The sequence below is a fragment of the Roseomonas sp. USHLN139 genome (genome assembly GCF_037145735.1).
Classification (GTDB): domain Bacteria; phylum Pseudomonadota; class Alphaproteobacteria; order Acetobacterales; family Acetobacteraceae; genus Pseudoroseomonas.
In genome coordinates this window covers 110,128-313,651 of the sequence record NZ_JBBCWY010000008.1, presented here as the reverse complement: position 1 = coordinate 313,651, position 203,524 = coordinate 110,128, and the positions used below count along the sequence as shown (strand labels likewise).

Below are 203,524 nucleotides of genomic sequence, written 5' to 3'. Positions count from 1 at the left end.
CCTCATGATCTCCACTTGATCAACCATCACCACCGCGGGGTGGAGCAGCCCGGTAGCTCGTCAGGCTCATAACCTGAAGGTCACAGGTTCAAATCCTGTCCCCGCATCCCATCAGTTCCAACAAAAAACCCCAGCGCTGCAAAGCGATGGGGTTTTTTGTTGCCTGCCAGGCAATTCCGTCACCCCTGCCGCATCCGCTATAGCTTCTGCCGCAAAGGCAGAGCAGGGCAGGGCATGAGCAGCATCGCCATCATCGGCACCGGCTTCGTCGCCGATCTCTACATGCGCAGCCTGGAGACCTTTCCCGGCATTGCCCTGGTCGCTGCCTTCGACACGGATCCGGCCCGCCGCGCCGCCTTCGCCGCGTATTGGAAGGCCCCGGTGGTGGACAGTCTGCAGGCGGTCTTCGAGGCCCGCCCTGGCCTGATCCTCAACCTGACCAATCCCGGCGCGCATGACTCGGTCAGCCGCGCCTGCCTCGAGGCCGGCTTTCCGGTCTATTCCGAGAAGCCGCTGGCCACCACGCTCGCCCAGGCGGAAGAGCTGCACCGCCTGGCCGCCGAGCGGGGGCTGCAGATCGCCTCCGCCCCCTGCAGCCTGCTGGGCGAGGCGGCGCAGACCGCCTGGCTGGCCTTGCGCCGCGGCGCCATCGGCACGCCGCGCCTGGTCTATGCCGAGCTCGATGACGGCTACATCACCCAGGCCCCCTATCGCGACTGGATCAGCGAATCCGGCGCTCCCTGGCCGCACCAGGACGAATTCGCCGTCGGCTGCACGCTGGAGCATGCCGGCTACTACCTGACCTGGCTGACGGCCTTCTTCGGCCCGATCCGCCAGGTGGCCGCCGCCTCGGCGCAGGTCTCCGGCGTGATGCTGGAGAATGGCGACGCCCCGGCGCCCGATTTCTCAGTGGCCACCCTGTTCTTCGAGGGCGGCATGGTCGCCCGCCTGACCTGCAGCATCATCGCCCGCCACGATCACGGGCTGCGCATCTTCGGCGAGACCGGCACGCTCGAGCTGGAGGAATGCTGGGCCAATACCGCGCCGGTGCGCATCCGCAAGCGGCTGCGCATCCGCCGGCGCCTGGTGGAATCGCCGCTGACCTACCGTTTCCGCATCAAGGGTCCGACCCATCCCAAGGTCGGCCGCCGCGGCGCCGCCAGCATGAACTTCATGCTCGGCCCGGCCGAGATGCTGGAGGCGATCGCCGCCGGCCGGCCGGCCCGGCTGGGCGCCGATTTCGCCCTGCACCTGACCGAGGTGACCCTGGCCATCCAGGAGGCGCTCGACCAGGGCGTGGCGCAGCCGGTGAAGAGCCGTTTCGCCCCCGTCGCGCCGATGCCCTGGGCCGAGCAGGGCGGCAGCTACGGGCTGTGACCCGCGAGATCCGCTTCGGCATCATCGGCACCGGCGTCAGGCTGACAGCAACGACACGGCCGCCACGCGATCGGCCGGGAGCCTCCTGCGTATCGCGTCGCGCTGCAGACCCCACGGATGCCAGACCATGGATCGATGGCTCCGGCATCGCCTGATGCGCATCCGTGGCGAGCATCATCCGCATCCCTGTCGCCGCAGCAGGTAGGTCCATGGTCAGGCACCAACAGAACCTGTCGAGGATTGCGAAACGCCTGTTCCACGATTGCCTGCGCCTGACAGTCCTCGACCTCAGGGTTGCGGGATGGAGCTTGCTGCCGGTTGCAAAGTGGATTTTGCGTCTTTACAGAAAATATTTTCCGGGGCGGCGCGAAAACGTCGGTGAGATGGTGCCAAAAGTTCTGGTCATCGGCGCCGGCGGCTTCGTCGGCAGGCATGTCGTAAGGCTTCTGCGGGAGACGGAGGGAGTCGAGACCGTCCCCGCCACGCGCGACGGAGCAGCGGGATCCCGGCACCTCGACCTGCTCTCTCCGGAGACGGTGGAGGCGGCGCTATCGGGGATCGACGCCGTGGTCCACTGCGCGGTGGGTGACCGGCGCGTGACGGTGGATGGCACGCGGAACCTGCTTTCGGCAGCGGCCGGGGCCGGCGTGCGACGGATCGTCGTGCTCAGCTCGGTGGCCGTCTATGCGGGGGGCTCGGGCCCGCTGCGGGAGGACAGTCAGCGCGTGCCGGTCGGGACCGGTTCATATGCCGGCTGGAAGCTGGCGGCGGAGGACCTCTGCCTCGGCGAGCGGCGCGTTGAATCGGTGCTGCTCCGCCCCACCATCATCTATGGCCCGGGCAGTGTGCTCTGGGTGGACAAGATGGTGGCGCGCATCCGCTCCGGCCATTGGGGAACCTTTGGCGCCGCTGGCGATGGCACCTGCAATCTCGTGCATGTGCGCGACGTGGCGACGGCGGTCGCGGCAGCGCTGATGGCGCCGGGCATCGCTCACCGCGCCTTCAACCTGGACGGGCCAGAGGCGATGAGCTGGAACGACTGGTTCCGCCGCCTGGCCGAAGGCATCGGCGCGCCGCCCCTGCCCGAGCTTTTCCCCGCGCAGATCCGGGCGCGCTCGCTGCTCTCTCTTCCCTTCAAGGCCGTCGATCGCCTTCGTCCAGGCCTCGTGCCGCAATGGGCCCTCGCGGCGCCAGCGGGAAGCGAGCTGGCACTGTTCGGACGCCGGACGACCTATCCGATCGATGCCGCGCGAGAGGCCCTGGGATGGACGCCCCGGATCGGTGTGGCGGAGGGGCTGCGAGACACGCTGGCGAGCCTTTCGCCCCGGGCGGCCGCGGCATGAGCGCCGCACTCTCGGCGCCCGCGGTCTCGGTCGTCATCTGCACCTTCAACCGCCTCACGCTGCTGAAGGCGGCGGTCGAGAGTTGCCTCCGCGATGGCACCCGGCGCGGCACACCCTTCGAAATCGTCATTGCCGACAACAGCCCCTCCGGCCACGCTGCGGATTACGCGGCAGGGCTGGTGGCGGAGGGACACCCGGTGCGCTGGGTACCGGCCTCACCGCCCAACATCTCGCGCGCCCGCAATGCCGGGCTGAAGGCCGCGGCAGCCCCGCTCGTCGCCTTCCTGGACGACGACCTGGAGGTGGAGCCGGGCTGGCTGGACCACCTCGTGGAAACCTTGGAGAAAACCGGGGCGGACGTGGCCATCTCTCCGGTGCGGCCGCGCTTCGCCAGCGGCCAGGCACCGGACTGGGACCCCGAGGGCGCTGCCTTCACCCGCGTGTTGCCCTTCCCCTCCGGCACGCCCGTTCCGGCGAGCGGACCGGGACGGCACAAGGGCTTCGCCGTCAGCACCGCCTCCTCCCTGTGGCGCCGCGAAACCTGTTTTACCGAGGCCGAGCCTTTCGACCCCGCCTTCGGCGCCTCGGGGGGGGAAGACCTGGACCTGTTCCTCCGCCTTGAGCGCCGAGGCTGCCGCTTCGTCTGGTGCGCGGAGGCCGGAGTATGGGAGGCAATCCCTGCGTCCCGTATGGCGGTGTCCTACCAGATCATGCGGGCCTATTCGGGCGGGCAGGTCTTCGTCGCGACCAGCCTCCACAACGGGGATGGCCGGGTCGGGGCCGCGGCGAGCATGATGAGCAAGGGGGCAGCGCAGCTCGTCTTTGGCGCGGCGGCCGTGCTGCTCGCCGGCGCGGCCGCGCCGCTGACGGGCGTGGCGGGACGCCGTCGGCTGGTGCGACACCTGCTGCGCGCCGCCGCAGCCGCGGGAAAGCTCACCTGGTGGCGCAAGCTGGCCCTGTACCATGTCGAGAAACCGCCCACCGTGGAGGCGGCCGCCAAACAGAAGTAAAGGCTGGGGGAAGGAATTCCCCCAGGCCCCCTTCTTTTTTCTGTTGAGAAAGAATCTACGGACGAATCGGCTTAGCGGGTGCAGCATGGCGGCATGCCGTCCTTCACCGAAGCTGAGCTGATCGCCCTCGTCGCCGCAGCCCGCTCGGCGGCGCGCGGCGATCCTTTCGCCAATCCCGCCCTCTCCGTCGCCCTGGCGCTCAGCCGCCGCCTCGATGAAGGCCGGGCCAGCCACGCCGACCTCGCCACCATCCTGCGCCAGCTCGGCCGCGCCGCCTTCCTGGACAAGGCGCAGCGCCTGGCCCGCAGCGTCGGCGCTGGCCTGGCCACCACCGACAGCGCGCTGGCCGCCATCGCCACCCGCATCGCCCGCCCCGATCCCGACGACAGCCCGGTGCCGCTGGCCGCCTTCCGCGCCGCCGCCGAGCGGCCGCGCGCCGCCGCCGTCTTCACCGCCCATCCGACCTTCAGCCTGCCGCGCGAATCCGGCCTCGCCCTGGCCCGCGCCGCCGGCGGCATCCCGCCCGACGAGCCGCTGCCGCTGCGCCCCACCGCGCCCAGCCTGACCGACGAGTTCGAGCAGGCCGCCTTCGCCATCGCCAATGGCCGCGACGCGCTGGACCGGCTGGCGGCCGCCTTCCTCGGCACGGCGCGGGCGATCTGGCCGGACCGCTGGAGCCAGCTCGACCCGCGGCCGGTGATCCTGGCCAGCTGGGTCGGCTATGACACCGACGGCCGCACCGATATCGGCTGGCACGACACGCTGCGGCTGCGGCTGCGCATGAAGCGGCTGCAGCTGGCGCGGCTGGCCGGCCAGCTCGCCGCCCTGCCGCCGGCCTGCACCGGCCCGCTGCGGGCCCGGGTGGCCCAGGCGCTCAAGGCGCTGGACGCCCAGCTCGCCGCCTGCCCGCCGCCCGGCACGCCCGAGCCCGCCGCGGTCCAGGCCTTCGCCCAGGCCCTGATCGGCGGCCGCGAGGCGGCGCTGGTGACGCCGGCGCCGCTGCTCGCCCTGTTCCCCGCCGCCATCGCCGCGGCGCGCGAGGAGGAGACCCGCCTCGCCCTCTGCGTCGCCCGCGCCGGGCTGGTGGCGCATGGCCTGTCGCTGGCGCATACCCATGTCCGGCTGAACGCGGCGCAGCTGCACAACGCCGCCCGCCTGCGCTTCCCGCATCTGGGCAGCGGGCCCGAGGACCCGGCCCGCCGCCGCGCCCTCTTCGCCGCCATCAACACGGCGCTGGAGGAGACCACCGCCGAGCCGGTCGATTTCGGCGGGCTGATGGTCGAGCAGGCCTCCGCCGCCCGGCTGATGATGACGGTGGCCCAGATCACCAAGCATATCGATGCCAGCCAGCCGGTCCGCTTCCTCGTCGCCGAGACCGAGAGCGGCTACACGCTGCTCGCCGCTCTGCTGCTGGCGCGCCTCGCCGGCGTCGAGGACCAGGTCGAGATTTCTCCTCTCTTCGAGACGGCGGAGGCGCTGGAGCGGCGCGGCGAGCGGGTGGTCGAGGAGGCGCTGCGCAGCCCGCATTGGCGGGCGCATCTGAAGCGCGTCGGCCGGCTCTGCCTGCAGTTCGGCTATTCCGATTCCGGCCGCTATGTCGGCCAGGTCGCCGCCACCCAGCTGATCGAGCGGCTGAAGCTGCGGGTGGCCGACCTGCTGACCCGGCACGGGCTGCAGGGGCTGGAGGTCGTGCTGTTCGACACCCATGGCGAGGGCCTGGGCCGCGGCGGCCATCCGGACGGGCTGGCGGCGCGCTTCGCCTATCTCGAACCGCCGGCGGTGCGCGCCGCCTTCGCGGCGCGCGGCATCCCGACCCGGCTGGAGACCGCCTTCCAGGGCGGCGACGGCTATCTGCTCTTCGGCACCCCGGCGCTGGCGCATGCGACGATCGCCCGCATCGCCCAGCATGTCTTCGCGCCGGTCCCGGCCGAGATCACCGACCCCGCCTATGCCGAGGCCAGCCCCGCCACCGACCTCTTCGCCGGCGCCCGCGTCGCCTTCAACGGGCTGGTCGAGGATGCCGGCTATGCCGCCCTGCTCGGCGCCTTCGGCCCGGCGCTGCTGGACCGCACCGGCTCGCGCCCGGCCAACCGGCAGAGCGATTCCGGCGGCCCCGTCGCCATCCGCCACCCGCGCGAGCTGCGCGCCATCCCGAACAACGCGGTGCTGCAGCAGCTGGGCTTCCTGGCGAATCTGATGCACGGCCTCGGCCATGGCGCGCTGCAGGAGGCGGAGGCCTTCGCCGAGCTGCTGCAGCACAGCCCGCGCTTCGCCAATGCCCTGGCCTTCGCCCGCGCCGGATTGGCCCTGTCGGATGCCGATGTGCTGCGCGGCTATGTCGCCAGCCTCGACCCCGGCACCTGGCTGGACCGCGCGGCGCAGAGCCGCCGGCCGGGCCGCGCCGCCGCCCTGGTCGCCGTCGCCGGCGCGCTGGAGCAGCTCGGCCTGGGCGACCCGGCGCGCGCCGTCTTCCGCCGCCTGAAGGCCGACGACCTGGCGCTGCGCGCCGCCTGGCCCGGCCAGGCGCCGCGCATGTCCGACCGGCTCTTCGCCCTGCATGCGCTGCGGCTCTGCCTGATCCACCGCATCTGGATCATCGCCGTCGAGGTGCCCGACTTCTCCCCCCGCCACGGCGTGACGCGGGAGGGGCTGCTGCATCGCCTGCTGCGCCTCGACGTGCCGGCGGCGGTGGAGCTGCTGGAGCAGGTCTTCCCGGCCAGCGATCCGCCCGGCGCGGCGCTGGATTTCGCCGAGCCCCCCGCGCCGCGCCATGACGGCTATGGCGAGGAACAGGAGCGGCTGATCCGCCCGTTGCGCGAGGTTTTCGCCCTGGTGCGCGAGATTTCCGCCGTGGTGTCGCTCGAATGCGGGGCTTTCGGCTGAACGCGTTGATCTTGCTTAGTTACTGATTTTCCTGCCTTTCATTGCGAAGTTCGGGGATCATCCGCCCGCCAGGACCGGGAGCAGGAATGGATGATCCAGAAGACCTATGACTATTCGACATCGCTGAACGGGCTGTCCTTCATCGACCGGCTCGATGGCTGGTACGAGATCCAGCAGGACGGCACGGCGATCGCCACCGAGAATTTCGGCAGCCATTTCACCCTGATCGGCACCGGCTTCGCCGACGAGATGGAGGCCTTCGCGCCGGGGGTGGAGCTGCAGGGCGGCGATGGCGACGACCTGCTGCTGATGTTCGGCCCGGACGGCACCGCGCGCGGCGGCGCGGGGGCGGATCTCCTGATCGGCGGGCTGCTGGAGCCGGCGGCCGACCATTGGGTGACGCTCGATGGCGGCGCCGGCGATGACCACCTGATCGGCCTCGAGGGCAATACCCGCTTCCTCGTCGACTGCCAGGGCGATGTCGTCGAGGAGGATCCCGGCAACAGCGGCACCGACGTGGTGGTGGCCAGCACCAGCTACCAGCTCGGCCGCGGCCAGGGCATCGAGACCCTCGAGCTCGCGGCCGATACCGGCACGGCGACCCTCTCGCTCACCGGCAATGAATTCGCCAACACGCTGATCGGCAATGACGGCCAGAACACGCTGATCGGCGGCGGCGGCGACGACGTGATGATCGGCCAGGGTGGCAACGACTTCTACGGCGTCGGCAGCCCCGGCGACCGGGTGGTCGAGGCGGTGGGCGGCGGCTACGACGTCATCATCGCCGGCTGCAGCTACCGCATGGAGGCGGGGCAGGAGATCGAGGCGATCCGGCTGCTCTCCTCCACCGGCACCGCCAGCCTGTCGCTGTTCGGCAATGAGTTCGGCAACAAGCTGGTCGGCAATGCCGGCGCCAATTTCCTGCAGGGCGGCGGCGGCGACGACCGGCTGCTGGGCGAGGCCGGCCGCGACCGCCTCTATGGCGGGGAGGGCGACGACCGCCTCGATGGCGGGCAGGACGGCGACTGGCTGACCGGCGGGGCCGGCGCCGACACCTTCATGTTCAGGGCCGGCGAGGCGAATGGCGACGTGGTCACCGACTTCACCGCCGCCGAGGGCGACCGCGTCCTGCTGACCGGCTACGGCACGCTGGAGGAAGGCGTGATGCTGAACCAGATCGACCATCAGGTCTGGCGCGTGGTCAGCGTCGACCGCAGCATCTCGGAGGATCTTTTTTTTCTCGACACCATGCCGTCCCGCGACGACTTCGTCTTCGCCTGATTTTCAGAACACGATCGCGACGGCAGCACGGGCGGGCAGGCGATTTTTCGCCGCGCCCGTGCCACCCTCCCCGGACCGATAGAGGGAGGAGAACGCCGCCATGATGCTGTCCGAAGGGGCGCTGATCGTCCTCGTGGTGCTGCTGGCGCTGGCCGTGCTCACCGCCTTCAAGGGCATCCGCACGGTGCCGCAGGGCGAGGCCTGGACCGTGGAGCGCTTCGGCGCCTTCACCCGCATCCTGCAGCCCGGGCTGAACTTCCTGGTGCCCTATATCGACGGCATCGGCCACAAGGTGAATGTGCAGGAGACGGTGCTCGACATCCCCGAGCAGGCGGTGATCACCCGCGACAACGCCAATGTCTCGGTCGATGGCGTGGTCTATTACCGGGTGATGGATCCGGAGCGCGCCGCCTACCAGGTTCAGAACCTGACCCAGGCGCTGACCGCGCTGTCGATGACCAATATCCGCGCCATCATCGGCGAGATGGACCTCGATGCCGCGCTCTCCTCGCGCGACAAGATCAATACCTACCTGCTGAGCGTGCTCGACGGCGCCACCGACCCCTGGGGGGTCAAGGTGACCCGCGTCGAGATCCGCAAGATCGAGCCGCCGGCCAATCTGGTCGCCGCCATGAACACCCAGATGATCGCCGAGCGCGAGCGGCGCGCGACGGTCGCCCGCGCCCAGGGCGAGCGCGAGGCCGCCATCGCCCGCGCCGAGGGCGAGAAGGCCGCCCAGGTGCTGGAGGCCGAGGGCCGGCTGGAAGCCGCCCGCCGCGACGCCGAGGCGCGCGAGCGGCTGGCCCTGGCCGAGGCCGAGGCCACCCGCTCGGTCGCCGCCGCGGCGCGCGAGGGGGGCGATGCCGCGCTGAACTACTTCATCGCCGAGCGCTATATCCGCGCCTTCGGCGAGCTGGCCGGCAACCCGGCCTCGAAGCTGGTGGTGGTGCCGGTCGAGGCCTCGGCGCTGGCCGGCGGCATCACCGGCGCGCTGGAAGTGTTCCGCCACGCCGGCGTCGCGGGCCCCAGATCGTGACCTTCGAGCCCTGGGTGCTGTGGCTGGGCGGCGGCCTGCTGCTGATGGCCGCCGATCTGCTGATTCCGGGCATCTTTCTCGTCTGGGTCGGCGCGGCGGCGGTCGGCACCGGGCTGCTGGTGCTGCTGGCCGATCCCGGCTTTCCTGTCCTTGTCATCGTCTATATCGCCCTGCTGGCGCTGGGCATCTTCCTGTCGGTGCGCTGCTTCCGGCCGGTGCCGCGGCCGGGCGGGGTCAACAGCCCGTCCTCCGGCCTGGTCGGGCGGCCGGGGCTGTGGCAGGGGGCGGGCCGCGTCCGCGTCGGCGATTCCGACTGGCCGGCGCGCAGCGGTGAGGCGCTGCTGCCCGGCAGCCCGGTGCGGGTGGTGGCGGTCGAGGGCATGGTGCTGGTGGTGGAGCCGGCCTGACGCGGCTTGATCCACCTCAAGGCGGTGGCCCCCGCGCGGCGCTAGATCGGGAGGCATGACGCCCGACGCCCTCGCCCGCTACGCCGCCGCCGCCCTGCCGCGCTACACCTCCTATCCGACCGCGCCGCATTTCGCGCCGATGAAGGAGGGCGAGTACCGCGCCTGGCTGGCCGGGCTGACCCCGGGCGAGGCGATCAGCCTCTATGTCCACATCCCCTTCTGCCGGGCGCTCTGCTGGTATTGCGGCTGCCACACCGCGGTGACGCGGCGGCCCGAGCGGCTGTCCCGCTACACCGACGCGCTGCTGGCCGAGGCGGCGCTGCTGTCGGCGGCGATCCCGCAGGCCGGCCCGGTGACGGCGCTGCATCTCGGCGGCGGCACGCCCAGCGCCATCGGCGCCGAGGGGCTGTCCCGGGTTTTCGCCGCCTTGAAGGAAGCCTTCCGCTTCGCGCCGGGGGCGGAGCAGGCGATCGAGCTCGATCCGCGGGTGCTGACGCCGGCCATCGCCGCGGTGCTCGCCGAAGGCGGCGTCACCCGCGCCAGCCTGGGCGTGCAGGACATCGACCCCGCCGTGCAGGCGCGCATCGGCCGGAAGCAGCCGGCCGTCCAGGTCGAGCAGGCCGTCGCACTGCTGCGCCAGGCCGGCATCGGCGCCATCAACCTCGACCTGATGTATGGCCTGCCCGGCCAGGGCCTTGCCGAGGTCGAGGCCAGCGCCCGCTTCGCCGCCAGCCTTGGCGTCGAGCGGGTGGCGGTCTTCGGCTATGCCCATGTGCCCTGGATGAAGCCGGCGCAGCAGGCGATCGATGCCAGCCTGCTGCCGGGCCCGGCCGCCCGGCTCGACCAGGCCGAGGCGGCGGCGGCGGTGCTGGAGGCCGCCGGCTATCGCCGCATCGGTCTCGACCACTTCGCCCGCCCGGACGACCCGATGGCGGTGGCGGCGACGGAAGGGACGCTGCGGCGGAACTTCCAGGGCTATACCACCGACACCGCGCCGGTGCTGCTGGGGCTCGGCGCCTCCTCGATCGGCCGGCTGCCGGCGGGCTTCGCGCAGAACATTGCCGACGAGCGCGGCTGGCTCGAGGCGGTGGAGGCGGGGCGGCTGGCGGTCCGCCGCGGCCGTGCCGTCTCGGCCGACGACCTCCGGCGCGGCGGGCTGATCGAGCGGATCATGTGCGACCTGTCGCTGCCGCGCGCCGCGATCCCCGCCGAGACCTGGCCGCGCCTGGCGCCGCTGCTCGCCGATGGCGTGGTGGCGCTGACCGCGGACCGGCTGGAGGTGGTGGAGCGCCGCTTCCTGCGCCATGCCGCGGCCGCTTTCGATGCCTATCTCGGCACCGGGGCGGGGCGGCACAGCCAGGCGGCGTGAGTCTCAGTCCACCGGCAGGAAGATGAAGACCACCGCCGCCACCAGGCAGCCCATGGCGGCCAGGTAGGTCCAGCGCAGCGGCTCGCCCAGCACCAGCACCGAGAAGCCGCCGAAGACGATCAGCGTGATCACCTCCTGCATCACCTTCAGCTGCTGGCCGGTATAGGGGCCGTAGCCGATGCGGTTGGCCGGCACCGCCAGGCAGTATTCGAAGAAGGCCAGCCCCCAGCTCAGCACCACCGCCAGCCACAGCGGCCAGCTCGGATGCTTCAGGTGGCCGTACCAGGCATAGGTCATCACCAGGTTGGAGCCGATCAGCAGCAGCGGCGGCAGCAACAGGGAAGGGGTCATGAGGCGTGGCATCCCGCGATGGCGCCGGGCCATCCCGGCGGCGTCATTGAAACGCCGCGTCCAGGCTGCTGCCAGTTGAAATGACCACCTTTTCATCCAATTCTCAGGCCCCGCCGCGGACCGCCCCGCCGGCCGCGCGGGGCGGGTGGCCGGCTGGCCCCTTGCTTCGCGGGGCAGCGGGGCCTACCACCGCCGCCTTCGCGGCCCGACGGCGCGGACAGCAGGAAAGAGGGGTCTCCGCATGAACTGGATCAGCGAATGGGCGCTGCCGAAGATCCAGACATGGCTCGGCCGCAAGGAGGTGCCGGACAACCTTTGGCACAAATGCCCGGCCTGCGAGCAGATGATCTTCCACCGCGACCTCGAGCGGTCGCTGCATGTCTGCACCCATTGCGGCCACCACATGCGCATCCCGGCGCAGCGCCGTCTGGACTACACCTTCGACCCCGGCTTCCAGCGCATCGAGCTGCCGCGCGCGCCGGCCGATCCGCTGCGCTTCCGCGACCAGCGCCGCTATGCCGACCGGCTGAAGGAAGCCCAGGCCAAGGGTGGCCAGGATGACGCGGTCGCCGTCGCGCATGGCACCATCGAGGGCCGCCGCGCCGTGGTCGCCGCCTTCGAGTTCGGCTTCATGGGCGGCTCGATGGGCGCCGGCGTCGGCGAGGCCATCGTCACCGCGGCCAAGCTGGCCGTGCTGCAGGACGCGCCGCTGATCGTCTTCACCGCCTCGGGCGGGGCGCGCATGCAGGAAGGCGCGGTCAGCCTGATGCAGATGCCGCGCACGGTGATCGCGACGCAGATGGTGAAGGAGGCCAAGCTGCCCTTCATCGTCGTCATGTGCGACCCGACCACCGGCGGCGTCACCGCCTCCTTCGCCATGCTGGGCGACATCCACATCGCCGAGCCCGGCGCCATGATCGGCTTCGCCGGCGCCCGCGTCATCGAGCAGACGGTGCGCGAGAAGCTGCCGGAGGGCTTCCAGCGCGCCGAATACCTGCTGGAGCACGGCATCCTCGACCTAGTGGTCAAGCGCGGCGACATGCGCGGCCAGCTGGCCCAGGTGATCAGCCTGCTGCGCGAGCCGCTGCTGGCCAAGACAGAGACGGACGCCGTCGAGGCGGCGCCGGCCGAGCCGGCCGCGGCCGAGCCCGCGACGGCCCTTCCGCCCGCGGCGCCGGCCCCGGCGGCCGGTGCCAAGGTCACCCCGCTGCCGGGCGTGGCCAAGCCCGCCGCCGCCCCGGCCGCGCCGCCGCCGGCAACGGCCGCCAAGCCCGCCGCCGGGACGCCCGCCGCTCCCGGGACGCCTCCCTCCCCGTGAGCCGCTCGGAAGCGATCATCGACCGGCTGCACGGGCTGCACCCGAAGCTGATCGACCTCAGCCTGGAGCGGCTGCAGCGGCTGCTGGCGGCGCTCGACCATCCGGAGCGCAGGCTGCCGCCGGTGGTGCATGTCGCCGGGACCAACGGCAAGGGCTCGACCTGCGCCTTCCTGCGCGCCATCGCCGAGGCCGCCGGGCAGCGGGTGCATGTCTATACCTCGCCGCATCTGGTCCGCTTCCACGAGCGGGTGCGGCTGGCCGGCAGCCTGGTCTCCGAGGAGGCGCTGACCGCCGCCCTGGAAGACGTCGAGGCCGCCAATCAGGGCCAGCCGATCACCGTCTTCGAGGTGACCACCGCGGTCGCGCTGCTGCTGTTCAGCCGGGTGCCGGCCGACCTGCTGGTGCTGGAGGTGGGCCTCGGCGGCCGGTTCGACGCGACCAATGTGGTCGAGCAGCCGGCGGCCTGCGCCATCACCAGCATCTCGATGGACCATACCGACTTCCTGGGCGACAGCCTGGCCGGCATCGCCGGCGAGAAGGCCGGCATCCTGAAGCGCGGCAGCCCCGCCGCCACCGGCCTGCAGGAGGCCGAGGCGCTGATGGTGCTGGAGGCTGAGGCGGCCCGGCTGGGCATCACGCTGGCGGTGCGCAACCAGGAATGGACCGCCAGCCTGACCGAGACCGGGATGCGCTATGCCGATCCGGGCGGGGTGATGGAGCTGCCGCGGCCGGCGCTGCCGGGCCCGCACCAGGCGGACAATGCCGGCATCGCCATCGCCGCGCTGCGCAGCTGGAACCCGCCCTGGCTGACTGAGGCGGCGATCGCCGCCGGCCTGACCACGGCGCAATGGCCGGCGCGGCTGCAGCGGCTGCATGGCGACCTGGCCGCGCTGCTGCCGCCGGGCTGGGAGCTGTGGCTGGATGGCGGCCACAATGCCGGCGCCGGGCAGGCGCTGGCCGAGCACCTGCCCGGCTGGGCCGACCGGCCGCGCCACCTGGTGGTCGGCATGAAGCAGGGCAAGGCGTCCGCCGCGTTTCTGTCGCCGCTGCTGGGCCTGGCCGACAGCGTCTGGGCCGTGGCCGAGCCCGGCCAGCACCTGGCGATGCCGGTCGAGGCGATCGTGGAAGCGAGCGGTGGCGTGGCGAAGCCGGGCCCGACGGTGGCCGAGGCGCTGCGCGCCGTGGCGGCCGCGGGCGGCGAGCCCGGCCGCGTGCTGATCTGCGGCAGCCTCTACCTGGCTGGCGAAGTCCTCAAGGCCGACAACACGGTTCTGGTCTAGCGGGGCCTGGTCTGGCGGGGGTCCGGGGGAACTCAGCTCCCCCGGCCGGGGTCCAGGGGGCGGCGCCCCCTGGCCTTGCTCTTACCCTTGCGCCCCCGGCGAGACGATGATGCAGGCCCCCTGGCTGCGCAGCTTGTCGCAGGCCGACTGGGCGTGCTCGCGCGACAGGCCCATGACCCGCGCCCGGTAGAGGGTGCCATTGCCGGCGCTGACCTGCTCGACCGCCGGCCGCGCGCTGCCGATGCCGAGGCGCGAGCGCGCCTCGCCGGCGGCGGTGCGGGCCAGGTTGGCGCTGGCGAAGGCGCCGACCTGGACGCCCCAGGCGCCGCCGGTCGCGGCGGTGGCGACCGGCGTCGGCGCGGGGGCCGGAGCCGAGGCCGGGGCAGCATCCCGCGACGGCAGGCGCAGCACATTGGCCGGCGGCGCGACGGTCGCCGCATGGGCGGTGCCCACCAGGCTGAAGCCGCGCAGCCCGCTGGCCGGCGTCGGCGCCGGGGCGGCGAAGGCGGTGGCGATGCGCTGCGAGGTCGGCGCCGGCGCGGCATTGGCCGGACGCGGCAGCACGGCCGAGGCCAGCTGGCTCGGGGCCGGGGCCGGGGCCGGTGCCGGGCTCGGCGGCGGGGCGGGCGGCGGCGCCGCCAGGGCCAGGCTGGAGGGCGGCGGCGGGCTGGCCAGCGGCAGGGCGGCCGGCGCGGCGGCGGCGAGCGCCGAGGCGACGGGCGCGGCCGGCGGCGGCTCCGGCATCGGCGCCGGGCTGCTGGCATAGGTCGAGCCGTCCGGGATCGGCTCCATGCGGACGACATTGCTGCCGGCGGCCGGGTCGAGGCTGGCGACCTGGACGGGCGCGGCGGCGGCGTAGGTCGAGCCGTCCGGGATCGGCTCCATGCGGATGACCGGGCCGGCCGGCAGGCTGGCGACGCGGATGCCCGGATCGGTGGCGTTGCGCTGGTCGCGCAGCGCCAGCATCGTGGCGGTGTCGCCACGGCGCGGGCCGGCCGGGATGTTCAGCGGGATCTCCGCCGCCGCATAGACCTCCGGCGCCGCGCGGCGCTCGGGATGCGCGTCGATGATGCGCGGGCCGATGCGGGCGACGTAGTTGCGGGTCTCGGCGGGCAGGCCGCGGCCGTTCCAGAGATAGTCCTCCAGGCGGCGCGGGCCGGCATTGTAGGCGGCCAGGAAGCCCGGGCTGCCATAAAGCTCGTACATCTCGCGGACATAGGCGGTGCCGGCCATCACGCTGTTCCACGGATGGTAGGGGTCGTCGCCCAGGCCGTAGCGGCTGCGCAGCTCGGCATAGGTGCCGGGCATGACCTGCATCAGGCCCATGGCGCCGACCGGGCTGCGCGCGGCGACGCGGCCGCCGGATTCCTGGCGCATGACCTCGCGGATCCAGCGCTCCGGAATGTCGAAGCGGCGCGAGGCCTCGCGGATATAGGGCCCCCAGGGATCGCTGGCGGGCCCTGGCGGATCATAGCTGGAAGGCTGTGGATAGGCAGCGGCCTGCGCCGCGGCGCTGGCGGTCGGCCGCGCCTGCTGGCTGGCAGTGCCGCAGGCAGCAAGCAAGGCCACCATCGACAGCGTGGCGGCCAAGCGGATGCGCCCCCCCGGCGTCATCCGTCCGTTCTGGCACGGAGTCATCCCCAATTCCCCGTCTGTCCGATGCCCTTCCATGGGCTGGAACCGGCCGCGCCCCCACGCTGCCGACTCCGGAATTGCACCGGGTTTAAGTTTCAGCAGAACATCTGCTGCTAAACCGCTAAAGGAAACAGCCAATTGGCGCAAGCCTCGTGACAGGGCAGGGCTTCCGGAAGGCGGCACAGGCGGCCTTGTCTCGATTTGTAAAAGCGGCCGCGCGCAGCCCCGCCCCCCTTGGCGCCACGGGCAGCCCACCCCCATCATCCCGGCAAGGCGCAACGGACCGGACGCCGATCACGTTTGCTCGCTGGCAGCTCTGTCCACCGGCCGCCGGCATGACAGAGCGTGATCGCGGCCGGCCTGGGAGCGGCACGGGGCGCAGGCTATCCTGGCCGGCCGCAGGCCAGGCCGGACCGCCAGACCCGGCGTCCGGGCCGCCCGTCTTGAGGTGCCCGGGCCGGCCAGGCCCGCAACGAAGCGACTCGCAGTGACAACAAGGGACATCGCCATGCCCGCGCCTTCTCGTCTTTCTCGCGGCCTTCGCGCCGGCCTCGCCCTGCTGCTGGTGGGCGGCACGCTGGCGGCCTGCGCGCCGCAATACACCGGCAGCACCTACAGCAGCGGCGCGATGGGCCGGGCCGCCTCGGTCTCCTACGGCACCATCATCGGCATGCGCCCGGTCGAGGTGCAGGGCAACGGCGCCGGCGTCGGCACCGCGGCCGGTGCGGTGGCCGGCGGCGTCGCCGGCAGCTTCATCGGCGGCGACTGGCGCTCCAACGCGCTGGCGGGCCTGGGCGGCGCGCTGATCGGCGGCCTGGCCGGCAATGCGATCGGCCGCGGCGTCAGCTCCGGCACCGCGGTCGAGTTCTTCATCCGCGAGGATACCGGCCGCGACATCTCGGTGGTGCAGACCAACGAGGAGCAGCTGCAGCCGAACGAGCGCGTGGTGATCAGCTACAGCGACCGCACCCGGATCAGCCGCGCCGCCGGCGGCCCGCCGCCCGCCGCCTATGCCCCGCCCGCCAGCTATGGCGGCGCCTATGGCGGCATGAAGTAATGTTTCCGGCTGCCGCCGGCCGCTGGCCGGCGGCGGCTCCTCGCCGCCGATGGCTGCCGCCATGGCTGCCCTGCGGCGCCATCCCCAGCCCCGCCCTGGCGAGCGCCGGGAAAACCGGTGTATAGACCCGCCGCCATGCAGCAAGCGGTCCTCCCCATCTACCAAATCGACGCCGAGAACCCGGACCGCCGCGGCCGCGCGCTGGCCGACCTGTCCTCGGGCTTCTCGCGCTGGCGCCTGGCCTGGGCGCTGGCGCGGCTCGACCTGCGCAACCGCTACCGCGGCTCGGTGATCGGCCCCTTCTGGGTGACGCTGTCGATGGCGGCGATGGTGGCGGGTCTCGGCCTGCTCTATTCGCAGCTGTTCCAGATGGACCTGCAGACCTACCTGCCGCATCTGGTGACCAGCCTGATCGTCTGGAACGTGCTGGCGGCGATGGTGGCGGATGCCGCCACCTGCCTGTCCAGCGCCGACGGGGTGATCCGCCAGCTGCGGCTGCCGCTGACCACCCATGCGCTGCGCTGCGTCTTCCGCAACGGGTTGAACGCCGCCCATTCGCTGCCGCTGATCCTGGTGGTCTTCGCCCTGGTCGGCCACTGGCCGGGAATCGAGGCGCTGCTGGTGATCCCGGGCCTGGCGGTGCTGGCGGTCAATGCGCTGGCCGTGTCGATCTTCCTCGGCATGATCTGCGCCCGCTTCCGCGACATCGGGCCGATCGTCACCAACCTGATGCAGATGGCCTTCTTCCTGACCCCGGTGATCTGGAAGCCGGAGCTGCTGAAGGAGAAGGCGGTGTGGCTGCCGCTGAACCCCTTCTACACCATGCTCGAGATGATCCGCGGCCCGCTGATCGAGGGCGGCGGCTCGCTGCTGACCTGGGTGGCGGCGCTCGCCTATAGCGGCATCCTGCTGGCCGTCGCGCTGGTCTTCTTCATCCGCTTCCGCAACCGCGTGGCGTTCTGGGTCTGAGCCTTGGCAAGCATCTCCGCCCGCGGCCTCCGCATCGAGTTCCCGCTCTACCACCTGGCCGCCCGCAGCCTGAAGAAGCGCCTGCTGGCCAAGGCGGCGATCCGGCTGAAGACCGACGAGGCCAACCGCGTCGTGGTCTCCGCCCTGTCGCAGCTGACCTTCGACATCAACCGCGGCGAGCGCGTCGCGCTGGTCGGCACCAACGGCGCCGGCAAGACCACGCTGCTGCGCACGCTGGCCGGCATCTATGAGCCGGTGGCCGGGCAGCTCGAGGTGCAGGGCGAGGTCGGCTCGCTGATCGACCCCGCCGCCGGCATCGATTCGGACAGCACGGGGCGCGAGAATATCCGCCTGCGCGGCCTCTACCGCGGCATGGACGACGCGGAGATCGCCTCGCTCGAGGCCGATGCCGCCGAATTCGCCGGGCTCGGCGAGTTCCTCGACATGCCGACCCGCGGCTATTCCGCCGGCATGCAGGTGCGGCTGTCGTTTGCCATCGCCACCGCCATCACGCCGCAGATCCTGCTGATGGACGAGTGGTTCCTGGCGGGCGATGCCGACTTCATGCTGAAGGCGGAGGAGCGCCTGACCCGGCTGGTGACCGGCGCCGACATCCTGGTGATCGCGACGCATGACATGAACGTGGTGCGCCGCTGGTGCACCCGGGTCATCAAGCTGGAGGCCGGGCGCATCATCGGCGACGGCACCGTCGAGGAGATCCTGGGGCCCGCCCCCGGCTGAACCCGCCCCCCGGCTGAACCGCCTCAGTCGTGCGCCGGCTTGCCGCGCATGCGCTTGGTTTCGCCGCGCTGCGACTTGCCTTCCAGGCGGCGCTTCTTCGAGCCCAGCGTCGGTTTCGTCGCGCGGCGCTTGGGCGGCGGCGGCTTGGCGGCCTCGCGGATCAGCTCGATCATGCGGGCGAGCGCATCCTCGCGGTTGCGCACCTGGGTGCGGTGCTGCTGGGCGGTGATGATGATCTCGCCGGCCAGGGTCGCGCGGTGCCCGGCCAGGCGGATCAGGCGCTCGCGCACCTCCTCGGGCAGGCTGGGCGAGTTGGCCGCGTCGAAGCGCAGCTGCACCATGGTCTCCACCTTGTTGACGTTCTGCCCGCCAGCGCCGGAGGCGCGGGCGAAGCTTTCGGTCAGCTCGGTCTCGTCGATGCTGAGGCGAGCGGTGATGGAGATGCGTGGCATTTTTCTGTCTGACTGCCGTGTCCACGTGGGGACAGTACGTGAAACGGCCCCGCCGAAGCGCGACCTGCGGAGGAGCGCCATCGGGGTAGCGCCGCAGAACAAGCGCTGCCCCGAAACGGCCAAAAGAACAGAAAAAAGAAGGGGTCGAGGGGAATTCCTTCCCCTCGCCTTTGTCTTTCTTCTCTTTACCCGAGAGCCGGCAGGGTTGCCGCCACCGGCATGTCGACGCCTCCGGTCTTGCCCTGCATGCTCCAGGCCCGGTCGTATTGCGGCGGCGTCCGGATGGCATCGAGGCGCCCGAGCGCCTTGGCCGCGTGCATCGGCCAGTAGGGGTCGCGCAGCAGCTCGCGCGCCAGCAGGATCACGTCGGCCTTGCCTTCGGTCAGGATGTCCTGGGCCTGCTGCGGCTCGGTGATCAGGCCGACGGCGGCGACGGCGACATCAGCGCCGGCGCGGACGGCGGCGGCGCCGGGGACCTGGTAGCCGGGGGCCAGCGGGATCTGCGCCGGCACCAGCGCGCCGGAGGAGACGTCGATCAGGTCGATGCCCAGCGCCTTGACCTGGCGCGACAGCTCGACCGTCTCCTCCGTGGTCCAGCCGCCCTCGGTCCAGTCGGTGTGGGAGAAGCGGATGCCCAGCGCGATCTCGTCGGGGATGGCAGCGCGGACGGCGGCCACCACCTCGCGGGCCAGGCGGGTGCGGCCCTCGAAATCGCCGCCCCAGCCGTCGTTGCGCTGGTTCGACAGCGGCGACAGGAACTGGTGCAGCAGGTAGCCATGCGCCGCGTGGATCTCGATGAAGCGGTAGCCGGCCGCGACCGCGCGCTTCGCCGTCGCCGCGAAATCGGCGATCACCTGGGCGATGCCGTCCTCGTCGAGGGCGGTCGGCACGTGCAGGCCGGGGAAGCCGACCGCGCTCGGGCCCACCGGCTGCCAGCCATGCTCGGTGGCCAGGCCGCCGATCCAGGGCTCGGCGGTGCTGGCCTTGCGGCCGGCATGGGCGATCTGCACCCCCGGCACCGCGCCGGCCGAGGCGATGATCGCGGCCAGCTGCCGGTGCGCCGGGACATGCGCGTCGCTCCAGAGGCCGACATCGCGCGGGGTGATGCGGCCCTCGGGGCTGACGGCGGTGGCCTCGACGATGACCAGGCCGGCGCCGCCGATGGCGCGGGCATGCAGATGCGCCAGGTGCCAGGCGGTCGGCACGCCGTCGGGGCCGCAGCTGTACTGGCACATCGGCGCGACGCCGATGCGGTTGCGCAGCGTGGCGCCGCGCAGGGTCAGGGGGGAGAAGAGATCGGTCACGAGGCAGGCCTCCAGCCGGATGATGAAAGATGTGCCGGCGCGCCACCCCAGGGGGGCAGGCGGCCCAGGCGATTCTCGAAGACGGCGAACCATTGCGCGCCGCCCGGCTGCCGCGGCAGCAGGCGGCCGGCGGCATCGGCGGCGAAGCGCGACAGGGTCACGGCGTCGGCGATGTTGCCGCCGATGGCGGCGACCTCGCCGGGGCCGGCCTGGACGACGATGTCGCAATGCATCGGGCGGAACTGGCCGGTCTCGGCGCGGCGCAGCTGCCAATGGGCCAGGTGCCGGTCGGAACGGTCGGCGCAGACCAGGTCGCCAATCTGCGGCGGGTAGCTGTCCCAGTCATGCGGGATGAAGGGGGCGGTGGCCGGGAAGGACGCCGCATCCGCCAGCATGGCGTCGATATAGAAGGCATGCGCCGCCGAGCCGGGGAATTCCCGCTGGTCGACCCCGGCCGTGCGCAGGACATAGCTGACGAAGGCGGCCGACCAGGCGGGCTCGCCCCAGAGCGCCGCCGGCGCGCCGCCGAGCGCCATGGCGTAGAGCCGGCGGTTGCGGGCGATGGCGCCGCCATCGTCGACCGCCCGCCAATAGGCCAGCACGCGCGGGAAGTTTTCCAGACTGCTCTCCGGGCCAGGGCCGGTGCTGGGCCGGCCGCGGCGCGGGGTGCGCAGGTCGATGGTGATGCCGCCCCAGTCGCGCCATTCGGCCTCGGCGATGCGCAGCATCCGCTCGCGCACGCTGGGCGGATAGGGCAGGGGCGGCGCCAGCGTCGCCTGCGGCGGCGGCGTCGCGGCGCAGGCGCCGAGCGCCAGCAGCAGCGGCGCCGCCAGACGCGCGAGCCAGTTGGCGCGCCGCGCCGGAGGGCGGCGGATCAGGTTAGCGGTCATCGGCATGCTCAGGCGGAGACAGGAGCCTGGCGGAGCGTCGCGGCATCGGGCGCGGTCAGGCCCAGCAGCACGGTCGGCTGGGTGGCGGCATTGCCCTCGCCGGCCAGTGGGCTGGTGCGGATCTCCAGCGTGCCGTCGACCTCCTTCACCCGGCCGCGCAGCGCGCGGAAGCTCGCCTCCTGCAGCGTGGTCAGGGCCTGCCGCGTCGCCGGGTCGAGCGCCAGCGCCCCCTGTTCCACCGCCAGCGCCACCGCGCTGCAGGCGCGCATCAGCAGGCCGAGCTTGAAGGACCAGAAGCCGCCATCCTCCTCCCAGCGGCCATCGGCGCGGCGGCTGCGCACCAGCGGCGTTTCCAGCGCGTGCAGCCCGGCCTCGGTCGGCACCTCCTGCTGGCCGACGCGGATGGCGGCGATGCCGCGGGCGATGGCCTCCTGCAGCCGGGGGTCGGGCCAGCGCAGGCTGATGCGGGCCAGGGCCAGCAGGGCGGCGGCGTGGTTGTCGAGATAGGCGGCCTGGCCGGGCTCGGCGAAGGCGCCGCCCTCCGCCTCGGGGCGCTGCAGGGTCAGCAGCAGGTCGAGGCCGCGCGCCAGCCGGGCGCCATAGCGCTCCTCGCCCGTCGCGCGGTGCAGGCTGGTCAGCGAGACCAGCGCGAAGGCCAGGCTGCGCAGATAGACGCGCTCGCCGCGCAGCCCCTCGGGCGTGCCCTCGCCGAGGGCGGCGAAGAACAGGTCGAGATGGCGGTCGTACCAGGCGCGCAGCTCCAGGCGGCGCGGCTCGGGCAGCGGCGGGTCATAGGCGCGGGTCGCCGCATGCAGCAGCTGGGTCGCCACCGCGTTCAGCGCCACGCCATGGTCGGCGGTCAGTCCCGGGTCGCGACCGGCCAGGCTGGCGGGATCGCGCAGGATTTCGGCATAGGCGGGCAGGCCCAGGGTCGCGCTGCCGGCGGTCAGCAGCCGCTGCTCGACCGCCTGGAACTGGGCGCCGCCGCCCAGGCTGTCGCAGGCATGGCGCAGCAGCAGCCAGTGCAGCCGGCCGTCGCGCGGCTGCGCCTTGACGCTGTAGACGATGGCCGGCACCGCCGGCGCGATATGCAGGCCGAGCGCCGCGCCGGGGGTGTTCTCCTCCATCAGGCTGACCAGCTCGGTGGCGCCGGTCTGCAGCGTCGCCAGCGGCCCGTCGCCCAGCGTGACGGCGCGGCTCTGGCCGCCGGCGGTCAGGCTGATCTGCGAGAAGGGGTGGCGCGGCTCGCCCGAGAGCTCGTCCACCGCGGTTGTCAGGCGGATATGGGTCAGCTGCACGCCGGGCTCGGCGCGCAGGGTCACGCTGGCCTGCAGCCGCGGGTCGCCGGCGGTGATGCGGTATTCATAGCGCAGCCGGCCGACCACCTTGGTCGCCTTGCGCAACAGCCCGACCTCGGCCTTCAGCACGCTCTCATGGAACAGCAGGGCGCCGCCGGGCTGCGGCTGCACGCCGAATTCGGCGATCGCCTCCTCGACATCGAGGCAGAAGCGCTGGCGGCCGATGCGGAACTCGACCAGGTGGCCGGTATAGTGGACCGGCCGGCCGTTCGGCGCCTCGCGCACCGCCTGGCGGAGGATGCCCTTCGACAGGTCGCCGGTGAAGCGGTGCGTGGCGGTGACCACCGCGAAGTCGCGCGGATCGGCCTGGACGATGCGGCATTCGGGGGCGGCGACCCGGCGCATCAGCAGCGGGCCCTGGCCCATGGCCAGCAGCAGCTCCGACAGCCGGTCCGACAGCTTGCCCCAGCGCCCGCGCAGGCCGGGCTGGGCCAGCAGCTCGACCGCGGTGGCGGTGTCGCCGGTCCAGCACCATTCCGAGGTGGCGAAGGGCACATGCGTCTCGCGCAGCGCCGCGACCTCGCGCCCGTCCAGCGGCAGGCTGCGCAGCAGGTGACGCTCCAGATAGGCGATCAGTCGGTCGCGCTCGGGCGCACGCAGCATTTCGGCCATCGGTCTTCAGGCTCCGCTCACAGGCTCGGTCACGCGGCATGATAGAGCGGGACGGCCGGGGGCGCGACTGCCTCTCGGTCGGGCCCGGCCGCGCCCAGGCTTTTCGCTGCCGCTTCAAGGGCTTGGCTACATCCATTCGTCATCGCGGCTGCGGTTGACACTGCGCAAAACCACCCGGATACGAAACATTCGTCAACCGGAGGGAAAACCTGATGTCCATCAAGCCCAAGCTCCTCACGCTGCTGGCGGTCTTCGACGGCACCACCGGCGACGACCATATCAGCGGCACCGAGGCGGCGGACCAGATCAGCGGGGGCCTGGGCAACGACAGGCTCTATGGCCGCGGCGGCGACGACGTGCTGGACGGCGGCGCCGGCGACGACCAGCTGAATGGCGGGCTGGGCACGGACCGGATGGTCGGCGGCGCCGGCAACGACACCTATGTCGTCGACAATATCGGCGACCGTGTGGTCGAGGCCAGCGGCGGCGGCATCGACATGGTGAAGAGCAGCGTCACCTTCTCGCTCGGCGGCAGCTTCATCGAGAACCTGACGCTCACCGGCGACGCGCGGATCGACGGCACCGGCAATTCACTGTCCAACGTGCTGATCGGCAACCGGGCGGCGAACACGCTCTACGGGCTCGGCGGCAACGACGTCATCGATGGCGGTTTCGGCGCCGACACCATGCATGGCGGCACCGGCAACGACATCTATTACGTCGACAACCTGATGGACCGGGTGATCGAGGCCGCCGGCGAGGGCACCGACAGCGTCCGCAGCAGCGTCGACTTTTCCCTCTCCGACCATGTCGAGAACCTGACCTTGACCGGCACGGCCCAGACCGGTTTTGGCAATGCGCTGGACAACACGCTGCGGGCCGAATCAGCCGTGTCCGTCCCGCCCTGGGTTCAGGCCGCCCTCTTTCTCTACGGCCTTGACGGCGACGATCGCCTGGAGGGCTCGGCGACGCTGGCCACGCTGCTCGACGGCGGCACCGGCGCCGATGTCATGATCGGCGGCAGCGGCAACGATACCTACTATGTCGACAATATCGGCGACCGCGTCGTCGAGAACGGCAATGGCGGCGTCGACACCGTCTACAGCACGATCAGCTTCAACCTGGGCGGCGGCTTTGCCAACAACATCACCCTGGGCGACCTGGAGGTCGACACGCCGCAGCCCGACCTGAACGGGTTGGGCAACAGCCTGGACAACATCCTGATCGGCAACAACGGCCGCAACCGGCTGGAGGGCAAGGCCGGCAAGGACGAGCTCTACGGCCATGGCGGCGACGACACGCTGCTGGCCGGCGATGGCACCGACCTGCTGTTCGGCGGCGACGGCAACGACTACCTCGATGGCGGGCTGGGCAACGACCGGATGGAGGGCGGCGCGGGCGACGACTGGCTGGTGGCCCGAGGCGGCAGCAACATCATGACCGGCGGCGAGGGCATCGACCGTTTCGAGATCCGGGCGCAGGCCTCGTCCTCGATCACGGATTTCCGCCCTGGCGAGGACTACATCCTCATCTCGGCAGCGGTCTTTGGCGGCGGGCTCTATGCCGGCATGGACCTGGAGGAGGAGGATTTCTATCAGCCCCACGGCGGCCCGGCGACCGGCAACCATGGCAGGCTGGTCTTTGAGCAGGGCGTGCCGGGTTGGGCCAGCAGCCTTTACCTGGACCCCGATGGCAGCGGGCCGGAACGGGGCATCAGCATCACCGGCATCACCGGCGGCGCCCCCCTGCTGGAAGACATCATCATCGTCGCCTGAGCCAACCCGGCTCTCCATTCGACAAGGGTTAACATCGCGTAAACGTCAACGCTCCTAGATGCCGCCGTGACCTGGCGGGTTCCGTGCCCGGCGCAAGGGATCTGCAGGCGGACAAGGAGCGCTGGCGTGGACGAGGCATTGACCGTCCTGGTCGTGGATGACAGCCGGGTGGTGCGCAAGCTGGCGCGCCGCATGCTGGAGAAGCATGGCGCCGTGGTGACCGAGGCGGCCGACGGCCAGGAGGCGCTGGATGCCTGCCGCCTGGGCCTGCCGAAGCTGGTGCTGCTCGACTGGAACATGCCGGTCATGGACGGGCTGGAATTCCTCAAGGCGGCGCGGGCCGAGTTCGGCCCGGACGAGCCGCTGGTGATGCTCTGCACCACCGAGAACGACTTCGAGCGCATCCTGATGGCGCTGGGTGCCGGCGCCCAGGAATACATCATGAAGCCGTTCGACGACGAGATCCTGACCGGCAAGCTGGCCCAGCTCGGCCTGGTGCCGGAACCGGCGGGGTCCTGACCCCGCCGGGCGCAGCCGGCGGCGCCACGCCGGCATCGGACCCCCGACCGCCCCCGGGGGGTGACCATCGCCTCAGCAGCCACGGGGACTCCCGGGCCGGAGACGCCGCATGAACGCGGAGAGCTTTGTCCTGATCGCGACGCTGGTGAAGGCGCGCGCCGGCATCGTGCTGACGCCGGACAAGGACTACATGCTGGAGACCCGGCTGGCGCCGATCCTGCGCTCGGAAGGCCTGCCCAGCCTCGACGCCCTGGCGCTGAAGCTGCGCGACACCCGCTCGGAGATCCTGGCCCGCGCGGTGACCGAGGCGCTGACCGTCAACGAGAGCAGCTTCTTCCGCGACGGCAAGCCCTTCGAGCACCTGAAGCGGCTGATGCCCAAGCTGCAGGCCGCCCGTCCGGCCGGGCAGAAGCTGCGCATCTGGTCGGCCGCCTGCTCGACCGGGCAGGAGGCCTATTCGGCCGCCATCGTGCTGCGCGAGCTCGGCATCCGCGACGCCGAGATCCTGGGCACCGACCTCTCCCGCGAAGTGGTGGAGCGCGCCCGCGAGGGGCTGTTCACCCAGTTCGAGGTGCAGCGCGGCCTGCCGGTGCAGATGCTGGTGAAGTATTTCAAGCAGGAAGGCGGCAAGTGGCGGGTGGCGCCCGAGCTGCGCGCCATGACCCGCTTCGAGGAGCGCAACCTGCTGGCCGATCACCGCGCCCTCGGCCGCTTCGACGTGATCTTCTGCCGCAACGTGCTGATCTATTTCGACCCGCCCACCAAGGAGCGGGTGCTGGACGCGATGGCCGGGCTGCTGGCCCCGGATGGCGCGCTCTATCTCGGCGGCGCCGAGACGGTGCTGGGGCTGAGCTCGCGCCTGGCGCCGGTGCCGGGCGAGCGCAGCGCCTATGGCCTCGCCTCCAGCATGGCGCTGGCCGGCTAATCTGCAAATGCGGCCCGGGACGGTGTCCCGGGCCGGCGTTTCTCCAGCCTTAGCCGGCGAACCAGCCGTTCACCCGGCTGGCATGCTCGTCGATATAGGCGGCGACGGCGGCGTCGTTGTCCTTCTCCTGGGCGACCAGCATCGCCGCCTCGAGCTCGGCCAGCGGCATGTTCAGCCTGGAGAGGAAGGCGGCCAGCCGCGGCTGCTGCTGCTTCAGACCCGGACGGCCGAGGGCGATGACCTCCTCCGCCCCGCCCAGCGACCCCTTGGGATCGGCGATGTAGCGCAGCGCATGCTTGCCGAACATCCAGTGCGGGCTCCAGGCGGTGGCGACGATCCACTGCTTGCGGCGGATCGAGCGCTCGACCATCGACAGCATCGCCGCCTCGCTGGATTCCTGCAGCGTGTAGTCGAGGCCGTAGTCGGTAATCGCCTGGCGCGACAGCCGGGTCAGCCCGGCGCCCGGCTCGATGCCCTGGATGCGGCCCGACAGCTTCTCGCGCACATCCGGCTTGGCCAGGTCGGCGATCGAGGCCAGCTCGGCCTCCGGCACGTAGGACGGCACCACCCAGCCGAGCTTGGCGCCGTTGTAGAGAACGCCGAGGCGCTCGACCTTGCCCTCGACCCGCTGCCAGTAGTCGGCATGGGTCTTCGGCAGCCAGCACATCAGCATGGCGTCGACATCGCCGCGCGCCAGGCCCTGGTAGAGCGGCGCGACATCGGTCTGCACCAGCTCGACCTTCAGATCCAGCTTCTGCTCGGCGAGCTTCGCCGCCAGCCGGGTGATGAACTCGGCATCCGCCCAGGGGGCGAAGCCGAGCTTCACCGTGTCGGCGGCGCGGGCCAGGCGGGGGGCGGCGAGCGCGAAGGGGGCGGCGGCGGCGAAGGCCAGGAAGGTGCGGCGTGCATGCATGAGGTCAGCGTTCCTGTTGTTGTTCGTGGCGCAGGCCCGCCGCCTCGCCGCGCATTTCTGCGCGCGGCGACAAGGCGACCCACGGATGGGAAGAAACCGAAAGAAATCAGGCGCGGCCCGGCTGGCCCTGGGGCTGGCCCTGGGGCGCCGCGTCCTCGGCCTCGGCCTCGGCCGGCTTGCGGCTGGCCAGCGCCGCGCGCAGCCCGCCGAACAGGCTGGGGCGCGCCGTGCCGAAGCTCTGGGTGATGCGGTCGAGCAGCACGGCGAGCACGACGACGGCGAGACCGCCCTCGAAGCCGGTGCCGACATCGAGGCGCTGGATGCCGGTCAGCACGGTATTGCCGAGGCCGCCGGCGCCGATCATCGAGGCGATCACCACCATCGACAGCGACAGCATGATGGTCTGGTTGATGCCGGCCATGATCGAGGGCAGGGCGTTCGGGATCTGCACCTTCAGCAGCAACTGCGTCGGCGTGCAGCCGAAGGCGAGCCCGGCCTCGATGAATTCCGAATGCACCTGGCGCAGGCCGAGATTGGTCAGCCGCACGACGGGCGGCATGGCGAAGATCACCGTCGCAATCGTCCCCGGCACCGCGCCGAGACCGAAGAACATGGCGGCCGGGATCAGGTAGACGAAGGCCGGCATGGTCTGCATCAGGTCGAGCACCGGGCGCGCAATCCCCTGCACCGCATTGCTGCGGGCCATGGCAATGCCGAGCGGGATGCCGACCAGCATGGCGAAGCCGGTCGCGGCGAGGACCAGCGACAGCGTCTCCATCATTCGCGGCCACAGGTTCATGCCCATGATCAGCGCCAGCGCGGCGACGGCGAAGACGGAAAACTTCCAGCCGACGCGCCACAGCGCCAGCAGCGCGATGCCGGCGATGACCACCGGGGCCGGCAGGCCGACCAGCGCGTCGCGCAGGCTGTCGGTGACAAGGGCGATGGCGGCGGCGATGCCGTCCAGCGCCGGGGTGAAATGGTCGAGGACGAAATTGACGGCCGCGTCGGCCGCCTCGCCGATCGGCAGATCGAGATCCTGCATGGCGTGCTCCTGGCTGCGGGCGTTCAGTCGGTGGACCGGTCGAGGCTCATCAGCAGCGTCGACTTGCTGATCGAGCCCAGATAGCGCTGCGCGCCATCGACCACCGGCAGCGGATGCGGGCTCTGCGCCACGCGGCCCATCACCTCGGACAGCAGGTCGTCCGCGTGCAGCGGCGCGACATCGGCCAGGAAGGCGCGGGGATAGGGATCGGCGGCGCCGCTGCGCGCGGCCTGCGCCAGCGACTCGGCGCTGACCATGCCGTGGTAGCGCTTGTCGCGGCCGACCACGATGGCGGTGTCGCGGTCATGCCGGCGCAGCCGCTCGAGGGCGGCCGGCACCGCCATGCCGCGGCGCTCGATCAGCGTCACCTGGGTCTCGAGGGCGATGTCGCGGGCGCGGAACACCTGGCTGACATCGACATTGCGGAAGAAGGAGCGGACATAATCGTTGGCCGGCCTGGTGACGATCTCGTCCGGCGTGCCGACCTGCACGACATGGCCGTGCTGCATGATGGCGATGCGGTCGCCGATGCGCATGGCCTCGTCGAGGTCATGGCTGACGAAGACGATGGTGCGGCTCTGCTCGGATTGCAGCCGCAGCAGCTCGTCCTGCATCTCGGCGCGGATCAGCGGGTCGAGCGCCGAGAAGGCCTCGTCCATCAGCAGCACGCTGGGCTCGCTGGCCAGCGCGCGGGCGAGGCCCACCCGCTGCTTCATGCCGCCCGACAGCGCGTCGGGGCGCGACTGCGCGTAAGGAGCCAGGCCCACGCCCTGCAGCGCCGCCATGGCGCGGGCATGGCGCTCGGCCTCCTTCACGCCGGCGACCTCGAGACCGAAGGCGGCATTGTCGAGCACGCTGCGGTTCGGCAGCAGCGCGAAGGACTGGAAAACCATCGCCATGTCGCGGCGGCGCAGCGCGATCAGATCCTGGGGCGAGAGCTTCGTCACGTCCTGGCCGTCGATCTCGATGGCGCCAGCGGAGGGCTCGATCAGCCGGTTGATCAGCCGCAGCAGGGTCGACTTGCCGGAGCCGGACAGCCCCATGATGACGAAGATCTCGCCGGCATGGATGTCGAAGCTGGCATCGTGCACGCCGATGGTGCAGCCGGTCTCGGCCAGGATCTCTTCCTTGGTGCGGCCCTGGCGGGCCAGGGCGATCGCGGCCTCGGGCCGGTCGCCGAACACCTTGAAGACGTTGCGGACGGCGATCTTCACCGGCGCCGCGGCCTCCTCGCCCGGCAGGGCGGCAGGGGCAGGAAGGGCCGACGGGTTCGGCCGGGCGTCGCCGCCCGGCAGGGTCGTGGTTTGCATGGTCCTCGAGTCATCCTCGGGCCTGCCGCCCGCCTTCGGGGACGGCATCACCTCCATGGAGTTCGCGAATGACGGCATCTGTGGATTGTGCCCCGAAAATGACACAGTCCAGAGACGCCGCCGGCTTGGGGCCAAGGTCTAGGCATTCATCGGATGAATGTCCACCCTGAAATGGGAATGGCCAGAACAATCACAGAATCGTCGGGATGATCCGGAGAATTACAATCCAGAATTGATGCGGTTCTTGGCGGGTGTCCAGCCGCATGAATTCGCATGTATTGGTGATTATGAATTGAAATCCGGATTCAAAACGAACATGACTGATCGTGGTGAGAGAATTGCTTCCTGAACTCGCCGTGGCGGTAGCGGTTTCAGGCCATCCGTTGCGGATCAGGAGCGGCGTCAGAGCCGCGGAGCGTGGCGGGCAAGCGCCATCACGGCCGGTCCGCCCTGCGACCCGACCGACCATCCATCTGAAACGGGAGAAATGTCCCCGGCGGGATTCGAACCCACGGCCCCCAGATTAGGAATCTGGTGCTCTATCCGGCTGAGCTACGGAGACACGGGCGGCAAGCTAGTGCAGATCGCGCCGCAACGGAACCCGGCTTCGGCCGCCTCTCAGCCCCGCTGGCGGAAGCGTTCCACGGCGGCGACCAGCGACACCCGCACCCCCGGTTCCAGCGCCGAATGGCCGGCATCGGGGACCACGGTCAGCCGGGCGCGCGGCCAGGCGGCGGCCAGGTCGAAGGCGCTCTCCGCCGGGCAGACCATGTCGTAGCGGCCCTGCACGATCTCGGCCGGGAGATGGGCGATGCGCGCCATGCCGCCGAGCAGCCCCTCGGGCGGCAGGAACAGGTCGTGGGCGAAGTAATGCGCCTCGATCCGCGCGAGGCCCAGGGCGGTGCGGTCCTGGGCGAAGCTCGCCACCGTGTCCGGGCTCGGCATCAGGGTCGAGCACAACCCCTCGTACTGGCTCCAGGCGCGGGCGGCGGGGAAATGCACCTGCGGGTCGGGATCGGTCAGCCGCGCCAGATAGGCGCGCAGCAGGTCGCCGCGCTCGGGGGCAGGGATGAATTCGGCGAACTGGCTCCAGGCATCGGGGAAGACCCGGCGCATGCCGTAGAGGAACCACTCCACCTCCTGCGCCCGGCCGAGGAAGACCCCGCGCAGCACGCAGCCCTGCACCCGCTCGGGATGCGCCTGGGCATAGGCCAGCGCCAGGGTCGAGCCCCAGGAGCCGCCGAACAGCAGCCAGTTCTCGATGCCGAGGAAGCGGCGCAGCGTCTCGATATCGGCGACCAGGTTCGGCGTGGTGTTGCCGGCCAGCTCACCCAGCGGCCGCGACCGGCCGGAGCCGCGCTGGTCGAAGATGATGATCCGCCAATGGGCCGGGTCGAAGAAGCGGCGATGCACCGCCCCCGCCCCGGCGCCGGGGCCGCCATGCAGGAACAGCGCCGGCTGGCCGCGCGGATTGCCCACCTGCTCCCAGTACATCACATGCCCCCCCGACAGCGGCAGCAGGCCGGTCTCGAAGGGCGCGATATCGGGGAAGAGGTCGCCGCGGGGCATGGCCGCATGTTTGGCCCGGCCGCCTCGCCCACGCAACACCAGGGCGCGAGAACTGCAATGTTTGCGGGTCGTCACCCCTTCGCGCGGGCCGGCTTGATGCTTAGTTTGACAGGATGGCGACGCCTCCCCCCGCTGGTCCGTCCTCCGCCGGCTCTCCCTCGGCCAATGCCCGACAAGGCCAGGCCGCGGGCGCGCTGCGCTGCGCCGTCTGCGGCGGCGAGAGCCGGCAGCCGCCCTTCCGCCCCGGCCCGCCCGAGCAGGCGCCCGACCTGGACCTGCGTCCCGGCGAGCCGCTGCGCGGCACCATGGCCCGCTGGCTGCAGCAATGCCCGCATTGCGCCTATGCCGCCCCCGATATCGGCCGCGCCCATCCGGCGGCGGCCGATGCGGTGGCCGCCGCGCCGTTCCGCGCGCTGATCGCCGACACCACGCATCCGCCGCTGGCGCGGCGCTTCCTGGCCTGGGCGCATGTGCTGGAGGAGACCGGCGCGCTGCATGCCGGTGCCGAGGCGACGCTGCACGCCGCCTGGGTCGCCGACGACATGAACCGGCCGGACCTGGCCATCGCCTGGCGGCGCGACGCGGTGGCGCTGTGGCGCTCCGGCCCGCCGCTGGATGCCGAGCAGACGGTGCGGGTGATCGATGCGCTGCGCCGCGCCGAGGAATGGACCGACGCGGCGACGACGGCCGCGGCGCTGGCCGCGCATCAGCCGCCCGAGGCGGTGGCGCAGGTGGTGGCGCTGGAGCGCCGGCTGATCGCGGCGCAGGATGCCGGGCGGCACACTTTGGCCAGCGCCGCCCCGCCGGCGCCGCGGCCGCATGTGGCGCAGCCGCGGGCCAACCGGAAGCCGGCCAGCGAGGGCAGGGGCGGCCTGCTCGGCTGGGTGAAGCGGCTGTTCGGGGGCAGGGGAGGCTAGGCCTCCCCGGGGCGGCCCCCGGGTCGCCGCGACCGGCTACCCTTCCAGCTCATGCGACAGCGCGATCAGCTCCCGCGTGTGCGGATGCTGCGCCGTGCCGTCGCGCAGCTGCTCCTGGCCGAGGATCTCGACGATCCGGCCGCCCTGCATCACGGCGAGCCGCCCGCAGAGATGGCCGATCACGGCCAGGTTGTGCGACACCAGGATGCAGGTCAGCTGGCGCGCCTGGCGCAGGTCGGCCAGCAGGTTCAGCACCTCCGCCTGCACCGAGACATCGAGCGCCGAGGTCGGTTCGTCCAGCAGCAGCACCGAAGGATCGGCGATCAGCGCGCGGGCGATGGCGACGCGCTGGCGCTGGCCGCCGGAGAGCTGGTGCGGATAGCGGAAGCGCGCCGCGCGCGGCAGCGCCACCTCCTCCAGCGCCCGGGTGATGCGGGTCTCGGCCTCGGGGATGCCGTGGATCGCCAGCGGCTCGGCCAGGATGCGGTCGACCGTCTGGCGCGGATGCAGCGACCCGTAGGGGTCCTGGAAGACCATCTGCACCTGCTTGAAGAAGGCGCGGTCGCGCTTCGGGCCGAGCGTCTTGCCGTCCACCGCCAGCCCGCCATCCCAGCCGGGGACGAGGCCGGCGATGGTGCGCAGCACGGTCGACTTGCCGGAACCGCTTTCCCCCACCAGCCCGAAGGTTTCTCCAGGGGCGACCTGGAAGGAGACGTCGTGCACCACGTGGTTGTGGCCGAAATGCACGTTGAGGCGTTCGACCTCGATCATCGCTGCGGCTCCAGCCAGGCGGGGTCGCGGGTCAGGGTCGGCAGGCGCGGCCTGGGTGTCGAGAGGCTCGGCATGCAGTCGAGCAGGCCGCGGGTATAGGCGTGCTGCGCGCGGTGCAGGTCGCGCGCCGGCAGCTCCTCCATCACCTGGCCGGCATACATGACGACGACGCGGTCGCAGAAGCGGCTGACCAGCGGCAGGTCGTGGCTGATCAGCATCAGCCCCATGCCGCGGGCCGAGACCAGCTCCTCGATCAGCTTCAGGATCTCGGCCTGGACGCTGGCGTCGAGCGCGCTGGTCGGCTCGTCGGCGATCAGCATGTCGGGGTTGGGGGCCAGCATCATGGCGATCATGACGCGCTGGCCCATGCCGCCAGAGATCTCATGCGGGTAGGAATCCAGCACGCGGCGCGGGTCGCGGATGCGCACCTGCTCCAGCAGCGACAGCGCCGCCTCCTGCGCCTCGCGCCTGCCGCCCTTGTTGTGGGCCAGCCAGGCCTCGGCGATCTGCCGGCCGACGGTCATCACCGGGTTCAGGCTGTATTTCGGGTCCTGCATGATGAGCCCGATGCGGCCGCCGCGCAGCCCGCGCATCTGCCGCTCGGAGGCGGCGAGTACGTCGATGCCGTCGAAGCGCAGCGCCTCGGCCTGGACGCGCGCCGAGCCCGGCAGCAGCCGCATCAGCGCGCGGCCGGTCACCGACTTGCCGGAGCCGCTTTCGCCGACGATCCCCAGCTTCTCGCGACCCAGGCTGAAAGAGATCCCGCGCACGGCCTGGGTGAAGCCGGCGGGGTTGGGGAAGTCGACCCGCAGCTTGCGGATCTCGACCAGTTTCGAATCGGGCATGCCGCTCACCGCTGCTTCGGGTCCAGCACGTCGCGCAGGCCATCCCCCAGCAGGTTGAAGGCGAGGCTGGCGGTGAAGATGGCGATCCCCGGGATCACCGGCACCCACCACTGCTCCAGGATGAAGCGGCGGGCGGTCGCGATCATCGTGCCCCATTCCGGGATCGGCGGCTGCGCGCCGAGGCCGAGGAAGCCCAGGCCCGCCGCGGTCAGGATGATCGACGACATGTCGAGGGTGACGCGCACCGTGAGGGATGGCAGGCACATCGGCGCCACATGGCGGCAGATGATCCGCAGCGGCGAGGCGCCGGTCATCTGCACGGCGGCGATATAGTCGGTGTTGCGGATGGTCAGCGTCTCGGCCCGCGCCAGCCGGGCATAGGGCGGCCAGGCGGTCAGCGCGATGGCGATGACGGCGCTCTCCACGCCCGGCTTCATGGCGGCGACAAAGGCCAGCGCCAGGATCAGCCGCGGGAAGGCCAGGAAGACGTCGGTGACGCGCATCAGCAGCTTGTCGACCAGGCCGCCGGCATAGCCGGCGACGCAGCCGACGATCAGCCCGAGCGGCGCCACCAGGATCACCACCGCGACCACCATGCCGAGGGTGACGCGGCCGCCATAGAGCAGGCGCGACCAGCTGTCGCGGCCGAGCTCGTCGGTGCCCAGCCAGTGCTCGGCCGAGGGCGGCGCCAGGCGGTTGGCCAGGCTCTGCACGCCGGGGTCATGGGTTGCCAGTAGCGGCGCGGCCAGGGCGAGCGCCAGCATGACCAGCACCACGGCGAGGCCGGCCACCGCCAGCGGGTTGCGGCGGAAGGCCAGCCAGAGCTGGTAGCGGCGGCCCCAGCGGGCCTGGGCGCGGGAGGCCGGCGCGTCGGAGAGCAGCCAGGCGCGGGAGACGGCGGCCATCAGGAGACCCTCGGGTCGAGCAGGCGGTAGAGCAGGTCGGCCAGCAGGTTCAGCGCGACATAGATCAGCCCGACCACCAGGGTGGCGCCGAGCACGGCGTTCATGTCGGCATTCAGCAGCGAGACGGTCAGGTACTGGCCGAGCCCCGGCCAGGCGAAGATGGTCTCGGTCAGCACCGCGCCTTCCAGCAGCCCGGCATAGGTCATGGTCAGCACGGTCACCAGCGGCACCGCGATGTTGCGGAAGGCATGGCCCCAGACGATGGTCGCGCCGGACAGGCCCTTGGCGCGGGCGGTGGTGACGTATTCGCTCTTCAGCTCGGCCAGCATGAAGGCGCGCGTCATGCGGGCGATATAGGCGAGGCTGAAGAAGGCCAGCACGCCGGCCGGCTGCGCCAGGTGCCAGAGCGCGTCGCGGAAGGCCGGGATGTCGCCGGCGAGCAGCGCGTCCAGCGTCAGGATGCCGGTCCGCTCATCCACCATGCCCTCGAAATAGATGCCCTGGCGGCCGGGGCCGGGGGCGATTTCCAGCGTCGCGTAGAACAGCAGCAGCGAGATCAGCCCGAGCACGAAGACCGGCAGCGAATGGCCGGCCAGGCAGAACAGCCGCACCCCCTGGTCGACCCAGCTGCCCTGCCGCGTCGCCGCCCAGACGCCGAGCGGCACGCCGATCAGCACCGCGATGAGGATGGCGACGGTGGCCAGTTCGAAGGTCGCCGGGAAGAAGCGGGCGATGTCCTGGGTCACCGGGTTCGAGGTCATCACCGAGCGGCCGAGATCGCCGCTCAGGATCTGCCCGAGATACTTCCAGAACTGGATGTAGAGCGGCTGGTCGAGGCCGAGCTCGAGCCGGGTGCGCTCGACCACGTCCTGCGGCGCGCGGTCGCCGATGATCGCCAGCACCGGGTCGATCGGCACCACGCGGCCGATCAGGAAGGTGACGAGGGCCAGGCCGAACAGGGTGATGGGCACGCTGGCCAGCGTGGCCGTGAGCGCCCTCAGCCGCAGCCGCGCCGCCGAGGGGCGGGCGGCTTTCGGCCGCGGCACGAGGCCGCCGGCGGGGGAGCCGCCGGGGCCTTGCGGATCGCCCGCCGGGAGGCCCGGGCGGGTGAGGCTGCTGTCGCTCACGGGTGCCGGCCGGAACACCCGGCACCCTGGTTCTGCCTGCGGTTCATTTAGGCCTTGGTGATCTTAACGTAGGAATGGCGGTCGTTCATCGGACCCATGTCGAAGCCCTTCACCCCGGCGCGCGAGACCGAGACCTCGATCTCCTGCAGCATGATGACGAAGGGCGACTGCTGCTGGTGGTCCTTCTGCAGCTGGACATACATCTCCGACCGCTTCGCCGCGTCCTGCTCCTTCAGCGCCGCGATGGTGCGGGCCGAGAGCTCGGGGATCTCCCAGCTGGCGCGCCAGGCGAGCGTCCGGTTGCGGGCGTTGTCGCTGTTGTCGGTGTTGATGCTGAAGGCCTCGGCATTGCTGTGCGGGTCGAAATAGTCGGAGCCCCAGCGGACCATGGCGATGTCATGGGTGCGGGCGCGGGTCTTGGTGATCACCGCGCGCTGCTCGCCCGGCAGCATGCGCAGGCGGATGCCGATCTCGGCGAGGTTCGCCTGGATCGCCTGGGCGATGTCGGCGAAGGGCGCGGCCGAGGCATAGTCGAGCGACAGCTCGAAGCCGGCGGCCAGCCCGGCCTTGGCCAGCAGCGCCTTGGCTTCGGCCACGTTGCGCTTGAACGGGTGCTCGGTCAGCGCGCCGGGCAGGCCGGCCGGCAGGAAGGCCTGGTGCACCGCATAGGTGGTGGGGACGATCGCCTTCTGGATGCCCTCGTAGTCGAGCGCCAGCTTGATCGCCTGGCGCACCTCGGGCTTGGCCAGGTTCGGGTTCTTCTGGTTCAGCGACAGGTACATCAGGCTGGCCTTGCGGGCCGGCTGCACCGTGTAGGCCGGATTGCCCTCGAGCTGCTTGATCTGGTCGGCGCCGAGGTTGCGGGCGATGTCGTAGTCGCCCTTGGTCAGGCCGAGCAGCTGCGCCGAGGGGTCGGCGATATGGCGCAGGATGATGCGCTTGATCACCGGCGGCGCGCTGGTGTGCGGGTTGGCCTCCAGCACCACGCTCTCGCTGGCGCGCCACTGGCGGATCACATAGCTGCCCGAGCCCGCCGAATTGGTCTTCAGCCAGGCATTGCCCAGGTCATCGCCCTGGGCATGCGACATGACCACGGCCTTCTCCACCACCGAGCCGACGGCGGCGGAGAGGCAGTAGAGCAGGAAGGAGGGGGCGGTCGGCTCGGCCGTCTCCAGCACCACGGTGCGGGCGTCGGTGGCGCGGATGCGCGCCGCGACATTCTCCTTGGTGAAGCCGAACTGGTTGATGATGAAGGCCGGCGCCTTGTTCAGCGTGACCGCGCGGCCGAGCGAGAAGGCCACGTCCTCGGCGGTGACCGGCTTGCCGCTGGCGAATTTCGGCCCGTCCTTCAGGGTGAAGGTGAAGGTCCTGCTGTCGGCGGAGGCCTCCCACTTCTCGGCCAGCTCGCCCTGGATGCTGGCGGGGTCGGAATTCGGGGTGGTCACCAGCTTCTGGTAGACGTTCCCGGCCAGCTCCGAGGCCGTGTACTCGAAGGCCTCGTGCGGATCGACGGTGATGATGTCGTCGATCTGCTTGGCGAAGACCAGCACGCCGGGCGGCGTCTGGGCCAGGGCCGGCCTGAGCGGGACCGATGTCAGCGAGACGGGAAGCGCGGCAGCGGCCGAGGCCAGCAGCAGCGAACGGCGGGTGAGCATGGTGGGTGAACCTCCTGCGAGCCGGGATTGCTTAGCGCGGCGCGGGGGGGCGGCGCCACGGGGCGTTGCGGCTTCCGGCCCGCATTCGGCAAGTTCCCGCGCCACGACAGGGATCGGGCGCGGTCCTGCCGCCCGGCCGGGCCGGGGCGCGGCGCCCTGGACAATTTGTCCAGCCCACGATCGATGGGCTGGAAACAGCGTCGCGCGGCGCCCCGGCGCCTCCCCCGGCGCATTTCCCCTGGCGCGGGCGCCCCGCCCATGGCATCCGCCCCGGCATGAGCGATGCATTCTGGCAGGAGTTCAGCGCCGGGGAGCCGGAGCCGGCGGGCTACCGCGACCGCTATCCGGCGCCGATGCCGGACGGGCGGCGCCTGGTGCTGCCGCTGCGCGACTATGGGGCGATCGCGGTCACCGGCTTCATCGCCAACCAGGCGGGCTTTCCGGTCCTGCGCGCCATCACCGGCTGGATGGCGCAGGCCGCCCGCCGCTTCGGGGCCGAGGTGGTGGTCGGGCTGCCGACGCTCGGCCATGTCGTCGGCGGGCCGGTGGCCGAGGCGCTGGGCCATCCCAACTGGGTCGCCCCGGGCTATTCGCGCAAGACATGGTATGAGGAGCGGCTGTCGGTGCCGACCTCCTCCTCCACCGCGCCGGAGGCGCGGCGGATGTGGCTGGACCCGCGCCTGCTGCCGCGGCTGGCCGGCCGCCGGGTGCTGCTGGTCGATGACGTGATCAGCACCGGCAGCTCGGCCCTGGCCGGGCTGCAGCTGCTGCGGCTGGCCGGCGTCGCGCCGGTCGGGCTCTGCGTCGCCATGGCGCAGGGCGACCGCTGGCAGGCCGACTGGCGGTCGGAGGTGCCGGTGGCGGCGGCCTTCTGCACGCCGCTGTTCCGGCGCGGGACGGCGGGCTGGCAGCCGGATGCCGCGACGCTGCCGCGCGGCGTCGCCGGGCCTTGAGGGTGAGGGAGTTCTGCTGATGTCGCGTCTCTGGCTGGTGCTGGGCTCGCTCTCCGGGCTGCTGGCGGTCGGGCTGTCCGCCTGGGCGGCGCATGGGCTGGAGGCCGGCGCCGCGGCGCGCGTCGCCAGCGCGCTCACCATGCAGGGCTGGCACGCGCTGGCGCTGCTGGCGGTGGGCATCCTCGCCGAGCGCCGCCCGGGCTGGGCGGTGCAGGCCGCCGGCACCTGCTTCGTCCTCGGCATGCTGGGCTTCTGCGGCGCCCTCTGGGTCGGCGCGCTGACCGGCGGGCCGGCGCGGCTGGCGCCGCTCGGCGGCACGCTGCTGATGCTGGGCTGGCTGCTGCTGGCCCTTGCCGCGCTGAAGCGCCCCGAGGCCGCATGACCATCCGCAGCGCCTATCTGACGCATGAGGGCTTCCACGCCGAGGTGGAGGAGGAGCTGCGCCGCAAGGGCGTCGCCATCGCCCGCTGGCACGGCCCCCTGGCGCTGAGCGAGCAGCCGCCGGTGGAGAGCGCCTGGGCGCTCGACGTCTGGACCGATCCGCGCGAGATCGCGGTGCCCTCGATCAAGGGCGCCGCCGCCGCCTTGCGCGCCATCCAGCGCAACTGGTCGCTGGAGCCGGTGCTGCACCACCGCCGCGCCGCCCTGATCGCCGAGAACCTGCCGCCGCTGAAGCCGAAGGCCCTGAGCTTTCCGGAAGTCCCGCCCGCCGGGCATCTGGGCGGCTGGACCCTGCTGGCCCCCGACCTGATGCTGGCCAGCCCGACCAAGACCAGCCCCTTCGTCAACGGCGCCATCCGCTTCGCCGAGGACCGCGAAGGGCCGCCGAGCCGCGCCTATCTCAAGCTCTGGGAGGCGCTGACCCGGATCGGCCGCTGGCCCGGGCCTGGCCAGACCAGCCTCGACCTCGGCGCCGCCCCGGGCGGCTGGAGCTGGGCGCTGGCGCAGCTCGGCGGCGCGGTGACGGCGGTGGACAAGGCGCAGATGGACCCGGCCGTGGCCGCCCTGCCCAATGTCACCATCCGCACCGAGAGCGCCTTCGGGCTGGAGCCGGAGAAGCAGCCGGTCACCGACTGGCTGTTCAGCGACATCATCTGCTACCCGGCCCGGCTGCTCGGGCTGGTCGAGCGCTGGATGGCCGCCGGGCGGGCGCGGAACTATGTCTGCACCCTGAAGTTCCAGGGCGGCACCGACCACGAGACGGCGGAGAAATTCGCCGCCATCCCGGGGGCGAAGGTCTTCCATGGCGCGCACAACAAGCACGAGCTGATGTTCTGCCTGCTCGACGCGCCGGGGGTGCCGCCGCGCTGAGGCCGCGCCGCCTCCCGGCCCTGTGAGGCGGGCGGGATTGGACCGGTACGGCGCGCGCCCTTAGGCTCCGCGCCGGAATCTGGAGAATACCCCGCCCGATGCGCTTCCTCCTGCTCGCCCTGCTTGGCCTCTGGCTGGGCACCGCCCCCGTGATGGCCCAGTCCCCGCCCGCCGCATCGGGCGCGCGGCCGGCGGCCAGCCAGGCCTCGATTGACGAGCTGGTGCGGGTGCTGGAGGACGAGGGCAGCCGCCGCGCCCTGATCGAGCGTCTGAAGGCGCCGCCCGCCGCCGGCCGCCCCGCCGCCGCCTTGCCCGTCGCGGGCGAGCCGACCTTCGCGCGCCGCCTCGCCGAATACAGCCAGCTGGTGGCCGAGCAGGCGGCGGCGATGGCCAAGCAGCTCGGCGCGCTGGCGACCGGCCTCGGCCAGGTGCTGAACCGGGCGGATGCCGCCGATGACGCGGTGTTCTGGCGCGCCATGCTCTCGGTCGGGCTGATGATCGGCGTGGTGATCGGCGGCTTCGCCCTGCTGCGGCTGCTGACCGCGCCGCTGCTCGCCGTGCTCGACCGGCGCGCGGCCCGCGCCGGCACCGGGCTCGGCGCCGTCGCGCTGCGCGCCGCGCTGGTCCCGCTCGGGCTGGTGATCGAGCTCTCCGCCGTGCTGCTGGCCTGGGCCGGCGGCTATTTCTTCGCCCTGCTCTATGGCCAGACCGGCGTCATCGCCGTGTACCAGACGCTGATCCTGAACGCCTTCCTGACGGTGGAGGGCGGCAAGGCGGTGGTGCGCGCCCTGCTGATGCCGCGCCAGCCGGCGCTGCGGCCGCTGCCGCTCGGCGACGAGGGCGCGCGCGCCTGGTCCTTCTGGCTCAGCCGCGCCGCCTCGATCATCGGCTATACCATGATGCTGCTGGCGCCGCTGCTGAACAGCTATGCCTCCGCCGCCGCGGCGCAGTCGCTGCGGCTGCTGGCCATGCTGCTGACCCTGGTGCTCGGCATCCTGGCGGTGCTGCGGCACCGCCGGGCGGGCCATGCCTGGGTCGAGGCGCGGCGCGACCGCCGCGGCCTGCGCGCCATGGGCCAGGCCTGGACCGCGCTCGGCCATGTCTGGCACCTGCTGGCCATCCTCTACATGGTGGCCCTGTTCCTGGCCTGGGTGGCCAACCCGCGCGAGGCGCTGTTCTTCATGCTGCGCGCGACGGCCCAGTCGCTGGCGGTGATCGCCGTGGCGGCGCTGATCCTGCACCTGATGCGGCGGGCGCTGGCCCGTGGCATCGCCGTGCCCGAGGCGGTGACCGAGCGGCTGCCGCTGCTGCAGCGGCGGCTCAACACCATGATCCCGGCCATCCTGAAGGTGCTGCGCGTCGCCGTGCTGGTCGCCGTGGCGCTCGGCCTGCTCTGGGCCTGGAAGCTGTTCGACCTGCCGCGCTGGCTGTCGACCGCCGGCGGCGGCCGCTTCGCCGGCGCCCTCCTCTCGGCCGGGCTGATCCTGCTGGCCGGCATGCTGCTGCACCTGGCGATGTCGAGCTGGGTGGAATACCGGCTGAACCCCAATTACGGCACGGTGCCGACGCCGCGCGAGCGCACCCTGCTGGCGCTGTTCCGCAACGCCGCCAGCATCGCCCTGGTGGTGATGGTCACCATGCTGGCGCTGTCGGAGATCGGCGTGAACATCGGGCCGCTGCTGGCCGGCGCCGGCGTCGTCGGCCTGGCCATCGGCTTCGGCGCGCAGAAGCTGGTGCAGGACATCATCACCGGCGTCTTCATCCAGCTGGAGAACGCGCTGAACGAGGGTGACGTGGTCGCCGCCGGCGGCGTCTCCGGCGTGGTCGAGCGGCTGACCATCCGCTCGCTGTCGATCCGCGACGGCACCGGCACGCTGCACCTGATCCCGTTCAGCGCGGTCACCACGGTGGCCAACATGATGAAGGATTTCGGCTACCACGTGGCCGATATCGGCGTCGCCTACCGCGAGAGCATCCCGGCGGTGAAGGCCGCCATGCAGGAGGCCTTCGCCCGGCTGAAGGAGACCGAGCACGGCGCCAACATCATCGGCGAGCTCGACATGCAGGGCATCACCAGCTTCGCCGATTCGGCCGTGATGCTGCGCGCCCGCATCAAGACGGTCGCCGGCAAGCACTGGGGCGCCGGCCGCGCCTATAGCGAGATCCTCAAGGAGGTGTTCGACGCGCAGGGCATCGAGATGCCCTATCCGCACCGCACGCTCTACTGGGGCGAGGACCGCCAGGGCAAGGCGCCGCCGCTGCGCCTGCTCGACGAGACGCCGCGCCGCCCTGCGCTCAACGCCCAGATGGCCCCGGCCGGGCCGGCGGCGCCGCAACCGCCAGCCGGGCCGGAACGTTGCCCAGGCGACGGCGATCCCGCCGCCGGGCGGTCGGACGCCGAAACTGCCGCGGAGCGGTCGGATGCTGAACAGGACGTGGTGGCTGATCCGGCAGAGCGTGCTCGGCTTCATCGAGGATGATTGCCTGAGCCGCGGCGCCGCGATCGCCTTCTACACGGTCACCTCGCTGGCGCCGGTGCTGCTGATCGCCATCGCCATCGCCGGCACCGTCTTCGGCGAGGAGGCGGCGCGCGGCGCCATCGTCGGCCAGCTCGGCGGGCTGATGGGGCCGGCCGGGGCGGAGATCGTGCAGAGCATCATCCTCAGCGCCTCCAACCCGACCTCCGGCCTGCTGGCCAGCGCCTTCGGCCTGGCGACGCTGCTGCTGACCGCCAGCGGCGTCTTCGGCGAGATCCAGTCCAGCCTGAACCTGATCTGGCGGGTCGAGGTCAGCGGCGACACCGTCTCCCGCCTGCTGCGCGCGCGCGCCGCCAGCCTCGGCCTGGTGGCGACGCTGGGCTTCCTGCTGCTGGTCTCGCTGGTGGTCAGCGCGGCGCTGACCGCGCTGGGGACGATGCTGGACGGCCACCTGCCGGCGCTGGCGCTGATCGTGCGGATCGCCAACACGGTGATCTCCTTCGCCTTGGTCGCCCTGCTCTTCGCCGCGATCTACAAGATCCTGCCCGACCGCCGCCTGGAATGGCGCGACGTCATCATCGGCGCCATCGCCACCACCTTGCTGTTCAACCTCGGCAAGACGCTGATCGGCCTGTATCTCGGCAGCAGCGCCGTGGGCAGCACCTATGGCGCGGCCGGCTCGGCGGTGATCGTGCTGCTGTGGATCTACTACTCGGCGCAGATCTTCCTGCTCGGCGCGGAATTCACCAAGGCCTGGGCGATGCACCGCGATTCCCGCGCCTGGCGGCGCCACCTGGCGAAGACGGGGCCGGAGGACAGCACGGCCGTGGTGCCGGAGGTGATGCCGGAGGTGGTCGCCGAGCTGGAGGCACCGCCGGAACGGCCGCCGATCGGCCTGCCGACGGCCATCGGTTAGGGCGGCGATGCCGTGCCTCGCCCCTTTCCATCCGGGCCAGGGGCCGATAGGGCAGGGGCCATGCGCGACACCTTCTCTGGCCGCCGCCGATGAGCCGGCGGTCTTCCCTTCCGTCCTTCCTGCGGCCCTGGGCGCTGCTGCTGGTGGCGGCGCTGGGGGCCTTCGGCGCCTTCGGGCTGAGCCCTGCGCAATGGCGGCAGCTGGAGCGGGCGATCTTCGGCCCGCCGCCGCGCAGCGAGCGCGCCGCCCCGCGCGAGCCCTTCGCCGGCCGGCCACGGGTGATCGATGGCGACACCATGGACGTCAACGGCATCCGCGTCCGCATGCAGGGGATCGATGCCTTCGAGCATGACCAGCAATGCAGCCGCGCCGGCGGCGGCCGCTTCGCCTGCGGCGCCGCGGCGCGGGCGGAGCTCGCCGGGCTGATCGGCAATCGCGAGGTCACCTGCACCCCGGATGGCAGCCTGACGCATGGCCGGACGGTGGCCACCTGCAGCGTGCCCGGCCGCGACGGACCGATCGATCTGAACGCCGCCATGGTGCGCTCGGGCCTGGCCTTCGACTGCCCGCGCTATTCCAACGGCCGCTATGCCGACGAGGAGGCGGCGGCCAAGGCGGAGAAGGCCGGCGCCTGGGACGGCCGCTTCACCTATCCCTGGACGCATCGCGACCGGGCCAATGCCTGCAAGCCCCGCTGATGCGCGGGACGTGGCGGCGCCGGATCCTGCGGCTGCTGGCGGTGCTGCTGCTGGCGCCGCTGCTGCTGCTGCTGGTGTTCCGCTTCGTGCCGGTGCCGCTGACGCCGCTGATGCTGATCCGCGCGGTGCAGGGCCATGGCATCGCGCATGACTGGGTGCCCTATGAGCGCATCGCGCCGGGCCTCGCCCAGGCGGTGATCGCCGCCGAGGACAATTCCTTCTGCGCGCAGAGCCTCGGCTTCGACTTCGCCGCGCTGCAGGGGCAGATCGAGGCGGCGATGGAGGGCGAGCGGCCGCGCGGCGCCAGCACCCTCACCATGCAGACCGCCAAGAATCTCTTCCTGTGGCCGGGGCGCGACCCGCTGCGCAAGGTCGTCGAGGCCTGGCTGACGCCGCAGGTGGCGCTGCTCTGGCCGAAGCGGCGGATCCTCGAGGTCTATCTGAACAGCGTCGAGTTCGGCCCCGGGATCTATGGCGCCGAGGCTGCCGCGCGCGCCTTCTTCGACCGCCCGGCGGAGCGGCTGACGGGGGCCCAGGCGGCGCAGCTCGCCGTGGTGCTGCCGGCGCCGCTGGAATGGTCGGCGGCCAGCCCCTCCGCCTTTCTGCGCGGAAGGGCCGCCACCGTGCAGCGGCGCATCGGGCAGCTCGGCCCGCTGCTCGACTGCGCCGCCCGCTGAGGCGTCACGCCGGCCGGTTGCGCGCCACCCCCGCCGGGCCGCCCCGCTGCAGCACCAGCAGCAGCACCGCCAGGCCGATGCCCAGCCAGTGCGGCGCCGGCAGCATCCCGTCGAGCAGCGCCGGGAAGACCATCAGCAGCCCGGCCAGGATGAAGCCGGCCCGCTCGGCCAGCGACAGCGTCCGCCGCGCCTGGCCCTGGCACCCCGCGGCCAGGGCGGCGAGACCCCCGGCCGCCAGCAGGATCTGCCAGGCGACGTCGAGCCAGGTCATCTGCGGCGTCAGCGACAGCAGCAGGCCGACGCCCTCCGGATCGGTGACGAAGACGAAGGGCAGCACGAAGGCCGGCAGGGTGTATTTCCAGGCCTGCAGCGTGGTGCGGTAGGGCCCGGCCCCGGTGATCGCCGCCGCCGCGAAGGGCGACAGCGCGGTCGGCGGCGAAACCTCGGACAGCACGGCGTAGTAGAAGACGAACATATGCGCGGCGTAGTCCGGCACGCCGAGCTTCATCAGCGCCGGCGCCGCCACCACCGCCGAGATGATGTAGCTGGCGGTCACCGGCACGGCGAGGCCGACCACCCAGACGATCAGCGCGGTGTAGAGCGCGGTGACCACCAGGCTGCCGCCCGCCGCCTGGATGGCGATCTCGGAGAATTTCAGCCCGAGCCCGGTCAGGGTGATGCAGCCGACGATGATGCCGGCGCAGGCGCAGGTGGCGGCGATGCCGACCGCCTGGATGGCGCCGGAGGCCAGGGCCTCCACCAGCCGGCGCGGCGTCATCGCCGTCTCGCGCCGGATCCAGGACAGCGCGACGGCCACGACCATGGCGTAGAGCACCGCCAGCGTCGCGCTGTAGCCCAGCGCCATGAAGATCACGATGGCGACCAGCGAGGAGAAGTGGAAGCCGTAGCGCCGCACCAGCTCGCGCCAGGGGGTGACGACCATGGCCTCGCCGGGCGCCACGTCGCCCAGCCGGCGCTGGTCCAGCTCCACCATGAACAGCAGCGAGGCATAGTAGAGAACCGTCGGCACCACCGCCATGCGGAGCACGTCGAGATAGCCGAGCTTCAGGTATTCGGCGATCAGGAAGGCCGCCGCCCCCAGCACGGGCGGCGAGATGATGGCGCCGAGCCCGCCGGCGGCCAGCAGCCCGCCGGCATCGTCGGCGCGGTAGCCGACGCGCTTCATCAGCGGCCAGGCGACGGTGCCGAGCGTCACCGTGGTGGCGACGCCCGACCCCGAGGGGCCGCCCAGCAGGAAGGAGGACAGCACGACGGTCCGCCCGGCCGAGCTCGGCTTCCCGCCGGTCAGCGAGAAGGAGAAGTCGACGAAGAACTTTCCCGCCCCCGTCGATTGCAGGATCGCCCCGTACAGGGTGAACAGGATGATCAGCGTCGCCGACACATCGACAGCGGTGCCGAAAATGCCGTCGAGGGTGATGGTGAGGTGCGGGATCAGCCGCGTGGCGTCATAGCCGCGATGCGCCCAGGGGGCAGGAAGAAGATTGCCGTAGAAGCTGTAGAGCATGAAGGCGATCGCCACCGCCGGCATGATCCAGCCGGTGGTGCGGCGCGTCGCCTCCAGGACCAGGGCCACCAGCAGCCAGCCGACGACGAGGTCCATGGGCTCGGGAAAGACATAGCGGTCGAGCAGGTCGTCGCCGCCGGCGATCAGGTACCAGGTGCAGTAGATCCCCGCCGCCACCAGCACCGCGTCCCAGGCCATGAAGCGGTTGCGGAAGCGCCGCGCCACCGGGAAGAGGAAGAAGCCGAGGGCGAGGGCGAAGCCGACATGCACGAAGCGCAGCGTCGTGGTCGGCACGATGTCCCAGGCGGCCCAGAGGTGGAACAGGCTCATCGCCACCGCGACGGCGGTGGCGGCATGGCCGATCCAGCCGGTGAAGCGGTTCTGGATGCCTTCCTCTTCCTCGATCAGCCGCTCGACCTTGGCCGCCGTGTCGACATCGAGCGCGTCGGCATCGATCTCCGGCGGCAGGTTGCGGGGCAGGCCCGGCGGCGCGGCGCCGCTCATGCCAGCTTCGCGCCCTGGGCGGTCCAGAAGGCCTCGGCCGCCTTGTGCCAGGGCACGCCGGCGGCAGCGGTCTTCTGGGCGGCGAGGGTGAAGTTGCGGCCCTCGGCATGGACGCGGCCGAGTTCCTCGCGGCCTTCCCAGGCGGTCTTCAGCAGCTGGGTCACCTCGGCGTCGGGCATCTCCTCGCGGACGGCCAGGATATTGGCCACCGACATCTGGCGGTTGTCGGTCTTCTGCCCGGGATAGGTGCCGGCCGGGATGATCTCGGGGAAATAGACCGGGCCGTATTTCTCGACGATCTTCTGGATGTAGCGGTCGTGGTCGACCATCTGGATCTGCACGCCCGGCGAGGCGCCGAGATCGGTGATGGCGCTGGTCGGAATGCCGGAGACGAAGAAATAGGCGTCCAGCTTGCCGTCCTTGACGGCATTGGTGCTCTCGGCCGGCGACAGGCGCTCGCGGGCGCGGAAATCCTTGTCGCGGTCCAGGCCGGCGGCCTCGATCAGGCGGAAGGCCATCACCTCGGTGGCGCTGCCCGGCGCGCCGGTGGAGACCCGCTTGCCCTTCATCCCCTCGATCGTGGTGATGCCGCTGGCCGCCGTGGTCACCGCCTGCATGCGGTTGGTGTAGAGCACGGCGATGGCGCGTGCCGGCACGGGGCGGCCCTTGAAGCGGTCGTTGCCGCGCACCGCATCGACCGCGGCATCGACCTGGGTGAAGACCAGCTCGGCCCGGCCGGCGCCCAGCAGCTGCAGATTGGCGACCGAGCCGCCGGTGACCTCGACCGTCGCCGAGAGGCCCTGGATGCTGCGCGACAGCAGGTTCGCCAGCCCGCCGCCCAGCGGATAATAGACGCCGCCCGTGGTGCCGGTGGCGATCGACATCTGCCGCGCCTGGGCGAAGGCCCCGCGCGACAGGAGTGCCGGTGTGCCGAGGGCCGCCAGGCCAGCCAAGACGCTGCGTCGGTCGAGCCGAGTCATGCGCTACCTCCCTGATTTTTGTTTTCTGGGCGGAAAGTCTAGACCGTGGCCGGACGCCGATGAAAGGGCGACGTCGCCCGTCGCGAAGCGCGGGCGCGATTGATGCGGATCAAGGCGCCGGCGCCCGGATCGGCGCAGTATCCGGGCATTGGAGAGGAGCCGAAGACATGCGTCCGCTCACCGCTCGCGAGCTCATGACCCCCGACGTGGTCACCGTGCCGCCGGAAACCCCGGTCATGGCGATCGCGCAACTGCTGGCCGATCGTGGCATCTCGGCCGTGCCGGTGCTCGGCGCCGATGGCCGGCTGCGCGGCATCGTCACCGAGGCCGACCTGATCCGCCGCCTGGCCGGCGGCCATGGCGAGATGGGGCTGCTGCGGCAGCTGTTCACCGACATGGACCAGCTGGCCAACCGCTATGCCGCGGCGCATGGCGCGACGGCGGCCGAGATCATGACGGTCGAGCTGGTCACCGTGACCCCGGAGACGCCGGCCGGCACCATTGCCGAGCTGCTGGAGGAAAAGAAGATCCGCCGCGTCGTGGTGGTGGAGGAGGGGCGGCTCTGCGGCGTGGTCAGCCGCGCCGACCTGCTGCGGGCGCTGGTCGCGCCGCCGCTGGAGCGGGGCGACTATTCCGATGAACGGCTGCGCCGGGCCGTGCAGGCCGCGATCAAGCGCGAGCCCTGGGCCGAGACCTTCTTCACCCTGATCGAGGTGAAGGACGGGGTGGTCGAGCTGCACGGCTTCAGCCGCAGCGCCGCGGTGCAGCGGGGCCTGAAGGTGCTGGTCTCCGAGATCCCGGGGGTGAAGGACGTGGTCGACAAGACCCAGCCGATGCCGAGCTACCTTTTCGCTGCCTGAGACCGCGGGGTCCCAGTGGTGGAAGGGTGCCGGGAGGATGGGGGCGTCCTCCCGGCTTCTTCATCAGGCTGCCGCGTCCCGCCTGGCCAGGAGACGGCGGCAGCCTGACAGAAAAAAGATGGGGTCCAGGGGAATTCCTTCCCCTGGACTTCTCTTTTTTGCTTAGCTTGCGTTCATGAAATCAACCCTGGCGTTGGCCCTGCTGCTGGCCGGCTGCGGCGCCTTCGGCGATGGCGTGCCGCGGACCGAGCCGCTGCCCGAGGTGGCGGAAGCCGACACCGATGGCGTCCCGGCGCTGCGGCTGCGCTGGTCCGGCGGCCAGGCGATCGCCCTGCTGGTGCAGCAGAATGGCGAGACGCGGCTGTGGCGCAGCCAGGGCGGGGTGGTGGTGGCGACCGAGGGCGCCCGGGTGATGGCGACCGCCGGGCTGGCGGCCTGGCTGGCGGGGACGCGGCTGGAGGGGCCGGACCCGCTGGACGACCCCGCGGCGCTGGCGCGGCGGCCGGCGGTGCTGCGGCGGCTGGTCGACCTGATGGAGGAGGACCGCGACCCGCAGGCGATGCGCTTCGGCCTGGTGCTGAGCTGCCGGCTTTCGGCCGACCGCCAGACGGTGGCGCTGCTGGTCACCGAGCGCTGCCACGGCCCCGGCGCCCGCTTCACCAACCGCTACTGGGCGGATCCGGAATCGGGCGGGATCTGGCGGTCGGAGCAATGGGTGGGGGAGGCGGGCCTGCTGCAGCTGGAGGTGGTCACGCCGCCCGCCAGCTGAGCCCCGCGCGCCGGGTCCGGCGCAGCACATAGGCCAGCCAGAGCAGCTGCAGGCCGAGCGGCGGCAGGATGACCAGCGGCTTCAGCGCCGGGTCGAGGCGCAGGAAGGCGAAGGCCAGCGCCACGTGGAACAGCGCGAAACCCCAGTGGATCGCCGCCACCCGCCGGGCGGAGAGGCCGCTGCGCTGCGCCATCTGGTAGAGATGGGTGCGGTGCGGCGCGCTGACCCGCTCGCCCATGGCGGCGCGGCGCAGCAGGGTGAAGCCGGTGTCGAAGAGCAGCGCGAAGAGCAGCAGTGGCACCAGCAGGAAGGAGAGCTGCGCCGCGTCCAGCCGCGCCGCGGCGACGCCGAGGACGGCGAGCATGAACCCCAAAAACTGGCTGCCGACATCGCCCATGAAGATGCGCGCCGGGTTCAGGTTGAAGGGCAGGAAGCCGGCGATGCCGGCGCCGAGGATCAGGCAGGCGGCATAGATGAACCAGCCGCCCTCCTGCCAGGCGATGGCGCCGAGGCCGGCGCAGACGATCAGCAGCGTGCCGCCGACCAGCCCGTCCAGCCCGTCCATGAAGTTCACCGCATTGGTGCAGGCGACGATCCAGAACAGCGTCAGCAGGCTGCCGACCAGGCCGAGGCTGATGACGCCGAGCCAGGGCAGCGCCAGCCGGTCGACCACCAGCCCGCTGCCGATGGCGACCAGCGCCGCCAGTGCCTGCGCCCCCAGCTTCACCACGAAGCGGAAGTCGCGCAGGTCGTCGAGGAAGGCGACCACGCCGATGGCGACGGCGGCCAGGATGACGCCGATGAAGCGGTGCTCGGCCATGCGGGCGAATTGCGCCACCTGGTAGAGCACCAGCATGCCGACGATGAAGGCGCAGACGATGCCGACGCCGCCGCCCTTCGGCGTCGGGCGGCTGTGCGCCTTGCGGTGGTCGGGATGGTCCAGCACCGGATAGGCGATCATCAGCCGCACCAGGGCCGCCGAGAGCAGCGCCAGGCCGCCGGCGAAGGCCAGGTGCTCGAGGAAGGCGAGCAGGGTCATTCAGGTCGGGCCCATCGGGGTCGGAAGGGGGGGCGCGCCGGGCTCAGCTGACCCGGGCGACCTCCAGGCTGGCATAGACATCGCCGGAATTGGCCTGCTCGGGCAGCGCCTCGAGCCAGCGGGCCAGCGTCCCGGCATGCACCGGCGCGTCGAGGGCGAAGCGCATTTCCTCGCCCAGGCAGGCATTGAAGCTGTAATCGGCGCCGAGCGCCTCCAGCGCGCGCAGCGCGTCGAGGGCAGTGCGGCGCTGCAGGGTGGTGAACTCGAAGGACAGGCTGCGCAGCGGGCGCGACAACCCGGCCAGGGCGGCGGCCTCGAAGCCCTCGACGTCGAGCTTGGCGAATTGCGGCTCGCCATGCGCGTCGATCAGCGCGTCCAGCGTGGTCACCGGCAGCTCGATGGCGGCGTCCCAGACCTGGTCGCGCCAGGCCTCGGCGCCGGCGGCCGCCTGCATGAAGGCGGCCGAGGCGGTGGCGACGGTCGGGTTGGCGCGGTTCAGGTGCAGGGTGGCGCGGCCGCGTTGGCTGCCGACCAGCGACTGGTCCAGCGCCACGCCCGGGTCGCGGCCGAAGAGCAGGCGCAGCAGCCGCTGCAGCCGCGGCTGCGGCTCGACGGCCAGGGCGCGGGCGCCGAGGCGGCGGAAGCTGGCGGTGCGGTCGCCGACATGGGCGCCGATGTCGAAGCCGAGCTCTCCGGGCGCCAGGAAGCGGGCCAGGAAGCCGTCGAGCTCGGCGGCGCGGCCGGGGGCGTAGTAGATGCGCAGGGAGCGGCCGATGGCGGCCGATTCGGGCGCCACCGGCGGCAGGCCCTGGCCGTTCAGGTCGAGGCGGAGATGGCCGAGGCTCATGCGGCGAAGACCAGGGCGGCGCCGCCGGCGAGCTCGGGCGCCACCATCAGCCCGCCCGGGATGGCATGCAGCCGGTCGCCGAGCAGCGCCTGCACGGCGGCATTGCCGTCATCGGTGCGCACCACATAGCCGGCCAGGAAGGGCAGGTCCGGGGCGGTCACCCCGGGCAGCACGGCGGACAGCGATTCGGGCGGCAGGATGCGCAGCCGGCCCTGCGGCAGCGGCAGGGCATAGCCGCCGGCCGGATCGGGCTCCAGCGCCGCGCCGGTCAGGCGGGACAGGGCGGCGGCGGTCACCGCCGGCGCGGGCACCGCCAGGATGGCGGCCTCGAGGGCGACCGCGCGGTTCGGGTGGTCCAGCCAGCGCGGCTGCCAGAGCAGCTCGGGCGTCAGGTGCTGGATCAGCTGCAGCCGGCCTTCCGGCGCATCGGGCAGCGGCAGGCGGGAGAAGCGGGCGCGCGGCCCGTCCGGGTCGTCCACCGGCCGCTCCAGATGGGCGATGCCGGGGATGGCGAGGCCGGCGCGGTTGAGGCGCGCCAGCTCGGCCTCGGCGTCGTCGATGCCGAAGGCCAGGATGTGCATCCCCGTGTAGCGGGCCAGGAATTTTCCCAATCCGTTGTCGAAGCGCGCCGGGTCGAGGATCGCCAGGAATTCGAGATAGCCCTGGCGCAGCATGGCGCAGCGGTTGCCGGTGGCCAGCAGTTCCACCGGGTCGCCCGCGGCGCGGCGGCCGGATTGTCGGGCGATCGGCGTCAGCTGGAAGCCGAGCCGCTCCATCGCCGCCCAGAGCGCCGGCCCGTCGGCGCTGCAGACGCCGACATGGTCGAGGGTCGCGGCGCTCATGCGAGCTCCGCCGTCTCGTATTTCGGCAGGCGCCATTCGGCCGGCTCGGCGGCGGCCTCCGTATACCAGCGGCGCATCAGCGGATGGGCGCGCAGCGCCTCGACATAGGCCAGCGACGTCGCCGACAGCGCCGGCTGCCAGGTCAGGAAGCGGCAGGCGACGGGCGCGAACATGATGTCGGCGCCGGTCAGGCTGTCGCCGAACAGGAAGGGGCCGCCGGATTCCAGCAGCGCCTCCTGCCAGATCGTCTCGATGCGGGCGATGTCGGCGAGTGCCTCGGGCGTGCGGCGGGCGCCGGGGAAGCGGTTCAGGATGGTCATCGGCATGGCCATGCGCAGGCCGCGGAAGCCGGCATGCATCTCGGCGGCGATGCTGCGGGCGGCGGCGCGCGCCGCCGGATCAGCCGGCCAGAGCGCCGGGTGCTGCTCGGCGCAGTATTCGATGATCGCCAGGCTCTCCCAGATGCGGGCGCCGCGATGCTCCAGATAGGGCACCATGCCGGCCGGCGTCGCCGCCTTGACCGCCGCGGTGGCGCCGCCGGCGAGCGGGATCACCACCTCCTCGACCTCGAGCCCGGCCAGCCGCACGGCCAGCCAGCCGCGCAGCGACCAGGAGGAATACATCTTGGTGCCGATGAACAGGCGGCCTTCCGGCATGGCGGTTCTCCCTTTGTCTGAGGCAGCGTCTAGGCCGGCACGCCCTTCGAGGTGCTGTACTCGAAATGCAGCGCCTCGCCGGGGAAGATGCGCGGATGGATGGCATGCGCCGCCATCGCCGCCTCGGAGAAGCCCTGCAGGATCAGCTTCAGCTTGCCGGGATAGGTGGCGATGTCGCCCACCGCATGGATGCCGGCGATGCTGGTCATGCAGGTCGCCGGCGCCACCGTGATATGGCTGCGCTCCAGGCCGAGGCCCCAGTCGGCGATCGGGCCCAGCTCCATCGACAGGCCGAAGAAGGCCAGCAGGTGGTCGGCGGGGACGCGCCGCTCCTCGCCCTTCAGCGTCGCCAGCACGACATGGTCGAGCACGCCGTCGGTGCCCTCCAGCCCATGCAGCTGGTAGGGGATCGCCAGGTCGATCTCGCCGCGCTCGGCGGCGGCCTCCATCTGCGCCACCGTCTCGGGGGCGGCGCGGAATTTCGGCCGGCGGTGCACCACGGTGACGCGGGCGGCGATGTCCTTCAGGCTCAGCGCCCAGTCGACCGCCGAGTCGCCGCCGCCGGCGATCACCACCCGCTTGCCGCGCAGCTCCTCGCGGCGGGAGACCATGTAGCGCACCGCGCCGGCGACCTCGAAGGCGTCCAGGTCATTCAGCGGCGGGCGGTTCGGGCCGAAGGCGCCGGCCCCGGCGGCGATGATGACGGCGCGCGCCTTCACGACCTCGCCCTTGCTGGTCTGCAGGCGGAAGCTGCCATCCGGCTGCTCGGCCAGGCCGTCGACGCGGCGGCCCAGCAGGTAGATCGGCGCGAAGGGCGCGGCCTGCTCGGCCAGCCTCTCGATCAGCGCGGCGCCGGCGATGGCCGGATGGGCGGGGATGTCGAAAATCGGCTTCTCGGGATAGAGCGCGGCGCATTGCCCGCCGATCGCCTCCAGCGTGTCGATCACCACGCATTTCATCCGCAGCATGCCGCATTCGAAGACCGCGAAGAGCCCGGCCGGGCCGGCGCCGATGACGGCGACATCGGCCTCGACCGCGACATGGTGCTGGGCCTCGCTCGGCAGGGGATCAGCCATGGGGATCAAACTCCTGGTCAGGCTGCGGTGCATAAAGGCTTTGCCCAGAGACGGCAAAGGGGCGGCTTGTGGACCCCCGGCTTGTGGACCTTTCTGGCGGCGGGCAGATTGCCGCCCACCATGCCCGACACGCTGCACCTGCTGCTTCCCGACCTGGCCGCGACCGAGCGCCTGGCCGCCCGCGCCGCCGGCCTGGCCCGCCCCGGCGACGCGCTGCTGCTGGAGGGGCCGCTCGGCGCCGGCAAGTCCGCCTTCTGCCGCGCCTTCCTGCGCGCCGCGGCCGGCGACCCGGATCTGGAGGTGCCCTCGCCCAGCTTCACCCTGGTCCAGGGCTACGAGCTGCCGCAGGGCGCGGCCTTCCACTACGACCTCTACCGCCTGTCCGGCCCGGACGAGCTGGAGGAGCTCGGCTGGGAGGAAAGCCGCGAGGGCATCGTGCTGGTCGAATGGCCCGACCGGCTGGGCTGGCTGACGCCCGAGGCGGCGCTGCGGATCTCCCTGCAGCCCGATCCCGAGGGTGCGGCGCGCCATGCGGTGCTGCAGGGCTGGGATTCCCGCCTGGCCGCGCTGGCGGGGCTGTGACGCGGGCTGTGGCCGCGCCGCCACCCCGGGCGGCGCCGCATGCGCGCTTCCTGGATTCGGTGCTTGGCAAGCGGCGCCGGACGCGTCACCACCTGCCCGCAGCATGACGCCCCCCGCCACCCTCTCCCCCGCCCAGGCCTTCCTGGCCGCGCATGGCTATGCCGATGCCCGCGCCGAGAGCCTGCCCCAGGATGCCGGCCACCGGCGCTACACCCGCCTCTCCGGCGGGCCGCGCCCGGCGCTGCTGATGGATTGCACCGAGGCGCCCCGGGTCGGCCTGACCCCGGAGGAGGACCTGCTTCCCTTCCTGCGCATCGCCCGGCACATCCGGGCCATCGGCCTGTCGGCGCCGCTGGTGCTGGCGGAGGCCGTGCCCGACGGGCTGGCGCTGGTGGAGGATCTCGGCCCCGCCACCCATGCGGCGCTGCTCGATGCCGGCGCCGATCCGCGGCCGCTCTATGTCGAGGCGGCCGAGGCGCTGGCCGCGCTGCACGCCGCGCCGCCGCCGGCCGGCCTGCCGCTCTGGGAGGCCGGGCGGATGACGGCGACGGCGGGTGCCACCTTCCTGGACTGGTGGTGGCCGGCGGCCTTCGGCGCGGCCCCCGCCGCTGAGGTCCGGGCAGCGTTTGAAGAAGCGATGACGGCGATGCTGGCGCCCTTCGCCGGCGCCGGCGGCTTCGTCCACCGCGACTATTTCCCGGCCAACCTGATCCGGCTGGAGGGGCGCGACGGCGCCCGCCGCACCGGCATCATCGACTTCCAGGATGCCGCGCTGGGCCACCCGGCCTATGACCTGGTCAGCCTGCTGGAGGATGCCCGCCGCGACGTGGCGCCCGATCTCCGCGAAGCGGCGACGGCGGCCTATCTGGCGGCCCGCCCCGGGCTGGATGCCGCAGCCTTCGGCGCGGCGCGGGCGGCGATGGCGGCGCAGCGCCACCTGCGGGTGGCCAGCCTCTGGGTCCGCCTCGACCGCCGCGACGGCAAGCCGCACTACCTGCGCCACGGCCCGCGCTGCTGGGCGCTGCTGGCCGAGGCGCTGCGCCACCCGGCGACCGCGCCGCTCGCCCGCTTCCTCGACGCGCATGTGCCGCCGGCGCTGCGCCAGAACCCTCTGCGCCAAAATCCCGCCAAGGACTCCGCACCGTGATCACTCTCACCTCCGCCATGGTGCTGGCCGCCGGCCTCGGCACCCGGATGCGGCCGCTGACCGAAGCGACGCCCAAGCCGCTGCTGAAGCTGGCCGGCCGCAGCCTGCTGGACCACGCGCTGGACCGCATCGAGGCCGCCGGCATCGGCAATGTGGTGGTCAATGCCCATTGGTTCGCCGAGCAGGTGGAGGCCGCCTGCGCCGCCCGCGCCAACCCGCCCCGGGTGCTGCGCGAGGAGACCGTGCAGGAGACCGGCGGCGGCGTGCGCGACGCCCTGCCGCTGCTGGGCGCGGACCCCTTCCTGGTGGTGAATGGCGACGCCTTCTGGCTGGACGGGCCGGGCCAGGCGGTGCTGCGCCTGGCCGCCGCCTTCGACCCGGAGAAGATGGACGGGCTGCTGCTGCTGGTCCGCTCGGCGGTGGTCGAGGGCGAGGTCGGCCGTGGCGACTTCATGATGGACCCGCTGGGCCGCCTCCGCCGGCCGAAGGAGCGTGAGATCTCTCCCTACGTCTATGCCGGCCTGCAGATCGTCTCGCCGCGGCTGTTCCGCGAGGCGCCGGAAGGGCCCTTCGGCACCATGCGCCTGTGGGAGCGCGCCATCGAGGAGGAACGCCTCTTCGGCCTGGTGCATGACGGGGCCTGGTTCCACCTGTCGCGGCCGGGCGACCTGCGCAAGGCGGAGACCGCGCTGGCCACCGGGCTGGTCAAGGCGATGTTCTGAGCCGCCGGGGGAGGAACCAGGGGCCACGCCCCTGGGCTCCTGCCCTCTAGCGTCCGGCGAAGACCGGCTTGCGCTTCTCCAGGAAGGCGCGCACGGCGTTGCGGAAATCCTCGGTGCGGGCATAGCCGCCGGCGGCGGCCTGCTGCTCGGCGGAGATCGGCAGCGGGCCGCGCAGCGCCTGCAGCGCCTGCTTGTGGAAGCGGTTGGACAGCGGCGCGCCCTCGCAGATGCGCGCCGCCAGCGCCTCGGCCTCGGCGAAGACCGCCGCATCCGGCACCAGCCGGGTCAGCACGCCGCGCGCCAGCGCCTCGGCGCCGTCGAGCACGCGGCCCTCGATCAGGATCTCGCAGGCGGTCGGGTAGCCCACCACCTCGCGCAGCATGTCGAGCGCGACATAGGGGTACCAGATGCCCAGCTTGCGCGCCGGGATGCCGAGCTTCATGCCCTCGGCGCCCAGGCGGAAGTCGCAGGCCAGCGCCAGCCCGGCGCCGCCGCCCATGCACCAGCCGGCGATGGCGGCCACCACCGGGTGGCGGCAGGCGCGGATGGCGGCGACCGCCCCCTCGAAGCCGCCGACCAGCCGCGGGTCGCGCGCAGCACCCGGCGCGGCCTCGAAGCCGCCGATATCGGCGCCGGCGCAGAAGGCCGCGTCGCCGGCGCCGCGCAGCAGGATGCAGCCCAGCGAGAGGTCTTCCGACAGGTCGCGGAAGGCTTCCTCCATGGCGTCCCACATGGGCTCGTCCAGGCAGTTGCGCTTCTCGGCGCGGTCGATGGTGACGGTGGCGACCCGGCCTTGGCGGGTGATGCGGATCTTGTCGTGCGGCATGGGGCGCGACGGTGCGGGCGCGCAACAGGGCTGTCAACGGGGCGGCGGGAAACCCCTGCCGGCGCCGGCGGTTCTTCCCGCGAGACAGATGGGAGAAGCAGCATGGCTACCGACCGCAACGAGGACGAGATGCGCGTGAAGGTCCGGGAGATGATCTCGGAGATCGGCACCGCCATCTTCACCACGATCGACCAGGAAGGCCGGCTGCGCGGCCGCCCGATGCGCACGCAGAAGCCGGACCAGGACGGCCGCACGCTGTGGTTCTTTACCCGCACCGACAGCCCGAAGGTCGCCGAGCTGGCGAAGGACGACCGGGTGCTGCTCGGCTATGCCGATACCAGCAGCCAGGACTATGTCTCGATCTTCGGCCATGGCCGGGTGGTGACGGATGTCGCGCAGAAGAAGGCGCTGTGGAGCGAGGGCCTGCGCAGCTGGCTGCCGGACGGGCCGGAAAGCGCCGATGTCGCGCTGATCGCCGTCAGCATCGAGGGCGCCGAATACTGGGACGGCATTTCGTCCAGCCTGAGCTTCGCCTATGGCTATGCCCAGGCCATGGTGACCGGCAAGCCCGCACCCAGCGGCGAGAATGCCAAGGTCTCGTTCAGCCACTGAAGGCTGGAGGGCGGGCGCGTTGCCCGCCCGCACCGCCGCAGGAGAGACGGCCGGGGAAAGTGGCTTCCCCGGCTGTTTTCGTGCCTAGCGCGTCGGCTTCGGCGGCGTCTGGGAATAGTCGTAGAAGCCCTTGCCGGTCTTCCGCCCCAGCCAGCCGGCCTCGACGTATTTCACCAGCAGCGGCGAGGGGCGGTACTTGCTGTCCCCCATGCCCTCGTGCAGCACCCGCATGATGGCCAGGCAGGTGTCCAGCCCGATGAAGTCGCCGAGCTCGAGCGGCCCCATCGGATGGTTGGCGCCGAGCTTCAGCGCCGCGTCGATCGAGCGGACATCGCCGACGCCTTCCTGCAGCGACTGCACCGCCTCGTTGATCATCGGCACCAGGATGCGGTTGACGATGAAGGCCGGGTAGTCCTGGGCGACCGCGGTGGTCTTGCCGAGCGTCTCCGCCAGCGCCGCGACCGCCTCGAAGGTCGCGTCCGAGGTGGCGATGCCGCGGATGATCTCGACCAGCTTCATGACCGGCACCGGGTTCATGAAGTGCATGCCGATGAAGCGCTCCGGCCGGTCGGTCGCCGCCGCCAGCCGGGTGATCGGGATCGAGGAGGTGTTGGAGGCCAGGATCGCTTCCGGCTTCAGCACGGCGCAGACCGCCTTGAAGATGGCGAGCTTCACCGCCTCGCGCTCGGTCGCCGCCTCGATGACGATGTCGCAATCGGCGAGCAGCGCCATCTCGGTGCCGGTGCGGATCCGCGCCAGCGCCGCGTCCTTGGCCTCGGCCGAGAGCCCGCCTTTCGACACCTGGCGGTCCATGTTCTTCGCCATGGTCGCCAGTGCCTTGGGCAGGGCCTCCGGGTTGCTGTCCACCAGCGCGACGGACAGCCCGGCCAGCGCCGCCACATGGGCGATGCCGTTGCCCATCTGGCCGGCGCCGATGACGCCGACCGCCTTGATCTCCGCCGCGCTCATGGGGTCAGCCCAGCTCCGCTTCCAGCTCGGGGATCAGCTTGAACAGGTCGCCGACCAGGCCGTAATCGGCCACCTGGAAGATCGGCGCCTCCTCGTCCTTGTTGATGGCGACGATGACCTTGCTGTCCTTCATGCCGGCCAGATGCTGGATGGCGCCCGAGATGCCGACCGCGATGTAGAGCTCGGGGGCGACGATCTTGCCGGTCTGGCCGACCTGGTGGTCGTTCGGCGCATAGCCGGCATCCACCGCGGCGCGCGAGGCACCGATGGCGGCGCCCAGCTTGTCCGCCACCTTGTCGAGGATGGCGAAATTCTCGGCCGAGCCGAGCGCGCGGCCGCCGGAGATGACGACGCGGGCGGCGGTCAGCTCGGGGCGCTCGGACTGGGCGATCTCGGCGCCGACGAAGCTCGACAGCGCCGGGTCGGCGGCGGCGGGGGCGGCCTCGACCGCGGCGCTGCCGCCCTCGGCCGCGACCGGGTCGAAGGAGGCGGCGCGGATGGTCGCGACCTTCTTCGCATCCGAGGTCTTCACCGTGGCCAGCGCATTGCCGGCATAGATGAAGCGCTTGAAGGTGTCGGCATCGACCACGCCGGCGATGTCGGTGATGATCTGCACATCGAGCAGCGCGGCCAGGCGCGGCATGATGTTCTTGCCCATGGCGCTGCCCGGGGCGACCAGATGCGTATAGCCGGGGGCCAGGGCCTGCAGCAGGGCGGCGGCCGGCTCGGCCAGGCCCTCGGCATAGGCCGGGCCATCGGCGCTGATCACCTTGGCAACGCCGTCGAGCTTGGCGGCGGCGCCGGCGGCGGCGGCATCGCCGAGCACCAGCACATGCACCTCGGCGTCGATCTGGCGGGCGGCGGCGACGGCGCTGCGGGTCGGCTGGCTGACGGTCGTGCCGCTGCGGTCGGCAAGGACGAGGACGGCCATGGTCAGATCACCTTCGCTTCGTTGCGCAGCTTCGACACCAGCTCGGCGACGGAGCCGACCTTGACGCCGGCCTGGCGCTTCGGCGGCTCCTCGACCTTCAGCACGGTCAGGCGCGGGGTGACGTCGACGCCGAGATCGCCGGGCTTCAGCGTCTCCAACGGCTTCTTGCGCGCCTTCATGATGTTCGGCAGCGAGGCGTAGCGCGGCTCGTTCAGGCGCAGATCGGTGGTGACGATGGCCGGCAGCTTCAGGCTGACGGTCTCGAGGCCGCCATCGACCTCGCGCGTCACCTTGGCCGTCTCGCCGGCGATCTCCAGCTTGCTGGCGAAGGTGCCCTGCGCCCAGCCGAGGAGGGCCGCCAGCATCTGGCCGGTGGCGTTCATGTCGTCGTCGATCGCCTGCTTGCCCAGGATCACCAGGCCGGGCTGCTCGCGCTCGACCAGCGCCTTCAGCAGCTTGGCGACGGCCAGCGGCTCGGTGCCCTCGGCCTCGACCAGGATGGCGCGGTCGGCGCCCATGGCCAGCGCGGTGCGCAGCTGTTCCTGCGCCTGGGCCGGGCCGATCGAGACGGCGACGATCTCGGTGGCGCCGCCCTTCTCCTTCAGGCGCACGGCCTCCTCGACGGCGATCTCGTCGAAGGGGTTCATCGACATCTTGACGTTGGCGGTCTCGACGCCGGTGCCGTCGGCCTTGACCCGCACCTTGACGTTGTAATCAACCACCCGCTTGACGGGGACGAGAAGCTTCATCGCCGGGCCGTGTCCTGCTTTCTGGGTTTCTGCTGGCGCCCCGCCACGCCCGGACTGGCCGGTTGCGGCACGGCGCCGGCCCCCTCCCCGGGGGCCATTGTGGCGTTGCAGCAGGAAGCCTAGGCGGCCGGCCCGGCCGAGGCAAGGTGACCCCGGCTTAACCCCGTGCCCGGCTTCAGCCGCTTTTGGCCAGCACCAGCAGCACGAAGAGACCGATCGACACCCCCTGCAGGGTGACGCGCAGCCGCATCAGCTTGTTGGAGCGGCGCGGGTCGCCATTCTCCCGCGCCAGGCCGAGCATGCCGGCGAACATCACCCCGAGGGTGGCCAGCATCGAGACGACGAGCAGGATGGTGAGGATGGTGACCATGGCCTTCAGGTAGCACCGTTCCGGAACCGGGCAAGTCCCGGCAGGCGGTATCGGGATGCGCTAGCGGCACGAATGACACAGGTTTCATCCAGGGCGGGGCGAACCGGTCCTGTCCTGCCGCGCTGCAAGGCTTGACCGCGCCCGGCGCTTCGGCTTCCGGTGCGGGCCATGCGCCACCTGCCGACCCTGCTCCTGGCTCTCCTTCTGTCCCTGCCGGGCCTCGCCCCGCGGGCGCTCGCCCAGGCCCCCGCCCATACGCCACCCGCCGCGGCGGTGCCGGCGGGCGAGGCGCAGCGGCTGCTCGGCCTGCTGCGCGACGATGCGCGCCGCGCCGAGTTGCTGCGCACGCTCGAGGCGCTGGCCGCCGCCGAGCGCCAGCGCCCGGCCGGCACGGCGCAGGGCCAGGCCCCGGCGGCAGCGCAGGCCGCGTCGCCCGCCCAGCCCCAGCCTGGTCAGCCCCAGCCCGGCCAGCCTCAACCTGGCCAGGCCCCGCCGGGCCAGCCTGCCACGGCGCCGCCGCCCGCCGCGGCCGCCGAGCAGCTGCTGGCGCCCAATACCCTGGGCGGCCAGCTGCTGATCGGCGCCTCGCAGCGGCTGCAATGGCTGTCGGAGCAGACGGTGCGCGCGGCGGAGGCGATCACCGACCTGCCGTCGCTGGTCTCCTGGTTCAGCGCCTCGGTGCGCGACCCGGTGACCCAGGCGCGGCTGGCCGATGCCTCCTGGAAGCTGCTGCTGCTGTTCGGCCTCGGCGTGCTGGCGGAATACCTGACCTACCGGGCGCTGGCCGGGCTGCGCCGGCGGCTTGACGCCATGGCGCCCGAGCAGCTGCAGGGCTGGGCGCGGCTGCGGCGGGTGCCGCTGGTGCTGGCGCGGCTGCTGCTGGACCTGGTGCCGATCGGCGCCTTCGGCGTGATCAGCTACGGGCTGATCGGCGCGGTGCAGCCGCTGCCGACGACGCAGCTGGTGCTGCTGACCGCCAACAACGCCTATATCATCGGCCGCATGGCCATGGCGCTCAGCCGCATGCTGTTCTCGCCGGCGTCGAGCCATCTGCGGGTGCTGCCCTGCGCCGACCTGACCGCGGCCTATGTCTCGGTCTGGCTGCGCCGCATCGTCATCGTGCTGATCACCGGCTATGCCCTGGCCGAGGCCGGGCTGCTGTTCGGCCTGCCCTGGGGCGCCTATGACGCCATCCTGCGGCTGGTGCTGCTGATCGTCTCGATCTTCCTCGGCATCATCGTCCTGCAGATGCGGGTGGCCGTGGCCCGGGTGCTGCGGGCGCCGCCGCTGAAGGAGGGCGACGTGCCCAGCCGGTCGCGGCGCAGCCTGCGCCGCTTCCGCGACTGGCTGGCCGAGGTCTGGCATGTCCTCGCCCTGCTCTACCTGGTCGCGCTCTGGGGCGTCTGGGCGCTGGAGATCCGCGACGGCTTCTCCCGCCTGCTGCGCGCCAGCCTGTTCACCCTGCTGGTGCTGGCGGCGGCCAAGGCGCTCGACATGCTGCTGCGCCGGGCACTGGCCGGCAGCTTCCGCATCTCGGCCGATCTGGCCGGCCGCTACCCGGCGCTGGAGCAGCGCGCCAACCGCTATTTGCCGCTGCTGAAGGGCGGCGTCTCGCTGGTGCTGACGCTGCTGACGCTGCTCACCCTGCTGGAGGTCTGGGGCATCAATTCCTTCGGCTGGTTCTCGCGCGGCGCGCTGGGCAGCCAGCTGCTCTCCTCGCTGGTCTCGATCGGCTTCACCATGGCGCTGGCCGTGCTGGTCTGGGAGGCGGTGAACGCCGCCATGCAGCGCCACCTGGACAAGCTGTCGCGCGATGCGACGGCGGCCCGCAGCGCCCGCGTCCGCACCCTGATGCCGATGCTGCGCACCACGCTGCTGGTGGTGATCCTGCTGTTCGTCGGCTTCAACATCCTGACCGAACTCGGCGTGAACGTCGCCCCGCTGCTGGCCGGTGCCGGTGTCATCGGCCTGGCGCTGGGCTTCGGCTCGCAGAAGCTGGTGCAGGACGTCATCACCGGCATCTTTCTGCTCTTCGAGGATGCGATGGCGGTGGGCGACGTGGTGAATCTCGGGGGGAAGAGCGGCGTCGTCGAGAAGCTGTCGATCCGCTCGATCACGCTGCGCGACCTGGATGGCAGCGTGCACATCATCCCCTTCAGCACGGTCACGGCGGTGACCAACATGACCCGCGACTTCTCCTTCGCGGTGCTGGACGTGCAGGTCGCCTACAGCGAGGACACCGACCGGGTGGTCGGGCTGCTCACCGGCCTGTGCCAGGAAATGCGCACCGAGGCCAAATGGGGCCTGGTGATCCGCGACGAGATGGAGGTGCTGGGCGTCAACCAGCTGTCGCCGGACGGGCCGATCATCCGGGTGCGCATCAAGACCGAGCCGGTGCAGCGCTGGAACGTGGCGCGCGAGATGAACCGCCGCATCAAGCAGTGCTTCGACCTGAACGGCATCGAGATCCCGGCGGCCCGGCAGAAGCTGGTCTTCGAAGGCCAGCCGCCGGCCCGGCCGATGATGCCGGCGGCAGGGCCGGTGATCGAGGCGCCGCAAGGGGGCTGATGCCCCCTTGTAAAGGGCGCGTCCGAGTGCTTATCCTGTGGATATGTGCCGCATTCGGACCCTCCGGATCATTATTAGCGGCCCGGCTGCCTGAGCGCCCTGCGGGGGGCAGCAGCCGGGATTAGCCCCGCACGCCTTCCCCGATCCGCGACGCTCCGGAAGATTTTCCCCATGTCCGACCATTCGATGACCGCCGCCCGCTTCACCGTGGTGGCCGAAGCCTATCCCGGCCTGCTCTCCCGCGTGCTCGAGCCCTTCGCCAAGCGCGACCTGACGCCCGACCGCGTCCGCTCGCAGCGAGAAGGCGAGCTGCTGCGCACCGAAGTGGCGATGGACGCCATGCCGGTGGAGATGATCCACCTGGTCGCCGGCAACCTTGGCCAGATCGTCGGCGTGCTGAAGGTCGAGGCGATGGAAGGGCGTCGTATCCGGCTCGTGGCGGCCTGAAGCGAAGGCAGAGGCAGGCGAGGGGAATGAATTCCCCCCGCGGCGCAGTGCGCCGCGCCCGTTCTTTTTTCTATTCCTCGGCCGTTTTCAGGCCAGTGCTTCGCCGGCAGCCACATCAGGGCCGCGCGGCGGGACGCCGTTTGACTCCATCAGCGCTCGATCAAAGGTCGCGCTGACGCCGGGCCGTTTCACGTCCTGTTTCCACGTGGACACGGCAGTCACCGCAAAAGGAAGAAGGGGGTCCAGGGGGAATTCATTCCCCCTGGCCTTTGGCTTGTCTTCCCTATTCCACCGCGAAAGCCTGAGTCCGCACCATCCGCGCATAGAGCCCGTCCGCGGCGACCAGCTCGGCATGGCGCCCCTGCTCGATGGCTTTCCCGTCCTGCATCACCACGATCCGGTCGGCCTGCTGGACGGTGGCCAGGCGGTGGGCGACGACCAGGGTGGTGCGGCCCTCCCGCAGGGTTTCCAGGGCGCGGCCGATGGCGGCCTCGTTCTCGGCGTCGAGCGCGCTGGTGGCCTCGTCCAGCAGCAGCACGCGCGGGTTGCGCAGCAGGGCGCGGGCCAGGGCGATGCGCTGGCGCTGGCCGCCCGACAGGCGCGAGCCGCCCGGGCCCAGGATGGTGTCGTAGCCCTGCGGGAGGCTCGCGATGAAGTCGTGCGCGGCGGCGGCGCGGGCGGCGGCCTCGACCTCGGCGCGGGTGCTGCCGGGATGGCCGCAGGCGATGTTGGCCAGCGCCGAGTCGTCGAAGATCACCGCGTCCTGGCCGACATAGGCGATGGCGGCGCGCAGGCTCTCCAGGGTGACGTCGCGGATCTCGGTGCCGTCCAGGGTGATGCGGCCTTCGGTCGGGTCGTAGAGGCGCGGCAGCAGGGTCAGCGCGGTCGACTTGCCGGCGCCGGAGGGGCCGACCAGGGCGACCGTCTGGCCGGGCTCGGCGGCGAAGGACAGGCCGGACAGCGCTGCCTGGTCGATGCCGGCATAGCGGAAGCTGACCGCCTCGAATTCCAGGCGGCCGGGCCCCTCGGGCAGCCGGGCAGCGCCGCCGGTGATGGTCGGGCGGCGGTCCATCACGGTGAAGACGCGGATCAGCCCGCCGAAGCCTTCCTGCAGGGCCGCGTTCAGCGACCCCAGCGCCCGCATCGGGCGGGTCGCCAGCAGGAGGGCGGAAATGAACCCGGTGAACTCGCCGACCGTGCCGCGGCCGGTGGAGACCTTCCAGCCGACAAACGCCAGGACACCGGCGACCGCGATGCCGCCCAGCGCCTCGAGGATCGGGTCCAGCTTGCTGCGGGTGCGGATGATCGCCAGCAGCGAGTCGCGCAGCGCCGCGAAGGCGCGGGCGGCGCGGGCCTCCTCCTGCTGCTCCAGCCCGTAGCTGCGCACCACGCGGGCGGCGGAAAAGCTTTCGGTCAGCATGGCGGCGGTCTCGCCCACGCGTTCCTGCATGCCGCCCGAGGCGCGGCGGATCCGCTTGCCCAGCCGCGTCACCGGCACCACCGCCAGCGGGTAGAGCAGCAGCAGGATCAGGCTCATATGCCAGTCGAGCCAGACCATGGCGGCGACCAGGCCGATCACGGTCAGCCCGTCGGCCAGGGCGTTGATCGCCTTGGTCAGCGCCTCGCGGATCGCCTGGGCATCGGCGGTGAAGCGGGCGGCGTGGCGGGCCGGGGCCTCGGCGGTCAGGAGGGCGAAATCGGTGCGGGTCAGCGCGCGGAACAGGTCGTTCTGCAGGCTTTCGATCACCCGCAGCACCACCGCCTGGACGGCGACGGCCTGGCCGTACTGCGCCAGCGACTTGGCGGCGGTGATGGCGATGATGGCCGGCGGCACCAGCCAGACGATGCGGTTGTCGCCGGCGGTGAACAGGTCGAAGGCCTGCTGGATGACCAGCGGGTAGAGCGCGGTGAAGCCGGCCAGCGCCGCCGTGCAGACCAAAGCGAGGGCGATGCCCGCGCGGTGGTGGCGCACATAGTCCCGCCACAGGCGGGCGAGCAGGGCTTTGGTGGTCTCGGGGGGGGGCAGGGCGGCCATGGCCGCCGGATTAGACGGTTTTCCCCGCCGCTGCCATTGCCGAGGCCCCGTCACCGGGGCCCCTGGCCGCCGGCGCCCCCGGGCAGGGGCGCCATCCGCCAGCCATCATTCGGCCGGGACGGCCTGGGCGGCCAGGCCGCGGCGGGCGCGGGCGTTGACGATGACGGTGACCAGGCCGACCAGCGTGACGACCGCCACGTAATGCGCCGGGCCCATGCGGTCGATGGCAACCAGGCCGGAGACCAGCAGCGGCGTCAGCCCGCCGAAGATGGCGTAGGCGACGTTGTAGGAGAAGGACACGCCGGAGAAGCGGATCGCCGGCGGGAAGGCGTTGATCATCACGAAGGGCACGACGTTGATGACGCCGACGCAGGCCCCGGCCAGCGCATAGAGCGGCACCAGCAGGTCAGGCCGCGCCCCGGCGCCGACATACAGCAGATAGGTGGAGGCGATCAGGCCGAGCATGCCGAGGGTCGCCACCTTGACCACGCCGAAGCGGTCGATCAGCCAGCCGCAGAGCATGGCGCAGACGGTCAGCGTGAAGGTGCCGGCGAGATTCGCCTGCAGCGTCTGGGCCGGGGTGAAGCCGTGCAGCTGCTGCAGCAGGCGCGGCGTCAGCAGGATCACCACCACCACGGCGGCGGTCAGCATCCAGGTCACCAGCATCGAGACGACGATGCCGCGGCGATGGTCCTTCAGCACCGCCTTGATCGGCAGCTCGGCCAGCTGGCGGCGGCGGCGCATCTCCTCGAAGACCGGGGTCTCGTGCAGGAAGCGCCGCAGATACATGGCGCCGAAGCCGAAGACGCCGCCCAGGATGAAGGGGATGCGCCAGGCGTAGCTGACCACCTCGGCGGGCGTGAAGATGGTGTTGATGGCGGTCGCCATCAGTGAGCCCAGCATGATGCCGCCGGTCAGGCCGCCGGTCAGCAGCCCGCAGGCCAGGCCGATATGGCGGGCCGGCACATGCTCGGAGACGAAGACCCAGGCGCCCGGGCCCTCGCCGCCGATCGCCGCGCCCTGCATCATGCGGAAGACCAGCAGCAGCAGCGGCGCGGCATAGCCCAGCGTCTCGTAGGTCGGCGTCAGGCCGATCAGCAGCGTCGGCACCGCCATCAGGAAGACGCTCAGGGTGAACATGCGCTTGCGGCCGACCTTGTCGCCGAAATGCGCCATGATCAGCCCGCCCAGCGGCCGCGCCAGATAGGCGGCGGCGAAGATGCCGAAGGTCTGCACCATCTCCAGCCATTCCGGCGTGTCGGCCGGGAAGAACTGCTTGCCGATGGCGGCGGCGAAGAAGACGAAGATGATGAAGTCGTAGAATTCGAGGGCCCCGCCGAGCGAGGCGAGGGTAAGGGTGCGCAGGTCCTGCCGCGTCAGGGTGGTCGAAGGGGGGCTGCGCTCGGTCATCGGTCCGCCATGCTCGGGAGAGGGGGATGCGCGTTCATTGCGCAGCATCCCGGGTGACGGGTAATTTTAGATCGCCGGCGCGCGAAGACCCGCCATTTCTGGCGGATGCTGCAATGCATCAAAGGCGGGGCTGCACGCAGGCCCCGAGCGCTGCGCAGGGCTCTTGCCGAGGCGCGGGATCTCTCCAGCCGGGCGCAGACTGTTTCCGGCGCCGTACCGGAAGCGCCGCCGCCGGCTCAGACGCCGAGCCGCTCCGCCGCGCCATGCAGGAAGCCGCCAAGCGCCGCGTGGAACTCGGGCTCCTCCAGCAGGAAGGCGTCGTGCCCCTTGTCGGAGGCGATCTCGACGAAAGAGGTGTTCGCCGCCGCCCGGTTCAGCGCGCGCACCAGCGCCCGGCTCTCGCTGGTCGGGAACAGCCAGTCGGAGCTGAAGCTGGCGACGAAGAACCGCGTCGGCGTCCCCTGGAAGGCCGCCGACAGCTCCCCGCCATGCGCCTCGGCCAGATCGAAGAAATCCATGGCGCGGGTGATGGTCAGGTAGCTGTTGGCATCGAAGCGGCGGACGAAGGTGCTGCCCTGGTGGCGGAGATAGCTCTCCACCTCGAAGACATCCTCGAGGAAGGTGAGGGCAGGGGCGCCGCGCAGCCGGCGGCCGAACTTCCGGGTCAGCGCCTGCTCGGAGAGATAGGTGATATGCGCCACCATCCGCGCCACCGACAGGCCCTTGGCCGGGATCAGCCCGGCCTCCTCCCAGTAGCGCCCGCCGCGCCAGTCCGGATCGGCATGGATCGCCGCGCGCCCGACCTCGTGGAAGGCGATGTTCTGCGCGCTGTGATGGGTGGCCGTGGCGATCGGCGCGGCGGCGAAGACGGCACGCGGGAAGGTCGCCGCCCATTCCAGCACCTGCATGCCGCCCATCGAGCCGCCGACCACCGCCAGCAGCCGCTCGATGCCGAGATGCTCCACCAGCTTCTTCTGGGCGCGCACCATGTCGCGGATGGTGACATTGGGGAAATCCGTCCCCCACAGCCGGTCGCTGCCGGGCGACACTGGCGAGGCCGGCCCGGTCGACCCCATGCAGCCGCCCAGGACATTGGCACAGATCAGGAAGAAACGGTCGGTGTCGAGCGGCCGGCCGGGGCCGACGATCGCCTGCCACCAGCCGGCGCGGCCGGTCACCGGATGGGTCTCGGCCAGGTACTGGTCGCCGGTCAGCGCGTGGCAGACCAGCACCGCATTGGTCCTGTCGGCGTTCAGCCTGCCGTAGGTGCGGTAGGCGACATCCAGCGGCGCCACCAGCGCCCCGCAATCCAGCGCCAGGCCTTCCGGGAAATGCGCGGCCTGGTGCGCCACGGCCTCGGGGATCGGGGTGTCGCTCACGGCTCGGCTCCGCCTGGATCGCTCGGCCGCCAGAGATAGGCGTGGACAGGGCCGAGGTCCATGCCAGGGGTGGCCAGGAAAATATTGCGCTGCGGAAAACAGTGGCGCATCGGCCATTGTCGCGCCCCAGCTCGCCGCCAGGGCGGGTCCGGGCGGCGCTTGTGGCTTGGCGGCGGCCCGACACCGCTCTAAAGCTGGCCCTCCGCCATGCCCGACCATACCCCCCCCGACCTGGCCTCCCTGCGCGTCGAGATCGACCGGATCGACGATGCGCTGCACGACCTGCTGATGCGCCGGGCGGATATCGTCGCCCATATGGCCGCCAGCCGGGTGAAGGGCGGCGCCGCCACCTTCCGCCCCGGGCGGGAGGCGCTGATCCTGCGCCGCCTGCTGGGCCGCCACCAGGGCGCCCTGCCGCGCGCCGCGCTGTTCCGGCTGTGGCGCGAGGTGATCGCCTCGTCGCTCGCCCAGCAGGGCAATTTCTCGGTCGCCGCCGTGCAGGGCGAGCAGGGCGCCGATTCGCCCAGCGCCCGCATCGCCCGGGCCCATTTCGGCCTGCTGACGCCGCTCAAGCTGCACGCCACCACCAATCGCGCGCTGGCCAGCGTGGCCTCGGGCGAGGCGGCGGTGGCCGTGCTGCCGGCGCCGCAGGACGGGGAGAAGCCCGAGGCCGCCTGGTGGACCCAGATGGAGACGCCGCGGCTGCGCATCGTCGCGGCCCTGCCCTTCCTGTCGCCGCCCGAGCAGAGCGGCAACGCCGCCGAGCCGGGCCTGGCCGCGCCGCTCGCCTATGCGGTGGCCGCCCTGGTGCCCGACGCCACTGGCCGCGACCGCAGCCTGCTGCGCATCGAGCCGGAGCCGGAGCAGTCGCGCGCCCGCATCGCCGCCGCGCTGACCGGCGTCGGCCTCGCGCCGCGCTGGATGATCCGCCGCGACGCGCCGACGCCGATGGCGCTGGTCGAGGTGGAGGGCTTCCTCGCCGAGGAAGACCCGCGCCTGACCCGCCTGCCATTCCCCCGCCTGCAGATCCTCGGCGCCTATGCCGAGCCCGAGCCGGAAGAGTAAGCCCGATGACCGTGCTGCCGCGCCCCACCATCCTCTCGATCGAGCCCTATGTCGGCGGCGAGTCGAAGATCCCCGGCGTCAACCGGATCATCAAGCTCTCCTCCAACGAGGGCGCCTTCGGCCCGCCCCCCGCCGCCATCGAGGCAATCACCCGGGCGGCGCGGGAAGCGCATCGCTACCCCGATGGCGGCGCGACCGCCCTGCGCGAGGCGCTCGGCCGCCGCTGGGGCCTGGACCCGGCCCGCATCGTCTGCGGCAACGGCTCCGACGAGCTGATCGCCCATCTCTGCCTGGCCTATGGCGGCGAGGGCACCGAGATCATCATGTCGGCCTATGGCTTCATGATGTACGACATCGCCGGCCGCTATGCCGGCTCGCGCGTGCTGAAGGTCGCCGAGAAGGACGGCTTCGCCGATATCGACGCCATGCTGGCCGCCGTCGGCCCGCGCACCCGCCTGGTCTTCATCGCCAATCCGAACAACCCGACCGGCGCCCTGCTGCCCGAGTCGGAGATGCGGCGCCTGCGCACCGGGCTGCGCGACGACATCCTGCTGGTGCTCGACAGCGCCTATGCCGAATACGTCACCGCCCCGGGCTATGACGCCGGCGCCGCGATCGTCGACCAGGCCGGCAACACCATCATGCTGCGCACCTTCAGCAAGATTTTTGGTCTCGGCGGCATGCGCGTGGGCTGGGGCTACGCCCCGGCCGAGATCGTCGACACCCTGAACCGCGTCCGCGGCCCCTTCAACGTGGCCGCCGCCAGCCAGGCCGCCGCCGTCGCCGCGCTCGGCGAGGCCGGCTGGGTCGAGAAATGCGTCGCCCACAACACCGAATGGCGCGCCAAGGTCAGCGCCGCCATCACGGCCGCCGGCCACAAGGTCCAGCCCAGCGAGACCAACTTCATCCTGGTCGATTTCGGCACGGCCGAGGGCGCCAGGGCGGCCGATGCGAAGCTCAAGGCCAAGGGGCTGATCGTCCGCGGCATGACCGGCTACGGCCTGCCGCAGTGCCTGCGCATCACCATCGGCAATGCCGAGGAATGCCAGCTCGTCATCGACGCCTTCGCCTGATCGCCGCATGGCCGAGCCGCTCTTCAACCGCCTCTGCCTGATCGGCCTCGGCCTGATCGGCTCCTCGCTGGCGCGCGTGGCGCGCGAGCGCGGCGACATCGCCCGCACCCTGGTCGCCTGCGACCACGGCGTCGGCGTCGCCGCCCGCCTGCGGGAGCTCGACCTCGCCGATGTCGTCGAGGTCGACGCCGCCGAGGCGGTGAAGGGCTGCGACGCCGTCATCCTCTGCACCCCTGTCGGCAGCTTCGCTTCCGTCATGGCGCAGATCGCCCCGCATCTGGCGCCGGGCGCCATCCTCAGCGACACCGGCTCCACCAAGGGCTCGGTGCTGCGCGACCTGCTGCCCCTGCTGCCGCCGGGCGTCCAGCTGGTCCCCGGCCACCCCATGGCCGGCACCGAGCATTCCGGCCCCGATGCCGGTTTTTCGGCGTTATTCCAGGGCCGCTACGTCATCCTGACCCCCGGCGACTACGGCAGCCCGGCCGCGCAGGAGAAAGTGGCCGAGCTCTGGCGCCGCGCCGGCGCCATGATCGAGACCATGGACCCCACCACCCACGACAAGGTGGTCGCCATCGTCTCCCACCTGCCGCACCTGATCGCCTTCACCATCTGCTCGACGGCGGACGACCTGGCGCTGGAAACCCGCGAGCAGGTGCTGAAATTCGCCGCCTCCGGCTTCCGCGACTTCACCCGCATCGCCGCCAGCGACGTCGACATGTGGCGCGACGTCTTCCTCAACAACCGCGAGGCGCTGCTGGAAATGCTGGCGCGCTTCTCGGAGGACGCCCATGCCCTGGGGCGCGCGGTGCGCTGGGGGGAGGCCAATTTCATCGAGGACCGCATCCGGCGCGGGCGCAAGATCCGCGGCAGCCTGATCGAGCTGAAGCAGGCCTAAGAGTCTGGGGAAACTGAGTTTCCCCAGGCCCCTTCCGTCAGTTGGCGCCATAAGGCCTGACCGGCAGGGCTGAGGCCATGTACCGACCGCGCCACCACGAACAGCTCGCGGACAGCCCAGTCGTCCAGCAACGCGACCACCCCGACCGGAAACCGGCGGGCCACCAGCTCGGGCACCACCGCGACGCCGCCCCCGGCGGCGACCGCCCGGCACACGGCATCCAAACCACCGAGCCGCAAGCGCAACCGCGGCACCCCCTGCGCGGCCAGATGCTCCTGCAGCGCGCTGCCCTCGGCTAGCCCGATCCAGCTCTCCCCCGCCAGCGCGGCCAGCGACACCGGCCCATCAAGAACCCGGTCAGAAGGCACCACCGCCACCAGCCGGTCGCGGGCAAAGAAGGCCGACTCCAGGCCCCGCACCGCCCAGCCGGCCGCGATCCCCAGCTCCGCCGCCCCCTCGGCCACCGCCCGGACGATGGCGTGGCTCGGTCGTTCCTCCAGCACCACGTCCAGCCGCGGATGCGCGGCGACGAACCGCCCCAGCACCTCCGGCAGGAAGGCCTCGCAGGCGGCGCTGTTGGCCGGCAGCCGGATCTGCCCGGCCAGCCCGCCGGCATAGGCGGAAAGCTCCCCCTGCATCGCGGCGATCTGGCCCTGCAGCCGCCGCGCGTGGTGCAGCAGCGCCTGCCCCGCCGGCGTCAGCGCCGCGCCGCGCCGGTGCCGTTCCAGCAGCTTCGTGCCGATCCGCGCCTCCAGCCCGCGCAGCCGGGCGCTCGCCGCCGCCAGCGCCAGGTTGGCCCGGGCCGCGCCGCCGGTGATGCTGCCGGCCTCCGCCACCGCCAGGAACAGCCGCAGATCCGCCAGGTCCCACTGCATGCCAGCCTTCGTGCCACGCGAAGCCTCGATGCGGCAACGACGCATTGTGGCCGCCGGCAGCACGGCGCAAACCTCGCCCCATGCAGCACGATCCCGGCCTGATCCTGGCCATCGCCGCCGTCTTCTTCGTCGCCGGGCTGGTGAAGGGCGTCATCGGCCTCGGCCTGCCCACCGTCGCCATGGGGCTGCTCGGCCTCTTCCTGCCGCCCGCCGAGGGCGCCGCCCTGATGATCCTGCCTTCGCTGCTGACGAATTTCTTCCAGGCGGCGACGGGTGGCGAGGCGCCTCGGCTGCTGCGGAAGATCTGGCCGCTCCTGCTGGGCCTGCCGCTAGGCGCCGCGCTCGGCGTCTGGATCGGCATCGGCATGGCCAGTGGCGGCAATCTCCGGCTGGCGCAGCAGGGGCTGGGCCTGGCCCTGGTCCTCTACGGCCTCTTTGGCCTGGCCGAGCGCCGCCTGGCGCTGCCCGCCCGCGGCGCCGGACTCATCGGCGCCGCCTGTGGCCTGGTCACCGGCGCGCTCACCGCCGCCACCGGCGTCTTCGTCCTGCCGGCGGTGCCCTGGCTGCAGGCGCTGGGGCTGGAGCGCCGCGCCCTGCTGCAGGCCATGGGGCTGTCCTTCAGCGTCTCGACCCTGGCGCTGGCGGAGTCGCTGGGGGCAGGGGGCGACTGGGGGGCCTCGGCCCTCGCCCTGGTCCCGACCCTGCTCGGCATGGCGCTGGGGCAGAGGCTGAACCTGCCGCCCGTCCTGTTCCGCCGGCTTTTCTTCTGTGCCCTGCTGGCGCTGGGCGCGCACCTGCTCTGGTGAGGCGTCACTCGCGGCGCAGGATGCCGTCCACCAGCCGGTCCGCCCAGGGCCGGCTCTTGTAGCTCTGGCGCAGCGCGACCTCGTCATAATCGTCGCGCACCCAGTCCAGGAACGGCTTCGGGCCATGGGCGCGGGTGAACCGGGCGTATTCGCGGAAGAAGGCGTCCAGGATCCCGGTCTTGCTGGAGGAGACATGGCCGAAGCGCCAGGACAGCTGGCGCATGGCTTCCTCCACCGGCCGCCCCTGCAGCATCAGCCACAGCCCCGCCGCCAGCCCGGTGCGGTCGGCGCCCGACTTGCAATGGATCAGCACCGGCTCCGGCAATTCGGAAAACAGCCCGGCCAGGCGCAGGAGGCGGTCCTTGTGCGGCGCCCCGCGCGACTCCAGCGGCGCGTCGACATGGGTCAGCCCCAGCTCCGCCGCCACTTCCCGCCCCAGCGCGTCGGAGCCGCAATTCTGCCGGTGCCCGCGCAGGTTGACGATGCTGCGGATGCCGGCCGCCTGCACCGCCCGCCGCATCTGCCCCGGGCTCGGATGGTTCGAGCGGTAGAGCCGCCCCGGCGCCACCACCCCCCAGTTGCGCCAGCCCAGCCGCAGCACGGCGTGGTCGACGAACAGGCTGTTCAGCCAGGCGGCGCGCCGCCCGGCCGGGGTGGTGAGATCCTGGACCATGGCGGGGGTATGGCCCCGCCACGGGTTTTTTTCCAGGACCGGTTAATCCGCCTGCGCCGGAGGCGCGATCTTAATCCGCCCGCGCCCCGGATGCCTTCACCGCCGCCTGCCACATCGGCCGCTCGGCCTTGCCACGCGCCACGGCGTCCTCCGGCGTCGACCACAGGGTCAGCGCGCCGGCCTGCAGGAAGCGCGCCTTCAGCCCCTCATCGGCCGAGATCTCCTTCAGCGCGCCGTTCACCTTGTTGACGATCGGCCGCGGCGTGTTGGCCGGGGCCACGAAGGCGCCCCAGGAGGTGATGACGAAATCGTCCACCCCGGCCTCGGCCATGGTCGGCACGTTCGGCAGGGTCGGCCAGCGCTGCGCCCCGGTCACCGCCAGCGCCCGCATCCGCCCTTCCTGGATCACCGGGACATAGGAGGCCAGGTTGTCGATGGCGAAGGTGACGTCGCCCGACAGCATCGCCGGGATGGTCTGCGCCGCGCCGCGGAAGGGGACGTGGGTGGCGTCCAGCTGCAGCCGGTTGCGGAAGATCTCGCCCGAGAGATGCGGCGTCGTGCCCACCCCCGGCGAGCCGAAGGAGGCGCCGTTCGGTCGCTTCTTCACCCAGGCGACGAATTCCTGCAGCGTCGTCGCCGGGCAGTGCTGGGTCGCCACCACCAGTACATTGGGAAATTCCCAGGTCAGGCCAAGAACAGAAAAGTCCTTATCGATATCCCAGGGCATCGAGCTGTACAGATACTGGTTGATCGAGAAATGCCCGATGGTCGCGGCGCCCATGGTGTAGCCGTCGGGTGCCGCCTTCGCGATGGCGTCCATGCCGATATTGCCACCGGCGCCAGGCCGGTTCTCGATGACGAAGTTCTGGCCGAATTTCTGGCCCATCCGCTCCGCCAGCAGCCGCGACAGCAGGTCGGTCGAGCCGGCCGGCGGATAGGGCACGATGAAGCGGACGGGACGCTCCGGCCAGGCGGTGGTGCCGGCGCCCTGTGCGCGGGCGGAGAAGGGCAGGGCAAGGGCGGGCATGGCCAGCGAGGCGCCCAGCAGGGCGCGGCGGGTCGACATCAGTTGTTCCTCCAGGGACTTTTTCGTCTTGGACCCGCGGAGGATGCCGTTTTCGCGAGCGGCGCGCCAGGGCATTGCCGCCCTGTCATCTGACGCCGCGCTGCCCTGGGCCTACCAGCGCACCCGCGGCGGCAGCGACATCAGGATCGCCTCGGTATGCCCGCCGGTCTTCAGCCCGAACAGCGTGCCGCGGTCGTGCAGCAGGTTGAACTCGACATAGCGGCCGCGGCGGAATTCCTGGTGCTCGCGCTCGGCCTCGGTCCAGGCCTCGTGCATGCGGCGGCGGACGATCGGCGGATAGGCGGCGAGGAAGGCCTCGCCCACGTCGCGGGTGAAGGCGAAGTGCCGGTCCAGATTCTCTCCCTCGGCCTCGTCCCGCCCCAGCCAGTCGTAGAAGATGCCGCCCAGGCCGCGCGGCTCCTGGCGGTGCGGCAGGAAGAAGTATTCGTCGCACCACTGCTTGAAGCGCGGGTAGTAGGCCGGGTCGTGCCGGTCGCAGGCTGCCCGGTAGGCGGCGTGGAAGCTGTCGCCATCCTCGCGCGACTCGGGTGCCTGCATGGCCATCGGCGTCAGGTCGCCGCCGCCGCCGAACCAGGCGCGCGAGGTGGCGATGAAGCGGGTGTTCATGTGCACCGCCGGCACCCGCGGCGAATGCAGGTGGGCGACCAGCGAGATGCCGGTGGCCAGGAAGCGGGGATCGGCCTCGGCGCCCGGGATCTGCCGGCGGAATTCCGGGCTGAACTCGCCATGCACGGTGGAGACGTTGACGCCCACCTTCTCGAACACCCGGCCGCGCATCACCGACATGACGCCGCCGCCGCCGCCCGGGCGGTCCCAGGCGCTGCGGGTGAAGCGGCCCGCCGGCAGGCCGGCCTGCGGCCCCTCGGCCAGGGCGTCCTCGATCGCCTCGAACTCGGCGCAGATGCGGTCGCGCAGCGACTCGAACCAGGCGCGGGCGGGCGCGGCCAAGCGATGGCCGGCCGGGCCGCCCGTCGCGGGATCGGCGGCAAGATCGGCGGGGTCGGAACGGTCGGTCATGGCGCGGATCCCGGCAGGGCTGGGGCGCTACCCCCTGGCGCGCCCCGCAGGGCCCCGCGCTAGCCTGCCCGGCCAGGCACGGCAAGCGCGGCCGCGGCGCCGCTCACGCCGCGTCGCACAATGGAAGCCCTGCCCATCGCGGACTTGACGATTGAAAGATGTCACCATGCCGGGTGCGCAGCGATTGCCACCCTGTCGTGGCTGCCCTTATATGGCGCCGGCGCATGGATTGCAGCGCGGCAACGCGCTTGGCCTGTGTCTCCGCGGTGGCGGACAATAGGGAGTTAGCGGCCGGCCTGCCTGCCAGGCACCGGGGCGGCCGCCAAGAGGGACGATGAGGCATGGCCGAAACGCTTGCGCCGAGCAGTGCCCCCGAGCTGGGACAAGCCCAGGGGGGTGGCGATCATGGGCCCGACCAGGGGACGAAGCGTGACTTCCTGAAACTGGTCGCGGGCTCCTTCGCCGCGGTCGGCGTGGGCGCCATCGTCTGGCCGTTCATCCATTCGATGAACCCGGCCAAGGACGTGCTCGCCCTGGCCAGCACCGACGTGCCGCTGGGCCATATCGCCGAGGGCCAGGCGGTCACCGTTATGTGGCGCGGCAAGCCGGTCTTCGTCCGTCATCGCACGGGCGCCGAGATCCAGGAGGCCAAGGCCGTGCCGCTCTCCGAGCTGCGCGACCCGCAGCCGGACAGCGCCCGCGTCCAGCGCGAGCCCTGGCTGATCGTGCTCGGCGTCTGCACCCATCTGGGCTGCGTCCCCCTCGGCCAGAAGCCGACCGACGCCCGCGGCGATTTCGGCGGCTGGTTCTGCCCCTGCCACGGCAGCCATTACGACACCTCGGGGCGTATCCGCCGCGGGCCCGCGCCGGCCAATCTGACCGTGCCGGAATACAGTTTCACGTCCGACACCCAGATTCGCATCGGCTGAGGACCCCGCCATGGCATCCGGCCTGCACGAGAGCAGCTTCACCAACCCCGTCGTGCGCTGGATCGACCAGCGCATGCCGGTCTTCACCATGATGCAGAAGGAGTACGGGACCTTCCCGACTCCGCGGAATTTCAACTACTTCTGGAATTTCGGCGCGCTGGCCATGATCAACCTGATGATCATGATCGCCACCGGCATCTTCCTGGCGATGAACTACACCGCCCATACCAGCCTGGCCTTCGACAGCGTCGAGCGCATCATGCGCGACGTGAACTACGGCTGGCTGATCCGCTACGTCCACATGAACGGCGCCTCGATGTTCTTCATCGTGGTCCTCGTCCATGTCTGGCGGGGCATGTATTACGGCTCCTACAAGAAGCCGCGCGAGCTCCTCTGGATCCTCGGCGTCGTCATCTTCCTGCTGATGATGGCCACCGCCTTCATGGGCTACGTGCTGCCCTGGGGCCAGATGTCCTTCTGGGGCGCGACGGTCATCACCAACCTGTTCTCGGCCATCCCGCTGGTCGGCAACAGCATCGTGACGCTGCTCTGGGGCGGCTTCTCGGTCGACAACCCGACGCTGAACCGCTTCTTCAGCCTGCACTACCTGCTGCCCTTCGTGATCACCGGCGTGGTCTTCCTCCACGTCGCGGCGCTGCACATCACGGGCTCCAACAACCCGCTGGGCATCGAGCCGAAGGGCCCGCAGGACACGCTGCCGTTCCATCCCTACTACACGATGAAGGACAGCGTCGGCATCGTCGTCTACCTGATCGTCTTCGCCTTCCTGGTGTTCTTCACGCCGAACTACCTGGGCCATCCGGACAACTACATCCCGGCCAACCCGCTCTCGACGCCCGCGCATATCGTCCCGGAATGGTACTTCCTGCCGTTCTACGCCATCCTGCGCGCGGTCCCGAACAAGCTCGGCGGCGTGCTGATGATGTTCGGCGCCATCGCCGTCCTCTTCGTCCTGCCCTGGCTCGACCGTTCGCCGGTGCGCTCGATGCGCTTCCGCCCGATCGCCAAGTGGCTGTTCCTGCTCTGGACGGTGAATTTCTTCGTCCTGATGTGGGCGGGCGGCAAGCCGGCCGAGGGCCTCTACGTCGTCATCTCGCGCCTCTCGACGGCCTACTACTTCGCCTACTTCCTGGTGATCCTGCCCCTGCTCGCCAAGATCGAACGGCCGCTGCCGCTGCCGGAAAGCATCAGCCGCGCCGTGCTGCGCGGCGGGGGACCCCTGCCCGGCGGCGCCGCGGCCAAGCCGATGGAGAAGGCGTGATGCGGCTGCTGACGACCGGTAAAGCCGGCCTGCTTAACGGGCTGAAGGGCGCGGCGCTCGCCGCCGCCCTGGCGCTTGGCCTCGCTGCGCCCGCCGCCCAGGCCGCGGAAGGCGGCGTCGCCATCCCGGATGCGCGGTTCCAGCATGACCGCATGCTCGGCACCTTCGACCGCGGCGCGCTGCAGCGCGGCTTCCAGGTCTACAAGGAAGTCTGCTCGGCCTGCCACGCGGCGCATCTGCTGTCCTACCGCAACCTGCGCGACATCGGGCTGAGCGAGGCGGAGGTCGCGGCGATCGCCGCCTCCTACCAGATCCCCGACGGGCCGAACGACAATGGCGAGATGTTCGAGCGCCCCGGCCGCGCCTCGGACCGCTTCCGCCGTCCCTTCGCCAATGACGCCGCCGCCCGCGCCGCCAACAACGGCGCCCTGCCGCCCGACCTGTCGGTCATCGCCAAGGCCCGGCCCGGCGGCGGCAACTACATCCATGCGCTGCTGACCGGCTACGAGGACCCGCCGCCGGCCGGCGTCACCGTCATGGAGGGGATGCACTACAACAAGTATTTCCCCGGTCACCAGATTGCCATGGCGGCGCCGTTGAACAGCGACGGCCAGGTGCAGTATGGCGATGGCACCCGCGCCACGGTCGACCAGATGGCCCGTGACGTGACCACCTTCCTGGCCTGGGCCGCCGAGCCGGAGCTGGAGACGCGGCGTGCCATGGGCATCCGCATCATCCTGTTCCTGATCGTGCTGGGCGGGCTGACCTATGCCGTGAAGCGGAAGGTCTGGGCCGACGTGCACTGAGGCGGCCCCGCCGTCCGCGTGCCAAAGCTGACCAAGGGCCGCCTCCGGGCGGCCTTTTCCATTCCGGGCCGCCGCAAGGCGGGCTTTTCCATCCCAGGCCGCCGCAAGGCGGCTTCGCCATTCCGGGGAACTGACCCATGAGCGACCTGTTCGAACCCGTCATCGGCCTGATCGGCGGCTCCGGCCTCTACGACATCGACGGCCTCGAGGACCGCCAGTGGAAACGGGTGGAGAGCCCCTGGGGCGAGGCCTCGGACGAGCTGCTCTTCGGCCGCCTCGACGGCGTGCGCTGCGTCTTCCTGCCGCGCCATGGCCGCGGCCACCGGGTGCCGCCCTCGGCGCTGAACTACCGCGCCAATATCGACGTGATGAAGCGTGCCGGGGTCACCGAGATCCTGTCGCTCTCCGCCGTCGGCTCGCTGAACGGCGACCTGGAGCCGGGCCGCTTCGTCATCGTCGACCAGTTCATCGACCGCACCTTCGCCCGGGAGAAGTCCTTCTTCGAGACCGGCTGCGTGGCGCATGTCTCGGTCGCCCACCCGGTCTGCCCGCGCCTGGGCGACGCGGTGGAGGAAGCCGCCCGCCAGATCGAGCTGCCCTACAAGCGCGGTGGCACCTACCTGGTGATGGAAGGCCCGCAATTCTCGACCAAGGCCGAATCCGAGCTGTACCGCGCCTGGGGCTGCGACGTGATCGGCATGACCAACATGCCGGAAGCCAAGCTCGCCCGCGAGGCGGAGCTCTGCTACGCGACCGTCGCCATGGTCACCGATTTCGACTGCTGGCACCCCGGCCATGACGCGGTGACCGTGGACGCGGTGGTGAAGGTCATGCTGGCCAATGCCGACCGCGCCAAGGCGCTGGTCAAGGCGGTGATCCCGATGCTCGGCAAGCCCCGCGGCGCCTGCCCGGCGGGCTGCGACCGGGCGCTCGAGCACGCCATCGTCACGGCGCCGGAGAAGCGCGATCCCGCCCTGATGGCGAAGCTCGACGCGGTGGCGGGGCGGGTGCTCAAGGCGGCCTGAAGCGAAGGCAAGCCGAAGGCCAGGGGGAATGAATTCCCCCTGGACCCCCTTCTTCTTTCTGGGGTGACTGCCGTGTCCAGGTGGAGACCAGGGGCACTACGGCCAATCGGCAGCGCGGCCTGCGAGGTTGCGCTGCTTTTTTTTATGAAAATGCGTCCCGCCGTGCTGCCGCTGCCGGAAGGCGCTGGCCGGTCCACGGCCGGTGATCAGAAAAAAGAAGGGGGTTCGGGGGAATTCATTCCCCCGACCTTACTCCTGTCTTCTCTTACCCGCAGATCTTCTCCAACGCCGCGATGAGGTCCCGCGGGTCGTAGGGCTTGGCGAGTACCGGCACATTGCGGTGCCGCTCGGGCAGGCCGGCGGCGCCGTAGCCGGTGGCCACGACGAAGGGGATGGCGCTTTGCACCAGCCGGTCGGCGACCGGGATGGAGGCCTGGCCGGCCAGGTTGATGTCCAGGACGGCGGCTTCCGGGTGTTCGCTCTCGAACAGCGCCAGGGCCTCTTCCACCGTGGCGGCGGGGCCCAGGACGGTGGCGCCGGCCTCCATCAGGGCGTCTTCGACCAGCATCGCGATCAGCGCCTCATCCTCCACGACCAGGATGCGCCGGCCGTTCAGTCCGCTCATGCGGTCTCCTCTTCAACCTGCGGTCCGCTGACGGGGCGGAAGCGGATGCTCGCCCGGAAGCCATCGGCCGCGTAGTCCAGTTCCACCGCCGAGCCGGGGCCGAGTTCGGCAGGCAGGCCCCGTTCCAGCATGCGGCTGCCGAAGCCACGACGGCTCGGCACCCCTTTGACCGGCGGGCCGCCTTCCTCCCGCCAATCCAGCCTGACCAGCCCTTCCGCCGTGCCGTGCCAGGCTACCACCACGCGCCCTTCCGCGCAGGAAAGAGCTCCGTGCTTTGTGGCGTTGGTCGCGAGTTCGTGCATCGCCAGGGCCAGCCCCAGGGCCTGCCGAGGCGCCAGCCAGACGGAGGGCCCGGCCAGCGACAGCCGCGCGGTGCCGTCCGGCCCGTCCTCCACCTGCCAGGGGGCCAGCGCTGCCCGGGCGATATCCTCCATCGACGCGCCGCGCCAGGTGCGCGCCGTCAGCAGATCATGTCCGCGCGACAAAGTCAGCAGCCGCGCCTGGAAATCGTTCAGGAAGCGCGGCATGGCATCGGCCGCGCTGCCGGCGGTGCGCGCCGTCTGCAGCGCCAGCGAATGCACCGTCGCCAGGGTGTTCTTCACCCGGTGGTTCAGCTCCCCCAGCAGCAGCAGCTGGCGCGCCTCGCTGGCCTTGGCCGCGCTGACGTCGCGCGCCAGCCCGCCGCGGCGGATCATCGCCCCTTGCGCGTCCAGCATCGGGAAGCCGATGTCGCGGATCCATCGCATCACCCCGTCGGGGCGCAGGATGCGGTATTCGGCGTCGAAATTGCCGTCGCGCGCCGCCTCGGCCCAGGCCGCGGCGACCCGGTCGCGATCGGCGGGGTGAATCGATTCCAGCCAGAGGCCCGGATTCTCCACCAGCCGCTCGCGCGCGATGCCCCAGATCCGCTCGAAGGCGGGGCTGACGAATTCCGGCTGCTCGCCGGCCGGGTCGCGCATCCACATCACGTCCGGGCTGGCCTCGGCGAAGCGGCGGAAGCGGCTTTCCGAGGCGGCCAGCGCCGCGGCCGCCTGCACCGCCGCCTCGCGCGAGGCGGCCTGGGCGGCGACCTGGCGGGACAGCGCCTCGCGCGTCTCGGCCAGCTCCGAGACATCGGTCACCGCGCCGATCCAGCGGGTGACGTTGCGGTCCTGGTCGAAGGCGGGCAGGGCGCGGATGACGCACCAGCGCCAGCCGCCGTCGGGGCGCCGCAGCCGCAGCTCGGCGGCGAAGGGGCGGCCGCGCCGCAGCGCCCGCTGCCAGCGGCGGAAGGTCGAGCGCTGGTCGGCCGGGTGCACGATGCTGCCGAGCGCGCCGGCCGCCCGCTCCGGCGTCAGCCCGGTGAAGTCCTGCATGCGCGGGTTGATGTAGTCGATGCGCCCGTCCGGCTTGGCCGACCAGACGATCTGCGGGATCGCCTCGGCCAGGAGGCGGAAGCGCAGCTCGCTCTCCTGCAGCTGCGCCGCGGCGCGCCGCTCGGCATCGATATCGGCCAGCGCGACGACGGCGCCGGTGACCTGGGCGCGCGCGTCGCGGACCGGGGCGCCGGAGACACGGATCCAGATCATGCTGCCGTCGCCGGCGCGGAACTGGTACTCGCCGCTGGCCGGCACGCCGTCGCGCAGCGCGCGGCTCAGCGGAAACTCCTCGCTGGCGACCCGGCTGCCATCGGCGTGGTAGGCCTCCCAGTCCTGGCTGTAATCCTCGACGCCGCGCGACAGGCTGATCGGGCCGCGCAGCATCTCGGCCAGGCGCCGGTTGCCCAGCAGCAGGCGGCCGCCCGGCGCCTCGGCCAGCAGCACGCCGACCGGGACATTGTCCAGCACCGCCTTCAGCCGGGCCTCCGATTCGCGCAGCGCCACCTGCGCCGCGCGCTCGTCGCTGACATCGCGGAAGAACAGGGTGATGCCCTCGCTGGAGGGATAGACATCGGCCGAGATCCAGCGGCCGAGCGCCGGGTGGAAGGCGGTGACGCTCTGCGACAGGCCCTGCCGCCGGGCCACCCGGCAGGCGGTGCCGAAGGGCCCGGCATCCCAGCCGGGGAAGGTCTCGGCCAGCGGCCGGCCGATGCCCTGCTGCCCGCCGGCCAGCGCCGCGGCGCGGCCGTTCAGGTAGCGCAGCAGCCCCTCGCCATCGAGCACCAGCACGCAGTCGGTGGTGCTCTCCAGCACCGTCTGCAGCCGGGCGGTCAGCGCGATGCGCTCGGCCTCGAGGCGCTCGCGCTCGCGCCCGGCGGCCTGCAGCGCCTCGGCGGCGGCGTCGATCTCGCGCAGCCCGGTGGGCGGGAAGCCGGGCGGGGCGGCGCCATTGCCGAAGGCCTGGGCGACGCGGCCGAGGCGCGCCAGCGGCACGGCGATGCGGCGGTCGGTCCAGAAGGCCAGCATGGCGGTGAAGCCGGCCAGCAGCAGGGCGCCGGCGACCAGCACCGGGGCCAGCGCCCGCCACAGCGCGCCGTCCAGCATGTCGGCCGGCATCGCCACCAGCGCCAGCCAGGGGGTGCCGCCGACGCGCTGCCAGACGGTGTAGAGCGGCCGGTCGTCGCTCGACTGGGTGCGGGCCCAGCCGCGCGGCGCAGGGCTGGCCATCGCCTGGGCGACGGCGCCGCCTTCGCGGCGCAGCGTGCCGACCAGCTCGGGGCGGGGCGGCATGCGGGTGATCTGACGGCCTTCGCCGTCATAGAGCACGGCGATCCAGGTCTCCGGCAGGTTGGCGCGCTTCAGATGCGCGGCCCAGAGGCGCGAGGGATCGGTGCTGGCGGTCAGCAGCAGGTCGGGCAGCGTCTCGGCGGTGCCCGGGCCGGCCGGGTTGCGCACCGCCTGGCTCAGGTCGATGCGGAAGGGGCGCAGCGGGTTGGCCGAGGCGATCAGGTTGGAGATGCCGGGCGTGCGCGGCGGCGGGCGCAGCGGGCTCTCGGTCTCGGGCGGCGGGAAGGCCTGGGTGGTATCGACCAGCAGCCGGCCCTGACTGTCGCTCAGCCGCAGCTGGGCGTCGCGCTGCAGCGGCAGGGCGCGGGCCTGGGCGTAGAAGGCGGCCAGGTCATGCTCGCGCAGCGCCGGCGAGGCGGCCAGCGCGGCCAGCTCGCCGCGCATGCCGAGGATCTCCCGCTCCAGGCTGAAGGCTAGGTCCTGCGCCATCTCGCGGGCCTGCGACACCAGGCGCGCGCGCTCGGCATCGGCCACCTGGCCGGCGACGTGGAAGCCCAGTCCCCAGGCCGGCAGCAGCGCGGCCAGGGCCAGCATCATCAGATGCAGGCGGACCGTTGGGCTCCGCGGCGGCGCCCGGCCGGTCATGCCTTTCCGTGCAGGGGGCGAAGCGCGGGGAGCATGGCTCTCCATGCGCGTTTGGCGGGGCGCGCACAAGGGGGGCATGGTGGCCCGCCGGCACAAGAAGCGCCGGCGGGAGCACCAGCCCGCCCCGGCTCAGTCGGCGTACTGGCCGGCGGCCTGGATCACCGGGCGCCACTTGGCGATATCGGCCTGCCAGAAGGCGCGGTGCGCCTCCGGCGTCGCCTCGTTCTGGGCGACCGGGGCGGTGCCCAGATCGGCGAAGCGCTGCACCAGCCGCTCGTCGCGCAGCGCCACCTGCAGCGCGCGGGAGAGGCGGTTGGTGATCTCGGCCGGCGTGCCCTTCGGCGCATAGAGGCCGTGCCACACCGTCACCTCCATGCCCGGCAGCCCGGCCTCGGTCGCGGTCGGCAGGTCGGGCAGCGAGGGCAGGCGCTGCGCCGTGGTGACGGCGAAGGCGCGCACCGCGCCGGCGCGGATATGGCTGGTGGTGTTGGTGGTCTGGTCGCACATGATATCGACCGTGCCGGCGATCAGGTCGGTCATCGCCGGGCCGGTGCCGCGATAGGGCACGGTGGTCATCGGCGCGTCGATCGCCTTCTGCAGCAGCAGGCCGCAGAGATGGCTGGCGGCGCCGATGCCGGCATTGGCGTAGTTGATCTTCACCTGGTCGCGGCGGACCAGCGCCACCAGTTCGGCCAGGTTGGTGGCCTGGATGTCCTTGCGGGCGATGATGGTCATCGGCACGGCGGTGACCAGGCCGATGGTCTCGAAGCCCTCCACCGGGTCGTAGGACAGGCGGCGGTAGAGGGTGGGCGTGGTGCCCATGCCGATATGGTGCAGCAGCAGGGTGTAGCCATCCGGCTTGGCCATGGCGACGCGGGCCGCGCCCAGCGTGCCGCCGGCGCCGCCGACATTCTCCACCACCACGGTCTGGCCCAGGTCGCGGCCCATCACCTCGGCCACCAGGCGGGTCACCGTGTCGGTCGGGCCGCCGGCGGCGAAGGGCACGATGATGTTGATGGTGCGGTTGGGGAAGGCGCCTTGCGCCTGGGCGGTCGTCAGGGCGGCGGGCGCCAGGAAGGCGGCGGCCAGCAGGGCCATCAGGCTGCGTCGCAACATCTCGACCGATTCTCCCGGGAATTTAATTATTCCGCTATCTGGCGGAGTCCCGGGGGGTCACGTCAACCGCGAGGCGCGGTTTTTTTGCTCGGGCAACGACCGGCCGGGCCGGCCGGGTCAGCGCGACAGGTCGATGACCAGCACGGCGAGCAGAAAGGTGCCGCCCAGCCCGGTGGCCAGCGCCAGCCGGCCGGGCAGGGTGCGCCGCCAGGGCAGGGCCGTCACCGCCAGGGCGAGCAGCACCAGCAGCGTCCCCGGCCAATAGGCCACGGCCAGCGCCAGCAGGATGTCGGGGCCGAGAAGGGCGGCCTTCGCCACTCAGCTGTCCATCTTGAGGGCGGCGATGAAGGCGCTCTGCGGGATCTCGACTTTGCCGAACTGCCGCATGCGCTTCTTGCCCTCCTTCTGCTTGTCGAGGAGCTTGCGCTTGCGGCTGATGTCGCCGCCATAGCACTTGGCGGTGACGTCCTTCGACATGGCGGAAATGGTCTCGCGCGCGATCACCCGGCCGCCGATCGCCGCCTGGATGGGGATCTTGAACAGCTGGCGGGGGATCAGTTCCTTCAGCTTCTCGCAGATGCTGCGGCCGCGGCGCTCGGCCTGCGACCGATGCGCCATGAAGGACAGCGCATCCACCGGCTCGTTGTTCACCAGGATGGAAATCTTGACCAGGTCGCCCTCGTCATAGCCGTCCATCTGGTAGTCGAAGGAGGCGTAGCCGCGGCTGACGCTCTTCAGGCGGTCGTAGAAGTCGAAGACCACCTCGTTCAGCGGCAGGCGATAGACCGCCATGGCGCGGTTGCCGACATAGGTCAGCTCGACCTGCTGGCCGCGCCGCTCCGAGCAGAGCGTCAGGATCGAGCCCAGATGCTCGTCCGGCACCATGATCGTCGCCTTGATCCAGGGCTCCTGGATGCTGTCGATCAGCGTCGGGTCCGGCATGTCGGCCGGGTTGTGCAGGTCGCTGGTGACGCCCTTGTTGTCGGTCAGCTTGTAGACGACCGAGGGGGCGGTCGCGATCAGGTCGAGGTCGAACTCGCGCGACAGCCGCTCCTGGATGATCTCCAGGTGCAGCAGGCCCAGGAAGCCGCAGCGGAAGCCGAAGCCGAGCGCGGCCGAGCTTTCCGCCTCGAAATGGAAGGAGGCGTCGTTCAGCCGCAGCTTGCCGAGCGATTCGCGCAGCTTCTCGAAATCGTCGGCATCGACCGGGTAGAGGCCGCACCAGACCACCGGGATCGAGGGCTTGAAGCCGGCCAGCGGCTCGCTGGCGGGGTTGCGGTCGTCGGTGATGGTATCGCCGACATTGGTCTCGGCGACCGTCTTGATGGCGGCGTTGAGGTAGCCCATCTCGCCCGGGCCCAGGTAGTCGACGGGGACCATCTTCGGGCGGAAGACGCCGACGCTGTCGACCGTCTGGGTGGTGCCCTCGGCCATGAAGCGGATCTTCTGGCCCTTGCGGATCGAGCCGTCCTTCACCCGGATCAGGATGATGACGCCGAGATAGGGGTCGTACCAGCTGTCGACCAGCAGCGCCTTCAGCGGTGCGTTCGGGTCGCCCTGCGGGGCGGGCAGGCGGGTGACGATCGCCTCCAGCACGCCCTCGATGTTCAGCCCCGACTTGGCCGAGATCTCCACCGCGTCGGAAGCGTCGAGGCCGATCACGTCCTCGATCTGCTGCTTCACCCGCTCCGGCTCGGCGGCGGGGAGGTCGATCTTGTTCAGGACCGGGACGATCTCGTGATGCGCGTCGATCGCCTGGTAGACATTGGCCAGGGTCTGCGCCTCGACGCCCTGGGAGGCATCGACCACGAGCAGCGAGCCCTCGCAGGCGGCGAGCGACCGGCTCACCTCATAGGCGAAGTCGACATGGCCCGGCGTGTCCATCAGGTTCAGGACGTAGTCGTTGCCGTCCTTGGCCTTGTAGTCCAGCCGGACCGAGGCCGCCTTGATGGTGATGCCGCGCTCCTGCTCCAGCTCCATGCTGTCGAGCATCTGCTCCTTCATGTCACGCAGCGCGATGGCGCCGGTGGCCTGGATCAGGCGATCGGCCAGCGTCGACTTGCCATGGTCGATATGCGCGATGATCGAGAAGTTGCGGATACGGGACAGCGGGGTATTGGTCATGAGCTTCCGGCGGCAAACGGGGGCGGAGGTGAACAGGGCCCGCCGCGCCGAAGCACATAGGGCAAGCGGCGGTCGGAATCAAAGCGGAAGGGATGCCGCCCGGCCCTGCCGCCGCTCGGCACCCGACATAAATGCTTCATCAATGGGTTAACCGGCCGGCAACACCCTGGGCCTAGCGATGGCAATGCTCTCGCCCAAAGGTGCCCCCTGTCCAGCGCGGTCCTCCTGCCTCCCGCTTCGTTCGGCATGGCGCCCGCCGGCGCGGACCAGCCTTTCCCGGCGGCCGGCGAGGCCCTGCTGCGCCAGGCGGAGGGGATGCTGCGCTGCGCCCTGCAGCCGATCGTCGACAGCCATACCGGCAGCCTCTACGGCGTCGAGGCCTTGATGCGCGGCCATGACGCGCTGGGCTTCGCCTCGCCCTGCGCCCTGCTGGACCAGGCCGCGCGGCAAGGCGTGCTGGCAGCGCTGGAGCAGCTGATGCACGGCAAGGCGGTCGCCGCCTTCGCCGCCATCCCCGATGCCGGACGGCGCCGCCTCTTCCTCAATCTCGACAGCCGCGTCATGGCCGAGGCGGAGGCGCTGATCGCCGGCCTCGCCGCCGCGCTGCAGGCGGCCGGCCTGCCCGGCTCCTGCCTCTGCATCGAGCTGTCCGAGCGGCTGGACGCCACCGCGCTGCCCGGCTTCGCCGCGCTGCGCGCCGCCTGCCGTGCCCAGGGCATCCGCTTCGCCGCCGATGATTTCGGCCGCGGCCGGGCGGAGACGCGGCTGCTCTTCGAAAGCGGCGTCGACTACGTCAAGATCGACCGCTTCCTGGTCTCCGGCCTGGCGCGCGACAGCCGCCGCCGCGTCTTCGTCAGCCATGTGGCGGGGCTGGCCCGCATGCTGGGCCTGCGCGTGGTCGCCGAGGGCATCGAGACCGAGGAGGACTTCCTGGCCGCCCGCGCCCTCGGCTGCGAGCTGATCCAGGGCTATTACGTGGCCCGTCCCGACGCCGACCCGGCCGCCATCCGCGCCGCCTATGCGGGGCTGCTGCAGGCGACGGCGGAGGAGCACCGCCGCCGCGCCCAGGCCGGCGACAGCGAGTTGCTGCTGGCCGCCGTCGAGCGGCTGCCGGCGCTGGTCCGCACCGACCATGTCGAGCGCGCCTTCGAGATCCTGCGCCAGGAGCCCGACCGCACCGTCATCCCGGTGGTCGATGCCGCCGGCGCGCCGCAGGGCGTGGTGCGGGAGCGCGACCTGCGCCCCTTCATCTATGGCCGCTTCGGCCGCGACCTGCTGAGCAACCGCAATGTCGCCAGCGCGCTGGAGCCCTTCCTGGTGCCCTGCCCGGTGGCCAGCATCGATGCCGATGCCGACACCCTGCTGCAGATCTATGCCGGGGCGCCGCCGGGCTGCGAGGGCATCCTGCTGCAGGAGGGCGGGCGCTATGTCGGGCTGATCTCGGCCTCCGCCCTGGTCGGCCTGCTGCACGAGAAGCGGCTGCGCCTGGCGCTCGACCAGAACCCGCTGACCCGGCTGCCCGGCAACCTGTCGGTGGCGGCCCATGCCGCCGCCGCCTCGGTACTGTCGGAGGCGGCGCGCTACCTCTGCTATTTCGACTTCGACCACTTCAAGCCGTTCAACGACCGCTACGGCTTCCTGAACGGCGACCGCGCCATCACCCTCTTCGCCGAGGCGCTGCGCCGGCATTTCCCGGAGGGCGAGGGGGTCTTCATCGGCCATATCGGCGGCGACGACTTTTTTGCGGGCGTCTCCGGCCCGGCGCCGGCGGAGCTTCGCGCCCGGCTGTCCAGCCTGCTGGGCGACTTCGCGGCCTCGGTGGCGAACTTCTACACCCCGGCCGAGCGCGCCGCCGGGCTGGTGCCGGGCAAGGACCGCGATGGGCGGCTGCGGGATTTCCCCTTGTTGCGCTGCTCGGCGGCGGTGCTGGAGATCCCGGCCGGACGGCCGGGCTGCGCGCCGGACCAGCTGCTGGCGGAGGTGGCGCAGCAGAAGTCGAGCGCCAAGGCTTCGGCGGAGGGGTTGGCCTGGGTGGTTTTGAGTCGATAAGGGAAGAAGTTCTTTTTTAGAAAAAAGAACCAAAAAATTTTTTCAATTTGGCGTCCCGCTGATGGCCTGAGGCGGGACGCCAAAATGACAAAAGTCTTTTTGCTTCTTTTTCTTCAGAAAAAGAAGAAAGGCCGGATCCTTATCGGACCCGGCCCTTGGTTCTCTACTCGGCCGCCAGCTTCAGCGCCGGGTTCGACAGCCGCTCATAGAGCGCGACGTAATCCTCGGCCATCCGCCGCGCGGTGAAGCGCTGCTCGAAGCGGGCGCGGACGGCGTCGCGCGACAGGGTCTTCAGCCGCGGCACGGCGGCAATGGCCTCGGCCATGCTGTCCACCGCGAAGCCGGTGACGCCCTCGTCGATCACCTCGGGCACCGAGCCGTGGCGGAAGGCGATGACCGGCGTGCCGCAGGCCATGGCCTCGATCATCACCAGGCCGAAGGGCTCCGGCCAGTCGATCGGGGTGACCAGGCCGATGGCGCCCGACAGGAAGCCCGGCTTCTGGGTCTCGTCGATCTCGCCGATGAACTCGACCAGCGGATGCGCCAGCATCGGCTTGATCTTGCTCTCGAAGTAGTCGACGTCGACGCGGTCCACCTTGGCCGCGATCTTCAGCGGCGTGTTGGTGGCGATGGCGATCTCGATGGCCCGGTCGCAGCGCTTCTCAGGCGCGATGCGGCCGAGGAAGGCGAGGTAGCCCGGCGTGACGTCGGCGCGCGGCGTCAGCAGCTTCTCCGGCAGGCCGTGATAGATGTTGCCCGCCCAGTTGGCCTGCGGCAGCGGCCGGCGCTGGTCGTTCGAGATCGAGACCACCGGCGCCTGGGTGAAGGTGTCGAACACCGGCTGCAGCTCGGGCAGGTCCAGGCGGCCGTGCAGCGTGGTCACGAAGGGCACGCTCTGCCGCGAGAACAGCGAGAAGGGCAGGTAGTCTAGGTGGAAGTGCAGCAGGTCGAATTCGTGCCGGCGGCGATAGACCTGCTCCAGCATGACCGCCAGCGGCGCATTGGCATCGCGCACCGAGGGGTCGAGCCGCAGCGCCTTCTTGCTGCCGGCGGCCAGCGTCGCCTTGGTGATCGAGTCGCCGGAGGCGAACAGCGTCACCTCATGGCCCATCTCGACCAGCTCCTCGGTGATGTAGGAGACGATTCGCTCGGTGCCGCCATAGAGCTTCGGGGGCACGGCTTCGGTCAGGGGAGCGATCTGCGCGATACGCATCGGGTCGGATCTCCTGGGTGTTTGCCCCGGCCTGTGCGGCCGGCGGCAGCCCTCTGGGTTTGCCAAGATGGCTTGCCGCTGGGGCTTGCCACTGAGCGAACACTCGCAGCCGATTGAGGTGGGGTTCAGGCAAACTTCGCCACGTTTTCGTCTTGATGCAGGTGTTCTCTCTGCTTGAACGCGGTTGCTGGCTGCCCTCACGAGCATGTGCGCCGAAGACGAAGGAGCTCCCCCCGATGCGCGACGACTCGACTGATCTGCTGCGCCTCGCCCGGCGCCCCATCGGCTTCCTGTTCCGCCACATCCGCCCCTGGGCCGGCGGCCATGCCGCGGTGATGATCGCGGTGCTCGGCGCGGTCGGCTGCTCGGTCGGCTCCAACTACGCGGTGAAGCACCTGATCGACACGCTGGCCGGCGGGCCGGGCTCGGCCAGCATGGCGGCGGTCTGGACCGCTTTCGCCATCCTGGCCGGCATCATCGCCGCCGATAACCTGCTGTGGCGTGTCGGCGGCTGGATCGCGGCCGACCGCTTCCCCAAGGTGACGGCGAACATGCGCGCCGAGCTGTTCCGCCACCTCTCGGGCCATTCGCCGGGCTTCTTCGCCAACCGCTCGGCCGGGACGCTCGCCAGCCGCATCAGCGCGACCGGCACCGCCGGCTTCACCGTGCTGCAGAACTTCACCTGGCACACCGTGCCGCCGGCGGTCGCGGTGACCCTGGCCATCGCCTTCCTGGCCAGCGTCGACCCGCTGATGGCGGGCTGCCTGGTGGTGGCCGCGGCGACGCTGGCGATCGGCGTCGCCTGGCTGGGCCGCAAGGGCGAGGGGCTGCACGACCGCTTCGCCAGCCGCGCCGCCACCGTCGACGGCCAGCTGGTCGACGTGGTGCAGAACTTCTCCCTGGTCCGCGCCTTTGGCGCCTTCGGCCGCGAATCCGCCCGTCTGGACGGCGCGCTCGCCTCCGAGACCGCCGCCCGCCGCGACAGCCTGCGCTATCTTGAGAAGCTGCGCCTGGTGCATGGCGTGGCCACGGCGGTGCTGACCGCCATGCTGCTGGGCTGGGTGGTGCATCTGTGGCAGCTCGGCCGCGCCACCACCGGCGACATCGTGCTGGTCTGCACCCTCGGCTTCACCATCCTGCACGCCTCGCGCGACCTGGCGATGGCCCTGGTGGACCTGACCCAATACATCGCCCGCATGCGCGAGGCGCTGGTCGCCCTGCTGGTGCCGCACGACCTGCCGGATGCCGACAACGCCCATGCGCTGGCGGCCAAGGGCGGCCATGTGGTGTTCCAGAACGTCACCTTCCGCTACCCCTCGGCGCCCGAGGATGCGACGCCGGTGCTGCGCGGCCTCGAGCTCGACATCCAGCCGGGCCAGAAGGTCGGCGTGGTCGGCCGCTCGGGCGCCGGCAAGTCGACCCTGCTGACCCTGCTGCAGCGCCATGCGGCGCCGCAGGGCGGCGCGGTGACCATCGACGGCCAGGACATCGCCGAATCGACCCGCGAGAGCCTGTCCGACATGATCGCCGTGGTGCCGCAGGACGTGGCGCTGTTCCACCGCACCGTGCTGGAGAACATCCGCTACGCCCGCCCCGACGCGACCGATGAGGAAGTGCTGGCCGCCGCCGAGGCCGCCCGCTGCCGCGACTTCATCGAGGCGCTGCCGGAGGGCTTCGACACCATCGTCGGCGACCGTGGCGCCAAGCTGTCCGGTGGCCAGCGCCAGCGCCTGGCGATCGCCCGCGCCCTGCTGAAGAACGCGCCGATCCTGCTGCTGGACGAGGCGACCTCCGCCCTCGACTCGGAGTCGGAGGCCGAGGTGCAGAAGGCGCTGGACGGGCTGATGCAGGGCCGCACGGTGATCGCCGTCGCCCACCGCCTGGCGACCCTGACCAATTTCGACCGCATCGTGGTGATGGAAGGCGGCCAGGTGATCCAGGACGGCGCGCCCGAGCTGCTGATGCGCCGCCCGGGTCCCTACCAGGACATGGTCCGCCGCCAGGCCGAGGGCCTGCAGGTCGCCGCCTGAGGCGATAACGGCCGCGAGACAGCAAAAGGGCCGGCGGGACAAGCGTCCCGCCGGCCCTTGTCGTTTTGCTTCCGCGCTTTAGCGGAACTTGACCGTCTGGCCGATCGGCTCGCCCTGGACCTCGTCGTCGCGCATGGCGATCTGGCCGCGGATGATGGTCATCATCGGCCAGCCGGTGACGCGCTGGCCGGCGAAGGGGGTCCAGCCGCAGGGCGAGGCGATCCAGCTTTCCTCGATCACCCGGCTCTTCTTCATGTCGACGACCGTGAAGTCGGCGTCGTAGCCGGCGGCGAGCCGCCCCTTGGCGACGGCGCCATAGACGCGGGCGGGGCCGGCGGCCATCAGGTCGACCATGCGCGACAGCGACAGGCGGCCGGCATTGACGTGGTCCAGCATCAGCGGGACCAGGGTCTGCACGCCGGTCAGGCCGGCGGCGGTGGCCGGCCAGGGGCGCTCCTTGGCCTCGCGGCTGTGCGGGGCGTGGTCGGAGCCGATGCAGTCCACCGTGCCGTCGGCGACCGCGGCCCAGGCGGCGTCCTTGTGGCGCTGGTCGCGGATCGGCGGGTTCATCACCGCATAGCCGCCGAGGCGGTCATAGGCCTCGTCGGTCTGGCTGAGGTGGTTGACCAGCACCTCGACCGTCGCGACGTCGCGGAAATCCTTGAGGTAGCCCAGCTCCTCGGCCGTCGAGACGTGCAGGATATGCGCCGGGCGGCCGGTCTCGCGGGCCAGCGCCATCAGCCGGCGGGTGCCGAGGAAGGCGCATTCGACGTCGCGCCACTCGGCATGCAGCTTGTGCGGGCCGCCGGCGGCGTAGAGGGGCTTGCGCGCCTGCAGCCGCGGCTCGTCCTCGGAATGGTAGGCGATGGTGCGGCGGCCGGAGCGCATCACCCGCTCCAGGCTGGCATCGTCGCCGATCAGCAGGTCGCCGGTGGACGAGCCGGCGAAAACCTTGATGGCGCAGACATCGGGCTCGGATTCGAGGGCGGCGAGCTCGGCGATGTTGGTCTGGCCGGCACCGATATAGAAGCCGATGTCGCACCAGGAGCGGCCTTCGATATAGGCGCGCTTCTTCTCCAGCGCCGGCTGGCTGGTGATGGAGGGGGTGGTGTTCGGCATGTCGAAGACGGCGGTGATGCCGCCCAGGATGGCCGCCTTGGTGCCGGTCGGGATGGTCTCGACCGCCGGGTCGCCGGGGTCGCGCAGATGGACATGCGGGTCGATCAGGCCGGGCAGGACATGCAGGCCCGTGCAGTCGACGACCTCCGGCGCGGTGGCCGCGCCGAGGTTGCCGATGGCCGCGATGCGACCGGCCCGGACGCCGACATCGGCCGCCACCTCGCCCCAGGGAAGCACGCAGGTTCCCCCGCGCAGGATGAGATCGAAGCTGGTCATGGCGGCATCCTCTCGACGAACAGGGCTCCCTCTCTAGGCAGATTCGCGAGGCTCGGCGACCCCCTGACTGTGCGCCGGCGGCCTGGACGAGCGGGGGCGTGCCTGTCTAAGCCGGGGCGGAACAGGGGAGAGAAGGATGCCCGAGCACAGCTTTTCCGAGCGGCTGCGCGCCGCGCATGACGCCGACTGGCAGGCGGCGATCCGCCACCGCTTCGTGGCCGAGCTGGCGGCGGGGACGGTCGATCCGGCGGTGATGCGGCGCTACCTGGTGCAGGACTACCAGTTCATCGATCGCTTCGTGGCGCTGCTGGGGGCGGCGATCGCCAGCGCCGATTCTTTTTCCAGTCGCCTGCGGCTGGCCCGGTTCCTGGCGATGATCACCTCCGATGAGAACACGTACTTCGTGCGGTCGTTCGATGTTCTGGGGGTGCCCGAGGCCGAGCGTGTCTCGCCGGTGCTCACGGAGACGACGCAGGCCTTCCAGGAGGTGATGCGTGAAGCCGCCGAGAGCCGGTCCTATGCCCAGGCGCTGTCGGTGCTGGTCGTCGCCGAGTGGCTCTATCTGAGCTGGGCGGAACGGATCGAAGGCCCGCTGCCGGCGGACTTCGTGCATGCCGAGTGGATCACCCTGCATGCCAATCCGTATTTTTCGGAGTTCGTCGGCTGGCTGCGCGGCGAGCTGGATCGGGTCGGTCCTGCCGAGGCCGAGGCCTGCGCGGCCCTGTTCGGCCGGGCCGTGGCGCTCGAGCGCCGTTTCTTCGACGATCTGTATTGATGTCGGGGTCCGGGGGGACACTGTCCCCCCGGCGGGGGTTTGGGGGCGGAGCCCCCAAGCCTGTTTCAGCGCGGGAGAAGCTTTTCCGCGATCTGCACCGCGTTCAGCGCCGCGCCCTTGAGCAGCTGGTCGCCGGCGACGAAGAGGGCGATGGAGCGGCCGGACGGATCGCCGAGGTCGGTGCGGATGCGGCCTGCCAGCACGTCGCCCTGGCCCGAGGCCTCGGACGGCATGGGGAAGTGATTCTTCACCCGGTCATCGACCAGCTTCACGCCCGGGGCCTCGGCCAGGATGGCGCGGACCTCTTCCGGGGTGACGGGGGCGTCGAATTCCAGGGTCAGCGCGATGGCATGGGCGCGCAGGACGGGCACGCGGATGCAGGTGATGCCGATCGGCAGCTCCGGCATGTCGAGGATGCGGCGGGTCTCCTGGATGACCTTCAGCTCCTCGCCGTTGTAGCCGTTCTCCTCGTCCATCTCGGCATTGTGGCTGAACAGGTTGAAGGCATAGGGGTGCGGCAGGACCTTGGGCTCGAAGGCCTCGCCCTTCAGGTAGGCCTCGGTGGAGGCGCGCAGCTCCTCCATCGCCGCGGCACCGGCGCCGGAGGCGGCCTGGTAGGTGGCGGCGGTGACGCGCTTCAGGTTCAGCTTCTCGCGCAGCGGCGCCAGGGGGACGGTGGCGATGATCGCCACGCAGTTCGGGTTGGCGATGATGCCGCGGTGGCGGGCGATGGCGGCGGCATTGACCTCGGGCACCACCAGCGGGACGTCGGGGTCCATGCGGAAGGCGGAGGAATTGTCGACCACCACGGCGCCGGCCTTCACGGCGGCGGCGGCGTAGCGCTTGGAGATGCCGCTGCCGGCGGAGAACAGCGCCAGGTCGACGCCGTCGAAGCTGTCTTCCGTCAGGGTCTCGACGGTCAACTCCTGGTCGCGGAAGCGCATGGTCTTGCCGGCGGAGCGGGCGGAGGCCAGCAGCTTCAGGCCGGAGAGCGGGAAGTCGCGGGCGGCCAGGCTTTCCAGCAGCTCGACGCCGACGGCGCCGGTGGCGCCGACGATGGCGACCACGGGATTGGCCTTCACGGCAGGGTGCGGCAGGGCTTCGACGGGGTCTTGGAGGTTCAGCATGTCTCTCGGTGTCCGGTGGTGCCGGGAGAGACGGGGCCGGTTGCGGCCTGGCCCCGTCCGTCTCCGGCGGGGCCTTCTGGTCTTATGCTGCGGCGGTCACCGCGCAGCCACCAGAGGACGCCCCGCCGGAGCGGTCGTCTTGGTAATGCGCTTGATGATGCTCATCGCGAACATGCGAGGACTTTCCCTCTGCGAACAGGCCGCGTCAAGTGGCGCCGTGGCGGGATCGCCAGGAGGGAACAGGGATGCAGACGAGGCTGGTGACGCTGCGCGAGCGGCCGGAGTTGGGGCCGCAGGTGGCGGCCTGGCTGTGGCACGCCTTCTGGCGCGAGAATGGCGAAAGCCTGGAGACGGTGCTGGCGGTGGTCGGCCGGTCGGATGCCGAGCGCGGCCCGCCGCAGAGCTTCGTCCTGCTGGAGGATGGCGCGCCGGCGGGGACGGCCAGCCTGGCCGCGGCCGATCTGGACGAGCGGCCCGACCTGACCCCCTGGCTGGCCGGGGTCTATGTGCGGCCGGAATCGCGCGGGCGCGGCCATGGCGCGCGGCTGGTGCAGGCGGTGGAGTGGGCGGCGGCGGAAGGTGGGGCAGGGACGCTCTGGCTCTACACCGGGGGCGAGGGGGCGCTGTATCGCCGGCTCGGCTGGGAGGCGGTGGAGCGGGTGCCGCAGGACGGCAGGACCGTGCTGCTGATGCGCAAGGCACTGGGGGGCTGAGCCCCCCCAGGGCAGGTCAGCGGCCGAACGGCACCGTGGCGCCGTGCCGCGTCTCGGCCGGCAGGCAGAGGGCGGCGAGCGCCGGCGCGACATCGGCCGGCTGGGCGACCGAGTCAGGATCCTCGCCGGGCATGGCCTGGGCGCGCAGCTTGGTCGCCACCACGCCCGGGTCGAAGAGGTTCACCCGCAGCGGGGTGTGCTCGACCTCCTGCGCCCAGGTCTGCACCAGATGCTCCATCGCCGCCTTGGAGGCGCCATAGGCCCCCCAGAAGGCCTTGGGCTGCTGCACGCGGCTGGTGGTGACGAAGACGGCGCGGCCGGCGGGGGCCGCGCGCAGCGGCGGGTCGCAGGTGCGGATCAGCCGCCAGGCGGCGGTCAGGTTGGTGCCGATGACATCGGCCCAGTCGCGCGGGGTGATATGCGCGACCGGGGTCAGCGCGCCCAGCGCGCCTGCGTTGTGCACCAGGATGTCGAGCCGGCCGAAGCGCTCCACCAGGGAGGGGCCGACCATGTCGATCTTGTCGGCGTCCTTGACCAGGTTGAAGGGCAGCAGGGTGGACTGGCCGCCGGCCGCGCGGATGGCGTCGTCGGTCTCCTCCAGCCCGCCCTGGGTGCGGGCGACCAGCACGCAATGCGCGCCAAGCCGCGCCAGCTCGCGCGCCGTCGCGGCGCCGATGCCGCGGCTGGCGCCGGTGACCAGGGCGACCTGGCCGGCAAGCGGGCGGCCGGTGTCTAGACCGGCCTCCGCCGTGGCGGCCTGGCTCACTGGCCGTTGGCCGCCAGCAGGGCGGGGACGCGTTCCGGATGGTCGACCAGGTCGGTCAGCGGGATGGCATAGTCGCCGGTGAAGCAGGCGTCGCAATAGCCGGGATTGGCGCCGTCGCGCCCGTCGCGGCCGAGCGCCCGGTAGAGGCCGTCCAGCGAGATGAAGGCGAGGCTGTCGGCGCCGATGATGCGGGCCATCTCCTCGACATCGTGGTTGGCGGCCAGCAGCTTGGTCCGCTCCGGCGTGTCGATGCCGTAGAAGCAGGAATGCGTGGTCGGCGGCGAGGAGATGCGCATATGCACCTCCTTGGCGCCGGCCTGGCGCACCATCTCGACGATCTTCTTCGAGGTGGTGCCGCGGACGATGGAATCATCCACCAGGATCACCCGCTTGCCCTCGATCATCGGCCGGTTGGCGCTGTGCTTCAGCTTGACGCCCAGATGCCGGATCTGGTCGGTCGGCTCGATGAAGGTGCGGCCGACATAGTGGTTGCGGATGATGCCGAGCTCGAAGGGGATCTTCGCCTCGTTGGCATAGCCCATCGCCGCCGGCACGCCGGAATCCGGCACCGGCACGACCACGTCAGCCTCGACATGGCTCTCGCGCGCCAGCTCCTCGCCGATGCGCTTGCGGGTCGTGTAGACCGGCGTGCCCTCGACCACCGAGTCGGGGCGGGCGAAGTAGATGTATTCGAAGATGCAGAAGCGGTTCTGCGTGCGGCCGAAGGGCTTGATGCTGCGCAGGCCGTTGTTGTCGATGACGACGATCTCGCCCGGCTCGATGTCGCGCACGAAATCGGCGCTGACGATGTCGAGGGCGCAGGTCTCGCTGGCCAGCACATAGGCGCCGCCCTCGCCGCCGATGCGGCCGAGCACCAGCGGGCGCACGCCCATCGGGTCGCGCGCGCCGATCATGGCGCCGTCATGCAGGCCGACCAGCGAATAGGCGCCCTGCACCTGCTTCAGCGCGTCGATCAGCCGATCCACCACGCTGGCATAGAGGCTGATGGCGATCAGATGAATAAAAACCTCCGAATCGGAGGTGGCCTGGAAGATGCAGCCGCGGCGGACCAGGGCGCGCTTCAGCGTCGAGGCATTGGTCAGGTTGCCGTTATGGGCGACGGCCAGCCCGCCGAACTCGAAATCGGCGAACAGCGGCTGGACGTTGCGCAGCGCCGTCTCGCCGGTGGTGGCATAGCGGTTGTGGCCGACGGCGCAGCGCCCCTTCAGCCCGGCCATGACCTTGGCGTCGCCGAAGATGTCGCCGACCAGGCCGAGGCCGCGATGCGCGTGGAACTTGCCGGGCTCGGAGAGGGTGACGACGCCGGCCGCCTCCTGGCCGCGATGCTGCAGGGCATGCAGGCCGAGCGCCGTCAGCGCCGCCGCATCGGTCGCGTTCCAGACGCCGAAGACGCCGCATTCCTCATGGAAGCCGTCGTCATCGTCCCGGGAGGGGTCATGGGGCAGGGGGTGCATCGGCGTCCTCGTTACCGGCCTCGGGCCGGGGGTCGCAGCAGCTCGTCCATGCTGGGCATGCTGCTCTGCGGCAGGTCTGGAAGTCGGGGGCGATACTCCGGTGGCAGCCGGGAGACAAGCATCGCTGCCGCCCCGGCCGTCATCGGCAGGCTTCGTGCCTCGCGCACCGGTTCGGGCCAACGGTCGACGGCGGGCAGGAACAGTCCGCCCACGATATAGGTGAGGACGACCAGGAAAGCACCCCGAACCAGGCCGAAGACCATGCCGAGCGCGCGATCCAGCCCCCCGAGGACCGAGGCCCGTACCTTGCCGGCGAACCAGCCGATCAGCAGCTTGAGCACGACCAGCGCGACGATGAAGGCGGCGGCGGCGGCGATCAGCTCGGCCAGCCAGGGCGGCTGGATATGCTCGGCCAGCAGCGGCGACACGGCCGGCAGCGCGGTGATAGCGAACAGCACGGCGCCGATCCAGGCGCCGACGCCCAGCACCTCGCGCACCAAGCCGCGGAAGAAGGCGATGAGCGCCGAGAGGGCGAGCACCGCGAGGACAATGCCGTCCACCCAGGTCATCGGCGCCAGCCTATAGCCAAGCGACGGGCCGGTGTCACGCCTCGCCCGCAGGCTCCGGCGCCTTGCGGCGCGGCGTGTCCCGGGCGCCACCCTCGCCCTCGGCGCGGGCCGGCTTCGGCTTGGCCGCCGCGGCGGCGGCGGCGAGCGGCGCCACCAGGTCGGCCAGGTGCCCGATCTCGGTCAGCTTCAGCCCGTCATGCGCCGAGGCGGCGCGGCCGGGGCGGGAGACGCGGCGCGGCAGGGTGGCCGCCGAGAAGCCCAGCTTGGCCGCCTCGCGCAGCCGCGTGTCGGTCTGCGCCACCTGGCGGATCTCGCCGGAGAGGCCGATCTCGCCGAAGAACACCATCTCCGGGTCGGTCGGCCGGTCGGTGGCCGCCGAGACCAGGGCGGCGGCGACGGCCAGATCGGCCGCCGGCTCGTTCACCCGCAGCCCGCCGGCGATGTTCAGATAGACGTCGTTCTGGCCGAGGCTGACCCGGCAGCGCGATTCCAGCACCGCCATCAGCATCGCCAGCCGGCCGGAATCCCAGCCCACCACCTGCCGTCGCGGCGAGCCACCGGAGGGCGAGGGCGACAGCAGCACCTGGATCTCGACCAGCACCGGCCGGGTGCCTTCCATCCCGGCAAAAACCGCACTTCCAGAAATATTGCCGCGCCGCTCGGCCAGGAACAGGGCGGAGGGGTTGGCCACCTCCATCAGCCCGCGATCGGTCATCTCGAAGACGCCGATCTCGTCGGTGGCGCCGAAGCGGTTCTTCACCGCGCGCAGGATGCGGAACTGGTGGCCGCGATCGCCTTCGAAATACAGCGTGGCATCGACCATGTGCTCCAGCACGCGCGGGCCGGCCAGCGTCCCCTCCTTGGTGACATGGCCGACCAGCACCACGGCGAAGCCGCGCGTCTTGGCCAGCCGGGTCAGCTCGGCGGCGCAGGCGCGCACCTGGCTGACCGTGCCGGGGGCGGCGTCCAGGCTGTCCAGCCAGACCGTCTGGATCGAGTCGATGATGACGAGCGTCGCCTCCTTCTCCTCCTCCAGGCTGGCGGCGATGTCGCGGAGACTTGTGGCGGCGGCGAGGCCGAGCGGGCTGTCGGTCAGCCCTAGCCGCAAGGCGCGCAGCCGCACCTGGTCGATCGCCTCCTCGCCCGAGATGTAGAGGACGCGCTTGCCGGCATTGGCGATGCGCGCCGCCGCCTGCAGCAGGATGGTCGACTTGCCGATGCCCGGATCGCCGCCGACCAGCACCACGCTGCCCGGCACGAAGCCGCCGCCCAGCACCCGGTCGAGCTCGGCCATGCCGCTCTCGGTGCGCGGCGGCGGCGCGGCGCGGCCCTTCAGGCTGACGAAGTCGATCTTGCGGCCGCCGGCGGACTTGCCGGCCGGGCCGGGGGCGCGGATCTCGGGCTGCTCCTCGGCGATGGTGTTCCATTCGCCGCAGGTCTCGCAGCGGCCCTGCCACTTCGAGGTGACGGCACCGCAATTCTGGCAGACGAAGCGGGCGGAGGGTTTGGCCATCCGCCCGGTCTAGAACAAAGCCGGTACGCGCGGAAGGGGCGTCAGCCGGCCTCGCCCTTCATCGCCGGCACCAGCAGCCCGACATTGTGCCGGAACATCGCCTCGTAGGTGGCCGCCGGCCCGCCCTCGGCCGAGAGCGCATCCGAGAACAGCCGGCCGCGCACCCGCACATTGGCCTCGGCCGCCAGCCGGTCGAGCAGCGCCGGGTTGGTCATGTTCTCGATGAAGACGGCGGTGATGCCCTCGGCCTTCAGCTGCCGCGCCAGGCCGGCCACCGCGCGGGCGCTCGGCTCGCCCTCGGTGCTGACGCCCTGCGGCGCGCGGAAATCGACGCCATAGGCGGCGGCGAAATAGCCGAAGGCGTCGTGGCTGGTCACCACCTTGCGCCGCGCCTCCGGCACGCTCGCCACCTGCTGCCGCACCCAGCCATCCAGCGCCGCCAGCCGCCCGACCAGCGCCTCGGCATTGGCGGCATAGAGCGACGCGCCCTCCGGATCGGCCGCGCTCAGCCCGGCGGCGATGTTGCGCACATAGGCCTGGCCGTTCTTCAGGTCCTGCCAGGCATGCGGGTCGGCCACCGCCTCGCCCGGCTTGCCGTGGCTGTGGCCGTGGCCATGATCATGCCCGCCCGCCATCCGCCGCGGGGTGATGCCGGCGCTGGCGACCACGCTCGTCACCTTGCCGCCGGCCGCGCCCAGCAGCCGGTCCAGCCAGGGCTCGAAGCCCAGCCCGTTGCGCACCACCAGCTGCGCCTCGCGCAGGGCGGCGACGTCGGAGGGCCGCGGCGAGAAGCTGTGCGCATCGGCATCCGGCCCGACCAGCGCCCGCACCGCGACCCGCTCGCCACCCACCTGCCGCACCAGATCCGCCAGGATCGAGAAGGACGCCACCACCCGCAACGGTGCCGCCGCGCGCGCCTGGGTCGCCGCGAGCAGGAAGGGGGTGAGCAGGAGGGAGCGGCGGAGCATGGGCGAGCACTCTCAAATTCGGTATGTTATAGTGTTTCAGATAGGCTTCCTAGAAAAGGGAAGCAAGGGAAGACAGAGGCAGGCCAGGGGAATGAATTCCCCTGGACCCCATCTTTTTTCTGATCACCGGCCGTCACGCGACCCGCGCGTCGCCAGGGCATCACGGCGGGACACACTTATGAAAACAGCGCAACCTCAAAGGTCGCTCTGCTGACTGGCCGTTTCACGTCCCGTCTCCACGTGGAGGCGGCAGCAATCGCAGAAAAAAGAAGGGGGTCTGGGGGAATTCATTCCCCCAGCCTGCCCGGCCCTTACTTCCGCAATTCCATCCCGATCGGACCTTCCCGCTCGCCGCGCGCGAACTGGTCGACCATGGCATTGCCCGTCTGGCCCAGCGCGGCGGCGGGGCCGGTCCAGACCATGCGGCCCTTGTGCAGCATCGCCGCCGTGTCGCCGATGCGGCGGGCGCTGGCCATGTCGTGGGTGATGGAGACCGCCGTCGCGCCCAGCTTCTTCACGCAATCGACGATGAGGCCATCGATCACCGCGCCCATGATCGGGTCGAGGCCGGTGGTGGGCTCGTCGAAGAAGATGATCTCGGGCTCGGCGGCGATGGCGCGGGCCAGGCCGACGCGCTTCTGCATGCCGCCCGACAGCTCGGAGGGGGAGAGGTCGCCGACGCTGGCGGCCAGGCCGACCTGGGCCAGCACCTCGGCCGCCTTGTCGCGGGCCTTGGCGCGGGTGATGCGCTTCTGCGCCAGCAGCTTGAAGCAGACATTCTCCCAGACGGGCAGGCTGTCGAACAGCGCGCCGTTCTGGAACAGCATGCCGATGCGGTCGTTGAGCGCCTCGCGCTCGCGGCGCGGCATCGCCAGGATGTCGCGGCCGTCGATCTCGATGCTGCCGGCATCCGGCGTGATCAGGCCGAGGATGCACTTGATCGTCACCGACTTGCCGGAGCCGGAGCCGCCGAGGATGACCATGCCATGGCCGGCGGCGACGTCGAGGTCGACGCCATCCAGCACCGTCTTGGCGCCGAAATGCTTGGTCAGGCCGCGCAGGCGGATTTTCGGGGTGTCGGTCATCAGCCGAAGAACATCTCGGTCAGAACATAGTCCAGCGCCAGGATCAGGATCGAGGAAGACACCACCGCGGCCGTGGTGGCGCCGCCGACGCCCTGCGCGCCGCCGCGGCTGTTGTAGCCGTGGTAGCAGCCCATCAGGGTGATGACGAAGCCGAAGACGGCGGCCTTCACCAGGCCGGAGATCACGTCCTCGGCCTGCATGAAGTTCAGCGTCGAGGCCAGGTAGGTGGTCGAGCCGAAGCCCAGCTTGGTGGTGCCGACCAGCCAGCCGCCCATGACGCCCAGGATATCGGCCACCACCACCAGCAGCGGCATGGCCAGCGTGCCGGCCAGCAGCCGCGGCGCGACGAGGTATTTCATCGGGTTGGTCGACAGCGTGGTCAGCGCGTCGATCTGATCGGTGACGCGCATGGTGCCGATCTCGGCGGCGAAGGCGGCGCCGATGCGCCCCGCCACCATCAGGCCGGCCAGCACCGGGCCGAGCTCGCGGGTGATGGACAGCACCACGACGTTCGCCACGGCGCTCTCGGCGCCGAACCGGGAAAAACCGGAATAGGATTGGAGGGCCAGCACCATGCCGGTGAAGATCGCGGTCAGCGACACCACCGGCAGGGAGAAATAGCCGATCTCCAGGAAGGCGCGGCCGAAGAGGCGCGGATAGAAGGGCGGCCGCAGGATATGCGAGACGCCGTCCAGCGCGAAAAGCGCGATGGCGCCGACCGAGCGGCAGGCGCCCAGCACGCCGCGGCCGATGGCGGCCAGGACATTCAGGATCAGGGTCAAGTCAGCGGGCCTGCAGCGTCATGCGGGGGAATGGCGACGCCGGTAGCGGGCGCCCAGCGAGGTCAGGATCTCATAGCCGATGGTGCCGGCCAGCGCCGCCAGCTGGTCCGGGGTCTGGGCCGGGCCGATCAGCTCGGCCATGCCGCCGACCCGTGCCGCGGGGGCGTCGGTGACGTCGATCGTGATCAGGTCCATCGAGACCCGGCCGACCAGGGGTGCTGCCTGGCCGTCGACGAAGCCAGTGCCGCGGCCGGAGAGCGCGCGGAGATAGCCATCGGCATAGCCGGCGGAGATCGTCGCGATGCGGCTGGCGCGGCTGGCGGTCCAGGAGGCGCCGTAGCCGACCGTGGTGCCGGGGGCGATCTCGCGGATCTGCAGGATCGGCACCAGCAGGCGCATCACCTGGCGCATCGGATTGGCCTGGCCCGGGGTCGGGTTGATGCCGTAGAGCGCGCAGCCCGGCCGCGCCAGATCGGAGGCGAAAGCCTCGCCGAGGAACAGGCCGGCGGAATTGGCGAAGCTGGCGGGCAGGCCCGGCAGCGCCGCGCGGACGGCGGCGAAGCGCTCGGCCTGCCGCGCGGTCAGCGGGTGGCCGGGCTCGTCGGCGCAGGCCAGGTGGGTCATCACGTAGCACAGGCCAAGGGAAGAAAGGTCGCCGGCGGCGGCCAGCTCGGCGGCGTTGAGGCCGAGGCGCTCCATGCCGGTATCGACATGCAGGATGGCGCCGGTCAGGCCGGTGGCGCGGGCGGCGGCGATGTCAGCCGGGCCGTTCAGCACCGGGGTCAGCGCCGCGCCGGCATCGGCACCCGGCGGAAAGCCGCCGAGCACCGCGATCATCGGCCCGGCGCCGAGCGCGGCGCGCAGGGCGACGCCTTCGGCGAATTGCGCCACGAAGAAATGCCGGCAGCCGGCCTCGGCCAGGGCGCGCGCGACCGGCGCCGCGCCCAGGCCATAGGCATCGGCCTTGACCACGCCGGCGACCGGGCCGCCGGGATGGCGGGCCGAGAGGTCGCGCCAATTGGCGACGATGGCGCCGAGATCGACCAGCAGCTCCGCCTCGGGGGCCGAGGCCAGGGCGCGCGCCGGAAGAAGGTCAGTAATCACTGCCGCCGCCATGCATGTCCCCATGGGTGATGTCGAGGTCGCCGAAGCGGGTGAATTCCGCCTCGAAGAACAGCGGGATGGTGCCGGTGGGGCCGTGGCGCTGCTTGGCGACGATCAGGTCGGCGCGGTTGTAGGCCTTTTCCATCCGCTCCTTCCAGCTCGCCAGCGCGGTCTCGTACTTGTCGGCGCTGTCGAAGTTGGTGTTCTTCGGCTCCTGCATCTTCAGGTAGTAGTCGTCGCGATAGACGAACATGACCATGTCGGCGTCCTGCTCGATCGAGCCGGATTCGCGCAGGTCCGACAGCTGCGGCCGCTTGTCCTCGCGGTTCTCGACCTGGCGCGACAGCTGCGACAGGGCGATGACCGGCACCGCCAGCTCCTTGGCCAGCGCCTTCAGGCCCTGGGTGATCTGGCTGATCTCCTGCACCCGGTTCTCCGGGCGGGAGCCGGCGGCGGGGCGCATCAGCTGCAGGTAGTCGACGACGATCAGGCTGAGGCCCTTGGTGCGCATCAGCCGGCGGCAGCGGGTGCGCATGGCCGAGATGGTGATCGCCGGGGTGTCGTCGATGAACAGCGGCAGGCGGGCCAGGTCGCGGCTGACCTCGACGAACTTGTCGAAGTCGCGCTGCTGAATCTCGCCGCGGCGGATGCGGTCGCCGGAGACCCGCGATTCTTCCGAGAGCAGACGGGTGGCGAGCTGGTCGGCGCTCATTTCCAGCGAGAAGATGGCGCAGCCGCCGCGCGGCACGGCGCCGGGGCCGTGCTCGTCCTCGGCGCTGCGCAGCAGCGACTTGGCGGCGCCGAAGGCCACCTTGGTGGCCAGCGCCGTCTTGCCCATGCCGGGGCGGCCGGCGAGGATGATCAGGTCGGAAGGGTGCAGCCCGCCGGTCTTGGCGTCGAGGTCGCGCAGGCCGGAGGGCAGGCCGGAGACGCCGCCGCCATGGGCGAAGGCCTTCTCCGCCAGGTTCACCGCATCGGTCAGGGCGCGGTTGAAGGTGACGAAGCCGCCTTCCGAGCCGCCATCCTTGGCGAGCTCGAAGAGGGCCTGCTCGGCGGCCTCGAGCTGTTCCTTGGCGGCGAGCTCGGCCTCGGCGCCGAAGGCGCGGTTGACCACGGTCTCGCCCAGGTCGATCAGCTGGCGGCGCAGCCAGGCGTCGTGGATGACCTTGCCGTATTCGCCGGCATTGATGATGCCGACCATGGCGCCGAGCAGCTCGGCCAGGTAGCCGGTGCCGCCGACCTCTTCCAGGATGCCGGAATGCTCGAACTCGGCGCGCAGCGTGATGGCGTCGGCGAGCTGGCCGGCCTCGATGCGGCGCTGGATCGAGGCGAAGATGCGGCCGTGGACGGCGTCGGCGAAATGCTCGGGCGCGAGGAATTCCGAGACGCGCTCATAGGCCTTGTTGTTGGACAGCAGGGCGCCCAGCAGCGCCTGCTCCGCCTGGCGGTTGAAGGGGGGTTGACGCTGCGAGAGAGTGAGCAGCCCTTCGCCGGGCGGGTTGACGCTGTTCATGCGGCGCAATCTAGCCCGCCCGCCCCCTGGGCGGGAGGGGTTGAAATGTAGCTGGCCGTGGCAGCGCTGTCACAAGATGGGAGATCCAAGAACCTCAGCTTCTTGGTGGGGGTCCAGGGGGCAAGGCCCCCTGGCCTCGGCCTGGTGGATGTAATCCCGCGTCAGTGGCAAGGCATCGACGGCTTTGGTCAGCTGGATCTGCCAGTTCATATGTCCCATGCGCCGGAAGGCCAGCTCCGACCCCACCAGGTAGAATTCGAACATGCGGCAGAAGCGCTCGTCATAGAGCGACTGGATGGCGTCGCGGTTGGCGGCGAAGCGGCGGCGCCAATGGGCGATGGTCTGGGCGTAGTGGAGGCGCAGGATCTCGATATCGGTGGTCCAGAGCCCGGCCTTCTCGACCTGCGGCAGCACTTCCGACAGGGCCGGCGAATAGCCGCCGGGGAAGATGTATTTCGCCAGCCAGGGATTGGTGCTGCCCGGCCCGTCGCTGCGGCCGATGGCATGGACCAGGGCGACGCCCTCCGGCTTCAGCGCCGCGTGGATCTTGCGGAAGAAGGTGCGGTAGTGGTCGATGCCGACATGCTCGAACATGCCGACCGAGACGATGCGGTCCATGGGCCGGGACCAGTCGCGGTAGTCCATCAGCTCGAAGCGGACCTGGGCCGAGAGCCCGGCCTCGGCGGCGCGCGCCCGGGCCGCCTCGAGCTGCTCGGTGGAGAGGGTGATGCCGGTGACGCGGGCGCCATGCGCGCGTGCCAGGTGCAGCGCCATGCCGCCCCAGCCGCAGCCGATGTCGAGCACCTCGAGCCCCGGCCGGTCCAGGTGCAGCTTGGCGGCGATGTGGCGCTTCTTGGCCTCCTGCGCCTCCTCCAGCGTCTCCTGGCCGGTCGGGAAATAGGCGCAGGAATACTGCCGGTCGCGGTCGAGGAAGAGGGCGTAGAGCCGCCCGTTCAGGTCGTAATGGTGCGCCACGTTGCGGCGCGCGCGCCCGGCCGGGTTGAGCTGGTCGAGGCGGCGGCGCAGCCAGCGCAGCTTCTCCATCAGATGCTCGCCGGGATGGCCGAACTGCATCAGGTTCAGCGCCAGCAGGTCGGTGACCTCGTAGAGGCTGCTGTCCATCGGCACCAGCTCGCCCGCCATGTAGCCCTCGCCGAAGGCCAGGCCGGGATTGGTGACCAGGCGGCGCTCGGCGCGCGGGGTGCGGATGTCGAGGCCGGCGGCGGGACCGTCGGTGGCGCCGCGATAGACCCGGCGGGTGCCGTCGGGATAGCGGACGGTGAGCGTCCCGCGCCGGATCATGCGGGACAGGATGCGATCGAACAGCATGGTCCGAGCCCCTGATCATCTCCACGGATGATCAGCTTCGGACTCTGTCATCAGCCTGTCCACTCACGCGGCGGGGAGGCGTGGCCGGCGTCGTGCATGCCAGATCCGCATGAAAAAGGCGTCCCCCCGAGGGAGGGACGCCTGATTCGCTTCCGACCTTCCCAGGGAGCACGAGGCCCCCTGGAGACAGGATCAGTTCTCGCTGGCAGCGCCCAGCTCGGACAGCTCGGCGGCCAGCTCGGCCTCCAGGCTCTCTTCCTCGGCCTGCTGCTCGGCGCGGACGTCCTCGCCACGGGCCTGCTTCTCGGCTTCTTCCGGGGAGCGGGCGACGTTGACGGAGACCATCAGCATCACTTCCGGATGCAGCGCGACCTTCACCGGGGTGACGCCCAGGGTCTTGATCGGCTGGTCCAGCAGGATCTGGTTGCGGGCCAGCGTCAGGCCGGCGTCCTTGCAGACGTCGGCGATGTCGCGGCTGGAGACGGAGCCGTAGAGGCCGCCCGACTCGCCCGCCTGGCGGATGATGACGACGGTCAGGCCGTCCATCCGCTCGGCGACGCGCTCGGCTTCCTCGCGGCGCTTCAGGTTCTGCGCCTCGAGCTGAACGCGCTCGCGCTCGAAGCGGGCCAGGTTCTCCTGGTTCGCGCGGATGGCCTTGCCCTGCGGAAGCAGGAAGTTGCGAGCGTAACCCGGGCGGACCTTCACCAGCTCGCCCATCTGGCCGAGCTTGTCGACCCGCTGCATCAGGATGACTTCGATCATCGGTGTAACCCCGATCTCACATGTTGGCGGGCGGGTTGTTGCGGCGCCCGTACTGTTCGAGGAGGCCGAGCGCCACGAGAATCAGGGCGCCCGGCAGGCTGAAGACGAGAATGAGGACGTAGAGCAGGATCAGCAGCGGCAGCCGGGCCGAGAAGCCCGCCAGCCGGGAATGCATGGCCGCCAGGCCCTGCAGCACCAGCGGCACCGCCAGGACCAGGCAGAGCGACAGCGGCAGCAGCTCGGCGGCCGGGTCGGCCAGCAGCCAGAGCAGCCCGGCCAGGGCCGGCAGCGCCGGGTACCAGGCCGGCAGCCGCGCCGCGCGCCAGGCCGGATCGGCCGCCAGCGCCAGGCCGCGCCGCTGCAGGAAACCCTGCGCGCCCGCGGCATTGGCCAGCAGCGTCAGCCCGACCCAGAGCGCCAGCGCCGCGGCCTGCAGCCGGACGATCTGGTGCAGCACCGCCTCCGGCACCTCGGCGCCCATGCGGGCGAGGCCGGTGGTGATGGCGTCGCGCAGCAGCGCCTCCAGCCCGCCCTCGTTGCTGGCCAGCAGGCTGGCCAGGACGAGGAGGAGGGCCGGCCAGATGCCGAGCAGCGCCAGCGGCAGGCCGAGCGACAGCCGCGCCATCCCCGGACCCGCCGGCGGCGCTGCGTCCCGCAGCCCGGTGCCCAGCAGCAGCAGCGCCGGCCCGCCATAGAGGGCGAGCCAGAACAGCAGCGGCACGACACCCGGCGTGGTCAGCAGCAGCGCCAGGCTGGCGATCGCGACGGCGATGGCGAGCGACGCCTTGCCGAAGCCGAGGCCGGCCAGGAAGAGCGGCATCGGCGCGAGCCAGAACAGGCCCATGCCGCCGGGCACGCCGCGGAAGGCGGCCAGCGCGGCCAGCGCCGAGACGAGCCCGCCCGCCGCCCCCGCCAACAGGCGAGGATCGTCGGTCAGGCCGAACCGGGGCTGCCCCGCTGCCATCTTCCGTCCCTGGATCCGTGCTCTAGAATCCGTTCCCGTCCGCTGCGCTCAGTCGTTGATGACGTAGGGCAGCAGGGCCAGGAAGCGGGCGCGCTTGATGGCGTTGGCCAGCTCGCGCTGCTTCTTCCCCGACACGGCGGTGATCCGGGAAGGGACGATCTTGCCGCGCTCGCTCAGGAAGCGGGAGAGCAGGCGCACGTCCTTGTAGTCGATCTTCGGCGCGTTCGGGCCGGAGAAGGGGCAGGACTTGCGGCGGCGGTAGAACGGCCGGCGGGCGCCCACGGCGGGGCGGCGGGCGGCGATGTTCACATCGGTCGATTCGGACATGGGGGATTACTCCTCGCCGCCAGCGTTGTCGCCTTCGTCGCGGGGACGGGCGCGGTATTCCTCACGATCGTCGTTCCGCTCGCGGCGGCCCGAGGAGAAGCGGCCGGCGGCCGGACGCGGGCCGCGGAAGCCGCGGTCACGCTCGCGGTCGTCGCCACGCTTGGCGAGGATGGCGGAGGGGTTCTCGTCGATCGTCTCGATGCGCAGCGTCATGTGACGCAGCACGTCCTCGTTCAGGCCGAGCTGACGGGCGACTTCCTGCTCGGCGGCGGACGGGCAGTCGAGACCGAGGAGCATGTAGTGCCCCTTGCGGTTCTTCTTGATCCGGTAGGCCAGGCCGCGCAGGCCCCAGTATTCGCGCTTCTTCACCTCGCCACCGGCTTCGGTGACGATGGCGGCGATCTGGTCGGTGATGGTCTCGACCTGCTGCTGGGTCAGGTCGTTACGTGCGATGAGCACGGTCTCATACAAGGGCATGGGGTCTCCCTGTGGCTGTCTCAGCCCAGGCGACACCGGCACCATGCCGGCGGCACGCAAACGGGCATAGCCGGGCGCGATGCCTCGCGCGCCCGGCAGGGGAGCGCGGCTTGAACCATAAAGCGTCCGCAGCGGCAACCAGTTTGTGCCCGGCTGCATGCCCGGGGCCGGGTGCCGCCCGACGGCCGCTCCGCAGCCACTCTATAGATAGGGCCCAGCCTCCGCTCGGAGCGGGCGGCGGGACCGGCCGGAAGGCCGCGAATCCGGCGGTGCCGGGCGGCGGGAAGCCCCCCTCGGCGCCGCTCCATTGTTGACACCGGGTGAAGGCCCCATTACCCCGCCCGCCGTTGCGGCCGCATGGCCCGCCCGCCGTCGCGTCGCCCCCCGGGGCGCCGCCACGCGCCGGAAGCGGGCGACGCCGGCCGATCCGAGATCCGTCCGACCCCTGCCGCGGCCCAGGCCGCCAGACTTCCCGAGGAAAGCCGCACCGCCATGCCGATCGCCTTCGTCTTCCCCGGCCAGGGTAGCCAGGCCATCGGCATGGGCCGCGAGCTGGCCGCAGCCTTCCCGGCCGCCCGCGAGGTCTTCGAGGCGGTCGACGAGACGCTGAAGCAGAACCTGTCGCGGCTGATGTTCGAAGGCCCGATCGAGGAGCTGACGCTGACCGCCAATGCCCAGCCGGCGCTGATGGCCGTCAGCATGGCGGTGATGCGGGTGCTGGAGCAGGAGGGCGGCTTCGACCTGAAGTCCAGGGTGGCCCTCGTCGCCGGCCACTCCCTCGGCGAGTACAGCGCGCTGGCCGCGGCGCAGAGCTTCGACGTGGCGACCGCCGCCCGCCTGCTGCGGCTGCGCGGCGAGGCGATGCAGAAGGCGGTCCCCGCCGGGCTCGGCGCCATGGCGGCGCTGCTCGGCGCCGAGATGGCCCAGGCGCAGGAGATCTGCGCCCGCGCCGCCGAGGGGCCCGAGGGCGAGAGCCAGGTGGTCGAGGCGGCCAACGACAATGGCGGCGGCCAGGTGGTGATCTCCGGCCACCGCGCCGCGGTCGAGCGCGCCGTGGCGCTGGCCAAGGAGGCGGGCATCAAGCGCGCCATGCTGCTGCCGGTCTCCGCCCCCTTCCATTGCGCGCTGATGGCGCCGGCCGCCGATGCCATGGCCGAGGCGCTGGCGCTGGCCGAGCTGCGCCCGCCGCTGGTGCCGGTGATCGCCAATGTCACCGCCGCCAAGGCGACCGACCCGGTCGAGATCCGCGACCTGCTGGTCCGCCAGGTGACCGGCACGGTGCGCTGGCGCGAATGCATCGGCAGCATGCTGGAGCTCGGCTGCGACCGCTTCGTCGAGATCGGCTCCGGCAAGGTGCTGAGCGGGCTGATGAAGCGCCTCGCCCCCGAGGCGCAGGCGCAGACGGTCGGCACGCCCGCCGAGATCGAAGCCTTCCTGGCCTCGGTCTGAGCGGCTGATTTTTCCCAGCGATAGGAGGGCGAGCATGTTCGGACTCGACGGCAAGGTGGCGCTGGTGACCGGCGCCACGGGCGGCATCGGCGCCGAGATCGCCCGCGCGCTGCACGGCCAGGGCGCCAAGGTCGCGCTGTCCGGCACCCGGCAGGAGAAGCTGGAGGCGCTGGCCGCCGAGCTGGGCGAGGGCGTGCTGGTGGCGCCCGCCGACCTGTCCGACCCGGCGGCGCCGCAGGCGCTGGTCGAGAAGGTCGAGGCCGAGCTGGGCCGGCTGGACATCCTGGTCAACAATGCCGGCTTCACCCGCGACGGCCTGGCCATGCGGATGTCGGACAAGGACTGGTCGGACGTGATCGAGGTCGACCTCGCCGCGCCGTTCCGGCTGGCGCGCGCCGCCATGCGCGGCATGATGAAGCGCCGCTCCGGCCGCATCGTCTCGATCGCCTCCATCGTCGGCACCACCGGCAATCCGGGCCAGGCGAACTATGCCGCGGCCAAGGCCGGGCTGATCGGCATGAGCAAGTCGCTGGCCCAGGAACTGGCCAGCCGCGGCATCACCGTCAACGTGGTGGCGCCGGGCTTCATCCGCACGCCGATGACGGATGCGCTGAACGAGCAGCAGAAAGCCCGGCTGATGGAGCGGATTCCGCTCGGCCGCATGGGCGAGGCTACTGATATTGCCGCGGCGGTTGCCTATCTGGCATCCGACGCGGCCGGTTGGGTGACGGGCGCGACCCTCCATGTGAATGGCGGGATGGCGATGACCTGAAACAGGCGAGCCGGGAAAATGGGAAATCTGTTCCCCGGCTTGCTTCCATGTTAATGCCGCGCGGGCCGAGGGTGGGGATTGTCCCCGCACCGGGGCGCGGCAACGGTTACAAGCAGGAGAGACTCGGGCGATGAGCGATACCGCCGAGAAGGTGAAGAAGATCGTTGTCGAGCATCTCGGCGTCGAGGAAGCCAAGGTGACCGACACCGCGTCGTTCATCGACGACCTGGGCGCCGACAGCCTCGACACCGTGGAGCTGGTGATGGCCTTCGAAGAGGCCTTCGGCGTCGAGATTCCGGACGATGCCGCCGAGAAGATCACGACCGTCAAGGACGCGATCGACTACATCGAGGCGCAGAAGGCCGCCTGAGGCCTTGCATCCGCGCCACCCAGGGGTGCCGAGGGGAGATAACGCTTGTTCGATTCTCTGACGACGCCGCGCCGCGTCGTCGTCACCGGGATGGGCATCGCTAGCCCGCTCGGCGTCGGCGTCGCCCATGTGTGGCAGCGGATGCTGGCAGGCGAGAGCGGCATCGGTCCGATCCGCCTGTTCGATGCCAAGGACCTGCCGGCGCAGATCGCCGGCGAGGTGCCGACCGGTCCCAAGGCCGAGGGGAAGCTCGACTTTGCCGAGTGGATCCCGGTCAAGGACCAGAAGAAGATGGACCGCTTCATCCAGCTTGCCCTCGTGGCGGCGACGGAAGCGGTCGAGGATTCGGGCTGGACCCCCGAGTCGGAGGAGGATCGCTGCGCCACCGGCGTGATGATCGGCTCCGGCATCGGCGGGCTCCCCACGATTGCCGAGAACGCCCAGCTGGTGTCCTCCGGCAAGGCGCGGCGCCTGTCGCCCTTCTTCATCCCCTCCGCCCTGATCAACCTGGCCTCCGGCCATGTCTCGATCAAATACGGCTTCAAGGGGCCCAACCACGCGGTGGTCACCGCCTGCGCCACCGGCGTGCACGCGCTGGGTGACGCGGCCCGCCTCATCGCGCTCGGCGATGCCGATGTGATGGTGGCCGGCGGCGCGGAAGCCGCGATCTGCGACATCGGCATGGCCGGCTTCGCCGCCGCCCGCGCCCTGTCCACCGGCTTCAACGACCGGCCGAGCGAGGGCTCGCGCCCCTGGGATGCCGGGCGCGACGGCTTCGTCATGGGCGAGGGCGCCGGCGTTCTGGTGCTCGAGGAATACGAGCACGCCAAGAAGCGCGGCGCCAAGATCTATGCCGAGGTCATCGGCTACGGCATGTCCGGCGACGCCTACCACATCACCGCGCCGGCGGAGGGCCATGACGGCGCCTACCGCGCGATGAAGGCGGCGCTGAAGGATGCCGGGATCACCCCGGACCAGATCCAGTACGTCAACGCCCACGGCACCTCGACGCCGCTCGGCGACGACCTGGAGCTGGAGGCGGTGGAGCGGCTGTTCGGCGATGCCGGCAAGCAGCTGGCCATGTCGTCGACCAAGTCGGCGATCGGCCACCTGCTGGGTGCGGCCGGCGCGGTGGAAGGCATCTTCTCGGTCCTCGCCCTGCGGGACCAGGTGGCGCCGCCGACGCTGAACCTGCACGAGCCCTCGCGCTCGAGCGTGATCGACCGCGTCGCCCTCGAGGCGCAGCCGCGCAAGATGGAGATCGCGCTGTCGAACAGCTTCGGCTTCGGCGGCACCAACGCCTCGATCCTGTTCCGCAAGGCGCCCTGATCCGGGCCTGCTGACGATCCAGGGGGCGCCCACCGCCCCCTGGACGGATTCCCGCTGAGGGGATCCACCCCAGCCGCCGGCTCCTCCGGGACCGGCCGGCAGGCGGCCCTGGGAGACCCCCGGCGGCCGCCCCGCTTTCCCCCGAGATAAGGGCCTCCCGATGCGCAGGCTGCTGCGGATGCTGCTGCTGCTGGTCCTGCTGGCCGGGCTTGCCGCCGGCGGCGCTGCCTGGTGGGGCTGGCGCGCCTATCAGGAAGCCGGGCCGCTGGCCGCCGACACCCCGATCGTCGTGCCGCGCGGCGGCACCGAGCAGATCGGCACGATGCTGGCCGAGCGTGGCGTGCTGCGCGACACCCGGGTCTTCGCCGCCGCCACCTGGCTGACCCGCCAGGCCGGCCCGCTGCGCGCCGGCGAATACCTTTTCCCCGCCGGCGCCTCGGTCGAGCAGGTGCTCGCCGTGCTGCGCACCGCCCGCCCGGTGCAGCGGCGCCTGACCCTGCCCGAGGGGCTGAACGCCCGGCAGATGGCCGCGCTGATCACCCAGGCCGAGGGGCTGACCGGCGACACCCCCGCCTTCGCCGAGGGCGAGCTGCTGCCCGAGACCTACAACTACCTCTGGGGCGACAGCCGCGCCGTGCTGGTCCGCCGCGCCGGCGCCGCCATGCGCGAGACGCTCGACCGTCTCTGGAAGGAGCGTGCCGAGGGCCTGCCGCTCTCCTCGGCCCGCGAGGCGCTGGTGCTGGCCTCGATCGTCGAGCGCGAGACCGGGCAGAAGGAGGAGCGCGCGCATGTCGCGGGCGTCTTCATCAACCGGCTGAAGCGCGGCATGATGCTGCAATCCGATCCGACGGTGGCCTATGCCGCCGCCGATGGCGGCACGCTGGAGCGGCCGCTGTCGCGCGCCGACCTGGAGCGCGACCACCCCTTCAACACCTACCGCATCCGCGGCCTGCCGCCGGGCCCGATCGCCAGCCCCGGCGTGGAGGCGATCCGCGCCGTGCTGCAGCCGATGGACACCGACGACCTCTATTTCGTCGCCGACGGCACCGGCGGGCACGCCTTTGCCCGGACCCTGGAAGAGCACAACCGCAACGTGGCGCGGTGGCGGGCGATCGAGCGGGCGAAGGCCGGGGGGCAGTAGGCCAGGTGAAGGCCAGGGGGAATGAATTCCCCCTGGACCCCCATCTTTTTTCTGCGGTGACTGCCGTGTCCAGGTGGAGACGACGGGTAAAAACGGCCAGTCGGCAGCGCGACCTGCGAGGGCGCGCTGAGCGCAGGTCCCTGAACGGCCGGTGATCAGAAAAAAGATGGGGTCCAGGGGAATTCCTTCCCCTGGCCTGCCTCTGCCTTCTCTTCAGACCTTCTCCGCCACCGGCTTTGCCGGCACCCGCGACGCCAGCCAGGCCCGGAGGCCGAGCGGCAGGGCCCCGGCAATCCGGGAGATCGCATAAGTCGGCCAGGGATAGGCAATGCGGGTGCGGCCGGCGGCCAGCCCGTCCAGGGTGCGGCGGGCGGCCTCCTCGGGTTCCAGCATGAAGGGCATGGGGAAGGCGTTCACCGCCGTCATCGGCGTGCGGATATAGCCCGGGCAGATGGCGTGCAGGCGCAGGCCACGGGCGCGTTCGGTGGCGTCCGTCGCCTCGGCCCAGTTCTGGACGGCGGCCTTGCTGGCGCAATAGGCGGCGGCGCCGGGTGCCGCGACGAAGGCGGCGACCGAGGCGACCACGCCGACCTGGCCGCGCAGGCCGCGCGAATCGGGCGGCTGGGCAGCCATCTTCTGCATCGCCGGCAGGGCGGTGTTGAGCACGCCCTGCACATTGGTGGCGAAGATCGCCTGCACCTGGTCCATCGGCTCGCTCTGCCCGCCGGTGCCGCCGGAGATGCCGGCATTGGCGATCAGCAGGTCGAGCCCGTCCATGGCGGCGATCCAGGCGCCGCAGGCGGCCGCGTCGCGCACGTCGAGGGCCTGTTCCATCACGCTGGCGCCCCGGGCGCGGCAGGCGGCGGCGCTGGCGGCCAGCCGGCCGGGGTCGCGGCCAGCCAGATGGAGGGTGACGCCGGGGCCGGCGCAGGCCTCGGCCAGGGCGCGGCCGAGGCCGGAGGAGGCGCCGGTGATGGCGATACGGCGCCAGGGTCTGCTCGCCATGCCTTGCATCCTGCTGCGGAGGGGGAGAGAAGCCGGACATGGCTCTCTCCTCGATGACCGGATTTGCCCGCCAGGCGGGCACCCTGCCGGATGGCACGGGTTTCGTGTGGGAATTGCGCAGCGTCAACGGGCGCGGCCTGGATGTGCGGCTGCGGCTGCCGCCCGGGCTGGACCGGCTGGAGGCGCGGCTGCGCGAGGCGGCGGCGGCGCGGTTCCGGCGCGGCAATATCTCCGCCACGCTGACCCTGAAGCGGGAGGAGCGGGCGGCGCGGCTGACCCCTGACCCGGCGACGCTGGAGCAGGCGATCGCCCTTCTGGTCGAGGTCGCGGCGCGCATCCCCGGCTGCCCGCCACCACGGGCCGAGGCGGTGCTGGCCCTGCCCGGCGTGCTGCGCGCCGAGTCGCAGGCCCCGGCCGAGGAGGAGGAGGGCGCCAAGCACGCCGCCCTGGCCGCCGGCTTCGACGCGGCGCTTGTCGCTCTGGCCGAGTCGCGCGCGGCGGAGGGCGACAAGCTGGCCGCCATCCTGGAGACGCTGCTGGCCGAGATCGCGGCGCTGCGGGAGGCCGCCCTGGCCGAGGCGGCGGCGCAGCCGGCGGCGCATCGCGCCCGGCTGCAGGCGGCGCTGGCCGAGCTGCTGGAGGGCGAGCACCGCGTGCCCGAGGAGCGGCTGGCCGCCGAGGTGGCGCTGCTGGCGCAGAAATCCGACGTGCGGGAGGAGCTGGACCGGCTCGGCGCGCATGTCGATGCGGCGCGCGCCCTGCTGGCGCTGCCCGAGGCGGTCGGCCGGCGGGTGGAGTTCCTGGCCCAGGAATTCGGCCGCGAGGCCAATACGCTGGGCGCCAAATCGGCCAGCCTGGCGCTGACCCGGCTTTCCCTCGACCTCAAGGCCGCGATCGAGCGGCTGCGCGAGCAGGCGGCGAACATCGAATGAGCAACGAGACCAGACGCGGCCTCTGCCTGGTGCTGGCGGCGCCGTCGGGGGCGGGGAAATCCTCGGTCAGCCGGGCGCTGCTGGCGCAGGAGCCGGCGCTGAAGCTGTCGGTCAGCGCGACGACGCGGCAGCCGCGGCCGGGCGAGGAGGAGGGGGTGCACTACTTCTTCCGCGGCATGGACGAGTTCCTGGCCATGGAAGCCCGGGGCGAGATGCTGGAGTCCGCGGAAGTCTTCGGCCGGCGCTACGGCACGCCGCGCGCCCCGGTGGAGGCGGCGCTGGCGGCCGGGCAGGACGTGCTGTTCGATATCGACTGGCAGGGGCATCTTCTGCTGCAGCAGGCGCTGCCGGGCGACGTGGTCGGCGTCTTCCTGCTGCCGCCGAGCCTGGAGGAACTGGAGCGGCGGCTGCAGGGCCGTGGCCAGGATTCGGCCGAGGAGATCGCCCGCCGCATGCAGGCGGCGCGCGACGAGATCAGCCACTGGCAGGATTTCGGCCATGTGCTGGTGAACGAGGAATTCGACGCGACGGTCGGCGCGGTGCGCGCCATCCTGCAGGCGGCGCGCTGCGCCCGGCCGCGCCAGCCCTGGCTGGAAGGCTTCGTCGGCGGGCTGCTGCGGCCCTGATGCGGGGCCAGCCCGGCTGATGGAGACGCTGCTCACCGTCGTCGCGCCGATCTTCCTGCTGATCGGCATCGGCTATGTCTCGGCGCGGCGGCGCTGGATCTCGGAGGCCGGGCTGACCGGCATGACCGATTTCGTCTTCCGCCTGGCGATGCCCTGCCTGCTGATCAACGGCGCCACCACGCCGCATCCGAATGCCGGGATGACCGCCTTCGCCTTCTTCGCCGGGTGCCTGGCGACCTATGCGCTGGCGCTGGCGATGTCGGGCCTGGTGCTGCGGATGCGGCTGGCCGAGGGCGGGACCTTCGCGCTGAACACCGCCTTCGGCAACACGGCGATGATCGGCGTGCCGCTGGTGCTGGCGGCCTATGGCCAGGCCGGGCTGTCGCAGATGCTGGCCATCGTCGGGCTGCATTCGCTGATCCTGCTGCCGATCGGCACGGTGGTCGGCGAGATCGCCCACAATGCCCGCGCGCCGCTGCTGGCGATCCTGAAGGCCACCTTCCTGTCGGTGCTGAAGAACCCGATCGTCATGGCGGTGCTGATCGGGCTGGTGGTCTCGCTGTCGGGGGTGCCGGTGCCGCCGGTGGCGCGGCGCTTCCTGGAGATGACCGGGCTGGCCGGGCCGCCGGTGGCGCTGTTCTGCCTGGGTGCCAGCCTGATCGCCTTCAATGCGCGGCGCGACTGGCCGGAGGCGCTGCTCGGCTCGGCGCTGAAGCTGCTGCTGATGCCGGCGCTGGTCTGGCTGGTCTGCCGGCTCTGCGGCCTGTCGCCGCTGATGACCGCGGTGGCGGTGCTGGCGGCCGGCATGCCGACCGGCGCCAATGCCTTCTTCCTGGCCCGCCGCTATGCCGCCGGGGCCGATCGCTCGGGGGCGACGGTGCTGCTCTCGACCATCCTGTCGGTCGGCACGCTGGCGGTGCTGCTCGCCATCCTGTGAGGCGCCGCCGGGCGGCGGGCGGTTGAAGCCGCCCGCTTTCGACCTTTCATACAGCGCAGCCGCGCGGCAGCTGCTACAGTGACGCCGCGGGGCGGCTCATCCGATGAAGCCGCCGGGCGGCCCCGGCATGCCGCTCAGTGCAGGGTGAACTCGCCGCCGCCATAGCGGAATTCGGCGGGCCGGGTCAGCGCGCTGGAGGCGACGCGGACCGAATGCAGCGGGCCGTGGATCTCACGCTGCCAGAATTCCAGGAAACGGTGCAGCTCGGGGAAGCCGGGCGCATGGTCCAGCTTCTGCCACAGGAAGCTCTGCAGCAGCCCCGGATGGTCCGGCAGGTGGTAGAGAATTTCCGCGGTGGTCAGGCGCCAATCCGGGATGCGGACGAAGGCTTGGATATCCCGCAACAGCATGCGCGCTCCTCTTGGCCAGGCCCGGGACCGCCTGCGGGCTGGCACCCGGCCGGGCTGGCCGGACACGGAACCCGCGTCCCAGGCGCTTCGCAGCATCGCATGCGGGGGCTGGGGACGCGCAAGAAAAACTGCGATTTCAGTGACTTGGCACTCAGTTGCAGAGAGTGCTGCTCAGCGCTTGACGACCTTCGCGGGGCATCCTAGATCGTCAGCACTCGCCCGTGGTGAGTGCTAACAAGGCTCACCTATCGGGTGGGGCAACCGTCGCTGAATGCGCCAGATAGGGCGTCAGGAGAGGGTCTTATGAAGTTTCGTCCCCTGCATGATCGCGTCGTCGTCCGCCGGCTGACCGCCGAAGAGAAGACGGCCGGTGGCATCATCATCCCCGACACCGCGAAGGAAAAGCCGATGGAAGGCGAGATCGTCGCCGTCGGGTCCGGCGCGCGCAACGAGCAGGGCGTCGTCGTCGCCCTGGACGTCAAGGTCGGTGACCGCGTGCTGTTCGGCAAGTGGTCGGGCACCGAAGTGAAGATCAGCGGCGAAGAGCTGCTGATCATGAAGGAATCCGACCTGATGGGCGTGATCGCGGCCTGATTTCCCGGGCAACCGGATCAGATCTGCGGACTCCCGTTTTCCACCTGAACAGACGAGGTAACTATCATGGCTGCTAAGGACGTTAAGTTCGGCGCCTCCGCCCGTGAGCGCATGCTGCGCGGCGTGGACATCCTGGCCGACGCCGTCAAGGTGACCCTGGGCCCGAAGGGCCGCAACGTGGTCATCGACAAGTCCTTCGGCGCCCCGCGCATCACCAAGGACGGTGTGACGGTCGCCAAGGAAATCGAGCTGGCCGACAAGTTCGAGAACATGGGCGCGCAGATGGTGCGCGAAGTGGCCTCGAAGCAGAACGACCTGGCCGGCGACGGCACCACCACCGCCACCGTGCTGGCCCAGGCCATCATCCGTGAGGGCGCCAAGGCGGTTGCCGCCGGCCTGAACCCGATGGACCTGAAGCGCGGCGTCGACAAGGCTGTCGCCGTCATCGTCGAGGACCTGAAGTCCAAGACCCGCAAGATCACCACCTCCGCCGAGGTCGCCCAGGTCGGCACGCTCTCCGCCAATGGCGAGCGCGAGATCGGCGAGATGATCGCGACCGCGATGGAGAAGGTCGGCAACGAGGGCGTCATCACGGTCGAGGAAGCCAAGGGCATCCAGACCGAGCTCGACGTCGTCGAGGGCATGCAGTTCGACCGCGGCTACGTCTCCCCGTATTTCATCACGAATGCGGAGAAGATGATCGCCGAGCTCGAGAACCCCTACATCCTGATCCACGAGAAGAAGCTGTCCCAGCTGCAGCCGATGCTGCCGCTGCTGGAGACGGTGGTGCAGTCGGGCCGCCCGCTGATCATCGTGGCCGAGGATGTCGAGGGCGAGGCCCTGGCCACCCTGGTCGTCAACAAGCTGCGCGGTGGCCTGAAGATCGCCGCCGTCAAGGCGCCGGGCTTCGGTGACCGCCGCAAGGCCATGCTGGAAGACATCGCCATCCTGACCGGTGGCCAGGTGATCTCCGAGGATCTCGGCATCAAGCTCGAGACCGTCACGCTGCAGATGCTTGGCCAGGCCAAGACCGTCCGCATCGAGAAGGAGAACACCACGATCGTCGACGGCGCCGGCTCCAAGGACGACATCCTGGGCCGCGTGGAGCAGATCAAGGCGCAGATCGAGGAGACCTCCTCGGACTACGACCGCGAGAAGCTGCAGGAGCGCCTGGCGAAGCTGGCCGGTGGCGTCGCCGTCATCCGCGTCGGCGGCTCGACCGAGGTCGAGGTGAAGGAGCGCAAGGACCGCGTCGACGACGCGCTGCATGCGACCCGCGCCGCCGTCGAGGAAGGCATCGTCCCGGGTGGCGGCGTGGCGCTGCTGCGCGCCTCGCTGAAGCTGGCCGAGCTGAAGGGCGCCAACAACGACGAGCAGGTCGGCGTCGAGATCGTTCGCCGCGCCATCGCCGTGCCGCTGAAGCAGATCGCCGAGAACGCCGGCAAGGACGGCGCCGTCATCGCCGGTGAGGTCCTGCGCGACGCGACCTACGAGTACGGCTACGACGCGCAGCTCGACGAGTACAAGAACCTGGTCGAGGCCGGCATCATCGACCCGACCAAGGTGGTTCGCACCGCCCTGCAGGACGCGGCCTCGATCGCCGCCCTGCTGATCACGACCGAGGCGATGATCGCCGAGCGTCCGGCCAAGGCGGCGGCTCCGGCCGGCGGCCCGGGCGGCATGGGCGGCATGGGCGGCGACATGGACTTCTGATCTCCCCGGGAGGTCGGGGGCTGCCGCTCTCCTCCTGAGAGCGGCGGCACCGGCCTCTCACAGGGATCGGGATTTCGGGGAGGGGCGGTCCGCAAGGGCCGCCCCTTCTGCGTTGCGGCCAGCGGGCCACGCCACCGGCCGCCAGCCGCGGGCGGGGCCGGCCGGCTCGGCAATGTTGCAGCGCAGTGCAGCGACGCTTCGTTGCGGAATCGATCGTGAACCGGGCGGTTTACGTTGACAGGCTGTAAACGATCTGCCTCACTTTCGGGGTGCCAGCCGTTCCGCCCGCCTTGCCGTGCCTCCGGAGACCCGGGCGCTCTTCAAGCCGTACCGGGACACGGATGGACCTCACGGGCGAGGGCGCTCCTGCCCTGCCAAGCGCATTGTAAGGAGTGCAACGACATGGCGATCGGCACCGTCAAGTGGTTCAACGCCACCAAGGGCTTCGGCTTCATCGTCCCGCAGGACGGCGGCAAGGATGTGTTCGTGCACATCACCGCCGTGCAGAAGGCCGGCCTGCAGGGGCTGAACGAGAACCAGAAGATCAGCTACGACGTGGTGATGGAGCGCGGCAAGGCCGCGGCCAGCAACCTCAAGCCGCTCTGAGCGACGGCCCGTGCCGGCAGGGGGCGAGGCCGTCCTGCCGGCCGGAATGACCCGCGCGCAGCAGGCGGCGCGGGCGGCCAAGCTGGCCATGGTGGCGGGGCTCGCGGCCTTCGCCCTGCTGGTGGCCTGGAACAACCTCACCGACTACGGCTCGAACTTCGCCTTCGTGGCGCATGTGCTGAGCATGGACACGACCTTTCCCGACAGCGCGCTGCGCAGCCGGGCGATCACCGCGCCGGCGCTGTGGCATGCCGGCTATGCCGCCATCATCCTGGGCGAGGCGCTGACCGGGGCCTGCTTCGCGCTGGGCGCGATCGCCATGGCGCGCGGCTTCCGCGGCGCGGGCTTCGGCCGCGCCAAGGCCTGGGTGCATGCCGGCGCCGCCCTGGGCTTCCTGGTCTGGTTCCTGGGCTTCCAGGTGCTGGGCGGCGAATGGTTCGCCATGTGGCAATCCGCCCAATGGAACGGCCAGGAATCGGCCTTCCGCTTCGTCGCGATGATCCTCGGCGTGGCGATCTACGTCAGCCAGCCGGAATAGGGCCTCAGGCCGTCTCCCAGCCGATCGCCCGGCGCAGGAAGGCGGCCCCCAGCGCCGAGAAGCTGGCCACCTCGGCATTGTCCTTGCCATAGCCATGGCCGCCGGCCTCGGGCTCGTAGAAGGCGGCCGGGTAGCCCATTTCCTGCAGCTTGGCGGCCATCTTGCGGGCATGGCCCGGATGCACCCGGTCGTCGCGCCGCGTCGTCGCCAGCAGGATCGGCGGATAGGGCTGGCCCGGTCTGGCCGCGTGATAGGCGGAGAAGTGCTGCATGAAGGCCCAGTCCTCGGGCTTCTCCGGGTCGCCGTATTCGGCGATCCAGCTCGCCCCGGCCAGCAGCTTCGTGTAGCGGCGCATGTCGATCAGCGGGATGGTGCAGAACAGCGCGCCAAACCACTCCGGGTAGCGGGTCAGCATATTGGCGATCAGCAGCCCGCCATTGGAGCCGCCCTCGGCGGCGATGCGCTGCGGCACGGTGACGCCGCGCGCCACCAGATCGGCGGCGATGGCGGCGAAATCGTCATGGCTGCGCGCCTTGGCGGCCAGCCGGCCGGCCTCGTGCCAGGCGGTGCCGAACTCGCCGCCGCCGCGGATCTGGCCGATCACCGCGGTGCCGCCCTTCTGCAGCCAGAGCCGCCCCACGCCCGCCGAGTAATAGGGCAGGCGCGACACCTGGAAGCCGCCATAGGCCGAGAGATGCACCGGCGCCTGGCCGGACTCGTCCCTGGGCCCGATCTGGACATAGGGGATGCGCTCGCCATCGACCGAGACGGCCTCGTGGCGGGAGACCGTCAACCCGGTCGCGTCGAAGCTCGGGGAGGAGGCCTTCAGCAAAGCGGGGGCGGCCGGCGCGGTGGAGGTGAGCAGCAACTGCGGCGGCGTCACCGGGTCCTGTGCCATGGCCAGCAGCGTGCCGTCGGATTCCTCCAGCTCGGCATCCAGCGGCCAGAGGTCGACCACGCCGATCTGCGGCAGGCCGGGCACCTCGGCGGAGTCCCAGCTGCCCGGCGTCAGCAGCTGATAGACCGGCGCCAGATTGTCGAGGATCGCCAGCACCAGCTTGCCGTGGCACCAGAAGAAGCCCTGCAGCGCGCGGCGGGGCTCCGGCGTGAAGACCACGCGCGGGTCGAGATGCCCGGCCATCAGCGCGTCGAGCGACAGGACCAGCAGGGTGTCGGGGGCATAGGTCGCCGCGCCCACCGTCCAGGGGGTGCGCGGCTTCACCGCCACATGGCCGGCCTGCCAGGCATAGGTCGCATCGGTCGGCAGCGGCACGCGGTGCTGCGGCCCGCTGCGGTCGCCGAGGAAGATGATGCCGTCGAAGAAGCCGGTCTTCTCCATGAAGATCAGCACTTCCTGGCCGCCCTCGCGATCGACACTGCCCCAGGCGCCCATGCTCTCGACCGCGGTCTCGAACAGGACCTGGGCGGCCATCGGGTCGGTGCCGCGGCGCCAGAGGCGGATGCGGCGCGGATAGCCGGCGCTGGTGGCATTGCCCTCGCCGAGCGCGGTCGAGAGCAGCAGCGTGTCGCGGTCCAGCCAGACGGTGCTGCTCTTGCCCTCTGGCAGGGTGAAGCCGTCGCCAGGGAATGCCAGGCTGTGCAGGTCGAATTCGCGCAGCACCACGGCATCGCCCCCGCCGCGCGACAGGCGCAGCATGGCGCGGTCATGCGCGCTGAACAGGGTGGTGGCGCCGGCCCAGACCCAGTCCTCGCCCTCGGCGGCGGCCAGGGCGTCGAGATCCAGCAGCACCTGCCAGTCCGGCTGCTCCTGGCGGAAGCCGGCCATGGTGGTGCGGCGCCAGATGCCGCGCGGATGCGCCGCGTCCTGCCAGAAATTGTAGAGATGCGCGCCGCGGCGGGTGACGTGCGGCAGCTTGCCCGGGCGGTCGAGCGCCGCCTTCAGCCCGTCGCGGTCGGCCGCCACCCGGTCATCGGCCAGGCGCTGCAGCACCTGCTCGTTCTGGGCGGCGACCCAGGCGAGCGCCCGCTCGCCCTCGATCTCCTCCAGCCACAGGAAGGGGTCGTCGTCCGGCGCCTCGATCGTCGGCCGCGGGTCCATCGTCTTCATCCCTTCCAGGCTGGCGCTGCGGATCGGGCGGCGGCGTCCCGCGCCGCCGCCTGAAAGACACGAACCGTCAGAATCAGATGATCTGGTAGCGGGCCTTGGCGGCGCGCTCGATGGCGCCGGCGATCAGCCGGTCCAGATCCATGCCGATGCGGAAATCCTGCAGGAAGCGCAGCTCCTCCTGCGTCGCGTCGCCATCGGCGGCGGCGACCTCGCAGGCCAGCAGATAGGCGGTCTCGCGCAGGCGCGGCGGCAGCGCCTCGCGGATCAGGGCGCAGGCGCGGTCCAGCCCGTCATTCTGCTCCAGCAGGCTGAGGCAGCTCTCGGTCACCCGCTCGATCTCCTGCGGGTGGAAATCGGCGAAGACGGGCAGCTCCTGCACCAGGCGGGACATCACGCCGAGCTCGGCGTCGGACATCTGCCGGTCGGCCGCCGACATCAGCACCATGGCGCAGATCAGCGCCTCCTGGGCGGTGAAGCGGATCTTGGTATGCGGCATCGGCTCTATCCTTATTGCTGCAAGGCCTAACGCGTTGCGGCGCGCGGTTCAACGTTCGGAGAGGAAGGCGGTTGTCTGGCGAACCGCCTCGGCGAGGCCCAGGCGCTGCGGCACCACCCCCTCGGGCAGGCCGGCGAGCAGGCGGGACGGGGTGCGCGGGTCGAGCAGCACGAAGACGCCGCGGTCATCGGCGCGGCGAATCAATCTTCCGAAGGCCTGCCGCAGCCGGTGGCGGGCGATGGCGTCGTCATAGCCGCCGGGCCTGCCGCCGGAGAGGTGGATGCGCCGCTCCCGGTGCAGGATCGAGGGGCGCGGCCAGGGCACCCGGTCGAAGACCAGGAGCCGCAGCGCCCGGCCCGGCACGTCGACCCCGTCCCGCAGCGCATCGGTGCCCAACAGGCAAGAGTCCTCCTCGGCGCGGAAGATGTCGACCAGGGTGGCGCTGTCCATGGCGTCGACATGCTGGGCATAGAGCGGCAGCCCGGCCTCGGCCAGCGCCGGGGCGATGCGGGCATGCACGTCGCGCAGCCGCCGGATGGCGGTGAACAGGCCGAGCCCGCCGCCGCCGGCCGCCAGGAACAGCTGCTGCATGGCCGCCGCCACCTGGCCCGGGCTGTCGCGGCTCATGTCCTCCACCACGAAGGCGCGGGTATTGGCGGCATAGTCGAAGGGCGAGGGCACGGCGGCGCGGATCGCCGGGCTGGCCAGGTGCTGCACGCCGGTGCGGGCCTCGGCCTCGCGCCAGGCGGCCTCGGGGTCGCGGCGGGCGGTGTCGCGCAGCGTCGCCGAGGCGATCAGCACGCCATGCGCCGGCGCCGCCACCTGCGTCGCGAAGGGCACCGTCGGGTCCAGCCAGTGGCGGTGCAGCCCGGCATCGATGTCGCGGCCCTCGCGCCGGGTCAGCGCCAGCCAGTCGACATAGGTCGGGCGCTGGCCGGGCTCGGCGGGCTCCTCGCGCAGCCGGCGCAGCATCGACAGCCAGGCAGTCAGCGGCATGACGGCACGGCGCTCGATGCTGCGGCAGGCGGTCTCGAGGCGGATGCGCACCCCCGTCTCCAGCTCCTGCTCCGGGTCCTCGAGCAGCTCGGCCAGAAGTTTTCCGAGATATTTCAGCGGGTCGCGCAGGGATTCCAGCGCCGTTTCGAGGGTCGCGGCGGCCTCGGGCAGGCCGTCATGCAGCGGATGCAGGTCGCATTCGGCGTCGTAGAGCGGATCGCCCTCGGCGGTGCGGGCCATCACCTGCCCACGGACCGCCCGGAGAAATTCCTCGGCCGGGGAGCCGTCGCGGAAGCCGGGGCGGGCGGGCATGCGCGGCAGGGTCGGGCCGCGCGGGTCCTCCGGCTCCTCCTCGCGGTCCTCGGCCTGCTCGGTATCCGCCTCGGGCAGGGCGGCCCAGCGGTCCCACCAGCCGGGCGAGGGCAGGGCGCGTGCCGCATGCTCGGTCAGCTCCAGCGGCGGCAGCAGCGCCGGATGGTCGACCAGCAGCTCCTCCAGCCGGCGGCGCAGGCCGCGCGCCCGGCCGCGGCCGCCCTCATTGCCCATCAGCCAGCGGCGCAGCTCGGCCATCTCGGCCCCCGACAGCTCGGCCGAGAAGGCGCCATCGGCCGCGTCGAACAAATGATGGCCCTCGTCGAAGACATAGCGCAGCGCCGGCCCGTCCTCGCCGCCGCCCAGCGCCGCCTGCACCATCACCAGCGCGTGGTTGGCCACCACCAGATGGGCGCCGGCGGCGCGGCGGATCGAATGCTCGACATAGCAGCGCTTCCAGTGCGGGCAGGCCGAATGGATGCACTCCCCGCGCCGGTCGGCCAGCAGCGAGATGGCGCCGGCCGGGAACAGCTCCGACAGCCAGCCGGGGAAATCGCCGCCCAGCAGGTCGCCGTCGCGGGTGGCCAGCGCCCAGCGCGCGACCAGCGACAGCGCGGTGATCCGCCCGGCCATGGCGCCCGTGACCGCCTCGTCATAGTTCAACAGGCAGAGATAATTCTCGCGGCCCTTGCGGATGACGACGCGCTTCCGGCGCTCCTCGGGGTCCGGGTAGAGCCGGGCCAGCTCCTGGTCGAGCTGGCGCTGCAGGTTGCGGGTATAGGTGGCGATCCAGACCGGGGCGCCGTTGCGCTCGGCCCAGAGGCTGGCCGGCGCCACATAGCCCAGCGTCTTGCCGGTGCCGGTGCCGGCCTCGGCCAGGACGAGCTTCGGCTCGCCCGGATTCTCCCGCGGGGTGAAGGCCATCGAGGCGGCGGACGAAAAATCGGCCTGCGACGGGCGCTGCTCGGCGCCCTCGCCCAGGATCTCGGCCAGGCGGGCGCGGGCATCGGCGGGGCTGACGCTGTGGCTGGCCGGCGGCGGCGGCGGCGCCTCCTCCTCCCAGTCCGGCAGTACGCGCCAGACCTTCAGCGCATCGGCCGAGCCGCGCGCGGCGGGATGGCCGATGGCGGCCAGCACCGCCTCCGCCCAGGGCCAGTCGGCGGCATCGCGCATCCGCGCGGCCATGGCCCCGGCATCCTTGTTCAGCACCGCCCCGCGGGCGCGGGCCAGGCGGCGCAGCAGCTCGGCCGCCATCTGCGGCAGCAGGGCGGCGGCGGCCTCGGCATCGGCCGGCGGCTCCATGTCGAGCGCCAGGGCCAGGCCCCTCGGCGTCGGCGGCGCTGGGGTGGCGGGCAGGCAGAAGGCGAAGAGCTCGAGCAGGTCATAGGCGCCGGGCAGGCCGGGCAGGTTCAGCCGCTTCGCCGTCGCCGGCGCATGCACCAGGATCGGCGGGCCGAGCTCGCGCAGCAATCCGGGCAGCTCGCGCGGGCGGGGGGTGAAGAGCTCGCCATCCGGGGTCAGCAGCGCGGCCTGCCCGGGCGCCGGGGTGACCAGCGCCGGGCCGTCAGGCAGCAGCAGGCGAGGGGGATGGGGGCTGTTCGCCCGGGCGGCGGGGGGCACCGGCGGAACCTAGGGGCAAAAGGCGAACGAGGCCAGGACGGGGCGCGGTTTTTCCCAAAGGTGATGGAAACGCAAGGATGCGGTGGCTGCCCTGCCATTGCGCGCGTTGACCGGCGCTCGTGGCGCTGGCATGGGGCGGGCATGACCGCCGATCCATCGCTCCGCACTGTCAAGGCCTGGCCCTTCGAGGAAGCCGCCAAGGTCGCCGATCGCCTTGCTGGAGCCGGCAAACCCTCGGCCCTGTTCGAGACGGGCTACGGCCCCTCGGGCCTGCCGCATATCGGCACCTTTGGCGAGGTCGCCCGCACCAGCTGGGTCAAGCGCGCCTTCGAGCGGCTGACCGGCCTGCCGGCGCGGCTGCTGGCCTTCTCGGACGACATGGACGGGCTGCGCAAGATCCCGGACAACGTCCCCAATGGCGAGATGCTGCGCCCCTTCCTGGGCCGCTCGCTGACCGCCATCCCCGATCCCTTCGGCACGCATGAGAGCTTCGGGCACCACAACAACGCCCGGCTGCGCGCCTTCCTCGACGCCTTCGGCTTCGACTACGAATTCGCCTCGGCCACCGACTACTACCGCTCGGGTCGCTTCGACGCCGCCCTGCTGCGCATGCTGGAGCGGCACGAGGAGGTCCGGCAGGTGATCCTGCCCACCCTCGGCCCCGACCGCCGCGCCACCTATTCGCCCTTCCTGCCGGTGCACCCGAAGACGGGCATCGTCATGCAGGTGCCGATGGAGGAGACCCGCCCGCAGGACGGCACCGTCGTCTGGCGCGACCCGGAGACCGGCGAGCGCTTCGAGACCCCGGTCACCGGCGGCCATGTCAAGGCGCAGTGGAAGGCCGACTGGGCGATGCGCTGGTTCGCGCTGGGCGTCGATTACGAGATGTCGGGCAAGGACCTGATCGACAGCGTCAAGCTGTCCTCCCAGATCTGCCGGGTGCTGGGCGCCGAGCCGCCGGTCAGCATGACCTACGAGCTGTTCCTCGATGCCGGCGGCCAGAAGATCTCGAAGTCCAAGGGCAATGGCCTGACCATCGAGGAATGGCTGAAATACGCGCCGCCCGAGAGCCTTTCCTATTTCATGTACCAGCAGCCGGGCCGGGCGAAGCGCCTGCATTTCGACGTGATCCCGCGCGCCACCGACGAATACCTCTCCGCGCGGGAGAAGCTGCGGGCCAATGCCGACCCGGCCTCCCCCGCCTGGCACATCCATGCCGGCGAGGCGCCCAACGCGCCCGAGCCGCCGCTGACCTTCGGCATGCTGATGAACCTGGCCACCGTCTCGGCCGCCGACACGCCGGAGCGGCTGTGGCAGTTCGTCCGCAACTACGCCCCCGGCGCCACGCCGGAGAGCCAGCCGCTGCTGGCCCAGCTGGTCGATTATGCCGTCGCCTATTCGCGCGACTTCATCCTGCCGACCCTGAAGCCCCGGGCGCCGACGCCGGAGGAGCGCCCCTGCTTCCAGGCGCTGGTCGACCTGCTGCTGGCGCACCAGGCCGAGATCGAGGCGCTGCCTCCCGGCCTGCCGCAGGCCGAGCGCATCCAGGTCGATGTCTATGATGCCGGCCGGCGCGAGCCCTTCATCCAGGTGATGAAGGACGGCTCCAACGGCGTGGCGCGTGGCTGGTTCAACGCCCTTTACCAGGTGCTGGTCGGCGCCGACCAGGGGCCGCGATTCGGCAGCCTGGCCGCCGCCTACGGCATCCCGGAGACGGTGCGGCTGATCCAGGAGGCGCTGGCCCGCCCGCCCGCGGCGGCGGCGGGCGCGGAGAGCCCCGCGGCGTGAGTCCGGTGCTCGGCGCGCTGAAGCGGCACGGGCCCACCGTCTTCGGGCTGCTGCTGCTGGTCGGCGCGCTCTACGTGGTGCAGCGGGAATTCCGCCACCTGTCGCTGGCCGATGTGCGGCTGGCGATCGAGGCGGTGCCCGCCCACACGCTCTGGGTCGCCGCCGGCTGGACCCTGCTGGCCTATGCGGTGCTGACCATCTACGACCGGCTCGGCTCGGTCTATGCCGGCAAGCCGGTCAGCTATCTGCGCACCTCGCTGGCCTCCTTCTGCGCCTATACCCTGGCGCACAACCTGGGCTTCGCCGCGGTCTCCGGCGCGGCCGTCCGCTACCGCTTCTACGCCGCCTGGGGCCTGACCCCGGGCGAGGTCGCCAAGGTCATCGCCTTCACCAGCCTGACCTTCGGCCTGGGCGGCATGGCGCTGGGCGGCGCCATCCTGATCCACGACCCCGACATCATCCCCGGTGCCGCCGGCCATGTGCCGGCCTGGACGCTGCAGCTGATCGGCGCGGGAATGCTGTGCATCGTCGCCAGCTACCTGCTGCTGGCGCGCTTCGTGCCGCATTTCACCGCCTTCGGCCACCGCATCGACCTGCCCGGCTTCCGCATGGCGCTGGCGCAGACGGCGCTGGCGGCGGTCGATGTCGCGGTCACCGCGATGATCTTCTACGCCCTGCTGCCGCCGGCCGAGGGGCTGACCTTCCCGCGCTTCGTGGGCCTGTATCTGGCCGCCTACACGGCGGGTCTCGCCGCCAACGTCCCCGGCGGCCTCGGCGTCTTCGACACCGCCATCCTGGTCGGGCTGCAGCCCTATATCCCGGCGCCGCAGGTGATCAGCGCCCTGCTGCTGTTCCGCTTCTACTACTACATCGTGCCGCTGTTCCTGGCCGGCGCCCTCTTCGCCGGCTTCGAGATCAACCAGCGCCGCCACCTGCTCGGCCGGCTCGGCCCCGAGACGCGGGTGACCGACGCGCTGGAAGGCCCGGCCATGGCGGGTCTCGCGGGCCTGGCCGGCGTCGCGCTGATCTTCATCGGGGCGCTGCCGGCGCGCGGCGCCCGGCTGGCGCAATGGGCCGGCGAATGGGCGGCGCTGGCCAGCCATTTCGCCGCCTCGGTGATCGGCACGCTGCTGCTGGTCGCGGCCTATGGCATGCTGCGCCGGCTGCGCATCGCCTGGGTCAGCGGCATCGTCCTGCTGATGCTGGGCTGCATCACCGCCCTGCTGCGCGGCGAGCCCTGGTTCATCTCCGGCGCCTTCCTGGCGCTCGCCGGGCTGGTCGCCTGCATGCGCACCGCCTTCTACCGCGACGCCCGGCTGACCGGCGAACCGCTGAGCATCGCCACCCTGGTGCCGCTGGCCGCCAGCGCGGTGGCGGCGCTGGCCCTGGCCCGCATCGGCTGGCGGCAGAACGTGGCCGACGAGGCCTGGTGGTCGGTGCCCTTCTCCGAACGGGCGCCGGACACGCTGCGCTTCGCCGTCGGCCTCTGCGGCGTGCTGCTGCTGGTCGCGGCCCTTCGCCTGCTGCGCCCCGCCCGCATCCGCGCCAGCGACTTCGACCAGGCCGCCCGCACCCGCCTGGCCGTGCTCGGCGGCCGGGTGCCGGCGGCCGCCGATGCCGCCCTCTTTGCCGAAGGTGGGCGCGGCGCCGGCTTCGCCTTCCTGAAGCTGGACAATCTCTGGGTCGGCCTGGGCGATCCGGCCGGCGACGAGGGCGCCCGGATCGCCGCCATGTGGCGCTTCCGCGACCTCTGCGAGCGCAACGGCGTCGGCCACGCCTTCTGGCAGGTTGGGCCCGGCCTGCTGCGCGCCTATGAGGATACCGGCCTGGCGACGGTGCCGCTGGAAGACGGGACCTTCCTGGTCTGCCCGGCAGGGTGGGACGCGGAAGCGATCCTGGAGGCGATGAAGGCGAAGGCCTGAAGCCATGCCGCTGGGGGCTCCGCCCCCAGGCCCCCGCCGGGGTGACAGTGTCACCCCGGACCCCGCCGTCAGTTTGGCGCCACGAGGCCTTATGAATGGGGGGGTCCGGGGGCATTCAATGCCCCCGGATTCTTCCCTTACTGGCTCGCCCAGAGGATCCGATGGATCCAGGCGATTTCCCCCAGGTCGAAGCTGTAGTTGGGATGGGCGGGGTTCAGGCTGGCCAGCTCGATGCGGCGGGCGGACTGGCGCAGCAGCTCCTTGGCCATCACCTCGCCCTTCACCGTGCGCACCACCACGCGGTCGCCGCGGCGCACCGGCGAGTTGGGCGAGACGATGATGACGTCGCCGTCGCGGAACACCGGCTCCATGCTGTCGCCGGAGATTTCCAGCGCATAGGCATTGGGGTCGGACAGCTCGGGCGTGCTGATCTCGTCCCAGCCGCCGCCGACCGGATAGCCGCCATCGCCGAAATAGCCGTCGCCACCGGCCTGGGCCAGGCCGATCAGCGGGATGCGGCGGCCCTGCATGGTGCGGCCGCCGCTGTTCAGGGTGGGGGCGCCGGTGACCAGCGAGGCGAAGCTGTCCATGTCGGTGCCGGTGGCAGCCAGGATCTTGGCGACGCTCTCGGTGGAGGGCCAGCGGGCGCGGCCATCGGCGCCGACCCGCTTCGAGGGGTTGAAGGCGGTCGGGTCCAGCCCGGCCTTGCGGGCCAGGCCGGAGGGCGAGAGGCCATGCTCGGCCGCCAGGGCATCCACCGCCCGCCAGATATCGTCATGCCGCATGGGTGGATCATCCTAGGTTTTAGAAGCCTTCGCAATAGGAAAATAGTCGCGTTTAGGTCTTGACGCCTATAAACCAAATCGTAATGATCGGCACGCTAATCAACCGGAAGGCGAGGAACACCCCCCGACATGACCGCCGCCCTTCGCCCGCACAACGCCCCCGTCCTGGCCTCGCTCGGCAAGGCCGAGCCCTTCGCCAGCGCCGAGCAGGCCTGGTTCTGGACCATGAATGCCCTGATCGCCCGGCGCGAAGGCGCCCGCATCGTTGCCGGCGCCGGCGCGGTCCAGCGCCCCTGCGAGCCCGACGACGTGGTGAAATGCCTCGACCGGCTGTACCGCCAGCGGCGGATCGAGCTGGCGCATGCCCGCATCCTCCGCCTCTGGGGCGAGCGCGGCCAGGCGCCCGACCCCCGCGCGCTGCGCGAGCGCGGCGACTGGCGGCTGTGGCGCGAGGCGCTGTCGCGGCTCGACTGGCCGCTGCGCCAGAAGGGCATCGTCGCCGGTCCGGCGCCCGCGCCGGCCGAGGCCGAAGGCGCCGCCATCCTGGCCTGGCCCGGCCCGCGGTCATGAGCCCGGCCGGGGATCCGCCGCTGATCCAACCTTTGCGCATCGCGCCGCGGCACACCCTGACCGAGGGCGTGCAGCAGGTCTGGATCGGCTTCGGCGGCCGCGCCGACCGCGCCTGGCTGCGGCTGCTGCGCCCGGGCTTCCGCCACTGCTTCGCGGTGGTCGAGGATGCGCGCGGCTGGACGGTGATCGAGCCGCTCTCCGGCCGGCTGCTGGTGGCGCGGCCCGACCTGGTGGCCGGCTTCGACCTGCCGGGCTTCTACCGCCGCGCCGGGCTCACCGTGCTCGGGCCGTTCCAGCCGGGCCCGCCGGCCTGCGGCTGGCTGCCGGGGCTCAGCCCCTATTCCTGCGTCTCGGTCTGCCGCGCGCTGCTCGGCGAGGGTGCGCCCTTTGCCGTCACCCCGCATGGGTTGTACCGGCGCCTTGAGAAATATTCCTATGATAGGAATAAAATCGTTGACACCGCCTCGCTGAGCGCGTAGGACTGCAGTCGCCAAGGGGCGAGTTGCGCCCGGCGGCATCCTCCCCGCGATCCTCCCGACCTCGCGCCCTGCCGGACCCCTCCGGCAGGGTTTTTTGCGTCGGGCGGTCGCGATCCCCCGATCGCAGAGGAGCCCGCACGCGCATGGGTGGCCTGTTCCGTGCCCCGAAGCCGGTGGTCGTCGCGCCGACCGCCACCGCCGATCCGACGCCCGCCGCCTCGCCCAGCCCCGAGGCCGTGGCGCAGACCGCCCGGGCGGAGAACCAGCAGCGCGCCCGCCGGGGACTGGCCGGCACCATCGCGACCTCCGCCCGCGGCGTGCTGGAGGAGAGGCCGGCCGCCGCGACGGTCCCGGCGCTCGCCCCCGGGCTCGCCCCGGGTCTGGCGGGCGCGCGCAAGACGCTGCTCGGGGAGTGAGCGCATGACCCTGACCCCCGAGACCCTGCTGCCGCGCCATGCGGCCGCACTCGCCCGGCGCCGCCCCTGGGAGGGCGTCTGGCAGGAATGCTACGATCACGTGCTGTCCGGCACCCCCGGCGCCGGCGGCGCGCAGCTCTATGACGCGACCGCGCCGGACGCGGCCGAGCAGCTGGCCGCCAGCCTGCTGGCCGAGCTGACGCCGCCCTGGTCGCGCTGGTTCGGCCTGGCCCCGTCGCGGGCGCTGGCCGAGAGCGCCCAGGGCCCGGCGGCGGCCGCGGCGCTGGAGGCGGCGGCGGAGACGCTGCAGGGGCATCTCGACCGCTCCAACTTCGCGGTCGAGATGCACCAGGCCTTCCTCGACCTGGTCGTCGCCGGCAGCGGCGTGCTGCTGGTGGAGGAGGCGCCGCCGGGCGGCTTGTCCGCGCTGCGCTTCACCGCCGTGCCGCTGCGCGAGGCGGTGCTGGAGGAGGGCGAGAGCGGCCGGCTCGATACCATCTACCGCGCCGCCACCCTCGATGCCGCGACGCTGCGCCGCCGTTACCCCGAGGCCGTGCTGCCGCCCGGCCTCGAGGGCACGGAGGAGAACCCAGCAAAGCACCGCGTGGTCGAGGCGGTCTGGCCGGAGCGGACCGGCTGCGGCTACCTGGCCGTGCTGGACTGGGAAGGGCGCGCGGTGCCGCTGGCCGCCGGGCGCTTCCTGGACAGCCCCTTCATCGCCTTCCGCTGGATGAAGGCGCCGGGCGAGGTCTATGGCCGCGGCCCGGTGATGAAGGCGCTGCCCGACATCCGCACCGCCAACAAGGTGGTGGAGCTGGTGCTGAAGAACGCCTCGATCGCCGCCACCGGCATCTGGCAGGCCGAGGATGACGGCGTGCTGAACCCGGCCACCGTCCAGCTGGTGCCGGGCGCCATCATCCCGAAGGCGCCGGGCTCGGCCGGGCTGACGCCGCTGGCGGCCCCCGGCAATTTCGACATCTCGCAGCTGGTGCTGACCGACCTGCGCGCGCGGATCCGCACCGCGCTGCTGGCCGACCGGCTCTCCGCGCCGCGCCAGCCCAGCATGACGGCGACCGAGGTGCTGGAGCGCAGCGCCGAGACCGCGCGCCTGCTGGGCGCCACCTATGGCCGGCTGCAGGCCGAGCTGCTGACGCCGCTGGTCGCCCGCTGCCTGGCGATCCTGCGCCGCCGCGGCGAGGTGCCGCCGCTGCTGCTGGACGGGCGCGAGGTGCGGCTGACCTACGACTCGCCGCTGGCGCGCGTCCAGGGCCGTGCCGATGCCTCCAACACGCTGCTGTTTTTGCAGGCGGTGGCGGCGCTGGGCCCGCAGGCGGCGGCGCAGCTCGACCTCGCCGCCGCCACCCGCCACCTGGCCCGCGCGCTGTCCGCGCCGGCCGGCATCCTGACCCCGTCCGAGGAGTGAGACGCCGCATGGCCGAGAACCTGCTGGACCCCGCGCCCGACACCGAAGAAGCCCGCCCCGAGGCAATCCCGGAGAAGTTCTGGGACAGCGAGCGCCAGGCGCTGCGCGTCGAGGCGCTGCTGAAATCCTATCGCGAGCTGGAGAAGCGCCTGTCGCAGCGGCTGGTGCCGCCCGGCGAGGACGCGCCGGAGGAGGAGCGCAACCGCTTCCGGCGTGCGCTCGGCGTCCCCGCCGCGCCCGAGGAATACGCGATCGACGAGAAGCATCCTTTGTGCGGCTCGGATCCGGAGATCAACAAGCGGCTGCACGAGGCCGGTTTCACCTGCGCCCAGGTGCAGCTGGTCTATGACCTGGCGGCCGAGCGGCTGCTGCCGCTGATCGCCGAGGCTGCCGCCGATTACGAGGCGCAGAAGCAGCGCGCGAAGCTGGAGCAGGAATTCGGCGGCGCGGAGGGCTTCCAGCGCATCGCCGGCCAGATCGCCAGCTGGGGCAGGGCGAACCTGCCGACCAGCGTCTTCGAGGCGCTGTCGACCACGGCCGAGGGTGTGCTGGCGCTGCACCGGATGATGCAGAAGGGCGAGCCGAGCCTGGCGCGCGAGGCCGCGCCGCCGGAGCCGATCGACGAGCAGGCGCTGCGCCGGATGATGCGCGACCCGCGCTACTGGCGCTCGCGCGAGCCGGAATACGTCAAGCGCGTCACCGACGGGTTCAAGAAGCTCTTCGGCCAGGGCTGAGGCCCGACGCCCAGAATTTCCGCGGCGCAACCCCTTCGTGGGCGCCGCGGCCTGGCCTGGCGCCGCGCGGCCGCCGTCATGGCGGGCAACCGCGCGCGCGGGCCAACCACCCCTGAAACCCGATGCTTCGCGAAGGAACACCGCATGTCCGGTTCCATTGACCAGGTCTTCATCAAGCAGTTCGAGTCCGAGGTGCACGAGGCCTATCAGCGGCAGGGCAGCAAGCTGCGCCCGACGGTGCGCAGCAAGACGGGGGTGCGCGGCGCCTCGACCGTCTTCCCGATCGTCGGCCACGGCATCGCCGCCGCCAAGGCGCGCAACGGCGCCGTGCCGGTGATGAACCTGGCGCATTCGACCGTCGAATGCTTCCTGCAGGACTATTATGCCGGCGAGTGGATCGACCGGCTGGACGAGCTGAAGACCAATGTCGACGAGCGCCAGGTGGTCGCCGCCGCCGGCGCCTATGCGCTGGGCCGCAAGACCGACGAGCTGGTGATCGCGGCGCTCGATGCCGGTATCGAGGAGGCGACCGACACCGCCGCCGGCACCACCGACACCGACGGGTTGACCAAGGCGAAGGTGCTGCTGGCCTTCGAGATGCTGGGCGCCGCCGATGTGCCCGATGATGGCGGGCGTTTCGCGGTGGTCGGCTGGAAGCAGTGGTCGGAGCTGATGCAGATCGAGGAATTCGCCAACACCCAGTATGTCGGCGACAGCGAGCTGCCCTGGAAGGGCACGCAGGTGAAGCACTGGCTGGGCGCGACCTGGATGCCGCATTCCGGCCTGACCAAGAGCGGCAACCTGCGCTTCTGCTATTTCTACCACAAGACCGCCATCGGCCATGCCGTCGCGCAGGAGATCACGACGGATCTCACCTGGCACGGCGACCGCGCGGCCTATTTCGTCAACAACATGATGAGCCAGGGTGCGGTCCTGATCGACCCGGCCGGCGTCGTCCGCATGCGCTGCTTCGAATGATGGAAGGTCCAGGAAACCCGGTTTCCTGGCGGGAGAGCGCGAGAGGGCGGAGCCCTCTCGTGTCTTTTGTCATTGTCTGAGGAGAAGGCCATGCCGTTATCCGCTTTGGTCCTGTGCTCGCGGGCGTTGCTGAAGATTGGCGCGCAGCCTGTGGCGTCCTTCGAGGAGGGCAGCGCCGAGGCGGAGGTGGCGGCCAATCTGTATCCGTCGGTGCGCGATGCGATGCTGTCCTCGCACCCCTGGAGTTTCGCCTCGGGCCAGATGGACCTGCCGCGCCTGCTGGCCGTCCCCGTCGCCGATTTCTCCTATGCCTTCCAGCTGCCCGCCGATTTCCTGCGGGTGCTGTCGGCGGGCGGCGAGGGGGCGGGCAGGGGGCTGCTGTACCGCATCCAGGAGAACCGCCTGCACGCGGATTCGCCGCGCGTCACGCTGACCTATCTATTCCGCCCCGACGAGAGCGCCTTTCCCGCTTTCTTCGCCTCTGCCCTGGCGACGCGGCTGGCGGCCGAATTCTGCATCCCGCTGACCGAGAGCAGCAGCCGCGCGGAGATGCTGCACCGCTTGGCCGAGGCCGAGTTCCGCCAGGCCCGGCTGGTCGACAGCCAGCAGAAGACCACGCGGGCGCTGCAGGATTTCCCGCTGATCACGGCGAGGGGGTGAGCGATGGCCGCCGGCCGCAGCATCAAGACCAGCTTCACCGCCGGCGAGCTCAGCGACCAGCTGCTGGGCCGCGGCGACCTGCGCGCCTTCGAGAACGGCGCGCGCCGCCTGCGCAATGTCTTCATCGAGCCGACCGGCGGCGTGACCCGCCGCCCCGGGCTGCGGCATGTCGCGGTGCTGCCCGGCGCCGCGCGGCTGCTGGCCTTCGAGTTCAACACCGAGCAGACCTATCTGCTGGCGCTGACGCATCAGCGGCTGCAGGTCTTCCTGGGCGATGCCGAGGTGGCCAGCCTCATTGCGCCCTGGACCGCGGCCATGCTCGACCAGCTGGCCTGGACGCAGAGCGCCGACACCCTGCTGCTGCTGCATCCGGAGATGCCGCCGCAGAAGGTGACGCGGACCAGCCACACCAGCTGGACCATCGCCGGCTGGGACTGGATCTCTCTGCCCTACTTCCGCTTCCTGCCGCCGGGGATCGCGATGATCCCGAGCGGCACCGATGGCGATATCACGCTGATCTGCACGGGGGATTTCTTCCAGCCCGGGCATGTCGGCGCGGCGATGCGGCTGTATGGCAAGCGGCTGGTGGTGTCCTCCGTCACCTCGACGACCACCGCGACGGCGCAGCTGGCAGAGACGCTGCCGTCCACCGCGGCGACCACCGACTGGGACGAGGCGGCCTTCAGCGGCGCCCGCGGCTGGCCGGTCAGCGCCTGCTTCCACCAGGACCGGCTGGTCCTCGGCGGCGCGCGCGACCTGCCGAACCGGCTGTGGCTGTCGCGCTCCGGCGACCTGTTCAACTTCGACCTGGGCAGCGGCCTGGACGACCAGGCGATCGAGTTCGGCCTGCTGTCGGACCAGGTGAACGCCATCCGCGCCGTCTTCTCGGGGCGGCACCTGCAGGTCTTCACCTCGGGCGCCGAATGGATGGTGACCGGCGATCCGATGACGCCGGCCTCGATCCAGCTGCACCGGCAGACGCGGATCGGCTCGCCGGTCACGCGCAGCATCGCCCCGGTCGATGTCGATGGCAGCACCATCTTCGTCGCCCGCTCCGGCCAGGCCGTGCATGAATACGCCTATACCGATGTCGCCCAGGCCTATCAGGCGAGCGACCTGGCGCTGGTGGCGCGCCACCTGGTGCAGGCGCCGGTCGCCATGGCCTATGACCAGACGCGCCGGCTGCTGCATGTGGCGATGGAAGGCGGCTGGCTGGCGACGCTGACCCTCTACCGCGCCGAGCAGGTCACCGCCTGGACGCGGCAGGATACCGGCGGGCGCTTCCTGTCGCTGGCCGAGATCGACGGCACCGTCTGGTGCGCCATCGAGCGCGATGGCAGCGTGCGGCTGGAGCGTTTCGATCCGGCGCTGGCCGTCGATGCCGGGCTGACCGGCGGCAGCGCCACGGCGCAGGCCGTCTGGGGCGGGCTCGGCCATCTGGCGGGGCGGGTGGTGCAGGTCGTCGCCGACGGCGCGCCGCGCGGCCCGGCCACCGTCGGCGCCGACAGCGTCACGGTCGATCCGGCAGCCCTCGCGCTGCAGGTCGGGCTCGGCTTCACCCATGTGATCGAGCCGCTGCCGCCGCAGCTGGGCGGCGCGGCCGGCGCGCGCAGCGGGCCGCTGCGGCTGGTCTCGGTCGGCTTCCGCCTGCTGGAGACGGCGGCGCTCTCCGTCGATCTCGGCCGCGGGACCCAGCCGGTGCCGTTCCGCCGCCTCGACACCGCGCTGCTGGACGCCGCACCCGCGCGCTTCACCGGCGACGTCACCCTGCGCGGCTTCGGCTGGCGGCGCGACACGATGCAGCCGCTCTGGCGCATCGAGGGCGACACGCCGCTGCCGCTGACGCTGCTTTCCGTCACCACCGAGACGAGGATGACCGACTGATGGCCCAGCTCGCCCCCATCGCCACGCTGATCGGCACCGGCGCCTCGCTCTACGGCACGGTGCGCCAGGGCCAGGCGCAGGCGGCCCAGGCCAAAGCGCAGCAGCAGGAGGCGGCGGCGACGCTGGCCGCCCGGCAGCAGCAGCTGGCGGCCCAGCAGGCGACCGAAGCGCGCGAACGCGACGCGGCGCTGGAACGCACCATGGCCTCGACCCGCGCGCGGCTGGCGGCGGCCGGCGTCAGCCCCGACCAGGGCTCGGCGGCGGCGATCACCGCCGGGCTGCAGCAGGACGCCGCCGAGGCCTCGGCCGACAGCGCCGACCGCTACGCGGCGCGGATGGCGGCCGGGCGCAGCTCGCTGCTGAACGCCGACGGGTCGCTCACCACCTGGCTGCGCGCCGGCAACAGCTTCGGCGGCGCGCTGCGCTCGCTGCTGGAATAGCGCCCACCGCGGCTGCCGCCGTCCCCGCCACCCTTCCGCAAGAGAGATCCGCATGGCCGAGCACATCCGCATCGGCGACATCGCGCCGCGTGTCCACTACGCGGCGGATGGCGCGCAGACCGTCTTCGTCTATCCCTTCCCGATCTTCGAGGCGAGCGACCTGGAGCTGCGCATCGACGGCGTGCTGCAGCCGGCCTCGGCCTATGCGGTCAGCGGCGCCGGCAGCTCGGCCGGCGGCAGCGTCACGCTGGCCAGCCCGCCGCCGGCCGGCAGCCGGCTGCTGCTGCGCCGCGTGCTGCCGGTGCAGCGCGTCACCGACTTCCAGCCGAACGGCCTGCTGCGCGCCGCCACCCTGAACGAGGAGCTGGACCGCCAGGTCGCCTTCACCCAGGAGCTGCGGGAGGAATTCCAGGGCGCGCTGCGGGCGCCGGCGACGGATCTGCCCGCCTCGCTGGTGCTGCCGGACAAGGCGGGGCGCGCCAACCGCGTGCTGGGCTTCGATTCGCTGGGCAATGCGACGGCGCTGCCGCGCGACCCGGTGCTGCAGGCGCCCTTCGGCGGCGCCATCCCGCGCAGCATCGCCGACAAGCTGGCCGAGCGGCTGACGGCGCGCGATTTCGGCGCCATGGGCGATGGCGTCACCGATGACGGGCCGGCGCTGCAGGCCGCCATGGCCGCCGCCGGCGCCTCCGGCAAGTTCCTGGAGATCGGCGAAGGCACGCACCGGACGACGATTCCGCTGGTCTTCCCGGGCGCCGCGGCCGGGCTGGTGATGCGCGGTGCCATCCTCTACGCCGGCCCCGGCGGCGAGACGGCGCTGACCATCGGCGACGGCGCCGCGGTGCGCAACCAGGCCAAGTATTATCACGGCCTGCGCGTGCTGCGCGCCAGCATCACCGACTGGCTGGACGAGCGCGATATCGGCGTGGTGCTGCGCAACCTGGATTCCTGCGTGGTCGAGCTGCGCCAGGTGGAAGGCTTCACCATCGGCATCCGCACCCTCGGCGTCGAGCGCGGCGTCGAGGACAGCGACATCTATCTGGGCCGTATCGTCAACAACGGGATCGGGCTCGATGTCCGCACCCAGACGGCGGGCGCCTGGAACACCTCGGTCCGTTACTATGGCGGGCATTTCGCGCATGGCCAGTCGGTCAATGTTGATCGCGACCGCTTCGGCGTGCGCTTCTCGGCCGAGCCCGGCGCCTATGTCGCGCACAACCGCCACGTCTTCCACGGCCCCGCCTTCGAGCTGCAGTCGCGCGACAAGCCCTGCACCGGCATCCCCTTCCTGATGCAGGTGAACAGCCGCGCGGTGATGGTCTATGGCATGCGCATGGAGGGCTGCGACCCCTTCGTCGCCCGCCACACCGCCGGCGCCCAGGACCATGTCTACGAGGTCGCCTGGGCCAGCCAGGGCTACAATGTCTCGATCGACTATGCTGGCACCGCGACGCGCGTCGGCTCGGTGGTGCGGGCGCTGCACCAGGCGGTCGGCCATCGCGAGGCGCTGCGGCTGGTCGGCGACGTGCCCAATCTCCGCGCCGCCGCGATCCGCTGGAGCGCGACGGAAACGGGGTTCGAGAAGCTGGCGGCGCTGTCGACCAATGTCTCCGGCGGGCCGACCAGCCTGCCCCAGTTCACCTTCGCCGCGCTGGACAACTACACCCTGACCGATTCGGGGGTGCTGCTGACCGGCGGGCGCGGCCTCGGCTTCGTCGTCGACACGCGGCGCTGCAAGGAATTCGCCCTGGCCGTCGATGGCGACGATCCGCGCCTGGTGGTGCAGTGCTTCGACGCCTCCATGGCGCTGCTCTCCGAGCCGGTGCACGGGCCGCAGGTGCGCGCCTCCGGCATGTCGATGGCCTGGGCGGAGACGCCGCGCTGGTGGCAGGGCAATGCCGACAATGCCGACGCCACCCTGACCCGGCTGCAGACGCTGCGCGTCGCCGACGGCGTCGCCTATGCCATCATCGGCGTCGCCCGCCTGGCGCGCGACTACGAGCTGCGGTCGATGCGGCTCTATTGCGACCCTGGCTTCGCGCCGCCGCTGCTCTACGGCCAGCCCAACCTGCCGCATGGCCGGCGGGACCTGGTGGCCGAGGCCGCCTGGGACCCGCCGAGCATCGCCGCCGGCGGCTCGGCGCAGCTCGGCGTCAGCTTGCCCGGCGTGCACACCGGCGATTTCGTCCAGGCCGCCTTCAGCCGGCCGACCACCGGCATCGTTTTCCACGCCAATGTCGGCGCCGACGGGCTGATCACGGTGACCGCCTGGAACCGCCATGTCGACGCCATCGACCTGGGCGCCGGGACCATCCGGGTGCGGGCGGTGAAGGCATGAAGCGCCCGAGGAAGCCGCCGGGGGTGGAAGGGCTGGAGGCGGCGGTGCAGCGGGTGGTCGAGGATTACGGCGCCTTCGTCGCCCGCGGCCCGGCCCCGGGCGCGCATGACGATGCCCGCGCCTTCGCCGCCCATCACGCCGCCGCCAAGGCGGCGCTGGCGCATCTGGAGCATCTGCTGAAGCTCGCCGGCCCCGCCGCGGCCGGCGAGGCGGATGGCGTGGCCCGGGCCGAGGCCCTGCTGCGCCAGGCGCGCGGTGCCCTCGCCGCGCCGCCCCCCGACAGCGACGGCGACAGCGACGGCGACGAGGAGGACAACGGTTCCGATGACGGAGCGTCCGGTTGAGCTCAGCGAATTCGTCTGGATCTGGAACAGCGAGGCGGGGCAGGGGACGCCGGCGGTGCATCGCCGGATCCTGCGCTGGCTCGAGGCGCGGCGGGCGGGCGGCGACACCCGGCTGCTGCTGATGGCCTTCCGCGGCTGCGGCAAGTCGACGCTGGTCGGGCTCTACTGCGCCTGGCTGCTGGCGCGCTGGCCGGAGACGCGGATCCTGGTGCTGGCGGCCGACCTGCCGCTGGCCACCAAGATGGTGGCGACGGTGCGCCGCATCGTCGAGCGCCATCCGCTCTGCGCGGCGCTGGTGCCGGAGGCGCCCGAGGCCTGGGCGGTGGACCGCTTCACCGTCGCCCGGCGCGGCGCGTTGCGCGATCCCTCGATGCTGGCGGCCGGGCTGTTCGGCAACATCACCGGCGCCCGCGCCGATGTCATCATCTGCGACGATGTCGAGGTGGCCGGCAATTGCGACACGCCCGGCAAGCGCGAGGCGCTGCGCGAACGCCTGGCCGAGACCGAATTCGTCCTGACCCCCGGCGGCACCATTCTCTACGTCGGCACGCCGCATTGCGCCGACAGCCTCTACCGCGCCCCGGCGGCGGAGGACGAGAAGAAGCCGTTCCTGGCGGGGTATCGGCGGCTGGCGGTGCCGCTGCTCAGCGCCGCCGGGCGCAGCGCCTGGCCGCAGCGCTTTCCCGTCGATTCCGTGGCGCAGCTGCGCGAGCGTGTCGGCCCGCTGCAGTTCGGCCGGCAGATGCTGCTGCGGCCGATGGCGGGCGCCGCCGCGCGGCTCGATCCGGCGCTGCTGGTCCGCTACCGCGAGGAGCTCGACTACCGCGAGGCGCTGGGCCGGCCGGTGCTGCGGCTGCTGGGGCAGCGGATGGTCTCGGGCGGCGGCTTCTGGGACCCGGCCTATGGCCGCCCCGGCCGCGGCGATGGCAGCGTGCTGGCCGCCTGCTTCGCCGATGCCGAGGGCCACCACTACCTGCACCGCCTGCTCTACCTGACCCATGATCCGCAGGCGGTGGACGATCCCGCCACCCAGCAATGCCGCGCCGTGGCCGCGCTCGCCCGCGCGCTGCTGCTGCCGGTGGTGCGGGTCGAGACCAATGGCATCGGCCGCTTCCTGCCTGCCCTGCTGCGGCGGGAGATGGCGCGCGCCGGCGCCGCCTGCGCCGTCGTCGAGCAGCACAGCCACCGTCCCAAGCAGGAGAGGATCCTGGCCGGCTTCGACCCGCTGCTGGCGGCGCGCCGGCTCTTCGCGCATGCGACCGTTTTGGACGGCCCCTTCGCCACCGAGCTGGCGGAATGGCGCCCCGACGCCGCCGGGCTGCGCGACGACGCGCTGGATGCCGTTGCCGGCTGCCTGCTGGCCGAGCCGGTCCGCCTGCCCGGCGCGCCGCCCGCCCCGCGCGGCCCCGGCTGGCGCGGCGGCTGACGTTCCTATTTTATTCTTTACTCAGAACGAAATCCCCGGCAGGCTCTCCGCGTCAAGGCCCGAGCTGCGTCCGCAGCCTGCCCTGCTCCCCCGAAAAACCCGAGCCAGCAACGCGACCGGCGCCCGCCGCCGGCCGCGCGCGCGTCCCCCTGAAGGAGGTCCGCATGCCGCCTTTCGACCTGGAGCCCCAGAATCTGGCCGCCACCCTCGCCACCGTCGCGCAGACGCCGATGCTGGCCGTGCTGTTCTGGATGCTGCACGGGCTGCGCCGGCACCTGCATGAGCGGCCCGAGGAGGTGCCGCCGCAGGATGCCGGCGCCCTGTCGCGCACCCGCGACGAGCTGGCCGCCTTCAAGCTGGAGGTCGCCCGCACCTACGTCCCGCTGTCGCTGATCCGCGATGTCGACCAGCGCCTGAGCCGCCAGCTGCTGCGCATCGAGGAGAAGCTCGACGCCGCCGCCCGCGCCGCCACCGCCGCCCAGGCCACCCAGGCCGCCCGCCAGGGCCGCGCCTGGCACGACGAAGCCCGTTCCTGAGGACGCCGCCATGACCCATCCCGCGATGATCCCGGCCGCCGCCCATGCCCTGCCGCCGCAGGAGGTGCTGGCGCTGACCCTCTGGGCCGAGGCGGGCACCCGGCCGGTGCGCGCCATCGAGGCGCTGGCCGCCACCATCATGAACCGCGTCCGCCTGGCCGAGGCCGGCACCACCCATTGGGGCCGCGGCCTCTCGGCGATCTGCCGCGCGCCCTTCCAGTTCAGCTGCTGGAACCGCAACCACATCCGCCATGCGGTGATGCTGGCGGTGCCGGCCGGCGATCCGGGGCTGGCGATCTGCCGCCGCATCGCCGCGCGCGCCGCCTCCGGCACGCTGCAGGACCCGACCGGCGGCGCCACCCATGCGCATGGCGCCGAGGAGCTGCCGCCCTGGGCGGTCGGCCGCGCGCCCCAGGCGGAGATCGGCGCGATGCTGTTCTACCGCCTCGATCCCGGCTAAGCCTCGGGGCCATGCAGCCCCTGATCTACACCATGGTCCGCGACGCCGACTGGCAGGAGGCCCGCGCGATGGGCCTCTACCGCGGCAGTGCCGAGGATGCCCGCGACGGTTTTCTGCATTTCTCCACGGCGGAGCAACTGCGGGCCAGCGCGGCCAAGCACCGCGCCGGGCAGCCCGATCTCTGGCTGGTGGCGGCGAAGGCCGAGGCGCTGGGCGTGACGCTGCGCTGGGAGAAGGCGGCCGGCGGCTCGCGCCCCGGCCTGTTCCCGCATCTCTACGGGCCGCTGCCGCTGGAGGCCGTCGCCTGGGCCATGCCGCTGCCGCTGCAGCCGGACGGCGCCCACCACTTCCCCCCCGAGATCCCCTGAAGCCCTATTCGACCCGCAGCGATGCGCGCAGCTCGGCCGCGCCCGACGGGTCCAGCAGCCCCTGCAGCCGCCCGGCCGAGAGCCGGGCATAGCGCAGCAGCAGCGATTTCCGGCGGGCTGGCGCCAGGCGGTGCTCGGCCGGCTGGCGGAGGATCGCCGCCTCGCCGTCATCGGCGACGATCAGCCCGACGTCGTCCGGCAGCAGCGATTGCGGGAAATCCAGGTCGACGGCGAAGAACAGCCGGTCGCACCAGTCGCGGTACTCGGTCCATTTGGCGTCGGTCTGGAAGTCGCGGGCGCAGCTCTTCACCTCGATGGCGACGAAATCGCCATCGGGCAACAGCGCCAGGATGTCGAGGCGGCGGCCGGTCGGCAGCGGCACCTCCATGACCGGCGCCCAGCCCAGCCGGCCGCAGAGCCGGGCGGCGGCGCGGCAGACCTTCAGGGTGCGCTCGGGTGGGGAAAGATCCAGCATGGCGCGCCCATGTTCGCCCTCCGTTCCCGCTGTCGTCAAGCTTGGCCGGGCCTTGATTCCGTCTCCCATGCGCTTCCGGCATTTCAGTCGGCGCCCGGTTGCGCCTAGAAACCCGCATGGGCGCCGAACTGCCATTCTGGAAGACCAAGACCCTCACGACCATGACCCGGTCGGAATGGGAAAGCCTCTGCGACGGCTGCGGCCGCTGCTGCCTGCACAAGCTGCGCGACGAGGACACCGAGGCACTGGCCTGGACCGAGGTGGCCTGCCGGCTGCTCGACACCACCAGCTGCTTCTGCCGCGACTATGCCAACCGCCGCGACCACGTGCCCGACTGCGTCAAGCTGACGCCGAAGCGCCTGGCGAAGATCGATTGGCTGCCGCCCTCCTGCGCCTACCGGCTGGTGGCGGAGGGAAAAGACCTGCCTTCCTGGCATCCCCTGGTTTCCGGCGACCCCTCGACGGTGCACAGTTCCGGGGCCTCCGTCCGCGGCCGCGTCGTCTCCGAACGCGCGGCCGGCGATCTGGAGGATCACGTGGTCGACTGGCCCGGCGAATGGCCGGATGCAGGCCGCAAGGCTGAGGGGAAGTAGAGTCTGATGCAGGATGTTTTCCAGGGCGGCAAGGAAGCGCCCGAGCCGCTGCGCTGCCGCCCGCCGGCGGTCGCCACCCAGCAGATCGACACCGCCGACCTGCGCGTCACCCGCTGGGATTTCCCGCCGGGCGCCGAAACCGGCTGGCACCGGCATGGCTGGGCCTATGTCGTGGTGCCGATCACCGCCGGCGAGATGCTGCTCGAGCTGCCCGAGGGCAAGACGGCCACCGCCAGCATCCGCCCTGGCGTCTCCTATGAGCGCCCGGCCGGCGCCGAGCACAATGTGGTCAATGCCGGCCAGGAACCCTTCAGCTTCGTCGAGATCGAGCTGAAGGCGTTTCCAGGCTGACTTTCTTCCGGTTTGCCTCGCCCTTGCGGGGGCGGGGCCTCCGCGGCGGAGGCGGGGGGTGACCGACCTGGCCCCCGCGCCGCCGCCCGAGACCGTCCAGCTGCGCGCCCATCCCGGCGCCGCGGCGCTGGCCTGCCCGCTGCGCTGGCGCCGCTCGGCCCGCGCCCGGCTGGTGGCGCTGCGCATCGATGCCGCCAGCGGCGCCGTGGTCATCACCCTGCCGCCCGAGGCCACCCGCCGCGCCGGCCTGGCCCTGCTGCGCCGCCATGCCGGCTGGGTGGCGGGACGGCTGTCCGCGCTCGGCCCGGCGCTGCGCCTGGCGCCCGGCGCCGCGCTGCCGATCGGCGACCGGCTGCACGCGGTGCTGCACGATGCCGGGCAGGATGACGGGCCGGCGCGGATCGAGGGCGGCCGCATCCTGGTCGGCGGCGCCGCCGAGACGGTCGGCCCCCGCCTGCGTGACCTGCTGCAGGACGAGGCCGACCGCCGCATCCGCCCCAAGGTCCGCCAGCATGCCCGGCTGCTCGGCGTGGTGCCCGGCGCGGTGCGCCTGAAGGACACCCGCAGCCGCTGGGCGAGCTGCGCCCCCGACGGGACGCTCGCCTTCTCCTGGCGGCTGGTGATGGCACCCGACTGGGTGCTGGACTATGTCGTCGCGCATGAGGTCACGCATCTGCGGGAGCTGAACCACTCCGCCCGCTTCTGGGCGGCGCTGGCGACCCTGTCGCCGCATCACCTGGCGGCGCAGGCCTGGCTGCGGGCGCGCGGCCCGGCCCTGCTGCGCGTCGGCTGAGGCGGCTTCCCGCTCCGCGGAAGCACTGCCATACCGGGGGAAACCCCCGCGAGGAGCTTCCGCCATGCTGATTCTCGTCACCGGCGCCACCGCCGGCTTCGGCGCCGCCATCGCCCGCCGCTTCGCCCAGGACGGCGCCCGCATCATCGCCCTCGGCCGCCGCGCCGAGCGGCTGCAGGCGCTGGCCGCCGAGCTCGGCGAGGACCGCGTCCATCCGCTGGCCCTCGACATCCGCGATTCGGCCGCCATCGCCGCCGCCATCGCCGGCCTGCCGGCCGAATGGTCGGAGATCGACCTGCTGGTCAACAATGCCGGGCTGGCGCTGGGGCTGGAGCCGGCGCAGCGCGCCAGCCTCTCCGACTGGGAGACGATGATCGACACCAACACCAAGGGGCTGGTGGCGATGACCCATGCGGTGCTGCCCGGCATGGTCGCGCGCAACCGCGGCCATGTGGTGAACATCGGCTCGACGGCGGGCGAGTTCCCCTATCCGGGCGGCAATGTCTATGGCGCGACCAAGGCCTTCGTCCGCCAGTTCAGCCTGAACCTGCGCGCCGACCTGTTCGGCACCGCGGTGCGGGTGACCGATATCGAGCCAGGCCTGGTCGGCGGCACCGAATTCTCCAATGTCCGCTTCGGCGATGATGCCAAGGCCGCGGCCGTCTACCAGGGCACCGAGGCGCTGACGCCGGAAGACATCGCCGACGCGGTCCACTGGGTCGCCAGCCGCCCGGCGCGGGTCAATGTCAACACGCTGCAGGTCATGCCGGTCTGCCAGAGCTTCGGGCCGCTGCGCGTCAACCGCGGCCAGTGACCGCCCTGCCGGCGCAGCGGGCCGGTCGCCTCAGGCGACCCGCTCCTGCCCCGGCAGCGCCAGGGCGGCCAGCGGCGCCGGGCGGCCGAACAGATAGCCCTGCGCCTGGGCGCAGCCTTCGTCGCGCAGGCGCTGCAGCTGCTCCGCCGTCTCGACGCCCTCGGCCAGCACCGGCACGCCGAGGCCCTGGCCCATGTCCAGCACGGCGCGCAGGATGGCCAGCGCCTGGGCACTCTCGCCGATCTCGCGGATGAAGCTGCGGTCCAGCTTGATCTTGTCGAAGGGGAAGGAGCGCAGCGTCCCCAGCGAGGAATAGCCGGTGCCGAAATCATCCATGGCGATGCCGACGCCGAGCGCGGTGATCTGCCGCAGGATGTCCAGCGCGCGGCGGCTGTCGCCCATCAGCGTGCTCTCGGTGATCTCGAGCTCCAGCCGGCCGGGCGGCAGGCCGCTCTCCGCCAGGGCGCTGGCGACCATGGCGGGCAGGTCCGGGTGGCGGAACTGGACAGGCGAGATGTTCACCGCGACCCGCCCCAGCCGCGGCTCGGCCATGGCGGCGCGGCAGGCCTCGCGCAGCGCCCATTCGCCGAGCGGCAGGATCAGCCCGCTCTCCTCGGCCAGCGGGATGAAGCGGTCGGGCGGCACGAAGCCCTGCGCCGGGTGCTGCCAGCGCATCAGCACCTCATGGCCGAAGCCCTGGCCGGTGGCGACCAGCACCTGCGGCTGGAAGAACAGCATCAGCTCGCCGGCGGACTGGGCGCCGCGCAGATCCTCGGCCAGGCGGCGGCGCTCGCGCACGCGGGCATCCATGCCGGCCTGGTAGAAGCAGGTGGCGCGGCCGGGCACGACCTTGGCGCGCTGCAGGGCGATATCGGCATTGGCCATCAGCGCCTCGGCATTGGCGGCATCCATCGGATAGAGGGCGATGCCGATCGCCGCGGTGACGGCGATGCTGGCGCCGCCGATCTGCTCCGGCTGCTCGGCCAGGGCCTCGATGCCGCCGAGCAGGGTGGTGACGTCGGCCTCCTCGGCGAAGGGTAGCAGGACGGCGAACTCGTCGCCGCCGAGCCGCGCCGGCACGCCGCCGGCCGGCAGCAGTGCGGCCAGGCGCTGGGCATAGCCGCGCAGCACCGCGTCGCCGGCGGCATGGCCGTAGAGGTCGTTCACCGCCTTGAAGCCGTTCAGCCCGATGCGCAGCAGGGCCAGGCCCGGGGCCGGCGCGGCCGGGCCGGCGGCGCGGCGCAGCGCGGCGTCGAGCTGCTGCACGAAGCGGGTGCGGTTGGCCAGCCCGGTCAGGCTGTCATGCAGCGCCAGGTGGATGATGCGCTGTTCCTGGGCGCGGCGCTCGCGCAGGTCGCGCAGCACGAAGACCTGCTTGCCCGGCTGCGGCACGTCGTCGCGCACCAGCACCTCGACATCCAGCGGCCGGCCATCGGGACGGTGCAGCAGGGTTTCCCGCAGCACCGGGCCTTCGTCGGACGTGCCGCCCGCTCCGCTGCCGCCTGGGCCCAGCTGCGGCAGCAGGGCGCCGGGCAGCGGCAGGCCGATCAGCGACTCGCGCGGCAGGCCGCTCATCGCCTGGAAGCTGGCATTGGCCTCGAGGATGCAGCCATCGCGCACCACCGCCAGCCCCTCCAGCGCCGAATCGGCCAGGCGGCGCAGGCGCAGCACCCCGTCCTCCTCGGTGCGGCGGTCGATCATGTGCGCCGCCGCCGCCGAGGCCGCGACCATCAGCCCGACCGCGCCGATCACCAGCGCCAGCGCGGCGGCGTCCTGGCCGTCATGCCCCAGCGGCACCGGCAGCACCTCGATCGCCGCCATGCCGGTCAGGTGCAGGCTGAGGATGCCGATCGTCAGCGCCAGCGTGCCCGCCAGCCAAGCCGGCACGGCGCGGTCCGGCCGCAGCCCGCCGGCCATGGCCAGCGTGGCGAGCCCGATGCTCAGCCCGGCCGAGGCCGCGACATAGGGCCAGGAGAACAGCACCAGCCCGTCCTGGCCGAAGGCGGTGAGGCCCAGATAATGCATCACCGTGATCCCGCCGCCGAGCAGCGCGCCGCCGGGCAGCAGCTGCCGGGTCCAGCCGGGCCGCGCCTCCGCGGCGGGCCCGCCCGCCGGGGGCGGGGAAGGGGACGAGGCGGGCGCGGGCTCCCGCGCCACGGGCCGGCGCGCCGCCAGGGTGAAGCCGCCGACCGCGCAGGCGACGGCGATCAGCAGGGAGGCGAGGGTGGGCAGCGGCCGGAAGCCCAGGCTCTGCCCGGGCAGATAGGCCATCATGGCGATGAAATGCGTGCACCAGGCGGCGGCGCCGGCGGCCATGCCGCCGAGCAGCAGCCAGCCGTCGCGGCTGCGCGGCGCCGCCTGCAGGGCGCGCCGCAGCAGGCCGATGGCCACCGCCGAGCCGGTCAGGCAGACCAGGGCGGCCAGCAGCAGCAGGCCGCGGTCATGCGCCTCCGCCAGGCAATTGTAGATCCTCAGCACCGCGACAGCCTCTCCTGACCGCCCTTGCCGGCAGCGGCGGCGCGCCGGTCCACCGCGCCGGCGCAAGAATGCCGCCCGACGCCTTTCTCAAGACCTAGCATTCATTGCTGCATTGTTTACGGTGCCGCCGTCGAGGGAGGCGCTGCGGCAATCTGCCGGGCAGGCTCCGGTGGCGCCTCGCCAAGCTCTAGCCTGACTGCCATGATGATGGTCGATGATCCTGCGCCTTGAGAGCCTGGTCAACCGCTGGCGCCGCTTCCTCGGCCTGCGCCCGCTGCGCCCCTCCGAGCCGCGGCCCTGGCGGCTGTTCGGCGTCGCCGCCGTGACCGTGCTGCTGTGCCTGGCCGGCTTCCAGTCGCTGGTGCAGTCGCGCAGCGAGGCCGAGGGCAGCTATCGCGGCACCCGCCTGGCCGAGGGCGTCGTCACCCTGGTCGCCGACCAGCTCTCGCAGCAGCTGGAGCGCGTCGACCGCGCCCTGCTCGAGCTCGCCCAGCAGCAGGGCGCGGCGCCCGGCGCCGACCCGGCCGAGACGGCCCGGCAGCTCGCCGCCATCGCCGCCGAGCTGCCGGTGCTGCGCGGCCTGCTGCTGACCGATGCGCAGGGCCGCGTCGCCCAGGCCAGCCAGGAGGCGATGCTGGAGCACAGCCTGGGCGCGCGCGACTGGTTCCGCCTGCTGCGCATCGGCGGCCAGGCGCTGCGCAGCGGCCCGCCGGAAGCGGGCCGGTTCCTCGGCCCGACCGGCGGCGGCACCCCGGCCAGCATCGCCGCCACCGGGCAATGGTCGATCCCGCTGGCCCGCCCGGTGCTGGCGCCGAACGGCGCCTTCCGCGGCGCCGTGGTGGCGCTGCTCGACCCGGAGGCGCTCGGCGCCCAGCTCGGCCGCGCCGGCGCCGCCTTCGTGGTGACGCTGCGGCTGCACAGCTTCAACGGCCTGCTGCTGGCGCGCTCCGACGGGCAGGCGCAGGGCATCGGCGTGCTCAACGCCAATGCCTGGCCGTTCCGCAACTTCCTGCCGCGGCGCGAGAGCGGGGTGTGGGAGGGGCTGGACCAGGAGGGGGTGGAAGGCTTCGCCGCCTTCACCCTGACGCGGCCCGGCCTCTTCGTGGTCGAGGCGATGCGCGACCGCGACGCCGCCATGTCCTTCGCCCGCAGCATCCGCCCGCTGATCTACACCGCCCTGGCGGCGATGGTCGGCATCATCCTGGGCGGCTTCTGGCTGCTGGCGCGGCAGGCCTCGACGCTGCAGCGGCAGGGCGCCGCGCTGGCCGCCAGCGAGGCCAGCGCCCGCGCCGGCGGCCGCGCCAAGGAGGAGTTCCTGGCCGCCATGAGCCATGAGATCCGCACGCCGATGAACGGGGTGATCGGCATGGCCGGGCTGCTGATCGACACGCCGCTCGACCCGGTGCAGCGCCGCTATGCCGAGACCATCCGCGGCAGCGCCGAGCACCTGCTGGTGCTGCTGAACGACATCCTCGACTTCTCCAAGCTGGAGGCGGGGGTGATGGAGCATGAGCGAATCGCCTTCTCGCCCGAGGCCGAGATCGCCACCATCGCCGAGCTCTTCGCGCCGCGCGCCGCCGCCAAGGGGGTGCAGCTGTTCTGCGACCTGGCGCCCGACCTGCCGGCCGAGATGCTGGGCGACCCGGCGCGCTTCCGCCAGATCCTGTTCAACCTGGTCGGCAATGCGGTGAAGTTCACCGAGAGCGGCTGGGTGAAGCTGGAGGTCGAGGCGCTGCCGTTGCCCGCGTCACCCGCCGGCGGACCGCCCCCCTGGCGGCTGGTCTGCACCGTCGCCGATACCGGCATCGGCCTCGATCCGGCGCGCATCCCGCAGCTCTTCGAGCGCTTCACCCAGGCCGATGCCTCGATTAGCCGGCGCTATGGCGGCACCGGCCTCGGCCTCGCCATCTGCCGCCGCCTGACCGAGCAGATGGGCGGCGGCATCAGCGCGGCGCCACGGCCCGGAGGCGGCAGCCAGTTCCGCTTTCACCTGGAGCTCGGCCTGGTCGCGCCGCCGCTGCCGCCCGATCCGGCGCTGCAGGGCCAGCGCGTGCTGCTGGCGCTGCCCTCGGCGGTGGAGCGTGAGGTGATGCAGCGCCAGCTCGCCGGCCTTGGCACCCGGCCGCACGCCGCCGAGCCGCTGGCTGCCCTGCCGCTGCTGCAGACCGGGCTGGCCGAGGGGCGGCCCTTCACCCTGGTGGTGCTCGGCGATGGCGAGACCGGGCGGGAGGGCCTGGCGCTGGCCCGCCGGCTGCGCGCCGGGCTCGGCGCCAATGTGCCGGCGCTGCTGCTCTGCACCGCGGCGGCCCAGGCCCTCGAAGGCGTGACGCCCGAGGCCGGGCCGGTCCAGGCGGTGCTGCTGAAGCCCTGCCTGCCCGGCCGGCTGCGCGAGGCGCTGCGCCAGGCCCTGTTCGCCCCGCAGGCGCCGGCCTGTCCGGCCGCGCTCCCGGCCGGCCTGCCCGCCCTTGCCGGCACGGCGGCGGCGGAGGGCCAGGCCGTGCTGCTGGTCGAGGACAACGCCACCAACCAGGCGGTGATGCGCGCGCTGCTGCAGCGCCAGGGCTGCCGCGTGACGATCGCCGAGAACGGCGCCGAGGCCCTGGCCCGCGCCGCCGAGGCTGCCTACGACCTGATCCTGATGGATCTGCAGATGCCGGTGATGGACGGGCTGGAAGCGACGCGGGCGATCCGCGCCCGGCCCGGGCCGAACCGGGCCGCCCGCATCATCGGCCTGACCGCCGCGGTCGGCGCCGAATACGAGGCGCAATGCCGCCAGGCCGGGATGAACGACTACCTGCCGAAGCCGCTGCAGCGCGAGGCCTTGCAGCGGCTGTTCGCCTGAGGGTCCAGGCTGGCCTTGAGGGTCCAGGCGGGGCGGCGATGCCGCCCCGGGCCCGCAGGCTTCAGAGGCTGGCGACCAGCGCGGCCAGTTCCGCCAGGGCGGCGCCGGCGGCGTCCCCGAGCTGCGGCAGGAGGATGGCCGGATCCGGCCCGCCCGCCGGCTGCATCGCCTGCCGGGCCAGGCTTTCCAGCCGGCGGGCGCCGATCGCCCCGGCGGCGCCGGCCAGGCCATGCGCGCCGCGGCGATAGCCTTCCAGGTCGCCGCTGCCGGCCGCCTCGCGCATCTGCGCCGCCAGCCGGGCCAGGTCGGTCTCGAAGGTGCGCAGCACGGTGGCGAACACCTCGGCGGGGAGGTCCTCCGCAAGCTGCCGGGTGATGTCGGGGTCCAGGGCGGTCACGGCGCGAAGGTTGCAAACCCGCGCACGGCGGTCAACGCGGGGCGCGAAAAAGCGGGGGGGATATGCCCAAAAAATTGCGACGGCGATCCTAGCCGCGCTGCTGCTGCGCGCGGTCGACCTGGTGCAGCCCGATCTGGGCGCCGATGGCGCAGGCCGCCATGACGGCGGCGGTGGGCAGGCCGCTGCCGCTCTCCAGCGCGCCGGTGACCAGGGTCATCACCGCGCCGAAGCCCATCTGCAGCGCACCGACCAGACCCGAGGCGGTGCCGGCGAGCTGCGGCTTGACGCTGACCGCGGCGGTCACCGCGTTCGGCTGCGACACGCCATTGCCCAGCGCCACGATGGTCATCGGCAGATAGAAGATCAGCAGCGACAGCGGCAGCAGGGCCTGGCCGGCGACGCCCAGCAGCGCGCCCAGCGTGCTGACCAGCAGGCCGATCTTCAGCATGCGCGCCAGGCCGAGCCGCGCCGAATACCGCCCGGCGATGAAGGAGCCGGCGCCGAAGGCGAAGGAAATCGTCATGAAGGCCAGGGCATAGCTGCGCGGCGTGTGGTTCAGCCCGTCCATCAGCACCTTGGGCGCGCCGGCCATGAAGGCGAAGAAGACGCCGGTGGTGCAGGTGGTGATGGCGGCGTAGCAGCGGAAGCTGCGGATGCGGGCGAGCTGCAGATAGGCCCGGGCGATGCCCGAGAGCCCCGGCAGCGGCTGCGGCACCGCCAGCGTCTCCGGCAGGCGCAGCGCCAGCAGGGTCAGCGCGGCGCCGAAGGCGACGCAGGCCAGCATGGTCGAGCGCCAGCCGAACAGGGCTGTCAGCTCGGCCCCCAGCAGCGGCGCCAGCATCGGCGCCACCGTCATGCCCATCATGACGAAGCCGACCTTGCTGGCCGCCTGGTCGCGCGGAAACACGTCGCGGATGATGGCGCGCGTCAGCACCATGCCGGCGCAGCCGCCCGCCGCCTGTGCCGCCCGCGCCACCGCCAGTGCCCCGATGCTCGGCGCCAGGAAGGCCGCCAGCGAGCCCAGCGCATAGACCGCCAGCCCCACCAGCAGCACCGGCCGCCGTCCGAAGCGATCCGACAGCGGCCCGTAGATCAGCTGCCCCAGCGCGATGCCGACCAGATAGACGGTCAGCGTCATCTGCGCGCTGGCATAGGGCACGGCGAAGACCCCGGCCAGCAGCGGCAGCGAGGGGATCAGGATCTGCATGCTGAAAGGGCCCAGCCCCATCAGCAGGGTCAGCAGCCAGGTGGTCGGCACTCGGCGGGGGGCAGGGGAGGGCGCCAGCTCGGGCGGCAGGTCCTGGGCAAGGTCGCGCGGGCTCATAACCCCGAGCTTATGGGCGGGGGCGCCGGAGGCCCAGGCAAGGGGGTGCCCTGAGCCATGCCCGGATCGCAGGGCAGGGGGTCGACCGGTCGTGGGGCTGGGAAAGAAGGTGGTTTCGACGACGGGAGACAGGAGAATGAAAAGCCAGAACAGGGGCAGGTTGGGGGAATGAATTCCCCCAAGCCCCCTTCTTTTTTCTGACTACCGGCCGTTGAAAGACCGGCGCCTCGAGGGCGGCGTCATCAGGGCTTCACAGCGGGACTCTGAGTGTTCATACGGCGTCCCGCTTTGCCGGAAGACAGCGGCAGCCTGCCGCTGTCTTCTCTCTACCAGCGCAGGCTGCGCAGCGCCGCGATCGGCGAAACGCCTTCGCGCTGCGCCTCGGCGGCCAGGGCTTCCGCCGTGGGGTTCGGCCCGAAATGGTTCAGCGCCAGGCCGGTCAGCGCCCAGACCGCGTCGATCCCGGCATTGGCGGCGCCCAGCAGGTCGGTGTGCGGCGTGTCGCCGATGGCGACGATCTTCGCCGGCGGCAGGGCCAGGGTGGAGAGCACGGTCTCGTAGACCATGGCGTCGGGCTTGCCGATCTCCAGCACGTCGCCGCCATGCTCGAGATAGACATCGGCCAGCGCGCCGGCGCAGATCAGCCGCTGGCCGGAGACCATGACGGCGCGGTCCGGGTTGGTGCAGAGCATCGGCAGCTTCGCCGCCGCGCATTGCGCCAGCAGGTCGCGATAGGGCGCGACGCTCTGCGGGCCGCGCTCGGGGTCGGGGCCGGTGTTGAGCAGGAAATCGGCCTCGGCGGGCGAGGTCGCCAGGGTGATCGGCAGTTCCTCGATCACCGAGAGGTCGCGCTCCGGGCCGATATGGAAGGCGCGGTTGCCCAGGCGCGAGAACCAGGGGTGCTTGCGGTCGCGCAGCAGGGTCCAGGCCACCTCGCCGCTGGTGACGATGCCGTCGTAGAGGCTGGATTCGATGCCCATCGCGGTCAGGCTCCTGGCGACGAACCAGGAGCGGCGCGGGGCATTGGACAGCAGCACGATGCGCTTGCCGCGCGCGCGCAGTTCGCGCAGCGCCTCGGGCACGCCGGGATAGGGCGCGGCGCCGTCATGCAGCACGCCCCAGATGTCGAGGACGAAGCCGTCATGGCTCTCGGCGAGCGGCGCGACGCTTTCCAGGATGTTCATCGGGCGTCGGCTCCTACGGCCTCATGGACATGGGCGAAGCCGTCGCGCTTCAGCAGCGCGGCCAGCTCCCGCTTGATGCGCGGCACCAGCACCGGGCCGGCATAGGCGAAGGCGGCATACATCTGCACCAGCGCGGCGCCGGCGCGGATCTTGGCATAGGCCTGGGCGCCATTGCTGACACCGCCGCAGCCGATCAGCGTCAGCCGGCCGGCGGCGAGGCCATAGACCCGACGCAGCAGCGCGGTGGAGGGCTCGAACAGCGGCTGACCGGACAGGCCGCCGGTCTCGGCCTTGTGGGCGCTCTGCAGGCTGGCCGGGCGGGCGATGGTGGTGTTGCTGACGATCAGCCCGGCGACGCCGTTCTGCACGCAGGTCTCGACCAGGGCAGGCACCGCGTCGTCGGCCAGGTCGGGCGCGATCTTGACCAGCACCGGTGGCTGCCGCTGCATCGCGGCGCGCACCAGGGCGACGGCGGCCAGGATGGCGGCGAGCTTGGCCTCGCCCTGCAGGTCGCGCAGCCCCGGCGTGTTGGGGGAGGAGACGTTGATCGTCACGTAATCGGCGAAGGGGGCGACGGCGGCATAGAGCGCGGGATAGTCGCGCTCCGGCTCGGCGCCCTCCTTGTTGATGCCGATATTGGCGCCGAGCACCGCCGGCAGCGGCCGCTTCAGCGCCGCCAGCCGGCTGGCGAAGGCCTGCACGCCCTCGTTGTTCATGCCCATGCGGTTGATCACCGCCGCGTCCTCGGGCAGGCGGAACAGCCGCGGCTGCGGATTGCCCGATTGCGGGCGCGGCGTGCTGGTGCCGGGCTCGACCAGGCCGAAGCCCAGCCGCATCAGCGCGGCGACCGCCACCGCATCCTTGTCGAAGCCGGCGGCCAGCCCGATCGGGTTGCGGAAGTCGAGGCCGAGCGCGCGCGTCGCCAGCACCGGGTCGTCGGTGGAGGAATCGGCGCCGGCCAGGCCGAAGGCCAGCGCCTTCAGCGCCAGGCGGTGGGCGCGTTCGGGGTCCATGCCGCGCATCAGCGGCATCAGGGCGGAGGCGAGGGCAGGGGTCATGGCCCGCCGCTTGTGCCCTGGCCCGCCGCGCAAGGAAAGGGTGGGAATTGACGCGGCCGCGCCGGCGCCGCAGAAGCCGGCCTTGAGCTCGGGGGGAATGCGCGGTGCAGGGTTCGGTGCTGATGCTGGCGGCGCTCGGCCTCTTCGCCACGCTGGATGCCAACAGCAAGCTGCTGGCCGGTTCCTATACCGTGGCGCAGGTGGTGCTGATCCGCCACCTGGTGATGCTGGCGCTGCTGTTCGGCGGCCGCGCCCTGCGCCCGGGCCTCGGCGGCGAACTCGGGACCCGCCACCCCTGGCTGCACCTGCTGCGCGCCGCGGCGATGCTGGGCTCGGCCATCGGCTTCTTCCAGGCGCTGCGCGAGATCCCGCTGGCCGAGGGCTACCTGGTCTATTTCACCGCGCCCTTCATGACGCTGGGCCTGGCCGCGCTGGTGCTGCGCGAGGCCATGCCCGGCCGGGTCTGGCTGTGGAGCGCGGTCGGCTTCAGCGGCGTGCTGGTGGCCATGGCGCCGGGGCTGCAGGCCGGCGGCAGCCTGCTGGCCTATGCCTATGCGCTGCTCGGCACCGTCAGCTACGCCATCGTCCTGACGGTCAACCGCTGGCTGCGCCACGAGGCCGGGCTGTCCAAGCTGATCCTGTGGTCGGCGCTGCCCGGCGCCCTGGTGCTGGCCCCCTTCGCAGCGATGGAGTGGGTGCCGCCCAGCGCGGGCGACTGGCTGGCGCTCTCGGCCAATGGCGTCTTCGCCGGGGCGGCGACGATCTGCCTGTCGGTCGCCTTCCGCCGCGCCAGCGTGGCGCAGCTGGCGCCGCTGGAATTCTCTGCCCTGGTCTGGGCGATGCTGGCCGACTTCCTGCTGTGGTCGAGACTACCGGAGATCACCACCCTGGCCGGCGGCGCCATCGTGGTGGTGGCCTGCCTGATGAGCCAGCGGGTGCAGAAGGAAGCCTGAAGTCTTCTCTCAGACTGCCGTGCCCCGCCGTGATGCCCGGGTGGTGGTGCCGTTGTGGCGCAGGTCCGGTCACGACCGGCCAGCAGAAAAAAGAAGGGGTCCAGGGGAATTCATTCCCCTGGCCTACCCCTGGGCTTTTCTCAACGCCGCCGCGGCCCCGCCTCGTTGAGTGCCAGGTTCTGCATCGCCAGGTCGGCTGCCGCGCTGTCCGGGGCGAGGGCGATGGTGCGTTCCCAGTCTTCCTTGGCGCCGCGCGTGTCGCCCTTGAGCTGGCGCAGGATGCCGCGTTCCAGCAGGGCTTCCGGGTGGCGCGGGTCCAGCGTCAGCGCCTGCTGGACATCGCGCATCGCGTCCTCGGCGCGGTCCAGGTGGCGCAGCGCGGCGGCGCGGAACACCCAGGCCTCGGTGCGGCTGGCATCCGTCGCGATGGCGTGGTCGAGGTCCTGCAGCGCCTCGCCGTAGCGGCCCATGGCGCCGGCGGCGATGGCGCGGTCGACCAGCAGCGCCGTGTCGTTCGGGCTCAGGCTGAGCGCCAGGGTGGTGGCGGCATAGGCGCGGGCGGTGTCGCCCGCCATCATCCAGGCCTGGGCGGCCTGGGCGTAGATCGCGGCACGGGCCGGGGCGCCGGCCTGGGAGCTGCTGGCCAGGCGCTCGAGGCGGGGGGCGGCGCGCTCGGGCTCGCCCAGCGCCAGCAGGCCGAGCGCCATGCAGTGGCGGGCGGGGTCGCCGCCGCCCTTCTCCTCCCACTCGCTGGCGCGGGCCAGGGCGCCTTCCGGGTCGCCGCGCAGCAGGCCGAGGCAGGCCTCGTATTCCGGGCTGTCGGCCAGGCGGGGGGGCTCGGGGGGCAGCGGCAGCGCGGCGTCGGCCGAGGGCGCATGGCCGGCCTCGGCCGCTTCCGGCATGGCTGGCGCATGCAGCAGGAAGGCGCCGCCGGCAAGCGCGGTCAGCATGGCGGCGGCGAACACGCCCAGCAGCGCGTTGCGGAAGGGGGCTCGCATGGCCGCCACTCTAGCCTCCGCCGCGGATCAGCGCCACATGGTCTCCATCACACTCGTGGAGGTCGGGGCGCATGCCGCAAAGCCTGCTGATTCTGGGGTTGGGATTCGCCGGCCGGGCGGTGGCCAGGGCGGGGCTGGCGGTGGGATGGCGGGTGGCGGGGACGATGCGCGCGCCGACGCCCGGGGCGGCGATTCCCGGCGTGACGCTGCTCGCCTTCGATGCCGCCGGGCCGGCGATCGGCGAGGCCACCCATCTGCTGGTCACGGCGGGGCCGGAGGGGGAGGGGCAGGACCCGGTGCTGGCCGCCCATCAGGCGGCGATCGAGGCCGCCGGCGCGCTGCGCTGGATCGGCTACCTCTCCACCACCGGCGTCTATGGCGATCGCGGCGGCGGCTGGGTCGACGAGGCGACGCCGCCCGCCCCGGGCCAGGAACGCTCGCGCCGGCGGCTGGCGGTGGAGGAGCAATGGCGGGCGCTGGCCGGACGGCGCGGCGTGGCGCTGGACCTGTTCCGCACCGCCGGGATCTATGGGCCGGGGCGCAGTGCGCTGGACGAGGTGCGGGCCGGCCGGGCGCGGCGGGTGGACAAGCCGGGCCACCACTTCGCCCGCATCCATGTGGAGGACATCGCCGCCGCGGTGCTGGCGGCGGCCTCGCGGCCGGCGGCCGGCGCGCGGGTGTTGCACCTGGCCGATGACACGCCCGCCGCCAATGCCGATGTGGTGGCCGAGGCGGCGCGGCTGCTCGGCGTGGCGCCGCCGCCGCTGGTGCCCTTCGCGCAGGCGCTGGCCGGCATGTCGCCGATGGGCGCCAGCTTCTGGGCGGAGAACCGGCGGGTGGCGAGCCGCGCCACCCAGGCGGCGCTGGGCCTGGCCTGGCGCTATCCGAGCTATCGCGAGGGGCTGGCGGCGATCCGGGCCGCCGAGGCGGTGGCAGAAGAATAGCGCGCAACTCATCATTAAAACCGATACCGGAAATTCGAAAATCGCGTTTCCAATCGATCGGTATAGAGGTCATCTTCCGGGCAACCGCAGGCCAGCCCTGCCTCACTGCTCTCAAGGATGACCATCATGATCCGCATCGCCGCTCTCCCCGCCCTTGCCATCGCCGCCGGCCTGGCGCTCGCCCCCAGCCTGTCGCAGGCCCGCGACCTGCTGGAGAACACCAACAACGCCTCCGCCACCGGCAGCCCCTTCGCCTATGCCATGCCGGTGACCCGCGCGGCCGAGCAGGGCGCGCCGCTGGTGGTGGGCAATTCCGCCGCGCCGCAGGGCAGCCCGCTGGGCGTCGTCGTCGCCACCACCCAGGCCCATTCGGCCGGCCTGCCGCAGGCGGTGGGCAACTCGGCCAGCGCCTCGGGTGGCTTCGGCACGGGCCGCATCCGCGGCTGAGTCGACGATCCGGGCGCCTGAGGCCCGAGGCCCGCGCGGAGCCCCCCGACTGACCCCCCTCCGCCGGGTCCTCCTCCCCCTCTCGGGCTGAGGGCCGCCGGGATCGACCAGGACAGGGCCGGAGCAGCGTGGCTGCCCCGGCCCTGACGCATTTCCGGCCCCGCTTTTCCGCGGCTGCGGCCGGCGCGACGCTGGACTATCTATCCGCCATGAACACCCGCCAGAGCCTGCTCGACCACTGCGCCACCCATCTCGGCGGCCTGCGCGCCGAGGGCCGCTACCGCGACTTCGCGCAGCTCGAGAAACTGGCCGGCCGCTTCCCGCGCTACCGCTGGCACCCGGCGGGCGGCGCCGCGCGCGAGATCACCGTCTGGTCGGCCAACGACTATCTCGGCATGGGCACCCATCCGGCGGTGCGCCAGGCCGCCTGCCAGGCGGCCGAGGCGCATGGCGCCGGCGCCGGCGGCACCCGCAACATCTCCGGCACCTCGCCGCTGCATGCCGCGCTGGAGGCAGAGCTCGCCGACTGGCACGGCAAGCCGGCGGCGCTGCTCTTCGGCAGCGGCTACCAGGCCAACCAGGCGGCGCTTTCTTCGCTGTTGGCCGCGCTGCCTTCGATGGAAGTGTTCTCCGACGCGATGAACCATGCCTCGATGATCGACGGCATGCGGCGCAGCCCGGCCCGCCGCCACATCTGGCGCCACAACGACCTGGCGCATCTGGAGGAACTCCTGGCCGCCGCCGACCCGGCGACGCCGAAGGTCATCGCCTGCGAGAGCGTCTATTCGATGGAAGGCGACATCGCGCCGCTGCACGCGATCTGCGACCTGGCCGACCGCTTCGGCGCCCTCACCTATCTGGACGAGGTGCATGCCGTCGGCCTCTACGGCACGCAGGGCGCGGGCATCGCCGAGCGCGACGCGGCGGCGCAGCGCATCGACATCATCGAGGGCACGCTGGCCAAGGGCATCGGCGTCTATGGCGGCTATATCGCCGGCGAGGCTTCGCTGGTGGATTATGTCCGCTCGGTCGCCGGCGGGCTGATCTTCACCACCGCCCTGCCGCCGACGGTGACCGCGGCGGCGCTGGCCAGCATCCGCCAGATCCGCGCCGATGCTGCCCTGCGCGACCGCCTGGCCGGGCGCGCCGCCGCGCTGAAGGCGGCGCTGGACGCCAGCGGCCTGTCCCGCCTGCCGAGCGAGAGCCACATCGTCCCCATCCCGGTCCCCGGCGCCGACCGCTGCCGCGCCGTCGCCCGCCGGCTGCTGGAAGAGTTTTCCCTGTATGTGACGCCGATCAACTACCCGACCGTGCCGCGCGGCACGGAACGGTTGCGGCTTTGCGCCACGCCGTTCCATGACGACGCGATGATTGAAGCGCTGATGGCGGCATTGAAGGAAGTGCTTTAGCCGGCTGGGGGCTCCGCCCCCAGACCCCCGCCGGGGTGACAGGGTCACCCCGGACCCCGCCATTCCTTGGCGCTCAAGGCCACAGGCGGGTCAGCCGCCGTACCCCGCCACCCGCGGCAGCCACAGCGCGATATCCGGAAAGATGATGAGCAGCGCGGTGCCGAAGGCCAGCATCAGCATGTAGGGGATGATGGACTGGTTGACCTCGGCCAGCGGGGCGCCGGTGATCGCCTTGATCACCACCAGGTTCATCGCCACCGGCGGCGAGATCAGCGCCATCTCCAGGCTGATGGTCAGCAGGATGCCGTACCAGACCTTATCGATGCCGAGCTGCGCCAGCACCGGCAGGATCGCCGGCATGGTCAGCAGGATGATGGAGAAGCTCTCCAGCACCAGCCCCAGCAGGAACAGCAGCACCATCATGGCGATCAGGAAGCCGGTGCGCGACAGGCCCCAGTCGAGCACCAGCGCGGTCAGCTCCTGCGGCACCCGCAGCTTGGTCAGCATGTAGCCGTAGATGGCCGCCGCCGCGATGATCATCAGCAGCATGGCGCTGGTGCGGGTGGCTTCCTGCACGCCGTCGATCAGGTCGCGCCAGGTCATGGTCTTGTAGATGAGGGCGGCGATCAGCAGGGCGTAGAGCGTGCCGGTGCCGGCCGCCTCGGTGGCGGTGAAGATGCCGAGATAGATGCCGCCGAGCACGAAGATCGGCAGCGACAGGCTCCAGCCGGCGCGCCGCAGCGAGACGGCGATGTTCTCGGGCGGCGGGTCGTCGGCCGGGGCCACGGCGCGGCCCTCGGTGATGAAGCAGTAGAGCGCGAACATCACCGCCATCATCAGCCCGGGGATCAGCCCGGCCAGGAACAGCGCGCCGACGCTGGTCTCGGTGACATAGGCGTAGAGCACCATCGGCGCCGAGGGCGGGATCAGGATGCCCAGCGTGCCGCCGCCGGCGACCACGCCGAAGGCGCCTTTCCGCGACATGCCGTAGCGCAGCATCTGCGGGATGGCGATCTTGCCGACCGTCAGGGCGGTGGCGACCGAGGAGCCGGAGATGGCGGCGAAGATGGTGCAGGCGGCGACGGTGGCGATGCCGACGCCACCGCGCACCCCGCGCAGCAGCGAGAAGGCGGCGGCGTAGAGGTCGTCGACCACCCGCCCGCGCACCATCACATGCGCCATCAGCATGAACAGCGGGATGGCCACCAGCAGGTAGCCGTCGAGCTGGCCGATGACGAGCTCGCCCAGCGCCGGCAGCCCGCCCTCGACATAGAGCAGCACGGCGAGCGGCAGCAGGAACAGGGCCGCGAACATCGGCAGGCCGAGATAGAGCAGCACGAAGAGCGCCGCGAGCAGCAGCAGGAAGGTCATGGAATTCGGGCCGCTCTCATTCGCCGCGGGCGAGGGTGTCGCGCGGCAGCTCCTCGGAACCGTCGGGCAGGAAGTCGGGGTCCTGGCCGAGCGCCAGGATCACCGACTGCGCCAGGGAGACCACCAGCAGCAGTGCCGCGCCGAGCGGCAGCATCGCCTGGATCCACCAGACGGGGACGCCCTCGATCTCGGTCATGATGCCGATCATGCGGCTGAACTCCACCGCCTCCAGCCCGGCCGAGAGCAGGATGCCGGCGACGAGGGCCACCGACAGCGTGCCCAGCAGCCGCATGATCCGGGCGGCGCGGCCCTTCAGGCGCTCGGTGAGGACGTCGACGCCGATATGCTCGAAGCGGCGCTGCGCCTCGGGGGCGGCGAGCAGCACCAGGCCCACCACCAGCCAGCCCGCCGCCTTGTCGATCCAGGGCTGCGGCAGGCCGGCGAGATAGCGCGCGCCGACCGAATAGGCGACGAGGACCAGGCAGAGCAGCGTCGCCACGGCGCCGAGCGCGCCGGCCGCCTGGGCGGTGACCGAGGCCACCGCCGACAGCTGCCGCGCCAGCGGGGAGAGGGGCGGTCGCGTGGCGCTCACAACGCGCGCAGCAGCTCGATGGCGCGGGCGCCATTGTCGGGGGCCAGCCGCAGGAAGGCATCGACCACCGGCTTCTGCATGGCGGCCGACCAGGCGGCCTCTTCCGCCGGCGTCTGCTCGTGCACGGTCATGCCGCGGGCGCGCAGCTCCTCGAGCGCCTTGGCGGCGACCTCCTCGGTCACCGGGATCTGGTCGCGCTCGGCCTGCTGGGCCTCGGCCACGATGATGGCGCGGTGCTCGGGCTTCAGCGCGTCGAACCAGCGCGGGTTCACATAGACATGGGTGAAGACGCAGAACCAGTTGGTCACCGTGCCGAACTTCTGGAACTCGTAGAAGCGGCGCGAGACGGCGGCGGAGACATCGGTCAGCCCGGCATCCAGCACGCCCGACTGCAGCGCCTGCGGCACTTCCGGCCCGGGCATCGAGGAGGGGGCGGCGCCCACCGCGGTCAGCGCATGGTCGGTCAGCGCGTTGAGGCCGCGGATCTTCAGCCCCTTGAAGTCGTCGGTGGTGACGATCGGCTTGCGGCCGCTGGTGAAGATGGCGCGGCGGGTGGTGTAGAGCCACATCAGGTTGCGCACCGCGCGCTTCTGCAGCAGGCCTTCCAGGTGCTGCGCCACCGGCGAGCCGGGGAACTTCCTGATCCGCTCCAGCCCGGTGAAGAGATAGGGCAGGGTGATGACGTTCATCTCCGGCAGGGTATTGCCCCACTGGAAGTTCACCGCCGCCGCCGCCTCGAAGGCGCCCCGGGCAACAGCCGGAAAGTTCTCGCCGGCGCGGGCCAGCTGCTCGGCCGGGAAGACCTGCACGTCGATGGCGCCCTGGCTCTTCGCCTTCACCCGCTCGGCGAAGGCATTGAGGATGCCGGCATGTTGGTGGCTGGGCGGATACTGGTGCGACAGGCGCATGGTCACCGCGGCGCCCTGGGCACGGGCAAGGGCCGGTGCGGCGAGGCCGGCCGCGGTGGCCAGCAGCAGGTGGCGGCGATGCATGGCGTTCCCCCGGGGCATCTCGTGAATGGCCGCTGGTGTGCGGCCCAATCCGCCAGGGGTCAAGACAGTGCCTTTCTTACTTTCGGCAAGGCTGGCCCGACGGGCCTGCATGTTTCTTTCGGAAGCATCGGGCCCGGCGCAATCTCCGGGCTGTCCCGGCCGGCAGGGGGGGCGCCGGCTGCCCGCGCCGCTCCGGCGGCCGGACGCGCGACATCGCCCGCAAGGCGCCGGGCCTTCGGGCGAAACGGAGCGGATTGTCGGGGGGATGAACCGGGAGTGGTGGGCGCGACAGGGATTGAACCTGTGACCTTCCCCGTGTCAGGGGGACGCTCTCCCGCTGAGCTACGCGCCCTCACCGGTGGGGCGGCTAACTAGCGCGGCGACGACGGGCAGGCAAGGGCTGGCCGCGAAACAATCGCAATTTCTTCCCGGCCCGCGGGCGGCCGCGTGGCCGGTCGTGACAGCGGCCCTGGGCTGTGGCTTGATGGCCGCCGATCATGGATCTCCCGCTGGCGCTCCTCGCCGGGCAATCCGCGCCCGGCCCCTTCACGTTGCTGCGCCCGAACCGGCAGCGCGCGCCGCTGGTCTTCGCCTCGCCGCATTCCGGCCGCGTCTACCCGGCCGAGTTCCTGGCAGAATCGCGGCTGGACGCGCTGGCGGTGCGCCGTTCCGAGGACAGCTTCGTCGAGGAGCTGTTCGCCGCCGCCCCCGATCTCGGCCTGCCGCTGCTGGCGGCGACCTTCCCGCGGGTCTATTGCGACGCGAATCGCGAGCCCTGGGAACTCGACCCCAGCATGTTCGACGGGCCGCTGCCGGCCTGGGTGAACAGCGCCAGCCCCCGGGTCGGCGCCGGGCTCGGCACCATCGCCCGCGTCGTCGCCAGCGGCCAGCCGGTCTATCGCCGCCGCCTGGCCTTCGCCGAGGCCGAGGCGCGGGTGCAGCGCTGCTGGCAGCCCTATCACGCGGCGCTGGCCGAGCTGATCGCCGAGACCCGCGCCGCCTTCGGCTGCTGCCTGGTGATCGACTGCCATTCGATGCCCGCCCATCCCGGCCTGCCGGCGCATGCGCCGGACATGGTGCTGGGCGACGCGCATGGCACCGCCTGCGCCACCAAGGCGGTGCGCCGGGTGGAGGAGCAGCTCTGGGGCATGGGCTACCGGGTGCGGCGGAACGACCCCTATGCCGGCGGCTATGTCACCCGCCATTACGGCCGCCCGCGCGAGGCGGTGCATGTGCTGCAGATCGAGATCGCCCGCAGCCTCTACATGGACGAGGCGGCGATCGAGCGGCTGCCGGCGATGGCGCGGCTGCAGCACGACCTGACCAGCCTGATCGCGGCCCTGGCGGGCATGGACTGGTCGATCCTGCGCGCCTGAGGCCGGGCGCCTGCCATCCGCCCGCGACGTTCCAGGCCTGTCGCCTTCCCCGGCAAAAGCGCAAAAAAAAGGCGGTGCCGAAGCACCGCCGAGTTTAGGGAGGAAACGTCCAAGAAAGACAGCCGCACAGCGTACTGTGCTGCTGCGAGATGGAAGATAGCCATGCAGTCATTCGTGTGCAAGCAGTTTTTCGCGGTGCAGCACAGAAATTGCCTGCATTTGCAGCGTAACGCCATGCGATGAACGCATGGCAAACGAATGGTCCCGCGATTTCGATAAAAATGCCCTAAAAAACGGCAGAAGCCGGGCATGGCCCGGCTCCGTTCCCCGGGGCGTGGGAGAAGAATATTCTCCGCACTGCCCGAATAGGCATTCCAGTCTGGCTGATCAGGCAGACAGGGCGGCTTCCGCCTCGACCACGCCGGCCACCGCATGCACCACGGCGGCGATGCGCACCGCGGCCTGCACCTGCTCGCTGGACAGGCCGCCATGGCGGACCACCTTCTCGTGGCTCTCCATGCACATGCCGCAGCCATTGATGGCGGAGACGGCGAGCGACCAGAGCTCGAAATCCACCTTCTCGACGCCCGGCTTGGCCATGACGTTCATCCGCAGCTTGGCCGGCAGGCCCGGATAGTCGCCGCCCACCAGATGGGTAAAGCGGTAATAGACATTGTTCATGCCCATGATCGCGGCGGCGGCCTTGGCGGCGACCAGCGCCTCGGCCGAGAGCTTCGGGCCGAACTCGGCGACGATCGCCTGGGTGACCACGGCGTTGCGGCTGGCGATGGCGCTGGCGATGAAGGTGCCGGCGAGCTGCTGCGCCGTCAGCACCGGCTCGGTGGCCAGGCTGCCGAGGTTGAGCTTCAGGTCCCGGGCATAGTCCGGCAGGCTGGCGCGCAGGGCTTCGAACGACATGCGAAGGTTTCCTTCGGTCTGGCGGGAGGACGATGGGGAGAGAGAGGGGGGAGGGGGGAAAGGGGCGGTCGGCGGAGCCGGCACGGGCCGGTTCGGCGCACCGCCGCGGCCCGCCGGGATGCGGCGGCCGCGGGGAGAGGCCTGCCCAAGGGGATTAGTCCCAGGGGCAGGCCCGCTCCGGATCAGGCGGCCTGGAACAGCTCCTGCGGCTTCAGGGTGTCGGTGCCCTTGTTCCAGTTGCAGGGGCAGAGCTCGTCGGTCTGCAGCGCGTCGAGGACGCGGACCACTTCCTGCGGGTTGCGGCCGACGTTCAGGCCGTTCACCGAGGCCCACTGGATGGTGCCCTCGGGGTCGACGATGAAGGTGGCGCGCAGTGCCACGCCCTCGTTCTTGTCGAGGATGCCCAGCGCCGTCGACAGCTCGCGCTTGGTGTCGGCCAGCATCGGGATCGGCAGGTCGTTGATGTCCTTGTTGTGGACGCGCCAGTTCAGGTGCACGAACTCGCTGTCGGTCGAGGCGCCGTAGAGCACGGCGTCACGATCGGCGAACTCGCCGTTCAGCTTGCCGAAGGCGGCGATCTCGGTCGGGCAGATGAAGGTGAAGTCCTTCGGCCAGAAGAAGACGATCTTCCACTTGCCGGCATCCGACTCGTTGGTGATCTCGACGAAGGACTTGCCCGGGCCCTCGAGGCCCTCCGGGCCACCCTTCACGGCGGTGAGCTTGAACGCGGGGAACTTGTCGCCAACCGTCAGCATCGTGGATCTCTCCGTTCTCGAAAGCTTTTCGTCGCGGCACCGGGGGCAGCTCCGATGGAACAGGCCCCCTCTCGCCGCGGTGTAGCCTGTTATGTATGCTGCGCCGCACACATGCCAATGAATAGTTTTCGACGAAACCATCGGCTGGATCGATGACCCCGCTGCCCAGTCCCCAGCAGCTGCGCTATCTCGTGGGTCTCGCCGACCATGGCCATTTCGGCCGGGCGGCGCGCGCCTGCGCGGTGACGCAGTCGACCCTCTCGGCCGGCATCATCGCGCTGGAACGCCAGCTCGACGCCGCCATCCTGGAGCGCGGCCCGGCCAAGCGCCCGGTCTTCACCCCGCTCGGCCTGCAGCTGGTGGAACGCGCGCGCCAGGCGCTGGCGGCGCTGGCGGCGGTGGCCGAGACCGCCGCCGCGGCGCGCGACCCGCTCTCCGGCCCGCTGCGGCTGGGGGTGATCCCGACCATCGGGCCCTTCCTGCTGCCGCGGCTGATGCCGGCGCTGCGCGAGGCCTTCCCGCGGCTGCAGCTCTGGCTGCGCGAGGACATGACCGACCGGCTGGCCGAGGATCTGGCGGCCGGGCGGCTCGACCTGCTGCTGCTGGCGCTGCCGGCCGCCTTGCCGGAGGCGGAGACGCTGCGGGTGGCGGAGGACCCCTTCCTCGCCGCGCTGCCGCAGGGCCACCGGCTGGCGGCGGAGCCCAGCGTGCCGGTGGCGGCGCTGGCCAGCGAGCGGATGCTGCTGCTGGAGGACGGGCATTGCCTGCGCGACCACACGCTGGCGGCCTGCGGGCTGCAGGCGGCGGTCAGCAGCGACGGCTTCGCGGCGACCAGCCTGCACACCCTGGTGCAGATGGTGGCCGGGGGCCTCGGCGTGACGCTGCTGCCCCGACTCGCGGTGGAGGGCGGCGTGCTGGCCGGCGCCTCGGTGCTGCTGAAGCCGCTGGACACGCCGCAGACGCGCGGCCTGGGCCTCGCCTGGCGCGCCCATTCGCCGCGGGCGGCGGAGTTCCGCAGCATGGCGCCCGCTTTGGCGGCGGCGATTTCCGGCGGCTGAATCAGCCGCCTGGCGCCGGGTCGTTGCAGTCCGGCAGCGGCGGCCGGGCCGGCCGGCGGCCGTGGAATCCGGGGGCGCGGATCTCGACTCGATTGACAGGCCGGCCCAGGCCCCTTACACGCGCCCGCTCTAAGAGGGTGCCCCGATGAAGATCCGTAACAGCCTGAAGAGCGCCAAGACGCGCGACAAGAACTGCGTTGTGGTTCGCCGCCGCGGCCGTCTGTACGTGCTCAACAAGAAGAACCCCCGCCTGAAGGCGCGCCAGGGCTGAGCCCAGGCCGCTCTCTGCGGAGACTTCCGGAAAACGCTGCCCTGGTGCGCACCAGGGCAGCGTTTTTTTGTGCCCGCTTGCTGGCCGGCGGGCGGGGGGTCATGGTTCGCGCAGGGAGTGCGCGGACATGATCGAATTGCCGAAGCCCGACCCGGCCGTGCTGGCGCGGCGGGCGGAGATCCTGGAAGGGCTGCGGGCGCTGGTGCCGGACGGGCCGCTGGGCCAGGGGGTGATCGGCGACCCTGTGCGGCTGAAAGCCTATGAGACGGACGGGCTCTCGGCCTATCGCCAGCCGCCGCTGGCCGTGGTGCTGCCGACCAGCACCGAGCAGGTCGCCGGCGTGCTGCGCTACTGCCACCAGAACAACATCCGGGTGATCCCGCGCGGCGCCGGCACCAGCCTGTCGGGCGGCGCCCTGCCGCTGGAGGACGGGGTGGTGATCGGGCTGATGCGGATGAACCGCATCCTGGAGGTCGATTATGCCGACCGGCTGGCGGTGGTGGAGGCCGGCGTCACCAATATCGGCATCACCCAGGCGGTCGCCGCCGACGGCTTCTTCTATGCCCCCGACCCGTCGAGCCAGCTGGCCTGCATGATCGGCGGCAATGTCATGATGAATTCCGGCGGCGCGCATTGCCTGAAATACGGGGTGACGGCGGGCAACCTGCTGGGCGTCAGGCTGGTCACCATCGAGGGCGAGGTCATCGACATCGGCGGCGCGCATCTGGACGCGGCCGGCTATGACTGGCTCGGGCTGATCACCGGCAGCGAGGGGCAGCTCGGCATCGTCACCGAGGTGACGGTGCGCATCCTGCGGGCGGCGGAAGGGGCGCGGGCGATGCTCGCCGCCTATCGCAGCAACGAGGTCGCCGGCGAGGTGGTGGATGCCATCATCGCCAGCGGCATCATTCCCGTCGCCCTGGAATTCATGGACCGCCCGGCGATCCATGCCTGCGAGGCTTTTGCCCATGCCGGCTACCCGCTCGATGCGGAGTCTCTTCTCATCATCGAGGTCGAGGGCAACACGGCGGAGCAAGACTTCCTGCTGGGCAAACTAAAAGAAATATGCGGGCGGTTCGATCCGATCTCGCTGCGCGTCGCCGAGACAGCCGAGGAAAGCCTCGCGATCTGGAAGGGCCGCAAGGGCGCCTTCGGGGCGGTCGGGCGGATCAGCCCGGACTATCTCTGCATGGACGGCACCATCCCGACCGGCGAGCTGCCGCGCGTGCTGAAGCGCATGCAGGAGATGTCCGACGATTACGGGCTGAAGGTCGCCAACATCTTCCATGCCGGCGACGGCAACCTGCATCCGCTGATCATGTTCGACGCCAACGACCCGGAGAGTTTTCGGAAGGCCGAGGCCTTTGGTGCCGACATCCTGAAGCTCTGCGTCGAGGTCGGCGGCTGCCTGACCGGTGAGCACGGCGTCGGCGTCGAGAAGCGCGACCTGATGGGCGTGCAGTTCTCCGAGATCGAGCTGGCCCAGCAGCGCGCCATCAAATCGGCCTTCGACCCGCAATGGCTGCTCAACCCTGCCAAGGTCTTTCCGCTGGCCGGCAATCCGATCCTGGAGCGCCGCGCATGAGCATGGCTTCCGATTGGGCGCCGGCCGACGAGGCGGGCGTGGTCGCGGCCGTGGCCCAGGCCCGGGCGGCGCGCGCGCCGCTCGCCATCTGCGGCAACAATGGCCGCGCCGGCAGCCTGGGCCCGGTGCAGGCGGCGGCGCGGCTGTCGCTGCGCCATCTCTCGGGCGTGACGCTGTACCGGCCGCAGGAGCTGGTGCTCTCGGCGCTCGCCGGCACGCCCTTGCCGGCGATCGAGGCGGCGCTCGACGCCAACCGCCAGATGCTGGCCGCCGAGCCGCCGGATTTCTCCGGGCTGTTCGGCGTGGCGACGCCGCCGACACTGGGCGGGCTGGTGGCCGGCAACCTGTCGGGCCCCCGCCGCATCGGCGTCGGCGGCGCGCTGCGCGACCAGGTGCTGGGCGTGCGGGCGGTGACCGGGCGGGCGGAGGTGATCCGCTCCGGCGGGCGGGTGCACAAGAACGTCACCGGGCTGGACCTGTGCAAGCTGCTGGCCGGCAGCCAGGGGACGCTGGGCATCCTGACCGAGATCACCCTGAAGCTGGTGCCGCGGCCGGAAGCCAGCCTGACGCTCGCCATCGCCGTGCCGTCCCTCTCCGCCGGGGTGGCGGCGCTGGCGGCCGGGTTGGGCAGCCCCTTCGGCACCAGCGGCGCCGCGCTGCTACCGGCCGGAGGGCACGGGCTGCCCGGCCCGGTTGCCCTCCTGCGGCTGGAGGATTTTTCCCAGTTCCTGCCGCACCGCTCGGCGGTGCTGCGCGCTGCCCTGGCTGCCTACGGCGCGGTGACGCTGCTGGAGCAGGCGGCCTCCGAGTCGCTGTGGAAGGACATCCGCGAGGCGCGGCTGCTGCAGGCGGAACCCGGCGAGGCGGTGTGGCGGCTGTCGCTGCGGCCCTCCGCCGCGCCGGCGGCGGCCGAGGCGCTGGCCCGTGCCTTCGACGCCCGGCTGCTGCTGGACTGGGGCGGCGGGCTGGTCTGGGTGGCGGGCCCGGCGACGGAGGCGGCGCATCAGGCGGTGATGCAGGCGGCGAGGACGGCGGGCGGCACCTTCACCCTGTTCCGCGCGCCGGAGGCGCTGCGCCTGGCGGTGCCGGTGCTGCCGCCCGAGCCGGCCGCGCTCGCCGCCATCGGGGCGCGGGTCAAGGCGGCGCTGGATCCGGACGGGCTGTTGAATCCCGGCCGGATGGGGCGCGGCTAGACCTTGTCGAACCAGGAGGCCGGCCGCACCGGCGGCTCCGGACGCAACCGGAGGCCGCTGGACAGCGGTGCGGCCTGCTGGCCCGGCACCTGCATCAGGACGGCACGGCGGGCCAACTCGGCCTGGCCGCCCGGCAGGGCGGACAGGGTGGAGCTCGGCGGGTCGGGCTGCCGAAGGATCTCGGCTTTGAGCGGGGGGTACATCAACATCTTGTGTCCTCCGTTTTTTGCCGCTTGTCTGCCCATGAAAAGCAATTTTCCGGCTTAAAAGTTGCTCATCCGTCAAGCGGCGGGGGCAGCATGAAGGGCAGGCCGCGGCCGCTTGCGCCGGCCGCACTTCCCCCCCACCCTGCGGGCAGGGGATGGACCAGGACATGCAGACGAATTTCACGGCGGCGCAGCTGGCCGACCAGGACCTCAGCGCCAGCAACACCATCCTGCGGAGCTGCGTGCATTGCGGCTTCTGCACCGCGACCTGCCCGACCTTCGTGCTGCTGGGCGATGAGCTCGACAGCCCGCGCGGCCGCATCTACCTGATCAAGGACATGCTGGAGAGCGGCCAGCCGGCGACCGAGGCGGTGGTGCGGCATGTCGACCGCTGCCTCTCCTGCCTGTCCTGCATGACGACCTGCCCCTCGGGCGTGCACTACATGCACCTGGTCGACCATGCCCGCCGCTATATCGAGGAGACCTATACCCGCCCCTGGCCGGAACGCCTGCTGCGCCGGGTGCTGGGCATGACCCTGCCGCATCCGCGCCGCTTCCGCCTGGCGCTGGCCGCCGCCCGTGCCGCGCGGCCGCTGGCCGGGCTGCTGCCGAAGCAGGGGCAGATGGCGACGCGGCTGCGGGCGATGCTGGACCTCGCTCCCGCCAGCCTGCCGCCGGCGGTCGATCAGGGCCCCCGCATCCACCCGGCCGAGGGGCCGCGGCGCGGGCGCGTCGCGCTGATGACCGGCTGCGCCCAGACCGTGCTGGCGCCCTCGATCAACCAGGCGACCATCCGGCTGCTGACCCGGATGGGGCTGGAGGTGGTGGTGGCGCGCGGCCAGGGCTGCTGCGGCGCGCTGAACCACCACATGGGCCAGCACGACCCGGCGATGGCCTTCGCCCGCGCCAATATCGCGGCCTGGACCCGCGAGATCGACGGCGAGGGGCTGGACGCCATCGTGGTCAATGCCTCGGGCTGCGGCACCACGGTGAAGGATTACGGCTTCATGTTCCGGGGCGAGGCCGAGCCCTGGGCGGCCCGCGCCGCCGCCGTGGCATCGCGCGCCCGCGACATCTCCGAGGTGCTGCTGCAATTCGGCTACGCGCCGCGCCGCCCGGCGCCCGGCCTGACCGTCGCCTACCACGCCGCCTGCAGCCTGCAGCACGGCCAGAAGGTCACCGCCGCGCCGAAGCAGCTGCTGCAGAAGGCCGGCTTCGTGGTGAAGGAGCCGGCCGAGTCGCATCTCTGCTGCGGCTCCGCCGGCACCTATAACCTGATGCAGCCGGAGATCGCCGGGCAGCTCAAGGCGCGCAAGCTGGCGCATCTGGAGCGCACCGGCGGGCAGATGATCGCCAGCGGCAATATCGGCTGCCTGACCCAGCTGGGCGGCGGGGCGATGCCGGCGATCCACACGGTGGAGCTGCTGGACTGGATGGCGGGGGGACCCGAGCCCCAGGCGCTGGCCGCGGGCCCGACAGGGCCGCTCTCCGCCAGCCCGCCGGCGGCCTGACGGGGCGGCGCGCCGCCTCCGCCACGCAAAAAGGCCCGGGAAAGCCCGGGCCCGTCGGCGAGGATCAGCCTGGCTGGATCAGCGGGGCCGGATCAGCGTGTCTGGATCAGGCGGCCATCTTGCGGGCGGCACCGTCGCGGGCCAGCAGGGACATGGCTTCCGCCACCAGCCCCGCCGCCTCCTCCGAGCCGGCATCCAGGCAGCAGCGTTCGGCATGGCTCAGCAGCCGGAGCACGGCCGCCAGGTCGCGCTGCGCCTGATGGGTCCAGAGGACCGCAGCAATCGGAGTATCCATGGGTGGATGTTGCCTGCTGAGAAGGAAATTCTTCGTGGGCCGGATACACCTCTTCGCGAGGCGCGGAAAGAAGAAAGCGTAATCGCTTTCCTTCAGCTCATTTTGGCACGCGGAATGCCAGGGCGGAGCACCGGTCCGGGCAGCAGCGCGGCCGCCATCGCCGCATGATGCGCCGAGTCGGCGGCGCCCAGGCGGAGACACTCCGCCTCGACATAGGCCAGCATGAGCATCAGGGCTCCCTGGTCGACCTCGCCGGTCGGGTGGTGCTTGTCGGAAGAAGGGAGGGTGCAACGCAGGGCAGCTGCCATGGCGACTGTGCCTTTCATTCCTCGGCGGTCCAGCCTTCTGGTACCGGCCTCACAAATTCGTGAGTAGCATTGAGAAACTTACGAAGCAAGAACGATCGGCATTTCCGCATGACGGAATACCACAGCCCATGGTGCCGGCGGTGGCCAGCCCCTAGGCTGGTCCAGCAATCCGGAGCGAATCGCTAATGCCCGCTGCCGCCCGCCTGGCCCGAGCCGTCTCCCCGCCGCGCGGGGCGATGGCGGCATGGCCGGCCCGGCCGGCGACCGGCTGAACGCCCTGCCCGGATGCCTTTCCACCGCCCCGCCCTTGATCCGTCACAAGGACATGGCATCCCGGCCGGCGCTGTGATGGCATGCCGCCGTGGCGTGGCCGCTGCGGGCACACCACCAATTCTGCAGAAGGAGGATATCGTCCATGGCACGTCTGGCCCTGGTCACCGGCGGACAGCGCGGCATCGGCGCCGCCATCAGCGAGGCCCTGCACAAGGCAGGGCGGACCGTCATCGCCTCCTATGCCGGCAATGACGCGGCCGCCGCCGCCTTCACCGAGCGCACCGGCATCGCCTGCATCAAGTTCGACGTCTCCAACTACGAGGCCTGCAAGGCGGCGGTGGGGAAGATCGAGGCCGAGCACGGCGCCATCGAGATCCTGGTGAACAATGCCGGCATCACCCGCGACGGCACCATGAAGCGCATGGACCGCACCATGTGGGACGAGGTGATCGACACCAACCTGGGCTCCTGCTTCAACCTGGCGAAGCTGGTCTGGGAGGGCATGACGGCGCGCAAGTTCGGCCGCATCGTCAATATCGGCTCGATCAACGGCCAGGCCGGCCAGTACGGCCAGGTGAACTACGCCGCCGCCAAGTCGGGCATCCACGGCTTCACCAAGGCGCTGGCCCAGGAAGGCGCGCGCGCCGGCATCACGGTGAACGCCATCGCGCCGGGCTATGTCGATACCGAGATGGTGCGCGCGGTGCCCGAGGATGTGCTGCAGAAGATCATTGCCCGTATCCCGGTCGGCCGGCTGGGCCATGCCGAGGACATCGCCCGCGGCGTTTGCTTCCTGACCGCGGACGAGGCCAGCTTCATCACCGGGTCGACGCTGTCGATCAATGGCGGGCAGCATATGTACTAGTAAAGGAAGGCCAGGGGAGCTGCCCCTGGACCCCGCCGGGGGGACCGTGTCCCCCCGGACCCCGCCATCCTTGGCGCTTAGCGGTTGACCGCCTGGTCCTTGTCGCCGATCGCCTTGCTGGCCAGCCAGGAGACGATGGCCACCACCAGCGCGCCGAAGAAGGCCGCGCCGAAGCCCGAGATCGTCATCCCCGGCATCACCAGCGCCGTCAGCCCCAGCACCGCCGCGTTGACCACCAGGGTGAACAGCCCCAGCGTGACGATGTTCAGCGGCAGCGACAGCAGCATCAGGATCGGCCGGATCAGCGCGTTGACCACCCCGAAGACGATCGCCGCGATGACCAGGTTGAAGGGGCCGCTGAAGTTGATGCCGCCGATCAGCTGCGCGGCGCACCAGAAGGCGAAGGCCGTGATGGCCGTGCGGGCCAGGAAACCCATCGTGACGCTCCATGCTCTGCTGCCCCGGCAACGCGGCGGCAGCGCGGCGGTTGCGCGGGCATGAACCGGGCGACGCTGGCCGGGCTCGGCGCCATGCTGCTCTGGGCCTTCCTCGGCCTGCTGGCGAAGCTGGCCGAGGGCATCCCGCCGCTGCAGGTCACCGCGCTGGGCATGGGGATCGGCGGCGCCGCCGGGCTGGCCCTGGTGCTGGTGCGCGGCCGGGCAGGGCGGCTGCGCCAGGGGCCGCTCGCCTGGGCGCATGGGGTGGGCGGGCTGTTCGGCTACCACGCGCTGTATTTCGCCGGCCTCGCTTTGGCGCCGGCGGTCGAGGCCAATCTGCTGAACTATCTCTGGCCGCTGCTGGTGGTGCTGCTCTCGGCGCCGATCCTCGGGCTGCCGCTCGGCGGGCGGCGCATCGCCGGCGTGCTGCTCGGCTTCCTGGGCTGCGCGCTGCTGGTCGGCGGCGGCGCGCGGTTTCCCGCCGGCGCCATGCTGGGCTTCGCCTGCGCCACCGCCGCCGCCCTGGTCTGGGGGCTGTATTCGGTGACGGCGCGGCGGCTGGCCGCGGTGCCGACCGAGGCGGTGGCCGGCTTCTGCCTGGCCAGCGCCGCGCTGGCCGGGCTGCTGCACCTGCTCTTCGAGACCAGCGTCATGCCCGATGCCCGCCAGGCGCTGGCCCTGCTGCTGCTCGGCCTCGGCCCGGTCGGCGCCGCCTTCTTCCTCTGGGACATCGGCATGAAGCGCGGCGATCCGCGGCTGCTGGGCACGCTGGCCTATGGCATCCCGGTGGCCTCCACCCTGCTGCTGCTGGCGGGCGGCTTCGGCGCGCCCGGCTGGCGCCTGGCCCTGGCCGCGGCGCTGGTCACCGGCGGCGGCGTGCTGGCGGCGCGCCAGAAGGCGTGAACTTGACCCGGGCGGGCCGCGGGGCGAGGGGTGCGCGCTGCACTTCCAAGGAGCCTCGGCTTGTTCGTCACCTGGTCCGGCGTCGGTTTTCTCTCGGTCTTCTTCCTGGTCGGCGGCATGGCGGCCGGCAGCTTCGGCCTGCGCCCCTGGTTCGCCCAGGGCATGCCCTTTCAGGAGGCGGTCTATCTGGCCAATGCCTTCGGGCTGATGCTGGGGGCGCTGGTCAATGTCGTCGCCTGGAAGCTGCTGACCCGCCGCGGCGATGACGACCACAGCTTCCTCGGCATCGGCATGCGGGGCTGGAGCATGATCGGCCTGCTCGGCGCCGCCGCGATGGCGGTCTATGCGATGTCGCTGTCAGGCGGCTGAGGGCTTCCGCCACAAGCCGCGCAGCAGCTCGGCCGGGCCCTGGTGGCGCGGGCCCTCGTCCAGCAGGACGGTGCCCTCCAGGCATTCCAGCAGCTCCAGCCCGGCGAAGGCCGCCTCGGCCTTCTGGCGGGTCCAGAGCAGGTCGGGATCGCGCGGGCCGCCGCTGCGCCGGCCTTGCTGGGCGGGGGAGAAGCCTTCCAGCAGCAGCAGCCCGCCCGGCGCCAGCGCCCGGCAGGCGCCGGCCGCGACCACCGCCCGGTCGGCCGCGGGCAGGTGCAGGAAGACCCAGGCGACCAGGTCGAAGCGGGCCTCCGGCCAGGACCAGCGGGTCAGGTCGGCGGCCTCGGTGGCGATCCGCTGGCCGCGGGCGCCGGCCAGCTGTTCCGCCCGCTGCAGCCCGGCCGCCGACCAGTCGACCGAGAGGACATCGAGGCCCTGCTCCGCCAGCCAGACGCCGTTGCGGCCCTCGCCATCGGCCAGCGCCAAAGCGCGCAGCCCGGGGCGCAGGCGCGGCGCGAGGCTCTCCAGGTAGCGGTTCGGCGCCTGGCCGAACAGCCAGGGCGCGGCGCCGTAGCGCGCATCCCAGGCGGCGGCGTCGCTCATGCCCTGCCGCTCATGCTGGACCGGGCGCCCAGCCGGGCGGGGCCAGGGTGAAGCCGGCGAAGTCGAAGGCCGGGCTGACGGTGCAGCCGACCAGCGTCCAGCCGCCCAGGCTGCGCGCCGCCTGCCAGTGGCCGGGGGGCACGATGGCGAAGGGCGCCTCGCCGGCACCCAGGTCGGGGCCCAGGCGGTGCTCGGCCACCGGCCCTGAATCGCCGCCCGCGATGCCCAGCGCCAGCGGCGCGCCGGCATACCAGTGCCAGGCCTCGGCGGCGTCCACCCGGTGCCAGTGGCTGGATTCGCCGGCCGCCAGCAGGAAGTAGATGGCGGTGCCGGCGCCACGGCCGCCAGCCGGGGGCGCGTCGCGCCAGATCTCGCGGTAGTGGCCGCCCTCGGGGTGCGGGGCCAGGCCGAGGGCGGCGATCACCGCCGCCGCCGGCAGGGCCGGGTCGCGCAGATTGGGCATCAGGCGGGGATGGTGCGGGCGATCGCCGGGGTGGCGGCGACCTCGGCATACCAGGCGGCGAGCTTCGGGTGGGCGTCGCGCCAGGGCTCCTGCGGGAAGCGGAAGTCGAGATAGCCGAGCGCGCAGGCCAGCGAGACGGCGCCGATCTCGGTCAGGCCGTGGGGCGGCGCGGCCTCGGCGGCGGCGAGGCCGCGGGCGACCGCCTCGGCGGCGCGGCGGTCGGCGGCCTGGCGGCCCTCGTCCTGCGGCAGGCTGGCGGCCATGCGGCGGCCGACGCTGGCATCCATCATGCCGTCGGCCAGCGCCTGGCGGGTGAGCGCCGTGAAGCGGGCCGGCCCGCTGGCCGGGAAGAGCGGGGCCGCATCGCCCAGGCTGTCGAGATATTCGCAGATGACCGGGCTGTCGTAGAGCGGGCCGTCCTCGGTCGCCAGGCAGGGCACCTTGGAGAGCGGGTTGGCGGCGAGCAGCGCGTCCGGGCTGGTATGGGGGTTGGTCGGCAGCAGTTCGACCCGGCCTTCGAGGCCGCGCAGGATCAGGCAGATCATGACCTTGCGCACGTAGGGCGAGGTCGCCGAGTAGAACAGCTTCATCGGATGTTTCCCTTTTTTATGAATGTCGGGGTCCGGGGAGACACTGTCTCCCCGGCGGGGGCTTGGGGGCGGAGCCCCCATGCTTGTTGTCAGCCTTTGAAGTTGTCCTTCCCCTTCCGGATCCGCGCCAGCTCCTCGACAGAGCCGGCACGCAGGAAGGGGTTGGTGGCCAGCTCGGTCTCCAGCGCGACGGGCACCGTCGGCTGCCCCGCCTCGCGCGCCGCCTCGACCGCGCGGGCGCGGGCCTGCAGGTCGGTGTTGTCCGGCTCGACGGTCAGCGCGTAGCGGGCGTTGCTGGCGGTGTATTCATGGCCGCAGCAGACCAGCGTCTCCGGCGGCAGCACCTTGAGCAGGGAGAGCGCGCGGAACATGTCGGCCGGCGTGCCTTCCAGCAGGCGGCCGCAGCCCAGCGAGAAGAGCGTGTCGCCGGAGAGCAGCACGCCGCCCTCCGGGAAGTGGAAGGCGACATGGCCGAGGGTGTGGCCCGGGCTGTCGATGACGGTGCCGCGCGTCGCGCCGATCTCGACGGTGTCGCCGGGCGCGACGGACTGGTCCAGCTTCGGCAGGCGGTGGGCATCGGCGGTGGCGCCGATCACCCGGCTGCCGTAGCGGGCGCGGATTTCCTCCACCCCGTCGATATGGTCGGCATGGTGGTGGGTCAGCAGGATGATGTCGCAGCGGCCGCCGGCGGCCTCGATGGCCTCGATGGCGGGGCGCGCCTCGCCGGGGTCGCAGAGGGCGACGGTGCCGGTGGCGGTGTCGCGCAGCATCCAGGCATAGTTGTCGGACAGGCAGGGCACGGCCTGGACGGTGACAGCCATGGCGGGTTCTCCTCATGCGCCCCTCACGGGGCGTGTCTTGCCTCGGTCGAGGCCCTATATCGGCTGCATGAAGGCTGAGGTCCACGCAGACAACCACGGTCACCGGGATTTCTACGCCTCGCCGCTGGGCCTGGTGGCGGCGCGGCTGCTGCGCGAGCGGCTGCAGCGGCTGTGGCCCGACCTGGCGGGGCGGGAGATCCTCGGGCTGGGCCATGCGGCGCCCTATCTCCGCCTGTGGCGCGAGGGGGCGGCGCGCATCGTCTCGGCCGGGCTGCCGGAGACCGATCTGGCGCCCTGGCCGCCGGGCAGCGCCTCGCTCTCGGCGCGGGTCGAGGATTCGCTGCTGCCCTTCCCGGATCTCAGCTTCGACCGGGTGCTGCTGGTGCATGCGCTGGAAGGCGCCGAGAACGACCGGCGCATGCTGCGCGAGGTCTGGCGGGTGCTGAAGGATGACGGCAAGCTGCTGATCGTGGCGCCGAACCGGCGCGGGCTCTGGGCGCATCGCGACATCACGCCCTTCGGCCAGGGGCGGCCCTACTCGACCGGCCAGCTGTCGCGGCTGCTGGAGCGGAACCTGTTCGCGGCCGAGCGGCGCGATGCGGCGCTGTTCACCCCGCCCTTCCAGGCGCGGCTGCTGCTGAAGGGCAGCGGGCTGTGGGAGGGCGCCGGGCGGCTGCTGGCGCCGCGCTTCGCCGGGGTGGTGATCGTCGAGGCGCACAAGCGCATCTATGGCGTGATGCCGGCGCGCGGCGTCGCGCTGCCGCGCGGCCGCCGGGTGCTGGTGCCCGATTCGGTGTGGGCGGCGCGGGACTGGGCGGCCCGCGATCTGGCCGATCGCGAGGAGGCGATGCGGCGCGACGGCGCCGGCCCCCTATAGTTCCGCCCAAGGCCGGCAGCGACTCGGCCGCTTGGGAGGATAAGACATGCTCCGCACCGTCACCCCACCGCGCCGGGCGATGCTCGGCGGGCTGATCGCCGGCGGATTGCTGGCGACCACCGGCGCCGAGGCGCAGCGCGCCGCCGGGCGCGACTATGGCCGCGACGCGCCGCCAATCCGCTATCCCGATCCAGATGTCGTCGTGCTCGACCCGAAGCGGTTCCGCGCCAAGCTGGGCAATGCCGCGATCCGGCGGGTGCATACCGGGCTGGGCTGGGCCGAGGGGCCGGCCTGGCACCCGACCGGCCGCTTCCTGATCTTCTCCGACATCCCGAATGACGAATGCCTGCGCTACCTGGAGGAGGACCAGCACGTCTCCCGCCGGTTCCGCAGCCCCTCGGGCTTCGCCAATGGCAATACCTTCGACCGCGAGGGGCGGCAGATCGCCCTGCGCCACCGCCACCGCGACGTGGTGCGCTACGAGCGCGACGGGCAGGTGACGGTGCTGGCCGCGCGCGGGCCGGATGGCGAATTCAACGCGCCGAACGACGCGGTGGTGCACCCCGAGGATGGCAGCATCTGGTTCACCGACCCGGGCTATGGCGCGCTGATGGATTACGAGGGCCAGCGGCACGACACGGGCAGCGTGCGCCCCTTCATCAAGGAGGCGGTCTACCGGATCGATGCGCAGTCGGGCGCGGTGACCAAGCTGGCCGACCAGCCCTTCAAGCCGAACGGGCTGTGCTTCAGCCCGGACTACAAGATTCTCTACGTCGCCGACACGGGCAGCAGCCACTACGCCGAGGCAAAGAACCAGATCTGGGCCTATGACGTCGACGGCGCCACCATCCGCAACCCGCGGGTCTTCGCCGACATGACGCTGGACGGCCGCTCGGGCCTGGCGGATGGCATCCGCTGCGACACCGAGGGCAATGTCTGGTCCTCGGCCGGCTGGGTGGGGGAGGGCTATGACGGGGTGCATGTCTTCGCCCCCGATGGCGCCCGGATCGCGCAGATCCGCCTGCCGGAGATCTGCAGCAATGTCTGCTTCGGCGGCAGCCGTCGCAACATCCTGTTCATGACCGCCAGCCAGTCGCTCTACATGCTGCCGGTCGAGGCGCGCGGCGCCCATTTCTGTTGATGGCTGAACGCCGGGGGCCAGCGGCCCCCGGCAATGGTCAAAGAATCACCAGCGGTATTTCAGCGTCGCCAGCACGGTGCGGCGGGCGCCCCAGTAGCAGCCGGTCGCGCTGATGCAGGTGGTGACGTATTCCTTGTCGAAGAGGTTCAGCGCGTTCAGCCCGAGCTGCGCGCCCTGCAGCGCCGGCAGCGCCTCGCCCAGCTCGTAGCGCAGCGCCAGGTCGACCAGCGTCGCGGACGGCGCGCGGTAGAGGTTGTTGGCGTCGCCATAGGAGGCGCCGATGTAGCGGACGCCGCCGCCGACCCCGAGCCCGGCCAGCCCCGGCGCATCGAAGGTATAGTCCAGCCAGGCGGCGGCCTGGTGGTTCGGCGCGAAGGGCAGCTGCTTGCCCAGCGTGCTGGTGCCGGCGGCATTGCGGTTGGCCCGCGTCACCTCGGTCTCGGTATAGGCGTAAGAGAGGGAAAGGTTCAGCCGCTCGGCCAGGCTGGCCTTGGCCTCGAACTCGATGCCGCGGGACTCCGCCTCGCCCGCCTGGGCGCTGTAGCGGGTGTCGAGCGGATCCGGCGTCAGCACATTCTCCTGCGTCAGGTGGAAGGCGGAGAGGGCGGCCGAGAAGCCGCTGCCCTCCGGCTGGTAGCGCAGGCCCAGCTCGTATTGCCGGCCCCTGGTGGCGTCGAAGGGCGCGCCGCGGCGGTCGGTGCCATTGGTCGGCTGGAAGCTGGTCGAGACGCTGGCATAGGGCGCGAAGCCGTTGTCGAAGCGATAGACCAGCCCGGCGCGGCCGGTGAACTCGCCGTCATCCTGCTTGGTGACGACGGTGCCGCGGCTGGCCACGGTGTAGTTGTCGGTGCGCGCCGTCGCCCGGTCGTAGCGGCCGCCGAGCGTCAGGATGAAGCGGTCGAAGCGCAGCTCGTCCTGGGCATAGAGGCCGGCCTGGTTGCGGCCCTGGCTGATGCGGTTGGCCATCGGCGGGCGGGTGACGGAGAGGCCATAGACGGGATTGAAGACGTCGAGGGCGCGCAGCAGGACCAGCTGGCTTTCCTCATAGGTCGAATCCTCGCGCTGGTAGTCGAAGCCCGCCAGCAGGCGGTGGCGCACCGGCCCGGTGGTGAAGTCGGCCTGCGCCTGGTTGTCGATGGTGAAGGTGTCGGAAACCTCGGGGAAGGCCCAGGCATAGCGGCCGACATCGCGCAGATTGGCGGCGATCGCATAGGCCTGGATGCGCTGGGTATCCGCGTCGACATGGCTGTAGCGGAGATTCTGGCGGAACTGCCAGGTGCTGTCGAAGCGGTGCTCGAAGGCATAGCCCAGCATCAGCTGCTCGCCGCGATACTGGTCGTAGCCCGGCTCGGTCAGCGCGCGGCGGGTGGAGATCCGCCCGTTCGGATTGGCCCAGAGCGTGCCATAGACCGGCAGCGCCTGCGGCGCGCCGCCGCCGTCGGAGGAAATCCGCTGGTACTGCGCCAGGAAGGTCAGGCTGGTCTGCGCATCCGGCCGCCAGGTCAAAGCGGGGGCGACGAAGATCCGCTTCTCGTCGAGGAAGTCGGTCTGGCTGTCGGCGCGGCGGCCGAGCGCGGTCAGCCGGTAGCTGAATTTTCCTTCCGCATCCAGCGGGCCGGTGCTGTCGATGCCGGCGGTCAGCGCGCCATGGCTGCCATATTGCAGCAGCACCTCGTTCTGCGCGACGGCGCCGGGGCGGCGGCTGACCATGTTCAGCAGCCCGCCCGGCGAGCTCTGGCCATAGAGCGCCGAGGCGGGGCCCTTCAGCAGCTCGATCCGCTCCAGTCCGAAGGCCTCGATGCGCGGCTGCGAATAGCCGCGGGCGCCGAAGGGCAGGCGCAGCCCGTCGAGATAGCGGACCGGCGGCGTGAAGCCGCGCACGGTGAACCAGTCGTAGCGCAGATCGGTCGCGCCATACTGGCTGATGACGCCGGGGGTGTAGCGCAGCGCCTCGGTGATGCTGGCCGAGCCCTGCGCCTCGATCTCGGCGCGGGTGACGATGTTCACCGCCTGCGGCGTCTCGATCAGCGGCGTGTCGGTCTTGGTGCCGGCGGCCGAGGCCTCCGCCACGAAGCCGCGCGACGGCCAGCGGCCGCCGCCGCCAGTGCCGCCGCCGCCGGCGACCTCGACGGTGGGCAGCACCAGGTCGCCGAGCCCGGCGCGCGGCTCGGGCGAGAGCAGGATGGCGCCGCCCTCGATGCGGCCGGCCAGGCCGGTGCCGCCGAGCAGCCGGCGCAGCGCCTCGGGCGTCGAAAGGCTGCCGCTGGCGCCCGGCGAGCGGCGGCCTTCCAGCAGGCTGGCCGGCGCGCTGGCCTGCAGCCCGGTCGCGCGGGAGAATTGCGCCAGCGCCGCGCCCAGCGGCTGCGGCGCGATGGCGAAGCGGGTCGCCGCCTGGTCAGCCCCCTGGTTGGCCCCCTGGTGAGCCATGGGGCCGGCCGCCGGCTGCGCCGCCGCCGGCGCCGCGGCGAGCAGCGCCGCGGCCGCCAGGGCCGGGAAGATCCTGTCCTGCACGTGTCTTGGTCCTCGAAGCCTGTCCTGGCGCCCTGCGGCGCCGCTCAGGATCCAGGACGGGATGGCGGGCGCCGATCCGACAGGCCGCGCCGAAAAAATCAGGCAGCGGTCAGCCGGGTCACCGGGCCGAAGTGCCGGACCGCCAGCGGCAGGCTCTGCGCCAGCAGGGCGAGCACGCGGTCCGGTTCGGCGAAGCGGTAGCGGCCGGAGACGCGCAGCGGGGCGATCTCGCCGGCGACCAGCAGCAGGCCGGGACGGTAGGCGGCGAGCTCGGCGGCGACGGCGGCGAGCGGCGCCGAGTCGAACAGCCGCCAGGCCTCGGCGAAGCCTTCGACGCGGTCCTGCTCGGCCAGCGTCAGCCGGCGCGGCGGGCCGGGCCCCTGCGCGCCCCAGAGCAGCCCCTGGCCGGCGGTGAGATCGGGGCCGGAGCCTTCCGGCCGCGCCGCCCCGCGCAGCAAGGCGAGGCGGTCGCCGGCTGCCTCGCGAAAGAAGGCCAGGAAGCTGCCGGGGGCAAGGCGCCAGGCGGTGTGGCGGCCCTCCAGGCGGAAGGGGGCGGCGCCGGCCGGCAGGGCCAGGCGCAGCGCACCCTGGCGCAGCACCGCCTGGCCGGGGCCGGGCAGGTCGAGGGCGCTGGCGGTGTCGAGCAGCAGCTCGCCGCCGCCGGGCAGCGGCGGCAAGGCGCGGATCTCGCCGGGCGCGGTCGCGGCATCGGCCAGCGCCCGGCGCAGCGGCGCCCGGCCCAGCCAGAGCCCGCCGGCGAGGCCCAGCGCCGCCGCGCCGCCGCCGGCCAGCAGGGCGCGGCGGCGCGGCGGGGCGGGCGCCGGCGCCTCGCCGGCGACCTGGCGGGCCGCCTCGGCCAGCGCCGCATCCTCCCAGATGAAGGAGAGCGATTCGAGGGCGCGGGCACGCGCCGGGTCGCCGGCGCACCAGGCCCGCAGCGCCGCCTGCTCCTCAGGCGACAGCGGCGCGGCGCCGGTGGCCAGCCGCGCCGCCCAGGATGCGGCGTCCCGCAGCAGGGCAGGCGCGGCCTCGGCAGGGCGGGGCGGGGCAGGGGTCATCGCCGGGGGATATGGCATGGCCGGCGGCTCAGCGGGAAGCCGGCGGCGGGTCGCCGTCATCCTCGGCCAGGCTGGCATTCAGCCGCAGCAGGGCGCGCGCCACCGCCTTCTCCACCGCCGCCGGGGTGGTGCCGTGGCGGGCGGCGATGGCGGCATGGCTCTGCCCCTCCAGCCGGGCGGCGACGACCATGGCGCGCTGCTTCTCCGGCAGGGCACGCAACGCCGCGGCGAAGCGGCGGACCCGCTCGCGCTGCTCGGCCACCGCATCCGGCAGCGGGGCGGGGCAGGCCAGGTCCTCCGGCAGCGGCGCCTGGCCGGTGGCGCGCCCGGTGGGGCCGCGCAGCCGGTCGGCGGCGGCGTGGCGGGCGGCGCGGGCGAGGTAGGCGGCGGGTTCGCGGGCCCCGGCCGCGGCCTCGCTGCCGCTCAGGCGCAGGAAGGAATCCTGCAGCACGTCCTCGGCCGCCGCCGGGCAGCCGAGCCAGCGGCCGAGGCGGCGCTGCAGCCGGCCCTGTTCCTCGCGGAACAGCCGGTCGAGCCAATGGCGGGGCAAAGCGAGGTCGCGCACCCCCGCCTTATAAGCAAATGAGAATTACTCTCAAATACGAAAACAGCGAAACGCCGCCGGGGGCCAACGAGCCCCCGGCAAGGGTCAAAAAAGTCAGGCGGCCTCGAGGCACATGGCGACGCCCATGCCACCGCCGATGCACAGCGTCGCCAGGCCCTTCTTCGCGCCGCGCGCCTGCATGCCGTAGAGCAGCGTGGTCAGCACCCGCGCGCCCGAGGCGCCGATCGGATGGCCCAGCGCGATGGCGCCGCCATTGACGTTGACCTTCGCGGTGTCCCAGCCGAGCTCCTTGTTTACCGCGCAGGCCTGGGCGGCGAAGGCCTCGTTGGCCTCGATCAGGTCGAGGTCGTCGATCGACCAGCCGGCCTTCTGCAGCGCCTTACGGCTGGCCGGGATCGGGCCGGTGCCCATGATCGAGGGATCGACGCCGGCCGTCGCCCAGCTGGCGATGCGGGCCAGCGGGGTGATGCCGCGCTTGGCCGCCTCGGCCGCCGACATCACCACCAGCGCGGCGGCGCCGTCATTGATGCCCGAGGCATTGCCGGCGGTGACCGAGCCGTCCTTGGCGAAGGCCGGGCGCAGCTTGGTCAGGATCGCCAGCGTGGTCTCCGGCTTCGGATATTCGTCGCTGTCGAAGACGGTGTCGCCCTTGCGGCCCTTGACGGTGACCGGCGTGATCTCCGCCTTGAAGCGGCCGGCGGCCATGGCCTCGCCCGCCTTGTGCTGCGACTGGAAGGCGAACTCGTCCTGCTGCTCGCGGGTGATCTGGAACTTCTGGGCGACGTTCTCGGCCGTGGTGCCCATGTGGTAGCCGTGGAAGGCGTCCCACAGCCCGTCGCGGATCATGGTGTCGACCATCTGGAAGTCGCCCATCTTCACGCCGCCGCGCAGATGCGCGCAATGCGGCGCCATCGACATGCTCTCCTGGCCGCCGGCGACGACGATATTGGCGTCGCCGGTGGCGATCTGCTGCGCGGCCAGCGCCACGGCGCGCAGGCCCGAGCCGCAGAGCTGGTTGATGCCGAAGGCGGTGCGCTCGACCGGGATGCCGGCATTGACCGAGGCCTGGCGGGCCGGGTTCTGCCCGGCGCCGGCGGTCAGGATCTGGCCGAGGATCACCTCGTCCACGGCGCCGGCCTCGATGCCGGCGCGCTCCAGCGCCGCCTTGATGGCGATGCTGCCCAGGTCATGCGCGGCCAGGCTGCCGAAGGCGCCGTTGAAGGCGCCGACGGGGGTGCGGGCGGCGGAGGCGATCACGATATCGGTCATCGGCTGGGTATCTCCCCTGGATCCTTTTCCCCGTCCCGCCCCGGCGACGGGCCGCGCGGGCGGGACGGCCGGTCCCGCGGCGGGACCTGTCCTGCGGCGCAATGTGCGCCGCCGCACGGGGGGGCCACAAGTGGTGGCCTGCTACAGCCCGTGCAGCCAGTCGCGCAGCGGCTGCCAGAGCTGCGTCCCGGCGCGGCTGCCGGCGGCCATGCCGATATGCCCGGCGCCGACCGGCAGGACCCGCGGCCCCGGCAGCCGCGCGGCGAGCGCCAGCGCCGAGTCCGGCGGCACGATGCGGTCGGCGCGCGGGATGGCGACGAAGCTGGGCAGCGCCAGCGCCGCCGGATCGACCACGGCGCCGGCGATGCGCCAGTCGAGGCGGGCCGGCTCGTTGCGGCCATACCAGCCGCCCAGCGCCTCGCGCGCCACGGGGGCGGCGAGCGGGATGCCGTCGTTCAGCCAGTCCTCCAGCGCCACGAACTGCGCGGCGCGCGGGCTGGCCGGGTCGAGCGCCGCGAAGGCGCGGAACTTGGCGGCGATCGCCCAGGGGTCGAGCCCGGCGAAGAGCGTCTGGATGGCGTCCACCGGCAGCGCCCCCTGCGCCGCCAGCAGCGGCTCCAGCCCGGGCAGCAGGGCGGCCAGCGCCAGGGCGCGCTCGCGCGTGCCGGGCGGGCCGGCGTGGAAATCCCAGGGGGTGGCGAGCAGCGCCAGGCCGCGCAGCCGGTCGGGGCGGCGCAGCGCGGCGCCCAGCGCCAGCAGCCCGCCCATGCAGTAGCCGGCCAGCGCCAGCGGCCCGAGCCCGGCCAAAGCGGGCGCTGCCAGCGCCCGTTCCAGCCGCCCGGCGACATAGTCGGTCAGGGTGAAGCGGCGCGCGGCCGGCTCCGGCCAGCCCCAGTCCAGCAGCAGCACCCGGAAGCCCTGGGTCGCCAGCCAACGCAGCATGGAATGGCCGGCCATCAGGTCCAGCACCTCGGCCCGGTTGACCAGGGAGGGGACCATCAGCAGGGGGGGGCCGTCGCCGCCGTAATCCAGCAGGCGGCTGTCGCCCTCCTGCCACAGCACCGGCACGGGGGGGACATCGCGCTGGTAGGGGTGGCGGCGATAGGCGGCGAGCCCCGCGATCAGCGCCCGGTCCTGTCGCGCCAGCCGGCGCAGCACCGCGGCGCGGAAGCGCTCAGGCGGGTGGCCGCCGGCGGCGAGCTCGGCCGCGATCCGCGCCATCTCCGCCCGGCCCGCCTTCGAGATCGGCCAGGCGTCGCTCCAGCTCGGCGAGCCGGGCGAGGAGGGCATCCCGATCCCCGGCCCCGCCAGCGGATCCAGGCTCAGCGCCGCCCCCATCCCGCGCAGCAGCGCCAGGTTCAGGTGCAGCGGCAGCGGGCGCGGGCCGCGGCGGGGTGCCAGGGGAGGGGCCAGGGGAGGGGCCAGGGGTGGAGGCGGCAGGCTCACGCGGCGGGTCCGTGGCGGGCGCGGGCGCGGCGAAGCCGGGCATGCGGAAGGCACGCGGCGGCGGGGTGGCGGCCGCGCGCATCCAGGCGGCGCCCAGCGCCGCCCAGCTCGACCAGGCCTCCGCCAGCTCGCGGTCGGCCGCCCATGCGGTGATCTCGCTCTGCCACAGGGTGATCCAATCCTCTGCCAGCCGCTCCAGCGCCTCGGCTTCCGTGCCGTCCTGTGGCCCCGCCATGCCGATCCCTGTCCCGGCCCTGCCCTGCCGCCCCAACGCCCGTGACCCCCGGAAGGGTGCCCGGAAAGGTCGCCGCCTGGCGCGCCTGCCTGCCCCTGCCGGCGCATTCCGGCGAAAATCCGGCCGTTCCGCCGCTGTAACGGCGACGCCCGCCCGGCCCCGGCGGAACATAACGCGGGCGCCCGCCGGCGGAAGGCCGCCACCGGCCGAATTGCGGCGCCATCCCGCGCATCAGCCCTGTTCGCACCGCATCATGACGCGTGCTAGCGTCGTCCTGACCACGAATGCGGGGAGGCAGCAATGGCTGAACAAGCGAAGCAGCAGCAGCCGGTCGAGGATGCGGGCAAGGCCGGCAAACCGACCGTCGTCATCAAGAAATACGCCAATCGCCGGCTCTACAACACCGAGGCCTCCTCCTATGTCACGCTGGAGGACTTGGCCAAGATGGTGCGCGATGGCCGCGACTTCGTGGTCTACGACGCCAAGTCGGGCGACGACATCACCCGCGGGGTGCTGACCCAGATCATCGTCGAGGAGGAGGCCAAGGGCCGCAACCTGCTGCCGATCCCCTTCCTGCGGCAGCTGATCGGCTTCTATGGCGACAGCCTGCAGTCGATGGTGCCGCGCTACCTCGAATTCGCCATGGGCAGCTTCTCGCGCCAGCAGGAGCAGATGCGGGCCTCGGTCGAGCAGGCCATGGGCAGCTTCAACCCGCTCGCCGGGCTGGAGGAGGTGGGCAAGCAGAACATGGCGATGATGGAGCGCGCCATGTCGCTGTTCAGCCCCTTCCCGCTGCCGAAGGGCGGCAATCCCTTCCCCGGCATGCCCGGCATGCCCGGCGCGCCGCCATCCGCCCCTGCCACGTCGCCCGCCGCTTCCGGGGACACCGCCGAGGTGGTCGAGCTGAAGGCCGAGCTGCACCGCCTGCGCCAGCAGATGGCCCATCTCCAGGCGCCGCCCCCGAAGGAAAGCTGAGCCCTGTCCCCCCCCCCGCCGGAAGGGTCGCCGTTGCGACCCTTTCGCAGCCTCTTGTCAATTTCGCGGTAACGAATGACGATAACCTTGACGGGATGTGATACTATCCATGGTTGATGCCCCCGGGGGACACCCAAGGGGTTGATTCCGGGGCAAACCGACAGGGCAGGGCAGCAATGGCCGATCAGGAACCCGGCGACGTCGTCGAGGACGCGCAGGAAGAGAACTCGACCCAGCGCGCGCGTCAGGCCGACAAGCATGTCGGCATGCGCATCCGCGAGCGCCGGCTGATGCTGGGCCTGTCGCAGCAGCAGCTGGCCAGCATGATCGGCGTCACCTACCAGCAGGCCCACAAGTACGAGCGCGGGCTGAACCGCATCTCGGCCGGCCGGCTGTTCGAGATCGCCTCGGTCCTGGCCGTGCCCGTCTCCTGGTTCTTCGAGGGGCTGGACGAGGAAGGCAGCGCGCAGCCGCTCGGCGTGCGCCAGCGCATGTGCCTGGAGCTGGCCCGCAACTTCGCCCTGATCGACAATGAGCGCCACCAGGAGGCGCTGAGCCAGATGGCCCGGGCGCTCGCCGCCCAATCCCAGGGCCGCACCCTCGACGATTGATTCTTCCGGTTGTCCGCGCAGGCTGTGCGCGGACGGAGATGCGAGGGGCGATGAATTGCGAGCCATTCGCAATTTGACGGGCGACGCGGCCGGCGACCGCGCCTAGTCTCCGGCCCTCTGCCGCCGGAGTGCCTCGATGCCCCATCGCCTGACCCTGCCGCGCCGCGGGCTGCTGGCCGGCCTCGCCGCCGGGGGCGCGGCGGCCCTGCTGCCGCCGCTCCGCCAGGCCCGCGCGGCCGAGGGCCTGCCGCCCCGCCCCGCCGCCACCGCCGCCCCGCGCCAGCACGACTGGACCTTCCGCGCCGCCCCCCGCCCGGCCCGGCTGCTCGGCGCCGAGGGGCCCGAATCGACCGTCTGGACCTATACGGATGCGCTGCTGCCGGTGCTGCGGATCCAGCTGGGCGACAGCATCACCGCCCGACTCGACAATGCCCTGCCGGAGCACACCACCATCCACTGGCATGGCGTGCGGGTGCCCAATGCCATGGACGGGGTGCAATACGTCACCCAGCCGCCGGTCGAGCCCGGCCAGTCCTTCACCTACCGCCTGACGCCGCCCGACACCGGCACCTTCTTCCTGCACCCGCATTGCAACGAGCCCGGCCAGGTCGGCCGCGGCATGGCCGCCGTGCTGCTGGTCGATGGCGACATGCAGGCCCCGGCGAATGCCGACATCACCCTGGTCTGCAAGGACTGGCGCATCGCCCCGGACGGCTCCTGGCTGCCCTTCGAGACCGCCGCCGGCGCCGGCCGCGCCGGCACCTTCGGCACCCGCCGCGCGGTGAACGGGGTGGCCGGTTTCGCGGCCGAGGTCCCGGCCCATGGCGACATCCGCCTGCGCCTGCTGAACCTGGACGCCACCCGCACCATCACCCCGGGCGTCGAGGGCGCCGAGGCTTGGGTCATCGCCACCGACGGCAATCCGATCGCCCCGGTGCCGCTGGACAAATGGCGCCTGGGCCCGGCGATGCGCCTCGACCTGCTGCTGCGCGCCCCCACGGCCGGCACGGTCTTCACCCTGCAGGACCTCTTCGCGCGCGAGCCGGTGCCGCTCGGCCGCTTCACCGCGGTGGCGTCGCCCCTGGCGCCGCGGCCCTTCCGTCCGGCGCCGCTCTATGCCCCTGGCATCCCGCGCGCCGACCTGGCCAGCGCCGAGCGTCTGCCCTTCGTCTTCAGCTCGGCGCTGGGCGCCTCGGGCGCGGTGGCGGACCTGCCGCCGGACGACCCGTTTGCAAAAATCCTGATGGACGCGCTCTGCGTCGGCGACCAGACCTTCTGGGCGATCAACAAATCGACCTGGCCGGGCGGCGACCACCGCCAGCTGCCGCCGCCGCTGGCCGAGCTGAAGGCCGGCCGCAGCTACATCTTCGAGCTGCAGAACACCACGCCGCACCCGCACCCGATCCACCTGCACGGCCACACCTTCGAGGTGCTGTCGCAGTCCCGCCAGGACAACCCGCCCCATCTGGCCGACACCGTGCTGCTGCAGGCCCGCGAGAAGGCGGAGATCGCCTTCGTGGCGCGCGAAGGCAACTGGATGCTCCATTGCCATGTGCTGGAGCATCTGGGGACGGGGATGATGGGGTGGGTCAGGGTGAAGGCGTGAAGGACAGGCAAGCGGCAGGGGGCTCCGCCCCCTGAACCCCCGCCGGGGTGACAGTGTCACCCCGGACCCCGCCATTCCTTGGCACCATGAGGCCGGAGGCGGGACGCAAAATGAATGTGGGGGCCTGGGGGCATTCAATGCCCCCAGATTCTTCTCTTAATCCTGGCTTCTCTACCGGCTCGGATAAGTCCGCGGATAGGTCACCTCGTTCGGCGGCCCCGGCGGCTTGATCGGCCCCGGCCGGCCGCAGGCGGCCAGTGCCAGGGCCAGCACCAGCAGGGTCGCCGTGGTGCGGATCATGCCAGGCGCTCCCGCCACTCGGCCGCCATGCGGCGCACATTGACCGGGGCGGTGCCGCCGTAGCTGGTGCGCGAGGCGACCGAGGCTTCCACGCTCAGCACCTGGAAGACGCCGTTGTGGATGCGCGGCTCCTCCGCCTGCATCTCGTCCAGCGTCAGGCCGGAGAGGTCGACGTTGCGCGCCTCGGCCTTGGCGACCAGGCGGCCGGTGACGTGGTGGGCGTCGCGGAAGGGCAGGCGCAGCTCGCGCACCAGCCAGTCGGCCAGATCCGTCGCCGTGGAGAAGCCGGCGCCGGCGGCCTCGCGCAGCCGGGTGGTGTCGGGCTTCATGTCGCGCACCATGCCAGCGGTGGCGGCCAGGCCCAGCGCCAGGTTCTCGGCGGCGTCGAAGATGCCTTCCTTGTCCTCCTGCATGTCCTTGCCATAGGTCAGCGGCAGGCCCTTCATCACCGTGGTCAGCCCGACCAGGGCACCCATGATGCGGCCAACCTTGGCGCGGACCAGCTCGGCCGCGTCAGGGTTGCGCTTCTGCGGCATGATCGAGGAGCCGGTCGTGTAGGCGTCCGACAGCTTGACGAAGCCGAAATACGGGTTGGTCCAGAGCACGATCTCCTCGGCGAAGCGGGAGAGGTGCGTGGCGCAGATCGAGGCGGCGGCGAGGAATTCCAGCGCGAAGTCGCGGCTGGCCACCGCGTCCAGGCTGTTGCGCATCGGCCCGTCGAAGCCCAGCGCCTGGGCCGTCATGTGGCGGTCGATGGCGAAGCCGGTGCCGCAGAGGGCGGCCGAGCCCAGCGGGCTCTCGTTCATCCGCGCCCGGCAGTCGCCGAGGCGCGAGCGGTCGCGGCCCAGCATCTCGACATAGGCCAGCAGGTGGTGGCCGAGCGTCGTCGGCTGCGCCGGCTGCAGATGGGTGAAGCCCGGCATGACGCTGGCGGCATGCTCGTCGGCGCGCTCGACCAGCGCCCGCATCACGTCGGCGATCTGGCCGTCGAGCCCGTCGATCGCGTCGCGCACCCAGAGCCGGACATCGAGCGCCACCTGGTCGTTGCGCGAGCGGGCGGTGTGCAGGCGCTTGCCGGCCTCGCCCACGCGCTCGGTCAGGCGCGCCTCGATGTTCATGTGGATATCCTCCAGCGCCTCGCTGAAGGGGAAGCTGCCGGCCTCGATCTCGGCGGCGATGGCGTTGAGACCGTCCTTGATGGCGGCCTCGTCATCGGCGGAGATGATGCCTACATGGCGCAGCATGGCGGCATGGGCCAGGCTTCCGCGGATGTCCTGCCGCCACATCTTGCGGTCGAACCCGATGGAGGCATTGATCGCCTCCATGATCGCCGAAGGGCCGGCGCTGTAGCGCCCGCCCCACTGCTGGTTGCCCTGGCTGCGCTGCTGACTGGACCCACTGGAACTGGACAAGGAAGGATCTGCCTCGTGTTGCTCGGACGCCGCTCCATGCTCTCGCTGACCGCGGCGGGGGCGACCCTAACCACGCTGCTTCCGGCACGGCAAGGGATTGCAGGGGAGAGCGTGGAAGGTCTGTCCAAGCTGGCCCGCTCGGAACCCAGCCCGCTGCCCGACTTCAGCTTCACCGACGCTGAAGGAACCACCAGAACCGCCGCCGATTTCAGGGGCCGGCCGCTGCTGCTGAACTTCTGGGCCACCTGGTGCCCGCCCTGCGTCGCCGAGATGCCGGCGCTCGACCGTGCCCAGGCGGCGCTGGCCGGCGAGGGCTGGGCGATGCTGGCGCTGTCATCCGACCGCGGCGGCAAGGGCCAGGTCGAGCCCTTCTACCAGCGCACCGGGCTGCGCCACCTGGCGATCTGGCTGGACCCGCGCGGCGCCGCCGCCCGCGCCTTCGGGGCCCGCGGCCTGCCGACCAGCGTCATCGTCGACCGCCAGGGGCGCGAGGTCGCCCGCCTCGAGGGCTCGGCCGCCTGGGACGACCCGGCCTTCATCAAGCTGCTGCGGGAGCTCGCCGGCCCGGTGCCGGAGACCACGCAAAGGACCTGACGCCTCCCCCCTCGACGGCCGGCCGGCCGGGCGCAACACTCGCGCCGATGTCTGAGACGGGGATGCCGGCATGAGTGAGTTGTGGCGCCTGACGGCCAGCGAGGTCGCGGCGAAGGTGGCGGCGAAGGCCGTCTCCGCCCGGGAAGTGGCGCAGGATGCCCTGGCCCGCCTGGCCGCGGTGAACCCGGCGATCAACGCCGTGGTGCAGGAGATGCCGGAGCAGGCGCTGGCCGCGGCCGAGGCGGTCGACGCCGCCATCGCCAGGGGCGAGCCACTCGGCCCGCTGGCCGGCGTGCCGGTCACCGTGAAGGTCAATGTCGACCAGGCCGGCTTCGCCACCACCAACGGGCTGCGCCTGCAGGCCGATCTGGTGGCGAAGGAGGACAACCCGGTCGTCGCCAACCTGAAGAAGGCCGGCGCCGTCATCATCGGCCGCACCAACACGCCGGCCTTCAGCCTGCGCTGGTTCACCCGCAATTCCCTGCATGGCCACACGAAGAACCCGCGCAACCCGGCGCTGACTCCGGGCGGCTCCTCGGGCGGCGCGGGGGCGGCGGTCGCGGCCGGCATCGGCGCCATCGGCCACGGCACGGATATCGGCGGCTCGATCCGCTATCCGGCCTATGCCTGCGGCATCCACGGGCTGCGCCCGACGCTGGGCCGCATCCCGGCCTGGAACCCCTCCGGCCCCGAGCGCGCGATCGGCGCCCAGCTGATGGCCGTCTCCGGCCCGCTGGCGCGCAGCATCGCCGATATCCGCCTGTCGCTCGCCGCCATGGCCGCCGAGGATGTCCGCGACCCCTGGTGGGTGCCCGCCCCCCTGGAAGGCCCGGCCGCGCCGAAGCGCGCTGCTCTCTGCATCCGTCCCGAGGGCCTGGCCACCACGCCCGAGGTGGAACGCGCGCTGCGCGACGCCGCGCTGCGCCTGCAGGAGCGCGGCTGGACCATCGTCGAGACGCCCTGTCCGCCGCTGCGCGAGCCCGCCCGGCTGCAGGCCATGCTGTGGCTGGCCGAGTCGCGCCGTGGGCTGAACAGCGCCCTGGCCAAGGAAGCCGACCCCGACGCCAGCTTCGTCTTCGCCCAGATGGAGCGGCTGTGCAGCGCGCCGGACCTGAACCAGTTCCAGGACGCGCTGCAGGCCCGCGCCGGCTTCACCCGGCAGTGGCAGATGTTCCTGAAGAACTACCCGGTGGTGCTGCTGCCGGTCTGCTCGGAACTGCCCTTCGCCGATCTGCTGGACGTGGAATCGCCGGAAGCCTTCGACCGGGTGATCGAGGCCCAGCTGGTCCAGGTCGGCCTGCCGCTGATGGGCCTGCCCGGCCTGACGGTCGCGATGGGCGAGGCCGAGGGCCGCCCGACCGGCGTCCAGCTGATCGCCGGCCGCTACCGCGAGGATCTCCTGATCGAGGCGGGGGCGGTGATCGAGGCCGCGGGGCCGGCCGTGGTGCCGTGCGATCCGGTCGTTTGAAGAGAAGGCAGGGGAAGAGAAGGCAAGGACGAAGGTCGGGGGAATGAATTCCCCCGATCCCCCTTCTTTTTTCTTTCAGACTGCCGTGTCCACGTGGGGACAGTACGTGGCTCGGCCCGACGACAGAGCGACCTTTGAACGAGCACCGTTTTGGTAGAATGACGTCCCGCCGAGATGCCCTGGTGTCGGTGCCGTTGAGGCGCTGAGCGTCAAACGGCCGACAGAACAAAAGGAAGAAGGGGTCCAGGGGAATTCATTCCCCTGGCCTGCCTCTGCCCTCTCTCTTGAATTCGAATTCTTCGACCGCTTCCCAAGGCCCTCCGCGATAGTGCCACAGCGCCATCCCGGTCCCGGTCCCCTCGAAGCTGTCCAGCCCCTGGGCGACCAGTTCCCGCGCCGCATCGGGTGCCACGAAGTTCTGGATCGTCACATGCGGCCGGAACCCCTGGCGGTCCTGGGGCGTCAGGCGGCTGTGCCAGGCGCTGACCAGCATGGCGCGGAGCGCGAGCAGGGGCGGGCTTTCCACCACCACCGCGGCGCCGCGGCCCAGGCTGCGCAGCCCGGCGAAGCGCAGCGGCATCGGCGGCGTGCCGCCGGCCAGCACGGCCAGGTTGGCGCGTATTTCGTCGAGGGTCTCGCCGGGCAGGGCGTGGAACAGGGTCAGGTGGGCGTCGAGTTGGTTGCGCTCGGGCGGGAAGTGCTCGCGGCGCAGCGCGTCGAGGCGGGCGAAGCTCGCCGGGTCGAGGGACAGGGTCAGGATCAGGGGCGCGGGTTCGGCCATGCGCTGATGATGGGGCTTGGCCGTGGCGTCGCCAGGGGTGGCTCGCTTAGAATGCCGGGATGGCCGCTCCGCTCCCTGTCGCGCCTGACAGCGCCGACCCGAATTTCGCCGAACTGATCGCCGCCCGCCCGGGCCTGTCCCTGCATGCGCAGGACGGGCTGGTGATGGAGGAGGTGCCGCTGTCCCGCATCGCGCGGGAGGTGGGCACGCCGACCTGGGTCTATTCCGCCGGCACGCTGCGCCGCCGCTACCGCGCGCTGAAAGCGGCCCTCGACGGCGCCGGGCTGAATGCCAGCGTGCATTATGCGACCAAGGCGAACGACAACCAGGCCGTGCTGCGGGTGCTGGCGGCCGAAGGGGCGGGGGCCGACATCGTCAGCGTCGGCGAGCTGCGCGCCACCATGGCGGCCGGTATTGCCGCCAACCGGACGGTGTTCTCGGGCGTCGGCAAGAAGCCCGAGGAACTCCGCTTCGCGCTGTCCCAGGGCATCTTCCAGATCAATGCCGAGAGCGTCGAGGAGATCGCGATGATCTCGGCCATCGCGGCGGAGATGGGCGTGCTGGCGCCGGTCGCGCTGCGGGTGAACCCCGACGTGGACGCCAGGACCCACGCCAAGATCACCACCGGCAAGGCCGAGAACAAGTTCGGCATCGCCTTCGAGGATGCGGCGCCGCTCTATGCCCGCATGGCGTCGCTGCCCGGCATCCGGCCGATCGGCATCGCCACCCATATCGGCAGCCAGATCACCGATGGCGTCTCGGCCTTCCACGCCGCCTATGCGCGGCTGGCCGAGATGATCCGCGGCTTCCGCGCGAGCGGCCTGCCGGTCGAGCGGGTCGATTGCGGCGGCGGCCTCGGCATCCCCTATCGCGACGAGGTGGCGCCGCCGCCGGAAGCGCTGGCGGGGGCCATCAAGGCGACGCTGGGCGGGCTCGGCCTGCCGGTGATGCTGGAGCCGGGGCGCTGGATCGCCGGGCCCGCCGGCGTGCTGCTGGCCAGCATCGTGCTGCAGAAGCAGGGCAGCAACCGCCGCTTCCTGGTGGCGGATGCGGCGATGAACGACCTGATCCGCCCGGCCATGTACGAGGCCTGGCACGGCATCGTGCCGCTCGACCCGGTGCGCCTGGCGGATGCGGTGATGCCGGCCGATATCGTCGGCCCCGTCTGCGAGAGCGGCGATACCTTCGCCCGCGGCCGCGCCATGCCGCTGATGGCTCCCGGCGATTTCATCGCCTTTTTGGATGCGGGTGCCTATGGTGCGGTGATGAGCAGCACGTACAACGCCCGACCCCTGGCGGCCGAGGTGCTGGTGGACGGCAACCGCTTCGCCGTCGTGCGCCCCCGGCAAGCCCCTGAGGATCTGCTGGCGCATCAGCGCCTGCCCAACTGGCTGACCCCGTGACGGAGGCGCGCGATCCGCTGTCCCGTCGCCTGGCGCGCGGGCGGCGGCTCGCGCGCTGGGCGCTCGGCTGGGAAAGCCTCTGGCCGCGGCTCTGGCCCGCCCTCGGCGTCGTCGGCATCTTCCTGACGGCCGCCTTCGCCGGGCTTTTTTCCTATCTTCCCGCCTGGCTGCATCTGCTGGTGCTGGCCGGCTTCGTCGCAGCCTTCGGTGCCGCGATCTGGCGCGGCGCGCGCGGCTTCGCCTGGCCCGGCGACGCGGCGGCGGAGCGGCGGATCGAGGCCGCCTCGGGCCTGACGCACCGGCCGCTCTCGACGCTGCGCGACCGCGCGGTGACCGAGGATCCGGCGGCCCTCGCCCTGTGGCAGGCGCATCGGCAGCGGGTGCTGGCCAGGCTCGACCGGCTGCGCGTCGGCGCGCCGCGGCCGGACATGGCGCGGCGCGACCCGCGCGCGCTGCGGCTCGGCCTGGTGGTGGCGCTGGCGGCGGGCTTCGTCATGGCCGGCGGCGATGCCGGGCAGCGGCTGCGGCGGGCGGTCTGGCCGAACCTGCAGGCCGCGCCGCTGGCTGTCGCCGCGCTGAAGCTGGAGGCCTGGGTGACGCCGCCCGCCTATACCGGCGCGGCGCCGGTCTTCCTGGACCCGAAGGGCGGCACGCTGACCGTGCCGCAGGGCAGCCGGCTGCAGATCGCCCTCTCGGGCGGCCGCGGCGGCGTGCCGGAGCTGAAGGTGGATGCGGCGGCGCAGCCGCTGCGCGCGCTGGATGCCGGCTCCTTCGCCATCGAGCTGCCGCTGGAGCGCGGCGCGCGGATCGCGCTGGGCCGTGACGGCCAGGAGCTCGCCGCCTGGAATTTCAGCCTGCAGGCCGATGCGCCACCGACCGCCGCCTTCGCCGAGCCACCGGCGCCGGCCGGCCGCGGCCTGGCGATCCGCCTGCCCTGGCGGGCCGAGGATGATTGGGGCGTCACCGCCGCCCGCGCCGAGCTGCGGCTGGTGGCCCGCCCGGAGGCCGAGCCGCTGCTGCTGGAGCTGCCGCTGGCCGGGTCCAACCCGCGGCAGCAGCGCGGCCTGGCGCAGCCGGACCTGTCGGCGCATCCCTGGGCCGGGCTGGCGGTGCGGGCGCGCATCCTGGCGCGCGACGGCGCCGGGCAGGAGGGGTCCTCTGAGACCCGCGAGATCACCCTGCCGGAGCGTGTGTTCAACCACCCGGTGGCGCGCGCCCTGGTCGGGCTGCGCAAGGCGCTGTCGCTCGACCCCGAGGCGCGGGAGGCGGCGCGGCGCGGACTGGACGAGCTCTCGGCCCGGCCGGATGATTTCGAAAACCATGTGGCGACCTTCCTGGCGCTGCGCGTCGCGCGGCACCGGCTGCAGCGCGACCGGCGGCCGGAGGCGGTGGCCGAGGTGCAGGCGCTGATGTGGCAGACCGCCATCGCGCTGGAGGAGGGCCGCACCGACCGCACCGCCCAGGCGCTGGCCGCGGCGCGGGAGGCGCTGCGCGACGCGCTGGCCGAGGCCGAGCGGACGCCGCCCGATGCCGCGGCGCGCGCCGAGCTGGAGCGCCGCGTGCAGGAACTGCGCGAGGCGGTGCAGCGCCACCTGGAAGCCCTGGCCGAGCGGCTGCGCCAGGAGAATGCCGAGGCGATGCCCTTCGACCCCAGCCAGCGGCTGATGGACCAGCGCGAGCTGGACCGCCGCACGCAGGAGATGGAGCAGGCGGCGCGGGAGGGCCGCACCGACCGGCTGCAGCAGGAGCTGGCCGAGCTGGAGCGGATGCTGGACGCGCTGCAGCAGGGCCGCGTCGCGCGCAGCGAGGGCAGCAACAACAACAGCCGCCGGCAGCAGCAGCGCCAGCAGGGCCAGCAGCAGATGGGCGCGGTGCAGGACATGGTGCAGCGCCAGGGCGAGATGCTGGACCGGGCGCATCGCCGCGACGAGAGCCAGTCGCCGCCGCGCCCCGGCGAGCGCCGCCCGAATGCCCAGCGCGGCCAGCCGCAGCCGGCGCAGCCCGGCGAGACGCCCGAGGCGCGCGCCGCCGAGGCGCAGCGCGACGGCCGGCAGCAGCGCGCGCTGCGGCGGGCGCTGGGCGAGCTGATGCAGCAGTTCGGCGACCTGACCGGCGAGATCCCCGAGGCGCTGGGCCGCGCCGACCAGGCGATGCGGCAGGCGCAGGAGGCGCTGGGCCAGGGCGGCGACCCGGTGCCCAGCCAGCAGCGGGCGATCCGCGAGCTGCAGGAGGGCGGCCGCCAGATGGCGCAGTCCATGCAGCGCCAGTTCGGCCAGGGCGAGGGGGAGGGCGAAGGCCAGGGCCAGGCGCAGGAGGCCCCCGGCAATGCCCAGGGTGGCCAGGGCCAGGAGCGCGCGACGGGCCAGGCGCAGGGCCGCGACCCGCTGGGCCGCCCGACCCGCGAGGCCCCTGGCGCCAACGACCAGGGCAGCGACACCCAGGTGCCGCAGGAGGCCGAGATGCTGCGCAGCCGTCGCCTGCAGGAGGAGCTGCGGCGTCGCGGTGCCGAGCGCGAGCGCCCGCCCACCGAGCTCGACTACATCGATCGCCTGCTGAAGTCGTTCTGAGGGGCGGGATCAAGGATGTGGGGGTCCGGGGGCATTCAATGCCCCCGGAATCCTACTTCCACTCGATACCCGGGATTCTTCCGAGATTCAGCCTGGCCACCGAAATGGTCCGGTTCTCAAGACTGACCGGCACCTCGAGCTGCGGCGCCCCCCCGTTCGGATCCGGCCGCTGCATCAGCGGCAGGATGGCCCGCGCCATGCCCGCCGAGCGCTGCGCCACCACCCCCGCCTGGACCAGGGCCTCGAGCAGCCGCGGCGCATTGGCCAGGCGCAGCGTCCCGGCGCCGACCGGCTGCAGGTCCGGGCCGAGCGCGAAGGTCGCCGCCGCGCTGGCCGCGATCTCCGCCCAGCGCAGGGTCAGGCCGCGCAGCTCCAGCGCCCCACCGGCATCGCGCCAGCGGGCGGCGCGCTCGGCCGGGGTGCCGGTGGCGGGCGGGGCGCCGTTCAGGGTCGCGTCCAGGGTGGCGCTCTCGATGCGCGGCCCGAGCGGCGTCTGCATCGGCAGCACCACCCCTTCCAGGGCGAGCGTCAGCGCGGTCTCGGCCGGGTCGGGCAGGGCCAGCTCGCCGGAGAGGCGGTCGATCGCCAGGCTGGCCTCGGCCGGGCCCAGGCGCAGGCCACGGCCCTCCAGGCTGGCGCGGTCGGGCGGGGTGTCGGCGGAGAGGGCCAGGGTGGCCTGCAGGTCTTTCGCCGTGAAGGGCAGGGTGGTGGCGCCGAGGCGCAGCGCCTGCGGGCCGCGCGGCCGCAGCACCAGCCGGTCGAGGGCGGTGGGGCGGAGCTCGGCGTCCAGCGCCTCGGCCTGCCAGGCCAGGCCCTGCGGCCCGGCGATGCGCCAGTCGGCCAGGGTCAGGCGGGCGGCGAAGGGCCAGCCGCCGCGGACGGGCGCGGCATGGGCGATTTCCCAGCCCTGGGCGCGGCGGGCGCTGGCCCATTGCTCGAGGCCCTGCTCCATCCGGCCGAGCATGAAGCTCCACAGCGCGTAATGGCCGCCGCCGAGCAGGGCCAGCAGCAGCACGAGGCCGAGCAGCAGGCGGCCGCCGCGGCGGCGCGGGCGGCTGGCCCGCGGCGGGGCGGAGGCGGGGGCGGGGCGGCGGGGGGCGGCGGGGGCTGGGGCGCTCATCGTCGCGAAAGATAGGGGCGGCGGGCGGCGGCGGCGAGGCTGCTCACCGGAACGGCAAGGGGGGCGCGCGCCGCATGGCTGGGCCGATCTCCCTCCGGCTGACGCGCGGCGCGCGGCGGTGTAGGGGAGCGGCATGGACCAGGCTGTGGCGCCGCTGCTGGATGCGGACGGGTTTCTGTATGTCTTCGGCTATGGCTCGCTGATCTGGAAGCCGGGCTTTCCACATGTGGCGATGCTGCCGGCGCTGCTGCGCGGCTTCCACCGGCGCTTCTGCATCTGGTCGACGCATCACCGCGGCACGGCGGAGCGGCCCGGGCTGGTGCTGGGGCTGGATCGCGGCGGCGCCTGCCGCGGTGTGCTGTTCCGGGTGGAGGCCGCGGCGGCGGCCGATGCGCTGGCCTATCTGGATGCGCGGGAGATGATCGGCGGGGTCTATGCGCGGCGGGTGGTGACGGCGCGCCTGCTGCCGGCCGAGGGGGAAGGCGGCGGCGCGGCGAAGCGGGCGGTGACCTTCGTCGCGGTGCGCGGGCTGGACTCCTATTGCCGGGCGCTGGCGCCGGAGGTGGCGGCTTCGACCATCGCGGCCGGCGTCGGGCTGAGCGGCGCCAACCGGGACTATCTGCTGAACACCGTGGCGGAGCTCCGGCGCCTCGGCATGCGGGATGCCGGGCTGGACCGGATCGCCGCCCTGCTGCCGCCCGGCTGAGGCCGGGACTCCGATTCGCGCCGCCTCCCAGAAGGGGTGGCGCAGGTTTTCCGCAGAGTTATCCACAAGACGCGGTCGGACCGCCGTGCCACAGGCAAGAGATCTTCTGCAGCCGCCGCGTCCTGTTTTTAAGATCTATTGTTTTACAGAGACTTATGTATCGTTTCTGCCGGCCGGGCCGCTTCGGTTCAGGCTGCCGCGGGACGGAAATCCAGCCGCGGCAGAGGCTTGCGGGGTGGCGTTGGCAGTGATGCGGCCGGGCGGGAAGCAGTTATCCCACAGAATTATCCACAAGAGGCGGCTGCACGGCAGGTCCGCCCCCGGCGCGGACCAGGCGGTCGGTTTCGGTCTCGATCACCGCTTCCAGCTTCGCCAGCAGGGCGGCGCGCGGCAGGCCCGGCGGCAGCGGCGGCAGCAGGGCCACGGTGATCGGGCCGGGCAGCTTGGGCGCCATGGCGCCGCGGCCCCAGTGCAGGCCGCTGTCGGTGGCCACCGGCACCACGGGGGCCGGGCTGGCGGCGGCCAGCGCCACGATGCCGGGCTGGTAGGGCACGCGGCTGCCCGGCAGGGTGCGGGTGCCCTCGGGGAAGATGACGACCTGATGGCCCTTGGCCAGGAGCGCGGCGGATTCGCGCACCATGCGCTTCAGCGCGGTGGCGCCGCCCTTGCGGTCGACCGGGACGGAGCCGTAGTGCCGCGCCAGCCGGCCCCAGGCCGGGATCTTCAGCAGCTCCTGCTTCAGCACGTAGATCGGATCGGGCAGGATGGCGAGCCAGACCACGGTGTCATAGGCCGACTGGTGCTTGGCGGCGATGACGGCGGGGCCTTCCGGCAGGTGCTCGCGCCCAGTGACGATCAGCCCGATGCCGCAGACATGCTTCAGCAGCCACATCATCAGCCGCGCCCAGCCCTGGACGTAGCGGCGCATCACCTGGCGCGGCAGGCCGAGCAGCGCCAGCCCGAAGATGCAGGTGAGCGCCGTCAGCAGCAGGAACAGCAGGTTGAACAGCGCCGAGCGCAGCTTGGTCAGCACGGGCAGGGGGTCCGGGGGGGGGCACTCATGACGGTGGTTTCTCCGGCTTCAGGGCGGACAGGCCGAGCATCGCCCCCACCAGCTTCCCGTATTCGCGCAGCAGCAGGCCGAGGCGC

General features: G+C 71.9%; 194 protein-coding genes, 3 tRNA genes and 1 pseudogene (1 of these 198 cut by a window edge). 103 read left to right on the top strand and 95 right to left on the bottom strand.

What is annotated here, in order from left to right:
• The first annotated feature begins 33 nt into the window (after window positions 1-33).
• The 9 genes from WFI16_RS21320 (at window position 34) to hemN (ending at window position 10,706) form a co-directional block, all read left to right on the top strand.
• A tRNA-Met gene (locus WFI16_RS21320) sits at window positions 34-107 on the top strand.
• 127 nt (window positions 108-234) lie between these two features.
• Window positions 235-1,377, top strand: a complete 1,143-nt coding sequence (locus WFI16_RS21315) for a Gfo/Idh/MocA family protein (protein WP_419899871.1) — start codon at window positions 235-237, stop codon at window positions 1,375-1,377.
• A 164-nt stretch (window positions 1,378-1,541) separates the two neighbouring features.
• Window positions 1,542-2,720, top strand: coding sequence for an NAD-dependent epimerase/dehydratase family protein (locus WFI16_RS21310; RefSeq protein WP_419899870.1), 1,179 nt, complete (start codon window positions 1,542-1,544; stop codon window positions 2,718-2,720).
• On the top strand, window positions 2,717-3,730 hold the full coding sequence (locus tag WFI16_RS21305) for a glycosyltransferase family 2 protein (protein ID WP_419899869.1): 1,014 nt from the start codon (window positions 2,717-2,719) through the stop codon (window positions 3,728-3,730). Before WFI16_RS21310 ends, WFI16_RS21305 begins: the two co-directional genes overlap by 4 nt.
• Window positions 3,731-3,823: 93 nt before the next feature.
• Window positions 3,824-6,613 (top strand): phosphoenolpyruvate carboxylase, encoded by a 2,790-nt coding sequence (locus tag WFI16_RS21300; protein ID WP_419899868.1) that lies wholly within the window; start codon window positions 3,824-3,826, stop codon window positions 6,611-6,613.
• 90 nt (window positions 6,614-6,703) lie between these two features.
• Complete coding sequence (locus tag WFI16_RS21295) at window positions 6,704-7,894, top strand: calcium-binding protein (RefSeq protein ID WP_419899867.1); 1,191 nt, start codon at window positions 6,704-6,706, stop codon at window positions 7,892-7,894.
• 100 nt (window positions 7,895-7,994) lie between these two features.
• Window positions 7,995-8,930, top strand: coding sequence for an SPFH domain-containing protein (locus WFI16_RS21290; RefSeq protein ID WP_419899866.1), 936 nt, complete (start codon window positions 7,995-7,997; stop codon window positions 8,928-8,930).
• The gene (locus WFI16_RS21285) at window positions 8,927-9,337 is read left to right on the top strand and encodes an NfeD family protein (RefSeq protein WP_419899865.1); all 411 of its coding nucleotides are present in this window, start codon (window positions 8,927-8,929) and stop codon (window positions 9,335-9,337) included. The genes WFI16_RS21290 and WFI16_RS21285 overlap by 4 nt, the downstream gene beginning before the upstream one ends.
• Before the next feature lie 55 nt (window positions 9,338-9,392).
• A complete protein-coding gene (gene hemN, locus WFI16_RS21280) occupies window positions 9,393-10,706 on the top strand; it encodes an oxygen-independent coproporphyrinogen III oxidase (protein ID WP_419899864.1) in 1,314 nt (437 codons plus the stop codon).
• A 3-nt stretch (window positions 10,707-10,709) separates the two neighbouring features.
• On the opposite strand, the gene WFI16_RS21275 is transcribed toward hemN, so the two are convergent.
• Entirely contained in the window at window positions 10,710-11,057 is a 348-nt protein-coding gene (locus tag WFI16_RS21275; RefSeq protein ID WP_419899863.1) for a DMT family protein, read from the bottom strand.
• A gap of 241 nt (window positions 11,058-11,298) precedes the next feature.
• On the opposite strand from WFI16_RS21275, the pseudogene accD reads away from it, so the two are divergent.
• Window positions 11,299-12,246 (top strand): annotated as a pseudogene (accD, locus tag WFI16_RS21270) (acetyl-CoA carboxylase, carboxyltransferase subunit beta); the annotation flags it as partial.
• 125 nt (window positions 12,247-12,371) lie between these two features.
• Window positions 12,372-13,655 carry a bifunctional folylpolyglutamate synthase/dihydrofolate synthase gene (locus WFI16_RS21265; RefSeq protein ID WP_419899861.1) on the top strand — a complete coding sequence of 428 codons (1,284 nt, stop codon included), beginning with the start codon at window positions 12,372-12,374 and terminating at the stop codon, window positions 13,653-13,655.
• An 81-nt stretch (window positions 13,656-13,736) separates the two neighbouring features.
• Here WFI16_RS21265 and WFI16_RS21260 read toward each other — a convergent pair whose 3' ends face one another.
• Window positions 13,737-15,245 carry a lytic transglycosylase domain-containing protein gene (locus WFI16_RS21260; protein ID WP_419899860.1) on the bottom strand — a complete coding sequence of 503 codons (1,509 nt, stop codon included), beginning with the start codon at window positions 15,243-15,245 and terminating at the stop codon, window positions 13,737-13,739.
• A gap of 553 nt (window positions 15,246-15,798) precedes the next feature.
• Here WFI16_RS21260 and WFI16_RS21255 point away from each other — a divergent pair.
• From WFI16_RS21255 to WFI16_RS21245, 3 genes are all read left to right on the top strand, one after another.
• Window positions 15,799-16,347 (top strand): glycine zipper 2TM domain-containing protein, encoded by a 549-nt coding sequence (locus WFI16_RS21255; RefSeq protein ID WP_419899859.1) that lies wholly within the window; start codon window positions 15,799-15,801, stop codon window positions 16,345-16,347.
• 135 nt (window positions 16,348-16,482) lie between these two features.
• Window positions 16,483-17,316, top strand: a complete 834-nt coding sequence (locus tag WFI16_RS21250) for an ABC transporter permease (protein WP_419899858.1) — start codon at window positions 16,483-16,485, stop codon at window positions 17,314-17,316.
• Window positions 17,317-17,319: 3 nt separating this feature from the next.
• Window positions 17,320-18,057 carry an ABC transporter ATP-binding protein gene (locus WFI16_RS21245; protein ID WP_419899857.1) on the top strand — a complete coding sequence of 246 codons (738 nt, stop codon included), beginning with the start codon at window positions 17,320-17,322 and terminating at the stop codon, window positions 18,055-18,057.
• Window positions 18,058-18,080: 23 nt separating this feature from the next.
• On the opposite strand, the gene arfB is transcribed toward WFI16_RS21245, so the two are convergent.
• From arfB to WFI16_RS21225, 4 genes are all read right to left on the bottom strand, one after another.
• Window positions 18,081-18,509: an alternative ribosome rescue aminoacyl-tRNA hydrolase ArfB gene (gene arfB / locus WFI16_RS21240; protein ID WP_419899856.1), complete on the bottom strand. Its 429-nt coding sequence runs from the start codon at window positions 18,507-18,509 to the stop codon at window positions 18,081-18,083.
• Between the two features lie 185 nt (window positions 18,510-18,694).
• The gene (locus tag WFI16_RS21235; protein ID WP_419899855.1) at window positions 18,695-19,813 is read right to left on the bottom strand and encodes an NADH:flavin oxidoreductase/NADH oxidase; all 1,119 of its coding nucleotides are present in this window, start codon (window positions 19,811-19,813) and stop codon (window positions 18,695-18,697) included.
• Window positions 19,810-20,703: a DUF2272 domain-containing protein gene (locus tag WFI16_RS21230; RefSeq protein ID WP_419899854.1), complete on the bottom strand. Its 894-nt coding sequence runs from the start codon at window positions 20,701-20,703 to the stop codon at window positions 19,810-19,812. Before WFI16_RS21230 ends, WFI16_RS21235 begins: the two co-directional genes overlap by 4 nt.
• An 8-nt stretch (window positions 20,704-20,711) precedes the next feature.
• Window positions 20,712-22,673, bottom strand: coding sequence for a hypothetical protein (locus WFI16_RS21225; RefSeq protein ID WP_419899853.1), 1,962 nt, complete (start codon window positions 22,671-22,673; stop codon window positions 20,712-20,714).
• A 212-nt stretch (window positions 22,674-22,885) separates the two neighbouring features.
• Between WFI16_RS21225 and WFI16_RS21220 the strand changes: the two genes are divergently transcribed.
• From WFI16_RS21220 to WFI16_RS21210, 3 genes are all read left to right on the top strand, one after another.
• Window positions 22,886-24,448: a calcium-binding protein gene (locus tag WFI16_RS21220; RefSeq protein WP_419899852.1), complete on the top strand. Its 1,563-nt coding sequence runs from the start codon at window positions 22,886-22,888 to the stop codon at window positions 24,446-24,448.
• Between the two features lie 126 nt (window positions 24,449-24,574).
• Entirely contained in the window at window positions 24,575-24,967 is a 393-nt protein-coding gene (locus WFI16_RS21215; RefSeq protein ID WP_419899851.1) for a response regulator, read from the top strand.
• Between the two features lie 109 nt (window positions 24,968-25,076).
• The gene (locus WFI16_RS21210; protein ID WP_419899850.1) at window positions 25,077-25,892 is read left to right on the top strand and encodes a CheR family methyltransferase; all 816 of its coding nucleotides are present in this window, start codon (window positions 25,077-25,079) and stop codon (window positions 25,890-25,892) included.
• 49 nt (window positions 25,893-25,941) lie between these two features.
• On the opposite strand, the gene WFI16_RS21205 is transcribed toward WFI16_RS21210, so the two are convergent.
• The 3 genes from WFI16_RS21205 to proV form a co-directional block, all read right to left on the bottom strand.
• Window positions 25,942-26,805 (bottom strand): glycine betaine ABC transporter substrate-binding protein, encoded by an 864-nt coding sequence (locus WFI16_RS21205; RefSeq protein ID WP_419899849.1) that lies wholly within the window; start codon window positions 26,803-26,805, stop codon window positions 25,942-25,944.
• 106 nt (window positions 26,806-26,911) lie between these two features.
• Window positions 26,912-27,850 carry an ABC transporter permease gene (locus tag WFI16_RS21200; protein ID WP_419899848.1) on the bottom strand — a complete coding sequence of 313 codons (939 nt, stop codon included), beginning with the start codon at window positions 27,848-27,850 and terminating at the stop codon, window positions 26,912-26,914.
• 23 nt (window positions 27,851-27,873) lie between these two features.
• Window positions 27,874-29,160 (bottom strand): glycine betaine/L-proline ABC transporter ATP-binding protein ProV, encoded by a 1,287-nt coding sequence (gene proV, locus WFI16_RS21195; protein ID WP_419899847.1) that lies wholly within the window; start codon window positions 29,158-29,160, stop codon window positions 27,874-27,876.
• Between the two features lie 157 nt (window positions 29,161-29,317).
• Here proV and WFI16_RS21190 point away from each other — a divergent pair, with 157 nt between their 5' ends.
• On the top strand, window positions 29,318-29,509 hold the full coding sequence (locus WFI16_RS21190; RefSeq protein ID WP_419899846.1) for a hypothetical protein: 192 nt from the start codon (window positions 29,318-29,320) through the stop codon (window positions 29,507-29,509).
• Between the two features lie 139 nt (window positions 29,510-29,648).
• Here the strand turns inward: WFI16_RS21190 and WFI16_RS21185 are convergent.
• Window positions 29,649-29,722, bottom strand: a tRNA-Arg gene (locus WFI16_RS21185).
• 56 nt (window positions 29,723-29,778) lie between these two features.
• Window positions 29,779-30,729, bottom strand: a complete 951-nt coding sequence (gene pip, locus WFI16_RS21180) for a prolyl aminopeptidase (protein WP_419899845.1) — start codon at window positions 30,727-30,729, stop codon at window positions 29,779-29,781.
• Between the two features lie 113 nt (window positions 30,730-30,842).
• Here pip and WFI16_RS21175 point away from each other — a divergent pair, with 113 nt between their 5' ends.
• Complete coding sequence (locus WFI16_RS21175) at window positions 30,843-31,646, top strand: hypothetical protein (RefSeq protein ID WP_419899844.1); 804 nt, start codon at window positions 30,843-30,845, stop codon at window positions 31,644-31,646.
• A 36-nt stretch (window positions 31,647-31,682) separates the two neighbouring features.
• On the opposite strand, the gene WFI16_RS21170 is transcribed toward WFI16_RS21175, so the two are convergent.
• From WFI16_RS21170 to WFI16_RS21150, 5 genes are read right to left on the bottom strand one after another with little or no spacing between them, the layout of a single operon-like run.
• On the bottom strand, window positions 31,683-32,417 hold the full coding sequence (locus WFI16_RS21170; RefSeq protein WP_419899843.1) for an ABC transporter ATP-binding protein: 735 nt from the start codon (window positions 32,415-32,417) through the stop codon (window positions 31,683-31,685).
• Complete coding sequence (locus WFI16_RS21165) at window positions 32,414-33,262, bottom strand: ABC transporter ATP-binding protein (RefSeq protein WP_419899842.1); 849 nt, start codon at window positions 33,260-33,262, stop codon at window positions 32,414-32,416. The genes WFI16_RS21170 and WFI16_RS21165 overlap by 4 nt, the downstream gene beginning before the upstream one ends.
• Before the next feature lie 5 nt (window positions 33,263-33,267).
• Window positions 33,268-34,167, bottom strand: coding sequence for an ABC transporter permease (locus tag WFI16_RS21160; RefSeq protein WP_419899841.1), 900 nt, complete (start codon window positions 34,165-34,167; stop codon window positions 33,268-33,270).
• Window positions 34,167-35,294 carry an ABC transporter permease gene (locus WFI16_RS21155; protein ID WP_419899840.1) on the bottom strand — a complete coding sequence of 376 codons (1,128 nt, stop codon included), beginning with the start codon at window positions 35,292-35,294 and terminating at the stop codon, window positions 34,167-34,169. The genes WFI16_RS21160 and WFI16_RS21155 overlap by 1 nt, the downstream gene beginning before the upstream one ends.
• Window positions 35,295-35,341: 47 nt before the next feature.
• On the bottom strand, window positions 35,342-36,949 hold the full coding sequence (locus WFI16_RS21150; RefSeq protein ID WP_419899839.1) for an ABC transporter substrate-binding protein: 1,608 nt from the start codon (window positions 36,947-36,949) through the stop codon (window positions 35,342-35,344).
• A 275-nt stretch (window positions 36,950-37,224) separates the two neighbouring features.
• On the opposite strand from WFI16_RS21150, the gene WFI16_RS21145 reads away from it, so the two are divergent.
• The 7 genes from WFI16_RS21145 to mtgA all read left to right on the top strand — a co-directional run bounded on the left by WFI16_RS21145 (window position 37,225) and on the right by mtgA (window position 43,981).
• The gene (locus tag WFI16_RS21145) at window positions 37,225-37,902 is read left to right on the top strand and encodes a phosphoribosyltransferase (protein ID WP_419899838.1); all 678 of its coding nucleotides are present in this window, start codon (window positions 37,225-37,227) and stop codon (window positions 37,900-37,902) included.
• Window positions 37,903-37,921: 19 nt separating this feature from the next.
• A complete protein-coding gene (locus WFI16_RS21140) occupies window positions 37,922-38,284 on the top strand; it encodes a DUF423 domain-containing protein (RefSeq protein ID WP_419899837.1) in 363 nt (120 codons plus the stop codon).
• Window positions 38,281-39,213, top strand: coding sequence for an SAM-dependent methyltransferase (locus WFI16_RS21135; RefSeq protein ID WP_419899836.1), 933 nt, complete (start codon window positions 38,281-38,283; stop codon window positions 39,211-39,213). The genes WFI16_RS21140 and WFI16_RS21135 overlap by 4 nt, the downstream gene beginning before the upstream one ends.
• Window positions 39,214-39,311: 98 nt before the next feature.
• Window positions 39,312-41,693 carry a mechanosensitive ion channel domain-containing protein gene (locus WFI16_RS21130; protein ID WP_419899835.1) on the top strand — a complete coding sequence of 794 codons (2,382 nt, stop codon included), beginning with the start codon at window positions 39,312-39,314 and terminating at the stop codon, window positions 41,691-41,693.
• Window positions 41,635-42,606 (top strand): YihY/virulence factor BrkB family protein, encoded by a 972-nt coding sequence (locus tag WFI16_RS21125; protein ID WP_419899834.1) that lies wholly within the window; start codon window positions 41,635-41,637, stop codon window positions 42,604-42,606. The genes WFI16_RS21130 and WFI16_RS21125 overlap by 59 nt, the downstream gene beginning before the upstream one ends.
• A gap of 89 nt (window positions 42,607-42,695) precedes the next feature.
• Window positions 42,696-43,304: a thermonuclease family protein gene (locus tag WFI16_RS21120; RefSeq protein WP_419899833.1), complete on the top strand. Its 609-nt coding sequence runs from the start codon at window positions 42,696-42,698 to the stop codon at window positions 43,302-43,304.
• The gene (gene mtgA, locus WFI16_RS21115) at window positions 43,304-43,981 is read left to right on the top strand and encodes a monofunctional biosynthetic peptidoglycan transglycosylase (RefSeq protein ID WP_419899832.1); all 678 of its coding nucleotides are present in this window, start codon (window positions 43,304-43,306) and stop codon (window positions 43,979-43,981) included. The genes WFI16_RS21120 and mtgA overlap by 1 nt, the downstream gene beginning before the upstream one ends.
• A 4-nt stretch (window positions 43,982-43,985) precedes the next feature.
• On the opposite strand, the gene WFI16_RS21110 is transcribed toward mtgA, so the two are convergent.
• Both WFI16_RS21110 and WFI16_RS21105 read right to left on the bottom strand, forming a co-directional pair.
• On the bottom strand, window positions 43,986-46,010 hold the full coding sequence (locus tag WFI16_RS21110; protein ID WP_419899831.1) for a TRAP transporter permease: 2,025 nt from the start codon (window positions 46,008-46,010) through the stop codon (window positions 43,986-43,988).
• Complete coding sequence (locus WFI16_RS21105; protein WP_419899830.1) at window positions 46,007-46,990, bottom strand: TAXI family TRAP transporter solute-binding subunit; 984 nt, start codon at window positions 46,988-46,990, stop codon at window positions 46,007-46,009. Before WFI16_RS21105 ends, WFI16_RS21110 begins: the two co-directional genes overlap by 4 nt.
• Before the next feature lie 167 nt (window positions 46,991-47,157).
• Here WFI16_RS21105 and WFI16_RS21100 point away from each other — a divergent pair, with 167 nt between their 5' ends.
• Together WFI16_RS21100 and WFI16_RS21095 are read left to right on the top strand one after the other, a co-directional pair.
• Window positions 47,158-47,850 carry a CBS domain-containing protein gene (locus WFI16_RS21100; RefSeq protein WP_419899829.1) on the top strand — a complete coding sequence of 231 codons (693 nt, stop codon included), beginning with the start codon at window positions 47,158-47,160 and terminating at the stop codon, window positions 47,848-47,850.
• A gap of 175 nt (window positions 47,851-48,025) precedes the next feature.
• Window positions 48,026-48,619 (top strand): YjbF family lipoprotein, encoded by a 594-nt coding sequence (locus WFI16_RS21095; protein ID WP_419899828.1) that lies wholly within the window; start codon window positions 48,026-48,028, stop codon window positions 48,617-48,619.
• Here the strand turns inward: WFI16_RS21095 and WFI16_RS21090 are convergent.
• Genes WFI16_RS21090 through WFI16_RS21070 form a run of 5 tightly spaced genes read right to left on the bottom strand, consistent with a single transcriptional unit; the run spans window position 48,600 to window position 53,079 of the window.
• Window positions 48,600-49,658 (bottom strand): glycosyltransferase family 4 protein, encoded by a 1,059-nt coding sequence (locus tag WFI16_RS21090; protein WP_419899827.1) that lies wholly within the window; start codon window positions 49,656-49,658, stop codon window positions 48,600-48,602. The two genes, WFI16_RS21095 and WFI16_RS21090, sit on opposite strands and share 20 nt — an antisense overlap.
• Window positions 49,659-49,701: 43 nt before the next feature.
• The gene (locus tag WFI16_RS21085; protein ID WP_419899826.1) at window positions 49,702-50,505 is read right to left on the bottom strand and encodes an FkbM family methyltransferase; all 804 of its coding nucleotides are present in this window, start codon (window positions 50,503-50,505) and stop codon (window positions 49,702-49,704) included.
• The gene (locus WFI16_RS21080; protein ID WP_419899825.1) at window positions 50,502-51,347 is read right to left on the bottom strand and encodes a VOC family protein; all 846 of its coding nucleotides are present in this window, start codon (window positions 51,345-51,347) and stop codon (window positions 50,502-50,504) included. The genes WFI16_RS21085 and WFI16_RS21080 overlap by 4 nt, the downstream gene beginning before the upstream one ends.
• Window positions 51,344-52,003 carry a glutathione S-transferase family protein gene (locus WFI16_RS21075; protein WP_419899824.1) on the bottom strand — a complete coding sequence of 220 codons (660 nt, stop codon included), beginning with the start codon at window positions 52,001-52,003 and terminating at the stop codon, window positions 51,344-51,346. Before WFI16_RS21075 ends, WFI16_RS21080 begins: the two co-directional genes overlap by 4 nt.
• 29 nt (window positions 52,004-52,032) lie before the next feature.
• Window positions 52,033-53,079, bottom strand: coding sequence for an NAD(P)/FAD-dependent oxidoreductase (locus WFI16_RS21070; RefSeq protein WP_419899823.1), 1,047 nt, complete (start codon window positions 53,077-53,079; stop codon window positions 52,033-52,035).
• A gap of 120 nt (window positions 53,080-53,199) precedes the next feature.
• On the opposite strand from WFI16_RS21070, the gene tsaE reads away from it, so the two are divergent.
• From tsaE to WFI16_RS21055, 3 genes are all read left to right on the top strand, one after another.
• Complete coding sequence (gene tsaE / locus WFI16_RS21065) at window positions 53,200-53,661, top strand: tRNA (adenosine(37)-N6)-threonylcarbamoyltransferase complex ATPase subunit type 1 TsaE (RefSeq protein ID WP_419899822.1); 462 nt, start codon at window positions 53,200-53,202, stop codon at window positions 53,659-53,661.
• Window positions 53,662-53,764: 103 nt separating this feature from the next.
• Window positions 53,765-54,808: an aminoglycoside phosphotransferase family protein gene (locus WFI16_RS21060; protein ID WP_419899821.1), complete on the top strand. Its 1,044-nt coding sequence runs from the start codon at window positions 53,765-53,767 to the stop codon at window positions 54,806-54,808.
• Window positions 54,805-55,530, top strand: coding sequence for a nucleotidyltransferase family protein (locus tag WFI16_RS21055; protein ID WP_419899820.1), 726 nt, complete (start codon window positions 54,805-54,807; stop codon window positions 55,528-55,530). Before WFI16_RS21060 ends, WFI16_RS21055 begins: the two co-directional genes overlap by 4 nt.
• Window positions 55,531-55,576: 46 nt before the next feature.
• Here the strand turns inward: WFI16_RS21055 and WFI16_RS21050 are convergent, their stop codons facing one another.
• Window positions 55,577-56,356, bottom strand: a complete 780-nt coding sequence (locus WFI16_RS21050; protein ID WP_419899819.1) for an enoyl-CoA hydratase/isomerase family protein — start codon at window positions 56,354-56,356, stop codon at window positions 55,577-55,579.
• A gap of 102 nt (window positions 56,357-56,458) precedes the next feature.
• Here WFI16_RS21050 and WFI16_RS21045 point away from each other — a divergent pair, with 102 nt between their 5' ends.
• Window positions 56,459-56,968, top strand: a complete 510-nt coding sequence (locus WFI16_RS21045; RefSeq protein WP_419899818.1) for a pyridoxamine 5'-phosphate oxidase family protein — start codon at window positions 56,459-56,461, stop codon at window positions 56,966-56,968.
• An 84-nt stretch (window positions 56,969-57,052) separates the two neighbouring features.
• On the opposite strand, the gene WFI16_RS21040 is transcribed toward WFI16_RS21045, so the two are convergent.
• From WFI16_RS21040 to WFI16_RS21025, 4 genes are all read right to left on the bottom strand, one after another.
• On the bottom strand, window positions 57,053-57,937 hold the full coding sequence (locus WFI16_RS21040; protein ID WP_419899817.1) for a 3-hydroxybutyryl-CoA dehydrogenase: 885 nt from the start codon (window positions 57,935-57,937) through the stop codon (window positions 57,053-57,055).
• Window positions 57,938-57,941: 4 nt separating this feature from the next.
• Window positions 57,942-58,868: an electron transfer flavoprotein subunit alpha/FixB family protein gene (locus WFI16_RS21035; RefSeq protein ID WP_419899816.1), complete on the bottom strand. Its 927-nt coding sequence runs from the start codon at window positions 58,866-58,868 to the stop codon at window positions 57,942-57,944.
• 2 nt (window positions 58,869-58,870) lie between these two features.
• The gene (locus WFI16_RS21030) at window positions 58,871-59,617 is read right to left on the bottom strand and encodes an electron transfer flavoprotein subunit beta/FixA family protein (RefSeq protein WP_419899815.1); all 747 of its coding nucleotides are present in this window, start codon (window positions 59,615-59,617) and stop codon (window positions 58,871-58,873) included.
• 175 nt (window positions 59,618-59,792) lie between these two features.
• Window positions 59,793-59,987 (bottom strand): twin transmembrane helix small protein, encoded by a 195-nt coding sequence (locus WFI16_RS21025; RefSeq protein ID WP_419899814.1) that lies wholly within the window; start codon window positions 59,985-59,987, stop codon window positions 59,793-59,795.
• A gap of 168 nt (window positions 59,988-60,155) precedes the next feature.
• Between WFI16_RS21025 and WFI16_RS21020 the strand changes: the two genes are divergently transcribed.
• Window positions 60,156-62,555 carry a mechanosensitive ion channel family protein gene (locus WFI16_RS21020; RefSeq protein WP_419899813.1) on the top strand — a complete coding sequence of 800 codons (2,400 nt, stop codon included), beginning with the start codon at window positions 60,156-60,158 and terminating at the stop codon, window positions 62,553-62,555.
• Between the two features lie 171 nt (window positions 62,556-62,726).
• On the top strand, window positions 62,727-63,002 hold the full coding sequence (locus WFI16_RS21015; RefSeq protein ID WP_419899812.1) for a hypothetical protein: 276 nt from the start codon (window positions 62,727-62,729) through the stop codon (window positions 63,000-63,002).
• Between the two features lie 283 nt (window positions 63,003-63,285).
• Here the strand turns inward: WFI16_RS21015 and WFI16_RS21010 are convergent, their stop codons facing one another.
• From WFI16_RS21010 to metX, 3 genes are all read right to left on the bottom strand, one after another.
• Window positions 63,286-65,037: an ABC transporter ATP-binding protein gene (locus WFI16_RS21010; RefSeq protein WP_419899811.1), complete on the bottom strand. Its 1,752-nt coding sequence runs from the start codon at window positions 65,035-65,037 to the stop codon at window positions 63,286-63,288.
• 105 nt (window positions 65,038-65,142) lie between these two features.
• The gene (locus WFI16_RS21005) at window positions 65,143-66,447 is read right to left on the bottom strand and encodes an MFS transporter (RefSeq protein WP_419899810.1); all 1,305 of its coding nucleotides are present in this window, start codon (window positions 66,445-66,447) and stop codon (window positions 65,143-65,145) included.
• A 236-nt stretch (window positions 66,448-66,683) separates the two neighbouring features.
• The gene (metX, locus tag WFI16_RS21000) at window positions 66,684-67,826 is read right to left on the bottom strand and encodes a homoserine O-acetyltransferase MetX (protein WP_419899809.1); all 1,143 of its coding nucleotides are present in this window, start codon (window positions 67,824-67,826) and stop codon (window positions 66,684-66,686) included.
• Between the two features lie 207 nt (window positions 67,827-68,033).
• On the opposite strand from metX, the gene WFI16_RS20995 reads away from it, so the two are divergent.
• The 3 genes from WFI16_RS20995 to WFI16_RS20985 are packed head-to-tail and all read left to right on the top strand — an operon-like array spanning window position 68,034 to window position 70,859.
• Window positions 68,034-68,891 carry a chorismate mutase gene (locus WFI16_RS20995; protein ID WP_419899808.1) on the top strand — a complete coding sequence of 286 codons (858 nt, stop codon included), beginning with the start codon at window positions 68,034-68,036 and terminating at the stop codon, window positions 68,889-68,891.
• A 5-nt stretch (window positions 68,892-68,896) separates the two neighbouring features.
• The gene (hisC, locus tag WFI16_RS20990; protein ID WP_419899807.1) at window positions 68,897-69,964 is read left to right on the top strand and encodes a histidinol-phosphate transaminase; all 1,068 of its coding nucleotides are present in this window, start codon (window positions 68,897-68,899) and stop codon (window positions 69,962-69,964) included.
• Window positions 69,965-69,971: 7 nt separating this feature from the next.
• Window positions 69,972-70,859, top strand: coding sequence for a prephenate dehydrogenase/arogenate dehydrogenase family protein (locus WFI16_RS20985; RefSeq protein WP_419899806.1), 888 nt, complete (start codon window positions 69,972-69,974; stop codon window positions 70,857-70,859).
• On the opposite strand, the gene WFI16_RS20980 is transcribed toward WFI16_RS20985, so the two are convergent.
• Complete coding sequence (locus WFI16_RS20980) at window positions 70,856-71,734, bottom strand: LysR substrate-binding domain-containing protein (protein WP_419899805.1); 879 nt, start codon at window positions 71,732-71,734, stop codon at window positions 70,856-70,858. The genes WFI16_RS20985 and WFI16_RS20980 overlap by 4 nt on opposite strands.
• An 80-nt stretch (window positions 71,735-71,814) precedes the next feature.
• Between WFI16_RS20980 and WFI16_RS20975 the strand changes: the two genes are divergently transcribed.
• Complete coding sequence (locus WFI16_RS20975) at window positions 71,815-72,540, top strand: sulfite exporter TauE/SafE family protein (RefSeq protein WP_419899804.1); 726 nt, start codon at window positions 71,815-71,817, stop codon at window positions 72,538-72,540.
• Window positions 72,541-72,544: 4 nt separating this feature from the next.
• Here the strand turns inward: WFI16_RS20975 and WFI16_RS20970 are convergent, their stop codons facing one another.
• The 3 genes from WFI16_RS20970 to hemF form a co-directional block, all read right to left on the bottom strand.
• Window positions 72,545-73,213: a dual specificity protein phosphatase family protein gene (locus WFI16_RS20970; RefSeq protein ID WP_419899803.1), complete on the bottom strand. Its 669-nt coding sequence runs from the start codon at window positions 73,211-73,213 to the stop codon at window positions 72,545-72,547.
• 70 nt (window positions 73,214-73,283) lie between these two features.
• Window positions 73,284-74,279 (bottom strand): Bug family tripartite tricarboxylate transporter substrate binding protein, encoded by a 996-nt coding sequence (locus WFI16_RS20965; protein WP_419899802.1) that lies wholly within the window; start codon window positions 74,277-74,279, stop codon window positions 73,284-73,286.
• 111 nt (window positions 74,280-74,390) lie between these two features.
• Window positions 74,391-75,317, bottom strand: coding sequence for an oxygen-dependent coproporphyrinogen oxidase (gene hemF / locus WFI16_RS20960; protein ID WP_419899801.1), 927 nt, complete (start codon window positions 75,315-75,317; stop codon window positions 74,391-74,393).
• Between the two features lie 341 nt (window positions 75,318-75,658).
• On the opposite strand from hemF, the gene petA reads away from it, so the two are divergent.
• The 4 genes from petA (at window position 75,659) to WFI16_RS20940 (ending at window position 79,359) form a co-directional block, all read left to right on the top strand.
• A complete protein-coding gene (petA, locus tag WFI16_RS20955; protein WP_419899800.1) occupies window positions 75,659-76,246 on the top strand; it encodes a ubiquinol-cytochrome c reductase iron-sulfur subunit in 588 nt (195 codons plus the stop codon).
• A gap of 10 nt (window positions 76,247-76,256) precedes the next feature.
• Entirely contained in the window at window positions 76,257-77,528 is a 1,272-nt protein-coding gene (locus tag WFI16_RS20950; protein ID WP_419899799.1) for a cytochrome b, read from the top strand.
• Window positions 77,528-78,334: a cytochrome c1 gene (locus WFI16_RS20945; RefSeq protein ID WP_419899798.1), complete on the top strand. Its 807-nt coding sequence runs from the start codon at window positions 77,528-77,530 to the stop codon at window positions 78,332-78,334. The genes WFI16_RS20950 and WFI16_RS20945 overlap by 1 nt, the downstream gene beginning before the upstream one ends.
• 137 nt (window positions 78,335-78,471) lie before the next feature.
• Window positions 78,472-79,359, top strand: a complete 888-nt coding sequence (locus WFI16_RS20940; protein ID WP_419899797.1) for an S-methyl-5'-thioadenosine phosphorylase — start codon at window positions 78,472-78,474, stop codon at window positions 79,357-79,359.
• 265 nt (window positions 79,360-79,624) lie between these two features.
• On the opposite strand, the gene WFI16_RS20935 is transcribed toward WFI16_RS20940, so the two are convergent.
• The 5 genes from WFI16_RS20935 to lepA all read right to left on the bottom strand — a co-directional run bounded on the left by WFI16_RS20935 (window position 79,625) and on the right by lepA (window position 86,514).
• On the bottom strand, window positions 79,625-79,984 hold the full coding sequence (locus tag WFI16_RS20935) for a response regulator (RefSeq protein ID WP_419899796.1): 360 nt from the start codon (window positions 79,982-79,984) through the stop codon (window positions 79,625-79,627).
• On the bottom strand, window positions 79,981-83,274 hold the full coding sequence (locus WFI16_RS20930) for a PAS domain-containing protein (RefSeq protein WP_419899795.1): 3,294 nt from the start codon (window positions 83,272-83,274) through the stop codon (window positions 79,981-79,983). The genes WFI16_RS20935 and WFI16_RS20930 overlap by 4 nt, the downstream gene beginning before the upstream one ends.
• A gap of 129 nt (window positions 83,275-83,403) precedes the next feature.
• On the bottom strand, window positions 83,404-84,390 hold the full coding sequence (locus WFI16_RS20925; protein WP_419899794.1) for a tripartite tricarboxylate transporter substrate-binding protein: 987 nt from the start codon (window positions 84,388-84,390) through the stop codon (window positions 83,404-83,406).
• Between the two features lie 117 nt (window positions 84,391-84,507).
• Window positions 84,508-84,708, bottom strand: coding sequence for a hypothetical protein (locus WFI16_RS20920; protein ID WP_419899793.1), 201 nt, complete (start codon window positions 84,706-84,708; stop codon window positions 84,508-84,510).
• The gene (lepA, locus tag WFI16_RS20915) at window positions 84,709-86,514 is read right to left on the bottom strand and encodes a translation elongation factor 4 (protein WP_419899792.1); all 1,806 of its coding nucleotides are present in this window, start codon (window positions 86,512-86,514) and stop codon (window positions 84,709-84,711) included.
• Between the two features lie 246 nt (window positions 86,515-86,760).
• On the opposite strand from lepA, the gene WFI16_RS20910 reads away from it, so the two are divergent.
• On the top strand, window positions 86,761-88,563 hold the full coding sequence (locus tag WFI16_RS20910) for a GGDEF domain-containing protein (RefSeq protein WP_419899791.1): 1,803 nt from the start codon (window positions 86,761-86,763) through the stop codon (window positions 88,561-88,563).
• 163 nt (window positions 88,564-88,726) lie between these two features.
• Here WFI16_RS20910 and WFI16_RS20905 read toward each other — a convergent pair whose 3' ends face one another.
• On the bottom strand, window positions 88,727-89,776 hold the full coding sequence (locus WFI16_RS20905) for a glycosyltransferase family 4 protein (protein WP_419899790.1): 1,050 nt from the start codon (window positions 89,774-89,776) through the stop codon (window positions 88,727-88,729).
• Between the two features lie 236 nt (window positions 89,777-90,012).
• Between WFI16_RS20905 and WFI16_RS20900 the strand changes: the two genes are divergently transcribed.
• Entirely contained in the window at window positions 90,013-91,806 is a 1,794-nt protein-coding gene (locus tag WFI16_RS20900) for an ABC transporter ATP-binding protein (RefSeq protein ID WP_419899789.1), read from the top strand.
• 78 nt (window positions 91,807-91,884) lie between these two features.
• Here WFI16_RS20900 and WFI16_RS20895 read toward each other — a convergent pair whose 3' ends face one another.
• Entirely contained in the window at window positions 91,885-93,201 is a 1,317-nt protein-coding gene (locus WFI16_RS20895) for a dihydroorotase (RefSeq protein ID WP_419899788.1), read from the bottom strand.
• 136 nt (window positions 93,202-93,337) lie between these two features.
• Between WFI16_RS20895 and WFI16_RS20890 the strand changes: the two genes are divergently transcribed.
• On the top strand, window positions 93,338-93,976 hold the full coding sequence (locus WFI16_RS20890; protein ID WP_419899787.1) for a TenA family protein: 639 nt from the start codon (window positions 93,338-93,340) through the stop codon (window positions 93,974-93,976).
• 65 nt (window positions 93,977-94,041) lie between these two features.
• Here the strand turns inward: WFI16_RS20890 and WFI16_RS20885 are convergent, their stop codons facing one another.
• Window positions 94,042-95,103, bottom strand: a complete 1,062-nt coding sequence (locus WFI16_RS20885; protein WP_419899786.1) for an aspartate-semialdehyde dehydrogenase — start codon at window positions 95,101-95,103, stop codon at window positions 94,042-94,044.
• Window positions 95,104-95,348: 245 nt separating this feature from the next.
• Here WFI16_RS20885 and WFI16_RS20880 point away from each other — a divergent pair, with 245 nt between their 5' ends.
• Entirely contained in the window at window positions 95,349-95,816 is a 468-nt protein-coding gene (locus WFI16_RS20880) for a GNAT family N-acetyltransferase (RefSeq protein ID WP_419899785.1), read from the top strand.
• A gap of 16 nt (window positions 95,817-95,832) precedes the next feature.
• On the opposite strand, the gene WFI16_RS20875 is transcribed toward WFI16_RS20880, so the two are convergent.
• The 14 genes from WFI16_RS20875 to rpsF form a co-directional block, all read right to left on the bottom strand.
• Complete coding sequence (locus WFI16_RS20875; protein ID WP_419899784.1) at window positions 95,833-96,582, bottom strand: SDR family NAD(P)-dependent oxidoreductase; 750 nt, start codon at window positions 96,580-96,582, stop codon at window positions 95,833-95,835.
• A complete protein-coding gene (gene purF, locus WFI16_RS20870) occupies window positions 96,579-98,057 on the bottom strand; it encodes an amidophosphoribosyltransferase (RefSeq protein WP_419899783.1) in 1,479 nt (492 codons plus the stop codon). Before purF ends, WFI16_RS20875 begins: the two co-directional genes overlap by 4 nt.
• Before the next feature lie 11 nt (window positions 98,058-98,068).
• Window positions 98,069-98,626, bottom strand: coding sequence for a CvpA family protein (locus tag WFI16_RS20865; protein WP_419899782.1), 558 nt, complete (start codon window positions 98,624-98,626; stop codon window positions 98,069-98,071).
• A 34-nt stretch (window positions 98,627-98,660) separates the two neighbouring features.
• Window positions 98,661-100,139, bottom strand: coding sequence for a DNA repair protein RadA (radA, locus tag WFI16_RS20860; RefSeq protein ID WP_419899781.1), 1,479 nt, complete (start codon window positions 100,137-100,139; stop codon window positions 98,661-98,663).
• 41 nt (window positions 100,140-100,180) lie between these two features.
• A complete protein-coding gene (locus tag WFI16_RS20855; protein ID WP_419899780.1) occupies window positions 100,181-101,107 on the bottom strand; it encodes a metal ABC transporter substrate-binding protein in 927 nt (308 codons plus the stop codon).
• A gap of 311 nt (window positions 101,108-101,418) precedes the next feature.
• A complete protein-coding gene (locus WFI16_RS20850) occupies window positions 101,419-102,192 on the bottom strand; it encodes an ABC transporter ATP-binding protein (protein ID WP_419899779.1) in 774 nt (257 codons plus the stop codon).
• Window positions 102,192-102,974: an MlaE family ABC transporter permease gene (locus tag WFI16_RS20845; protein WP_419899778.1), complete on the bottom strand. Its 783-nt coding sequence runs from the start codon at window positions 102,972-102,974 to the stop codon at window positions 102,192-102,194. The genes WFI16_RS20850 and WFI16_RS20845 overlap by 1 nt, the downstream gene beginning before the upstream one ends.
• 18 nt (window positions 102,975-102,992) lie before the next feature.
• Complete coding sequence (alr, locus tag WFI16_RS20840) at window positions 102,993-104,090, bottom strand: alanine racemase (protein WP_419899777.1); 1,098 nt, start codon at window positions 104,088-104,090, stop codon at window positions 102,993-102,995.
• Window positions 104,068-105,591 carry a replicative DNA helicase gene (locus WFI16_RS20835; protein ID WP_419899776.1) on the bottom strand — a complete coding sequence of 508 codons (1,524 nt, stop codon included), beginning with the start codon at window positions 105,589-105,591 and terminating at the stop codon, window positions 104,068-104,070. The genes alr and WFI16_RS20835 overlap by 23 nt, the downstream gene beginning before the upstream one ends.
• A gap of 69 nt (window positions 105,592-105,660) precedes the next feature.
• Window positions 105,661-106,920, bottom strand: a complete 1,260-nt coding sequence (locus WFI16_RS20830; RefSeq protein ID WP_419899775.1) for a cyclopropane-fatty-acyl-phospholipid synthase family protein — start codon at window positions 106,918-106,920, stop codon at window positions 105,661-105,663.
• A 192-nt stretch (window positions 106,921-107,112) separates the two neighbouring features.
• Window positions 107,113-107,682 (bottom strand): 50S ribosomal protein L9, encoded by a 570-nt coding sequence (rplI, locus tag WFI16_RS20825; protein ID WP_076960320.1) that lies wholly within the window; start codon window positions 107,680-107,682, stop codon window positions 107,113-107,115.
• 16 nt (window positions 107,683-107,698) lie between these two features.
• Complete coding sequence (locus WFI16_RS20820; RefSeq protein WP_419899774.1) at window positions 107,699-108,646, bottom strand: hypothetical protein; 948 nt, start codon at window positions 108,644-108,646, stop codon at window positions 107,699-107,701.
• Window positions 108,647-108,694: 48 nt separating this feature from the next.
• Window positions 108,695-108,973: a 30S ribosomal protein S18 gene (rpsR, locus tag WFI16_RS20815; protein ID WP_419899773.1), complete on the bottom strand. Its 279-nt coding sequence runs from the start codon at window positions 108,971-108,973 to the stop codon at window positions 108,695-108,697.
• A gap of 6 nt (window positions 108,974-108,979) precedes the next feature.
• On the bottom strand, window positions 108,980-109,450 hold the full coding sequence (gene rpsF, locus WFI16_RS20810; protein ID WP_419899772.1) for a 30S ribosomal protein S6: 471 nt from the start codon (window positions 109,448-109,450) through the stop codon (window positions 108,980-108,982).
• A 492-nt stretch (window positions 109,451-109,942) separates the two neighbouring features.
• Here rpsF and fabD point away from each other — a divergent pair, with 492 nt between their 5' ends.
• The 5 genes from fabD (at window position 109,943) to mltG (ending at window position 114,511) form a co-directional block, all read left to right on the top strand.
• The gene (gene fabD, locus WFI16_RS20805) at window positions 109,943-110,899 is read left to right on the top strand and encodes an ACP S-malonyltransferase (protein WP_419899771.1); all 957 of its coding nucleotides are present in this window, start codon (window positions 109,943-109,945) and stop codon (window positions 110,897-110,899) included.
• 34 nt (window positions 110,900-110,933) lie between these two features.
• Window positions 110,934-111,671: a 3-oxoacyl-[acyl-carrier-protein] reductase gene (fabG, locus tag WFI16_RS20800; RefSeq protein WP_076958185.1), complete on the top strand. Its 738-nt coding sequence runs from the start codon at window positions 110,934-110,936 to the stop codon at window positions 111,669-111,671.
• A gap of 130 nt (window positions 111,672-111,801) precedes the next feature.
• A complete protein-coding gene (locus WFI16_RS20795; RefSeq protein WP_076958170.1) occupies window positions 111,802-112,041 on the top strand; it encodes an acyl carrier protein in 240 nt (79 codons plus the stop codon).
• Window positions 112,042-112,086: 45 nt separating this feature from the next.
• Complete coding sequence (gene fabF / locus WFI16_RS20790; protein ID WP_419899770.1) at window positions 112,087-113,370, top strand: beta-ketoacyl-ACP synthase II; 1,284 nt, start codon at window positions 112,087-112,089, stop codon at window positions 113,368-113,370.
• A 160-nt stretch (window positions 113,371-113,530) separates the two neighbouring features.
• A complete protein-coding gene (gene mltG, locus WFI16_RS20785) occupies window positions 113,531-114,511 on the top strand; it encodes an endolytic transglycosylase MltG (protein WP_419899769.1) in 981 nt (326 codons plus the stop codon).
• 213 nt (window positions 114,512-114,724) lie between these two features.
• Here the strand turns inward: mltG and WFI16_RS20780 are convergent, their stop codons facing one another.
• Entirely contained in the window at window positions 114,725-115,516 is a 792-nt protein-coding gene (locus tag WFI16_RS20780; protein WP_419899768.1) for an SDR family NAD(P)-dependent oxidoreductase, read from the bottom strand.
• 38 nt (window positions 115,517-115,554) lie between these two features.
• Between WFI16_RS20780 and WFI16_RS20775 the strand changes: the two genes are divergently transcribed.
• The 3 genes from WFI16_RS20775 to WFI16_RS20765 are packed head-to-tail and all read left to right on the top strand — an operon-like array spanning window position 115,555 to window position 118,011.
• Window positions 115,555-116,448 (top strand): YicC/YloC family endoribonuclease, encoded by an 894-nt coding sequence (locus WFI16_RS20775; RefSeq protein ID WP_419899767.1) that lies wholly within the window; start codon window positions 115,555-115,557, stop codon window positions 116,446-116,448.
• Window positions 116,445-117,074 (top strand): guanylate kinase, encoded by a 630-nt coding sequence (gene gmk / locus WFI16_RS20770; protein ID WP_419899766.1) that lies wholly within the window; start codon window positions 116,445-116,447, stop codon window positions 117,072-117,074. Before WFI16_RS20775 ends, gmk begins: the two co-directional genes overlap by 4 nt.
• A gap of 19 nt (window positions 117,075-117,093) precedes the next feature.
• Window positions 117,094-118,011: an AEC family transporter gene (locus tag WFI16_RS20765; RefSeq protein WP_419899765.1), complete on the top strand. Its 918-nt coding sequence runs from the start codon at window positions 117,094-117,096 to the stop codon at window positions 118,009-118,011.
• Between the two features lie 134 nt (window positions 118,012-118,145).
• On the opposite strand, the gene WFI16_RS20760 is transcribed toward WFI16_RS20765, so the two are convergent.
• Window positions 118,146-118,421, bottom strand: coding sequence for an usg protein (locus WFI16_RS20760; protein ID WP_419899764.1), 276 nt, complete (start codon window positions 118,419-118,421; stop codon window positions 118,146-118,148).
• Window positions 118,422-118,724: 303 nt separating this feature from the next.
• Here WFI16_RS20760 and groES point away from each other — a divergent pair, with 303 nt between their 5' ends.
• From groES to WFI16_RS20740, 4 genes are all read left to right on the top strand, one after another.
• The gene (groES, locus tag WFI16_RS20755; protein WP_040612562.1) at window positions 118,725-119,015 is read left to right on the top strand and encodes a co-chaperone GroES; all 291 of its coding nucleotides are present in this window, start codon (window positions 118,725-118,727) and stop codon (window positions 119,013-119,015) included.
• A gap of 66 nt (window positions 119,016-119,081) precedes the next feature.
• Window positions 119,082-120,728 carry a chaperonin GroEL gene (gene groL / locus WFI16_RS20750; RefSeq protein ID WP_419899763.1) on the top strand — a complete coding sequence of 549 codons (1,647 nt, stop codon included), beginning with the start codon at window positions 119,082-119,084 and terminating at the stop codon, window positions 120,726-120,728.
• A 402-nt stretch (window positions 120,729-121,130) separates the two neighbouring features.
• Window positions 121,131-121,334, top strand: coding sequence for a cold-shock protein (locus WFI16_RS20745; protein ID WP_076958180.1), 204 nt, complete (start codon window positions 121,131-121,133; stop codon window positions 121,332-121,334).
• Window positions 121,335-121,380: 46 nt separating this feature from the next.
• Window positions 121,381-121,872, top strand: coding sequence for a DUF2165 family protein (locus tag WFI16_RS20740; RefSeq protein WP_419899762.1), 492 nt, complete (start codon window positions 121,381-121,383; stop codon window positions 121,870-121,872).
• Window positions 121,873-121,876: 4 nt separating this feature from the next.
• Here the strand turns inward: WFI16_RS20740 and WFI16_RS20735 are convergent, their stop codons facing one another.
• The 3 genes from WFI16_RS20735 to WFI16_RS20725 all read right to left on the bottom strand — a co-directional run bounded on the left by WFI16_RS20735 (window position 121,877) and on the right by WFI16_RS20725 (window position 127,364).
• Window positions 121,877-123,931, bottom strand: coding sequence for a prolyl oligopeptidase family serine peptidase (locus WFI16_RS20735; protein WP_419899761.1), 2,055 nt, complete (start codon window positions 123,929-123,931; stop codon window positions 121,877-121,879).
• A gap of 82 nt (window positions 123,932-124,013) precedes the next feature.
• Entirely contained in the window at window positions 124,014-124,436 is a 423-nt protein-coding gene (locus WFI16_RS20730; protein ID WP_419899760.1) for a tellurite resistance TerB family protein, read from the bottom strand.
• A gap of 48 nt (window positions 124,437-124,484) precedes the next feature.
• Window positions 124,485-127,364 (bottom strand): ATP-dependent DNA helicase, encoded by a 2,880-nt coding sequence (locus tag WFI16_RS20725; protein WP_419899759.1) that lies wholly within the window; start codon window positions 127,362-127,364, stop codon window positions 124,485-124,487.
• A 141-nt stretch (window positions 127,365-127,505) separates the two neighbouring features.
• Here WFI16_RS20725 and WFI16_RS20720 point away from each other — a divergent pair, with 141 nt between their 5' ends.
• Entirely contained in the window at window positions 127,506-129,152 is a 1,647-nt protein-coding gene (locus tag WFI16_RS20720) for a lysine--tRNA ligase (RefSeq protein WP_419899758.1), read from the top strand.
• A complete protein-coding gene (locus tag WFI16_RS20715; protein WP_419899757.1) occupies window positions 129,149-131,074 on the top strand; it encodes a lysylphosphatidylglycerol synthase domain-containing protein in 1,926 nt (641 codons plus the stop codon). The genes WFI16_RS20720 and WFI16_RS20715 overlap by 4 nt, the downstream gene beginning before the upstream one ends.
• A gap of 137 nt (window positions 131,075-131,211) precedes the next feature.
• Here WFI16_RS20715 and WFI16_RS20710 read toward each other — a convergent pair whose 3' ends face one another.
• Window positions 131,212-131,859 (bottom strand): S24 family peptidase, encoded by a 648-nt coding sequence (locus tag WFI16_RS20710; protein WP_419899756.1) that lies wholly within the window; start codon window positions 131,857-131,859, stop codon window positions 131,212-131,214.
• Window positions 131,860-131,988: 129 nt separating this feature from the next.
• On the opposite strand from WFI16_RS20710, the gene WFI16_RS20705 reads away from it, so the two are divergent.
• The 15 genes from WFI16_RS20705 (at window position 131,989) to WFI16_RS20635 (ending at window position 144,915) form a co-directional block, all read left to right on the top strand.
• Window positions 131,989-132,429, top strand: a complete 441-nt coding sequence (locus tag WFI16_RS20705; RefSeq protein ID WP_419899755.1) for a hypothetical protein — start codon at window positions 131,989-131,991, stop codon at window positions 132,427-132,429.
• Window positions 132,426-132,908 carry a hypothetical protein gene (locus WFI16_RS20700; RefSeq protein ID WP_419899754.1) on the top strand — a complete coding sequence of 161 codons (483 nt, stop codon included), beginning with the start codon at window positions 132,426-132,428 and terminating at the stop codon, window positions 132,906-132,908. The genes WFI16_RS20705 and WFI16_RS20700 overlap by 4 nt, the downstream gene beginning before the upstream one ends.
• Before the next feature lie 143 nt (window positions 132,909-133,051).
• Window positions 133,052-133,324: a hypothetical protein gene (locus WFI16_RS20695; RefSeq protein WP_419899753.1), complete on the top strand. Its 273-nt coding sequence runs from the start codon at window positions 133,052-133,054 to the stop codon at window positions 133,322-133,324.
• 4 nt (window positions 133,325-133,328) lie between these two features.
• On the top strand, window positions 133,329-134,747 hold the full coding sequence (locus WFI16_RS20690; RefSeq protein WP_419899752.1) for a portal protein: 1,419 nt from the start codon (window positions 133,329-133,331) through the stop codon (window positions 134,745-134,747).
• An 8-nt stretch (window positions 134,748-134,755) separates the two neighbouring features.
• Window positions 134,756-135,481: a capsid assembly protein gene (locus tag WFI16_RS20685; RefSeq protein WP_419899751.1), complete on the top strand. Its 726-nt coding sequence runs from the start codon at window positions 134,756-134,758 to the stop codon at window positions 135,479-135,481.
• Window positions 135,482-135,625: 144 nt separating this feature from the next.
• Window positions 135,626-136,459 carry a phage capsid protein gene (locus tag WFI16_RS20680; RefSeq protein WP_419899750.1) on the top strand — a complete coding sequence of 278 codons (834 nt, stop codon included), beginning with the start codon at window positions 135,626-135,628 and terminating at the stop codon, window positions 136,457-136,459.
• 90 nt (window positions 136,460-136,549) lie between these two features.
• Window positions 136,550-137,119 carry a hypothetical protein gene (locus tag WFI16_RS20675; RefSeq protein WP_419899749.1) on the top strand — a complete coding sequence of 190 codons (570 nt, stop codon included), beginning with the start codon at window positions 136,550-136,552 and terminating at the stop codon, window positions 137,117-137,119.
• Window positions 137,120-137,122: 3 nt separating this feature from the next.
• Window positions 137,123-139,003: a hypothetical protein gene (locus WFI16_RS20670; protein WP_419899748.1), complete on the top strand. Its 1,881-nt coding sequence runs from the start codon at window positions 137,123-137,125 to the stop codon at window positions 139,001-139,003.
• Entirely contained in the window at window positions 139,003-139,443 is a 441-nt protein-coding gene (locus WFI16_RS20665; RefSeq protein WP_419899747.1) for a hypothetical protein, read from the top strand. Before WFI16_RS20670 ends, WFI16_RS20665 begins: the two co-directional genes overlap by 1 nt.
• A gap of 52 nt (window positions 139,444-139,495) precedes the next feature.
• The gene (locus WFI16_RS20660; RefSeq protein WP_419899746.1) at window positions 139,496-141,781 is read left to right on the top strand and encodes a phage tail fiber domain-containing protein; all 2,286 of its coding nucleotides are present in this window, start codon (window positions 139,496-139,498) and stop codon (window positions 141,779-141,781) included.
• Window positions 141,778-142,125, top strand: a complete 348-nt coding sequence (locus tag WFI16_RS20655) for a hypothetical protein (protein ID WP_419899745.1) — start codon at window positions 141,778-141,780, stop codon at window positions 142,123-142,125. The genes WFI16_RS20660 and WFI16_RS20655 overlap by 4 nt, the downstream gene beginning before the upstream one ends.
• Window positions 142,106-143,551, top strand: coding sequence for a phage terminase large subunit (terL, locus tag WFI16_RS20650; protein WP_419899744.1), 1,446 nt, complete (start codon window positions 142,106-142,108; stop codon window positions 143,549-143,551). Before WFI16_RS20655 ends, terL begins: the two co-directional genes overlap by 20 nt.
• Window positions 143,552-143,715: 164 nt before the next feature.
• Window positions 143,716-144,087 (top strand): hypothetical protein, encoded by a 372-nt coding sequence (locus WFI16_RS20645; RefSeq protein ID WP_419899743.1) that lies wholly within the window; start codon window positions 143,716-143,718, stop codon window positions 144,085-144,087.
• A gap of 10 nt (window positions 144,088-144,097) precedes the next feature.
• Window positions 144,098-144,547: a cell wall hydrolase gene (locus tag WFI16_RS20640; RefSeq protein ID WP_419899742.1), complete on the top strand. Its 450-nt coding sequence runs from the start codon at window positions 144,098-144,100 to the stop codon at window positions 144,545-144,547.
• A gap of 11 nt (window positions 144,548-144,558) precedes the next feature.
• Complete coding sequence (locus tag WFI16_RS20635) at window positions 144,559-144,915, top strand: DUF952 domain-containing protein (RefSeq protein WP_419899741.1); 357 nt, start codon at window positions 144,559-144,561, stop codon at window positions 144,913-144,915.
• A gap of 4 nt (window positions 144,916-144,919) precedes the next feature.
• On the opposite strand, the gene WFI16_RS20630 is transcribed toward WFI16_RS20635, so the two are convergent.
• The gene (locus tag WFI16_RS20630) at window positions 144,920-145,390 is read right to left on the bottom strand and encodes an MmcB family DNA repair protein (protein WP_419899740.1); all 471 of its coding nucleotides are present in this window, start codon (window positions 145,388-145,390) and stop codon (window positions 144,920-144,922) included.
• Window positions 145,391-145,506: 116 nt separating this feature from the next.
• On the opposite strand from WFI16_RS20630, the gene WFI16_RS20625 reads away from it, so the two are divergent.
• The 4 genes from WFI16_RS20625 to ydfG all read left to right on the top strand — a co-directional run bounded on the left by WFI16_RS20625 (window position 145,507) and on the right by ydfG (window position 147,941).
• Complete coding sequence (locus WFI16_RS20625) at window positions 145,507-145,983, top strand: YcgN family cysteine cluster protein (protein ID WP_419899739.1); 477 nt, start codon at window positions 145,507-145,509, stop codon at window positions 145,981-145,983.
• A gap of 6 nt (window positions 145,984-145,989) precedes the next feature.
• Window positions 145,990-146,334 carry a cupin domain-containing protein gene (locus WFI16_RS20620; RefSeq protein ID WP_419899738.1) on the top strand — a complete coding sequence of 115 codons (345 nt, stop codon included), beginning with the start codon at window positions 145,990-145,992 and terminating at the stop codon, window positions 146,332-146,334.
• A gap of 58 nt (window positions 146,335-146,392) precedes the next feature.
• The gene (locus WFI16_RS20615) at window positions 146,393-147,127 is read left to right on the top strand and encodes a M48 family metallopeptidase (protein ID WP_419899737.1); all 735 of its coding nucleotides are present in this window, start codon (window positions 146,393-146,395) and stop codon (window positions 147,125-147,127) included.
• 64 nt (window positions 147,128-147,191) lie between these two features.
• Window positions 147,192-147,941, top strand: coding sequence for a bifunctional NADP-dependent 3-hydroxy acid dehydrogenase/3-hydroxypropionate dehydrogenase YdfG (ydfG, locus tag WFI16_RS20610; RefSeq protein WP_419899736.1), 750 nt, complete (start codon window positions 147,192-147,194; stop codon window positions 147,939-147,941).
• A gap of 30 nt (window positions 147,942-147,971) precedes the next feature.
• Here the strand turns inward: ydfG and WFI16_RS20605 are convergent, their stop codons facing one another.
• Complete coding sequence (locus tag WFI16_RS20605) at window positions 147,972-150,419, bottom strand: bifunctional diguanylate cyclase/phosphodiesterase (RefSeq protein ID WP_419899735.1); 2,448 nt, start codon at window positions 150,417-150,419, stop codon at window positions 147,972-147,974.
• Window positions 150,420-150,633: 214 nt separating this feature from the next.
• On the opposite strand from WFI16_RS20605, the gene WFI16_RS20600 reads away from it, so the two are divergent.
• Window positions 150,634-153,261, top strand: coding sequence for a hybrid sensor histidine kinase/response regulator (locus tag WFI16_RS20600; protein WP_419899734.1), 2,628 nt, complete (start codon window positions 150,634-150,636; stop codon window positions 153,259-153,261).
• A 61-nt stretch (window positions 153,262-153,322) separates the two neighbouring features.
• On the opposite strand, the gene WFI16_RS20595 is transcribed toward WFI16_RS20600, so the two are convergent.
• From WFI16_RS20595 to WFI16_RS20580, 4 genes are all read right to left on the bottom strand, one after another.
• The gene (locus WFI16_RS20595) at window positions 153,323-153,658 is read right to left on the bottom strand and encodes an Hpt domain-containing protein (RefSeq protein WP_419899733.1); all 336 of its coding nucleotides are present in this window, start codon (window positions 153,656-153,658) and stop codon (window positions 153,323-153,325) included.
• A gap of 88 nt (window positions 153,659-153,746) precedes the next feature.
• Complete coding sequence (locus WFI16_RS20590) at window positions 153,747-154,982, bottom strand: multidrug effflux MFS transporter (RefSeq protein ID WP_419899732.1); 1,236 nt, start codon at window positions 154,980-154,982, stop codon at window positions 153,747-153,749.
• A gap of 326 nt (window positions 154,983-155,308) precedes the next feature.
• The gene (locus WFI16_RS20585; protein WP_419899731.1) at window positions 155,309-156,166 is read right to left on the bottom strand and encodes a TIGR01459 family HAD-type hydrolase; all 858 of its coding nucleotides are present in this window, start codon (window positions 156,164-156,166) and stop codon (window positions 155,309-155,311) included.
• Entirely contained in the window at window positions 156,163-157,224 is a 1,062-nt protein-coding gene (locus WFI16_RS20580; protein ID WP_419899730.1) for a quinone-dependent dihydroorotate dehydrogenase, read from the bottom strand. The genes WFI16_RS20585 and WFI16_RS20580 overlap by 4 nt, the downstream gene beginning before the upstream one ends.
• 104 nt (window positions 157,225-157,328) lie before the next feature.
• Between WFI16_RS20580 and WFI16_RS20575 the strand changes: the two genes are divergently transcribed.
• Entirely contained in the window at window positions 157,329-158,177 is an 849-nt protein-coding gene (locus WFI16_RS20575; protein ID WP_419899729.1) for a DMT family transporter, read from the top strand.
• Window positions 158,178-158,317: 140 nt separating this feature from the next.
• On the opposite strand, the gene WFI16_RS20570 is transcribed toward WFI16_RS20575, so the two are convergent.
• Window positions 158,318-159,175, bottom strand: a complete 858-nt coding sequence (locus WFI16_RS20570) for a tetratricopeptide repeat protein (protein WP_419899728.1) — start codon at window positions 159,173-159,175, stop codon at window positions 158,318-158,320.
• 71 nt (window positions 159,176-159,246) lie between these two features.
• Between WFI16_RS20570 and WFI16_RS20565 the strand changes: the two genes are divergently transcribed.
• From WFI16_RS20565 to hemA, 3 genes are all read left to right on the top strand, one after another.
• A complete protein-coding gene (locus WFI16_RS20565; protein WP_419899727.1) occupies window positions 159,247-160,119 on the top strand; it encodes an SDR family NAD(P)-dependent oxidoreductase in 873 nt (290 codons plus the stop codon).
• A 126-nt stretch (window positions 160,120-160,245) separates the two neighbouring features.
• Window positions 160,246-160,566: a glycosyl transferase family 39 gene (locus tag WFI16_RS20560; RefSeq protein WP_419899726.1), complete on the top strand. Its 321-nt coding sequence runs from the start codon at window positions 160,246-160,248 to the stop codon at window positions 160,564-160,566.
• A 209-nt stretch (window positions 160,567-160,775) separates the two neighbouring features.
• The gene (gene hemA / locus WFI16_RS20555) at window positions 160,776-161,975 is read left to right on the top strand and encodes a 5-aminolevulinate synthase (RefSeq protein WP_419899725.1); all 1,200 of its coding nucleotides are present in this window, start codon (window positions 160,776-160,778) and stop codon (window positions 161,973-161,975) included.
• Window positions 161,976-162,065: 90 nt separating this feature from the next.
• Here the strand turns inward: hemA and WFI16_RS20550 are convergent, their stop codons facing one another.
• The 4 genes from WFI16_RS20550 to WFI16_RS20535 all read right to left on the bottom strand — a co-directional run bounded on the left by WFI16_RS20550 (window position 162,066) and on the right by WFI16_RS20535 (window position 165,282).
• A complete protein-coding gene (locus WFI16_RS20550; RefSeq protein ID WP_419899724.1) occupies window positions 162,066-163,346 on the bottom strand; it encodes a TRAP transporter large permease in 1,281 nt (426 codons plus the stop codon).
• 16 nt (window positions 163,347-163,362) lie between these two features.
• Window positions 163,363-163,938, bottom strand: coding sequence for a TRAP transporter small permease (locus WFI16_RS20545; protein ID WP_419899723.1), 576 nt, complete (start codon window positions 163,936-163,938; stop codon window positions 163,363-163,365).
• A complete protein-coding gene (locus WFI16_RS20540) occupies window positions 163,935-164,930 on the bottom strand; it encodes a TRAP transporter substrate-binding protein (RefSeq protein WP_419899722.1) in 996 nt (331 codons plus the stop codon). The genes WFI16_RS20545 and WFI16_RS20540 overlap by 4 nt, the downstream gene beginning before the upstream one ends.
• 277 nt (window positions 164,931-165,207) lie before the next feature.
• A tRNA-Val gene (locus WFI16_RS20535) sits at window positions 165,208-165,282 on the bottom strand.
• Between the two features lie 145 nt (window positions 165,283-165,427).
• Here WFI16_RS20535 and WFI16_RS20530 point away from each other — a divergent pair.
• Window positions 165,428-166,306 carry an N-formylglutamate amidohydrolase gene (locus WFI16_RS20530; protein ID WP_419899721.1) on the top strand — a complete coding sequence of 293 codons (879 nt, stop codon included), beginning with the start codon at window positions 165,428-165,430 and terminating at the stop codon, window positions 166,304-166,306.
• 387 nt (window positions 166,307-166,693) lie between these two features.
• On the opposite strand, the gene WFI16_RS20525 is transcribed toward WFI16_RS20530, so the two are convergent.
• Complete coding sequence (locus WFI16_RS20525) at window positions 166,694-167,224, bottom strand: carboxymuconolactone decarboxylase family protein (RefSeq protein WP_419899720.1); 531 nt, start codon at window positions 167,222-167,224, stop codon at window positions 166,694-166,696.
• A 182-nt stretch (window positions 167,225-167,406) separates the two neighbouring features.
• Window positions 167,407-167,979: a peroxiredoxin gene (locus WFI16_RS20520; protein WP_419899719.1), complete on the bottom strand. Its 573-nt coding sequence runs from the start codon at window positions 167,977-167,979 to the stop codon at window positions 167,407-167,409.
• Window positions 167,980-168,131: 152 nt separating this feature from the next.
• On the opposite strand from WFI16_RS20520, the gene WFI16_RS20515 reads away from it, so the two are divergent.
• The 4 genes from WFI16_RS20515 (at window position 168,132) to WFI16_RS20500 (ending at window position 172,086) form a co-directional block, all read left to right on the top strand.
• The gene (locus tag WFI16_RS20515; RefSeq protein WP_419899718.1) at window positions 168,132-169,037 is read left to right on the top strand and encodes a hydrogen peroxide-inducible genes activator; all 906 of its coding nucleotides are present in this window, start codon (window positions 168,132-168,134) and stop codon (window positions 169,035-169,037) included.
• A gap of 145 nt (window positions 169,038-169,182) precedes the next feature.
• Window positions 169,183-169,308, top strand: coding sequence for a type B 50S ribosomal protein L36 (gene ykgO / locus WFI16_RS20510; protein WP_076960648.1), 126 nt, complete (start codon window positions 169,183-169,185; stop codon window positions 169,306-169,308).
• A 127-nt stretch (window positions 169,309-169,435) separates the two neighbouring features.
• Window positions 169,436-170,893, top strand: a complete 1,458-nt coding sequence (locus WFI16_RS20505) for an FAD-linked oxidase C-terminal domain-containing protein (RefSeq protein ID WP_419899717.1) — start codon at window positions 169,436-169,438, stop codon at window positions 170,891-170,893.
• Window positions 170,890-172,086, top strand: a complete 1,197-nt coding sequence (locus WFI16_RS20500; RefSeq protein ID WP_419899716.1) for an FAD-binding protein — start codon at window positions 170,890-170,892, stop codon at window positions 172,084-172,086. Before WFI16_RS20505 ends, WFI16_RS20500 begins: the two co-directional genes overlap by 4 nt.
• Here WFI16_RS20500 and WFI16_RS20495 read toward each other — a convergent pair.
• Window positions 172,083-172,289: a hypothetical protein gene (locus WFI16_RS20495; RefSeq protein ID WP_419899715.1), complete on the bottom strand. Its 207-nt coding sequence runs from the start codon at window positions 172,287-172,289 to the stop codon at window positions 172,083-172,085. The genes WFI16_RS20500 and WFI16_RS20495 overlap by 4 nt on opposite strands.
• Window positions 172,290-172,459: 170 nt before the next feature.
• Here WFI16_RS20495 and glcF point away from each other — a divergent pair, with 170 nt between their 5' ends.
• A complete protein-coding gene (glcF, locus tag WFI16_RS20490; RefSeq protein WP_419899714.1) occupies window positions 172,460-173,803 on the top strand; it encodes a glycolate oxidase subunit GlcF in 1,344 nt (447 codons plus the stop codon).
• Between the two features lie 106 nt (window positions 173,804-173,909).
• On the opposite strand, the gene WFI16_RS20485 is transcribed toward glcF, so the two are convergent.
• Both WFI16_RS20485 and WFI16_RS20480 read right to left on the bottom strand, forming a co-directional pair.
• A complete protein-coding gene (locus tag WFI16_RS20485; RefSeq protein ID WP_076957868.1) occupies window positions 173,910-174,098 on the bottom strand; it encodes a soj family protein in 189 nt (62 codons plus the stop codon).
• 92 nt (window positions 174,099-174,190) lie between these two features.
• Window positions 174,191-174,406 carry a hypothetical protein gene (locus WFI16_RS20480; protein ID WP_419899713.1) on the bottom strand — a complete coding sequence of 72 codons (216 nt, stop codon included), beginning with the start codon at window positions 174,404-174,406 and terminating at the stop codon, window positions 174,191-174,193.
• A gap of 415 nt (window positions 174,407-174,821) precedes the next feature.
• Here WFI16_RS20480 and phbB point away from each other — a divergent pair, with 415 nt between their 5' ends.
• The gene (gene phbB, locus WFI16_RS20475) at window positions 174,822-175,544 is read left to right on the top strand and encodes an acetoacetyl-CoA reductase (RefSeq protein ID WP_419899712.1); all 723 of its coding nucleotides are present in this window, start codon (window positions 174,822-174,824) and stop codon (window positions 175,542-175,544) included.
• A gap of 77 nt (window positions 175,545-175,621) precedes the next feature.
• Here the strand turns inward: phbB and WFI16_RS20470 are convergent, their stop codons facing one another.
• Window positions 175,622-175,981: a phage holin family protein gene (locus tag WFI16_RS20470; protein ID WP_419899711.1), complete on the bottom strand. Its 360-nt coding sequence runs from the start codon at window positions 175,979-175,981 to the stop codon at window positions 175,622-175,624.
• 60 nt (window positions 175,982-176,041) lie between these two features.
• Between WFI16_RS20470 and yddG the strand changes: the two genes are divergently transcribed.
• Together yddG and WFI16_RS20460 are read left to right on the top strand one after the other, a co-directional pair.
• A complete protein-coding gene (yddG, locus tag WFI16_RS20465; RefSeq protein WP_419899710.1) occupies window positions 176,042-176,884 on the top strand; it encodes an aromatic amino acid exporter YddG in 843 nt (280 codons plus the stop codon).
• 60 nt (window positions 176,885-176,944) lie between these two features.
• A complete protein-coding gene (locus tag WFI16_RS20460) occupies window positions 176,945-177,253 on the top strand; it encodes a hypothetical protein (protein WP_419899709.1) in 309 nt (102 codons plus the stop codon).
• On the opposite strand, the gene WFI16_RS20455 is transcribed toward WFI16_RS20460, so the two are convergent.
• The 4 genes from WFI16_RS20455 to gloB all read right to left on the bottom strand — a co-directional run bounded on the left by WFI16_RS20455 (window position 177,242) and on the right by gloB (window position 179,730).
• A complete protein-coding gene (locus tag WFI16_RS20455) occupies window positions 177,242-177,856 on the bottom strand; it encodes a class I SAM-dependent methyltransferase (protein ID WP_419899708.1) in 615 nt (204 codons plus the stop codon). The two genes, WFI16_RS20460 and WFI16_RS20455, sit on opposite strands and share 12 nt — an antisense overlap.
• A gap of 10 nt (window positions 177,857-177,866) precedes the next feature.
• Entirely contained in the window at window positions 177,867-178,319 is a 453-nt protein-coding gene (locus WFI16_RS20450) for a cupin domain-containing protein (RefSeq protein WP_419899707.1), read from the bottom strand.
• The gene (locus tag WFI16_RS20445) at window positions 178,319-178,909 is read right to left on the bottom strand and encodes a glutathione S-transferase (protein ID WP_419899706.1); all 591 of its coding nucleotides are present in this window, start codon (window positions 178,907-178,909) and stop codon (window positions 178,319-178,321) included. Before WFI16_RS20445 ends, WFI16_RS20450 begins: the two co-directional genes overlap by 1 nt.
• A gap of 89 nt (window positions 178,910-178,998) precedes the next feature.
• Window positions 178,999-179,730 carry a hydroxyacylglutathione hydrolase gene (gene gloB / locus WFI16_RS20440; protein WP_419899705.1) on the bottom strand — a complete coding sequence of 244 codons (732 nt, stop codon included), beginning with the start codon at window positions 179,728-179,730 and terminating at the stop codon, window positions 178,999-179,001.
• A gap of 67 nt (window positions 179,731-179,797) precedes the next feature.
• Here gloB and WFI16_RS20435 point away from each other — a divergent pair, with 67 nt between their 5' ends.
• Window positions 179,798-180,607, top strand: coding sequence for a methyltransferase domain-containing protein (locus tag WFI16_RS20435; RefSeq protein ID WP_419899704.1), 810 nt, complete (start codon window positions 179,798-179,800; stop codon window positions 180,605-180,607).
• Between the two features lie 46 nt (window positions 180,608-180,653).
• The gene (locus tag WFI16_RS20430; protein ID WP_419899703.1) at window positions 180,654-181,748 is read left to right on the top strand and encodes an SMP-30/gluconolactonase/LRE family protein; all 1,095 of its coding nucleotides are present in this window, start codon (window positions 180,654-180,656) and stop codon (window positions 181,746-181,748) included.
• A 45-nt stretch (window positions 181,749-181,793) separates the two neighbouring features.
• Here WFI16_RS20430 and WFI16_RS20425 read toward each other — a convergent pair whose 3' ends face one another.
• The 5 genes from WFI16_RS20425 to WFI16_RS20405 form a co-directional block, all read right to left on the bottom strand.
• Window positions 181,794-184,259, bottom strand: a complete 2,466-nt coding sequence (locus WFI16_RS20425; RefSeq protein ID WP_419899702.1) for a TonB-dependent siderophore receptor — start codon at window positions 184,257-184,259, stop codon at window positions 181,794-181,796.
• Window positions 184,260-184,357: 98 nt separating this feature from the next.
• Window positions 184,358-185,335 (bottom strand): FecR family protein, encoded by a 978-nt coding sequence (locus tag WFI16_RS20420; protein ID WP_419899701.1) that lies wholly within the window; start codon window positions 185,333-185,335, stop codon window positions 184,358-184,360.
• Between the two features lie 10 nt (window positions 185,336-185,345).
• Entirely contained in the window at window positions 185,346-185,882 is a 537-nt protein-coding gene (locus WFI16_RS20415; RefSeq protein ID WP_419899700.1) for an RNA polymerase sigma factor, read from the bottom strand.
• Window positions 185,883-185,975: 93 nt separating this feature from the next.
• Window positions 185,976-187,151: an acetyl-CoA C-acetyltransferase gene (locus WFI16_RS20410; RefSeq protein ID WP_419899699.1), complete on the bottom strand. Its 1,176-nt coding sequence runs from the start codon at window positions 187,149-187,151 to the stop codon at window positions 185,976-185,978.
• 141 nt (window positions 187,152-187,292) lie between these two features.
• Window positions 187,293-188,597, bottom strand: a complete 1,305-nt coding sequence (locus WFI16_RS20405; RefSeq protein WP_419899698.1) for an alpha/beta fold hydrolase — start codon at window positions 188,595-188,597, stop codon at window positions 187,293-187,295.
• A gap of 535 nt (window positions 188,598-189,132) precedes the next feature.
• Here WFI16_RS20405 and phaR point away from each other — a divergent pair.
• The 3 genes from phaR (at window position 189,133) to WFI16_RS20390 (ending at window position 192,024) form a co-directional block, all read left to right on the top strand.
• On the top strand, window positions 189,133-189,807 hold the full coding sequence (phaR, locus tag WFI16_RS20400) for a polyhydroxyalkanoate synthesis repressor PhaR (RefSeq protein ID WP_419899697.1): 675 nt from the start codon (window positions 189,133-189,135) through the stop codon (window positions 189,805-189,807).
• Between the two features lie 176 nt (window positions 189,808-189,983).
• A complete protein-coding gene (locus tag WFI16_RS20395; RefSeq protein WP_442970716.1) occupies window positions 189,984-190,418 on the top strand; it encodes a helix-turn-helix domain-containing protein in 435 nt (144 codons plus the stop codon).
• 136 nt (window positions 190,419-190,554) lie between these two features.
• On the top strand, window positions 190,555-192,024 hold the full coding sequence (locus WFI16_RS20390) for a multicopper oxidase family protein (RefSeq protein WP_419899696.1): 1,470 nt from the start codon (window positions 190,555-190,557) through the stop codon (window positions 192,022-192,024).
• Window positions 192,025-192,195: 171 nt separating this feature from the next.
• Here WFI16_RS20390 and lptM read toward each other — a convergent pair whose 3' ends face one another.
• Both lptM and argH read right to left on the bottom strand, forming a co-directional pair.
• Window positions 192,196-192,324, bottom strand: coding sequence for an LPS translocon maturation chaperone LptM (gene lptM, locus WFI16_RS20385; protein ID WP_419899695.1), 129 nt, complete (start codon window positions 192,322-192,324; stop codon window positions 192,196-192,198).
• Window positions 192,321-193,649 carry an argininosuccinate lyase gene (gene argH, locus WFI16_RS20380; protein ID WP_442970717.1) on the bottom strand — a complete coding sequence of 443 codons (1,329 nt, stop codon included), beginning with the start codon at window positions 193,647-193,649 and terminating at the stop codon, window positions 192,321-192,323. The genes lptM and argH overlap by 4 nt, the downstream gene beginning before the upstream one ends.
• A 198-nt stretch (window positions 193,650-193,847) precedes the next feature.
• Here argH and WFI16_RS20375 point away from each other — a divergent pair, with 198 nt between their 5' ends.
• The gene (locus WFI16_RS20375; RefSeq protein ID WP_419899693.1) at window positions 193,848-194,330 is read left to right on the top strand and encodes a TlpA disulfide reductase family protein; all 483 of its coding nucleotides are present in this window, start codon (window positions 193,848-193,850) and stop codon (window positions 194,328-194,330) included.
• 70 nt (window positions 194,331-194,400) lie between these two features.
• Entirely contained in the window at window positions 194,401-195,798 is a 1,398-nt protein-coding gene (locus tag WFI16_RS20370; RefSeq protein WP_419899692.1) for an amidase family protein, read from the top strand.
• A gap of 253 nt (window positions 195,799-196,051) precedes the next feature.
• Here the strand turns inward: WFI16_RS20370 and WFI16_RS20365 are convergent, their stop codons facing one another.
• Entirely contained in the window at window positions 196,052-196,579 is a 528-nt protein-coding gene (locus WFI16_RS20365; RefSeq protein ID WP_419899691.1) for a 2'-5' RNA ligase family protein, read from the bottom strand.
• A 59-nt stretch (window positions 196,580-196,638) separates the two neighbouring features.
• On the opposite strand from WFI16_RS20365, the gene lysA reads away from it, so the two are divergent.
• Window positions 196,639-197,982: a diaminopimelate decarboxylase gene (lysA, locus tag WFI16_RS20360; RefSeq protein ID WP_419899690.1), complete on the top strand. Its 1,344-nt coding sequence runs from the start codon at window positions 196,639-196,641 to the stop codon at window positions 197,980-197,982.
• Window positions 197,979-200,549 carry a TIGR02302 family protein gene (locus tag WFI16_RS20355; RefSeq protein ID WP_419899689.1) on the top strand — a complete coding sequence of 857 codons (2,571 nt, stop codon included), beginning with the start codon at window positions 197,979-197,981 and terminating at the stop codon, window positions 200,547-200,549. The genes lysA and WFI16_RS20355 overlap by 4 nt, the downstream gene beginning before the upstream one ends.
• Before the next feature lie 52 nt (window positions 200,550-200,601).
• Here WFI16_RS20355 and WFI16_RS20350 read toward each other — a convergent pair whose 3' ends face one another.
• The gene (locus tag WFI16_RS20350; protein ID WP_419899688.1) at window positions 200,602-201,669 is read right to left on the bottom strand and encodes a DUF2125 domain-containing protein; all 1,068 of its coding nucleotides are present in this window, start codon (window positions 201,667-201,669) and stop codon (window positions 200,602-200,604) included.
• Window positions 201,670-201,802: 133 nt separating this feature from the next.
• Here WFI16_RS20350 and WFI16_RS20345 point away from each other — a divergent pair, with 133 nt between their 5' ends.
• The gene (locus WFI16_RS20345) at window positions 201,803-202,375 is read left to right on the top strand and encodes a gamma-glutamylcyclotransferase (RefSeq protein ID WP_419899687.1); all 573 of its coding nucleotides are present in this window, start codon (window positions 201,803-201,805) and stop codon (window positions 202,373-202,375) included.
• A 271-nt stretch (window positions 202,376-202,646) separates the two neighbouring features.
• Here WFI16_RS20345 and WFI16_RS20340 read toward each other — a convergent pair whose 3' ends face one another.
• The gene (locus WFI16_RS20340; protein ID WP_419899686.1) at window positions 202,647-203,408 is read right to left on the bottom strand and encodes a lysophospholipid acyltransferase family protein; all 762 of its coding nucleotides are present in this window, start codon (window positions 203,406-203,408) and stop codon (window positions 202,647-202,649) included.
• A 25-nt stretch (window positions 203,409-203,433) separates the two neighbouring features.
• Window positions 203,434-203,524: the 3' portion of a YdcF family protein gene (locus WFI16_RS20335; RefSeq protein ID WP_419899685.1), read on the bottom strand. It continues 515 nt past the right edge of the window; the window shows 91 of its 606 coding nt (coding positions 516-606); the start codon falls outside the window, past its right edge; the stop codon is at window positions 203,434-203,436.

What these genes read in the sequence shown, in the direction of transcription:
- hisC (WP_419899807.1), top strand. Translation starts at nt 68,897, where the DNA reads ATGACCGTGCTGCCGCGCCCCACCATCCTCTCGATCGAGCCCTATGTC.
- WFI16_RS21100 (WP_419899829.1), top strand. Translation starts at nt 47,158, where the DNA reads ATGCGTCCGCTCACCGCTCGCGAGCTCATGACCCCCGACGTGGTCACC.
- WFI16_RS20935 (WP_419899796.1), bottom strand. Translation starts at nt 79,984, where the DNA reads ATGAGCGGACTGAACGGCCGGCGCATCCTGGTCGTGGAGGATGAGGCG.
- WFI16_RS20495 (WP_419899715.1), bottom strand. Translation starts at nt 172,289, where the DNA reads ATGTACCCCCCGCTCAAAGCCGAGATCCTTCGGCAGCCCGACCCGCCG.
- WFI16_RS21140 (WP_419899837.1), top strand. Translation starts at nt 37,922, where the DNA reads ATGTCGCGTCTCTGGCTGGTGCTGGGCTCGCTCTCCGGGCTGCTGGCG.
- WFI16_RS21005 (WP_419899810.1), bottom strand. Translation starts at nt 66,447, where the DNA reads ATGACCGAGCGCAGCCCCCCTTCGACCACCCTGACGCGGCAGGACCTG.
- WFI16_RS21035 (WP_419899816.1), bottom strand. Translation starts at nt 58,868, where the DNA reads ATGGCCGTCCTCGTCCTTGCCGACCGCAGCGGCACGACCGTCAGCCAG.
- WFI16_RS21230 (WP_419899854.1), bottom strand. Translation starts at nt 20,703, where the DNA reads ATGACCGCTAACCTGATCCGCCGCCCTCCGGCGCGGCGCGCCAACTGG.
- WFI16_RS20720 (WP_419899758.1), top strand. Translation starts at nt 127,506, where the DNA reads ATGACCGCCGATCCATCGCTCCGCACTGTCAAGGCCTGGCCCTTCGAG.
- WFI16_RS20655 (WP_419899745.1), top strand. Translation starts at nt 141,778, where the DNA reads ATGAAGCGCCCGAGGAAGCCGCCGGGGGTGGAAGGGCTGGAGGCGGCG.
- WFI16_RS20895 (WP_419899788.1), bottom strand. Translation starts at nt 93,201, where the DNA reads ATGACCAGCTTCGATCTCATCCTGCGCGGGGGAACCTGCGTGCTTCCC.
- WFI16_RS21300 (WP_419899868.1), top strand. Translation starts at nt 3,824, where the DNA reads ATGCCGTCCTTCACCGAAGCTGAGCTGATCGCCCTCGTCGCCGCAGCC.
- WFI16_RS21315 (WP_419899871.1), top strand. Translation starts at nt 235, where the DNA reads ATGAGCAGCATCGCCATCATCGGCACCGGCTTCGTCGCCGATCTCTAC.
- WFI16_RS20410 (WP_419899699.1), bottom strand. Translation starts at nt 187,151, where the DNA reads ATGACCGATATCGTGATCGCCTCCGCCGCCCGCACCCCCGTCGGCGCC.
- WFI16_RS20645 (WP_419899743.1), top strand. Translation starts at nt 143,716, where the DNA reads ATGCCGCCTTTCGACCTGGAGCCCCAGAATCTGGCCGCCACCCTCGCC.
- WFI16_RS20435 (WP_419899704.1), top strand. Translation starts at nt 179,798, where the DNA reads ATGAAGGCTGAGGTCCACGCAGACAACCACGGTCACCGGGATTTCTAC.
- radA (WP_419899781.1), bottom strand. Translation starts at nt 100,139, where the DNA reads ATGGCCAAACCCTCCGCCCGCTTCGTCTGCCAGAATTGCGGTGCCGTC.
- WFI16_RS20365 (WP_419899691.1), bottom strand. Translation starts at nt 196,579, where the DNA reads ATGGCCGAACCCGCGCCCCTGATCCTGACCCTGTCCCTCGACCCGGCG.
- WFI16_RS20395 (WP_442970716.1), top strand. Translation starts at nt 189,984, where the DNA reads ATGGCCGATCAGGAACCCGGCGACGTCGTCGAGGACGCGCAGGAAGAG.
- WFI16_RS21210 (WP_419899850.1), top strand. Translation starts at nt 25,077, where the DNA reads ATGAACGCGGAGAGCTTTGTCCTGATCGCGACGCTGGTGAAGGCGCGC.
- WFI16_RS20765 (WP_419899765.1), top strand. Translation starts at nt 117,094, where the DNA reads ATGGAGACGCTGCTCACCGTCGTCGCGCCGATCTTCCTGCTGATCGGC.
- lepA (WP_419899792.1), bottom strand. Translation starts at nt 86,514, where the DNA reads ATGACCAATACCCCGCTGTCCCGTATCCGCAACTTCTCGATCATCGCG.
- fabD (WP_419899771.1), top strand. Translation starts at nt 109,943, where the DNA reads ATGCCGATCGCCTTCGTCTTCCCCGGCCAGGGTAGCCAGGCCATCGGC.
- WFI16_RS20730 (WP_419899760.1), bottom strand. Translation starts at nt 124,436, where the DNA reads ATGCCGCATACCAAGATCCGCTTCACCGCCCAGGAGGCGCTGATCTGC.
- WFI16_RS20390 (WP_419899696.1), top strand. Translation starts at nt 190,555, where the DNA reads ATGCCCCATCGCCTGACCCTGCCGCGCCGCGGGCTGCTGGCCGGCCTC.
- WFI16_RS20760 (WP_419899764.1), bottom strand. Translation starts at nt 118,421, where the DNA reads ATGCTGTTGCGGGATATCCAAGCCTTCGTCCGCATCCCGGATTGGCGC.
- hemN (WP_419899864.1), top strand. Translation starts at nt 9,393, where the DNA reads ATGACGCCCGACGCCCTCGCCCGCTACGCCGCCGCCGCCCTGCCGCGC.
- WFI16_RS20445 (WP_419899706.1), bottom strand. Translation starts at nt 178,909, where the DNA reads ATGAAGCTGTTCTACTCGGCGACCTCGCCCTACGTGCGCAAGGTCATG.
- WFI16_RS20530 (WP_419899721.1), top strand. Translation starts at nt 165,428, where the DNA reads ATGGATCTCCCGCTGGCGCTCCTCGCCGGGCAATCCGCGCCCGGCCCC.
- WFI16_RS21275 (WP_419899863.1), bottom strand. Translation starts at nt 11,057, where the DNA reads ATGACCCCTTCCCTGTTGCTGCCGCCGCTGCTGCTGATCGGCTCCAAC.
- WFI16_RS20780 (WP_419899768.1), bottom strand. Translation starts at nt 115,516, where the DNA reads ATGGCGAGCAGACCCTGGCGCCGTATCGCCATCACCGGCGCCTCCTCC.
- WFI16_RS20515 (WP_419899718.1), top strand. Translation starts at nt 168,132, where the DNA reads ATGACCCCGCTGCCCAGTCCCCAGCAGCTGCGCTATCTCGTGGGTCTC.
- WFI16_RS20985 (WP_419899806.1), top strand. Translation starts at nt 69,972, where the DNA reads ATGGCCGAGCCGCTCTTCAACCGCCTCTGCCTGATCGGCCTCGGCCTG.
- pip (WP_419899845.1), bottom strand. Translation starts at nt 30,729, where the DNA reads ATGCCCCGCGGCGACCTCTTCCCCGATATCGCGCCCTTCGAGACCGGC.
- WFI16_RS21175 (WP_419899844.1), top strand. Translation starts at nt 30,843, where the DNA reads ATGGCGACGCCTCCCCCCGCTGGTCCGTCCTCCGCCGGCTCTCCCTCG.
- WFI16_RS21165 (WP_419899842.1), bottom strand. Translation starts at nt 33,262, where the DNA reads ATGCCCGATTCGAAACTGGTCGAGATCCGCAAGCTGCGGGTCGACTTC.
- WFI16_RS20890 (WP_419899787.1), top strand. Translation starts at nt 93,338, where the DNA reads ATGCCCGAGCACAGCTTTTCCGAGCGGCTGCGCGCCGCGCATGACGCC.
- WFI16_RS20585 (WP_419899731.1), bottom strand. Translation starts at nt 156,166, where the DNA reads ATGAACATCCTGGAAAGCGTCGCGCCGCTCGCCGAGAGCCATGACGGC.
- WFI16_RS21025 (WP_419899814.1), bottom strand. Translation starts at nt 59,987, where the DNA reads ATGGTCACCATCCTCACCATCCTGCTCGTCGTCTCGATGCTGGCCACC.
- WFI16_RS20975 (WP_419899804.1), top strand. Translation starts at nt 71,815, where the DNA reads ATGCAGCACGATCCCGGCCTGATCCTGGCCATCGCCGCCGTCTTCTTC.
- WFI16_RS20865 (WP_419899782.1), bottom strand. Translation starts at nt 98,626, where the DNA reads ATGACCTGGGTGGACGGCATTGTCCTCGCGGTGCTCGCCCTCTCGGCG.
- rplI (WP_076960320.1), bottom strand. Translation starts at nt 107,682, where the DNA reads ATGATCGAAGTCATCCTGATGCAGCGGGTCGACAAGCTCGGCCAGATG.
- WFI16_RS21295 (WP_419899867.1), top strand. Translation starts at nt 6,704, where the DNA reads ATGATCCAGAAGACCTATGACTATTCGACATCGCTGAACGGGCTGTCC.
- WFI16_RS21085 (WP_419899826.1), bottom strand. Translation starts at nt 50,505, where the DNA reads ATGAGCCTCGGCCATCTCCGCCTCGACCTGAACGGCCAGGGCCTGCCG.
- lysA (WP_419899690.1), top strand. Translation starts at nt 196,639, where the DNA reads ATGGCCGCTCCGCTCCCTGTCGCGCCTGACAGCGCCGACCCGAATTTC.
- WFI16_RS20925 (WP_419899794.1), bottom strand. Translation starts at nt 84,390, where the DNA reads ATGTTGCGACGCAGCCTGATGGCCCTGCTGGCCGCCGCCTTCCTGGCG.
- petA (WP_419899800.1), top strand. Translation starts at nt 75,659, where the DNA reads ATGGCCGAAACGCTTGCGCCGAGCAGTGCCCCCGAGCTGGGACAAGCC.
- purF (WP_419899783.1), bottom strand. Translation starts at nt 98,057, where the DNA reads ATGCACCCCCTGCCCCATGACCCCTCCCGGGACGATGACGACGGCTTC.
- WFI16_RS20345 (WP_419899687.1), top strand. Translation starts at nt 201,803, where the DNA reads ATGGACCAGGCTGTGGCGCCGCTGCTGGATGCGGACGGGTTTCTGTAT.
- WFI16_RS20485 (WP_076957868.1), bottom strand. Translation starts at nt 174,098, where the DNA reads ATGGATACTCCGATTGCTGCGGTCCTCTGGACCCATCAGGCGCAGCGC.
- phaR (WP_419899697.1), top strand. Translation starts at nt 189,133, where the DNA reads ATGGCTGAACAAGCGAAGCAGCAGCAGCCGGTCGAGGATGCGGGCAAG.
- WFI16_RS21190 (WP_419899846.1), top strand. Translation starts at nt 29,318, where the DNA reads ATGTCCACCCTGAAATGGGAATGGCCAGAACAATCACAGAATCGTCGG.
- WFI16_RS21015 (WP_419899812.1), top strand. Translation starts at nt 62,727, where the DNA reads ATGTCCGACCATTCGATGACCGCCGCCCGCTTCACCGTGGTGGCCGAA.
- WFI16_RS20880 (WP_419899785.1), top strand. Translation starts at nt 95,349, where the DNA reads ATGCAGACGAGGCTGGTGACGCTGCGCGAGCGGCCGGAGTTGGGGCCG.
- WFI16_RS20690 (WP_419899752.1), top strand. Translation starts at nt 133,329, where the DNA reads ATGACCCTGACCCCCGAGACCCTGCTGCCGCGCCATGCGGCCGCACTC.
- WFI16_RS20370 (WP_419899692.1), top strand. Translation starts at nt 194,401, where the DNA reads ATGAGTGAGTTGTGGCGCCTGACGGCCAGCGAGGTCGCGGCGAAGGTG.
- WFI16_RS21020 (WP_419899813.1), top strand. Translation starts at nt 60,156, where the DNA reads ATGCGCCACCTGCCGACCCTGCTCCTGGCTCTCCTTCTGTCCCTGCCG.
- WFI16_RS20600 (WP_419899734.1), top strand. Translation starts at nt 150,634, where the DNA reads ATGATCCTGCGCCTTGAGAGCCTGGTCAACCGCTGGCGCCGCTTCCTC.
- WFI16_RS20570 (WP_419899728.1), bottom strand. Translation starts at nt 159,175, where the DNA reads ATGCGAGCCCCCTTCCGCAACGCGCTGCTGGGCGTGTTCGCCGCCGCC.
- WFI16_RS21080 (WP_419899825.1), bottom strand. Translation starts at nt 51,347, where the DNA reads ATGAGCGCCGCGACCCTCGACCATGTCGGCGTCTGCAGCGCCGACGGG.
- hemA (WP_419899725.1), top strand. Translation starts at nt 160,776, where the DNA reads ATGAACACCCGCCAGAGCCTGCTCGACCACTGCGCCACCCATCTCGGC.
- WFI16_RS20820 (WP_419899774.1), bottom strand. Translation starts at nt 108,646, where the DNA reads ATGGCAGCGGGGCAGCCCCGGTTCGGCCTGACCGACGATCCTCGCCTG.
- rpsF (WP_419899772.1), bottom strand. Translation starts at nt 109,450, where the DNA reads ATGCCCTTGTATGAGACCGTGCTCATCGCACGTAACGACCTGACCCAG.
- WFI16_RS20470 (WP_419899711.1), bottom strand. Translation starts at nt 175,981, where the DNA reads ATGGGTTTCCTGGCCCGCACGGCCATCACGGCCTTCGCCTTCTGGTGC.
- WFI16_RS21125 (WP_419899834.1), top strand. Translation starts at nt 41,635, where the DNA reads ATGCTGAACAGGACGTGGTGGCTGATCCGGCAGAGCGTGCTCGGCTTC.
- WFI16_RS21220 (WP_419899852.1), top strand. Translation starts at nt 22,886, where the DNA reads ATGTCCATCAAGCCCAAGCTCCTCACGCTGCTGGCGGTCTTCGACGGC.
- yddG (WP_419899710.1), top strand. Translation starts at nt 176,042, where the DNA reads ATGAACCGGGCGACGCTGGCCGGGCTCGGCGCCATGCTGCTCTGGGCC.
- WFI16_RS21095 (WP_419899828.1), top strand. Translation starts at nt 48,026, where the DNA reads ATGAAATCAACCCTGGCGTTGGCCCTGCTGCTGGCCGGCTGCGGCGCC.
- mtgA (WP_419899832.1), top strand. Translation starts at nt 43,304, where the DNA reads ATGCGCGGGACGTGGCGGCGCCGGATCCTGCGGCTGCTGGCGGTGCTG.
- WFI16_RS20660 (WP_419899746.1), top strand. Translation starts at nt 139,496, where the DNA reads ATGGCCGAGCACATCCGCATCGGCGACATCGCGCCGCGTGTCCACTAC.
- WFI16_RS21130 (WP_419899835.1), top strand. Translation starts at nt 39,312, where the DNA reads ATGCGCTTCCTCCTGCTCGCCCTGCTTGGCCTCTGGCTGGGCACCGCC.
- WFI16_RS20450 (WP_419899707.1), bottom strand. Translation starts at nt 178,319, where the DNA reads ATGCCCAATCTGCGCGACCCGGCCCTGCCGGCGGCGGCGGTGATCGCC.
- WFI16_RS20735 (WP_419899761.1), bottom strand. Translation starts at nt 123,931, where the DNA reads ATGGACCCGCGGCCGACGATCGAGGCGCCGGACGACGACCCCTTCCTG.
- WFI16_RS20775 (WP_419899767.1), top strand. Translation starts at nt 115,555, where the DNA reads ATGGCTCTCTCCTCGATGACCGGATTTGCCCGCCAGGCGGGCACCCTG.
- WFI16_RS21060 (WP_419899821.1), top strand. Translation starts at nt 53,765, where the DNA reads ATGACGCCCCCCGCCACCCTCTCCCCCGCCCAGGCCTTCCTGGCCGCG.
- WFI16_RS20560 (WP_419899726.1), top strand. Translation starts at nt 160,246, where the DNA reads ATGATCCGCATCGCCGCTCTCCCCGCCCTTGCCATCGCCGCCGGCCTG.
- WFI16_RS20590 (WP_419899732.1), bottom strand. Translation starts at nt 154,982, where the DNA reads ATGAGCCCGCGCGACCTTGCCCAGGACCTGCCGCCCGAGCTGGCGCCC.
- WFI16_RS20430 (WP_419899703.1), top strand. Translation starts at nt 180,654, where the DNA reads ATGCTCCGCACCGTCACCCCACCGCGCCGGGCGATGCTCGGCGGGCTG.
- WFI16_RS21045 (WP_419899818.1), top strand. Translation starts at nt 56,459, where the DNA reads ATGGCTACCGACCGCAACGAGGACGAGATGCGCGTGAAGGTCCGGGAG.
- WFI16_RS20625 (WP_419899739.1), top strand. Translation starts at nt 145,507, where the DNA reads ATGGGCGCCGAACTGCCATTCTGGAAGACCAAGACCCTCACGACCATG.
- WFI16_RS20885 (WP_419899786.1), bottom strand. Translation starts at nt 95,103, where the DNA reads ATGCTGAACCTCCAAGACCCCGTCGAAGCCCTGCCGCACCCTGCCGTG.
- WFI16_RS20580 (WP_419899730.1), bottom strand. Translation starts at nt 157,224, where the DNA reads ATGACCCCTGCCCTCGCCTCCGCCCTGATGCCGCTGATGCGCGGCATG.
- groES (WP_040612562.1), top strand. Translation starts at nt 118,725, where the DNA reads ATGAAGTTTCGTCCCCTGCATGATCGCGTCGTCGTCCGCCGGCTGACC.
- fabG (WP_076958185.1), top strand. Translation starts at nt 110,934, where the DNA reads ATGTTCGGACTCGACGGCAAGGTGGCGCTGGTGACCGGCGCCACGGGC.
- WFI16_RS21030 (WP_419899815.1), bottom strand. Translation starts at nt 59,617, where the DNA reads ATGAAGCTTCTCGTCCCCGTCAAGCGGGTGGTTGATTACAACGTCAAG.
- alr (WP_419899777.1), bottom strand. Translation starts at nt 104,090, where the DNA reads ATGGCGGCGGCAGTGATTACTGACCTTCTTCCGGCGCGCGCCCTGGCC.
- WFI16_RS20855 (WP_419899780.1), bottom strand. Translation starts at nt 101,107, where the DNA reads ATGCTCCGCCGCTCCCTCCTGCTCACCCCCTTCCTGCTCGCGGCGACC.
- WFI16_RS20970 (WP_419899803.1), bottom strand. Translation starts at nt 73,213, where the DNA reads ATGGTCCAGGATCTCACCACCCCGGCCGGGCGGCGCGCCGCCTGGCTG.
- argH (WP_442970717.1), bottom strand. Translation starts at nt 193,649, where the DNA reads ATGGAGGCGATCAATGCCTCCATCGGGTTCGACCGCAAGATGTGGCGG.
- WFI16_RS21010 (WP_419899811.1), bottom strand. Translation starts at nt 65,037, where the DNA reads ATGGCCGCCCTGCCCCCCCCCGAGACCACCAAAGCCCTGCTCGCCCGC.
- WFI16_RS20905 (WP_419899790.1), bottom strand. Translation starts at nt 89,776, where the DNA reads ATGCGTATCGCGCAGATCGCTCCCCTGACCGAAGCCGTGCCCCCGAAG.
- WFI16_RS20710 (WP_419899756.1), bottom strand. Translation starts at nt 131,859, where the DNA reads ATGCGGCATGACGATATCTGGCGGGCGGTGGATGCCCTGGCGGCCGAG.
- WFI16_RS20900 (WP_419899789.1), top strand. Translation starts at nt 90,013, where the DNA reads ATGCGCGACGACTCGACTGATCTGCTGCGCCTCGCCCGGCGCCCCATC.
- WFI16_RS20520 (WP_419899719.1), bottom strand. Translation starts at nt 167,979, where the DNA reads ATGCTGACGGTTGGCGACAAGTTCCCCGCGTTCAAGCTCACCGCCGTG.
- WFI16_RS21255 (WP_419899859.1), top strand. Translation starts at nt 15,799, where the DNA reads ATGCCCGCGCCTTCTCGTCTTTCTCGCGGCCTTCGCGCCGGCCTCGCC.
- ydfG (WP_419899736.1), top strand. Translation starts at nt 147,192, where the DNA reads ATGCTGATTCTCGTCACCGGCGCCACCGCCGGCTTCGGCGCCGCCATC.
- WFI16_RS21135 (WP_419899836.1), top strand. Translation starts at nt 38,281, where the DNA reads ATGACCATCCGCAGCGCCTATCTGACGCATGAGGGCTTCCACGCCGAG.
- WFI16_RS20795 (WP_076958170.1), top strand. Translation starts at nt 111,802, where the DNA reads ATGAGCGATACCGCCGAGAAGGTGAAGAAGATCGTTGTCGAGCATCTC.
- groL (WP_419899763.1), top strand. Translation starts at nt 119,082, where the DNA reads ATGGCTGCTAAGGACGTTAAGTTCGGCGCCTCCGCCCGTGAGCGCATG.
- tsaE (WP_419899822.1), top strand. Translation starts at nt 53,200, where the DNA reads ATGCCCGACACGCTGCACCTGCTGCTTCCCGACCTGGCCGCGACCGAG.
- WFI16_RS20705 (WP_419899755.1), top strand. Translation starts at nt 131,989, where the DNA reads ATGACCGCCGCCCTTCGCCCGCACAACGCCCCCGTCCTGGCCTCGCTC.
- WFI16_RS21290 (WP_419899866.1), top strand. Translation starts at nt 7,995, where the DNA reads ATGATGCTGTCCGAAGGGGCGCTGATCGTCCTCGTGGTGCTGCTGGCG.
- WFI16_RS20635 (WP_419899741.1), top strand. Translation starts at nt 144,559, where the DNA reads ATGCAGCCCCTGATCTACACCATGGTCCGCGACGCCGACTGGCAGGAG.
- WFI16_RS20540 (WP_419899722.1), bottom strand. Translation starts at nt 164,930, where the DNA reads ATGCATCGCCGCCACCTGCTGCTGGCCACCGCGGCCGGCCTCGCCGCA.
- gloB (WP_419899705.1), bottom strand. Translation starts at nt 179,730, where the DNA reads ATGGCTGTCACCGTCCAGGCCGTGCCCTGCCTGTCCGACAACTATGCC.
- WFI16_RS21305 (WP_419899869.1), top strand. Translation starts at nt 2,717, where the DNA reads ATGAGCGCCGCACTCTCGGCGCCCGCGGTCTCGGTCGTCATCTGCACC.
- WFI16_RS20930 (WP_419899795.1), bottom strand. Translation starts at nt 83,274, where the DNA reads ATGACCGGCCGGGCGCCGCCGCGGAGCCCAACGGTCCGCCTGCATCTG.
- WFI16_RS21040 (WP_419899817.1), bottom strand. Translation starts at nt 57,937, where the DNA reads ATGAGCGCGGCGGAGATCAAGGCGGTCGGCGTCATCGGCGCCGGCCAG.
- terL (WP_419899744.1), top strand. Translation starts at nt 142,106, where the DNA reads ATGACGGAGCGTCCGGTTGAGCTCAGCGAATTCGTCTGGATCTGGAAC.
- WFI16_RS20670 (WP_419899748.1), top strand. Translation starts at nt 137,123, where the DNA reads ATGGCCGCCGGCCGCAGCATCAAGACCAGCTTCACCGCCGGCGAGCTC.
- phbB (WP_419899712.1), top strand. Translation starts at nt 174,822, where the DNA reads ATGGCACGTCTGGCCCTGGTCACCGGCGGACAGCGCGGCATCGGCGCC.
- WFI16_RS21160 (WP_419899841.1), bottom strand. Translation starts at nt 34,167, where the DNA reads ATGGCCGCCGTCTCCCGCGCCTGGCTGCTCTCCGACGCGCCGGCCTCC.
- WFI16_RS20695 (WP_419899753.1), top strand. Translation starts at nt 133,052, where the DNA reads ATGGGTGGCCTGTTCCGTGCCCCGAAGCCGGTGGTCGTCGCGCCGACC.
- arfB (WP_419899856.1), bottom strand. Translation starts at nt 18,509, where the DNA reads ATGCCACGCATCTCCATCACCGCTCGCCTCAGCATCGACGAGACCGAG.
- hemF (WP_419899801.1), bottom strand. Translation starts at nt 75,317, where the DNA reads ATGACCGACCGTTCCGACCCCGCCGATCTTGCCGCCGATCCCGCGACG.
- mltG (WP_419899769.1), top strand. Translation starts at nt 113,531, where the DNA reads ATGCGCAGGCTGCTGCGGATGCTGCTGCTGCTGGTCCTGCTGGCCGGG.
- WFI16_RS20980 (WP_419899805.1), bottom strand. Translation starts at nt 71,734, where the DNA reads ATGCAGTGGGACCTGGCGGATCTGCGGCTGTTCCTGGCGGTGGCGGAG.
- WFI16_RS20350 (WP_419899688.1), bottom strand. Translation starts at nt 201,669, where the DNA reads ATGAGCGCCCCAGCCCCCGCCGCCCCCCGCCGCCCCGCCCCCGCCTCC.
- WFI16_RS20480 (WP_419899713.1), bottom strand. Translation starts at nt 174,406, where the DNA reads ATGGCAGCTGCCCTGCGTTGCACCCTCCCTTCTTCCGACAAGCACCAC.
- WFI16_RS21070 (WP_419899823.1), bottom strand. Translation starts at nt 53,079, where the DNA reads ATGGCTGATCCCCTGCCGAGCGAGGCCCAGCACCATGTCGCGGTCGAG.
- WFI16_RS20680 (WP_419899750.1), top strand. Translation starts at nt 135,626, where the DNA reads ATGTCCGGTTCCATTGACCAGGTCTTCATCAAGCAGTTCGAGTCCGAG.
- WFI16_RS20525 (WP_419899720.1), bottom strand. Translation starts at nt 167,224, where the DNA reads ATGTCGTTCGAAGCCCTGCGCGCCAGCCTGCCGGACTATGCCCGGGAC.
- WFI16_RS21110 (WP_419899831.1), bottom strand. Translation starts at nt 46,010, where the DNA reads ATGAGCGGCGCCGCGCCGCCGGGCCTGCCCCGCAACCTGCCGCCGGAG.
- WFI16_RS21090 (WP_419899827.1), bottom strand. Translation starts at nt 49,658, where the DNA reads ATGACCCTGCTCGCCTTCCTCGAGCACCTGGCCTTCGCCGGCGGCCTG.
- WFI16_RS20420 (WP_419899701.1), bottom strand. Translation starts at nt 185,335, where the DNA reads ATGCCATATCCCCCGGCGATGACCCCTGCCCCGCCCCGCCCTGCCGAG.
- WFI16_RS21145 (WP_419899838.1), top strand. Translation starts at nt 37,225, where the DNA reads ATGAGCGATGCATTCTGGCAGGAGTTCAGCGCCGGGGAGCCGGAGCCG.
- WFI16_RS20700 (WP_419899754.1), top strand. Translation starts at nt 132,426, where the DNA reads ATGAGCCCGGCCGGGGATCCGCCGCTGATCCAACCTTTGCGCATCGCG.
- WFI16_RS21225 (WP_419899853.1), bottom strand. Translation starts at nt 22,673, where the DNA reads ATGGCCGAAATGCTGCGTGCGCCCGAGCGCGACCGACTGATCGCCTAT.
- WFI16_RS20835 (WP_419899776.1), bottom strand. Translation starts at nt 105,591, where the DNA reads ATGAACAGCGTCAACCCGCCCGGCGAAGGGCTGCTCACTCTCTCGCAG.
- WFI16_RS20675 (WP_419899749.1), top strand. Translation starts at nt 136,550, where the DNA reads ATGCCGTTATCCGCTTTGGTCCTGTGCTCGCGGGCGTTGCTGAAGATT.
- WFI16_RS20850 (WP_419899779.1), bottom strand. Translation starts at nt 102,192, where the DNA reads ATGACCGACACCCCGAAAATCCGCCTGCGCGGCCTGACCAAGCATTTC.
- WFI16_RS20995 (WP_419899808.1), top strand. Translation starts at nt 68,034, where the DNA reads ATGCCCGACCATACCCCCCCCGACCTGGCCTCCCTGCGCGTCGAGATC.
- proV (WP_419899847.1), bottom strand. Translation starts at nt 29,160, where the DNA reads ATGCAAACCACGACCCTGCCGGGCGGCGACGCCCGGCCGAACCCGTCG.
- WFI16_RS20965 (WP_419899802.1), bottom strand. Translation starts at nt 74,279, where the DNA reads ATGTCGACCCGCCGCGCCCTGCTGGGCGCCTCGCTGGCCATGCCCGCC.
- WFI16_RS20665 (WP_419899747.1), top strand. Translation starts at nt 139,003, where the DNA reads ATGGCCCAGCTCGCCCCCATCGCCACGCTGATCGGCACCGGCGCCTCG.
- WFI16_RS21200 (WP_419899848.1), bottom strand. Translation starts at nt 27,850, where the DNA reads ATGCAGGATCTCGATCTGCCGATCGGCGAGGCGGCCGACGCGGCCGTC.
- lptM (WP_419899695.1), bottom strand. Translation starts at nt 192,324, where the DNA reads ATGATCCGCACCACGGCGACCCTGCTGGTGCTGGCCCTGGCACTGGCC.
- WFI16_RS20630 (WP_419899740.1), bottom strand. Translation starts at nt 145,390, where the DNA reads ATGCTGGATCTTTCCCCACCCGAGCGCACCCTGAAGGTCTGCCGCGCC.
- WFI16_RS20500 (WP_419899716.1), top strand. Translation starts at nt 170,890, where the DNA reads ATGAGCATGGCTTCCGATTGGGCGCCGGCCGACGAGGCGGGCGTGGTC.
- WFI16_RS20940 (WP_419899797.1), top strand. Translation starts at nt 78,472, where the DNA reads ATGAGCGACCTGTTCGAACCCGTCATCGGCCTGATCGGCGGCTCCGGC.
- WFI16_RS21250 (WP_419899858.1), top strand. Translation starts at nt 16,483, where the DNA reads ATGCAGCAAGCGGTCCTCCCCATCTACCAAATCGACGCCGAGAACCCG.
- WFI16_RS21120 (WP_419899833.1), top strand. Translation starts at nt 42,696, where the DNA reads ATGAGCCGGCGGTCTTCCCTTCCGTCCTTCCTGCGGCCCTGGGCGCTG.
- WFI16_RS20740 (WP_419899762.1), top strand. Translation starts at nt 121,381, where the DNA reads ATGACCCGCGCGCAGCAGGCGGCGCGGGCGGCCAAGCTGGCCATGGTG.
- WFI16_RS21105 (WP_419899830.1), bottom strand. Translation starts at nt 46,990, where the DNA reads ATGACTCGGCTCGACCGACGCAGCGTCTTGGCTGGCCTGGCGGCCCTC.
- WFI16_RS20550 (WP_419899724.1), bottom strand. Translation starts at nt 163,346, where the DNA reads ATGACCTTCCTGCTGCTGCTCGCGGCGCTCTTCGTGCTGCTCTATCTC.
- WFI16_RS20455 (WP_419899708.1), bottom strand. Translation starts at nt 177,856, where the DNA reads ATGAGCGACGCCGCCGCCTGGGATGCGCGCTACGGCGCCGCGCCCTGG.
- rpsR (WP_419899773.1), bottom strand. Translation starts at nt 108,973, where the DNA reads ATGTCCGAATCGACCGATGTGAACATCGCCGCCCGCCGCCCCGCCGTG.
- WFI16_RS21170 (WP_419899843.1), bottom strand. Translation starts at nt 32,417, where the DNA reads ATGATCGAGGTCGAACGCCTCAACGTGCATTTCGGCCACAACCACGTG.
- WFI16_RS20565 (WP_419899727.1), top strand. Translation starts at nt 159,247, where the DNA reads ATGCCGCAAAGCCTGCTGATTCTGGGGTTGGGATTCGCCGGCCGGGCG.
- WFI16_RS20620 (WP_419899738.1), top strand. Translation starts at nt 145,990, where the DNA reads ATGCAGGATGTTTTCCAGGGCGGCAAGGAAGCGCCCGAGCCGCTGCGC.
- WFI16_RS20950 (WP_419899799.1), top strand. Translation starts at nt 76,257, where the DNA reads ATGGCATCCGGCCTGCACGAGAGCAGCTTCACCAACCCCGTCGTGCGC.
- WFI16_RS21050 (WP_419899819.1), bottom strand. Translation starts at nt 56,356, where the DNA reads ATGCCGCACGACAAGATCCGCATCACCCGCCAAGGCCGGGTCGCCACC.
- WFI16_RS21150 (WP_419899839.1), bottom strand. Translation starts at nt 36,949, where the DNA reads ATGCTCACCCGCCGTTCGCTGCTGCTGGCCTCGGCCGCTGCCGCGCTT.
- WFI16_RS20685 (WP_419899751.1), top strand. Translation starts at nt 134,756, where the DNA reads ATGGCCGAGAACCTGCTGGACCCCGCGCCCGACACCGAAGAAGCCCGC.
- ykgO (WP_076960648.1), top strand. Translation starts at nt 169,183, where the DNA reads ATGAAGATCCGTAACAGCCTGAAGAGCGCCAAGACGCGCGACAAGAAC.
- glcF (WP_419899714.1), top strand. Translation starts at nt 172,460, where the DNA reads ATGCAGACGAATTTCACGGCGGCGCAGCTGGCCGACCAGGACCTCAGC.
- WFI16_RS20945 (WP_419899798.1), top strand. Translation starts at nt 77,528, where the DNA reads ATGCGGCTGCTGACGACCGGTAAAGCCGGCCTGCTTAACGGGCTGAAG.
- WFI16_RS20640 (WP_419899742.1), top strand. Translation starts at nt 144,098, where the DNA reads ATGACCCATCCCGCGATGATCCCGGCCGCCGCCCATGCCCTGCCGCCG.
- WFI16_RS20910 (WP_419899791.1), top strand. Translation starts at nt 86,761, where the DNA reads ATGGCGCCCGCCGGCGCGGACCAGCCTTTCCCGGCGGCCGGCGAGGCC.
- WFI16_RS20830 (WP_419899775.1), bottom strand. Translation starts at nt 106,920, where the DNA reads ATGCTGTTCGATCGCATCCTGTCCCGCATGATCCGGCGCGGGACGCTC.
- gmk (WP_419899766.1), top strand. Translation starts at nt 116,445, where the DNA reads ATGAGCAACGAGACCAGACGCGGCCTCTGCCTGGTGCTGGCGGCGCCG.
- WFI16_RS21205 (WP_419899849.1), bottom strand. Translation starts at nt 26,805, where the DNA reads ATGCATGCACGCCGCACCTTCCTGGCCTTCGCCGCCGCCGCCCCCTTC.
- WFI16_RS21075 (WP_419899824.1), bottom strand. Translation starts at nt 52,003, where the DNA reads ATGCCGGAAGGCCGCCTGTTCATCGGCACCAAGATGTATTCCTCCTGG.
- WFI16_RS20505 (WP_419899717.1), top strand. Translation starts at nt 169,436, where the DNA reads ATGATCGAATTGCCGAAGCCCGACCCGGCCGTGCTGGCGCGGCGGGCG.
- WFI16_RS20745 (WP_076958180.1), top strand. Translation starts at nt 121,131, where the DNA reads ATGGCGATCGGCACCGTCAAGTGGTTCAACGCCACCAAGGGCTTCGGC.